Annotated in this window: 186 protein-coding genes, 6 tRNA genes, 3 rRNA genes, 1 other RNA gene and 2 pseudogenes (2 of these 198 only partly in view); 94 read left to right on the top strand and 104 right to left on the bottom strand. The window is 57.7% G+C overall.

Annotated features, from left to right (window positions below):
- Both prfA and hemA read right to left on the bottom strand, forming a co-directional pair.
- A protein-coding gene (gene prfA, locus EAO82_RS05105; RefSeq protein ID WP_096344670.1) for a peptide chain release factor 1 crosses the window boundary here: on the bottom strand, positions 1-261 show its start. It extends 825 nt beyond the left edge of the window; 261 of the gene's 1086 nt are visible here — the first part of the coding sequence; it begins with the start codon at positions 259-261; its stop codon lies off the left edge, out of view.
- Positions 258-1535 carry a glutamyl-tRNA reductase gene (gene hemA, locus EAO82_RS05100; RefSeq protein ID WP_096344669.1) on the bottom strand — a complete coding sequence of 426 codons (1278 nt, stop codon included), beginning with the start codon at positions 1533-1535 and terminating at the stop codon, positions 258-260. Before hemA ends, prfA begins: the two co-directional genes overlap by 4 nt.
- A gap of 133 nt (positions 1536-1668) precedes the next feature.
- Between hemA and EAO82_RS05095 the strand changes: the two genes are divergently transcribed.
- The 8 genes from EAO82_RS05095 to ychF all read left to right on the top strand — a co-directional run bounded on the left by EAO82_RS05095 (position 1669) and on the right by ychF (position 8556).
- A complete protein-coding gene (locus EAO82_RS05095; RefSeq protein ID WP_096344668.1) occupies positions 1669-3414 on the top strand; it encodes a tetratricopeptide repeat protein in 1746 nt (581 codons plus the stop codon).
- Between the two features lie 4 nt (positions 3415-3418).
- Complete coding sequence (gene lolB / locus EAO82_RS05090; protein WP_096344667.1) at positions 3419-4036, top strand: lipoprotein insertase outer membrane protein LolB; 618 nt, start codon at positions 3419-3421, stop codon at positions 4034-4036.
- Positions 4033-4884: a 4-(cytidine 5'-diphospho)-2-C-methyl-D-erythritol kinase gene (gene ispE, locus EAO82_RS05085; RefSeq protein ID WP_096344666.1), complete on the top strand. Its 852-nt coding sequence runs from the start codon at positions 4033-4035 to the stop codon at positions 4882-4884. Before lolB ends, ispE begins: the two co-directional genes overlap by 4 nt.
- Positions 4885-4915: 31 nt before the next feature.
- Positions 4916-4990: transfer RNA gene (locus EAO82_RS05080), tRNA-Gln, on the top strand.
- Positions 4991-5101: 111 nt separating this feature from the next.
- Positions 5102-6043 carry a ribose-phosphate pyrophosphokinase gene (locus EAO82_RS05075; RefSeq protein ID WP_096344665.1) on the top strand — a complete coding sequence of 314 codons (942 nt, stop codon included), beginning with the start codon at positions 5102-5104 and terminating at the stop codon, positions 6041-6043.
- Between the two features lie 104 nt (positions 6044-6147).
- Entirely contained in the window at positions 6148-6795 is a 648-nt protein-coding gene (locus tag EAO82_RS05070; RefSeq protein WP_096344664.1) for a 50S ribosomal protein L25/general stress protein Ctc, read from the top strand.
- Positions 6796-6830: 35 nt separating this feature from the next.
- Positions 6831-7418, top strand: a complete 588-nt coding sequence (pth, locus tag EAO82_RS05065; protein ID WP_231703286.1) for an aminoacyl-tRNA hydrolase — start codon at positions 6831-6833, stop codon at positions 7416-7418.
- Between the two features lie 37 nt (positions 7419-7455).
- Positions 7456-8556: a redox-regulated ATPase YchF gene (gene ychF, locus EAO82_RS05060; RefSeq protein ID WP_096344663.1), complete on the top strand. Its 1101-nt coding sequence runs from the start codon at positions 7456-7458 to the stop codon at positions 8554-8556.
- 153 nt (positions 8557-8709) lie between these two features.
- On the opposite strand, the gene EAO82_RS05055 is transcribed toward ychF, so the two are convergent.
- From EAO82_RS05055 to EAO82_RS05045, 3 genes are all read right to left on the bottom strand, one after another.
- The gene (locus EAO82_RS05055) at positions 8710-10347 is read right to left on the bottom strand and encodes a ShlB/FhaC/HecB family hemolysin secretion/activation protein (RefSeq protein WP_096344662.1); all 1638 of its coding nucleotides are present in this window, start codon (positions 10345-10347) and stop codon (positions 8710-8712) included.
- 41 nt (positions 10348-10388) lie between these two features.
- On the bottom strand, positions 10389-27344 hold the full coding sequence (locus EAO82_RS05050; protein WP_174958709.1) for a leukotoxin LktA family filamentous adhesin: 16956 nt from the start codon (positions 27342-27344) through the stop codon (positions 10389-10391).
- A 192-nt stretch (positions 27345-27536) separates the two neighbouring features.
- Complete coding sequence (locus tag EAO82_RS05045; protein ID WP_096344660.1) at positions 27537-28250, bottom strand: SapC family protein; 714 nt, start codon at positions 28248-28250, stop codon at positions 27537-27539.
- Positions 28251-28789: 539 nt separating this feature from the next.
- Between EAO82_RS05045 and EAO82_RS05040 the strand changes: the two genes are divergently transcribed.
- Complete coding sequence (locus EAO82_RS05040) at positions 28790-31660, top strand: DUF748 domain-containing protein (protein WP_096344659.1); 2871 nt, start codon at positions 28790-28792, stop codon at positions 31658-31660.
- Between the two features lie 135 nt (positions 31661-31795).
- Positions 31796-31872: transfer RNA gene (locus tag EAO82_RS05035), tRNA-Met, on the top strand.
- Positions 31873-31925: 53 nt separating this feature from the next.
- On the opposite strand, the gene EAO82_RS05030 is transcribed toward EAO82_RS05035, so the two are convergent.
- From EAO82_RS05030 to EAO82_RS05005, 6 genes are read right to left on the bottom strand one after another with little or no spacing between them, the layout of a single operon-like run.
- Positions 31926-32921, bottom strand: a complete 996-nt coding sequence (locus tag EAO82_RS05030) for an isocitrate/isopropylmalate dehydrogenase family protein (RefSeq protein ID WP_096344658.1) — start codon at positions 32919-32921, stop codon at positions 31926-31928.
- Positions 32918-33790: a DMT family transporter gene (locus tag EAO82_RS05025; protein WP_096344657.1), complete on the bottom strand. Its 873-nt coding sequence runs from the start codon at positions 33788-33790 to the stop codon at positions 32918-32920. The genes EAO82_RS05030 and EAO82_RS05025 overlap by 4 nt, the downstream gene beginning before the upstream one ends.
- A 23-nt stretch (positions 33791-33813) precedes the next feature.
- Positions 33814-34449, bottom strand: coding sequence for a carbonate dehydratase (can, locus tag EAO82_RS05020; protein ID WP_096344656.1), 636 nt, complete (start codon positions 34447-34449; stop codon positions 33814-33816).
- Between the two features lie 25 nt (positions 34450-34474).
- Positions 34475-34927, bottom strand: a complete 453-nt coding sequence (gene rimI / locus EAO82_RS05015) for a ribosomal protein S18-alanine N-acetyltransferase (protein WP_096344655.1) — start codon at positions 34925-34927, stop codon at positions 34475-34477.
- Positions 34924-35748, bottom strand: coding sequence for a hypothetical protein (locus EAO82_RS05010; protein ID WP_096344654.1), 825 nt, complete (start codon positions 35746-35748; stop codon positions 34924-34926). The genes rimI and EAO82_RS05010 overlap by 4 nt, the downstream gene beginning before the upstream one ends.
- The gene (locus EAO82_RS05005; RefSeq protein ID WP_096344653.1) at positions 35748-37292 is read right to left on the bottom strand and encodes a 2-isopropylmalate synthase; all 1545 of its coding nucleotides are present in this window, start codon (positions 37290-37292) and stop codon (positions 35748-35750) included. Before EAO82_RS05005 ends, EAO82_RS05010 begins: the two co-directional genes overlap by 1 nt.
- A 301-nt stretch (positions 37293-37593) precedes the next feature.
- Between EAO82_RS05005 and EAO82_RS05000 the strand changes: the two genes are divergently transcribed.
- From EAO82_RS05000 to tnpC, 4 genes are all read left to right on the top strand, one after another.
- Positions 37594-39258, top strand: a complete 1665-nt coding sequence (locus EAO82_RS05000) for a long-chain-fatty-acid--CoA ligase (protein ID WP_096344652.1) — start codon at positions 37594-37596, stop codon at positions 39256-39258.
- A gap of 414 nt (positions 39259-39672) precedes the next feature.
- Entirely contained in the window at positions 39673-40035 is a 363-nt protein-coding gene (gene tnpA / locus EAO82_RS04995) for an IS66-like element accessory protein TnpA (RefSeq protein ID WP_096347531.1), read from the top strand.
- Positions 40032-40367, top strand: coding sequence for an IS66 family insertion sequence element accessory protein TnpB (tnpB, locus tag EAO82_RS04990; protein ID WP_096347532.1), 336 nt, complete (start codon positions 40032-40034; stop codon positions 40365-40367). The genes tnpA and tnpB overlap by 4 nt, the downstream gene beginning before the upstream one ends.
- A gap of 74 nt (positions 40368-40441) precedes the next feature.
- Positions 40442-41983, top strand: a complete 1542-nt coding sequence (gene tnpC / locus EAO82_RS04985) for an IS66 family transposase (RefSeq protein ID WP_096347533.1) — start codon at positions 40442-40444, stop codon at positions 41981-41983.
- Between the two features lie 237 nt (positions 41984-42220).
- Here tnpC and rrf read toward each other — a convergent pair.
- From rrf to EAO82_RS04940, 9 genes are all read right to left on the bottom strand, one after another.
- Positions 42221-42336: ribosomal RNA gene (gene rrf / locus EAO82_RS04980) — 5S ribosomal RNA — on the bottom strand.
- Between the two features lie 151 nt (positions 42337-42487).
- A 23S ribosomal RNA gene (locus tag EAO82_RS04975) occupies positions 42488-45377 on the bottom strand.
- A gap of 301 nt (positions 45378-45678) precedes the next feature.
- Positions 45679-45754: transfer RNA gene (locus tag EAO82_RS04970), tRNA-Ala, on the bottom strand.
- A 29-nt stretch (positions 45755-45783) separates the two neighbouring features.
- Positions 45784-45860 (bottom strand) — tRNA-Ile (locus tag EAO82_RS04965).
- Between the two features lie 146 nt (positions 45861-46006).
- A 16S ribosomal RNA gene (locus EAO82_RS04960) occupies positions 46007-47543 on the bottom strand.
- The 16S, 23S and 5S rRNA genes sit together here with 2 tRNA genes alongside, the layout of an rRNA operon.
- 579 nt (positions 47544-48122) lie before the next feature.
- Positions 48123-48959 carry a CDP-diacylglycerol--serine O-phosphatidyltransferase gene (gene pssA, locus EAO82_RS04955; protein WP_231703284.1) on the bottom strand — a complete coding sequence of 279 codons (837 nt, stop codon included), beginning with the start codon at positions 48957-48959 and terminating at the stop codon, positions 48123-48125.
- A gap of 126 nt (positions 48960-49085) precedes the next feature.
- A complete protein-coding gene (gene ilvC, locus EAO82_RS04950) occupies positions 49086-50102 on the bottom strand; it encodes a ketol-acid reductoisomerase (RefSeq protein WP_096347924.1) in 1017 nt (338 codons plus the stop codon).
- 48 nt (positions 50103-50150) lie between these two features.
- Positions 50151-50642, bottom strand: coding sequence for an acetolactate synthase small subunit (gene ilvN, locus EAO82_RS04945; RefSeq protein ID WP_022964492.1), 492 nt, complete (start codon positions 50640-50642; stop codon positions 50151-50153).
- Positions 50642-52366, bottom strand: coding sequence for an acetolactate synthase 3 large subunit (locus tag EAO82_RS04940; RefSeq protein ID WP_096347938.1), 1725 nt, complete (start codon positions 52364-52366; stop codon positions 50642-50644). The genes ilvN and EAO82_RS04940 overlap by 1 nt, the downstream gene beginning before the upstream one ends.
- A gap of 429 nt (positions 52367-52795) precedes the next feature.
- Between EAO82_RS04940 and EAO82_RS04935 the strand changes: the two genes are divergently transcribed.
- The gene (locus tag EAO82_RS04935) at positions 52796-53236 is read left to right on the top strand and encodes a DUF4124 domain-containing protein (protein ID WP_096347923.1); all 441 of its coding nucleotides are present in this window, start codon (positions 52796-52798) and stop codon (positions 53234-53236) included.
- Between the two features lies 1 nt (position 53237).
- On the opposite strand, the gene EAO82_RS04930 is transcribed toward EAO82_RS04935, so the two are convergent.
- The 3 genes from EAO82_RS04930 to mrcB are packed head-to-tail and all read right to left on the bottom strand — an operon-like array spanning position 53238 to position 56560.
- Entirely contained in the window at positions 53238-53546 is a 309-nt protein-coding gene (locus EAO82_RS04930; RefSeq protein WP_096347922.1) for a YqcC family protein, read from the bottom strand.
- A 17-nt stretch (positions 53547-53563) separates the two neighbouring features.
- Positions 53564-54220 carry a tetratricopeptide repeat protein gene (locus EAO82_RS04925; RefSeq protein ID WP_410402952.1) on the bottom strand — a complete coding sequence of 219 codons (657 nt, stop codon included), beginning with the start codon at positions 54218-54220 and terminating at the stop codon, positions 53564-53566.
- Between the two features lie 18 nt (positions 54221-54238).
- Positions 54239-56560: a penicillin-binding protein 1B gene (gene mrcB / locus EAO82_RS04920; protein ID WP_143520377.1), complete on the bottom strand. Its 2322-nt coding sequence runs from the start codon at positions 56558-56560 to the stop codon at positions 54239-54241.
- A 151-nt stretch (positions 56561-56711) separates the two neighbouring features.
- Between mrcB and EAO82_RS04915 the strand changes: the two genes are divergently transcribed.
- The 3 genes from EAO82_RS04915 to EAO82_RS04905 all read left to right on the top strand — a co-directional run bounded on the left by EAO82_RS04915 (position 56712) and on the right by EAO82_RS04905 (position 59747).
- Positions 56712-58259 (top strand): AAA family ATPase, encoded by a 1548-nt coding sequence (locus EAO82_RS04915; protein WP_096347921.1) that lies wholly within the window; start codon positions 56712-56714, stop codon positions 58257-58259.
- A 232-nt stretch (positions 58260-58491) separates the two neighbouring features.
- The gene (locus EAO82_RS04910; protein WP_096347935.1) at positions 58492-58770 is read left to right on the top strand and encodes a TfoX/Sxy family protein; all 279 of its coding nucleotides are present in this window, start codon (positions 58492-58494) and stop codon (positions 58768-58770) included.
- Positions 58771-58952: 182 nt separating this feature from the next.
- On the top strand, positions 58953-59747 hold the full coding sequence (locus EAO82_RS04905) for a cyclic nucleotide-binding domain-containing protein (protein ID WP_096347920.1): 795 nt from the start codon (positions 58953-58955) through the stop codon (positions 59745-59747).
- A 221-nt stretch (positions 59748-59968) separates the two neighbouring features.
- On the opposite strand, the gene EAO82_RS04900 is transcribed toward EAO82_RS04905, so the two are convergent.
- The 3 genes from EAO82_RS04900 to EAO82_RS04890 are packed head-to-tail and all read right to left on the bottom strand — an operon-like array spanning position 59969 to position 62670.
- A complete protein-coding gene (locus EAO82_RS04900; RefSeq protein WP_096347919.1) occupies positions 59969-60838 on the bottom strand; it encodes a ChaN family lipoprotein in 870 nt (289 codons plus the stop codon).
- 9 nt (positions 60839-60847) lie between these two features.
- Positions 60848-61612: a heme ABC transporter ATP-binding protein gene (locus EAO82_RS04895; RefSeq protein WP_096347918.1), complete on the bottom strand. Its 765-nt coding sequence runs from the start codon at positions 61610-61612 to the stop codon at positions 60848-60850.
- On the bottom strand, positions 61612-62670 hold the full coding sequence (locus tag EAO82_RS04890; protein WP_096347917.1) for a FecCD family ABC transporter permease: 1059 nt from the start codon (positions 62668-62670) through the stop codon (positions 61612-61614). Before EAO82_RS04890 ends, EAO82_RS04895 begins: the two co-directional genes overlap by 1 nt.
- Positions 62671-62823: 153 nt before the next feature.
- Between EAO82_RS04890 and EAO82_RS04885 the strand changes: the two genes are divergently transcribed.
- Positions 62824-63165 (top strand): Rieske (2Fe-2S) protein, encoded by a 342-nt coding sequence (locus EAO82_RS04885; protein ID WP_096347916.1) that lies wholly within the window; start codon positions 62824-62826, stop codon positions 63163-63165.
- On the opposite strand, the gene sfsA is transcribed toward EAO82_RS04885, so the two are convergent.
- Both sfsA and EAO82_RS04875 read right to left on the bottom strand, forming a co-directional pair.
- A complete protein-coding gene (gene sfsA / locus EAO82_RS04880) occupies positions 63137-63868 on the bottom strand; it encodes a DNA/RNA nuclease SfsA (protein ID WP_410402951.1) in 732 nt (243 codons plus the stop codon). The two genes, EAO82_RS04885 and sfsA, sit on opposite strands and share 29 nt — an antisense overlap.
- On the bottom strand, positions 63862-65040 hold the full coding sequence (locus tag EAO82_RS04875) for a pyridoxal phosphate-dependent aminotransferase (protein ID WP_096347933.1): 1179 nt from the start codon (positions 65038-65040) through the stop codon (positions 63862-63864). The genes sfsA and EAO82_RS04875 overlap by 7 nt, the downstream gene beginning before the upstream one ends.
- A 230-nt stretch (positions 65041-65270) precedes the next feature.
- On the opposite strand from EAO82_RS04875, the gene dksA reads away from it, so the two are divergent.
- The 11 genes from dksA to EAO82_RS04820 all read left to right on the top strand — a co-directional run bounded on the left by dksA (position 65271) and on the right by EAO82_RS04820 (position 79455).
- The gene (gene dksA / locus EAO82_RS04870) at positions 65271-65714 is read left to right on the top strand and encodes an RNA polymerase-binding protein DksA (protein WP_096347915.1); all 444 of its coding nucleotides are present in this window, start codon (positions 65271-65273) and stop codon (positions 65712-65714) included.
- A gap of 122 nt (positions 65715-65836) precedes the next feature.
- Entirely contained in the window at positions 65837-66772 is a 936-nt protein-coding gene (gluQRS, locus tag EAO82_RS04865) for a tRNA glutamyl-Q(34) synthetase GluQRS (protein ID WP_096347914.1), read from the top strand.
- A gap of 138 nt (positions 66773-66910) precedes the next feature.
- Positions 66911-67087 (top strand): hypothetical protein, encoded by a 177-nt coding sequence (locus EAO82_RS04860; RefSeq protein WP_022964510.1) that lies wholly within the window; start codon positions 66911-66913, stop codon positions 67085-67087.
- Complete coding sequence (locus EAO82_RS04855; RefSeq protein WP_096347913.1) at positions 67071-70022, top strand: sensor histidine kinase; 2952 nt, start codon at positions 67071-67073, stop codon at positions 70020-70022. Before EAO82_RS04860 ends, EAO82_RS04855 begins: the two co-directional genes overlap by 17 nt.
- A gap of 35 nt (positions 70023-70057) precedes the next feature.
- Positions 70058-71491 (top strand): sigma-54-dependent transcriptional regulator, encoded by a 1434-nt coding sequence (locus tag EAO82_RS04850; protein WP_096347912.1) that lies wholly within the window; start codon positions 70058-70060, stop codon positions 71489-71491.
- Positions 71492-72376: 885 nt separating this feature from the next.
- Positions 72377-73759, top strand: coding sequence for a polynucleotide adenylyltransferase PcnB (locus tag EAO82_RS04845; RefSeq protein WP_096347911.1), 1383 nt, complete (start codon positions 72377-72379; stop codon positions 73757-73759).
- Positions 73756-74259, top strand: a complete 504-nt coding sequence (gene folK, locus EAO82_RS04840) for a 2-amino-4-hydroxy-6-hydroxymethyldihydropteridine diphosphokinase (RefSeq protein ID WP_096347910.1) — start codon at positions 73756-73758, stop codon at positions 74257-74259. The genes EAO82_RS04845 and folK overlap by 4 nt, the downstream gene beginning before the upstream one ends.
- Before the next feature lie 175 nt (positions 74260-74434).
- Complete coding sequence (panB, locus tag EAO82_RS04835; protein WP_096347909.1) at positions 74435-75229, top strand: 3-methyl-2-oxobutanoate hydroxymethyltransferase; 795 nt, start codon at positions 74435-74437, stop codon at positions 75227-75229.
- Positions 75230-75233: 4 nt separating this feature from the next.
- Positions 75234-76085, top strand: a complete 852-nt coding sequence (panC, locus tag EAO82_RS04830; RefSeq protein ID WP_096347908.1) for a pantoate--beta-alanine ligase — start codon at positions 75234-75236, stop codon at positions 76083-76085.
- 178 nt (positions 76086-76263) lie between these two features.
- The gene (acs, locus tag EAO82_RS04825) at positions 76264-78204 is read left to right on the top strand and encodes an acetate--CoA ligase (protein ID WP_096347907.1); all 1941 of its coding nucleotides are present in this window, start codon (positions 76264-76266) and stop codon (positions 78202-78204) included.
- 69 nt (positions 78205-78273) lie between these two features.
- On the top strand, positions 78274-79455 hold the full coding sequence (locus tag EAO82_RS04820; protein WP_096347906.1) for an acetyl-CoA C-acetyltransferase: 1182 nt from the start codon (positions 78274-78276) through the stop codon (positions 79453-79455).
- Positions 79456-79480: 25 nt separating this feature from the next.
- On the opposite strand, the gene EAO82_RS04815 is transcribed toward EAO82_RS04820, so the two are convergent.
- The 5 genes from EAO82_RS04815 to EAO82_RS04795 form a co-directional block, all read right to left on the bottom strand.
- The gene (locus EAO82_RS04815) at positions 79481-79924 is read right to left on the bottom strand and encodes a lysozyme inhibitor LprI family protein (RefSeq protein WP_174958706.1); all 444 of its coding nucleotides are present in this window, start codon (positions 79922-79924) and stop codon (positions 79481-79483) included.
- Positions 79925-79945: 21 nt separating this feature from the next.
- Entirely contained in the window at positions 79946-80365 is a 420-nt protein-coding gene (locus EAO82_RS04810; RefSeq protein ID WP_096347904.1) for a DUF2784 domain-containing protein, read from the bottom strand.
- Positions 80366-80369: 4 nt separating this feature from the next.
- Complete coding sequence (locus EAO82_RS04805) at positions 80370-81047, bottom strand: MOSC domain-containing protein (RefSeq protein WP_096347903.1); 678 nt, start codon at positions 81045-81047, stop codon at positions 80370-80372.
- A gap of 92 nt (positions 81048-81139) precedes the next feature.
- A complete protein-coding gene (locus EAO82_RS04800; protein ID WP_231703283.1) occupies positions 81140-81511 on the bottom strand; it encodes a DUF1622 domain-containing protein in 372 nt (123 codons plus the stop codon).
- Between the two features lie 241 nt (positions 81512-81752).
- Entirely contained in the window at positions 81753-82175 is a 423-nt protein-coding gene (locus EAO82_RS04795) for a CBS domain-containing protein (RefSeq protein WP_096347902.1), read from the bottom strand.
- A 185-nt stretch (positions 82176-82360) separates the two neighbouring features.
- On the opposite strand from EAO82_RS04795, the gene EAO82_RS04790 reads away from it, so the two are divergent.
- From EAO82_RS04790 to EAO82_RS04775, 4 genes are all read left to right on the top strand, one after another.
- Positions 82361-83671, top strand: a complete 1311-nt coding sequence (locus EAO82_RS04790; protein ID WP_096347901.1) for an acetyl-CoA C-acetyltransferase — start codon at positions 82361-82363, stop codon at positions 83669-83671.
- 10 nt (positions 83672-83681) lie between these two features.
- Positions 83682-85829 (top strand): 3-hydroxyacyl-CoA dehydrogenase NAD-binding domain-containing protein, encoded by a 2148-nt coding sequence (locus tag EAO82_RS04785; RefSeq protein WP_096347900.1) that lies wholly within the window; start codon positions 83682-83684, stop codon positions 85827-85829.
- A gap of 196 nt (positions 85830-86025) precedes the next feature.
- The gene (locus tag EAO82_RS04780) at positions 86026-87945 is read left to right on the top strand and encodes an acetyl-CoA hydrolase/transferase C-terminal domain-containing protein (RefSeq protein WP_096347899.1); all 1920 of its coding nucleotides are present in this window, start codon (positions 86026-86028) and stop codon (positions 87943-87945) included.
- 69 nt (positions 87946-88014) lie between these two features.
- Complete coding sequence (locus EAO82_RS04775; protein ID WP_096347898.1) at positions 88015-89040, top strand: hypothetical protein; 1026 nt, start codon at positions 88015-88017, stop codon at positions 89038-89040.
- 5 nt (positions 89041-89045) lie between these two features.
- On the opposite strand, the gene EAO82_RS04770 is transcribed toward EAO82_RS04775, so the two are convergent.
- The gene (locus EAO82_RS04770) at positions 89046-90191 is read right to left on the bottom strand and encodes a GGDEF domain-containing protein (protein WP_143520376.1); all 1146 of its coding nucleotides are present in this window, start codon (positions 90189-90191) and stop codon (positions 89046-89048) included.
- Between the two features lie 63 nt (positions 90192-90254).
- Positions 90255-91025 carry a rhombotarget lipoprotein gene (rhlP, locus tag EAO82_RS04765; protein WP_096347896.1) on the bottom strand — a complete coding sequence of 257 codons (771 nt, stop codon included), beginning with the start codon at positions 91023-91025 and terminating at the stop codon, positions 90255-90257.
- 163 nt (positions 91026-91188) lie between these two features.
- Between rhlP and EAO82_RS04760 the strand changes: the two genes are divergently transcribed.
- Positions 91189-91884, top strand: coding sequence for a pseudouridine synthase (locus EAO82_RS04760; protein ID WP_096347895.1), 696 nt, complete (start codon positions 91189-91191; stop codon positions 91882-91884).
- Positions 91885-91928: 44 nt separating this feature from the next.
- Here the strand turns inward: EAO82_RS04760 and EAO82_RS04755 are convergent, their stop codons facing one another.
- Positions 91929-92339, bottom strand: coding sequence for a PH domain-containing protein (locus tag EAO82_RS04755; RefSeq protein ID WP_174958704.1), 411 nt, complete (start codon positions 92337-92339; stop codon positions 91929-91931).
- 106 nt (positions 92340-92445) lie between these two features.
- Positions 92446-93045: a GNAT family N-acetyltransferase gene (locus tag EAO82_RS04750; protein ID WP_096347893.1), complete on the bottom strand. Its 600-nt coding sequence runs from the start codon at positions 93043-93045 to the stop codon at positions 92446-92448.
- Positions 93046-93199: 154 nt separating this feature from the next.
- Between EAO82_RS04750 and EAO82_RS04745 the strand changes: the two genes are divergently transcribed.
- Positions 93200-93781, top strand: coding sequence for a hypothetical protein (locus EAO82_RS04745; protein WP_096347892.1), 582 nt, complete (start codon positions 93200-93202; stop codon positions 93779-93781).
- A 20-nt stretch (positions 93782-93801) separates the two neighbouring features.
- Here EAO82_RS04745 and EAO82_RS04740 read toward each other — a convergent pair whose 3' ends face one another.
- Positions 93802-94806: an AraC family transcriptional regulator gene (locus EAO82_RS04740; protein WP_096347891.1), complete on the bottom strand. Its 1005-nt coding sequence runs from the start codon at positions 94804-94806 to the stop codon at positions 93802-93804.
- Between the two features lie 127 nt (positions 94807-94933).
- Between EAO82_RS04740 and EAO82_RS04735 the strand changes: the two genes are divergently transcribed.
- On the top strand, positions 94934-95893 hold the full coding sequence (locus EAO82_RS04735) for a sterol desaturase family protein (protein WP_096347890.1): 960 nt from the start codon (positions 94934-94936) through the stop codon (positions 95891-95893).
- A 67-nt stretch (positions 95894-95960) separates the two neighbouring features.
- Entirely contained in the window at positions 95961-96275 is a 315-nt protein-coding gene (locus tag EAO82_RS04730) for an EthD family reductase (protein WP_096347889.1), read from the top strand.
- Between the two features lie 18 nt (positions 96276-96293).
- Here the strand turns inward: EAO82_RS04730 and EAO82_RS04725 are convergent, their stop codons facing one another.
- The 3 genes from EAO82_RS04725 to EAO82_RS04715 form a co-directional block, all read right to left on the bottom strand.
- Entirely contained in the window at positions 96294-96716 is a 423-nt protein-coding gene (locus tag EAO82_RS04725; protein WP_096347931.1) for a PaaI family thioesterase, read from the bottom strand.
- Positions 96717-96883: 167 nt separating this feature from the next.
- Complete coding sequence (locus tag EAO82_RS04720; RefSeq protein ID WP_096347888.1) at positions 96884-97405, bottom strand: DNA-deoxyinosine glycosylase; 522 nt, start codon at positions 97403-97405, stop codon at positions 96884-96886.
- Between the two features lie 30 nt (positions 97406-97435).
- A complete protein-coding gene (locus tag EAO82_RS04715; RefSeq protein WP_096347887.1) occupies positions 97436-98686 on the bottom strand; it encodes an FAD-dependent oxidoreductase in 1251 nt (416 codons plus the stop codon).
- A gap of 128 nt (positions 98687-98814) precedes the next feature.
- Between EAO82_RS04715 and EAO82_RS04710 the strand changes: the two genes are divergently transcribed.
- A complete protein-coding gene (locus EAO82_RS04710) occupies positions 98815-99465 on the top strand; it encodes a DsbA family oxidoreductase (RefSeq protein WP_096347886.1) in 651 nt (216 codons plus the stop codon).
- Between the two features lie 17 nt (positions 99466-99482).
- Here EAO82_RS04710 and EAO82_RS04705 read toward each other — a convergent pair whose 3' ends face one another.
- On the bottom strand, positions 99483-99746 hold the full coding sequence (locus tag EAO82_RS04705; RefSeq protein ID WP_231703282.1) for a hypothetical protein: 264 nt from the start codon (positions 99744-99746) through the stop codon (positions 99483-99485).
- A gap of 460 nt (positions 99747-100206) precedes the next feature.
- On the opposite strand from EAO82_RS04705, the gene EAO82_RS04700 reads away from it, so the two are divergent.
- On the top strand, positions 100207-101661 hold the full coding sequence (locus EAO82_RS04700) for a catalase (protein WP_096347885.1): 1455 nt from the start codon (positions 100207-100209) through the stop codon (positions 101659-101661).
- A 223-nt stretch (positions 101662-101884) separates the two neighbouring features.
- On the top strand, positions 101885-103429 hold the full coding sequence (locus tag EAO82_RS04695) for a diguanylate cyclase domain-containing protein (RefSeq protein WP_096347884.1): 1545 nt from the start codon (positions 101885-101887) through the stop codon (positions 103427-103429).
- Positions 103430-103437: 8 nt separating this feature from the next.
- On the opposite strand, the gene EAO82_RS04690 is transcribed toward EAO82_RS04695, so the two are convergent.
- Positions 103438-104385: a DUF1853 family protein gene (locus EAO82_RS04690; RefSeq protein ID WP_096347883.1), complete on the bottom strand. Its 948-nt coding sequence runs from the start codon at positions 104383-104385 to the stop codon at positions 103438-103440.
- A 42-nt stretch (positions 104386-104427) separates the two neighbouring features.
- On the opposite strand from EAO82_RS04690, the gene EAO82_RS04685 reads away from it, so the two are divergent.
- The gene (locus EAO82_RS04685) at positions 104428-104886 is read left to right on the top strand and encodes an EVE domain-containing protein (protein WP_096347882.1); all 459 of its coding nucleotides are present in this window, start codon (positions 104428-104430) and stop codon (positions 104884-104886) included.
- 34 nt (positions 104887-104920) lie between these two features.
- Here the strand turns inward: EAO82_RS04685 and ylqF are convergent, their stop codons facing one another.
- Both ylqF and EAO82_RS04675 read right to left on the bottom strand, forming a co-directional pair.
- Entirely contained in the window at positions 104921-105937 is a 1017-nt protein-coding gene (gene ylqF / locus EAO82_RS04680; protein ID WP_096347881.1) for a ribosome biogenesis GTPase YlqF, read from the bottom strand.
- A 119-nt stretch (positions 105938-106056) separates the two neighbouring features.
- Positions 106057-106365, bottom strand: coding sequence for a DUF2834 domain-containing protein (locus EAO82_RS04675; protein ID WP_096347880.1), 309 nt, complete (start codon positions 106363-106365; stop codon positions 106057-106059).
- 151 nt (positions 106366-106516) lie between these two features.
- Between EAO82_RS04675 and EAO82_RS04670 the strand changes: the two genes are divergently transcribed.
- Positions 106517-107362, top strand: a complete 846-nt coding sequence (locus EAO82_RS04670; protein ID WP_218838668.1) for a helix-turn-helix domain-containing protein — start codon at positions 106517-106519, stop codon at positions 107360-107362.
- Between the two features lie 25 nt (positions 107363-107387).
- Here the strand turns inward: EAO82_RS04670 and EAO82_RS04665 are convergent, their stop codons facing one another.
- Both EAO82_RS04665 and EAO82_RS04660 read right to left on the bottom strand, forming a co-directional pair.
- Positions 107388-108110: a DUF1028 domain-containing protein gene (locus tag EAO82_RS04665; RefSeq protein WP_096347879.1), complete on the bottom strand. Its 723-nt coding sequence runs from the start codon at positions 108108-108110 to the stop codon at positions 107388-107390.
- A gap of 250 nt (positions 108111-108360) precedes the next feature.
- Complete coding sequence (locus tag EAO82_RS04660; protein WP_096347878.1) at positions 108361-108492, bottom strand: entericidin A/B family lipoprotein; 132 nt, start codon at positions 108490-108492, stop codon at positions 108361-108363.
- Positions 108493-108657: 165 nt separating this feature from the next.
- Between EAO82_RS04660 and EAO82_RS04655 the strand changes: the two genes are divergently transcribed.
- The 4 genes from EAO82_RS04655 (at position 108658) to EAO82_RS04640 (ending at position 115312) form a co-directional block, all read left to right on the top strand.
- Complete coding sequence (locus EAO82_RS04655; RefSeq protein WP_096347877.1) at positions 108658-109368, top strand: tRNA (adenine(22)-N(1))-methyltransferase; 711 nt, start codon at positions 108658-108660, stop codon at positions 109366-109368.
- Between the two features lie 142 nt (positions 109369-109510).
- Positions 109511-111616 (top strand): putative bifunctional diguanylate cyclase/phosphodiesterase, encoded by a 2106-nt coding sequence (locus EAO82_RS04650; protein ID WP_096347876.1) that lies wholly within the window; start codon positions 109511-109513, stop codon positions 111614-111616.
- Between the two features lie 107 nt (positions 111617-111723).
- Complete coding sequence (locus EAO82_RS04645) at positions 111724-113223, top strand: ATPase domain-containing protein (protein ID WP_096347875.1); 1500 nt, start codon at positions 111724-111726, stop codon at positions 113221-113223.
- Complete coding sequence (locus tag EAO82_RS04640; protein WP_096347874.1) at positions 113213-115312, top strand: ATP-binding protein; 2100 nt, start codon at positions 113213-113215, stop codon at positions 115310-115312. Before EAO82_RS04645 ends, EAO82_RS04640 begins: the two co-directional genes overlap by 11 nt.
- A gap of 46 nt (positions 115313-115358) precedes the next feature.
- On the opposite strand, the gene EAO82_RS04635 is transcribed toward EAO82_RS04640, so the two are convergent.
- The 3 genes from EAO82_RS04635 to EAO82_RS04625 are packed head-to-tail and all read right to left on the bottom strand — an operon-like array spanning position 115359 to position 116972.
- Positions 115359-115892, bottom strand: a complete 534-nt coding sequence (locus EAO82_RS04635; protein WP_096347928.1) for a DUF421 domain-containing protein — start codon at positions 115890-115892, stop codon at positions 115359-115361.
- Between the two features lie 43 nt (positions 115893-115935).
- Positions 115936-116421 (bottom strand): metallophosphoesterase family protein, encoded by a 486-nt coding sequence (locus tag EAO82_RS04630; RefSeq protein ID WP_096347873.1) that lies wholly within the window; start codon positions 116419-116421, stop codon positions 115936-115938.
- A 38-nt stretch (positions 116422-116459) separates the two neighbouring features.
- Positions 116460-116972 carry a DUF6438 domain-containing protein gene (locus EAO82_RS04625; RefSeq protein WP_143520375.1) on the bottom strand — a complete coding sequence of 171 codons (513 nt, stop codon included), beginning with the start codon at positions 116970-116972 and terminating at the stop codon, positions 116460-116462.
- 218 nt (positions 116973-117190) lie between these two features.
- Here EAO82_RS04625 and EAO82_RS04620 point away from each other — a divergent pair, with 218 nt between their 5' ends.
- From EAO82_RS04620 to EAO82_RS04610, 3 genes are all read left to right on the top strand, one after another.
- Positions 117191-117628: a DUF2231 domain-containing protein gene (locus EAO82_RS04620; protein WP_096347871.1), complete on the top strand. Its 438-nt coding sequence runs from the start codon at positions 117191-117193 to the stop codon at positions 117626-117628.
- Positions 117625-118917, top strand: a complete 1293-nt coding sequence (locus tag EAO82_RS04615; RefSeq protein ID WP_096347870.1) for a PQQ-dependent sugar dehydrogenase — start codon at positions 117625-117627, stop codon at positions 118915-118917. The genes EAO82_RS04620 and EAO82_RS04615 overlap by 4 nt, the downstream gene beginning before the upstream one ends.
- 119 nt (positions 118918-119036) lie before the next feature.
- Positions 119037-120035, top strand: coding sequence for a homoserine dehydrogenase (locus EAO82_RS04610; protein ID WP_096347927.1), 999 nt, complete (start codon positions 119037-119039; stop codon positions 120033-120035).
- A gap of 36 nt (positions 120036-120071) precedes the next feature.
- Here EAO82_RS04610 and soxR read toward each other — a convergent pair whose 3' ends face one another.
- On the bottom strand, positions 120072-120530 hold the full coding sequence (gene soxR / locus EAO82_RS04605) for a redox-sensitive transcriptional activator SoxR (RefSeq protein WP_096347869.1): 459 nt from the start codon (positions 120528-120530) through the stop codon (positions 120072-120074).
- Positions 120531-120614: 84 nt separating this feature from the next.
- Here soxR and EAO82_RS04600 point away from each other — a divergent pair, with 84 nt between their 5' ends.
- Positions 120615-121475 carry an arylamine N-acetyltransferase family protein gene (locus EAO82_RS04600; protein ID WP_096347868.1) on the top strand — a complete coding sequence of 287 codons (861 nt, stop codon included), beginning with the start codon at positions 120615-120617 and terminating at the stop codon, positions 121473-121475.
- 6 nt (positions 121476-121481) lie between these two features.
- Here the strand turns inward: EAO82_RS04600 and EAO82_RS04595 are convergent, their stop codons facing one another.
- Both EAO82_RS04595 and EAO82_RS04590 read right to left on the bottom strand, forming a co-directional pair.
- On the bottom strand, positions 121482-122306 hold the full coding sequence (locus tag EAO82_RS04595; protein ID WP_096347867.1) for an alpha/beta fold hydrolase: 825 nt from the start codon (positions 122304-122306) through the stop codon (positions 121482-121484).
- A gap of 81 nt (positions 122307-122387) precedes the next feature.
- Entirely contained in the window at positions 122388-123335 is a 948-nt protein-coding gene (locus EAO82_RS04590) for a homocysteine S-methyltransferase family protein (RefSeq protein WP_096347866.1), read from the bottom strand.
- Between the two features lie 201 nt (positions 123336-123536).
- On the opposite strand from EAO82_RS04590, the gene EAO82_RS04585 reads away from it, so the two are divergent.
- Positions 123537-125318 (top strand): tetratricopeptide repeat protein, encoded by a 1782-nt coding sequence (locus EAO82_RS04585; RefSeq protein ID WP_143520374.1) that lies wholly within the window; start codon positions 123537-123539, stop codon positions 125316-125318.
- A 77-nt stretch (positions 125319-125395) separates the two neighbouring features.
- Here EAO82_RS04585 and EAO82_RS04580 read toward each other — a convergent pair whose 3' ends face one another.
- Positions 125396-126082 (bottom strand): nitroreductase, encoded by a 687-nt coding sequence (locus tag EAO82_RS04580; protein ID WP_096347864.1) that lies wholly within the window; start codon positions 126080-126082, stop codon positions 125396-125398.
- Between the two features lie 401 nt (positions 126083-126483).
- On the opposite strand from EAO82_RS04580, the gene EAO82_RS04575 reads away from it, so the two are divergent.
- Together EAO82_RS04575 and EAO82_RS04570 are read left to right on the top strand one after the other, a co-directional pair.
- A complete protein-coding gene (locus EAO82_RS04575; RefSeq protein ID WP_231703328.1) occupies positions 126484-128502 on the top strand; it encodes a TonB-dependent siderophore receptor in 2019 nt (672 codons plus the stop codon).
- 354 nt (positions 128503-128856) lie between these two features.
- Positions 128857-130329: an NCS1 family nucleobase:cation symporter-1 gene (locus EAO82_RS04570; protein WP_096347862.1), complete on the top strand. Its 1473-nt coding sequence runs from the start codon at positions 128857-128859 to the stop codon at positions 130327-130329.
- 216 nt (positions 130330-130545) lie between these two features.
- Here the strand turns inward: EAO82_RS04570 and EAO82_RS04565 are convergent, their stop codons facing one another.
- Together EAO82_RS04565 and EAO82_RS04560 are read right to left on the bottom strand one after the other, a co-directional pair.
- On the bottom strand, positions 130546-131811 hold the full coding sequence (locus EAO82_RS04565; protein ID WP_218838667.1) for a winged helix-turn-helix domain-containing protein: 1266 nt from the start codon (positions 131809-131811) through the stop codon (positions 130546-130548).
- Positions 131812-131856: 45 nt separating this feature from the next.
- The gene (locus EAO82_RS04560; protein ID WP_096347861.1) at positions 131857-132831 is read right to left on the bottom strand and encodes a LysR family transcriptional regulator; all 975 of its coding nucleotides are present in this window, start codon (positions 132829-132831) and stop codon (positions 131857-131859) included.
- Positions 132832-133311: 480 nt separating this feature from the next.
- Between EAO82_RS04560 and EAO82_RS04555 the strand changes: the two genes are divergently transcribed.
- Positions 133312-133725, top strand: coding sequence for a hypothetical protein (locus tag EAO82_RS04555; RefSeq protein ID WP_096347859.1), 414 nt, complete (start codon positions 133312-133314; stop codon positions 133723-133725).
- Positions 133726-133842: 117 nt separating this feature from the next.
- Here the strand turns inward: EAO82_RS04555 and EAO82_RS04550 are convergent, their stop codons facing one another.
- Together EAO82_RS04550 and EAO82_RS04545 are read right to left on the bottom strand one after the other, a co-directional pair.
- Positions 133843-134637, bottom strand: coding sequence for an SDR family NAD(P)-dependent oxidoreductase (locus tag EAO82_RS04550; RefSeq protein ID WP_096347858.1), 795 nt, complete (start codon positions 134635-134637; stop codon positions 133843-133845).
- 70 nt (positions 134638-134707) lie between these two features.
- On the bottom strand, positions 134708-135031 hold the full coding sequence (locus EAO82_RS04545) for a winged helix-turn-helix transcriptional regulator (protein ID WP_096347925.1): 324 nt from the start codon (positions 135029-135031) through the stop codon (positions 134708-134710).
- A gap of 95 nt (positions 135032-135126) precedes the next feature.
- Between EAO82_RS04545 and EAO82_RS04540 the strand changes: the two genes are divergently transcribed.
- Entirely contained in the window at positions 135127-135681 is a 555-nt protein-coding gene (locus tag EAO82_RS04540; protein WP_096347857.1) for a carboxymuconolactone decarboxylase family protein, read from the top strand.
- Positions 135682-135851: 170 nt separating this feature from the next.
- Here the strand turns inward: EAO82_RS04540 and EAO82_RS04535 are convergent, their stop codons facing one another.
- Positions 135852-136433, bottom strand: coding sequence for a hypothetical protein (locus tag EAO82_RS04535; RefSeq protein WP_143520373.1), 582 nt, complete (start codon positions 136431-136433; stop codon positions 135852-135854).
- A gap of 248 nt (positions 136434-136681) precedes the next feature.
- Here EAO82_RS04535 and EAO82_RS04530 point away from each other — a divergent pair.
- Positions 136682-137814, top strand: a protein-coding gene (locus tag EAO82_RS04530; protein ID WP_153274270.1) for an IS3 family transposase whose coding sequence is annotated in 2 segments (ribosomal slippage) — positions 136682-136922 and positions 136922-137814 — 1134 coding nt in all. Because the reading frame shifts where the segments join, the coding sequence is not laid out codon by codon here.
- A 189-nt stretch (positions 137815-138003) separates the two neighbouring features.
- On the opposite strand, the gene EAO82_RS20950 is transcribed toward EAO82_RS04530, so the two are convergent.
- The 18 genes from EAO82_RS20950 to rlmE form a co-directional block, all read right to left on the bottom strand.
- The gene (locus EAO82_RS20950) at positions 138004-138801 is read right to left on the bottom strand and encodes a hypothetical protein (RefSeq protein ID WP_231703281.1); all 798 of its coding nucleotides are present in this window, start codon (positions 138799-138801) and stop codon (positions 138004-138006) included.
- Positions 138802-139012: 211 nt separating this feature from the next.
- Positions 139013-139294 (bottom strand): DUF503 domain-containing protein, encoded by a 282-nt coding sequence (locus EAO82_RS04520; protein WP_096344957.1) that lies wholly within the window; start codon positions 139292-139294, stop codon positions 139013-139015.
- 37 nt (positions 139295-139331) lie between these two features.
- Positions 139332-140225 (bottom strand): DUF72 domain-containing protein, encoded by an 894-nt coding sequence (locus EAO82_RS04515; protein WP_235850528.1) that lies wholly within the window; start codon positions 140223-140225, stop codon positions 139332-139334.
- A gap of 195 nt (positions 140226-140420) precedes the next feature.
- Positions 140421-142529, bottom strand: coding sequence for a polyribonucleotide nucleotidyltransferase (pnp, locus tag EAO82_RS04510; protein ID WP_096344958.1), 2109 nt, complete (start codon positions 142527-142529; stop codon positions 140421-140423).
- A gap of 88 nt (positions 142530-142617) precedes the next feature.
- The gene (gene rpsO / locus EAO82_RS04505) at positions 142618-142887 is read right to left on the bottom strand and encodes a 30S ribosomal protein S15 (RefSeq protein WP_028615142.1); all 270 of its coding nucleotides are present in this window, start codon (positions 142885-142887) and stop codon (positions 142618-142620) included.
- A gap of 377 nt (positions 142888-143264) precedes the next feature.
- Positions 143265-144185, bottom strand: coding sequence for a tRNA pseudouridine(55) synthase TruB (truB, locus tag EAO82_RS04500; protein WP_096344959.1), 921 nt, complete (start codon positions 144183-144185; stop codon positions 143265-143267).
- Positions 144186-144188: 3 nt separating this feature from the next.
- On the bottom strand, positions 144189-144575 hold the full coding sequence (gene rbfA, locus EAO82_RS04495) for a 30S ribosome-binding factor RbfA (protein WP_096344960.1): 387 nt from the start codon (positions 144573-144575) through the stop codon (positions 144189-144191).
- A gap of 123 nt (positions 144576-144698) precedes the next feature.
- Positions 144699-147257, bottom strand: coding sequence for a translation initiation factor IF-2 (gene infB, locus EAO82_RS04490; protein ID WP_096344961.1), 2559 nt, complete (start codon positions 147255-147257; stop codon positions 144699-144701).
- 61 nt (positions 147258-147318) lie between these two features.
- Positions 147319-148800 (bottom strand): transcription termination factor NusA, encoded by a 1482-nt coding sequence (nusA, locus tag EAO82_RS04485; protein ID WP_096344962.1) that lies wholly within the window; start codon positions 148798-148800, stop codon positions 147319-147321.
- A 52-nt stretch (positions 148801-148852) separates the two neighbouring features.
- A complete protein-coding gene (gene rimP, locus EAO82_RS04480; RefSeq protein WP_096344963.1) occupies positions 148853-149308 on the bottom strand; it encodes a ribosome maturation factor RimP in 456 nt (151 codons plus the stop codon).
- Between the two features lie 153 nt (positions 149309-149461).
- Positions 149462-149538: transfer RNA gene (locus tag EAO82_RS04475), tRNA-Met, on the bottom strand.
- 101 nt (positions 149539-149639) lie between these two features.
- Positions 149640-149724: transfer RNA gene (locus EAO82_RS04470), tRNA-Leu, on the bottom strand.
- Between the two features lie 12 nt (positions 149725-149736).
- Positions 149737-150117, bottom strand: a complete 381-nt coding sequence (secG, locus tag EAO82_RS04465) for a preprotein translocase subunit SecG (RefSeq protein ID WP_096344964.1) — start codon at positions 150115-150117, stop codon at positions 149737-149739.
- Complete coding sequence (gene tpiA, locus EAO82_RS04460) at positions 150117-150875, bottom strand: triose-phosphate isomerase (RefSeq protein WP_096344965.1); 759 nt, start codon at positions 150873-150875, stop codon at positions 150117-150119. The genes secG and tpiA overlap by 1 nt, the downstream gene beginning before the upstream one ends.
- 66 nt (positions 150876-150941) lie before the next feature.
- Positions 150942-152285: a phosphoglucosamine mutase gene (glmM, locus tag EAO82_RS04455; protein WP_096344966.1), complete on the bottom strand. Its 1344-nt coding sequence runs from the start codon at positions 152283-152285 to the stop codon at positions 150942-150944.
- A gap of 56 nt (positions 152286-152341) precedes the next feature.
- Positions 152342-153199, bottom strand: a complete 858-nt coding sequence (folP, locus tag EAO82_RS04450; RefSeq protein ID WP_096344967.1) for a dihydropteroate synthase — start codon at positions 153197-153199, stop codon at positions 152342-152344.
- A gap of 5 nt (positions 153200-153204) precedes the next feature.
- Positions 153205-155157 carry an ATP-dependent zinc metalloprotease FtsH gene (gene ftsH, locus EAO82_RS04445; protein ID WP_096344968.1) on the bottom strand — a complete coding sequence of 651 codons (1953 nt, stop codon included), beginning with the start codon at positions 155155-155157 and terminating at the stop codon, positions 153205-153207.
- A gap of 157 nt (positions 155158-155314) precedes the next feature.
- Entirely contained in the window at positions 155315-155944 is a 630-nt protein-coding gene (gene rlmE / locus EAO82_RS04440; RefSeq protein ID WP_096344993.1) for a 23S rRNA (uridine(2552)-2'-O)-methyltransferase RlmE, read from the bottom strand.
- A 113-nt stretch (positions 155945-156057) separates the two neighbouring features.
- Between rlmE and yhbY the strand changes: the two genes are divergently transcribed.
- Positions 156058-156372 (top strand): ribosome assembly RNA-binding protein YhbY, encoded by a 315-nt coding sequence (yhbY, locus tag EAO82_RS04435; protein ID WP_096344969.1) that lies wholly within the window; start codon positions 156058-156060, stop codon positions 156370-156372.
- Between the two features lie 5 nt (positions 156373-156377).
- Here yhbY and EAO82_RS04430 read toward each other — a convergent pair whose 3' ends face one another.
- Genes EAO82_RS04430 through carA form a run of 4 tightly spaced genes read right to left on the bottom strand, consistent with a single transcriptional unit; the run spans position 156378 to position 161682 of the window.
- Positions 156378-156803, bottom strand: a complete 426-nt coding sequence (locus EAO82_RS04430) for a DUF4149 domain-containing protein (protein ID WP_174959092.1) — start codon at positions 156801-156803, stop codon at positions 156378-156380.
- A gap of 17 nt (positions 156804-156820) precedes the next feature.
- Positions 156821-157297, bottom strand: coding sequence for a transcription elongation factor GreA (greA, locus tag EAO82_RS04425; RefSeq protein ID WP_096344970.1), 477 nt, complete (start codon positions 157295-157297; stop codon positions 156821-156823).
- Complete coding sequence (carB, locus tag EAO82_RS04420; RefSeq protein ID WP_096344971.1) at positions 157297-160512, bottom strand: carbamoyl-phosphate synthase large subunit; 3216 nt, start codon at positions 160510-160512, stop codon at positions 157297-157299. Before carB ends, greA begins: the two co-directional genes overlap by 1 nt.
- Before the next feature lie 33 nt (positions 160513-160545).
- Positions 160546-161682: a glutamine-hydrolyzing carbamoyl-phosphate synthase small subunit gene (carA, locus tag EAO82_RS04415; protein ID WP_096344972.1), complete on the bottom strand. Its 1137-nt coding sequence runs from the start codon at positions 161680-161682 to the stop codon at positions 160546-160548.
- A 370-nt stretch (positions 161683-162052) separates the two neighbouring features.
- Here carA and EAO82_RS04410 point away from each other — a divergent pair, with 370 nt between their 5' ends.
- On the top strand, positions 162053-162811 hold the full coding sequence (locus EAO82_RS04410) for a hypothetical protein (RefSeq protein ID WP_096344973.1): 759 nt from the start codon (positions 162053-162055) through the stop codon (positions 162809-162811).
- 77 nt (positions 162812-162888) lie between these two features.
- Here EAO82_RS04410 and dapB read toward each other — a convergent pair whose 3' ends face one another.
- From dapB to grpE, 4 genes are all read right to left on the bottom strand, one after another.
- A complete protein-coding gene (gene dapB / locus EAO82_RS04405) occupies positions 162889-163695 on the bottom strand; it encodes a 4-hydroxy-tetrahydrodipicolinate reductase (protein WP_096344974.1) in 807 nt (268 codons plus the stop codon).
- A gap of 11 nt (positions 163696-163706) precedes the next feature.
- Positions 163707-164852 (bottom strand): molecular chaperone DnaJ, encoded by a 1146-nt coding sequence (gene dnaJ / locus EAO82_RS04400; RefSeq protein WP_153274269.1) that lies wholly within the window; start codon positions 164850-164852, stop codon positions 163707-163709.
- Positions 164853-164988: 136 nt separating this feature from the next.
- Positions 164989-166911, bottom strand: coding sequence for a molecular chaperone DnaK (dnaK, locus tag EAO82_RS04395; protein WP_096344976.1), 1923 nt, complete (start codon positions 166909-166911; stop codon positions 164989-164991).
- 88 nt (positions 166912-166999) lie between these two features.
- Positions 167000-167578: a nucleotide exchange factor GrpE gene (gene grpE / locus EAO82_RS04390; protein WP_096344977.1), complete on the bottom strand. Its 579-nt coding sequence runs from the start codon at positions 167576-167578 to the stop codon at positions 167000-167002.
- A gap of 191 nt (positions 167579-167769) precedes the next feature.
- On the opposite strand from grpE, the gene recN reads away from it, so the two are divergent.
- Positions 167770-169440, top strand: a complete 1671-nt coding sequence (gene recN, locus EAO82_RS04385) for a DNA repair protein RecN (protein ID WP_096344978.1) — start codon at positions 167770-167772, stop codon at positions 169438-169440.
- Between the two features lie 20 nt (positions 169441-169460).
- Here recN and fur read toward each other — a convergent pair whose 3' ends face one another.
- On the bottom strand, positions 169461-169868 hold the full coding sequence (fur, locus tag EAO82_RS04380; RefSeq protein ID WP_096344979.1) for a ferric iron uptake transcriptional regulator: 408 nt from the start codon (positions 169866-169868) through the stop codon (positions 169461-169463).
- A gap of 92 nt (positions 169869-169960) precedes the next feature.
- Here fur and EAO82_RS04375 point away from each other — a divergent pair, with 92 nt between their 5' ends.
- Positions 169961-170401 carry an outer membrane protein assembly factor BamE gene (locus EAO82_RS04375; protein WP_096344980.1) on the top strand — a complete coding sequence of 147 codons (441 nt, stop codon included), beginning with the start codon at positions 169961-169963 and terminating at the stop codon, positions 170399-170401.
- Between the two features lie 27 nt (positions 170402-170428).
- Here EAO82_RS04375 and EAO82_RS04370 read toward each other — a convergent pair whose 3' ends face one another.
- From EAO82_RS04370 to EAO82_RS04360, 3 genes are read right to left on the bottom strand one after another with little or no spacing between them, the layout of a single operon-like run.
- Complete coding sequence (locus EAO82_RS04370; protein WP_096344981.1) at positions 170429-170746, bottom strand: RnfH family protein; 318 nt, start codon at positions 170744-170746, stop codon at positions 170429-170431.
- Positions 170739-171176, bottom strand: a complete 438-nt coding sequence (locus tag EAO82_RS04365; RefSeq protein WP_096344982.1) for a type II toxin-antitoxin system RatA family toxin — start codon at positions 171174-171176, stop codon at positions 170739-170741. Before EAO82_RS04365 ends, EAO82_RS04370 begins: the two co-directional genes overlap by 8 nt.
- A gap of 20 nt (positions 171177-171196) precedes the next feature.
- Positions 171197-172600, bottom strand: a complete 1404-nt coding sequence (locus EAO82_RS04360; protein WP_096344983.1) for a sodium-dependent transporter — start codon at positions 172598-172600, stop codon at positions 171197-171199.
- Between the two features lie 110 nt (positions 172601-172710).
- Here EAO82_RS04360 and smpB point away from each other — a divergent pair, with 110 nt between their 5' ends.
- From smpB to EAO82_RS21085, 3 genes are all read left to right on the top strand, one after another.
- The gene (gene smpB, locus EAO82_RS04355) at positions 172711-173193 is read left to right on the top strand and encodes an SsrA-binding protein SmpB (RefSeq protein WP_096344984.1); all 483 of its coding nucleotides are present in this window, start codon (positions 172711-172713) and stop codon (positions 173191-173193) included.
- A 248-nt stretch (positions 173194-173441) separates the two neighbouring features.
- Positions 173442-173829: a transfer-messenger RNA gene (gene ssrA, locus EAO82_RS04350) on the top strand.
- Positions 173830-174090: 261 nt separating this feature from the next.
- Positions 174091-174480 (top strand): HNH endonuclease, encoded by a 390-nt coding sequence (locus EAO82_RS21085; RefSeq protein WP_096344985.1) that lies wholly within the window; start codon positions 174091-174093, stop codon positions 174478-174480.
- On the opposite strand, the gene EAO82_RS04340 is transcribed toward EAO82_RS21085, so the two are convergent.
- Complete coding sequence (locus EAO82_RS04340; protein WP_096344986.1) at positions 174461-175450, bottom strand: tyrosine-type recombinase/integrase; 990 nt, start codon at positions 175448-175450, stop codon at positions 174461-174463. The two genes, EAO82_RS21085 and EAO82_RS04340, sit on opposite strands and share 20 nt — an antisense overlap.
- A gap of 182 nt (positions 175451-175632) precedes the next feature.
- Between EAO82_RS04340 and EAO82_RS04335 the strand changes: the two genes are divergently transcribed.
- Positions 175633-176786 (top strand): IS3 family transposase gene (locus tag EAO82_RS04335; RefSeq protein WP_096344987.1). Its coding sequence is split into 2 segments (ribosomal slippage): positions 175633-175879 and positions 175879-176786, totalling 1155 coding nucleotides; the frame shifts between segments, so codons are not numbered across the junction.
- A gap of 78 nt (positions 176787-176864) precedes the next feature.
- On the opposite strand, the gene EAO82_RS04330 is transcribed toward EAO82_RS04335, so the two are convergent.
- A complete protein-coding gene (locus tag EAO82_RS04330) occupies positions 176865-177167 on the bottom strand; it encodes a putative quinol monooxygenase (RefSeq protein WP_007182542.1) in 303 nt (100 codons plus the stop codon).
- A 63-nt stretch (positions 177168-177230) separates the two neighbouring features.
- Here EAO82_RS04330 and EAO82_RS04325 point away from each other — a divergent pair, with 63 nt between their 5' ends.
- Together EAO82_RS04325 and EAO82_RS04320 are read left to right on the top strand one after the other, a co-directional pair.
- Positions 177231-178244: a GlxA family transcriptional regulator gene (locus EAO82_RS04325; protein ID WP_096344988.1), complete on the top strand. Its 1014-nt coding sequence runs from the start codon at positions 177231-177233 to the stop codon at positions 178242-178244.
- Between the two features lie 204 nt (positions 178245-178448).
- Positions 178449-178643: pseudogene (locus tag EAO82_RS04320) on the top strand (transposase); the annotation flags it as partial.
- Between the two features lie 103 nt (positions 178644-178746).
- Here EAO82_RS04320 and EAO82_RS04315 read toward each other — a convergent pair.
- From EAO82_RS04315 to EAO82_RS04295, 5 genes are all read right to left on the bottom strand, one after another.
- A complete protein-coding gene (locus EAO82_RS04315; protein WP_096344989.1) occupies positions 178747-180081 on the bottom strand; it encodes a DUF3422 family protein in 1335 nt (444 codons plus the stop codon).
- Between the two features lie 185 nt (positions 180082-180266).
- Positions 180267-180665, bottom strand: a complete 399-nt coding sequence (locus tag EAO82_RS04310) for a VOC family protein (protein ID WP_096344990.1) — start codon at positions 180663-180665, stop codon at positions 180267-180269.
- A gap of 43 nt (positions 180666-180708) precedes the next feature.
- On the bottom strand, positions 180709-181818 hold the full coding sequence (locus tag EAO82_RS04305; RefSeq protein WP_003291553.1) for an S-(hydroxymethyl)glutathione dehydrogenase/class III alcohol dehydrogenase: 1110 nt from the start codon (positions 181816-181818) through the stop codon (positions 180709-180711).
- A 59-nt stretch (positions 181819-181877) separates the two neighbouring features.
- Complete coding sequence (locus tag EAO82_RS04300; protein ID WP_013970887.1) at positions 181878-182102, bottom strand: metal-sensing transcriptional repressor; 225 nt, start codon at positions 182100-182102, stop codon at positions 181878-181880.
- A gap of 60 nt (positions 182103-182162) precedes the next feature.
- Positions 182163-182906 (bottom strand): SDR family oxidoreductase, encoded by a 744-nt coding sequence (locus EAO82_RS04295; RefSeq protein WP_031633346.1) that lies wholly within the window; start codon positions 182904-182906, stop codon positions 182163-182165.
- 150 nt (positions 182907-183056) lie between these two features.
- On the opposite strand from EAO82_RS04295, the gene EAO82_RS04290 reads away from it, so the two are divergent.
- The 3 genes and pseudogenes from EAO82_RS04290 (at position 183057) to EAO82_RS04280 (ending at position 187116) form a co-directional block, all read left to right on the top strand.
- Positions 183057-183971 carry a LysR family transcriptional regulator gene (locus EAO82_RS04290; RefSeq protein WP_096348550.1) on the top strand — a complete coding sequence of 305 codons (915 nt, stop codon included), beginning with the start codon at positions 183057-183059 and terminating at the stop codon, positions 183969-183971.
- 111 nt (positions 183972-184082) lie between these two features.
- On the top strand, positions 184083-185453 hold the full coding sequence (locus EAO82_RS04285) for an IS1182-like element ISCfr1 family transposase (RefSeq protein ID WP_096348549.1): 1371 nt from the start codon (positions 184083-184085) through the stop codon (positions 185451-185453).
- Positions 185454-185686: 233 nt separating this feature from the next.
- Positions 185687-187116 (top strand): annotated as a pseudogene (locus EAO82_RS04280) (IS1182 family transposase).
- Positions 187117-187987: 871 nt separating this feature from the next.
- Here EAO82_RS04280 and lldD read toward each other — a convergent pair.
- Positions 187988-189157, bottom strand: a complete 1170-nt coding sequence (lldD, locus tag EAO82_RS04275) for an FMN-dependent L-lactate dehydrogenase LldD (RefSeq protein WP_096345987.1) — start codon at positions 189155-189157, stop codon at positions 187988-187990.
- A 414-nt stretch (positions 189158-189571) separates the two neighbouring features.
- Here lldD and rfaH point away from each other — a divergent pair, with 414 nt between their 5' ends.
- From rfaH to EAO82_RS04190, 17 genes are all read left to right on the top strand, one after another.
- Positions 189572-190075, top strand: coding sequence for a transcription/translation regulatory transformer protein RfaH (gene rfaH / locus EAO82_RS04270; protein WP_096345986.1), 504 nt, complete (start codon positions 189572-189574; stop codon positions 190073-190075).
- A 631-nt stretch (positions 190076-190706) separates the two neighbouring features.
- Positions 190707-191861 carry an outer membrane beta-barrel protein gene (locus EAO82_RS04265; protein WP_096345985.1) on the top strand — a complete coding sequence of 385 codons (1155 nt, stop codon included), beginning with the start codon at positions 190707-190709 and terminating at the stop codon, positions 191859-191861.
- Positions 191862-191953: 92 nt separating this feature from the next.
- Positions 191954-192484, top strand: a complete 531-nt coding sequence (locus EAO82_RS04260) for a polysaccharide biosynthesis/export family protein (RefSeq protein WP_096345984.1) — start codon at positions 191954-191956, stop codon at positions 192482-192484.
- 2 nt (positions 192485-192486) lie between these two features.
- Positions 192487-194712 carry a GumC family protein gene (locus tag EAO82_RS04255; protein ID WP_096345983.1) on the top strand — a complete coding sequence of 742 codons (2226 nt, stop codon included), beginning with the start codon at positions 192487-192489 and terminating at the stop codon, positions 194710-194712.
- A gap of 42 nt (positions 194713-194754) precedes the next feature.
- Positions 194755-195486: a tyrosine-protein phosphatase gene (locus EAO82_RS04250; protein WP_096345982.1), complete on the top strand. Its 732-nt coding sequence runs from the start codon at positions 194755-194757 to the stop codon at positions 195484-195486.
- A 169-nt stretch (positions 195487-195655) separates the two neighbouring features.
- The gene (locus EAO82_RS04245; RefSeq protein WP_096345981.1) at positions 195656-197050 is read left to right on the top strand and encodes an undecaprenyl-phosphate glucose phosphotransferase; all 1395 of its coding nucleotides are present in this window, start codon (positions 195656-195658) and stop codon (positions 197048-197050) included.
- Between the two features lie 77 nt (positions 197051-197127).
- Positions 197128-198474, top strand: a complete 1347-nt coding sequence (locus tag EAO82_RS04240) for a UDP-glucose dehydrogenase family protein (protein ID WP_096345980.1) — start codon at positions 197128-197130, stop codon at positions 198472-198474.
- Positions 198475-198547: 73 nt separating this feature from the next.
- Positions 198548-199852: a lipopolysaccharide biosynthesis protein gene (locus EAO82_RS04235; RefSeq protein WP_231703279.1), complete on the top strand. Its 1305-nt coding sequence runs from the start codon at positions 198548-198550 to the stop codon at positions 199850-199852.
- A 57-nt stretch (positions 199853-199909) separates the two neighbouring features.
- Positions 199910-201067 (top strand): glycosyl transferase family 2, encoded by a 1158-nt coding sequence (locus tag EAO82_RS04230; protein WP_096345978.1) that lies wholly within the window; start codon positions 199910-199912, stop codon positions 201065-201067.
- A gap of 59 nt (positions 201068-201126) precedes the next feature.
- Positions 201127-202251, top strand: coding sequence for a GDP-mannose 4,6-dehydratase (gmd, locus tag EAO82_RS04225; RefSeq protein ID WP_096345977.1), 1125 nt, complete (start codon positions 201127-201129; stop codon positions 202249-202251).
- Between the two features lie 2 nt (positions 202252-202253).
- Complete coding sequence (locus tag EAO82_RS04220; protein WP_096345976.1) at positions 202254-203231, top strand: GDP-L-fucose synthase family protein; 978 nt, start codon at positions 202254-202256, stop codon at positions 203229-203231.
- A 2-nt stretch (positions 203232-203233) separates the two neighbouring features.
- Entirely contained in the window at positions 203234-203710 is a 477-nt protein-coding gene (locus EAO82_RS04215; protein WP_096345975.1) for a GDP-mannose mannosyl hydrolase, read from the top strand.
- Between the two features lie 26 nt (positions 203711-203736).
- The gene (locus tag EAO82_RS04210; RefSeq protein ID WP_096345974.1) at positions 203737-205023 is read left to right on the top strand and encodes a hypothetical protein; all 1287 of its coding nucleotides are present in this window, start codon (positions 203737-203739) and stop codon (positions 205021-205023) included.
- Entirely contained in the window at positions 204995-205768 is a 774-nt protein-coding gene (locus tag EAO82_RS04205; RefSeq protein WP_096345973.1) for a glycosyltransferase, read from the top strand. The genes EAO82_RS04210 and EAO82_RS04205 overlap by 29 nt, the downstream gene beginning before the upstream one ends.
- Complete coding sequence (locus EAO82_RS04200) at positions 205761-206537, top strand: WecB/TagA/CpsF family glycosyltransferase (RefSeq protein ID WP_231703278.1); 777 nt, start codon at positions 205761-205763, stop codon at positions 206535-206537. The genes EAO82_RS04205 and EAO82_RS04200 overlap by 8 nt, the downstream gene beginning before the upstream one ends.
- Positions 206538-206572: 35 nt before the next feature.
- Entirely contained in the window at positions 206573-208009 is a 1437-nt protein-coding gene (locus tag EAO82_RS04195; protein WP_096345972.1) for a mannose-1-phosphate guanylyltransferase/mannose-6-phosphate isomerase, read from the top strand.
- Between the two features lie 55 nt (positions 208010-208064).
- Entirely contained in the window at positions 208065-209027 is a 963-nt protein-coding gene (locus EAO82_RS04190; RefSeq protein ID WP_096345971.1) for a phosphoribosyltransferase family protein, read from the top strand.
- Positions 209028-209047: 20 nt separating this feature from the next.
- On the opposite strand, the gene EAO82_RS04185 is transcribed toward EAO82_RS04190, so the two are convergent.
- On the bottom strand, positions 209048-210085 hold the full coding sequence (locus tag EAO82_RS04185) for a glycoside hydrolase family 5 protein (protein ID WP_096345970.1): 1038 nt from the start codon (positions 210083-210085) through the stop codon (positions 209048-209050).
- A 116-nt stretch (positions 210086-210201) separates the two neighbouring features.
- On the opposite strand from EAO82_RS04185, the gene EAO82_RS04180 reads away from it, so the two are divergent.
- From EAO82_RS04180 to EAO82_RS04165, 4 genes are all read left to right on the top strand, one after another.
- Positions 210202-211140 (top strand): arsenic resistance protein, encoded by a 939-nt coding sequence (locus EAO82_RS04180; protein WP_231703277.1) that lies wholly within the window; start codon positions 210202-210204, stop codon positions 211138-211140.
- A 79-nt stretch (positions 211141-211219) separates the two neighbouring features.
- The gene (locus EAO82_RS04175; RefSeq protein ID WP_096345968.1) at positions 211220-212224 is read left to right on the top strand and encodes an MBL fold metallo-hydrolase; all 1005 of its coding nucleotides are present in this window, start codon (positions 211220-211222) and stop codon (positions 212222-212224) included.
- Positions 212225-212272: 48 nt separating this feature from the next.
- Positions 212273-214189 (top strand): DUF294 nucleotidyltransferase-like domain-containing protein, encoded by a 1917-nt coding sequence (locus tag EAO82_RS04170; protein ID WP_096345967.1) that lies wholly within the window; start codon positions 212273-212275, stop codon positions 214187-214189.
- Positions 214186-214908, top strand: a complete 723-nt coding sequence (locus EAO82_RS04165; RefSeq protein ID WP_096345966.1) for a 3'-5' exonuclease — start codon at positions 214186-214188, stop codon at positions 214906-214908. The genes EAO82_RS04170 and EAO82_RS04165 overlap by 4 nt, the downstream gene beginning before the upstream one ends.
- Before the next feature lie 68 nt (positions 214909-214976).
- On the opposite strand, the gene EAO82_RS04160 is transcribed toward EAO82_RS04165, so the two are convergent.
- On the bottom strand, positions 214977-216644 hold the full coding sequence (locus EAO82_RS04160) for a BCCT family transporter (protein WP_096345965.1): 1668 nt from the start codon (positions 216642-216644) through the stop codon (positions 214977-214979).
- A 221-nt stretch (positions 216645-216865) separates the two neighbouring features.
- Positions 216866-217054, bottom strand: coding sequence for a hypothetical protein (locus EAO82_RS04155; protein ID WP_096345964.1), 189 nt, complete (start codon positions 217052-217054; stop codon positions 216866-216868).
- A gap of 206 nt (positions 217055-217260) precedes the next feature.
- On the opposite strand from EAO82_RS04155, the gene ggt reads away from it, so the two are divergent.
- The 3 genes from ggt to EAO82_RS04140 all read left to right on the top strand — a co-directional run bounded on the left by ggt (position 217261) and on the right by EAO82_RS04140 (position 220678).
- The gene (gene ggt, locus EAO82_RS04150) at positions 217261-218904 is read left to right on the top strand and encodes a gamma-glutamyltransferase (RefSeq protein WP_174958701.1); all 1644 of its coding nucleotides are present in this window, start codon (positions 217261-217263) and stop codon (positions 218902-218904) included.
- 101 nt (positions 218905-219005) lie between these two features.
- Positions 219006-220004: an amidoligase family protein gene (locus EAO82_RS04145; RefSeq protein ID WP_218838579.1), complete on the top strand. Its 999-nt coding sequence runs from the start codon at positions 219006-219008 to the stop codon at positions 220002-220004.
- Positions 220001-220678, top strand: coding sequence for a gamma-glutamyl-gamma-aminobutyrate hydrolase family protein (locus tag EAO82_RS04140; RefSeq protein ID WP_096345962.1), 678 nt, complete (start codon positions 220001-220003; stop codon positions 220676-220678). The genes EAO82_RS04145 and EAO82_RS04140 overlap by 4 nt, the downstream gene beginning before the upstream one ends.
- Here EAO82_RS04140 and recD read toward each other — a convergent pair whose 3' ends face one another.
- From recD to EAO82_RS04120, 4 genes are all read right to left on the bottom strand, one after another.
- Complete coding sequence (gene recD, locus EAO82_RS04135) at positions 220679-222724, bottom strand: exodeoxyribonuclease V subunit alpha (protein ID WP_096345961.1); 2046 nt, start codon at positions 222722-222724, stop codon at positions 220679-220681.
- Positions 222714-226394 carry an exodeoxyribonuclease V subunit beta gene (gene recB, locus EAO82_RS04130; RefSeq protein WP_096345960.1) on the bottom strand — a complete coding sequence of 1227 codons (3681 nt, stop codon included), beginning with the start codon at positions 226392-226394 and terminating at the stop codon, positions 222714-222716. Before recB ends, recD begins: the two co-directional genes overlap by 11 nt.
- Complete coding sequence (gene recC / locus EAO82_RS04125; RefSeq protein ID WP_096345959.1) at positions 226391-229867, bottom strand: exodeoxyribonuclease V subunit gamma; 3477 nt, start codon at positions 229865-229867, stop codon at positions 226391-226393. The genes recB and recC overlap by 4 nt, the downstream gene beginning before the upstream one ends.
- 126 nt (positions 229868-229993) lie before the next feature.
- Positions 229994-230686 carry the 3' portion of a glutamine synthetase family protein gene (locus tag EAO82_RS04120; protein ID WP_096345958.1) on the bottom strand. The gene runs 657 nt beyond the window's last position, so the window shows 693 of its 1350 coding nt (coding positions 658-1350); the start codon falls outside the window, past its right edge — the gene reads right to left on this strand; it ends in the stop codon at positions 229994-229996.

Here is a 230686-nt window from a genome sequence, read left to right as displayed (position 1 = left end):
ACAGTCGGCCGCATCTTCCTCGGCCATTTCGCGCACATCCGGGTCGCTGTCCTTGAGCAGACTACGCGCCTCAAGCAGATCGGCCTGCACCTTCTGCCAACCGATATAACACTCAATGGTCGCGTCCAGATCGGCATATTCCTTGGAATAGGCGCGGAAACGGGTCTGGTCGCTGATCACCTCGGCATCGCTGAGCTGCGCCGAGAGTTCCTCGAAGCGCTCCTGCATGATGTCCAGCCGATTTAATAAAGATGCCTTCATGATTCGCCTTGCGTGGTAGTCACATCGTCCAGGGCAAACAGCTCCTGGGCCAGTGCCAGGGCTTCGGCACGGCCCTCGGCGCTCATCTGTTTCAATTGCACACTGGGATCGTGCAGCAATTTGTTGGTCAGCGCGCGGGCCATTTCCGCCATCACCACCGAAGCGTCCGCGCCGCGGTCCAGACGCGCTTGCGCCTTGGCCAGCTCCTGATCGCGCATGGCCTCGGCCTTGACCCGGTAACGTCGCAGTACATCCACCGCAGCCAGCGCGCGCAGGCGCTGCATAAACTCCTGGGTACCCAGATCGATCAGCCGTTCGGCGGCCTCGGCGGCGTCCTGACGCGAGCGCAAGTTGTCTTCGATGACTTCGTGCAGATCGTCAACGGTGTACAGATACACGTCGGCCAGCCCACCCACCTCGGGCTCGATATCCCGCGGTACGGCGATATCGACCATGAACATCGGCTTGTGCCGCCGCTGCTTCAACGCGCGCTCTACCGCACCCTTGCCCAGAATCGGCAGCGGGCTGGCAGTGGAACTGATGACGATATCGCACTGGGCGAGGAAGTCCGGGATCTGGTTGAGCAGAATCGCCTGTCCGCCGAGCGGTTCGCTTAGTAGCTCGGCCCGTTCGAGGGTACGGTTGGCCACGATAATCCGGCCCACGCCCTGCTCGAACAGGTGCCGGGCAACCAATGCGATGGTCTCACCGGCACCAATCAACAGCGCGGTGCTGCGTTTGAGATCGCTGAAAATCTGCCGCGACAGACTGACCGCGGCAAAGGCTACCGAGACCGGGTTTTCGCCAATCGCAGTGTCGGTACGGACCTGCTTGGCGGTATTGAAAGTGCTCTGGAACAGCCGATCCAGATAGGGCCCCAGCGTGCCGGCGGTGCGCGCCGACTGCCAGGCATCTTTCATTTGCCCGAGAATCTGCGGTTCACCCAACACCATCGAATCCAGCCCGGCGGCCACACGCATCATATGCGTGACGGCGCCCGCATCGCTGTGCAGGTAACTGCAGCCACGCAACTCCTCCAGCGTCAATCCGTGAAAACCGGCAAACCAGTTCAACAGGCGCTCGGCGTCGGGATGATCCTGCGAGCAGTAGATTTCGGTGCGATTGCAGGTGGAAAGAATCGCCACTTCCTGGGTCATAGTTTCATCACGCAGACGCTGCAAGGCGTCGGCCAGCTGTTCAGGGGCAAACGCCACCCGTTCACGCAGATCGACAGCTGCAGTCTTGTGATTGATCCCGAACGCGAGGAAGCCCATGGTGTCCCGTTTATGCCAACATAACGTGCAATTGTCCTATGTATACCGGTGGCGATCAATTCCCTTGACCCAGTGGGTTTGCAACAGATCCTGTGTCATGATGAAGTCTCCGCCGAACAACTCCAGAGTACGCATGAGCCATCCCATCAAGGCAGTCTTCCAACGCCCGTTGCTGAGCCTCGGCCTGGGCCTGATTCTGACCGGCTGCGCTGCCACAAGCACCAGCCCGCCAGCACCTGAGCCTGCACCCGCAATTCAGGCTGAAGAGGTCGAGGCGCCTGAGGCGTCAGTAGTCTATGGCAACTTCCGCAAGGATACGCTGTATGACCTGCTGACGGCGGAAATTGCCGGGCAGCGTAATCGATATGACGTGGCGTTAGGTAATTACCTGTTACAAGCCGAGCAAACCCGTGATCCAGGCGTGGTCGAGCGCGCAATGCGCGTGGCCGAGTTTCTCGGCGCCCAACGCCCCGCGCTGGATATGGCGATACTCTGGACGGAAGTAGACCCGCAGAATGCTGACGCTTTCCGCTCGGCAGCCTTGCACCTGGCTCGCGCTGGTCAGCACGAAGAAGCCATGCAGGCGATGCAGACGGTGCTGGCCATGCAGGGCGAAACGCATTTCGACTTTCTGGCGCTGGCTGCCGCCCAGAGTGACGGCGAGACGCACGAGGCATTGCTGCATAGCGTCGAGCGGCTGGTCGCAGAAAACCCCGAGAACGCTCAGCTGATTTTTGCCAATGCCCTGTTGCTCCAGCAGGACGAGCGCGAAGATGAAGCGCTGGCATTGCTTGAAGCCAATCCTGAAGCAGCGTCTGCGCCGCCGGCGCTGATGCTGCATAGCCGCCTGCTGGCTGCCGAGGGCAAAAGCGATGAGGCCATCAGCCTGTTGCAGGAAGGCTTGAGGCAGAGTCCGGATGACAGCCGCATGCGATTGCTACTGGCTCGCCTGCTGGTGTCCGAAGGCGAACTGGATGCCGCCGGAGCGCAGTTCACCCTGCTTACCCAACATAATCCCGATGATCAGGACCTGTTGCTGTCGCTCGCGCTGATCAATCTGGAGGGCGAGCAATTCGAAGCCGCAGCTCAGCACTTCGAACGTCTGCTGGAAATTGACCCGGAAAATGCTACCGCGCGGTATCACCTGGGCATTGCCTACCAGGGACTTGACCGCCCAGACGACGCCCTGCAGGCCTGGCAAGGGGTCCAGGGTGAAAGTGAATTTCTCACCTCGCGCTTGCGCATCAGCCAGTTGCTGACTGAACAAGGCCGCACCGAAGAACTGGGCAAAACTCTGGAAGCCGATCGGGCAGCCCGCCCTGATCTGGCGCTACAGCTTTATCTGATCGAAATTGAAGCACTTGCCCCCAGCGAGCCAGCTCTGGCCATGCAGCGCGTGAACGAGGCGCTGCAGCAATATGAGTTCGACAGCAGCCTGCTGTACACCCGTGCCATGCTCGCAGAGAAACTGGGCCAGCCCGACCAGCTGGAGGTGGATTTGCGCACGATCATCGAACGCGAGCCGGACAATGCCATGGCGTTGAACGCCCTGGGTTATACGCTGGCCGACCGCAACGAGCGGCTCGATGAAGCACTGCAAATGATTGAACAGGCAGCGCGCCTCAACCCGGATGATCCGGCCATTACCGACAGCCTGGGCTGGGTCCATTACCGCCTGGGCAATCTCGAGCTAGCCGAGAGCTATTTGCGTAAAGCCTATACGGCCTACCCTGATGCAGAAGTCGCTGCGCATCTGGGAGAGGTGCTTTGGGCCCAGGGCAAACAGCGGGAAGCCCGAAAGGTCTGGGACGAAGCGCTGAAGAGCGACCCTGAGAACGATCTGATCCCGTCCATCCGCCAACGTCTGGAAAGCAACTGAACCCATGCGCCTGTTTCGCAATCTTTCATTACTGATACTGATCACCACCCTCGCCGCCTGTAGCAATCTGCACCAGCGCGAAACCCTTGAGCTGGGCGGCGATACTCAGGCCTGGAAAGTCCATCGGCAAAGTGTCGAGCCACTCCAGGCATGGTTGATTCAGGGCAAGCTAGGCGTGCGCTCGCCCCAGGAGTCGGGCAGCGGCACGCTGTATTGGGAACAAGAGCAGGACAGCTATGACATTCGTCTGGCCGGGCCGCTTGGTCGCGGAGCAACCCAATTGCAAGGCGACAACGATGGTATCGTGCTGGATATCGCCGGACAGCCGACCATGCGCGCCGCTTCTGCAGAAGAGTTGCTTGAGCAGCAGATCGGCTGGCGATTGCCGGTTGAGCATTTGCTCTGGTGGGTCCGCGGCTTACCGGCGCCGGACAGCCCCAGCCGCCTGCAACTGGACACCGACAGCCGCCTTGCGCGGCTGAACCAGTCCGGCTGGACCATTGAATATAGCCGCTATCAGACGGTCGGCGACATGCAATTGCCCCAGCGCATGCAATTGTCTGGGCACGATGTGCTGCTGACACTGGTCGTCACCCACTGGGAGCCCCGCGCACTGCCATGAACCTTGTTTCTCTGAGCCTGCCGGCCCCCGCCAAGCTCAACCTGTTCCTGCACGTCACCGGGCGGCGTGCGGACGGTTACCATACGCTGCAGACCCTGTTTCAGTTTCTGGATATCGCCGACACGCTGGATTTCAGTGTTCGCGAAGACGGGCAGGTGCTGCTGTGCACCGATCTGCCCGGCGTGAGCATGAACGACAATCTTATTACCCGCGCTGCCCATCTGCTGCAACAACATACCAATACCAGACTGGGCGCCGACATTACTCTGCATAAGCGCTTGCCCATGGGCGGCGGATTGGGCGGAGGCAGCTCCGATGCCGCGACCACACTGGTTGGCCTCAATCATCTATGGCAGACCGGCCTTAGCGGCGCAGAGCTTGCTGCACTAGGTCTGCAGCTGGGCGCTGACGTGCCGGTGTTCGTGCTTGGCCAGGCCGCCTGGGCCGAAGGCGTGGGCGAACAGCTGACTCCCGTAGAGCTGGATGAGCCCTGGTATCTGGTGCTGGTGCCCGACTGCCACGTGAGTACCGCAGAGATATTTTCCGATCAGAGGTTGACGCGTGATACCCAGGCCATTACATTAGCGGCCTTCCGAGAACAAGGTGGTCGTAATGATTGCCTGCCGGTCGCGGAAGAGCGTTATCCAGCAATACGTAACGCTTTGATCTTGCTAAACAATTATTGTGAGGCTAAGATGACCGGAACTGGCAGTTGTGTGTTTGGGGCCTTCCCAAACGAACGCGAAGCTGATAAAGTTCGCGCCCGGTTGCCAGCCACTCTACAAAGCTTTGTCGCACACGGATGTAACAGATCACCGTTACACCAAATGCTCAACAAAGACGCGTAATAAGGATGCAGCCGTGCATCCGGACAGTTACAGGGGCGTAGCCAAGCGGTAAGGCAGCGGGTTTTGATCCCGCCATGCGTTGGTTCGAATCCAGCCGCCCCTGCCATTTTCTCCGGCAGCAACCACTACATTTTGAATCCGCTTCGGGTCCAATGCATTTGCATGGCCGTGCTGCGGGTTCATCGCACTGACCACTACCCAAAAAAGGTAATGCAGCGTGTCCAAGATGATGGTTTTTGCGGGGAACGCCAACCCCGATCTGGCACGACGCGTCGTGCGTCAATTGCACATTCCCCTGGGCGATGCCTCGGTTGGCCGTTTCAGCGACGGCGAAGTCACTGTCGAGTTGAACGAAAACGTCCGTGGCAAGGATGTCTTCATCATCCAACCCACCTGCGCACCAACCAACGACAACCTGATGGAACTGGTAATCATGGCCGATGCCCTGCGCCGCTCCTCAGCGTCACGCATCACCGCCGTCATGCCCTATTTTGGTTATGCCCGTCAGGACCGCCGTCCGCGTTCGGCGCGTGTGGCCATCAGCGCCAAAGTGGTCGCCGACATGCTCGGCACCGTTGGTGTTGACCGGGTACTGACTGTCGACCTGCACGCCGATCAGATCCAGGGCTTCTTCGACATACCGGTAGACAACATCTACGGTTCGCCCGTGCTGGTCGACGATCTGGTCAGCCAGCGTCACGACAACCTGATGATCGTATCGCCAGACATTGGTGGCGTGGTCCGCGCCCGCGCCGTGGCCAAGCAGATCGGTGCCGACCTGGCGATTATCGACAAACGTCGACCCAAGGCCAACCAGTCGGAAGTCATGCATATCATCGGTGATGTGGAAGGTCGCAATTGCATCCTGATTGACGACATGGTCGATACCGCCGGCACCTTATGCCATGCAGCCAAGGCGCTTAAAGAACATGGCGCCGCGAAAGTCTTCGCCTACGCGACTCACGCGGTATTGTCCGGCAAGGCGATCGATAATATTACCAATTCGGTACTCGACGAGCTGGTGGTGACCAACACCATTCCGTTGACCGGCCCGAGCGCCGCCTGCGACCGTATCCGCCAGTTGGATATGGCGCCGATCATCGCCGAGGCGATGCGCCGCATCAGCAATGAAGAATCCATCAGCGCCATGTTCCGCTAGGAACAGAGCACTGGGTAAGCAGCCTGGCTGATGACAGCCGGGTTTATATCAATCATCCGACGCGCTGGTCGCAAGTGCCCGGATGTTCAGCAAGGAGACTAACTATGGTCGACTTCACTCTTAAAGCGATAGCGCGTGATGATCTGGGGAAAGGTGCGAGCCGCCGCCTGCGTCGTAACGCCGATATGGTACCTGCCATTGTATACGGTGGCGAAAAGGCTCCCCAGAGCGTTTCACTGGAAGCCCGTGAACTGAAGAAAGCGCTTGAAAACGAAGCCTTCTTTTCACACGTCATCAAGCTGAACGTTGATGGCAAAAAGCAGGACGTGCTGATCAAGGCTCTGCAGCGTCACCCGGCCAAAGGCCACGTGATGCATGCTGACCTGCTGCGCGTTGTTGCCGGCCACGAAGTGACCGTGCACGTACCCCTGCACTTCATCAACGAAGCAACTTGCGTTGGCGTCAAGCAAGGCGGCGGCATCATCTCCCACACCATGACTGATGTGGAAGTAACCTGCCTGCCGAAAGATCTGCCCGAGTTCATTGAAGTGGACATGGCCAAGATCGAGCTGGGCGGCATCGTTCACCTGACTGATCTTAAACTGCCAAAGGGCGTGAGCATTGTTGCTCTGGTTCAAGGCGCAGATCACGATTTGCCCGTAGCCAACGTTCACGCTCCACGTGTTGTGTCCGATGAAGAAGACACCGCAGAAAGCGAACCGAAGGCCGATGGTGAGGAATCAGCGGAGTAATTCATCCGGCTGAAACCCAAGAGGGGCGCCTCGTTGTGACACAGGGAATCAAGTTGATCGTCGGTCTGGGAAATCCTGGACCTGAATATGAACTGACCCGTCACAACGCTGGCGCCCTTTTTATTGAGCGCCTGGCAGACAAGCATGACGTCGCCCTGCGTATGGAAAGCAAGTTCTACGGGCTGACTGGTCGCCTGAGCCTGCAAGGCCAGGATGTACGCCTGCTCATTCCCACCACCTTCATGAACCGCAGCGGTCAGGCTGTTGCCGCCCTGGCTGGGTTCTACCGTATTGCCCCCGAAGAGATACTGGTTGCCCATGATGAACTGGACCTGCCACCCGGTGTGGTCAAGTGCAAACAAGGCGGCGGTACCGGTGGGCACAACGGTCTGAAAGACATCCTTGCCCGCATGGGCAATCAGAATACCTTTTATCGCTTGCGACTCGGCATCGGTCATCCCGGCCAAAGCTCGCAGGTGACCGGCTTTGTACTGGGCCGCGCGCCCAAAGCCGAACAGGAAGCCCTGGAAGCCTGCGTTGATGAAGCCATCCGCGAACTTCCAGGCATGATTGATGGCGACTGGACCAAGGTCATGCAGCGTCTGCACAGTTTCAAAGCCTGATTACATTATTCGCCGCCGTGCGGCAGAGGACACCAGTATGGGATTCAATTGCGGTATCGTCGGTCTGCCTAATGTTGGCAAATCCACCCTGTTCAATGCGTTGACCAAATCCGGCATTGCTGCAGAAAACTTCCCTTTCTGCACCATTGAGCCAAACAGCGGCATAGTACCCATGCCCGACCCGCGCCTGGACGCGCTGGCGGCCATCGTCAAGCCACAGAAAGTGCTGCCGACTACCATGGAGTTCGTTGACATCGCCGGCCTGGTGGCGGGCGCCTCCAAGGGCGAGGGTCTGGGCAACAAGTTTCTGGCCAATATTCGTGAAACCGATGCCATCGCCCATGTGGTGCGCTGCTTCGAAGACGACAATGTGATTCACGTTTCCAACAGCGTGGACCCCAAGCGCGATATCGAGATCATTGATCTGGAACTGATCTTCGCCGACTTGGACAGCTGCGAGAAGCAGCTCTACAAGGTTGGTCGCAATGCCAAGGGTGGCGACAAGGAAGCCGTAGCGCAAAAAGCCCTGCTGGAAAAACTCATTCCGCACTTCAGCGAAGGCAAACCTGCTCGCTCGCTGATCAAGGATCTGGGCGCGGAAGACAAGCAGTTGATCAAGAGTTTCCACCTGCTGACCAGCAAACCGGTGATGTACATCGCCAACGTCGCGGAAGATGGTTTCGAGAATAATCCGCACCTGGATGTGGTCAACGCCATTGCTGCCGAAGAGGGCGCGATTGTGGTGCCGGTATGCAACAAGATTGAAGCGGAAATTGCCGAGCTGGACGACGGCGAGGAAAAGGACATGTTCCTTGAATCCCTGGGCCTGGAAGAGCCCGGCCTGAACCGCGTGATCCGCGCAGGCTATCAGTTGCTCGATCTGCAGACCTACTTTACCGCCGGGGTAAAGGAAGTGCGCGCCTGGACGGTCAAGGTTGGCGCTACCGCCCCCCAATCAGCAGCCGCGATCCACACCGACTTCGAAAAGGGTTTTATCCGCGCTGAAGTTATCGCCTATGACGACTTCATCAAGTACAACGGTGAAGCCGGTGCCAAGGAAGCAGGCAAGTGGCGCCTGGAAGGCAAAGAGTACATCGTAAAGGACGGCGACGTGATGCACTTCCGCTTCAACGTCTGATATTAAAGACCGCTCCTTGCGGTAACCGCCCCGTCAGTTTGGGGGCGGTTCAGCGCTAGCATTCAACGTCAAACTACGATCCTGGGCGCAGGCGGAGAAAGCATGCATCCTGTCCTTGCCTGCCCAGTTGGCAGAAAGCAAGTAAACAACAGGTTAGCGCCCCCACTCCCAACTAAGACGAGCGTAGAAAACCCAGTCATCCTGGTCCGGTAGAATAGTGGCCAAAGCATTAGCATAGGTCATATTGACCGCGAATCCCTTCACACCGGTCCAGCCCAGACCTACGCCCGCAGCTTGAGGTGTCTGTGTGGGATTTTTGGAATACACGGTACCAACATCGTAAAACGCAAAGGGATCAAGGTCTCCACCCAGCGCGCGAAGGCCACTGTAGTGGGATTCGAGGCTGCTCTGAATACCATAGTCACCGCTTATAAGACCTGGCGCATAGCCCCTGATCGAAGTAGGCCCGCCGATGGAATAAGACACAGCGCCGGGAAGTGCCTCCTCATTGGTGTATTGATAATCCATTTGCATCAATCCGTACCAATTGGACTGTCCAGGCCGGTAATAGCCGCTCATATCTCCGGTCAACAGGGCAAAGCTTTGATCACCGCTATTGGCAGACTGGTTTTGTGTACTCACCCAACCTACCAGTTGCCGGGCTGACAGTTGCCAGCCCGAGCCCAGCCAGGTCAGCTGCGCCCCGGTGTTGAGCTTGTTGATCTTGTAGTCACTGATATCCTCCCCGAGCACGGAGGTGGCCGAGTTGGAGTGCATCGCCGAGCCCAGCGCATTGACCCAAAAACGGGGGGTAGATATAGCCAGCCAGGACGCATCCAGGGTAATACTGGTTGAATCCCCCTCTACCGACAAATCCTTGAAATCACCCTCTGTGACTTCGGATTGGTTGATCGCCAGGCTTCCGCCAAGCCGCCAGCGGCTTGTCTTGACCGGCGCACTGTAAATGGCAGTGAACGCCTGGTTACCGTCTGACGCCAGTGCATACAGCAATCCACGGTCATTGCCGGTAAATACACCCTGCCTGCGATAGATGGCGCCGACCTCATTTTCACCGGAGCTTGCGTACCCGTAGTTATCCAGAAAAAGCTGCACATTGTTCTGCAACGGCTCATCGACCACCACGACAATATCCGTTAGACCGAAATCTTTGCCTGCGCGTAACTCGGCCTGCAGACGAGCATCATTGACACGGTTGAACTCAAGAATGTCGCTTTCCAGCGCATTTATATCAACCAGTGTTTGGTTCTCAGGAAACGTCAACCAGCCGCGCACGTAGGGGTCAGGGACATAGCTGTTGCCTTCAACCAGCATCTCACCCAGCTTGCCTTCGACCAGGCGAATGATCACCACTCCACCGGTAACGTCTTGCTTGGGTAGCAAGGCGGTCGCGGTATAGATATCTTTGCCCTTATAGGCTTGATTGATCTCTGCGACCATGCGATTCAGGTCCGACAAGCGTGTTTCCTTACCTAGATAGGGCAACACGATCGCTCGCAACTCTTCCGGAGTGAACAGCTCTGACTGGGTAAAACGCACGCTGTTTAGCACGAAGGACGGACCCTCGGCAGGATCTCCCACTACCTCAGCTGGGGCAACCGACTGCTCTTCGCGCTGCTGCAACTGCCGGCGTTCCTGCAGAGTCTGTTCGCGGCGCAGCAGATCCCTTTCACGACCTGCCGGATCCGCCGCCTGCGGAAGCGGCAAGGCGTAGGCATTGGAGGTAAGCGCGCCGAGCAAAACCACCGGTAACGAGATAAGCCAATATTTCATGCGATATTCCTGATTGTCGGACTACCATCCGTGATGGTTGGTTATCTGGAAGAGATTTCCAGTAACTTCTCGTCCGCCGGCGGTAACTCAGCGTCCTCGTTTACGCCCTGCTCTCCCGTGTTAACGGTGGCCGGCCCTAAGCTCACCGGGCTCAGATAGTGCATACGCTTCAAGTAATCAGGCGTGTTAAAGCCTCCGCCTGAAGGACGGATCTGACTAAGCTGTGTCTGCATGTGGTACTCGGCGCTCAACCGCTGGTATGCGAGCAGTTCCAAATCCTGAGGCAGACCCGGCTGATAGAAAAACAACACCAGCGGATCACGATAGCGCGTAGCAAGTGCGTTGGTTCGCACCTCAAAGCCCAGCGTGTCCAGCCAGAACGCTGCGCCCGGCGACATCAGTTGCCCGTCGACATTCAGTGGCCGCGGATCATAGTTGCTGAGGTTGAGGCTCAAGCTGCCAGTGGTTATATCCAAGCTAGTCAGCACCAGCGCCTTGTCCAGATTCAGATCGCCATCCACGCCCAGCGAACCCGTGTTCGACCGGTAGCCGTCGACATTCAGTGTGCCCGTGTTGGTAACCTGCACATTGATCTGGTCGGCACTGACGCCTTCAAACCCACTCAGAGACATATAGGTGTTGGCGGCGCCCTGGCTATCCACGGCAACATCAATACTGGATGCTTCCAGTACCAGAGGCCCTCCACCGTTCAGGTCGATCTGACGGATATTCAACCCCTTTCTGGATACCAGCTTGCCTTGTTTCATGACGACCAGATCGCCGTCAATAGCGCCATCTATCCACAAATAGGGGTTTCCGATCAGCTCGCCGAAAGTCAGGTTGCCACTTACCTTCAACTGGACATTACCGTTGCGCGCCCGCAGGAACGGCGAATAGAGACCTCGCTCCGCGACGATATTGATATCGCCATTCAAGGTCTCTGCCGACAGCCAAGGCATATCAATCACCAGCGGGTTACCGATGCCGGTCACGGCGCTGATGCTGCCCTGAGCATTGGCGCCAGTAGCACGCAGGTGCAAGGCGGCGTCCTGGCGTCCAACAATCAGGCCTCCGCTGCTCAGCCGAAGAGCATCCGTGCCGTCCCATGCAGTTTGCAAAGCTGCCAACTGCATATCGCCTTGGGTAGTGATGCTCATCTGGCCACCCGCATCGATACGCGAGACGGCCCCCATTTCCAGCGTGTTCGCGTTGATTGCCACAGATGCGCCGGCGTTTATGCTCGCCTGATCGGACAATGTGACCCTGTCGGTCGCGTCGAGCGTGATGAGTTGTGCTGCAACAATCTCGCGACCAAGAAGAACATCGTCACCAGCCCTGAGCGTCAGGGCAGCTCGGCTGTCGATGGCAGCCACCGCCATGGAGCCCGCCGTGCGGATATCAGTGTCGCTGTCAGACTGCACCAGCGAGCCGCTGCCCATCGCAAGGCTGGCGGCATCCAGATCGACTCTTCCACCGGACGTAATCATCGCCGCTGCTGCAATGGATACCGCAGCCGAAGCATCAAGATCGATATCATCGGTGCTGGTCACCGCGTTGTTGAGTTCCAGCTCACCTGCGCTGTTTACCGTAACACGACCGTCGGCTACGACTTTGCCCAGGGCAATATCGCCGGCATTGCTGGTCGCCAAGATGTCATTTGCGCTGTTCAGCTGAGAATCGCTGGCCAGTGCAATCGAGCTGCCCCTCAGGGTTATTCCATCTTTAGTGGACGTCAGGTTCGTAACATCTCTGGCCGTAAGGTCACCGACGCCCGCGTTCAGCAGCAACGAGGTACCCGTCACCGTTGAGTTCGCGTCCAGGCCGGTAGCGGCCAGCATATCGATAACCTGGGCATTCACCGAGCCATCAAGGGTGATATGACCCTGTGTCGAATCGACGTCCAGATCGCCGCCAAAAGTCAGCGCTTGCAGCGAAATGTCATCGATAGCCATCAGCGTGGCACCGCCACGACCTTGCAAAGACGAGCCGCTGTTCATGCTGATGCTCTGCGCATCGGCGATCACCTCACCCTGGGCATCCACGACGCCCGACGTGCTCAACGCACCACCTGCCAGCAAACTCAGGTCACCCTTGGTCGCAGACAAATCGCCTACTACCAGATCACCTGCGCCGGCATTGAGCAGCAGCGAGGCACCCGTGACAGCTGAGTTCGCGTCCAGGCCGGTAGCGGCCAGCATATCGATGACCTGGGCATTCACCAGGCCTTCAAGGGTGATGCGACCCTGCGTCGAGTCGACATCCAGATCGCCGCCAAAGGTCAGTGCTTGCAGGGACATGTCGTCGACAGCCATCAGGGAGGCACCGCCACGGCCTTGCAAAGACGAGCCGCTGTCCATGCTGATGCTCTGCGCATCGGCAATCAGCTCACCCTGGGCATCCACGATTCCCGAGGTACTCAGTGCGCCACCTGCCAGCAAACGCAGGTCACCCTTGGTGGCAGACAAGTCGACCACGCTTAGCGCACCGGCACCCGCATCCAGCAGCAGCGACGTACCTGTCACCGTTGAGTTGGCATCCAGGCCGGTAGCGGCGAGCATATCTATGGCCTGGGCATTCACCAGGCTTTCAAGGGTGATGCGGCCCTGCGTCGAGTCGACATCCAGATCGCCGCCAAAAGCCAGCGCTTGCAGGGACATGTCGTCAATAGCCGTCAGGGTGGCACCGCCTCTCCCTTGCAAAGACGAGCCGCTGTTCATGCTGATGCTCTGCGCATCGGCGATCAGCTCACCCTGAGCATCCACGACGCCCGAGGTACTCAGTGCGCCAGCGGCCAGTAAGGCCAGATCACCATTGGTTGTCGCCAGTTCGCCAACGCTTAGCGAACCGGCGGTCGCTTCCAGCCTTGCGCTTCCGGCACTGATTTCAGCCGCCGCCAGCTGAATAGCAGAGGCGGAGATCTCCAGATCGTCAGAGACAACAACCTGCGGCGCTCCGCTGGCGCTTAGCGCCCCACCCAGATCGAGCCGCAGGCTGGTGGCGGTCAGGTCGCCGGCAAGATCAACAGCGCCGACTGATTTCAGGTCGAAACGCTGATCAACCGTCACGTCACCCAGGGTGAAGAGTGTGGTATCTCGCACGTCCAGCCAGGCATTGGCTGCATTCACGTTGAGCGCGCCGGCCCCGGACACTCTCAGATTCAGCCAATTGGCAGAGCTGCCCAGATCATTCACGTCTGCGTCCAGCGCGATGCCGGAACCCTGCAGGAAGTGGTTGGCGTCATAACCGAGGATATCGTGATCGTTGGACAACGACAGCATACCGCCGGCACCCACGGAGCCCACCAGCAAGTTGCCGCCACTGTGCCGGAGGTAGAGATCACCGGCTGCTCCGGCCTGACGGAGGGCGCCCGACAGTTGCACGTTCATTGCCTGGCTAGCCGACCCTATATCACCCTGGGTATTGGCCAGGTACAGATCATGCGCCTTGACGTTGTTGACCCCGGCTTGCGCCGCTATCGCACCATCCACGATCAGGCGGACGTCTTCATTGGCCGAGGCAATCTCACCGACCGTCAATGAGGAGGCCGATTCGATAAAGATGGAATCGCGAGCGGCCACATTGAGCGCACCGGAGGTATCCACCTTGATCGGATCCACCTGCTTGACCGTCAGGGTGACCGCACTATCGGTAAGCACAGTGGAAATATCCCCTGGCCCGGCCGACAGTAATGCAGATTTCTGTTCATTGGTGATGGTTGCCGTATTGTCACGCGGCACACTGAAAACCACATCGGCCAGATTCTTCCCGACACTCCCGCTGCTGGCTTGCAGATGAATATTCGAGGAGACGATGTTGGACTCGCGGTCGGTCAACTGGCCCGATGCATCGGCGCTCAAGGCCGCAGCCGAGATACTGATATCCAGTTGGCTCTGCTGCCAGGTCGAGCCTTCAACCATCCTGGCGTACCAGTTGCTGGCAGCATCAATTTCCAGCCGGAAGCTGTCGTCATAGGCACTTGTGAAAAGTGCGCCATAGTCGTAGCCGACCAGCGTGCCTTTCTGCTCCTGCCCAACGGCGTCGGCCACATTGGCGTACCTGTCCGGCGCTGCCACCTGATCAACGAACCAGGCGTCCAGTGCCTGGTACTCTGCCTTGACCTTGGCAGTCAGCTGCGCGACGTCTGTAGTGCCGTAGCGGATTTTCATCGCATCAAGATAAACAGCATCAATCGCAAAGCCGCTGTCACTGGCATCCGTCAGACGCTGCTTGAGCATCCAGTAGGTGTGGTACTTGCTGTTGAACTGATTTTCATAGGCTGTCACCGCGCGCTCACCGGCAGTGCCGCTGAGCAGGTTCAGCGAGTCCCATACCGAGGCCTCGTAGGCCAATTCCTGCTCCGACTTTTGCTGCTGTCCAAGCGCATTGGTCAGGCTGCCATCGCCGAGCCTGAGTACAACATTATCGTTGGCCTCGATACGCTCGACCTGCAGATCACCCGTAGCCTGGGAGACCACGATATCCTTGGCCGCGCGCAACGAGACTGCTCCGGTAGAGGCGATATTGACGAAATTGTAGGTGGCCGGATCACCCAGCGTACCCAGGCTACCGATGCTGCCCGACAGACTGGTGAGATCGATGGTGTTGGCCGAAATCAGGGTGTTGCCATCCTTGGCGACAATATTTTTATCCACTGTGCCGAGAATGTCGTATTTCGCCGACAGTTTATCGATGGTCAGAGCCGATCCCATGGCAGTGGCATTGAAAGCCAGCGAGCCGTTATCGGACTGCAGGGACAGTTCGTTGGTGGTGATCGACAGCGAACTGCCTGCGCTGCCGATATCGCCATTGGCCTGAATATGGGTGATGCCGGAGGTAATGGAGGACGCACTGGATGCCGTAAAGTCGGCATCGGTAGTGATACTGCTGCTACCACTTGGGTTGTAGATATTACCAGTCAGTTGAATCGGTGCACGCGAGTCAACATCGATATTACCTTCCGCCACGCCATTGAATTGAAAGAGGATTGAGTGATCCGCTTTCACGTAGGTGTGAGTGTCCATTTCCAGTTCGGTTGCCATGGTCAACGCCGGGTCGGTGTTGGTCAGCCCATCGCCGTAGTATTTTGTGTAGCTGAGAAACCAGTGAGGATATCCTCTGGTTGTCAGTGCTTTATGTTCGTAGGTCTGCTTGAGGTATTGCGCTGCAACACCGCCGGAACAGGCGTCGGGATTCGCCGCACAAGAGGTGTAATAGCTGTCTTCGGTATTCCAGACAGTTTTGTACACCCAGTCGCCGACCGTGGTCGGGTAATTCGACAGGTAGCCGTCAGGCGGACTGGTGTAACTTCGACCAACAGTCGCACCTTCGCGGATATAGAACAACTGCCCGGCTTGCGGATTGTATCTCATGCTCGCCGTGGTGCCGGTGCCGCCAAAATTGCCCCTGAACACCGACGAGTTCGGATCGAGATGCGATACCGCCCAGGCATCGGTCTGGTACTGACTGATCTGATTGCCCGGGTTGTGGATATACCACTGCGACACGGTGCTCGATTTGTTCAGGTCAGTGATGCGAATCACCCCGGTGGCGTCCTCGCCGGCGCTCAAGGTACCAATGTTCAGCTGGGTGTTGGAGTCGTTATTGATGGCGATCTGACCCAGGCCATCCTTGACGATGATCTTGCCGTCCGCCCCGGTGGAGGAAATAGCCGCGCGAATGGCGACGTAGCCACCGCCACTGACCGGCACTTCATCGACGCTCAGCGTCCCGGAGGCCACATCGTATTTCAGCTTGATATCCGATGTGCCCTCCGTATTGGCTATATCAAAGCTGTAGGTATTGACTCGGTATTGATTCGGATCGAAACCCGGCAAGAAGCGATTGGGTTGATAGTTCGGGTTAACAATCTGCAGGTCCTTGGTATAGTTCAGGTTAACATCCTGGGGGTTCATGGGTGCGCCCGGCGCCAGATTGATGATATCGCCCGCAGCCAAGCCTGCATCCTTCACATACTGCTGAATCTTGGCGTCAAAGCCAGCGCCCACGTTGACCGACCAGCTGTTGTCAGTGCCCGCTACGATGTCACCGTTAATGTCCAGGCGTTTGGCGTTGATGATAATCTTTTCGGCAACAATTGAGGTGCGTGTTGGGTCGCGTTTCAGCAGCTCGGTATTAACTTCCTCATAGGTGGCGGTCTGCGATAGCTTGCTCTGGTAATCCAGCACTGGGCGGAATTTCCAGTACTCGCCGCCGCGCGAACTGTCATCGGTGTTTAACTGAAACGTCACTGCGTCAGCACCATTGTATTCTTCGCTGTCGCTGAACCCCCAATTGAAATAGATATTTATCTGGTTATAGCCGTAATTCGCAGCCGTATAATAGGGATTCTGGTCACCCGTGTGCCTTATTGCCCGACCGCTGAACCAGTTATTGAAAGCGGTTACTTCGGTAGCAATAATCTCCGTCGAGTATTTATCGTTCAGATAAAACTGTACGAAATCCGTCGCGTTGGCTGGCTTCCACCCTTGGTACTCGGTGAAATTGATCAGCGCATCAGGGTCGCGACCGTACGTCTGTTCAAGGTTCGGGTTATTCAGCAGCAGGCTGCCGTTGTCCACATTCAGGTTGACCGCATTGGCCTGAATCAGCGCCTGCTGAATGAGGTCCCCTTCGGCCACCGAGATATTCACGCTGGACAGCAGATTGGTCAGGTTGCCATTGACGATAACGTCAGCACTCTTGAAGTTCGCTCCGGTGGGTGCGTGACTGACGTAAATACCCGACTGGCTCCCCGACTGTTCATCGATAAAGGCGCTGCCCAGATTGGCTCCACCAGTGACGAACACATTGCCCCCGGTCTGGTTGGCTATCTCCAGATTCGCCAGCATCAGGTGAAGGTCGGACAGATTGTCGATGGTTATATTGGCATTGCCCTTGGCGGTAAAGGTGGGTATCACCCCGCCAGCCATGGTGATGGTACCGGCCGTCAGGCTGACATTGCCGGCCGAAGCTCGTATGTCAGCCACCTGAATGGCGAAGTTTTCCGTCGGTGACAAGTCCCCGACGATAGCTGACAGCAATACCACCTGGGCCTGCAGGTCGTTAATCTCCTCCGCGTGGGGGTTATTGCCAATACTGGTTGTGCTGGTACTTTCGCTGCCGGTAACGCCGTCTTCACTTATACCCTCAACTTCCGTTACCGTCTGCGTATTCTCCCATTTCTCCAGGACCGCGATCTGTGCATTCAGCTCAGCGATATAAACCTGCAGCTCGGCGCGCGACGAGTACTTGTCTGCCTGTTGCTCTGCAGAGCCGTAACGATAGAGCTGGCGGGTAATGCCGCCGGCCTGATTGATACTCACCGTCTGATAGGCATATTGACCGGCAATCACGCTGCCGTTGCCATTGAAAGCCAGCACATTGGTCACCGCCTTGTTGCTGGAACCGAAGGTGTTCTCGGTGCTGAACAGCGACAGGTAGGGGTTTTTCTCGACGCCGGTACCTCTGGCGCTCAGAGCACCCTCGATAGCACCGATCGCAATATGCCCGTCACTGCCGATAGCGAAGTTGTCGCCGAAAACCACCTTGTTATCGAGAACGATATCGCCTTCTGCCTTGTTGCCGGCCGGGATCGGGATCGCTGTCCAGTTGTAGATATTGCTGCGGGCATCCGCCACCAGCTGGTTCTGATACAAGCCATCGGAGCCCCGACCGGCAAACAGACTGATCTGATCGGAGGCATCAATCACGATGTTGTTGCCCAGCGACAGGGTATTGTCGACATCAATGTGCACATCGGCGATACCGCCAGCCACACCGGCGACAGCCCATACGCTGACATTGGCCCCTGCCGCCGCACTGCCCCGGGAATACGTACCCAGTCCGATCTTGCCCCAGGCATTGCGCAGCTGCACACCGTCGCTCAGGGTGACGTTATTGCGCGTGACGACATCTACATCCGATTCCGCGCCGGCGCCCTGCAAGGCACCACCGACTTCAATCACCGCCTTGTCAACGACAAGGAACTCGGTGCCGGCGTCCACCGTAATGCCGTTGCGATAGCCTTGGGACATCCAGGCCAGATCGGAGATCTTCAGCACCGCGTTCTCACCAACCTCTACTGCTGCCAGCAGATGCTTGATGTTCTGGCGGGACAACGCCGCCGTGCCGTTGGCCCCGCCGCCACCCGCGCCATAAACGCTGGTGGTGTAACTCGAATCCCATGGCGTTTGAATCTGCCGGGCATGATTCAGGGCATCGATATCAATATCCAGGGCGCTCAGGCTGACATTCTTGCCCAGCACCACTTTGGCATTGGTATCGACTTCAACATCCGAAACGGCACCTGAACCGCCGACCACCGAAACGGTGGTCGAGTCAGTGCCGGCAAAGAAGTTGACGGCATTGCTTGCACGCATGACCACGTTGCCGGCGTCGATCGGCACGCTGCGGTAGCCGCTGAACCAGTCATCCACCAGCACCGCTGCGGCGTAATTGCCGTTGGCGTGATCACCGGCCTCGACCACCGCTTCAGCGGCACTCCCGGACACAAAACCTCCACCACCGGCCGTGGTGAACGCCTGGTTCTCATTCTGGCTGTTGGCATCCAGAATCAGGTCGCCGGTACGTTCAAGCGTGGCATTCGGATCCTTGCCGAACTCCACCCGGGTCGAGCTGAACGACTCCGCCAGACCCACCTGGTAGCCGCCGGCGAAGGCACCGACAAAGTAACCATCGGCATCGGCAATCTGTACGCCAGTATGCCGGGCGTAAACTTTGAAGTCGGCATTCGGAATAGTGACGTAGTTGCCTACTCTGGCCACTGACTGCGCATTATTGCTCGCGCGGGCTTCGGCGCCGGCGACACCCAGCATCAAGCCGCCGGAAGCCGCGAAGGCGGCGGCATGCGCTGTTTGGTAGTCGGCATCGGAGCCATCGCCAACTTCACTGCGCACCAGCACATCACCGCTGCCGGTGAAGATCACACCGTCAGCTACGGTAGCCCTTGCTTCGGCGTCGGTCATGGCGTAGGCGAATGAGCCACCCATGGAGTAGCCGCCGGATACCGTCACACCGTAGGCGCTGGAGTACAGCTCCGGCACCACCTGCGCAGAGAGACTGAGCAATCCGCTGCCGGTGCCAACAGTTCCGTACAGCGTGGCATCGGCATGGGAGTTATCGTGGGCGTCGGTGACCACACCCTGGATACCCGCAGCAATACCGCCGGCCAGGGAAAAGGCGGTGCTTTTGACCATGCCGGAGCTGTTGGCACTTACGGTCATGTTGTCGTAGCCGTCGACCAGCTTGCCGGTCTCGCCCAACCAGGCATCCACGTCGCTGGCCTTCTTCGCGTAGCCGTAGCTTACGCCAATGGCGGCGCTACCCAGATTGACGTTAAGCGAGCCGTCGGTGGCCGAGTCAGGCCGGCCAGGATCCACATCGCCCAGGCGCAGTTCAGTGGTGTCCGCCGCAGAGACGATCAAGTTGCCGGCATCCGAACCGTTGGCCGATGAAACACCTGCCACGACGCGGTTTTCCGCCCGAATATCGACATAGTTGACCACCACGCTGACGCCGCCCAGGCCAACCACGACCGACTTTGCTTCGCCGGCGGCATCTTCATCAGACACATTCTCGACGGTGGCACCGACCACCACATTGTCGGCGGTCAGGTTGCTGTCGACGGTGGCAATGCTCATGTCATACATACGGGTAATGCCGATCACACCGGCAATCCCCGCTGCCGAGATCTGCGCCGCGCCGAGCAATTGGCTGTTGTGCAGCAAAGCGCGGCTATTCACGTTCAGGGTATCAACGTCGGTCACGCCGCCGGAGATCCGCGCGGCAGTCAGACTTTCACCTGTGATTTTAAGAGACTTGCCCGCATCGGTGTTCGTGGAGGCCGCCGGTGTTGCCGTTCGTTCAACGCTGGCGCCGGACCCGGTTTTCAGGGCCGCGACATCATCGTTGGACAGGTGCGTATTGAAGCTGGCCGTGTCCGCCTGCAGAACGGAGTTGGCCACGTCGCGTGACACATCGAATTCGTCTTCGGCGTTGGTGCCGTCATCCGCGGTGGTATCGCCCTGCCCGAAGAGCGCAACACCAATGCTGACCGCCGCGCTGAACTTGCCCGCTGCACCGGCAATACTGGTCAGATCGGTCTGACGCTGCGAGGTGGCATCGATATCCAGCAGATCTGCCTTGATATCGCTGCCCACCACTTCGCTGATTACCTGAGTGCGTCCCAGCACCACGTTGGCGACGGCGCCAATACCTACTGATGCACCTACGCCAACCCCCAGCGCGAACTGCCTGGCGTCGAGGATTTCCTGTGCATTCAGGACAACACTGGTCGCATCGCCGATGCCGTCCTTGCCGCGAACGGTGGTGCTGTAACCGACACCTACCGGCTTGCCGAAAATACCGGCCCGTGTCTCTCCGGTAAATTCACTGACATCAATCATTGCCGCTGCGCCGAAACCGGCACTGATACCTGCGCCAAAGGCATGACTGTTGACGTTCTCGAGACGCTGGGCATCGACTGTCAGGCTGCCCACATTGACCCGCGTGGTGCGCGTGTCCGCTGGATCATCAAGGTCGTTTCCCATCAGTGCCTGGCTGTCGCCACCGATGAGGTTCACGGCAAGACCAAAGCCGACACCAACCTTGCCACCAATGCCCACGGCACCGGCGGCCACGTTGGCTTCCTGACGGCGGTCCGAGCTTACCTTCAGGCTGTTCGCGGTCAGGGTGCCGCCACGCAACCATGCCTGAGTGTCGCCCATCTGTTCGGTAATGACCACCGAGGCCGCGCCACCCAGCGTACCCGCGCCGGCTGCCACACCGGCCGAAACGGCCTGGGCGACTTTCGAGCTGTTCGCATCAATGCCGACTGTGTCGGCACTCACCATGCTGCTGTCGACCGTGGCCCTGGCTGCCTTCTTCTGGCTGTTGGTGGAGAAGCCACCTACTCCAGAATTACCGCCTGAAATGGCCACGCCTGCCGACACAGCCAACCCGGCTTCATGGGCACTGGCCCGCACCAGTACATCGGCTTCGCTCTGATTGCTGATCCCGGCATTGATCGTACTGTTCCTGATCTCTGCTGTGGTTTCATTGGAAGAGCTGTTGGTCGCCGCATTGACACTGATCGCCAGTGACTTGGCCCCTGCACCACCCGCGGTAATCGCCTGCTGCTTGGTCCGGCTGGTGGCGTTTACCGCCAGGCCATCTGCACTCTCCGTGGACTTGGTCAGATCCAGCGCGGCAAAACCGGTAGTCAGCGCGCCGCGATCGACCGGTTTGGCGTCGGTATCGCTGCTCTCGTCCTCGGTCTGGCCCGATGTCGACAGGTCCGGCAAGCTGCCGTAGTTGGCCAGCGCGCCGCTGTCGATGGTGATGCTCGCGCCTTTGCCTTCGGCAATGACGTTGGCATTGTCTATTGAAGCCGAGGTGTTGCCGTATTCGAGCGCCGTCGCAACGGCTACAGCGCCAGCGCCGTTACCCAGACCAATACCCAATGCGCCACTGCCCACCAGATTGACGCTGAGCGCGTCGGCGTTGACCGCCACATTATTCCAGGCTTTGACGCGCGCGCCTTCAGCGATACGTGCGCTGACATCACCATCAATAATGCCGCTGCTCACCGATCCGGCGAGTGCGCTCTGCTTGGGCGATGCCGCGACCCCGGCGCTGATGCTCAGCAGCCAGTTGTCGCGTGCGGCATCGACAATCAGGTTCTGCACCTTCAGCGTAGTGCTGCCCACCGTGACGTTGTCGCCGAGCACTGCAGCTTTGACATCCGAGTCGACTCTATTGGTCGCCACGGCGATGCCACCGGCAGAGCCGCCACCGGAGCCAGCGCCCATCCAGGCAGTGGAAACGCTGTCGGTGAAATCATAGGCCTGCACAGTGACCGTGCCGCCAAGGGTGGCGCTGGCATCGGTGCTGCGATTGGTGCCGGTATCCTTGAGCGCCGCTTCGACCAGTTGATCAACATTGTTGACCCCGATCGCACCGGCAAAGGCCAGTCCGGAACCACCGGTAGCGCCGATGGCAATGGCATTGCCAACCAGCAGATTGTGATCATTGGAAGCGCCACTGGTGGCCTTGACCAGCACATCGCCGGAGGCCTGCAACGCCGTATTGGCGATATGTGCCTTGGTCGAGTGCTCGTCGGTGCCCACCAGATTCAGTGCGACTGCCAGGCCGCCGGCCTTTCCGGTAGAACCGGATGTACCCACAGCCACGGCACCAGCCACGTTGACCATGTCCATGTCATTGGTGGCGGTAACGGCAACCGTCTCGGCGTTGATGCTGCCGCTGTCTGCCCCGTCCCAATCGCCAATTTCCGCAACGACGCGGTTATTCAGGCGGTTGACCGCAACCGAACCCACCCCCGAGTATTTGCCGGTACTGACGCCCACGCCAATGGCCACGCTATACAGCAGGGAGTTGTCACGCGCGTTGACAGCCACATCGGCCGTGCTGGCGGCACCCTGATTGATGTTCACGTCCGCCATGCGCGCGGAGGTATCGCTCTTCACATCGGCGTGGGCGTAGGAGATGCCCAGATTGCTCTTGCCGGCCTGCACCACACCGGCCACGGCGATGATGCGCTTGCCGGCCGAACTGTAGTTGTAGCTCGAGCCTGTACCGTCCTCGGCGGTGAACACCTCGGTGTTGTCAATGGCATCCGCACCGCTGAAGTCATAGTCGCTGTTGAGCGTGCTGCTACCAAGCCCTGCCAGCAGAGTGTCCAGCTCGCTGTCGTCGTCGCCGCTGGCGTTTACGTGTAACGTCTGCACGCCCTTGATGTCTGTTTTGCTGATCAAGGCCCTGGTATCGGCACCGATCGAACCCACGGCAAAGCTGCCAGCGAAGCCCTGGGAATTTTCCACGCCACCATTGTAGCCACCGCCTGCCGCGCCGATGCCGATCCTGTTCACTGCGCTGGCAGAAACCGTCAGGCTGTCGAAGTTGGTCAGGGTACTGCGAGCCCCATCCACACCGCTGATGACGGCCTCCACGGCGGAACCGCTGTACACATCTTCGTTATGGGCGGTGCTCAGCACGTTGTTTGAGTCGGGGTTGACCCCTGCCAGCATGGCGCTTGGGTCATTGATCTCGGCAAAGGTAATCGCCAGCCCGCCACCCTTCTTGCCGCCCAGATAAAGCGAACCGCCACCGACGCCGATGTCGGCATTGTTGTAGGCAGATACCTCCAGGCTGTCGTCACCGTCGTTATTGCTGGTGATCGAACTGTTGTCGATACGCGCCGAGGTACCGTCGTAGATTTGCGCACCGGAGATCGACAGTGCGCCGTTATTGCTGTTCTGGGTATTCTGATCCGAGCTGGTGACTGCCAGGGCCAGCGCCACCGACGTGAGCTCGCCCCCATGCAGCGCCTGCACTTTCACATCGCCGGCATTACTGATAGTGCTGTTGCGGATATGCGCCAGCGCATCATTGAAGCTGATCTGGTAGGCAATGGCGCCAGCGATGGTGTTCTGGTTTGACGGTGAATCGGCACCCAGCTTGGCCAGGGCTGCGCCACCCGATGCCGAGGCGGAAATCACGTTTTCCAGGGCATGCACCGTGACATCAACGTCTGCAGCCCCCTTGCCACTGATGACCGCGTCATCGATAAGGGCCTTGGCGTCCAGGTTATTGACCGACACGGTGAAACTGCCGGCAGCAGCGAGACCAGTCTTGTTGGGGTCGACCGGCGCATCACCACCCGCGGCAGTATTGCCCTCATCCGTCTTGCCATCCCCGGTGGCGTTGCCGATCGAGGCCGCACCCGTGCCTGAAACCGCATCGTTGTGGCTATCTGCCGACTTCTTCCCGAGCTTTTCCCACCAGTTCTCGAAACGCTCGGCTATTCCCGGCTTGTTGTTGGGCTCAGTGACAACGGCTCCCGCCACGGCCAGCGAACCGTTGGTGCCCGCGCTACGCGCCCGAACACGAATGTCGTTGGCCACAATGCCGCGTGGATCCGGCGCAGGCGTTGTCGGCGCGTCGGGGGCAGGCTGTGAAGCATTTTTGAAGCCGACTTTGGCTTGCTCGCCGCTGTTGTCGCCGATGAACGCCTTGGTATCGCCCTGGGCTATGTTGATCGCCACAGACAGGCCCATGGCCGATTCATCTGACTTGTTGAACGCGCCCGCCGCGGCCCAGTTGCCAAAGTCGTGATCAGCCAGCACATCCAGACCCGTCGTATTGACATTGGCCTGATTGCTCAGCGAAGCGTGGGTGAGCGACTCACTGTTGAGAATCGCCATTACGCCGTTGAATCCCAACCCTTTTCCCGAACCTGAGGATGGCGTGATCAGGAAATGACGTTCGTCAGTGTGCGCCTGGATGCGCACGTTTCCATCCACCAGCAGCGTGGCCGCACCAATCCCCGCAACAGCTGTTGCTGTCTGTTGAACAAAGCTGATACTGCCCCCAACCGATTTACCCTTTTCGTTGGTACCATTCCCGTTCGGCAGAAGCCCGAGGGTGCCCAGGTTGCCGGCCAGGTGAACGCTTTCATTGAGGTTGTAGGCCTGCACATCTACCGAACTGATGAAGTCGAAGCTGTAATCAATGGTTTTGAAGGGAATCGTGGTAGCAAACAGCGTGGGCGCTTTCAGATTACCGGCCACTACCCGGCCTGCCGACCAGTCCGCCGTGCCCGTGGTAGTGATTTTGACGTTATCGCCAATCCAGGCCTTGGTACCCAGATCGTTGATGACCACGTTGAGGGCGCCACCGGTAGCGGAATTGTCTGCTGATGTGCCCGCATTGGCGAAAGACGAGAGGATATTGTTCTGGATTCCGCCAATGCCGTTGAACTTGCTCCACAGATCAGAAAATGAATCCCATTTGTCATAACTGGAAGAAATGGGCACTTTCTGCCGCGCCAGCACACCGACATTGGCCGCTGAGATCTCCACGTAGTTGCCGATTTCGGCCACGGCATCGCCGCTGTTGATGGCGAAATTCAGGGCCACCGCCAGGCTCTTTTCCGACGAGCCGGTCTGGTTGCTGCCGTTGGTTCGGCTACTCGGCGACGCCACTGCCGCCTCTGCCGAGGTCCGCCAGGCGCCCTGGTCATCACCATGGGCTGCGTTATCGTTGCCGCCGGCGATCGAGGCGTTATCCGTCCCCAGATCAATGGCACTGGCCAGCAGCAGATTACCCGTGGAATGAATGCTCGGTGCTTCAGCCTGGCCGGCCTGGTTGTTGCCCAGCAAAGCATAGGCTTCGTGGTCGGACAGGTTCATGGTGAAGGCCAGGCCGCCCTTGAAGGAAATCTTGCCATCGCCGTCTTTGGGTACCTCTGTACCCTCTGGCTTTTTCGCATTGATGAGGTTGTTAACGCCATTCTGCATGGCCGCGAGGCCCGCAATCGGCTTGGCACCGACGCTACGGAAAAGCGTGTTGCTCCCTACAGTGACACCAGACTTGACCTGCTGGTGTACGGTGCGGTCCAGCGCAGTGATGCTCACATCACCGGTCTTGTCGGTTGCAGAGCCCAGCGAGGCGCCCATCTCCGCGGTGGCATTGGTATTGAAATCACCCACCGCAACGGCAATGCCGTACTCGGTATCCTTCAGACCCATGGCACTGGCCGAGACCGAGTAATAGTTCTGATTCTCTGCTGCCAACACCAGGCTGCTCGCGCCGAGCACCGCGCCACTCTCGATCACGGCTGTCGCATCAACATCCGACTCACCCACGGCTATTGCCACAACCACCTTGTTTGCGTCCGCGGCGATCACATCCAGCGCGCTGGCAGCTATGAATGCTTCGTTGTGTGCCGTTACCGTCAGATCGCCTTCAGACTGGACAGTTGCACCGCTTTTGATTCGGGTCGTACTGGTGGCATCACTGGTGTTGTATATCGCCGATAGGGATCCATCCCCGCCGGAGGTGTTGATCTGGCTGGCCTGGCTCAGCGCGTGGGATTCTGAACCCAGCTTGACGTTACCGCTGGCCTGCACATTCGCCGTGCCTTCCACATTGACCGTTGCTTCGGCGTCGGCGGCCATCAGGTAAAACCCGGCACCTGTGAAGGGTCCAGCCGCCATGACGGTCAGTTCAACAGGCGGATTTTCGTAGAATGACGCTATCGCGGTGCTCTGCGCCGAGACGGTCACATCATCGGCATGAACCTTACCGGCGAGCGTGACGGACGACTCGGCAAGCGCTATACCAAAACCAATCTTCTGGGTATTGCTGGCGGTGAGCGTGACATTTCCGTGGGAGTTGGTGGCAACCTGGTCGCGGGCATCCAGCATACCGGTGCTGGTTATTTCGATACTGGTGGCTTCGATGGTGATACCGCCATCGGCCAGCAGCTCGCCGGCGACAAGTGCCTCACCGGAACCAGGCGCACCGCCCGCCACGATATGAATCGTGCCACCATCCTTGACCAACGCGGTGGGCGCGGTGTAATCACCGGTATTGACCGCAGCTGTTGCTACATAATCGGCTTTCAGGGCATTGCCGGCGATCAGCTTGCCACCACTGCCGACATTGACCCCGGCGCCCTGCAGATCAATGCCATCACGGGCGTTGATCTTGCCATTGATGGTGATCAGTCCGGTTGACGAGACGGCCAGGCTATCGTCGATTGTCTTGGTGCCAGCAATAAGCTCATCGATCTCACCGCTGGTGGGGGTGCGTACGGTCAACTGACCAACATTGACCACGCCCGACGGGCCGACCAGAAATCCCTGGGAGCTGGCGAATACCACGTTGCCACCCAGGGTTCCGTTCTGATAGCTGTTGAGGACGCCATGAATTTCCGCCTTGCTGTCCTTGACGATGTTCACCAGCTTGCTGGCGTCATCCGGCACTATCAGATCGACCGTGTTGAGGTCACCTACAACAAAATGCTTGAACACATTGACCGGAACGCCCCCGACCCTGTTGGCGTTCTGGATGGTGTGCAATGAACCCACGGTAGTCACATCGGCCGTATTGGCATCCACCACGATATTGTGGGGTGATGCGGCCAGTGCCTGCAGCGAGGCAGTAGACAGCAATGCTCCCCACGCCGCAGTTCGCGCTGCCAGTGACCGTGGAAATGGGTTGCAACGACGAACAGCCAGCGCTAGCGGATGGTGAGGAAAGTCCATTTTTCTGCCCAACTTTTCAAGAGGGAACAACATCATCCGGCTGAGCCGAGGCTGGTAAAACCGACAGCATTTCAATCACGGAAAGGCAGCGTCAGAAAATCATGAACGGGTATCCAGCTTCTCGCTCAAGCGCTGCAAGGAACCAAGGGAATGGAGATGGGCATAGGCCCATGCCAGGTAACCTTTGCGGAACCAGGCAGTGACGACTTCGTCTGCGAGCGCCATGAGCTTTTTTTCATCGATGATGAACAGTCCATCCAGACGCAGCGGCTTTTTGTCTGCCGTCACCACCTGTAGGACGAAGGGCTTGAATACGTCCTGCTCGGATGCCGCCTGACAGAACTCGCGGGTACGCACGTGCTCCGCTTCGAAGTTCGTCACAAACTCGATGATCTTGGTAAGGGTATCGGTGTAGGCGCCATCATCTGCAAACAGCAGCTCGCCCTCGCCTTCCAGGTCTGCCAGACCGACATAGTCTGCATCAAAACAGACATTCTTGTCGCCGCTCAGCACGAACGGATAGCGTCGAATAAAGGCTGGCGTGTAGTTACCCAACCATCGGCCACTTTCGTCGATTTGTTCGTGCCCTTGATTTTTCAATGAGAGCAAGACAATAGGAAAGAAAGATCCCTCCGAATCCTGACTGAACAGGACTGGCAGATCACGACTGGATTCAAAAAATTCGATGGCCAGAAGAGGAACCGAATTCACTTTGCTGGTGAATCCGAAGTCCTTCACCGGCAAAAAACGGAGGGCCTTGTGGGTCTCTTTATTCAGGACCGTGGGCCGCTGATAGAACAGAAGTTCTGGCATTACGCTTCCTTGCTATTGACTTCGAGTTTCGAGGAGTACTGGTATAGCGTCAAAGCAAGGATAAAGATAGCTATATATCGTGGGGCGTAGTGCAATCATGCGGCACTCCCTCAGAGCTACTGATGCGTGGGCGCGCACTGAGCAAATGACCCACCCTGCCTGCTGATGGCTTCCCCCTGATGTCATCCCCCACCACCCCGTCATAGCCCTGGCCGGCGCTGGCATTCCCGATCAATATCTCAGATTTGAGTGGATGCAGGCTTCAGGCGCCGGCACTTCAGCTATATATCCGCCAACTAGCTGTTGCGCGTCAGCACTGCGGTGCCGGTGCTATGGAATCGGAAACATGGGGTCTGGAGGGAGTACATCGTCAAGGATGGCAACGTGATGCACTTCCGCTTTAACGTCTGAGCTAGAGCCCCGCAACACCCACCCCTCGCCCCCCCTGGCGGGGGATTTTTTTGCCCGCAAAAACCGCAGGCCAGAGCAACCCGTGCCATACTTCGACTAAATTTGCGCCTAGAGGTTGTCAGCACTCCATGCCAAAACGAGCGAAGATTATTGCCGTATCGCTATTGATCGGTCTGTTTGTCTATGCCCTGCTAGGCTTCCTGTTGCTGCCAGGCGTTGCATTACACCTGATCAATAAGCAACTCGAACAGCGTGTGACGGAACCGGCGCATCTTGAGCGCCTTGAATTCAACCCCTTTTCACTTGAACTTGAAGCCGGGCAATTGACCATTGGCCCGGAAGAGCAACCGGATATCGCCTGGCGTCGGCTTTACGCCAATCTGGAATGGAAATCACTCTGGACCGGGGCCTTGCACCTGGCCGAGGTACAGCTGGATCGCGCAAATGTGCGCATACTCTTTGATGAACAAGGCAACCTGAATCTGGCGCAACTGCTCGCCAAGGCCGAGAACCAAACGCAAGAAGAACCAACCGAGCCGAGCGATCCTTTTCCAATCCGCATTGAACGTCTGACGCTGACCCAGAACAGCTTGTACTTTGAAGATCGCCAGCCCGGCGATCAGGTCACTTTTGCCTATAACGCCATCGACCTGGAGCTGCTGAACCTGACCACCGTCAGCCAGGAGGATGCCAACATGACTCTGGCCGCAAGCGGCCCGGATGGTGCGCAACTGGACTGGCAAAGCACTTTCAGCATCAACCCGCTGAGCTCTACCGGTCAGTTGAGCGTCACCGACACGCAGCTACAAACCTTCTGGCCCTACGTCCGGGAGCAACTGCCACTGGTACTGAGCCAGGGCAGCATGGGGTTTAGCAGCGACTATCATCTGGATATGTCAGATTCGCTCGAGCTGACCCTGGAAAATACACGAATTGATCTTCGCCAACTGGCTCTTCAGGACACCAAAGAGCAGCCACTGCTGCAACTGGAAAGCCTGGAGGTCAGTGATACCCGGGTTGACCTGGCAGCACGCCAGGTGCGCATTGGTAATGTCACCGGCTCCGCGTTGGAGGCCTGGATAGAACGCAACGACGAAGGCGAGCTGAACTGGCTGGCATTGTTCGACACCTCAAATGAGCCCGAGGATCCTGCCAGCGAACCCTGGCGTGTCTTGCTGAACCAGGCGCAGTTCAGCGACAACAAGCTGCATCTGACCGATCGCCAGCCCGAGGAAGATGTAACACTACTACTCAGCCCCCTGGAACTGGAGATTGCCGAATTCGATAGCCAGGGCAACACGCCCTTCAGCCTGATACTCGATACCGGCGTAGGCGAGCGCGGCCAGTTGCGTGCAGAGGGGCAAGGGCAAATCAGCCCCCTTTCTGCGGATCTGAAAGTCACTACGCAAAGCCTCGATTTGCGCCTCGCCCAGGCTTATCTGGCACCCTTGGTCCGTATGGAGCTGCGCAGTGGTCGCCTGGACAGCTCGCTTGACGTCGCGGTAGACGCCCGCGAGAAACTCGACTTAAGCATCAACGGCACGGCGAAAATCGACCAGCTGCACATCCTTGACACCGTTCGCAATCGCGATCTGCTCAAGTGGGAAGCCTTGCAGCTTGACGGTATAGCCTATCAGGATAACGCCCTGGCCATTGAAAGCGCCGCTCTGGTGCAGCCCTATGGCCGCTTTATCATCAACCAGGATCTGACCACCAACATCAATGAACTGATAATTACCCAGCCAACATCGGAATCGACCGAGGAGCAAGACTCTGGCCAGACGCAGAACGAACCCATGGCCATTCGTATTGGCAGCGTCGTCATCGAAGATGGCTCCGCCAACTTTGCAGATTTCAGCCTGAGGCCGCCGTTCGGCACGGCCATCGCGCAGCTGAACGGAAACATTGGCACACTGGATAATCAAAGCACCGAGCCTGCAGAGATAGATATCACTGGAAACGTCGACCGCTATGCACCTGTGACCATTCAGGGCAGCCTGACCCCATTTGATCCCCTGAACAGCCTTGACATCACCACACGTTTTCGCAACGTGGAACTCACCACCTTGACGCCCTACTCCAGCAAGTTCGCCGGTTACCGAATCCGCAAGGGCCGGCTGAATCTCGACCTGCATTACCGTATAGAACAGGGCCAGCTCAGCGCCGAAAACAAGGTACTGCTCGAGGATCTGCAACTGGGCGAGCGCGTCGATAGCCCCGATGCCGTTGATCTGCCGGTGCGTCTGGCTGTAGCACTGCTCAAGGACTCGCGGGGCAACATCGATATTGAACTGCCCGTCAGTGGCGACCTGAACAACCCTGAATTCAGCATCATGCCGATCATCTGGCAGACCCTGGGCAACCTGATGCAACGTGCCGTGCAAGCACCTTTCAAGATGCTCGCCAGCCTGGTCAGCGGCAGTAGCGACGCGGACCTTAGCCAGATCGGTTTCCAGCCCGGCAGCGCAGAACTGGATGAACAGGCAAAGCAGGCGTTGGACACGCTAGCCACGGCGTTGCGTGATCGCCCCGGCCTGTTACTAGAAGTCGAAGGCATGAGCGCCCCAGCGAAAGATGGCCCACTGATCGGCGAACAGCGGCTGGAACGGGAATTCCAGCAACGCAAGTTGCGGCAGCTCCAGGAGCGCGGCGAGGAAGTGCCCGAAGACGCCAGCCAACTCAATGTGGCCGAAGAAGACAAACGCGAGATGCTCGAGAACATCTACCAGACCAGACTCAAACAGGACATTCCCGCAGCCTGGCAAGCCTTGCCAGCCGAGGAGCGCGAACGCAATCTGCGTCAGGCCATCACATCGCAATGGGGGCAGAACACCGCCATCCTGCGCAGATTAGCTCAACAGCGGAATGACGCTATCAAGGCCTATCTGGTCGACAACGCCAATCTCGAGGCTTCACGCGTCTATCTGCTCGACGTCGGCACCCAGGCGGAAGCCGAAGGCGAACAGGTATTCACCAAGCTGGAACTGGGCAGTGAGTAACGGATAACCACCCGTTTAATGGTTGCCCTTGCGTTGCATGACTGAGAAAGTTAACCGATTGATAAGACACGCAAATAAAACACTTGGAGTGCTTGACTTTCATCCCGCGCAACTGAATAATGCGCAGCCTCGGATGGCTACATAGCTCAGTTGGTTAGAGCACAGCATTCATAATGCTGGGGTCCCTGGTTCAAGTCCAGGTGTAGCCACCAACGATTTCAAAGGGTTAGCTTCGGCTAGCCCTTTTTTTTGTCGCTTTTACAGCCTAAAGCCGCGCAAGTAGCTCCTGCTCTACCCGTCGGGTTGTTTGCTTACCCCAATCGGCTTTCCCCATGCTTCTCAGTAACCCCTCTACTGCCCCGTCGAGGCAGTCCGCTTGCTCAATAAGCTGCCAGTGATAGCGCAACAACAAGCCTGCACTGAGCACCGCAGCCAACGGATTCGCCCTGCCACTTCCGGCGATATCTGGCGCGCTGCCATGCACCGGTTCGGCCAAGGCAATGCCCTGCCCCCAATTTAGCGAAGGGGCCAAACCAAGCCCGCCACCCCAGTGACTGGCCAGATCCGAAAGCACATCGCCGAACAGGTTAGTGGTGACGATCAGATCGAATTCCTCTGGCCTCTCTACCAGGTGTAAGGCAGCCACATCTACCAGGCGCTCGTCTACCAGGGCAGACAGCCCGTGGGCATCCAGCACCTTACGACAGCCATCCCGAAACAAGCCGCAGGTTAACGGCAGTACGTTTGCTTTGTGCACCAGAGTTATCCGCCGGCTAGCGCGCAATTTCGCGATCTCGCTTGCGCGCTGGGCAATATGTTCGCTGGCCTGGCGGCTGACATGGCATTCGGCGATAGCCAGATCGGCGGTGGCCATATGTTCCTTGCCCACGTAAAGCCCTTCGCTGTTTTCGCGGAGGATCAACAGATCCACACCAGACTTGTCCGACAAACCCGGCCAGCTGCGGACCGGCCGCAGATTCACGCCCAACGCCAATTGTTGCCGCAGAGTCAGTATCGCGCTGCGGTAGCCTGCTACGGCGGTCGAGGGGGAAGAGACGGCACCAAACAGTCCCGCACCGCAATCACGCATCGCTTGCAGGGTCGCCTCGGGCACGGATTGCCCAAGCCGCTGAAAACAGTCCCAACCGGCCTCGGCTTCGGTTACCTGCAGGTCCGGCAGCAATCGCTCAAGCACACGCACCGCGACCGGCACCACTTCCTGACCGATGCCATCACCCGGGATAACACACAAACGTCTCATGTACGCCGTCCTTCACGCGTTGCCAGCACCAAGCCAGCGAACGTCAATGCGCCGCCGACCAGGTGATACCAGTGCAGCGACTCTCCCAGCAGAATCACGCCAAGCAGTGCGGCAAAAACCGGCATCAGATAGCTGAACAACGAAGCCGTGGCCGGCCCCAGAACCTTGACCCCGTTATTCCAGGCCAGATAGGCAACCAGCGAAGCCATCACGGCGGTATAGGCTATTGCACCGGCGGCATGCCAACTGAAAGGCATAGCGCCGAGCTGGCTGTATTCCCAGAGGTAAAACGGGAAGAGCAGCGGCACGCCGCATATCAGCATCGCAGCCAACTGAATCAAACCGGGCAATGGCATAGGCCAGCGCCTCAGCAACACCGAGTAAAGACCCCAGGTGAGCACCGCAATCACCATGATCAGATCACCGGGATTAAACTGCAGGGCCAGCAGGCGGGACGGATCGCCAGTGGTGAGGATCACCAGCAAGCCGATAAACGACAGCAAGGTGCCCAGCAGTGTTGCGCGAGTAGGTAGCTGATGCAGGAGAATCAGCGTCCAGAGAAATGCAGATACCGGCAAACCCGTATTGACCAGGGTGATATTAATCGCGGTAGTGCTCTGGGCTGCCACATATAACAGGGTGTTGTAACTGGTAATACTGGCAGCGGCCAGCACGGCAATCTGTTTCCAATGGGTTAGCAGTACCTCGCGATAACGCCAGAGCCCGCGGGCGGTGAACGGCAATAGCAGACACATGGCAGTAACCCAGCGCCAGAACGACAGCCCCACCGGTGGTAACATGCCCGCGCTGGCCCGCGCTACCAGCGCATTGCCGGCCCAAGCCAGGGTACAGACCACCAGTCCGGCCATAGCCCAGGAGCGTGCCTGCGGGTTCAAGGGGGGCTCAGCCGGTACTGCTCAGGGATTTGCTCGGCGTTATCCACAGACACGTCCAGGTCCTTCAGATGCCCATCTTTGAGACCGTAAATAAAGCCATGCACGCTCAAGGGCTGGTCCCGGTGCCAAGCGTTCTGAACGATGCTGGTGTGGCTGACGTTGGCTACCTGACGTTTGACGTTCAACTCACACATCAGGTCCAGCTGAGCTTCTTCACTCTCTATCAGGCTGAGTTTATTCCGCTGCTCATAATACAGATCGCGAATCGAACGCAGCCACCCATCGCTGAGACCGAGCTGCTTGTTGTGCATCGCCGCACGCACACCACCGCAGTTATAGTGGCCGGTGACGATAATATGTTTGACCTTGAGCACATCCACCGCAAACTGCATAACCGACAGGCAATTCAGGTCAGTATGCAGCACCACATTGGCGACGTTCCGGTGCACGAAAAGCTCCCCCGGTAACAACCCGACTATCTCGTTGGCCGGCACTCGGGAATCGGCACAACCAATCCACAGATACTCAGGCGCCTGCTGGCCTGCCAGTTTGGAGAAGAATTCGGGGTCTTCCTTCGTGATGGATTCAGCCCACGCGCGGTTATTATCAAACAGCTGCGTCAAATCAGTCATTCACACCACCTTGTCTGGAACACATCTAGTCAATCAACGAATAAGCCATTACCAAAGCGTCTTCTCTGCCACCCGCTGCGGGGTAATAGTTTCGCCGCCGTCCTATCTCATTAAAACCAAAGCGCTCGTACAGCCTCGCAGCCGCCTCATTCGAAGCCCGGACTTCGAGGAAGGTCACCTCCGCCTTGCGCTGTTTGGCGCGGTCGATGATGAATTCCAGCAACGCAGCGCCCAAGCCGAAGCCCTGATTCTCAGGTTTGATAGTGATATTCAACAAATGCGACTCATCGCCGGCAGCGGAAAGAACGGTATGCCCTACCTGCTGGTTTCCGCTAAACAGCAACCAGCATTCATATTCGGAGCGTACGCAGTCCAGAAAGATACCTCGCGTCCATGGATGACTGAACGCGGCGGCTTCGATACTCAACACCTCGTCCAGGTCCGCTTCGAGCATCGCTCGGTAACGCAATTCGCTCATGCCCTGTCCTGCCAGCGCGGCATTACCCGCTTCAACAAATGCCATAGGCGCGCTTTCTCCTGGGGTTTCTGCATCAACGTCTGTAAATCGGGGGCAAACCAGGCGGCCGCCAAACCCTCCAGCGCTTCTTCCCGACCGCAGAGGGCTTCAGCTTGCTGCGGGTCAGACTCGGCAAGCAAGCCCGCCGCGACGCCGAAACAGCCAATGGAGCTGACGGGAGCCAACTCCAAACGGGCTTGCATGAACGCCTGCAAAGCCTCACTGGCAGCTGCTGCGCTACGCGCGACTTGTGGATTGCGGCTCAATGGCCAGCGGAAGTCAGCATGCAACTGCGGGGTGGTTGGCAACTGCGCAGCGCGGAGAATATCGCCGAGCAAGTTATAGTGAGGCGTGCCCTTTTCGATACCCGGGTCCGGCGTTTCGATGAGCAACGCGCAGGGCCCCGCCATCCATAGCTGCAGATAAAACGGCGCTACCTGAGTGAGCTCGACGGCCGGCGCCACCGTTTTTTCTTCTTCGGGCTCGATTTTTGTCGGCAAAGTAGCAGGCTTCGGCGGCGACACGCGCGGCAGTTCATGCTTACGGGGTGCAGGTACAGCCGCGCGCTCGGCGCTCACAATGGTCGGCTGTTCGGCGCTTACAGTATCGACGACCACGTCCACACCTTTTGCCAGCGCCGGTTCCAGGCGCTGCTGGACGTTTTCTACTGGCAACTCGGGCTCCGGCGCGGAACGCAGAGCCGCATGCGCGAGCGTCTGCATTGGTACCCATCCGGTTACACCCATGGCTTCGAGATAAGCCAACCGTACTGATTCGCGCATCAGACTGCGGCCGCCTGGGGATGCGCGCGATACGCGCCTTCACGCATCAGATTCAAAGCATTGATATAGGCTTTCGCTGAGGCCACAACAATGTCGGTATCCGCACCATTACCGTTGACGATGCGCCCGGCCTTTTCCAGCCGAACGGTGACCTCGCCCTGGGAGTCTGTACCCTGTGTAATCGCATTGACCGAATACAGCTGCAAGATGGATTCTGAACAGATGATCTGTTCGATCGCCTTGAAGGTCGCATCCACCGGACCGGAACCTGGCGCACTGGCTTCCCGCTCTTGACCATCAACATTCAACACCACACGGGCCTGTGGGGTCTCGCCCATGCGCGAGGCAACATCAAGGTAAACCAGCTTCACATGTTCGACGACCTCGGTCAGCGTATCGGAAACCAGCGCCTGCAGATCTTCATCGAAAATCTCATGTTTCTTGTCTGCCAACTCCTTGAATCGTGCAAAGGCCAGATTCATATCCGCTTCACTTTGCAGCTCTATGCCGAGTTCAGCCAGGCGCGACCGAAACGCGTTGCGGCCAGACAACTTACCCAATGACAGCTTGTTGGTATGCCAGCCGACTGACTGGGCACTCATGATCTCATAGGTTTCGCGGTGCTTGAGCACCCCATCCTGATGAATGCCTGATTCGTGAGCAAAGGCATTGGCGCCGACGATGGCCTTGTTCGGCTGCACGACAAACCCGGTTATCCCTGACACCAGTCTGGATGCAGCGAGGATATTTTCGGTGACGATGCCGGTCTGCACGCCTAATACGTCCTCACGGGTGCGGATTGCCATGACGATCTCTTCAAGAGCAGCGTTGCCCGCGCGCTCACCCAGCCCGTTGATCGTACATTCAACTTGCCGAGCCCCGGCGGTAACTGCCGCTAGCGAGTTGGCCACGGCCAAACCCAGATCGTTATGGCAATGGACCGAAAACACCGCCTTGTCGGCATTCGGCACGCGCTGAATGATCTGCCTGATCATCTCGCCAAACTGGTGGGGGATCGCATAGCCGACCGTATCGGGAATATTGATCGTCCGCGCCCCGGCATCGATTGCGGCTTCGATAATACGGCAGAGAAAATCGATCTCCGAGCGACCGGCATCCTCACAGGAAAACTCTACGTCCGGGCACAAATTACGCGCACGCGTGACCGCGCGAACCGCTTGCTCCACTACCTGATCCGGCTGCAAGCGCAGCTTGTGTTGCATATGGATTGGACTGGTGGCGATAAAGGTGTGAATGCGCCCGTGGTTGGCGCCCGCCAGTGCTTCGGCAGCGCGGTCGATATCGGCATCCATCGCGCGGGACAGGCTGCAGATGATGCTGTCCTGAATAGTATCGGCGATTAGCTTCACCGCGGCAAAGTCACCCGGACTGGCGATCGCAAACCCCGCTTCGATGACATCGACCTTGAGCTTTTCCAGCGCCTTGGCAATGCGCAGTTTTTCTTCCTTGGTCATGGATGCGCCAGGGCTTTGCTCGCCATCACGCAGGGTAGTATCAAAAATAATAACGCGATCCTGACTCATCGGAAGAGCTCCTCTTGTGGCCGATATAGCGCTGCACACAGTCGCTTCAGACTTGCTTAGCCTGAAAATAATAGGCCTCTACTATACCTTATCCAACAGTGTATCTGATCCCCTGTCCGGCCTTGACTGAAGGCAACCTTACAGCTGCTTATGACCGGCCAACACCAAAATGACTGGCGGTTCACAATAGGCTCGATAAGGCGCTACTCTGGTGTCACGATAATAAAATGGCATCGCTGGCCGTCAGCATATAGGCCCTGGATGCACCGTTAAAACAACAACAGTCACAGGTAGCTCGCGCATGTTCGAACGCCACTTCAACGTCTGGCCCCCTCAAGTTCCAAGGCAGCTTGAGCTGCCCGCCACCAGCGTCTTTCACAACCTTACCGTCTCGGCCTTGCGCTTTGGCGAGCACCCCGCAATTCATTATTACGGCACGGATGTTACCTATAACGAATTCAAGCGGCAGGCCGAGGCCATCGCTGGGTACCTGCAGCAAGCCGGCGTTAAAGCTGGCGACCGGGTACTGCTGTATATGCAGAACAGCCCGCAATATATTATTGGCTACTTCGCCATCTTGCGCGCCAATGCCGTAGTAGTGCCGGTCAACCCGATGAATCGCTCGGCCGAGATCAAGTATCTGATTGAAGACACCCAGGCGCCGGTGGCCCTTTGTGCCCAAGAGCTGGTCGAGCACATCTTCGAGCATGTTGGCCAGGGACATCTGCGTGAGGTGATCGTCAGCGCTTACTCTGAATACGTTACCGAACCTACAGATCTCAACTTGCCCGAGGCAGTGCGCGAGCCTGCCACCGATGCCAAGCTACCCGGCGTGACCCGCTGGCAAGCAGCGCTGAACGCGGACCTGACGCCAGGGCTGCTGACCGCGGGCCCCGATGATCTGTGCGTTATCCCCTATAGCTCTGGCACCACTGGCAACCCCAAAGGCTGTGTGCACACTCATCACAGCGTCATGGCCACTACCGTGTATGGCGCAGTCTGGACCAATGCGCAACATGATGTTGTGCACCTGGTGTCAGTACCCATGTTCCATGTCACCGGCATGCAATCGTGCATGAATAGCACGCTGTATGCGGGCGGCACGCTGGTTGTGATGACGCGCTGGGACCGCAAGGTCGCAGCCGAGCTTATCCAGCGGGTCAAGGTTAATACCTGGCGGAATATTTCGACCATGGTCGTCGATATGCTCTCCGATCCGGATATCGATCAGTACGATATCAGCTCACTGAAGAGCATCGGCGGTGGCGGTGCAGCCATGCCCGCAGCGGTCGCGGCCAAATTGATCGACAAGACTGGTCTGATTTATATGGAAGGCTATGGCCTGTCCGAAACCATCGCCCCTACTCACGTCAATCCGCCTCAGGCATGCAAACCGCAATGCCTCGGTATCCCGATTATTGGCGTCGACTCCAGGGTGATCAACATCGAAACCCTGGAAGAAGTCGGCGTGGGCGTTACTGGTGAGATCATCATGCGCGGCGAACAGATATTCCAGGGCTACTGGAACCGCCCGGAGGCGACAGAAGAAGCCTTCGTGGAAGTCGATGGCCATCGTTTCTTCCGCTCCGGCGATCTGGGTTACTACGATGAGGAAGGCTATTTTTTCCTGGTAGACCGCGTCAAACGCATGATCAACGCCTCAGGCTATAAAGTCTGGCCGGCCGAGGTCGAGTCGCTCATGTACTCGCATCCAGCCATTCGCGAAGTCTGCGTGATTTCTACACCGCACCCCCGTCGCGGGGAAACCGTGAAGGCCTTTGTCGTGCTGTCAGCCGGCAATGAATCGACCACTGAAGAGGACATCATCAGTTGGTGCCAGAACAATATGGCCGCTTATAAGTGCCCTGTAGTGATCGAGTTTACCGACAGCATTCCCAAATCCCCTACCGGGAAAATCATGTGGCGACTGTTGCAGGAAGAGGAGTGGAAAAAAGCGTCGCAGTAATTTCAGCTGGAAGCTGGAAGCCGGTGCGGCGGCGTGGTGAGCGCGTCAAGCCGGTGTTGGTGCTTTGTGCTGGGTGATCCGTTTGCGCACAGGTCTCTGCAACCATCACCTGCGCCCTCGGCGTTAGTCGCTACACCTCTGCCCCCTTCCACCATGCCATTGCAACCCACCCCGTCATTCCCGCGCAGGCGGGAATCCAAGCGCAGCGGTAGAGAGCGCTCTGCTTGCGATCAAGGTGCAGGAGTCCAGGTCCGACTGGATTCCCGCCTGCGCGGGAATGACGGGTATGGCCGGGACAAGGGGGTTGAATACAGGGTAGTCGTTGGTTCAAGGTAACCGTCCGGTAATCACATCTTGAGGCTGACAACGGTACGGTCAGGATAGTGTCCACTTATTCTTTAGTGGACACTTGTCATGAACACATCAAGCGTAGTCAAGCCCGCACCGAAGCGTCGCCGCTTCACGTCAGACTTCAAAGCCTCTATCGTTGCTGCTTGCCTGGAACCCGGGGTCTCCGTATCGCGCATTGCACTGGATAACCGTCTGAACGCCAACATGGTCCGCCGTTGGATCAGAGAGTCACAGCGCAGCGATACTCGTTATTCAACACCTTCATTTGTGCCGGTAAAGCTACCAGCACCTGCCTTGTCATCCGAGACCCGCCCGCATAGTGCTATCCGTATCGAAATACCCCACACTGGCGGCGCCGTTGTCGTTGAGTGGCCTACTGAGCAGGCACACCAATGCGCAGCCTTACTGCGTGATCTGCTGCGATGATCCGTATCGACGAAATCTGGTTGGCAACCGAGCCGCTGGATATGCGTGCCGGCCCGGATAAAGCCCTAGCACGCGTTATTGCTGTCTTCGGGGCGGCCAGACCGCACTGTGCTTATCTGTTTGCCAACAACCGCGGTAATCGGATGAAGGTCCTGGTGCATGATGGTCTGGGTATCTGGTTGTGTGCCCGACGTCTGAACCGGGGCAAGTTTCACTGGGCCGACACCTGGCGCGGTGACCGGGTAAACCTGACCAATGAACAGCTCATGGCACTGGCTCAAGGACTGCCTTGGCAGCGTATCGGTGACGCCGGCATCATCTCGGTACTTTAAGCATAGCCTGCTGCCAAGCGCCATAACCCGAAGGGTGTATGCACAGCCAGCTGCGGGTTGGGCATACTACCTCCATGACCCAGCAGCCCGACCTCAATCAGCTATCTGCCGAACAACTCCGCACTCTGGCGGCCGAGTTGATGGCCTCTCTGGCGGCTAAGGATCGGGCGCTGACGCACAGTACTGCGCTGAATGACAAACTGACTCACGAACTCGCGATCCTCAAGCGCCACAAGTATGCCCGGCGCAGTGAACAGTTCTCTGTGATGCAAGGCTTATTGCTGGACGAGCTGGTCGACAGCGACCTGGCTGCTATCGAGGTCGAGCTGGAACAGGCAAAGGCAACTACCGAACCAGCGCCCAAAGCCAAGCAGCAACCCAAGCGCGGAGCCTTACCGACGGAGCTGCCACGCACCTTGATCCGCCACGAGCCCGACAATACCCAATGTCGCTGTGGCTGCCAGCTCACGCGTATCGGCGAAGACATCAGTGAGAAACTGGACTATGTACCGGGCGTGTTCAGTGTCGAGCGGCATATCCGTGGCAAGTGGGCCTGCACCAAGTGCGAAACCCTGATCCAGGCGCCCGTTCCTGCGCAGGTTATCGATAAGGGCATCCCGACCGCTGGCCTGCTGGCTCAGGTACTGGTCGCCAAGTATGCCGATCATCTACCGCTGTACCGTCAGGAACGTATCTTCGGTCGAGCAGGCCTGGAAATCGCACGCTCTACCTTGGCCGAATGGGTCGGTACCTGCGGCGTTCAGTTGCAGCCGCTGGTGGATGCGCTACGGCATGAACTACTCCAGCATCCGGTGCTGCATGCTGATGAAACACCGGTCAGCATGTTGGCCCCAGGCAAGAAGAAAACCCATAAGGCCTACGTCTGGGCTTACTGCACGACACCCTTCGCCGAACTGAAAGCCACTGTCTATGACTTCGCTCCAAGTCGCGCGGGTGAACATGCCCGCAACTTCCTCGATGACTGGCAAGGAAAATTGGTGTGCGATGACTACGCGGGCTATAAAGCCGGGTTCGGTAAGGGCATCGTGGAAATCGGCTGCATGGCGCATGCACGCCGCAAGTTCTATGACTTACACCAGGCTAACCAGAGCACCTTGGCTGCACAGGCACTTGAGTATATCGGTAAGCTCTACGAAATTGAGCGAAACACCAAGGACGAGCCACCCGATAGACGACAGGCGATCAGGGCCGCCAGAGCCCGGCCACTGGCGGATGCCTTGCATCACTGGATGATTGCACAACGGACCAAAGTGCCGGACGGTTCGGGTACGGCACGAGCACTGGATTACAGCCTGAAACGCTGGGCTGCGCTGACGCGCTACCTGGACGATGGCCGTGTGCCTATCGACAACAACCGAGTGGAAAACCAGATCCGACCCTGGGCGCTGGGACGTTCGAACTGGTTGTTCGCCGGCTCGCTGCGCAGTGGTCGGCGCGCCGCCGCGGTGATGAGCCTGATCCAATCAGCCAAGCTGAATGGTCATGACCCGTATGCGTATCTGAAGGATGTGCTGACCAGGCTACCAACACAGCGAGCGAGCCAGATTAGTCAGTTACTGCCGCATCAGTGGGAACCATCAAAAGCGGGTCAGTAATCGCCGCGGTGTATCACCCAAAACGGCTACCCCGTAATAGTCTCGCACTGATTTATAAGCGTGCAGAGGGTGATACAAGAAAAGCGTTCAGCATGTGATACAGCGACCCGTTAAGAGGGTGATACAGGCGCGCAAGGTGACTTCGCCGGACGCTTACGGTTCAAGTGGCTTGGACCACTTTTTTCCGCGCAAAGAAAAGCCCCGCGCTGTTTCCAGGCGGGGCTGTTCAGTATAAGCGCTTGACGATGACCTACTCTCACATGAGGAAACCTCACACTACCATCGGCGATGCATCGTTTCACTTCTGAGTTCGGGATGGGATCAGGTGGTTCCAATGCTCTATGGTCGTCAAGCAATTCGTTGCTGTGCAGGTGCTAGCCTACACGGCGTAAAGGGGTGGTTCGGTGATAGAAATGTTTTTTCATAGCGGTAACTGCAATCTCAATCCAAGTTCGGATTGTCGTTCATCAAGGTCATGACCACACCAAATTGCTTGGGTGTTATATGGTCAAGCCACACGGGCAATTAGTACTGGTTAGCTCAACGCCTTGCAACGCTTACACACCCAGCCTATCAACGTCGTAGTCTTCGACGGCCCTTTAGGGGAGTCAAGCTCCCGGTGAGATCTCATCTTGAGGCAAGTTTCCCGCTTAGATGCTTTCAGCGGTTATCTTTTCCGAACGTAGCTACCCGGCAATGCCACTGGCGTGACAACCGGAACACCAGGGGTTCGTCCACTCCGGTCCTCTCGTACTAGGAGCAGCCCCTCTCAAATCTCAAACGTCCACGGCAGATAGGGACCGAACTGTCTCACGACGTTCTAAACCCAGCTCGCGTACCACTTTAAATGGCGAACAGCCATACCCTTGGGACCGGCTTCAGCCCCAGGATGTGATGAGCCGACATCGAGGTGCCAAACACCGCCGTCGATATGAACTCTTGGGCGGTATCAGCCTGTTATCCCCGGAGTACCTTTTATCCGTTGAGCGATGGCCCTTCCATACAGAACCACCGGATCACTAAGACCTACTTTCGTACCTGCTCGACGTGTGGGTCTCGCAGTCAAGCGCACTTTTGCCTTTATACTCTACGCACGATTTCCGACCGTGCTGAGTGCACCTTCGTACTCCTCCGTTACTCTTTGGGAGGAGACCGCCCCAGTCAAACTACCCACCATACACTGTCCTCGATCCGGATAACGGACCAGAGTTAGAACCTCAAAGTTGTCAGGGTGGTATTTCAAGGTTGGCTCCACATGAACTAGCGTCCACGCTTCAAAGCCTCCCACCTATCCTACACAAACAAATTCAAAGTCCAGTGCAAAGCTATAGTAAAGGTTCACGGGGTCTTTCCGTCTAGCCGCGGATACACTGCATCTTCACAGCGATTTCAATTTCACTGAGTCTCGGGTGGAGACAGCGCCGCCATCATTACGCCATTCGTGCAGGTCGGAACTTACCCGACAAGGAATTTCGCTACCTTAGGACCGTTATAGTTACGGCCGCCGTTTACCGGGGCTTCGATCAAGAGCTTCGCCGAAGCTAACCCCATCAATTAACCTTCCGGCACCGGGCAGGCGTCACACCCTATACGTCCACTTTCGTGTTTGCAGAGTGCTGTGTTTTTAATAAACAGTTGCAGCGGCCTGGTATCTTCGACCGGCATGGGCTTACGTAGTAAATACTTCACCCTCACCGGCGCACCTTCTCCCGAAGTTACGGTGCCATTTTGCCTAGTTCCTTCACCCGAGTTCTCTCAAGCGCCTTGGTATTCTCTACCTGACCACCTGTGTCGGTTTGGGGTACGATTTCTAGTTACCTGAAGCTTAGAGGCTTTTCCTGGAAGCATGGCATCAACCACTTCTCTTTCTAAAAGAAAGATCGTCATCAGTTCTCGGCCTTGATCTCCCGGATTTACCTAAGAAATCAGCCTACCACCTTAAACACGGACAACCAACGCCGTGCTGGCCTAGCCTTCTCCGTCCCCCCATCGCAGTAACTACAAGTACGGGAATATTAACCCGTTTCCCATCGACTACGCCTTTCGGCCTCGCCTTAGGGGTCGACTCACCCTGCGTCGATTAACGTTGCGCAGGAACCCTTGGTCTTCCGGCGTGGGAGTTTTTCACTCCCATTGTCGTTACTCATGTCAGCATTCGCACTTCTGATACCTCCAGCCAACTTCTCAATTGACCTTCACAGGCTTACAGAACGCTCCTCTACCGCTCATCCTAAGATGAACCCGTAGCTTCGGTGTATGGTTTGAGCCCCGTTACATCTTCCGCGCAGGCCGACTCGACTAGTGAGCTATTACGCTTTCTTTAAAGGATGGCTGCTTCTAAGCCAACCTCCTAGCTGTCTAAGCCTTCCCACATCGTTTCCCACTTAACCATAACTTTGGGACCTTAGCTGACGGTCTGGGTTGTTTCCCTTTTCACGACGGACGTTAGCACCCGCCGTGTGTCTCCCGTGCTGACACTCACTGGTATTCGGAGTTTGCATGGGGTTGGTAAGTCGGGATGACCCCCTAGCCCAAACAGTGCTCTACCCCCAGTGGTGATACACGAGGCGCTACCTAAATAGCTTTCGAGGAGAACCAGCTATCTCCGAGCTTGATTAGCCTTTCACTCCTATCCACAAGTCATCCGCTAACTTTTCAACGGTAGTCGGTTCGGTCCTCCAGTGCCTGTTACGGCACCTTCAACCTGCCCATGGATAGATCGCCCGGTTTCGGGTCTATACCCTGCGACTAAACGCCCTATTAAGACTCGGTTTCCCTACGCCTCCCCTAGACGGTTAAGCTCGCCACAGAATATAAGTCGCTGACCCATTATACAAAAGGTACGCAGTCACCCAACAAGTGGGCTCCCACTGCTTGTACGCATACGGTTTCAGGATCTATTTCACTCCCCTCACAGGGGTTCTTTTCGCCTTTCCCTCACGGTACTGGTTCACTATCGGTCAGTCAGGAGTATTTAGCCTTGGAGGATGGTCCCCCCATGTTCAGACAACGTTTCACGTGCGCCGTCCTACTCGATTTCACAACTAAGAGCCTTTCGTGTACGGGGCTATCACCCACTATGGCGGCCATTTCCAGGACCTTCCACTAAACTCTAAATTGCTTAAGGGCTGCTCCCCGTTCGCTCGCCGCTACTTGGGGAATCTCGGTTGATTTCTTTTCCTCGGGGTACTTAGATGTTTCAGTTCCCCCGGTTCGCCTCACACACCTATGTATTCAGTGTGTGATACCTAGCTTATGCTAAGTGGGTTTCCCCATTCAGAGATCTCCGGATCAAAGTCTGTTTGCCGACTCCCCGGAGCTTATCGCAGGCTACAACGTCTTTCATCGCCTCTGACTGCCAAGGCATCCACCGTATGCGCTTATTCACTTGACCATATAACCCCAAACAATCTGTCGTTAGCCGAAGCTAGCGCCGATTATTCAAAGCGATATGTATGACATGATTCACGACAATCCGGAACTTGCGTTGAGATTACAAGTTACCTTAGCCATAACAGATCGCAGTGAAACGTCTGTTATGTCTATCATTTCTATCACTTTCCCACATTGTTAAAGAGCGACTGGCACAAAGACCAGACATCAACAATCCACTCGGAGCCTTCCCGGTGATTGTTCATGTATGAACTCTGGCGTCTAGCGATCGGTATCTCGGTCGTCTCTGACCTACTGCGTCTTGGTGGAGCCAAGCGGGATCGAACCGCTGACCTCCTGCGTGCAAGGCAGGCGCTCTCCCAGCTGAGCTATGGCCCCTTTTTCAAGACCTTCCACACCTCGACAATTGGTGGGTCTGGGCAGATTCGAACTGCCGACCTCACCCTTATCAGGGGTGCGCTCTAACCAACTGAGCTACAGACCCAATTGCCCGGGGACGCTCGAAACAGATAAGCCTAGACTTAGCTGCTACGGGTGAACTGTAGCTTGAGAGCTAAAGACCCTATCGCTTTCTTAATGAATCAAGTAATTCGTGTGAGTGCTTGACCGAATGGTCTGTGATCTATCGATTAAGGAGGTGATCCAGCCGCAGGTTCCCCTACGGCTACCTTGTTACGACTTCACCCCAGTCATGAATCACACCGTGGTAACCGTCCTCCCGAAGGTTAGACTAGCTACTTCTGGTGCAACCCACTCCCATGGTGTGACGGGCGGTGTGTACAAGGCCCGGGAACGTATTCACCGTGGCGTTCTGATCCACGATTACTAGCGATTCCGACTTCACGGAGTCGAGTTGCAGACTCCGATCCGGACTACGAGAGGTTTTATGGGATTAGCTCCACCTCGCGGCTTGGCAACCCTTTGTACCCCCCATTGTAGCACGTGTGTAGCCCTGGCCGTAAGGGCCATGATGACTTGACGTCATCCCCACCTTCCTCCGGTTTGTCACCGGCAGTCTCCTTAGAGTGCCCACCATAACGTGCTGGTAACTAAGGACAAGGGTTGCGCTCGTTACGGGACTTAACCCAACATCTCACGACACGAGCTGACGACAGCCATGCAGCACCTGTGTCTGAGTTCCCGAAGGCACCAATCCATCTCTGGAAAGTTCTCAGCATGTCAAGGCCAGGTAAGGTTCTTCGCGTTGCTTCGAATTAAACCACATGCTCCACCGCTTGTGCGGGCCCCCGTCAATTCATTTGAGTTTTAATCTTGCGACCGTACTCCCCAGGCGGTCAACTTAGTGCGTTAGCTGCGCCACTAAGAACTCAAGGTTCCCAACGGCTAGTTGACATCGTTTACGGCGTGGACTACCAGGGTATCTAATCCTGTTTGCTCCCCACGCTTTCGCACCTCAGTGTCAGTATCAGTCCAGGTAGTCGCCTTCGCCACTGGTGTTCCTTCCTATATCTACGCATTTCACCGCTACACAGGAAATTCCACTACCCTCTACCGTACTCTAGCCAAGCAGTTATGGATGCAGTTCCCAGGTTGAGCCCGGGGATTTCACACCCATCTTACTTAGCCACCTACGCGCGCTTTACGCCCAGTAATTCCGATTAACGCTTGCACCCTCTGTATTACCGCGGCTGCTGGCACAGAGTTAGCCGGTGCTTATTCTGTCGGTAACGTCAAGATTGCAGCGTATTAAACTGCAACCCTTCCTCCCAACTTAAAGTGCTTTACAATCCGAAGACCTTCTTCACACACGCGGCATGGCTGGATCAGGCTTGCGCCCATTGTCCAATATTCCCCACTGCTGCCTCCCGTAGGAGTCTGGACCGTGTCTCAGTTCCAGTGTGACTGATCATCCTCTCAGACCAGTTACGGATCGTCGCCTTGGTGAGCCGTTACCTCACCAACAAGCTAATCCGACCTGGGCTCATCTGATAGCGCAAGGTCCGAAGATCCCCTGCTTTCTCCCGTAGGACGTATGCGGTATTAGCGTCCGTTTCCGAACGTTATCCCCCACTATCAGGCAGATTCCCAGGTATTACTCACCCGTCCGCCGCTCTCAAGAGAAGCAAGCTTCTCTCTACCGCTCGACTTGCATGTGTTAGGCCTGCCGCCAGCGTTCAATCTGAGCCATGATCAAACTCTTCAGTTTTAAGACTGATTGGGTTTTGTGAAAACCCTAAACTTGGCTCAGCTTTATTACAAAAAACTCAGTGAATTCACAGAGTAACTTGCTTAGGCTGATAATCTTTCGGATCATCAATCCCATAAGGCAAGCACCCACACGAATTACTTGATTCACATTGTTAAAGAGCGATTCGGTTCGCGTTTCCGCTTAACCAAGGCCGCGTATCTTACGCTAACCTTCTAATCTGTCAAGCATTTTTGTGAGAATCTTGCTCATCACATCCTTGCTTGTCTGGCCCCGAGAACAAAGCCTTTCTCGTGACCGGGAGGCGCATTCTACAGGAGCCAAAACCCCTGTCAACCGCTTCCGTGAAACTTCGCTGAGTTAAACTCGGCGCCTGGAAAAGCGATCCTGCCAGCCTTCCCAGTGAGCGGCGCATTCTACGCTAACTCACCACCCTGTCAACCGCCAAATTATCGCTAACTTATTGATTGTAAAACGCTTTATGCAAAGCGCCCCGTTTGGGCAGACGCGCATTATAGGGGCTATGAAAAAACCGTCAAGGGTTAATTGACGGTTTCTTAGAAGAAACAGCGGAACGCCTTATACCTCGGACGTAACCTTCTGCTTGGTGCGCCAGCGCCACAACGCCTGGACTGGGCCGGATACGGTATAAGCGATGAAGATAAACCACAGAATCCGCGATGGGTCGGTGGAAATGATCGCGAACACCAGCACTACCAGCAGAATCACGAAAAACGGCACTCGCCCCTTCAGGTCCAGATCCTTGAAGCTGTAATAACGCACGTTGCTGACCATCAGCAGACCAGCCAACGCGGTCAGCACACCGACCAGGAAGCTGATATCGCCACCATCAATGCCGAAATCGCTCAACGCCCAGACCATACCTGCAACCAGGCCTGCAGCTGACGGACTGGCGAGCCCGGTAAAGAAGCGCTTGTCCTCAGTCTCGTCACCAATATGCGTATTGAAGCGCGCGAGACGCAGCGCCGCGCCGGCCAGGTAGATAAACGAGAAGACCCAGCCTACTTTGCCCAGATCAGCCAGCGCCCAGGAAAAGACCACCAACGCCGGCGCTACACCGAAGGCAACCATATCCGACAGCGAGTCGAACTCGGCACCAAACGCGCTCTGGGTATTGGTCATGCGAGCTACCCGGCCATCCAGCCCGTCCAGCACCATCGCGACAAAGATAGCGATGGACGCATTAGCGAAGTTGCCGTCCATCGCACTAACGATGGCGTAGAAACCGGAGAACAGCGCGGCCGTGGTAAACAGATTGGGAAGCAAGTAAATGCCGCGATGTCTGATTTTCTTGCCATCAGGGCCAGGCACTTCTTCTATGTGTTCATCGATGGGCAGTATGCCGTGGGCCGCATCCATATCATCCTTTGGGTCGTGCTCTTGCTTATCGATCATGAGATTACCTTGCCGCATTAACAGAATAACAGTGTGGCAATTGAACTGAAGGTTTACCAGCCCGTTATCACCGTGCACAAAAAAACGCGGCCTTGGCCGCGTTCTCTTTGACTGATGCAGTACAGCTTAGTTCTTGGATTTATCCACGATCTTGTTCGCGGAGATCCAAGGCATCATGCCACGCAGCTTCTCACCAACCTGTTCGATCGGATGCGCCGCGTTCAGACGACGGGCAGCCGTCATGGAAGGATAGTTGTGCGCGCCTTCAGCGATGAACATCTTCGCGTACTCACCGGACTGAATGCGCTTGAGTGCATTGCGCATGGCTTCACGCGACTCAGCGTTGATCACTTCCGGACCAGTGACGTACTCACCGTACTCGGCGTTGTTGGAGATCGAGTAGTTCATGTTGGCGATACCGCCTTCGTACATGAGGTCAACGATCAGTTTCAACTCGTGCAAGCATTCGAAGTAGGCCATTTCGGGCTCGTAACCAGCCTCGACCAGCGTTTCGAAACCAGCCTTGACCAGCTCGACAGCGCCACCACAAAGAACAGCCTGCTCACCGAACAGGTCGGTTTCAGTCTCGTCCTTGAAGGTAGTCTCGATGATGCCGGTTCGGCCGCCACCCACGCCCGAAGCGTAAGACAGAGCGAGGTTCTTGGCATTGCCGGAAGCATCCTGGAACACGGCGATCAGATCAGGAATACCGCCACCCTTGGTGAACTCGGTACGCACTGTGTGGCCTGGGGCCTTGGGTGCGATCATGATCACATCCAGATCCTTGCGCGGCACGATCTGGTTGTAGTGAATAGCGAAACCGTGAGCGAAGGCCAGCGTTGCGCCCTGCTTCAGGTTCGGCTCGATCTCGTCGCGATACAGTTGGGACTGAAACTCGTCCGGGGTCAGGATCATGACCACGTCGGCAGCGGCAACGGCGGAAGCTACGTCAGTCACCTTGAGACCATGGGCCTCAGCCTTGGCGACAGTGGAAGAGCCACTGCGCAGACCTACGGTGACATCAACGCCTGAATCCTTCAGGTTGCAGGCGTGTGCATGGCCTTGCGAACCGTAACCGATGATGGCTACTTTCTTGCCCTGGATGATGCTCAGATCACAATCTTTATCATAATAAACGTGCATGAAATTCCCCTGTTTCCTGTTCAGGCCCACACGGACCTGCTGTCTAAATTAGATGCTAAGCACTTTCTCGCCACGGGCGATGCCCGATACGCCGGTGCGCACCACCTCGATGACCGTGGTCGGGCCAACTGCTTCAATAAAGCTGTCCAGCTTGTCAGAGGTGCCAGCCAGTTGCACGGTATACACGCTGCTGGTCACATCGACAATCTGACCGCGGAATATATCAGTGGTCCGCTTGACCTCGGCGCGCTGGGCGCCGGTGGCCTTGATCTTCACCAACATCAGCTCGCGCTCGATGTGCGATCCCTCGGACAGATTCACCAGCTTGACGACCTCAATCAGCTTATTGAGGTTCTTGGTGATCTGCTCGATGACTTCGTCATGCCCTACCGTGGTTAACGTCAGACGCGACAGGGTCGGATCTTCGGTCGGCGCAACGGTCAGGGTTTCGATATTGTAGTTGCGCTGGGAGAACAGCCCGACAACGCGGGACAAGGCACCAGGCTCGTTTTCCAGCAATACGGAAATAATGTGTCTCATCACGTGCGCTCCGTCTTGCTCAGCCACATATCGCGCATGGATCCGTCCTTGATGTGCATTGGATACACATGCTCGGAGTTATCGACGCGAATATCCATGAACACCAGCTGCTTGGTGTTGGCAAACGCCTGCTCCATGGCTGGCTTGAGGTCTTCCAGCTTATCTACGCGCATACCAACATGCCCATAGGACTCAGCCAGCTTGACGAAATCCGGCAGCGACTCCATATAGGAATGCGAGTGACGACTACCGTACTGCATATCCTGCCACTGGCGAACCATGCCCAACGCCTGGTTGTTCAACGTGATGATCTTGACCGGCAAATCGTACTGCAGGCAGGTCGACAGCTCCTGAATATTCATCTGGATACTGCCCTCACCCGTCACGCAGGCAACCTGCGCATCCGGATAATGCAACTTGACGCCCATCGCCGCTGGCAGACCAAAGCCCATGGTGCCTAGACCGCCGGAATTGATCCAGCGATTGGGCTTGTCAAACGGATAGTACTGCGCCGCAAACATCTGGTGCTGACCCACATCGGAGGTCACATAGGCATCGCCCTTGGTCACCTCCCACAGAGTTTCGATAACCGTTTGCGGCTTGATGATCGAACCATCCCCTTCGTTATAGGGGAACATGCGACCTTCGCCGCGCCATTCGCCAATCTGCTTCCACCAACTGGTCAAGGCTTCCTTGGCCGGGCGCAGATTGTGCTCTTTAACCATCGCGACCATTTCAGTCAGAACGCTATCAACTGGGCCAACAATTGGCACGTCGGCACGGATGGTTTTGGAGATGGACGCAGGATCGATGTCGACGTGAATGACCTTGGCGTTCGGGCAGAACTTGCTCGCGCCGTTGATAACGCGGTCATCAAAACGTGCACCGACGCAGAGAATCACATCGCTGTGATGCATGCTGACGTTGGCGGTGTAACTGCCATGCATGCCCAGCCAACCGATAAACTGCGGATCGGTACCCGGGTAAGCGCCCAGACCCATCAGCGTATTGGTAACCGGCACACCCAGCTCACGCGCCAGTTCGGTCAGTTGTGCAGCGGCACCGCCAAGAATAACGCCACCACCGGAATAGATGATCGGGCGCTTGGCCTCGACCAGCAGGTCCAGCGCTTTGCGAATCTGGCCGGAGTGACCACGAACAGCGGGGTTATAGGAGCGCAGCTTGACCTTCTTCGGGTAGCTGTACTCGAACTTCTCCGCCGGGTTGGTCATGTCTTTCGGAATATCCACGACCACAGGACCAGGGCGACCGCTCTGGGCAATGTAAAAGGCTTTCTTGATCACTTCCGGAATTTCCCGCGGGTCCTTGATCATGAAGCTGTGCTTCACGATAGGACGCGAAATACCGACCATGTCGGTTTCCTGGAAGGCGTCGGTGCCGACCATGTTACTGGCGACCTGGCCAGACAGGATCACCATCGGAATGGAATCCATGAACGCCGTGGCGATACCGGTAATGGTATTGGTTGCGCCTGGACCGGAAGTGACCAGCACCACGCCGGCCTTGCCGGACGCGCGCGCGTAGCCATCAGCCATATGTGCGGCGGCTTGTTCATGTCGCACCAGAATATGCTCGACATCGTCCTGGCGGAAGATTGCATCGTAGACGTGCAACAGGGCACCGCCCGGATACCCGTATATATATTTAACACCCTCGTCACGCAATGAGCGGACGACCATCTCAGCGCCGGATAAAAGCTCCACTTTAGAATCACCTCTAGCTTGCCACTCGCCATCTGGACGGTAGCAGGGTACCTGTTTACTGCTCGGCAGAGCATTGACAACGGTGGTCGTCATGCATCAGCTTGACTACGTGCAATGGAGGCAGGCTCTATGTAGATGCCAGAGCCGCCTCACCCAGCGCGAGGTAGCGCGTGCGGGTGCCAGGCCAGGGGTCGGCGGGTTTCGCCACCTGGATTGAGCAACAAAGCCAGCTGACCCGGAGACCGTGTGGGTTCCGTTAACAGCCTGCTTATGTGAACCACGAATTGTTTACACTCGGAAGCGACAAGTCAAGCCAAGTTAGACAAAAGCCGCACATCCAGGGCCTGTCAATACACAGCTCGTGTCCATTTTTGCAAGATTGGCTATAGTAGCGGTTCTCGACACCTTTAACGCAGGGATGGAAACCGCATGTACAAGACGCTCGTTGCTCTGACTTTTGGCCTGCTTAGCAGCATGGCCGTGGCAGAACAAATGTATCGCTGGGTGGATGATCAGGGCGTACCCCAGTTCGGACAACAGCCACCGGAAGGCAAAAGCTATCAGCGTGTGGATATCACCGCCTCTCCCCCTCCTGGTGGAGCCTTGCGTGAACCGGCACCGCTGCCCTCCCGGGAAGCAAACCCCGAAGAAGAACAGCAGTCCGAGATGCAGGCCAAGGCAGATAAAGCTGCAGAGGCCAAGCGGCTTGAGCAGTGCACGCAGTTACAGACCAATTTGCGCACGCTGGAAACCAACCCGCGGCTCAGCCGCACCAATGACGCTGGCGAAGTGGAAAGAATCGGCGAAGATGAGCGTCAAGAGCTGATCGAAAAAGCCAAGGCGGATCTGGAAAGCTATTGCAAAAACTGAATCAGGTGAGCTGGCGCGACAGCTGATCAATACGCGCCAGTAGCAACAGTAGTGGTTGCTGGCGACGCCCCAAATGGACAAAAGCCTGCTCGCCCATCGGAGTAAGTTGAGCCGCTCCCGGCAGCAATCCGCGCTGGGCGACCAAATCGCCCATGCGCTGCACAAATACCCACTGCAGCCATTCTTCAAAGCCCAGAGTGTCAACGCAAAACGGCTCACCGCTGGCCAGCCGCCGTGCGTCCGGAGGCTCCACGGACCACATCTGCAATGCGCGAAGCTCGCGTTCCAGCTCACTCAGCGCCTGAGCCATCTCCCCCCAGGGCCGGCTCACAGATTAACGCGAGCCCGTTGCCGTGCTTCGGCAGCGCCTGACGCATTACCCATTTGCTCACGGGCCTGAGCAATCAGCTCCCACAACCCGGCCTGCAACGGCGGCCGACCAGCGGCAAACGACAGTCCGCGTTGCGCCATCTGTTCGGCTTGCGCGGCGTTACCCTGAGCAAGACGCACCTGCGCCAGGCGATAGAACACCTGAGGCTCGCGCGGGGCAATGCGCATGGCTCGCTCGAGACTTGAAGAAGCACCGCCAAGATCACCACGGGACTGCTGATCCCGCGATACGGTTAACAACGCCAATACCGGCCCGTCGAGTTGCTCGTCCTGCTGCAACCCGCCATTCTGGCTGCCGGCCGGAGCCCCGGAAGAGGAGTCCGAGGAGGTTCCCTGCTGAGACGATGGCTGCGCGTCGATCGGATAGGACTCGATAGGCTGCGAGCCGCCCGTCTGATCAGGAATCATCACCACCACAGCGCCATTTTCTTCCAGCTGAGGCTGCTGCGCAGGTGGCACCATACCCGCCCCGGCCTGCATGGTTTCGTCAGACACATCACGCCCGGAATCCACCACCGGAATTGACCCACCGCCGCCGGCACAACCTGCCAGGAAAACGATCAGGCCGGCCAACAGGCCCATTTTCTTCATCATCTTTACATCCTCTTCCATTTATTGCAGCCAGCCGCGAATCGTATCCAGCACCTTATTGGCGCCTTCCTTCAGGCCTTCAGTATCCATCAACGTTTTGCAGCCTGGGCCAGGCAAGGGCTCATAGCCAGAACGGAATGCGGATTGAATCGCACCCGGGCAGCTCTGATCACTGCCGAGACCGGTCGTTTCATCTATCCAGGCCATGACCACGCCAGCAGGCGGGACGTTGGACAAACTGCGTGGATGGGCTTCGCCCATAAACGCATTCCATACCTGCAACGCGCCTGAAGCACCTGTTAGTCGCGTAGGACCGTTATCATCCCTGCCCAGCCAACTCACCGCAACCAGATCATCGGAAAACCCGGCGAACCAGCTATCGCGCAGATCATTGGTGGTACCGGTCTTACCGGCCAGTCTGACATCAGAGGCCACATGGTTGTAGGCCGAGCGGCCAGTACCTTGAGTCATCACCCGGCTCATACCCTCCTGTAACAGATAGATGGTCGCCGGCTCGAAGCGTTGCTGGGTCTCGAACGGATACGGCCGTAACGGCTCACCCTCGGCATCCAGCACATTGCGAATCGACCGCAGCGGCGTACTGTAGCCGCCGGTAGCGATGGTTTGGAACATGTCCGTTACCTGCATCGGGGTCATCGCGCCGGATCCCAACAACATTGCCGGCAAGGGCCGCCAATCATGCTGGACGCCCAGCCGCTCCACGGTTCTCAGCACCTCGGGCACACCAACATCCATACCAATACGCACGGCGGCCTGGTTATAGGAATTGGCCAGAGCCTTGTATAGCGGCACCCAGCCGTGACTGGTACGACCATAGTTCTGCGGCGTCCAGGTTTTGCCGGGCTCGGCCTGCAGCGTGATAGGCGCGTCTTCAACCAGTGTGGTCAACGAATAGCGCTCGGGCTTCTCCAGGGCAGTCAAGTAGATCGCCGGCTTGATCAACGAGCCAATCGGACGCGACGCGTCCAGGGCCCGGTTGAAGCCGGAATAGCGCGGATCCTTGCCGCCCACCAGTGCCAGCACCTCGCCGGCCTGCGCGCTGGTTACCACCATGGCCGCCTCAATCGGTACGTCACCATCAGCAGGACCAAGCCGCTTGACGGTCGACTGCACCGCTTTTTCTGCCTTGTTCTGCAGCAGGGGATCAAAGCTGGTGAAAATGCGCAGACCTTCGCTGGTCAGATCTTCATCCCGATAGTCTTCCTTGAGCTGGCGTTTGACCAGATCCATAAAGGCCGGATAGCTGGTGTCGGCCATGCTGCCGCGCACCGACACATCCAGATCCTGCTTCTGCGCTTCTGCAGCCAGCTCCGGACTGATCATGCCCTGCTCGGCCAACATGCCGATTACCAGATCCCGCCGCGCCTTGGCCCGCTCGGTGTGCCGTCGCGGGTTGTAATAGGAAGGCCCCTTGACCATAGCCACTAGCAACGCGACCTGATGCAGTTGCAGTTCATGCAGCGGCTGAGCGAAGTAATACTGACTGGCCAGGCCAAAACCATGTACGGCGCGGCGCCCATCCTGACCGAGGAACACCTCGTTCAAATAGGCTTCGAGAATTTCTTCCTTGGAATAATGCAACTCCAGCAACACGGCCATGATGGCCTCTGTGCCTTTGCGCAACAGGCTGCGCTCACTGGTAAGGTAGAAGTTCTTCACCAGTTGCTGCGTCAGCGTACTGCCGCCCTGCACTACCCCGCCGGCGACCATGTTCACATACATGGCCCGCGCGATGCCTTTGGGCGACACACCAAAATGCTGGAAATAATCTCTATCTTCGGTAGCAATCAGCGCTTCAACCAGATACGGCGGCGTCTGATCCAGACGCACCAGAATGCGGTCTTCGTTGTGCGCGGGATAGATACCACCGATCATCAACGGCTCCATGCGCGCCATCACCGGGTCGTTGCTACCTGACAGCGCAGCCACTTGGCGTCCGTTGAAACGCACACTCAAGCGTTGCGAGGGCTCCGTGCCTTCGAAGAACTGGAACCCGCGGGTATGTACGTCCACCTGACTTGCTGACGCCGACATCTGCCCCGGCTGACGAACCGCAGACGACGTCCGATAACCCAATGCGGACAGCTCAGTAATAAAGTCATCACGACTCAGTTGCTGGCCGACATACAGCTCCAGCGGCCTGGCGAACACCTTCGCCGGCACAGCCCAGCGCTTACCGGAGAACTTCTCCTGCACCACCGCATCCAGATAAATAGTCAGACCTGCCAACAACACCAATCCGACCAGACCCAACTTGATCATCAGGCCCGACCAGCGACGCCAGAAACCCTGCTTTTTGCTTGCCTTGCGTTTTCTAGCCATATTTCCTTACACCGTAACTTTCATCATTACCCTGGCCGCAACCAGCATGGGACCAATGCCGTCATTAAATGAACTGACACCTGTTCAAGGTTGGACTCTGCTTCACCAACCCGCATAATGCCTCCTTTGCCTGTCAAAGCAAGGATATACCGTGAGCCAGACACTGCTTAAAGCACTGCAGAATCCCGACCTCTATGACCATCCCGTCAGCGGTTTCACCGTGATAGAGACGCATATCTCCTGGGTGCTGCTGACCGGCGACTTCGTCTACAAAATCAAGAAGCCGGTCAATTTCGGCTTTCTCGACTATTCAAGCCTTGAGCAGCGCCAGCACTTCTGTCATGAAGAGGTACGTCTGAACCGTCGCCTGGCGCCAGACCTGTACCTGGGCGTGGTAGCCGTGCATGGCACTGAGACCGCACCCAGTCTCAATAGTGACGGACCGGTTATCGAATATATGGTCAAGACCCGGCAGTTCCAACAGGAAGACCTGCTGGGTAACCTGCAGCGCGCCGGCGCCCTGACCACAGACCATATCGACAGTCTGGCCACCCGACTCGCCAGCTTCCACCTGGAGATTGACCATGCCTCACTGGACAGCCCTTGGGGCGAACCGGAAAAGCTGCATGAGCCGGTGGCCGACAATTTCGTCCATATTCGACCGCTGCTTAGCGAGGCCAGTGACCTGGCGCAACTCGATCAGTTGGAACAGTGGGCGCATACTACCTTCCAACGCCTGATTCCCCAACTGGCACAACGCAAGGCCGAAGGTTTTGTACGTGAGTGTCACGGTGATATCTATCTGGACAATGTCACCCTGATCGACGGGCAAGTGACTCTGTTTGACGGCATCGAGTTCAATGAGGCCTTCCGTTGGACCGATGTGATGGGCGATGTCGCTTTCATGGTCATGGACCTTGAAGACCGCGGCCTGACAAAATTGGCCCAGCGCTTTCTCAATGGTTATCTGGAGCACACCGGCGATTATGCAGGCCTGGCGTTGCTTGACTATTACAAAGCCTACAGAGCGATGGTCCGTGCCAAGGTCGCACTGCTGCGCCTAACCCAGGACGGCGTCAGCGAGGCAGAGCGGCAGGAAGTATTGGACCGGTACCATAGCTACACCGATCTGGCCGAACGTTACACCCATGTGCCACTGCGCTTTGGACTACTGACCCACGGCATCTCCGGTTCAGGTAAAAGCACGGTAGCGCTGCATCTGGTCGAGCAATTAGGCGCAATCCGCATCCGTTCCGACGTCGAACGCAAACGGTTGTTCGGCGCGGAGGGTGGCCGCGGGGTGAATGAGGGGCTTTACGCACCGGAACGCAGCGAGCAAACCTATGCGCGCCTCGCCGGCCTGGCGAGCCAGATTCTGGCTGCAGGTTATCCGGTTATCGTCGATGCCACCAACTTGAAACAGGCTCAGCGCAGCATCCTGCGTCAGGCGGTAGAGGACCAGGGCGCGCCCTGTCTGATTCTGCACTGCGATGCGCCACTGGAGACCATCGAAACCTGGATGCAGAAGCGTCGGGAAGACGGGCGCGATCCATCTGACGGCGACATCGAGATTGCTCGCCAACAAAAGGCGCACACCGAAGAGCTCACCCAGGAAGAACAACCCATCAGCCTGCAGGTAGCCACTGACAGCACAGACAGCATGGCCAAACTGGTTGCGCAATTGCGCCAGCGGTTCTGAACGAGGTATCACGCGGCTTCCCAGCCGCGCTGTGAGTGAGCCCTGGCTGTACGTGCAGGTCAGGGCGCACTACACTCATTCCGGGGACCAATAAAAACAAGCCCGGATCATCTTATGCCAATACCATCACCGACCGTCGTCGGCACCTTTCTGTCTGCCCTGTCCGCTCAACTGCGACTCCTTCCTCTTGTCGGCATTTTGCTGCGCAGCTATTCAGCAGGAGAACGCCATGATCAATGACGAGCTGCTGACCCTGCGTAATCTGGGCAAAACCTCCGCCCAATGGCTGCATGCTACCGGCATTCACAATCGCGACGACCTGAGCCAGCGCGGACCGGTGGGCGCCTATTGCGCGGTGAAAGCGCGCGGCTTCAGGGCGTCGAAGTCACTGATGTTCGCGATTGCGGGGGCGCTGGAAGATGTGCACTGGAATGAACTTGACCCCCAGTACAAGGAACAGTTGCTTGCGCAGCTTGAGCAGCAGCAGGCGGCGCACGAGTCTTCGACCTAAGAAAGGCGACTCAGCTCACATTGCGATACTAGACAGCTTGCCTCCCTGCAACCGGCAATTTATGTTGGCAGTCTCTGGGTGCACTACAGTATCTTATGGCATAGCCGCTGAGTTTACCGGGTGCCTGTCACACCACAGCTGACACCCCGGCAAGGTGGAATAAACATAAAAGGAATTCGTCTATGTACCTTATCGGTGACCAGCCTCCCTACGCTGAAAAGCTTATCAATACCTTGCAGCGTATTCCCGAGCAGTTGCTTCAGGGGTTAGCCCCCTGTGGTCCACCCATTGAGCTCGATGCGGTAGCGGACTTGTACCAGCACATTGGCAACAACCGCATCTATCTGCTGCAAAGCGGCTTGCTGCATGCCGAAATAGAAGACAAACCGATTTTCTACGTCCAGGAAGGCGATTTGATTGGCCTGCGCCAGGGCCTGAACACCGCCCCCTGTACGTACAAGAGTGAAGAGCCGCTGGTGCTGTTGCCGTTTGATCGCGAAGCCCTGTTCAAGCACATCCATGCCAGCAGCCAGCGTCAGGAGCAATTCACCCAATATATTCTTGGCCAGGCGGCATTGATGTCCGATGCGCTCGCGCATAGTCGCCCACCGGAAGTGCGTCCGGTAACAGGCTTTCAACACTTCCCGGCGGGCGCCGAACTGATTCGCCAGGGCGACGATGCCGATCACGTGTTCATCATTACCGAAGGCCATGCCGAAGCCTTCGTTGAAGGCATAAAGGTCGGTGACGTGCAAAAGGATGAGATCTTTGGCGCCATGGCCCTTTTTACCCGGGAAAAGCGCTCGGCCACCGTGACTGCCAGTGCCCCGACCACCGTGATGATGATCCCCAAGGAGCAGTTCCTGGCATTGATGCAGAGCAACCCCCGCATCGCGCATAGCCTGATCGAAAGCATGGCCCGGCGTATTGATCTGATGAACAAGGAACTGACCCACTACAAGCAGGCTGCAAAATAATTCACATTAGCCCTTGACGTGAGAATGAGAATCTATATCATTATCAACAAGTCGTCGCGAGATGACTTGTTGATAACAGCTTGCTCCAAGCGGTTATCTCCTCATCAGGCTAATCACGGATTAGGCCCGCTCACTGAGCGGGCCATTTTTTTGCCTGATCGAAAGGCTGTTTTGCGCCCTCCGCAGAGCGTGTATTACTGATCACCGTCTGAACCCCAGACCTATTCCCATCCCGCACAATAATCCTGCGCCGGCAAAGCCGCGGTCAACCAGACCAGATCAGCCTGCTCGGGCCCAGGTAACGGCTTGCCCGCCTCGACCATGATCAGCGTCAAAGGCGCCTCGGCGTTTGCGTTGCGCCAGTGCAGCGCCAGCCCCAGATCCTTGCGCGCATGTACGCTACCCACCAATATCACTGCGGGCGTGGCTGCGCTGCCGAGCACCTGCGCCATGCGTTGATCGCGCCCCTGCTGCACCGCCAGCATCGCGGGGAAATGCTCCTGCGGCAGGCGGTCACAATGCGATTGGGCAATCATCTCAAGCAGCGCATTACGCGCTTGTTCGTCATAAACATCGCTGTTCGCGGGCGGCTGTTGATATAGGCCGCGTATTTCAGTGTCGGTCAAATTGGCCGCCACCAGTGCATCAGCATGTTTCAACGCCCAACGCACGATCGGCCCGTATAGCGCCCAGTCCCAACCCTCAGCCCAATTCAGGCTGGCCGCCAGCATTTGCGGATCAGGCAAGGCTTTATGCTTTTGCAGTGCCTCTACCGCCGGCTGTTGATCGGCATCGAGCATTTCCAGCGCCACCGTGGCCTGGTCGCGCCGCTGCGCCATAGCCTCCAGCAACCACAGCTGCAACGCGTGGTGGTCCGGATTGTCATGCTGCTCGCCCAGCACCAGATAGTCTGCCTCGGCCAGGCGCGGTAGCAACGTCTGCGGGCTGTGCCATTGGCCGCTGGCGGTATCGAGTATTCGGCCGACGTTAGGTTCATCATGCCCTTGCGGGCTGATCCAATCGGGCAATGTCTGCGCCCCAAGCGCGGGAGCAACGATCAACATCAGCACGGCAACCAAGCGCCGACCCATAAGCACACCTCAAACGATAATCAGTGGACAATTCTGCTGTGGATGTTGCTCGACGCGCACGGCGACGTTGAACACCTGCTGAATGCGAGCCGCCTCAAGTACCTGCCACGGCGACCCCAGCGCCGCCGTGGTTCCGCGATCCAGCATCAGCAGGCGGTCGGCGTAACGCGCGGCCAGATTCAGATCATGCAGCACCAACATCACCGCGCCGCCGCGTTGGGCTACCTGCCGCGCCTGTTCGAGAATCAATTGCTGATGAGCCAGATCCAGGGACGCAGTCGGCTCGTCAAGCAACAGGCAAGCCTGCTCGCCGGCATCCCAAATCTGCGCCAGCACCCGGGCCAGATGTACGCGCTGGCGTTCGCCGCCGGACAATGCCAGGTAGCTGCGACCACGCAAATGCGCCACATCGGCTGCCAGCATCGCTTCGCCAATAATCTGCATATCGCGCTGGCGTCCACTGATATGCGGCAAGCGACCCAGCGCGACGACATCCTCAACACTGAACGCGAATGCCAGAGAAGAGGATTGCGGTAACACCGCAAGACGCCGGGCGCGCTCCAGGGCCGGCCAACTGCCGAGCGCGCGGCCAGCCAGATGAATGCTGCCGCTGAAAGCCGGCAGCTCATTGCTCAGCGTCGCCAACAAGGTGCTTTTACCCGCGCCGTTGGTGCCCAGCACAGCGAGCACTTCACCAGAGCGTAACTCGAAATCGATGCCGCGAAGGATCTCGCAGCCCCCGCGCGCGCAGCTCAGTTGTGTGGCTTGCAGCATTACAAACCTCCCCGACGCTGCGCCCGCAGCAATAGCGCGAGAAAAAACGGCCCACCCAACAGCGACGTAAGAATGCCAATGGGCAACTCGGCGGGGGCTATCACCAGCCTCGCTACGACATCAGCCAATAACAGCAGCGCCGCGCCAAGCAGCATCGATGCGGGTAGAACCCGGCGGTGATCCGGGCCGAGCAACAGCCGCACCAGGTGCGGGACCACCAGCCCGACAAACCCGATCAGCCCCGCCACTGCGACACAGGCGCCAACGCCCAGCGCGGTGAGCAGAATCAGTTCGCGCTTGACCCGCTCCACCTCTATACCCAGATGCCGCGCTTCCGATTCGCCCAGCAGCAACGCATTCAACGCGCGTGCCTGGCGTGGCAGGCGCCAGCCGATCAAGGCGCAGCACAGCGCCAGCACAGCTACTCGCTCGTAGCTGGCTGCGCCCAGACTGCCCATATTCCAGAAGATCAGCGTGCGCAGCATGCGGTCATCGGCGAGGTAGCTCAGCAGCCCGATCAAGGCGCCACTGATGGCCGCAATGGCGATACCAGCGAGCAACATGCTCGCCACCGACGTGCCCTGAGCGGTTTGCCCGAGACGATAGACCAGTAATGTCGTCGCTACTCCGCCAATAAAGGCTCCGGCGACGGTCAGATATGGCAGCAGTGCCTCCGGCAAACCCACCGCCATCCAAGCGCCCAGTACTATCATCAAGGCAGCGCCCAGCGCCGCACCGCTAGACACACCGATCAAGCCCGGATCGGCCAATGGATTACGAAACAGGCCCTGCATGACGGCGCCGGTCAGTGCCAGGGTCGCCCCCACCAGCAAACCCATCAGCGTACGCGGCAAGCGAATCTGTTCGATAATCAGTTGGCTGTCGGCAGGCACTGAAAACGACGCTGAGAACGGCCACAGCATGCTGATTAACGCTTGCAGGCTTTCCAGCAGAGGAATAGCCACGGCACCCAGCGTCAGCGACAGCGCTGTCGCAATCAGCAACAGCACCACCAATATGATCATGATCACCGGTCTTAACCGGGGAGCCGCTTCCATCCGTTACTCCTTTGCGCCTGCAAAATCTGCGCTGATTGTCGGCTTAGATGCGGGACCAATGCCAGCCTCCGTTAATGGAAAGTCACAATCGACACCTGAGCCTGTGCCCGAGCAAAGCTGGCATCCCTCGCCCAGTGTGGCGATAATCAGCCCATGACCCAGCCAATCGACGACTTCTTACCGCAACCCCTGTGCCGTCTGGATGAACTGACCGATCCCGGCAGCAAGGGCCTGATGCACCAGGGTCAGGCCCTTTTTGCCGTACGCCAGGGCGACCAGGTAACTGTGTTCGAAAACCGCTGTCCGCACCGCGGCATTCCGTTGGAATGGGTGCAGGACCAGTTTCTCGATAGCTCGGAACGGCTCATCCAGTGTGCCACCCATGGTGCCCTGTTTCTGCCGGAAAATGGCGAATGTGTAGCCGGCCCCTGCGCGGGGGCTTACCTCACTGCGCGGCCTTGCCATATCAGCAACGGTCACCTGTGGCTGGATTGAGGTCCACCGGCAGTTGCCCCAGCACCTGAAGCCCTGCTGGCGTGGGCTTGATCGACCAGGCGATGATCTCCACCCCCGCCGCTGCGGCCTGACGCAGGCAAGCCCCATATACCGGATCAATCTCGTCCGCCGGGCGGACGTGGGTGATGCCTGAATGCATCACACAGAACAGCAGGCAGGCTCGTCGACCACTGGCCACCACCTCGATCAGCTCCAGCAAATGTTTTTGCCCACGCAAACTGACCGCGTCGGGAAAGGCGCCCAGACCATCACCCAGCGCCAGCGTCACGCTTTTGACCTCGACGACACACTCACCGGGCTCGCTGAGCAGAAAATCGAAGCGGCTAAGCCCTTCAGGCAACTTGACCTCCGGGCGCTGCACGGCAAATCCGGCTAGCGGGGCAATCAGCTCGGCTTTCAACGCCGCAGCCATCACTCGGTTGGCCCGAGCGCTGTGGATGCAGGCCAGTTGGCCGGGAGCGACCTCGACCAACTCCCAAGTACCCGGCAGTTTGCGGCCCGGTTTGTTCTGTATATCAACCCAGACACGGCTGCCAGGCTGCGCACAATTTTTCATCGAGCCGGTATTGGGACAGTGCAGCACCAGCTCGCGGCCGTCGTCCAGCAGGATATCCGCTAGAAAGCGCTTGTAGCGGCGAATCAATATCCCCGGCAGCAGCGGTGCTTCAAAAGGAATCAGCATCCAGGCCACTGCTTGAGCCCGCGCGCGAGACGATCCAACGCCTGACCCAAGCGCTCGACCGAGGCGGTATAAGCGAAGCGCATATGCTGGTTGGAGCGGTAATGCCCAAAATCCAGCCCTGGGGTTACCGCCAGGTACTCGGATTCGATCAGATGCTGGCAGAGCGCATCGCTCTCGCCGCCCAATTGCTGCATATCCGCGTAAAGGTAAAAGGCGCCCTGCGGCGTCACCGGAATCTGAAAGCCCAGATCACGCAGGCCTGGCAACAGAAAATCACGCCGCGCCTGAAAAGCCTCACGGCGTGACTCGCAAATCGCCAGGGTCTCCTCCGTGAATGCGGCCAGGGCAGCTTGCTGGGCCATATGCGGCGCGCAGATATACAGGTTCTGGGCCAGCTTCTCCAGCTCGGGCACCGCCGCTTCAGGCGCTACCAGCCAACCAAGACGCCATCCGGTCATGCCGAAGTACTTGGAGAAGCTGTTGAGCACAAAGGCATCCGGTGCAACTTCAAGCACTGAGCTGGCCTGGCAGCCGTAGGTCAGGCCGTGATAGATCTCATCCACTACCAGGTGACCGCCGAGCCGCCGGGTGGTGTCAGCCATTGCCTTCAGCTCGGCAGCGCTGAGCATGGTGCCGGTCGGATTTGCCGGAGACGCCGCCAGCACTGCGGCGCACTGTGCAGACCAGTGCGCCTCGATCAGCTCCGGCGTCAATTGATAAGCGGTGTCCGGGCCGGTCGGCACCAATCGGGCGCGGGCTTCGACCAGTCGCAGAAAGTGGCGATTACATGGATAAGACGGATCGGCCATCAGCACTTCCTGGCCAGCCTCAACCAGCAAGGCACTAATCAACAGCAGTGCGGCGGAGCCGCCGGGGGTAATCACCACTCGCTCGGGGTTAAGGTCAATGCCATAGCGCGACTTGTAGAGACCGGCGATCGCCTCACGCAGAGCTGGCAAGCCGAGTGCTGAGGTATACCCGGTACAACCGTCGCCCAGCGCGGCCTGGCCAGCGCGAACGATCGGCAGGGGAGTGGAAAAATCCGGCTCACCAATTTCCATATGGATCACATCACGCCCGGCCGCTTCCAGCGCCTTGGCGCGCGCCAGCACCGCCATGACATGAAATGGCTGAATATCGCGACTACGGCCTGCCCACTGTGGCTGACGCATGCTGTTCTCCGCAAAAGCCCGAATCATACCTTCTCGGTCCCGTTCAAGCAGCCTGTTTGAGCCCCATTTAACGGGGCTTGCCAAACATCTGCTCACCTTCTGGCGGCAAACAGTAGCGCGCTTGATCATGTTCTGGTAGTTTTGCCCGCTTGCACGCCAGTGGCTGCACCCTCAGGTCATCTAGACGTAGGCCTGACACAGGACGATCGAGCTAAAAGTGAGGGGTTCTCATGCCCAGCAATGCCAAAGAAAAAAGTTCTATGTTGATTCGCGGGTTTGCGCCCTACAAGGAAAAGAAAGGCGAAGAATATATGAGCGAGCAACAGCTTGCGCATTTCGCCTCGATCCTCAACGGCTGGAAAAAAGAGCTGATGGAGGAAGTGGATCGCACCGTGCATCACATGCAGGATGAAGCCGCCAACTTCCCCGACCCGGCCGACCGCGCCAGTCAGGAAGAAGAGTTCAGCCTCGAGTTGCGCGCACGTGATCGTGAACGCAAGCTGATCAAGAAAATCGATCAGACACTGCAGCGTATCGAGGAAGACGATTACGGCTTCTGCGATTCATGCGGCGTGGAAATCGGCATTCGCCGTCTGGAAGCGCGCCCAACTGCCACCCTGTGCATCGACTGCAAGACGCTTGCAGAGATCAAGGAAAAGCAGGTAGGTAGCTGATCCGTTTTTCGCTACAACCGGCCCTTGCCCGCTTCGGGTAGCAGGCCGGTTGCAGTGATAGACGCCAGGACCGTTTCCGGTCTGGCTCGCTTATCGTATCCCCAGCCAAGGCTGATCTAGCCATGCCGGCAACCTCACCAGCCTACTCTCAAGACGCTGCTCTACCCTATATCGGACGTTTTGCGCCGACCCCAAGCGGCTATCTGCATTTCGGTTCATTGCTGGCTGCGGTGGCCAGCTATCTGGACGCACATCATCGCCAGGGTACCTGGCTGGTCCGGATGGAGGATCTTGATCTGCCGCGCAATAAACCCGGTGCCGCAGAGCATATTCTCGCCACGCTGGCAGCCTTCGGCATGCACCCGCAGGGCGAAGTGTGGGTGCAAAGTGAGCGCCAGCTGCTGTACCAACAACAGATTCAAGCGCTGATCGATCAAGGCCATGCGTATTACTGCGACTGCTCACGTAGCGATCTGGCGCCTTACCAGGGCATCTATCCCGGCACCTGCCGTGACCGCAACCTGCCACCCGCCAAGGATCATGCGGTGCGTATACGCACTGATAATCGTGCTGATGGACATTACAGCTTCGTCGACCGCCTGCAAGGCCACTACAGCCAGCACCTACCCAGCGAACTCGGTGATTTTGTCATCCGCCGGCGCGACGGCATAGTCGCTTATCAGTTGGCCGTGGTCATGGATGATATCGCCCAGGGCGTCACTGACGTGGTCCGCGGTGCCGACCTGCTCGACTCCACGCCGCGCCAACTGCACCTCTACGCACTGCTTGGAGCACGCCCTCCACGCTACTTGCATACACCATTGGTGGTTCGCCAGCAGGGTGAAAAGCTCAGCAAGCGACTCGGTTCCAAACCGCTGGACCCGGCGCTCGCCAGTGTCACGCTGTACCAGGCGCTGGCCGCATTGTATCAAGCGCCGCCGGCCGAGCTGCACGGTGCACCCCCCGCCGAGCAACTGGCATGGGGCGCCGCGCACTGGGATCCTTCGCGCCTGCCTGTCACGCGCGAGATTCTTCAGGATCAACTGCCCGCTGTCTGACCGAAGCCACTGCTGGCCCTTGGCAAGCCTTCAGCGGCTGATTAACCTAGTGCATTATTCGCCGGCACAAGGCACCATGTCCGGCGCGCGCCAGCACTGAATTGCAGCGCACATACTGCCCCGAAACGACGGAAGCCCATGTACATCTACCGCCTGGTACTGCTGTTGGTGATTGGCATCTACCTGTTCTCCCCAGCCATCATGGACTGGTGGATCGAACCACAGGGTGCCTGGTACCGTCCCTACGTCCTCTGGCTGATTCTGATCATTGCCGGCATTCTTCTACAGAGTCCGAAAGATGCCGACGAGCTTTGACCTAAGCCATTTACTGCTGATCAGCATCCTCTACCTGATGACGCTGTTCGGCGTTGCCTGGGTAACCGAGCGGGGTCTGCTGCCACGGGCATTGATGAGCCACCCGGCGGTGTACACCCTGTCGCTGGGTGTTTACGCCAGTGCCTGGGCGTTCTACGGCACCGTCGGCCTGGCCTATCAGTACGGCTATGGCTTTCTGACCTATTACCTGGGCGTTTGCGGCGCGTTCTTGCTGGCCCCGGTACTGCTCAGCCCGATTTTGCGCATTACCCGCACCTATCAGCTCTCGTCACTCGCCGACCTGTTTGCGTTCCGTTTTCGCAGCACCCTGGCTGGCACGCTGACGACGATATTCATGTTGATCGGCGTTCTGCCACTGCTGGCGCTGCAGATCCAGGCGGTGGCCGATTCGGTACAGATCCTGACGCAGGAATCCGGTCAGAACTCCGTGGCGCTGGGCTTCTGCGTGCTGATTACCCTGTTTGCCATCCTGTTCGGCGCCCGGCACATCTCCACCCGGGAAAAACATGAAGGCCTGGTGATCGCGATTGCTTTTGAGTCGCTGGTCAAACTGATCGCCATCGGCGCAGTTGGCCTCTACGCACTCTATGGCGTCTTCGGTGGCCCGGCAGGACTGGAAACCTGGCTGACCAACAACCAGCAAGCGTTGACCACCTTGCATACGCCCTTGCAGGAAGGCCCCTGGCGCACCTTGCTGCTGGTGTTTTTTGCCGCTGCGATCGTTATGCCACACATGTATCACATGGCCTTTACCGAGAATATCAATCCGCGCTCAATGGCCGTGGCCAGTTGGGGGCTGCCGCTGTTTCTGTTGCTGATCAGCCTGGCGGTCCCGCCGATTCTCTGGGCTGGCTTGCACCTTAACGTACCAACCAATCCCGAATACTTCACCCTCGGACTGGGCGTGGCCGCGGGCGCGGACTGGCTCACGTTGCTGGCATTTATCGGCGGACTGTCTGCCGCCAGCGGCCTGATAATCGTGGTCACCCTGGCGCTGTCCGGCATGGTCCTCAACCATCTGGTACTGCCGGTGTACCAACCCAGTGCCGACAACAACATCTACCGCTGGCTACTCTGGACCCGGCGCACACTGATCGCTGCCATCATCATGGCCAGCTACGGCTTCTATCGCCTGCTGGGTGCCGAGCAGGACCTGGCCAATCTGGGTATCGCTTCCTTCGTCGCAACGGTACAGTTTCTGCCCGGAGCGCTGTCGGTACTCTACTGGCCACAGGCGAATCGCCGTGGCTTTATTGGCGGCCTGATCGCCGGCATGCTGGTCTGGTGCCTGACCTTGCTGCTGCCTCTGGTTACCGAACTGACCGGGGTCCAGCTGTTCGGGCAGGCGCTCAGTTTCAACGCCGACACCTGGCATCTGGCGGCGATCGCTTCACTGGCGGCAAACATCTTTGTGTTTACCACAGTGTCACTGTTTACCCAGCGCTCCAGTGAAGAACGCAGTGCCGCCGAAGCGTGCTCGGTAGATAACGTCAGCCGTCCGCAACGCATGGAGCTGTTGGCCAATTCCCCCCAGGAGTTCGCTCAGCAGTTAGCCAAGCCGCTGGGTAACAAAACCGCTCAGCAAGAGGTCGAGCAAGCGCTGCGCGACCTGCAATTGCCCTTTGATGAGCGAAGGCCTTACGCGTTGCGGCGTCTGCGCGATCGGCTGGAAGCTAACCTGTCCGGGCTGATGGGCCCGGCTGTAGCCCAGGACATTATCGAAACCTTCCTGCCGTTCAAACTGGCGCGCGAAGGTTACGTTACCGAAGACATTCACTTTATCGAAAACCGCCTTGAGGACTACCACTCGCGGCTGACCGGCCTGGCGGCTGAACTGGACGCGTTGCGCCGCTACCACCGGCAAACCTTGCAGGACTTGCCCATGGGCGTCTGCTCGCTGGCCAAGGACAACGAAGTATTAATGTGGAATCGCGCCATGCAGGCGTTGACCGGGATCGACGCTGAAACGGTGATCGGCTCGCGTCTGAGCAATCTGCCCGAGCCCTGGAATGAACTGCTTGAACGCTTTGTCGCCGACCAGTCCGCGCACCTGCACAAGCAGAAATTGCTGGTCAACGGTCATACCCAATGGCTCAACCTGCACAAAGCGGCGATCGACGAACCGGGCAATAATGCCTCCAGTGGGTTGGTGCTGCTGATCGAAGACCAGACTGAAACGCGCATGCTCGAAGATGAGCTGATGCACTCCGAGCGCCTGGCTTCCATTGGTCGGCTGGCTGCCGGTGTGGCGCACGAGATCGGCAACCCGGTAACCGGCATCGCCTGTCTGGCGCAGAATCTGCGAGAGGAGTCTGATCAGCCGGAAGCGCGGGAAATGGCTGAACAGGTGATCGAACAGACCCACCGCATCTCGCGTATTGTGCAATCGCTGGTCAACTTTGCGCATGTCGGCAGCCGCCACAACAACGCCAATGATGAAGTCGATCTGGCGGCCTGCACCAACGAGGCGATACATCTGTTGTCACTCAACCGGCAGGGCCCGGAAGTGATTTATGTTAACCTGTGCCATCCGGACCATGTCGCCGCCGGTGATAGCCAACGATTGGTACAAGTGCTGATCAACCTGCTTGGCAACGCGCGGGACGCCAGCAGCAACGGTGATCGCATCACCGTCTCCACCCAACAGAACGAGCATCAGGTCCTGCTAATGGTCGAGGATCAAGGCAGTGGCATAGACAAAGCCATCATGGATCGACTATTCGAGCCCTTCTTCACTACCAAGCAACCAGGGACAGGAACAGGGCTCGGATTGGCACTGGTCTACTCGATTATCGAAGAGCACTATGGGCAGATCACCGTGGATAGTCCGGCAGATCCAACTCTCAAGCGTGGCACCCGCTTTACCGTAACGCTGCCGCGCTACAGCGTATTGAGCACCGGTGCGAGTGCCTGACCCCTGGGTTCAGGCCTGCACCGCACGAGGTAACTATGTCGCATATCCTGGTAGTTGAAGACGAAGCCATTATTCGCTCCGCCCTGCGCCGCCTGTTAGAGCGTCACCAGTATCAAGTCAGCGAAGCTGGCTCCGTAGGCGAAGCCGTTGAGCGCTACGACCTGAACAGTTTTGACCTGATCGTCAGCGACCTGCGCCTGCCCGGCGAGCCCGGCACGGAAATGATCCGTAAAGCGCCGGACACACCAGTGCTGATCATGACCAGCTATGCGAGCCTGCGCTCGGCGGTGGACTCGATGAAGCTCGGCGCGGTGGACTATATCGCCAAACCCTTCGATCACGAGGAAATGCTCCAGGCCGTCGCACGCATCATCAACGACAGCCAGGCGCGGCGGACTCAGGCACCGAGTATCGGCAATCCGGAGAGCAGAAACAGCAGCAAAGAGCCTGCCCAGGTCGCCACCGGCAGTGGCCATTCGATGGGCATCATCGGCTCTTGTGCGCCCATGCAAACGCTGTTCAAGCGCATCAATAAAGTAGCACCCACCGACTCCACCGTGCTGATTCAAGGTGAGTCCGGCACCGGCAAGGAACTGGTGGCGCGGGCGCTGCACGAGAACTCGCGGCGCGCCAAGGCACCAATGATTTCGGTCAACTGCGCCGCCATTCCGGAAACGCTGATTGAATCCGAACTCTTCGGGCATGAAAAAGGCGCCTTTACCGGCGCCACTGCAGGCCGCACTGGGCTGGTAGAAGCCGCCGATGGCGGTACGCTGTTCCTCGATGAAATCGGCGAACTGCCTCTAGAGGCTCAGGCCCGGCTGTTGCGCGTATTGCAGGAAGGTGAAATTCGCCGGGTCGGCTCGGTGCAATCGCACAAGGTTAACGTACGCCTGGTCGCAGCCACGCACCGCGACCTGAAGACCCTGGCCCGTCAGGGCCTGTTTCGTGAAGATTTATTCTACCGGCTGAATGTCATTGAACTGCGTCTGCCGCCGCTGCGCGAACGCGGCGAAGATGTCATGTTGATTGCCCAAGCCCTGCTCAAGCGCGCGGGCGACAAGATGAACCAGCAAGGTATGCACTTCACCGAAGCGGCCATGCACGCGATTCGCCTGCATACCTGGCCCGGCAACGTGCGCGAACTGGAAAACGCCGTTGAGCGTGCGGCAATACTCTGCGACGAAGACGCCATCACACCCGACCTGCTGGGCATAGAGCTGGATCTGGAGCACGAACGTGCCTCCCAGGCCGCCAACGCCCTGGAAACCATGCAGCACACCGACAGTGTCAGTCATGAACCCACCGAAGACTTGTCACTGGAAGACTACTTCCAGCATTTCGTGCTCGAGCACCAGGAGCACATGACCGAAACCGAGCTGGCCAACAAGCTCGGCATCAGTCGCAAATGCCTGTGGGAGCGCCGCCAACGGCTGGGCATTCCACGCAAGAAAACCGCCAATTCCTGATGCCGCAGAGCGGCATCAAAAGCGCGCAGTAGACGCAGTGCTGGCAAAAAATCGGAGAATGTTACCTGTTACCCCCCATCCGCCCCGCGCAACTGTTACCGCAAATGCCAACCCCGTAACACTTCAGCGGGTTGATAGGTAACGAATCCTCTCGCAGGCAGCGATACAGAAATTCCGCAAATTCATCAACCCCTTGTTTTAAAACACATTTCAAATGTTGGCACGGCAAATGCTTTATATCTGGCATAACAACAATAAAAACCAAGCAAACATAATAAAAATAAAATCTGACTACACACATAATAAAAATAAAACGTGCGAGTCGTAGCAAACTGATTTTTTTGGAGAATGTGTCTCCCCCTCTGCGAACAGGAAGTTCGATTGGACAGAGAACAATAAAAGTTGCTTGAGCAACCGGACAGTCCAATGCCAATGATAGGCCTGAGCAGGATAATAAGCTTCCAAAGCAATCCGTTTGTTTTTGGATAACCCGGGAGGGTTGGTCACAGGGCGACACTGTCGCCTCTGCCTAACAAAAACAAATGCTCGTAATAATAAAAATAAGAAATCTATTAGGGGGAGTGATCTACTCCCCTTGAGCTTTATTTTGTTTTGCCCTCGTTTTTCTTTCGTACTTCCCTGCAGCACCTCCAACTAAGCATCCCTGACGATAGTCCGCTGCCGATCTCGCACGCTGATATTCGCTTATAATTCAATTTCCGCGCCAATCAGGCTAGAATGCCCTTCATTCAAGTCAGGCAATCGGCTGCCATAGGCACAAACGCTGCTTCCAGCGATATGCTCTTCAGTGATTTTTCCCTGACATTAATGCTACTTTCAGCGCAAAAACGTGCGACTGGATAAGCCGGTGGAAAGCCTGACCCTATGATTCGCAAGCTGTTGAAAAAACTCCCTACCCCCTTCGGCCGCGCGGCCCACAGGCGCACGACGCCTTCGGTTATTCCCGCCAGCCAACATAATCTGCGCCGAGAGCGCATCAGCAAAAATGCTGTGAACGTGGTCGAACGCCTGCAGCAGGCGGGTTACCAGGCTTTCGTTGTGGGCGGCTGTGTGCGCGACTCGCTACTGGATATGACGCCGAAGGATTTCGACGTGGCTACCAGTGCTACGCCGGAGCAGGTACGCGCAACCTTCCGCAACGCGCGGCTGATCGGCCGTCGCTTCAAGCTGGTTCACGTGCACTTCGGGCGCGAAATCATCGAGGTGGCGACCTTCCGCGCCAGCCATGCTGACGACGCCGAAACCGGTCTGGCCCAGGGCGATGAAAAATCCCGCCAAAGCGAATCCGGCCGGCTGCTACGCGACAACGTCTACGGCAGCTTCGAGGACGACGCCCAGCGCCGCGACTTCACCATCAATGCCTTGTATTACGACGTCACTAGCGGGCACATCCACGACTACGCCAATGGCATGCATGACATCCGTGAGCGGCAAATTCGCTTGATCGGCGATCCGCAACAACGCTATCAGGAAGACCCTGTGCGCATGCTGCGTGCCGTGCGCTTTGCCGCCAAGCTGGACTTCGAGATAGAGCAGCACTCCGCCGCACCGATACCGGACATGGCCGATCTGCTGTTCGATATCCCCGCCGCACGTCTGTTCGATGAATCGCTGAAGCTGTTAATGAGCGGCCAGGGGGTTAAAACCTTCGACCTGTTGCACTATTACTATCTGTTCGAGCCGCTGTTTCCGGCCACCGAGGAAGCCATCGAGCAGAACCCCGATTATAGCCTGGCACTTATTCGTCAGGCGTTGGCCAATACCGATGATCGCATCCGTGAAGGCCGACCGGTGACCCCCGCGTTTTTGTTTGCCGCATTGCTGTGGCCGGCTCTGGCGCCACGCATCAAGGCCCTGGAAGATCAGGGCGTGCCGACCATACCTGCCCAACAGCAGGCAGCGCAGGATCTGATTACCGAGCAATGTCAGCACATCGCCATTCCCAAGCGTTTCAGTGTGCCCCTGCGCGAGATATGGGATATGCAGCCGCGTCTGGAAAGACGCAGTGGCCGACGCGCCGATCAGTTGCTTGAGCATCCACGCTTTCGTGCCGCTTACGATTTCCTGCTACTGCGCGAAAGTGCAGGCGAAGATACCGAAGGGCTGGGCCGCTGGTGGACGCGCTATCAGGAAGTCGGTGAAGACCAGCGACGCAAGATGATCGCCGAACTGGGTGACAAGGCCACCGGCCCCAAGCGCTCGCGCAACAAGCGCAAACGCAAGCCCAGGACTGCCGCCGACTCATGAGCGTGCGATGCTACATCGGCCTGGGCAGCAATCAAGCTGAGCCAGCCGAGCAGATCCGGCGTGCCTGCGCTGCCCTCGCGGCGTTGCCGCAAACTCGGCTTGCAGCCTGCTCCAGGCTGTACAGCAGCGCGCCCATGGGTCCACAGGACCAACCAGGCTATATCAATGCTGTAGCGCTGCTGACGACCGGCCTGCCAGCCTTGGCGCTACTGGACGAGCTGCAGCGCATCGAGCTGGAGCAAGGCCGGCAACGCAAGGCTGAACGCTGGGGGCCGCGCACTCTGGATCTGGATATATTGCTGTATGGCGACCAGCAGATCCGCGTCGAGCGGCTGCAAGTCCCGCATTACCATATGCATGCCCGCGCCTTTGTACTCTACCCTCTGGCGGAGCTGGAACCGGACCTGATTCTCCCCGATGGCAGCGCATTGCAGACCTGGCTGGCAAATTGCCCTGCCGAAGGCTTGCAACCCCTTGCCGACCAGCGCGCACAAGGGTAAAAGATGACTCGCAACCCGACACCAGGGCATCAGGACTATACTCACCACCAGGTGGATGGAACCCTGAGCCGCATCAGTGAGCTGATCAGCGCCCCGATAGATTTGCGCTGTGACGCAATCCGGCCGCACCCTACATTCACGACGCCTCGAAGAGGCCGCACCAGTGGAATCTGCCATGCCTGACGTAACCCTGACAACGCTGAACAAGCTCAAGCAGAACGGCGAAAAAATCACCTGTCTGACCGCCTACGATGCTACCTTCACAAAACTGGTCAATGAAGCCGGAGTGGAAGTCATACTGGTGGGCGACTCACTGGGGATGGTGCTGCAGGGGCACGACAGCACCCTGCCGGTCAGCGTGGAAGATATGGCTTACCACACCCGGGCGGTAAAGCGCGGGAACAGCAGCGCCTTTATCATGGCCGACCTGCCGTTCATGTCCTATGCCACCGTCGAGCAGGCGCTGCGCAGCGGCGCTGCCCTGATGCAGGCTGGCGCACATATGGTCAAGCTTGAAGGCGCTGGCTGGCTAGCTGAAACCATTCGTACCCTGGCCAATAATGGCGTGCCCGTATGCGCGCACATGGGCCTCACGCCACAGGCGGTCAATCTGCTCGGCGGCTACAAGGTTCAGGGCCGGCTGGACGCCCAGGCCCAGGCCATGCTGGATGATGCCAAAGCCCTGGAAGCCGCCGGTGCCAGCATGCTGTTGCTGGAGTGCGTGCCCAGCACGCTGGCCAACGCGATCACCCAAGCGGTATCTGTGCCGGTTATCGGCATTGGCGCTGGCAGTGGCACCGACGGCCAGGTGCTGGTCATACACGACATGCTCGGCCTGACTCGCGGCCACCGTCAGCCCCGTTTCGTGAAAAACTTCATGCTGGATCAGCAGGATGTTCCAGCCGCCCTGCGCGCCTATGTCGATGCCGTCAAGCGTGTAGAGTTTCCCGCAGCCGAAAACGAGTTCTGAACAGATGAACACCCTGCACAGCATTGCGCAATTGCGCGCAGCCCTGAGTCGTGCCCGCCAGGATGGTAAGCGCATCGGTCTGGTGCCCACCATGGGCAACTTGCATGCCGGCCATATCACCCTGGTGGAGAAGGCCCGGCAGCGTACCGATTTCGTGGTGGTGAGCATTTTCGTCAACCCGTTGCAGTTTGCCGCGGGTGAAGATCTGGAGAGCTACCCGCGCACGCTGGAAGCCGACCAGCGCAAGTTGCTCGACGCGGGCGCGCATCTGGTGTTCGCACCCAACGTCAAGGAAATGTACCCCCGCGGCATGGACGGACATACCCGGATCAGCGTCCCGGTCGTCTCCGAAGGCCTGTGCGGCGCCAGCCGTCCTGGGCATTTCGAAGGGGTAGCCACCGTGGTCAGCAAACTGCTGAATATCGTCCAGCCGGATCTGGCGGTGTTCGGTCAGAAGGACTTTCAACAGTTGGCCGTGATCCGCAAGATGGCTCAGGACCTGTGCTTGCCGGTGCAGATCATGGGCGAGCCAACGGTGCGCGCTGAAGACGGCCTGGCGCTGTCCTCACGCAACGGTTATCTGAGCGAAGCCGAACGGCAACTGGCACCGCAGCTGTATAAAACCCTGCAATCCATCGCCAGTGAAATCCAGAGCGGCCAGCGCGATTATCCCGCGCTGATCGAGCGCGCCCGCCAACAGCTGGAAACCCAGGGCCTGCGCGCCGACTACCTGGACCTGCGCGACGCTATCAGCCTCGAACCGGTTAACGCCCAGACCACCGACATGGTTGCCCTTGCGGCGGCGTATGTGGGCAAGACGCGCCTGATCGACAATCTGCATTTCGAATTGAAGTAGCGCTTCCCCCCTCTCCAGCTCTCCTTGCCCCTACCCCGCCGTGCGTTGAAAAACGCCCGGTGGGCAGGCGCTTGCGCGCCTATCAGACCAAAGAAGGGTTGAATTGCCCGGCATATTGATCGACGCTTGATGCAGACATATTCAGGCCATGCCGACAAAAACAAGAGGACCCTTTCCCATGTACAAGATCGAAAACCACAAGGTATCAGACGCCGCGCGCGTCGACTCGCACCTCGATGAAGCGGGATACCACAAGCTTTATAAGCAATCGATCGATGAGCCCGACACCTTCTGGGTCGAGCAGGCTGAACGCTTCCTGACTTGGGACAAGCCCTGGAGCAAGGTGCACGAGAGCGATATGAGCAAGGGCGAAGCGGCCTGGTTTATTGACGGCAAGCTGAACGTCAGCGTCAACTGTATCGACCGCCATCTCGACAAGCGCGGCGATCAGACCGCGATTATCTGGGAAGGTGACGAGCCCAGCGACTCCAAGAACATCAGCTATCGTGAGCTGCACGAGCATGTTTGCCGTCTGGCCAATGTGCTGCGCGCCCGCGGCGTGAAGAAAGGCGACCGCGTCTGTCTGTACATGCCAATGATTCCCGAAGCAGCCTATGCGATGCTCGCCTGTTCACGCATCGGCGCAGTGCATTCCGTGGTTTTTGGCGGCTTCTCGCCCGACGCGTTGCGTGACCGTATCAATGATTCGGATTGCCAAGCGGTGATTACCGCTGACGAAGGCGTGCGCGGCGGTAAGCGTGTACCGCTGAAACAGAACGTGGAAAAGGCGCTGAAAGAGTGCCCCAACGTGCATACCGTGGTCACCGTCAAGCGCACCGGCGGCGATGTGGAATGGCACGAACATCGGGATATCTGGTATCACGAGGCCTGCGCCGCGGTGAGCACTGATTGCCCGCCCGAGATCATGGACAGTGAAGATCCACTGTTCATTCTGTATACCTCCGGCTCGACCGGCAAGCCCAAGGGCGTGTTGCACACCACTGGCGGCTATCTGCTCGGCTCGGCCATGACCCACCACTATGTATTCGACTACCACGACGGCGAAGTTTACTGGTGTACCGCCGATGTCGGCTGGATTACCGGTCACTCCTATATCGTTTATGGTCCGCTGTGCAACGGCGCCACCACACTGATGTTTGAAGGTGTGCCTACCTACCCCGACGCCTCCCGCTGCTGGGATATTGTCGACAAGCACAAGGTCAATATCTTCTACACCGCGCCGACTGCGATCCGCGCGCTGATGGCTCAGGGCAACGAACTGGTGACCAAAACGTCGCGCGCCAGCCTGCGCCTGCTCGGCAGCGTCGGCGAGCCGATCAATCCGGAAGCCTGGGAATGGTATTACCACGTAGTGGGTGAGATGCGTTGCCCTATCGTCGATACCTGGTGGCAGACCGAAACCGGTGCAATCATGATCACGCCTTTACCCGGCGCTACCGATCTCAAGCCAGGCTCGGCCACCCGCCCGTTCTTTGGCGTGGAGCCGGCCCTGGTTGACCCCGAAGGCAACGAGCTGGAAGGCGTGGCCAGCGGCAACCTGATCATCAAGCGTTCCTGGCCGAGCCAGATCCGCACCGTGTACGGCGATCATCAACGGCTGATCGATACCTACTTCAGCGCCTACAAGGGAGTGTATTTCACTGGCGACGGTGCGCGGCGTGATGAGGACGGTTATTACTGGATCACCGGCCGAGTCGACGATGTGCTGAACGTCTCCGGTCACCGCATCGGCACTGCCGAAGTGGAAAGCGCTCTGGTGCTGCACGATTCCGTGGCGGAGGCGGCTGTGGTGGGTTGCCCGCACGACATCAAAGGCCAGTGCATTTACGCCTACGTGATGCCAATGCGCGGCATTACCCCGAGCGATGAACTGGTCAAAGAGCTCAAGGCTTTCGTCGCCGAACAGGTCGGCTCCTTCGCCAAGCCTGATTTCGTGCAGTGGACGCCGGGCCTGCCGAAGACTCGTTCAGGCAAGATCATGCGCCGGGTTTTGCGCAAGATCGCGTGCGATGAACTGGATACCCTCGGCGATACCTCGACACTCGCTGACCCAGCGGTAGTCGATGAGCTGGTGGCAAACCGATTGAATCGCGCCTGAGACAACTTGTTCTGACCTGACGAGCCCTCTATGCTGTTTCCTTTTGGGAACTGCACAGAGGGTTTTTTCATGCATGACGTAGTGATCGTTGCCGCCACCCGCACCGCCATCGGCAGTTTTTCCGGGCAGTTCGCCAACGTGCCCGCCCACCAACTGGGCGCCACGGTTATCCGCGCTTTGCTGGAAAAGACCGGGATCGACCCCGCCAGCGTAGATGAAGTCATCCTCGGCCAGGTGCTGACGGCCGGCTGTGGTCAGAACCCCGCACGCCAGGCAGCCATCCACGGTGGCCTGCCCTTTTCCGTTCCAGCTCTGAATCTGAACAAAGTCTGCGGCTCCGGCCTCAAGGCCTTGCACCTCGGAGCCCAGGCAATTCGCTGTGGCGATGCCGAGATCATCATCGCCGGTGGTCAGGAGTCCATGAGTCTGTCTCCACACCTACTGCCCACGTCACGTAAAGGTCAGCGCATGGGCCACGGTACGCTGATCGACAGCATGATCCACGACGGGCTCTGGGATGCGTTCAACGATTACCATATGGGTATTACCGCCGAGAATCTGGTGGATAAATATCAGATCAGCCGCGAAGAACAGGATGCCTTCTCTGCTGCGTCCCAGCAGAAAGCCGTTGCCGCCCAGGAAGCCGGCTATTTCGACGCCGAAATCACCCCGGTCAATGTGGCACAGCGCAAGGGTGACGCCCTGCTGGTCGACAAAGACGAACAACCGCGCGCCGGCACCACCACCGAAACCCTTAGCCGGCTGCGCAGTGCGTTCAAAAAGGATGGCAGTGTCACCGCTGGCAATGCTTCCGGCCTGAATGACGGTGCGGCAGCGGTGATGTTGATGAGCGCAGAGAAGGCCAAAGAACTGGGCCTGCCGGTGCTGGCAAAAATCGCGGCTTATGCCAATGCGGGTGTAGACCCGGCGATCATGGGCATAGCGCCGGTGTCTGCGACCCAGCGCTGTTTGACCAAAGCTGGCTGGCAGATTGACGACCTGGACCTGATCGAAGCCAACGAAGCCTTTGCTGCCCAGGCGCTGGCGGTCGGCAAGGAACTGAAGTGGGATGCTGACAAGGTCAACGTCAACGGCGGCGCTATTGCGCTGGGCCACCCCATCGGCGCCTCCGGCTGCCGGGTACTGGTGACCCTGCTGCACGAAATGCTCCGCCGCGATGCGAAGAAAGGTCTGGCCACACTGTGTATCGGCGGCGGCCAGGGTGTCGCCTTGGCCCTAGAGCGCGACTAATGGCATTGAAAGTCCATCCCCTGTGCTACTCGGCAGCCTCAACGGCAGGCTCAGGCAGCACCGGGGTGCTGTTATCCATAGAGGTCAGATAGACCTGCCAAACGTCATGCGTGCGCTGGCGGGTCTGTTGCAGCATGCACTGGTTATGCATCAGCCCGCGAATGCTGCCCTCACGCCATAAGCTATAGACCGCAGCGCAATGCTCCTGGCGGAACTGGCTCCAGCTCTGCTGCGCGGTCTGCAGTGCAGTCAGCGCCTCCGAGTCCTGCGCATAACGTTGCCGCGCCGCACTCAGATAGTCTTCCAGTTGCTGTTCCGCCTGCTGCACCTCGGCCTGGGCGCACTGATTGATTTCCAACGTACTGATCGCTTCGGCGCAATCAACCTTCGCTGGCTCCGGCGCCGCGCACGCGGCCAGTGGCAGACAGGCCAGCGTTAGCCAGGCTGGTAGATGTCGTAATTGGTTCACAATCCTTCCCCCATAATCCATTCAACGCTCGGCTGACACCGAACGCCGCCAACGTGGCGGGAACACCCACCAACTCCCCACCACCAATAGTGCAAAAACACTGTAGGCCAGGATAAAGAGCCAGTCCGGCGCGTCGTAATACAATAATTGCTGAAACCAGTACTGGATAAAGCTGCCCGCGTAAACCGCCGTTCCTGCCTGACTGCGCAGCCACATCTCCAGGGTGGTCAGCGGGCAGATAACACCCAACCAGGCCTGGGCTACCACTACGCCGATAGTCGCCAGATGCGCCAGCCTGAACCAGACATTATTGACCCAGCGCCAATGGCGCAGGTTGCCGACGAGCACCAGCAGCAGACCTAACACCACAAACGCCACCAGGCTCAAATGCAGGGCCAGCACCGCATTTGCCAGCCAATGGTAGAGCGTCTCGGTGGCCATGTTCTCAGAGACCGGGCAACTGTCCGGTAGCGGCCTCGGCTTCCGGCAATCGCTTTTCCAGGGCTTCGCGCAGGATGATCGCTATCGGCGCGGCCAGCGTGCGGCGGAGGAAATCGGCGTTAGGCGTCTTGCCGTGCCAATAGCGGAAAATCTCGTCGACCGTTGGATGTTCGACCTGGACCCGCGCAACGTCCAGGCTGTCACCGACACTCAAAGGCCCGGCGTGCAGCACCCGAACATAGGCACCGCCGCGGCAAGCCTTGATAAACTGTTTGACGAAAGCCGGGTTGCCCACCCGTGCGGCCATCACCGCACAGGGTACCCGCGGCGCAGTCACTTCCATCAGTAGATCGCCGACTTGCAGGCGATCACCAACACGCACCTCTGACCACCAGTGGCTGATGGTCAGATTCTCGCCAAAAAAGCCGGGACCGATTTCGCGCTGCAGCTGCTCCGCCCACCAGTCGATATCCTGCTGGCTATACAGATAAACCGCCTGATCCGGGCCGCCATGGAAACGTCTGTTGATGATCTCATCGCCAGGCAGCCCATTGGCATCGATCATTACCGGCCCCGCCAAAGGTTCCTTGAACAGTCCGGTTTGCTGCGATTTCGCGCCCACAGCGATGCTGCGCCGACGTGCGGCGTTGATGGATAAAATCCGGGGTGGTGAACTGAGCATGAAAGTACCTGCGCGGCGGCATGGGTCAAATGCAGATCGAGCTGCGGAATTAACCCATGCTGAACGCGAGGCAGCGCTCAAGGCAAGCACTTTCAGTCCTGTTCTGGTTTTTCCTGACTGCTGCGCTGCCAGGGCCAGCTACCGGTCAGCTCGACCTCCAGGGTGAAACTCAGGAAGGTACGGACCAGTACAATTAACGCCAATACCCCTACGGATTCGAAGGTCAGATCCACAGCCACCGTGAGGATGATATCTGCCGCTATCAAAAACTCCAGCCCGAGCAATATCCCGCGGCCCAGGCGCTGACGCACCTCACGAAAGATGCCCGCGGCGTCATAGCCTTTGGCGCCATGTAAAGCCGCTACCGCAATTGAATAAACTGCGGTGAAGGCAATGATGGCCAAGCCGATCAACTCGGTTAAGGCCACCGTCCATTCGGCTACCTGAACAACCCAACTCCCCACATTGCCTCCCTGAGCAGCGTTACCTCGGTGCGTACATGTTTATATCACCCCACCATTCACCCGGCTACGGGTCCCGTCATCAGAGTTGAGAGCCGGGAGGAATTGCCCTGCCGGGCTATCAACGGCAGTTGAAAAGTACGGAGGTGGCGCGCTGCAATGCCTGTTACGCACAAGAATGACGGACCAACCCGTCAGGCAGCAAAACTGCAACCAGACGGGGTCTTACTGGGTTCATGAATTATCAATGGTAATGGCGGCAACAGTTCACCACTCGTTGAGCCAGATCGCCGTCCTTGCAATGTTCGGCGACATCGCTCAGCGTAATGACGCCGGCAAAATCCTTATTCTTTTCATTATTCAACACAATCAGCCGCTGGACTTTGTTCTGCGACATGTTCTGCAGCACGTCTTTGATATCGTCGTTCTCGAAGCAGTAGAGTACTTTGCTGCTCATTACCGTATTGATCTTGTCATCCGGCATCTTGCCATCAACCATGCTGCGCATCGCAATATCGCGGTCGGTGACTACACCCACAATACGATCACCTTCAGCTACAGGAGTGAACCCGCGGTCCTGCTCCTGCATGCGAATAACCACTTCACGAATGCTGGCGTTCACATCAATGTATTCGGGCTTGCTTGTCATCATGTCTTTTACTTGCATGGGATGTCTCCTGCTTGTGAATAGTACGGCTACCCTGAAGATAGCCACTCAGTACCGTGACATGGGGTGTTTTGAAAAGTTGCACTCACTTGCCCAACGGTATGCCGGGCCACTGCATCAGGGAACTTGCGAGGCTGCACGCAGCCTGAGGTAAATGAAAATGACAGTGAAAAAGGAAATCCACGATGGCTACTGAGTCTCAGCCGCCCGCAGCGGGACAGCCCGTTTATGTTATCGACGGCGCTCGTACGCCCTTTTTGAAAGCAGCAGGTCGTCGCGGGCCTTTTACTCCGGTGGACCTGGCCGTGCAATGTGGACGCCCGCTGCTGCTGCGCCAGCCCTTCTCGCCGCAGGATTTTGATCAGGTGATTCTCGGCTGCGTGAATGTGGTAGCTGAAGAGATGAACCCCGCGCGCGTTGCCGCTCTGCGCCTGGGCATGGGCGAAGCCATGCCAGCCTATACCGTACAGATCAATTGCGGCTCGGGCATGCAGTCAATCGACACGGCCGCGCAATACATCCGCAATGGCAATTCCGACCTGATCCTCGCCGGGGGCACCGAAGCGCTGAGCCACTCACCGCTGCTGTTTTCGCAACCGGCGGTGAAATGGTTTTCGCAAACGCAGAACGCAAGCAATCTGCCGGCCAAGCTCGGGGCAATGCTGCGGTTCCGTCCGGGATTTCTCAAACCCGAAGTGGGTCTGGTCAAGGGCCTCACTGATCCGATAGTCGAACTGAACATGGGCCAGACGGCGGAAGTGCTCGCCCATTTGTTCAATATCAGCCGCGAGCGCGCTGACGAATACGCGCTGAGCAGCCACCAGCGCCTCGCTCACGCGCAAGAACAGGGTTGGCTGGATGACGAAGTGGTCGCCGCGATCACGCCGCAGGGCAAGATCCTCAAGGCCGACGACGGCGTGCGCCCGGACAACAGCCTGGAAGCACTGGGCAAACTCAAGCCGGTATTCGAGCGCCCTTATGGCAAAGTCACTGCCGGCAACAGCTCACAGATTACCGATGGCGCCTCCTGGGTCATTCTCGCCTCCGAGCAGGCAGTGCTGAAATACAACCTCAAACCCCGCGCGGTAATCGTCGACAGTCACTGGGCGGCGCTGGATCCGGAGATCATGGGACTGGGCCCGGTACTTGCCGGCAGCGCCTTGCTCAAGCGCCACCAATACAGCATGCAGGATATCGATCTGTGGGAATTGAACGAAGCCTTTGCCGCTCAGGTATTGGCGTGCCAGGCAGCCTGGGATGATGCCGATTTCAGCCGCCGGGTCCTGGGTCTGGAGCGACCTCTGGGGCGCATCGATCACAAGCGCCTGAATATCGACGGTGGTGGTATCAGCCTCGGCCACCCGGTGGCCGCCAGCGGCAATCGCATCGTATTGCATCTGATCAACGCGCTGCATCGCAACGGCCTCAAGCGCGGTATCGCCACTGAATGCATCGGTGGCGGCCAGGCTGGCGCCATGCTGATCGAAACCGTTTAGGAGCTCGACCATGACAGGACCCGTCTACAGCGCATTGAAAGATCGTCATATGGAGCTCGGACCATTTATTAATGCCACCCAATTGTTGCACCGCTCGGCCATCCACAAACGCTGGAATAATTGGCACCTGGCCCGTGATGCCAGCGATGTTGCCTGGTTGCTCTTGGACAAAGCCGGCGCCAGCGCCAACGTACTCTCCGAAGAGGTATTGCGCGAACTCGGCGAGGTCATCGAAAGCCTGCAGGACGCAATGCCACGGGCGCTGGTCATCCGTTCGGCCAAACCCGGCAGCTTCTGCGTGGGCGCGGATATCAGCGAATTCCGCCAGCTACACAATGAACGCGATGTGATCAACAAGCTCAGCGACGCGCATATCCTCATCCAGCAATTGGCCGACCTGCCCTGTCCGACCATCGCCGTGATTCACGGCGCCGCACTGGGCGGCGGGCTCGAACTGGCGCTGTGCTGCGACTATCGTCTGGCGATCCACGGCGCCAGCTTTGGCCTGCCGGAGATCCTCCTCGGCCTGCATCCGGGGCTCGGCGGTACCGCGCGACTGCCGGCACTGATTCCGCCGCTGGACGCGATGCAGATGATGCTCACCGGCAAGAATACCTACGACCGCAAAGCGCTGAGCCTGGGGCTGATTGATCGCCTGGTGGAAGAACGCCACCTGGCTGGCGCACTGGAAGATGCGATCAAGGGTAAAGTGCATCGGCGCCGCAGCGACTGGCGCGCGCAGCCCTTCCTGTATGCCTGGGTGCGTCAGCTGGTTGGTCGGCGCATGCGCGCCGAGGCCGCCAAACAGGCGCCACCGCAGCATTACCCGGCACCAGAAGCGCTGATCAGCCTATGGGAAAAGCATGCGGGCAATCCCGGCAGTATGATCCACGCCGAATTGCTGTCTTTTGCCAAGCTGTTGAATACCCAGACCTCGCGCAATCTGGTGCGGGTATTTTTTCTGCGCGAGAAACTAAAGGAACAGGGCAAGTCGAAAAGCCTTTCCAGTGATGCGATCAAACACCTGCACGTAATCGGTGCCGGCGCCATGGGTGGCGACATTGCCGGTTGGTGCGCGCTACAAGGGTTACGCGTCAGCCTGCATGACACCCGCCCGGAATCGATTGCCAAAGCTATTGGCAACGCGGCAAAGCTATGCGAGAGCAAACACCTGTCCAGTGCGGAAACACGCGACGTGCTCGACCGGCTGATCCCGGACCCGGACAACAGCGGCGTTGAACAAGCTGATCTGGTACTGGAAGCCGTGCCCGAAGATCTCGAGTTGAAGTTGAAAATCCATACCGCGATTGAACCGCGCCTGAAGCCCGGCGCGATCCTCGCTACCAATACCTCGAGCATATTGCTCGAGGACCTTCGCGGCGAGCTGTCGGACCCGACGCGCCTGGTCGGCATTCATTTCTTCAATCCCGTGGCCAAGATGCAACTGGTCGAAGTGGTCAACCATTCAGTGATCAATGCCACCATCTTCCGCCGGGCCCGCCAGTTCGTCGACCAGATCGGCAAGCTGCCGGTACCGGTGGCCAGCGCCCCGGGTTTTTTGGTTAACCGTGCGCTGACGCCCTATCTGGTCGAAGCCATCTGCCTGCTGGATGAAGGCGTGCCCGCTGAAGCCATCGACAAGGTGGCGATCGACTTCGGCATGCCCATGGGCCCGATTGAGCTGGCTGATCAGGTCGGCCTGGATGTCTGCATTGATGTGGCCGACATGCTCCGTGAACGCGTCAATCCTCATCAGCCTGAAACGCCGGAATGGCTGCGCAGCAAAGTGGAAAAAGGCCATCTGGGGCGCAAGACCGGCAAGGGCCTGTATACCTGGACCGAGGGCAAACCGAAAAAACGCAACCCGCGCAAACCGGCCCCCACGGACACCCTGGACCGCCTGATCCTGCCGATGCTTAACGCTTGTATGGCCTGCCTGCGAGAAGAAGTGATCGCCGATGCCGAGCTACTCGATGGCGCAATGATCTTTGCCACCGGCTTTGCGCCTTTTACTGGCGGGCCGCTGCATTACGCACAACAGCGGGGAGTGAGCGAGATAATCAAGCGTCTGCATGATCTGCAGGAAGACCACGGCGAGCGTTTTGCTCCCGACCCCGGCTGGAGTGAGGGATTACTGGAGCCGAGCACGCAGGATTAAACTACTCTGCTGCCCTGCTCTGTCGCACTACCCAGCAGAACCACCGAACCAGCTGAGCCGGAACCTGAAAAGTCCGGCCAGCGGCGCTAGTGTGTGCCGTCTTTGCCATCAGTACCAACTTACTCCCTCTCCACTAGCCCCGCCGCCTGTGTTCCAATACAGCGAGCATTAGCATTCACTCCCTACTGAGGCCTTCATGTCGACCAGCCCCACCTTGTTCACGGATTGCGAACCCCTGATCGACGTATTGCTCGATCGCCTCGACAAACGCGTCGTGGTGGGCCTGCCACTGGGCCTGGGCAAAGCCAATCATCTGATCAACAGTCTGTATCGCCGGGCACGGGAAGACGCGTCCATTTCGCTGACCATCTTTACCGCCCTGACCCTGGAAAAGCCCCGAGCCGGCAGCGAGATCCAGGCGCGATTCCTTGGGCCATTATCGCAGCGGCTGTTCGATGATTATCCGGCTCTGGAATATGCCCAGGCCGTGCGCAGCGGAGAATTGCCCGACAATATTCGCGTGGTGGATTTCTTTCTGCAGCCGGGTCAATGGCTGGGCGTCCCCCTGGCGCAACAGGCCTATACTTCGCTGAACTATACCCACGCGCTGGACACCCTGATTCGCCAAGGGGTTAATCTGATTCTGCAGTTGGTCAGCCCGCTGGAAGCCGAGTCAGATGGCGCGGCTTTTAGTGCAACGCAGCGCTACAGCCTGAGTTGCAACCCGGATATCAGTGCCGACCTACTGGACCGCAGGCGCAGCGGCGAAATGCCGATCATCAGCGTTGGACAGGTGAATACCGCCTTGCCCTTTATGCGCGGTGATGCGGACCGGCCCGCCAGCGATTTCGATTACATACTGCACGGCGAGGCGGTGCAGTTCCCGCTGTTCTCCCCGCCGAACAAACCTGCCGGGCTGAATGACTATGCCATCGGGCTGCAAGTGGCGCGCTTGATCCCGGATGCCGGCAGCCTGCAAATCGGCATCGGTTCGATCGGTGATGCCATCACCCATAGCCTGCTGCTCCGCCACCAGCACAATGCGCTGTTCCAGCAACTGGCAGCGGCGCTGGATGGCCCGCGCGAAGCACCTCGGGAGCTGCACCTCGCGCCCTTTGACCAGGGGCTTTACGGGGTGACCGAAATGCTGGTTGAAGGTTTTCTCAAGTTGATCGACAGCGGCATCATGAAGCGTGAAGTGGACGGCGCCGTTGTTCATGCTGGATTTTTTATCGGCAGCCCCCTATTCCATCAACGCCTGGCCGAGATGCCCGCCACCCTGCGCGACAAGATTGCGATGATGCCGGTGTCTTTCACCAATCAGCTGTACGGTGACGAAGCTCAAAAGCGCCAGGCGCGCAGCGGCGCACGTTTCGTCAACAGCGCGATCATGGTTACCTTGGGCGGCGCAGTGGTGTCCGACGGTTTGGCGAATAATCAGGTCATCAGCGGCGTCGGCGGTCAGTACAATTTCATTGCCCAGGCTTTTGCGCTGGAAGACGCACGCTCGATTATCACCCTGGAGGCGACCCGCACCCGTAAGGGCAAAACCCTGTCAAACATTTGCTGGGAATACCCGCACACCACCATTCCCCGGCACCTGCGCGACATCGTGATTACCGAATACGGCATGGCGGATCTGCGTGACAAGAGTGATGCCGAGGTGATCGCCGCCATGCTCAATATCTGCGATTCAGCCTTTCAACCCGCGCTATTGGCCCAGGCCAAGAAGGCCGGCAAAATCGCCGCGGATTATCAGATCCCGCTGCCTTACCGTCAGAACACACCTGAACGTATCGCCAAAGCCCTGCAGCCTGCATTCAACGCCGGACAGTTGCCGAGCTTTCCGCTGGGCAGCGGCATGACCGCCGCCGAGGAACACCTGGCGGTCGGTCTATCAATCCTTGCGCCGCTCGCCGGCAGCACCCTGGGTATGCTGCGTATGGTCGCGAAGGGTATCGGCTACCGGCTCAGCGCAGCCGACATCGCCAGCCTGGAGCGCATGCAATTGGCCAAGCCGACCGGGATCAAGGAGCAGCTCTATCGCGCGCTACTGATTGGCGCTTTGGCCAGCAGCGCCAGATCACAGTCAGCGCCAGATGCCCCAGACGGGTGATGGGTAGGCCGATCTTCCTATGCTTAACTCGGCGGACACCCACCATTCTCCGCCGAAGTGTTTTGCCTTATGTCCGCTCAAGAACAAGCACTGCCCGTGCAGGAACAGCTGCTGCATGTAATTGACTGCCGCTGGCTGCTGGCGCTCTATGCGATTATTCCGGTATCCGTACTGCTGGTGATTACCGATGCCTGGATTTTCAATGGCCAGGCTCTGCGCCAGTACATTCCGGATCAGCCTGAACATTGGCCGTTCTGGACCGTGATCTTCGGCCTGCCGCACATCGTCGCCAGCCTGGTGACCATGGCCGACCGCGAGTACCTCGCCCACTATCGCAGCACCTTGCTCTGGCCTACCCTGATCTTTGCTGGCGTCGCCAGCGCCGGCATTCTCGGCCCGCAGCCCTTGAGCTATAACCTGTTGTTTATTTTTCTCGCGTTCTACACCATCTACCACGTGCTGGCTCAACAGCTGGGTCTGACGCTGATGATGATGGCAACGCCGCCCAGTCGCGCGTTCAAAAGCTGGAAGTGGCTATCGGTGCTGGCCGGGTTCGCGATCTATATCAATGTCTATGGCGAGCAATACATCGGCAATCTGAATATTTTTGGTATCGAGCTGTACGATGCGCTGACCTACGCCACCACCTGTATTTGTGCCGCTTTGGTGGTGCTGGCGGTACGGCTGACGCCGACCTCCCGGCATCGGATCGGCGTCTGGTATCTGTGGGGCAATGTCGCGTTGTTGCTCTCAGCACTGCTGATCAATGAGATCGGCTATACGCTGTTCGTGATTCTGATCCCGCGGGTGATTCACGATGTGACCGCCTACATGGTCTACGTTACCCATGACCGCAATCGCAACAAACAGCAGCAGGTCAACAGTCTCTATCGATTGACTGCCTTTACCCGCTTATCGCCAGTGGTACTGCTGCCGCTGGCGTCGATCGGCATCGCCTTCCTGCTCACCAGCTACCATGAGTATTCGGCGGTAACCATCCTAATGCTGACAATCACCTTCGTGCATTACTACTTCGAGGGTTTTATCTGGCGGGGCGGCAATCCGCACCGGCGCTACGTCAACTTCAGACGCTGAACGGTTCAGGCGTGTAGCGGCTGATCGGTTAACGCCAGATACACCACCTGATCCCGGCCGTTCGCCTTGGCCATGTACAGCGCCTCGTCAGCCTTTTTCAATAGTATCTCCGGCAGCTCATCGGGCCCAGGCCTTTCCACCGTGGTAACGCCAAGGCTGACGCTGAGAAAGGCCACCCCTTCCTCCGGTACATGCGGGATGCGCATGGCGCCGACGGCCTGGCGCAGGGTTTCCGCTACCTGGTGCGCACCCACGGCATTAGTATCAGGCAGCACAATGGCGAACTCTTCGCCGCCATAGCGGGCTACCAGATCGCCGGGGCGCACCAGTGCTTCCTGCAGGATGCTGGCGGCCTGCTGCAAGCAGACATCCCCGGCCTGGTGACCCAGGTTGTCATTGTAGATCTTGAAGTGGTCCACATCGCACATGATAAACGACAGCGGTAGACCGTTGCGGCGCGTGCGTTCCCATTCGCGCAGGAGTGTCTCATCCAGCTTGCGACGGTTGGCCAACCCGGTGAGCGTGTCGGTGACGCTGAGGGTAGTCAGCTTGCGGTTGTTCAGCTTCAGCTCAAGTTCGGCCTGCTCGATCTCCCGGCGATACAGATAAGAGATCACCGCAGACAACGCCAGCACACCCAGCACACTGCCACCGAACATGATGTCGACAAAGGGTGACGGCACCGGCGTTAACGCGCGAGCTGGAGTAAACAGAAACTGGCTGATAATGAACAAGGCGCCGATCCCTGCTGACTGCAACCAGAACCGCCGCGAATTCATATTGCTGTAAATCAGTGCCAGAAAGGCGCCCACAGAGAAGTAGAACAGCTGCACTCCCGCTGCCGAACTGATCAGCAAGGTCACCACGAAGACTTGCGTGCAGGCCACGCTCAGCGCAAGATCCCGCGCCAGCGAATGACGTCCCACAGCGTTGCAAATCACGACCGACAGATAGGCGGTAATGAACACCAGGTTGGCGCTGAAAACCGCCCAATAAAAGCCGATGTCGTAGATCAGGTAAAACACCTGATACGGCAATGTAGCCACAGCGCCGAGCATGCCTATCTGATTGCTAAGGGCAATTTGCCGGCGTAGTGACGTGTGTTTGTTCTGGGCACCGATAGACCAGAGTTCACTCAGAAATGTAATCACTCGCAATCTCGAAGCTGTTTTTATTATGCCGACTATAGAGCAGCGAGGACCGGTTGCCGACCGCTAATGCGCAGAACGGTGGCTAACTGGATTATCCGCTTTTGTGCTGTGCCCCGCGGGACGCTCCAACTGAGCTCGAAACAGGGTCAATTGCTGACGCAGATTGCTCATCAAGTCGGAGCTGGCCTGGGCAAAACCAAGCAGACTGTCCTGCCGAACCTGCTCGGCCAGGGTCAAGTTGTCAGGCTGCGGCTGAATCAGGCTGGAGCCTGGCGCGCGGAACAGCATTCTCCGCTTGGCAATGTCATACACCGCGGCGTCCAGCAGCGTATAGGTATCGTTCCTCGCGCCACTGATCAGTTGGGCGCCATCGAGTGTCCAGTAGGTAATCGATGCCGGTTCGGCGCCAACGAACTGAGCGCGGTCGTAGGACAGCAGCAGCATGATGTCGATGTCATACATCTTTCGCAGCTGGTCGAGGTTGCCAAAACTGCCGCCCGGCCTGAGATAGGCGGAAGGTACCAGCGTTACCTGGCGAACAAAGGATTGCTGTTGGAGATAGTCCGCGACAGTGGCTTTCAAACTGGCCTTATCGCGCTCGGTCAATGCTTGATGGCTCAGGCCCTGCTCGGGCACGAAGCCCAGCCCTATACGCATCGGCAGCAACGGATCGGTGTCCGCGCGGGCAGCTTCAGGTTGATTCTGGTTAGGGTAAAGATAAGACACCACACTACTGCTGCGATGCTCGGAGCCGCCCATTGCGCAGCCGCCAAGGGCAATACATATTGATACCACCAGCAGACACCGGCGGCCAATCTTCCGTGAACGTGACATCAGTGCATCCTTGCATGGTTAGAAGGTATCGCTATACAACGTGGTTTATAAACATCGCTGCACATACCTTCAACAATATTAGAACACTCTGCGGCATTAGGACACTGCGCAGCGGAACAAAGGCCAGAACGCTGACCGTCTTTATACCGCTATAATCGCGCCCATGAGACTCGACCGCCTGATCAGCAACCACAGCCAATATAGCGCGCGCAGCGCCCGCCTGCTGATCGCCGACGGGCGGGTGCAGGTCAATTCAGAAGTGGTGCGCGATGCGCGCATGGAAATAGATCGCTTCATGATGGTGAGCCTGGACGGCACACTGATCAAAGCACTTACTACCGCGCATTACCTGATGCTGCATAAACCCGTAGGCTATTTGAGCGCCACCAGCGATCCGTTGCACACCACGGTGATGGAACTGCTGCCAGAACCACTGCGCCCGCTACTGCACATTGGTGGGCGCCTGGACCGGGGCAGTTCCGGCCTGCTGATCCTGACCAACGATGGCCTCTGGTCACGACGTCTGACCGCACCGCAGATCAAGATCCCCAAGATTTACCGGGTAACTACCGCAGAACCTATCTCAGCCGACACGCCGGAGCGCTTTGCCCAGGGTATCTATTTCACCTTTGAAGGCCTGACTACCTCCCCCGCCCAACTAGCACAGCTGGGACCATGCGAGGCGCGACTGACCATCTATGAAGGTCGCTACCATCAGGTCAAACGCATGTTCCACGCCGTCGGCAATCGTGTGCTCAGTCTGCACCGCGAGAGCATGGGCAGCATCGTGCTGGACCCTGCTCTGCTGCCCGGTGCTTTCAGACCGTTGAATCAGGCAGAAATTGATTCTGTAGGCTGAAACAGGCTCTGCAGTTCCACTCTGCGCTTTAGAAACCTGCACTCTCAGGCGATCGGATTGCTCACACTTTCGATGCGGCGCTTGACCACCATCGGCTCATCGACACCTTTGAACACCACGTCGCTGATGCCGCGCCCGGTCACTTCAATGGTGCCAAAACCGAACATCCGGCCCATGACGCCCTGGCGAATTTCCACGGTTTCAATCGAGTTCAGCTTCATCTCTTCGGTATGCCGACTGATAAACCCGGTTTTCAAAATCACCCGCTTGTTGGTCACACCCTGTTCGATCGAGCGCAGTTTCAGGTACTCATAAAGAGCCAGCAGCAAGGTAATACCCAGCGTGGGAATAGCCAGGATGATCCAGATGATCATCGGCACCCGGGCAAACCAGTGCAGCTGGAACAGCGATTCGATCTTTTCGCCATCGGAGAGCGATTCTTCAATATAGGACATGCGGGTAGTGCTCCAAAGCATCAGTTGGATGGGTCAAATAACATTGGTCAAACGAGATGGTTCAGCGCGGACTTTACCGCACATTGGCCGCCGAAACCCACCGAGATCATCTGCGCTGCAACCGAAAGCGCAATGCTTTGGCCACGGCAGGCCATTCACTGTCGAGGATGGAGAACACCACTGTGTCGCGGCGAGCGCCATCCGCCTCAATCCGATGATTACGCAGTACGCCATCCTGCTTGGCGCCCAGGCGAGCTATGGCCTGGCGGGAGCGCTGGTTATGCCAATGTGTACGAAACTCTACCGCTACCGCGCCTAATACCTCGAACGCATGCTCGAGCAACAGCAATTTGCATTGGCTGTTTACCGGCGTGCGCTGGTACCGCGATGCGTACCAGGTGTACCCGATTTCCAAGCGGCGATGCTCGGGGTCAGCATTGCAGTAACGCGTACTGCCAATCACCTGGCCACTGTCGGCATCCAGCACCACAAATGGCAGCGCCCGGCCAGCGGCCTTCTCCGCCAACGCGAAGGCGACATACTGATCTACCGTGTCAGCAGAGGGCACCTGGGTGTACCAAAGCTCCCAGAGTTGTCCGTCAGCTGCGGCATCGACCAGCGCTGCGGCATCTGACGCCACCATGGGCCGCAGGGAAACACTGCCGGCACCCAGCTCGATATCGGCGAACCACTTTGCATTGGTCATTACCTCTCCCTCATGCTGTGTTTTGATGCGTATTAAATCCCTTGTTACGTTTTAATTGCGACCTTTTCCGCCCTCGCGAGTCAAGATTCTGGTAGGGCATGCCGTCTGCACCATGTGGGGGATGTCCAAATGCGGTCTATTCCAGGAGGACAGGATGAATACCATTATTGCCGGACGATTCGAATTACAGGATCAGGGCGAGGAAGCATTGCGCGCATTACAGGGGGCCGGGTTCCCCGCTTCTGCGATGACACTGTTTTACGTGAACCCCGACGGTCAGCATGACATTTACCCTATTGGTGGTGATGACGACGACTCGCCCGGCGCACGTGACGCCGACAAAGGCGCAGCTACCGGTGGCGGCCTGGGGGCGGCTGCCGGTTTGGCAGCAGGCGCCGCAGCAGCTACCGTCGCCGGCCCTGCCGGTCTGGCAGCCGCCGTGGGCGTAGGTGCCTATACCGGCTCGCTCGCAGGTGCAGTCAGCAGCACTGACAAAGAATCTGAAGTTGATGAGGCCGTGGATGACGGCGAGAACCCGCGCAAGATAACGGATCGGCATGCGGGCATTCATGTGGCCGTGCGTATCGATGGTGATGATGCGCCGGATGATGCCCTGGCCTCGGCCGTGCGTACGCTGAAAGGCCAAGGCGCGATGGATGTCGAGCAGGCCGAGGGTCGCCTGGAAGAAGGCACCTGGAAAGATTTCGACCCACGTGAAGTGGTGCATCTGGTCTAAGCACACCGCGGTAGTCCGACCTATAACGGCAACCGGTGATCACGGCGCACCCGCGCCGGTGTTGTACCAGTCCAGCGGCGGTAGGCTCGATTAAAGGCGCTTTGCTCGGAAAATCCGAGCAGCAGAGCTATGTCGCTCAATGTTAGAGCCGGGTCCAGCAAGTAATGCCCGGCCAATTGTTCACGCGTACGGTCCAGCAAGGCTTGCCAGCTCGATTGTCTGACCTCCAGGCGCCGCTGCAGTGTTCGTACCGACAAATGCAGTTCTGCCGCCACTCGGTTCAATGCTACCTGCCCCTCCGGCATCAAGCGCACCATAGCCTGCTGCAACGCCCGATCGAAATGGTCACCATCCGGCATCGCCAGCACCATGGCCTGAGCCTGCTTATCCAGCAACCCAAGCACCGTGGCGTCGCTGCGCGGCAGTCCCTTTTTCAGGTCGGCCAAGGGCAAATCAACCGCCGTCACCGGCGAGGCAAAGTGCACCGGGCAAGCAAAGAAAGTCTGATAGACCTGACAATCCACGGCGCTAGGTTGAGGGAATGCGAAATGCACTGCGGCCGGCACTGGCGGCTCGGCCACCAGGCGACGCAGAAATGTCAGCATCGCCGCGATGGCAACTGTATCGGCCAGCGTGCCAGTAGATGCCTCGGCCGGCCACTGCACGCGGATCACGTTGCCACGATGCTGAAGCTGCATCACGTTCAAACCATAGAACAGGCTTTCATAGCGTTGGTAGGCCTGCATCGCTTGCCCCAGGGTGGTACAGGCAAGAATCAAATAACCCAGCACCCCGACATGCCGCGGCTGAATCATCGCCCCGATAGCCAGACCCGGTGCCGGCAGTTCGGGGCGCAAGCTGACCGCGCGCTGCAGCATGCCCTGCCAGACAGGCAACGGCACAATATCTGCCGGGCCACGGCTATCCAATAGATTGCGCAACTGCGGAGCGGGCAGCCCTTCCTGATCCAGCCAATCGGTCAGCAGCTGCACCCATGAGCCTGTCACCCGCAGCGGCATGGCCATGCCTGTTCTCCTAATAGCTGTTTTAATCATTGGCATGTAGAGTCAAAAATATGGCATGAAAAGTCAATATGACTTTCACTTGCGGGCGCAGTATGAGTTATCGATCACACAGCTACACAGAGAAAACATGACATTTTCCGAGATGTTCTACAGCCTCTGGCGTGAAAGTGGTTTGCCACAACTCCTGGATATGCTGCCGCCCTGGCTGGCACTGGATGAAAGGCAGCTGGTGTTCATGCTGGCGACGCCTATCTTTATCGGCGTCTTTGCCTGGGAGTATTTCAAGATTCGCCATGATCCGCGGTTGGTTGACGGTGCAGAATCGCTGCGCAACTTTATGCTAGGCGCTGGCTATCAGACCACCGAACTGCTGTTTGCCGGGTTGATCGCCTTTCCGGTCTACGCACTGGCCTATCGTTACCGCCTGCTGGATATTCAACTGACGGTCTGGACCGGCGCGCTGCTGTGGCTGCTGACCGACCTGTGCTTTTACTGTATGCACCGCAGTTCGCACCGGGTACGCTGGCTATGGGCCGCGCATGTCACTCACCACTCCTCACAGCGAATGAATTTCTCCACCGCTATGCGCCAGAACGCCACCAATATTTTCAACGGCGGCTGGCTGTTTTATGTGCCTCTGGCGCTGATCGGTTTCAACCCGGTATGGATCGGCATCTGTTATGCGCTGTCTCTGGTTTACCAATTCTTCATACACACCACATTGGTCGGCAGACTGCACCCGGCGATTGAGTACGTGTTCAATACGCCGAATCATCACCGAGTACACCATGGCCGTAATCCCGCTTATATCGATACCAACTACGGCGGCGTGTTTATTATTTTTGATCGGCTGTTCGGCACCTTCACTCAGGAGCGCGCGGATCAACCGATTGAATACGGCATAGTACGCCAGCCGGAAAGCACCGGCCTGCTCGCCAGTTGGCTGCACGAATATCGCGATATGTTTGGTGACGTAGCCCGCCGCGAGCCGTTGCAACAACGCTTACGCCACCTATGGATGCCGCCGGAATGGCAACGCGAACTGCCCGATAGCGAACAGGGTACAAAGGACAGCTCACAACCCTGAGGGCAACAGCCTTGCCGCCACGCGCGGGCTGCTCTAGGCTGGCTGGACCACCACAAGGATGCACTCCATGATCAAAGTCAGTGTCATGTACCCGAACAAACCCGGCGCGCGTTTCAACCACGATTATTACCGCGACACACACATGCCGCTGGTTAAAAAATTGATGGGCGATGCCTGCGACCATTACACCGTCGATAAAGGCCTGAGCGGTGCCACGCCGGGCACTGACGCGACTTATATCGCCATGTGCCATATCTATTGCGAGTCAGTAGAGGTGTTCCAGCGCAGCTTCGGCCCGCATGCCGGAACGCTGACCGCAGATGTGCCCAACTACACGGATCTGACCCCGGTGTTTCAGATCAGCGAAGTTGTAGTCGGCTGAAAGCCGCGAATACCGCGGCTAAGCAGAGCGTTGCGGGGGGATCGCATAGGTCCCTACCGCATGCGCAACGGGCTCGTCACTACCTTCGGAATACAGAGCCACTTCACCAATTGCCAGGGTCTTGCCGACCTTGAGCAGCTTGCAAACGCCAATGATGTCGCGGCCGGACACCGGTTTGCGCAGGAAATTGATATTCAGATTGGTGGTTACCGCCAGTGCAACCAGGCCGATCTCACCGAGAATCGCCGCATAAAGGGCCACATCCGCAGTCGTCATCATCACCGGACCAGAGACCGTACCGCCTGGCCGCAGCTCTCCATCACCCACGTGATGTCGGACTCGGGCGGCACCGGGGCCAAGCTCATCAACATGGACTCGAGCCTGGGGGAACTCACGCTTAAAAAAGGCATTCAACTCGGCGACACTGGGTCTGACGGACATGCGCGGCTCCTGGGTTATGGATGACAGCTGTACGGGCGTCAGCGAAGCCACAGCATGCACAAAGTTCTGCGCTGCCACCAGCCTCCGGGGGCTGGATGGCACAACTGCCCGCCACCCTGCCCGGAAAGACATTGGCGCCGGCTTTGATCTGCAGACCCATGCACCGATCAGGGAATGTCCGCGCCTTCGAGCAATTGCTGCCAGGCACTCAGTTTTACCGCCATGGGCACCGACGCGTTGGCCGGACTGGTAGAAGGTAAACGTACAAGATGGATTCGGCTGCGCAGTGCGTCTGGCAAACCAGGCAATACGTGGCGCCTGAAACTGGATTCGGCCTTGGCACCATTGAAGAACAACTGCCTGACGTGCGGATGCTGCTGCAGGAAACCGCTTATATCGTTGGGGATGATCGATGCTTCAATAATATCGGCATCCAGACTGCTAGAGCGGGTACACGCCTTCAGCACATCCCACACCGCCACCCGTTTGTGCAGCAGCTGTTCACAGCGCTCGGCATAGGCCAGGCCCGGCTGAATGCCGAGAATCAGCTCCATGAACGGCCAGAAATAATTGCGCGGGTGCGCATAGTATTGCTGCGCTTTCAGGGAGGCCTTGCCGGGCATCGAGCCGAGCACCAGACAGGCGGCATCAGGCCGCGCCAACGGAGCAAAACTATGGACAAGCGTCATGACACCCCACGCAATAACAGGACAACAGAATCAGATAGCAGATGATTGAACTCCACCGATAGCATCAACGACGGATTCAGCTGAGCGTACTGCCGATTCCAAAAGCGGCACACCCTCATGAGCCCAGGAGCCGCAATAAAACACCTTGCGCCCGGGCGAAGCGTGCCACTGACGCAAATGCTCATGAACCTTGGCTGTACCCTGATGCACTACCGCTCGCTCGAAGGGTATCCGCGCCAATACCTTGTGTGGGTCAGGCTCGAACAGCGGATTCCAGGTCTGCATTACCGGCGCGCGGCCTGCCAGGCTGGGCTCAACCTGATTGACCAGTACGCTGAACATCGCCTTGTGCATCTGCCGGTCCATCTGGAAATTCAAGGCGGTCCAGTCAGCCGATCTGGCTGGCAGGAAGCGCAGATCCTGATGCACCCACAGCTCGCCCGCGGCAAAGCGAATATCGCCGAGAATGTACCGCTCCTCGGCGAATGTCTGGTCCTGGAGGAAGTCCAGTTGGTTGGCCTGCGTGGCAACAATCACCCGATCATATAGACCGCCTTCGCCTCGCTCATTGCACACGCGGAAACGCTGATCTTCGCTCAGCACCTGAGACACTGAACTGCCTGAGTAGAAGGTCAAATTCTGCGCCAGCCGTTGCGCCAATGCGGAAGTACCCCCTTGCAGGCGCAACAATGTGGAGCCATGCACAATGGCGTGCAACTGGTGGAGTAGTTGTAGCGCTGGCCAGGCGAGCAAATGCTCTTCATCACAGGTGCAGACGGTAGTCAGGATCGGCAAGACCAGACCGCGCCAGAACACCGGATCCAGCGGATGTTCAGCGAGCACCTCGCCGAGTGTCTGCGAAGACTGCTGGGCGTCCAACGTGCGGGTCAACTTGGCTAACCTGCGTAAACCCAAGGCAATGCGCAGAGCATGTCCGTTCAAGTAACGCCAGGAGCCCACAAAGGGCCAATCACACCCGGGAAGCTGCCCGCTGCGAAACCAGGTGCTTTGATCACGCCAACTGCAGGAGCTGTAGGTGCTTACCTCATAAGTACCTACCCCGACCGCGCCGGCCAGCGCCAGCACGCTGGGCCAGGACTCGCGACTCATGACCCGCAGCGGCACATCGACCAAACCGCCTTCCACCGTCAATGCATGCGCATCCATCCCATGACCGTCCAGCGCTTCAAATACCGTAACCTGGTGACCGTTGCGCTGACAGCCATAGGCCGCCGCCAGGCCAGCGATACCACTGCCAATGACCGCAATAGCCAGGCTCATTGCCCAACCGTGCCGGCTGAACTATCGGTATGCAAAATGTCTGTAAGTACATGAAGGATCTGAAACAAACCGCACCCATTTCTGTGTAAGCTGAACAATAGACTTAAGACCAACAGCGAGAGTTCACCATGAAAACCCTGCAAATAGACATCGTCTCCGACATCGCCTGCCCCTGGTGCGCCATCGGCTACGCACGGCTGGAGCTGGCCATGCGCGAACTGGCCGATGAGCTGGACTTCCAGGTGCAATGGCATGCATTCGAACTGAACCCGGACCCGGACGCCGAGCCGATGCCGATTCTGGAGGCACTAAGCCGCAAATATGGCCGCAGTGCAGCCGAAATGGAGGCCGCGCAGAGCAACATGATGAGCATTGCCAAGGAGCTGGGCCTGGATTTCACCCGGATGCAGGAGCGTTTCACGCGCAACACCTTTGATGCCCACCGGCTGGTCAAATGGGCGGGAAAACAGGGGAAACAGACTGAAATGAACATGGCGCTGTTCGATGCCTATTTCGGCAAAGCCGCCGACATCGCGGATGCCACAATCCTCGCTGGCTGCGCCGAGTCAATTGGATTAAGTGCGGCAGAGGCAGCGCAGATACTGGAGTCCGATGAGTTCACGCAGGCAGTACGGAATGACGAGGCGACTTATCAACAAGCCGGCGTTTCTGCCGTCCCTGCGTTTATCATCAACCAGCAATATATGATTGCCGGCGCACAGGAGCCCAGCACGCTGGTCAACGCGCTACGAGAAATCGCTACCTCGGCTGCCGAATGAGCCGAGATGCCGCGGGATCAAACCAGGCCGTCCGAGACCAACATGCCGTGCAATACGTAACAGACTTGCTCGCCACGCTGCAACGTCAAGGGGTTGCGACTGGCAATCACCCATTTATCAGCTAGTAGATTATTGATGTGAAGACGTAACGCATCCAGCTGACGCTGTTGGCGGTCTGGTAGTTCTACTACCTCAATAACTGCAGGGATAGGAACTGATACCGGGACACTGCGCGTTGCGGGTTTGGCCGGACGCGGTGTTGAAGAGAGCTGTTCTTGCATAACGCAGTCCTTCATCGAATTGGACATTGTCAGCATCCAGGCTATACCGATCCGGCGTACGACCCTTGCCGTGGATTTCAAAACTATACAAATTAAAGCAATTACACAAAAAATGCTTTGTAAGATTTGGAGACGACGCTAAGGACTAAGTTCAGGCTGAGCACAGCTGTCCGACCAACGGTAACGTGCTGAAAGTTTTCCACGCCATTCCACTCTATCCCCGCCATGACGGGCCTCGCAGGCCAAGTGCCAGCTCAATCCTCACTCCCTATTACAGCCATAACATATTCCGTGGCGGCCAATCGAGCCATCCGACTGAACTATAGCCTCAGGGTGACTCCAATCTACAGGTGCGCAGAGGCCAAATATTACACATGCCAGACACCGACGATTACGTGATGCAACTTAGGCCAGCAAGAGCCCACCTCACGGATTCACATAACTACAATGGAGCCTGATGATGGCGGATAACGAGCAAAAACCTACTACTAACGATGCTGGTATACCGGTTTCGAGTGACGAACATTCCCTGACTATCGGCCCAGACGGCCCGATTCTGCTGCACGATCATTATCTGATCGAGCAGATGGCGCAATTCAACCGGGAGCGAATTCCGGAGCGTCAACCACACGCCAAAGGTGGCGGTGGCTTTGGGCACTTTGAAGTCACTCACGACGTCAGCGCCTATACCAAGGCGGCCGTGTTTCAGCCCGGCACCAAAACTGACGTACTCATGCGCTTCTCCACCGTTGCCGGTGAGCGTGGCAGCCCGGACACCTGGCGTGACCCGCGCGGCTTCTCGATCAAGTTCTACACTAGTCAGGGCAACTATGACCTGGTCGGCAACAACACCCCGGTGTTCTTCGTGCGTGATCCAATGAAATTTCAGCACTTCATTCGCTCGCAGAAACGCCGTGCCGACACCAACCTGCGTGACCATGATATGCAGTGGGATTTCTGGTCCTTGTCGCCTGAGTCCGCGCATCAGGTCACCTGGTTGATGGGTGATCGCGGGATTCCGAAAAGCTGGCGGCACATGAATGGCTATAGCAGCCACACCTTCATGTGGGTTAACGCACAGGGTGAGAAGTTCTGGGTCAAATACCACTTCAAGACCGATCAGGGCATCGACTTCCTGACTCAGGAAGCAGCCGACAAACTCGCCGGTCAGGACGCGGATTATCACACCCGTGACCTGTACGAAGCACTGAAAAACGGTAATCATCCGAGTTGGACATTGCAGATGCAGATCATGCCGTTCAAGGATGCCGAAACTTATCGCTTCAACCCCTTCGATCTGACCAAGGTCTGGCCACACGGTGACTATCCTTTGATTACGGTCGGCAAGCTGACGCTGACGCGCAATCCGACCGATTACCACACCGAGATCGAACAGGCCGCTTTCGAGCCCAACAGTCTGGTACCCGGTATTGGCGCCAGTCCGGACAAGATGCTGCTGGGCCGTATCTTCGCCTATGCCGATGCCCACCGTGCGCGTCTCGGGGTGAATTACAAGCAGATTCCGGTCAACCGCCCCCATGTGCCTGTTAACAGCTACAGCAAGGATGGCGCGATGCGGATGGATAACGTGACCGATCCGGTCTACGCCCCCAACTCCAAGGGCGGCCCCAAAGCCGATCCATCGCTTAACCCACCCGTGGACACCTGGGCTACCAGTGGCGACATGGTCCGCAGCGCCTATACCCTGCGCCGCGACGATGACGATTTCGGCCAGGCTGGCACCATGGTCCGTGAAGTACTGGACGATGCCGCGCGTGACAGGTTGGTGTCCAACGTCGTTGGCCATCTCAAGGATGGAGTCACCGAGCCGGTGCTTGAGCGCTCGCTACAGTACTGGCGCAATATCGACCAGAACATCGGTGATCGCATTGCCCAGGGTGTCAAGGGCACTTGAGACACCGCTTGAGATCAAAGGAACTGAATAGCGCCTGAGTGCGTCATATCAAGGGGCCAGCATTCACCGGCCCCTTTTTCATGGCTTCATGGATAAATGATGGAAACCACATTCATCGATTACGGCTAAACTAGCGCACCCCAGCACTTCGAGGTTGCGCCGAGGACCTGCTCGAATTGAAGCGTTGCAGAGAGTATTTGCACCCACACATCAGGAGGCCAGCGTGAAACGACACCCACTCCTGGCCATAGCCCTGCTTGCCCTGATTGGTCTGGGCATCTGCGCGGCGCTAAGTCGCAGCCTCTATAACGAAGAAACCAAATCCATTGCTTCCCAGTTTCAGGGCGATATCCAACAAGCCGCTGCCGTATTCGAGCGCGAAGTGCTGCTCAACCTTGAAGTGCTGCACGCGCTGAAAGCAGCAATGGACATTATGCCCGGCATGCATTCCGACCGTTTCAGAACCCTCAGCGAAGGGATTCTTGACCGCTCGCCAGCGATCATGGCGTTCGCCTGGGCGCCCGTAATCAACCGGGATAGCCTCAGGGGTTTTGAGCGCGTGCAGCAACGCCTGGTGCCAGGCCTGCGCGTGACCGAGCGCAATGCGGACGAACAGCTCGTCCCCGTTTCCAATCGGCCTTGGTATGTACCCGTCCAGTTCATCGAACCGCTGGACAAGAATCTGGCAGCCATGGGTTTTGACCTGGCCAGCGAGAGCCTCCGGCTCGCGGCACTGGAAACCGCGCGCGACACCGGCAGACTAGTCGCTACCGCTGGAATCAAGCTGGTACAGGAGCCGGACACTCAGCAGGGCTTTCTGGTATTTGCGCCTCTGTACCGTGGGAATCCCGATACCTCTGAGTTACGCCAAGCCACCCATTACGGCTATTTAAATGGGGTATTCCGGGTGGGCGAGTTGGCCAATCGGGCGGTTGGCCTGGGAGAGAACTCCAGCCTGCTGTTTCAGGTGGTGGATATCACCGACGCAAAGCCCAATGTGCTCTACAGCAACGCCGATCCCAGTGACTCTCGCTGGGTAAGTGCGCTGGGCTTCCAGACGCCGTTAAGCGATGTCGCCGGACGCGCCTGGCGCATAGAAGCCATGCCCTCGCAAACTTATATTGATCGCCGGCGCGGCTACCTCCCCGCCCTGGTGATGGTTTCAGGCGGGCTCTTTATTGCGCTGTTGGTGATATATGCATTGATCAACCTGCATCGCAACCGTCTGCTCAATGAGGCGAAAGACAAGCTGGAGAAAATGTCTCTGACCGACGGACTGACCAACCTGGCCAACCGCCGGCACTTTGACCAGTTTCTCGAACACGAATGGGGCCGAGCCAAACGGCTTTCTACACCGCTCGCGCTGATCATGCTGGATATCGACTACTTCAAGCCGTTCAATGACCACTACGGGCACCCCGCCGGAGACGAATGCCTGCGGGAAGTGGCCCGCATCCTACAAGGCGTGGTGCGCCGCCCTACCGACCTGCTGGCACGCTACGGCGGCGAAGAGTTTGCGATCGTTCTACCTGATACGGATAACGCTGCGCAGGTGGCTGAGGCCTGCCGCGCAGCGGTGGAAGCAGCCAAGATTGAACACAACCTGTCCGAAATCAGCAGTGTGGTCACCGTCAGCGTCGGCGTATGTGCCCGTACCCCGGGGCCCACTACCAGCCTGGAAGAGCTGAAGGAGCAGGCAGACGCCGCGCTGTATCGCGCCAAGGATGCCGGGCGCAATACCGTGGTTCTCTGCGAAACCAGCCGTTGAGATGCTGGTTAAATCCCCGGCCAACGGGCCGGCATAACGAAGATCCGCTGCGCCTCGCACCAATCACCGGTGCAGGGATGCTGCTGCAGCCGCGCAAATAGGCGCGGTGTGGCCAGTTCACGGATCTCCGCCAGAGCAGTGTCGCGCTCAAGCTCGTCGGGCGCGGCTGATTGCACCCACGGGCCCAGCCAGTGCGGCTTGCGCAACGGCACCCAGTGGCTCACATCCATCCGCACCGCGGCATCCAGATAGGCCCAAATACCGCGCGGGTGATCAAACGGCACCCATTCAGCTGCCTGCAACTGCACATCCAGCGGATAGAACAAGTATCCCGGCATGAAAATGCGGGTCACCTGTGGTTGCTCAATACCTGCGTGCTGCAACGCTGCAGTAGTTTCCGGCAACGCCGTGCGCTGACTTTGCTGATCCAGCAGCCGCCGGGTTTTCAAGTCCAGACGGTCACGCGCGTTGGGGCCATACCAGCTCACATGCTGGTTATCTGCCGTAGAACCGGGCTGCAGATAGCCCAGGTAGAATTTCACCGCTATTTCATGATGCTCGACCACCCCGGTGTGGCCGTTACGCACCACAAAATCCAGCTCACCCAGGGTAATACCCGCATGCCGGATCGGCAGGTTTCTGATCAGCAATTCCCAACCGAGAATATCTGTCAGCAAGCAGGCGTAAAGACTTTCGAAATACATACCCAGACGCCGATTCGCTGGCTGGCTCAAGGCGGCCGGCCCTTCTTCTGGGTGAGCATCCCAATGGCTCAGCCGCATCTGCAGGTCAGCAGGGCAATATGCGCGCAGATCAATCACCTGAGGCCCGTTGAGCAGCTGTGCGGTGTGGCACATCCACGCCAGATGCCGTACAGCCGGGGTACGGAAGCGCGCCAGGTCAGGGCTCGCAGGACCAGGGCTTTGCAGCGCAGGACTTTCGGAAGAGAATGTCATGCTCGCAGATTACGCCCCTTTCACTCCCCGGAGAAACTACCCATGGCCCATTGGCTGATGAAAACCGAGCCGGACGAATGCGGCATTGACGATTTTGCCAAGGCTCCGGATACGCCGATCACCTGGGACGGCGTGCGCAACTACCAGGCGCGCAACTTCATAAAAGAGATGGCCGTAGGCGATGAGGTGTTTATCTATCACTCCAGCTGCAAACATATTGGCATCGCCGGGGTAGTGAAAGTGGTCAAGGCAGCCTATCCGGATCCGGTCCAGTTCAAGCCTCAATCAGCGTATTACGATGAGAAGAGCAGCGTAGAAAAGCCGCGCTGGCAGTCGGTGGATCTCAGTTTTGTCAGGAAACTACCGCGTCTGATCCCACTGGATGAGCTGAAAGCGTTATCGGGTCTGGAGGATCTGGCCCTGGTCAAACGCGGTAGTCGCTTATCCGTGATGCCGGTCAGCAACGAGCAGTGGCAGATCATTCTTGAGCAGGTGAGCTGAAAAAACCTGCAAGCCGCCGCCAATCGCCAGCAGGTTACTTTTTCTTGCGCGGATGATTGCGGCTGCCGGTGCCCTTGCTGGGTGCAGGTGGCTGGTTTTTCTGTTCCTTGCGGTCGGCGCGATCGGAGTTACGCGAACCCTCCTTGAAACGTTTCTTGCGCTCGGCATTCTCGGATTCTTTCTTTAACTTGGCCTCGGCAATCGCGATTTTCTCCTGCTCGACCAACGCTGGCGTTTCCAGACTGATCAAACCCAGCTTGCCCGAGCGCAGCTCGTTGATCAGTACTTCGCAGATCTTGTGCAGATTGACCTTGCCACCCGCGCGCAGCGCACCGCGGCGCGCACCAGCCATTTCGAGGAACTCAAGTTCGGTGCTGGGCAGGTATTCAAGCTGGAAGTGCGCCTGAATCAGCTCGGGATAAGCCTTGATCAGATATTCGGCGACGAAAAAGCTGACATCGTCATATTCCATCGCGGTGTTCTTGATCGCCCCGGTCGCCGCCAGACGATAGCTGCTGTTGGGGTTCTCGATCTTGGGCCAGAGAATGCCGGGCGTATCCAGCAGCACCACGCCACTGCCCAGATTGATGCGCTGCTGATCCTTGGTCACCGCTGGCTCGTTGCCGGTTTTGGCCACCACTCGCCCGGCCAGGGTGTTGATGATGGTTGATTTGCCGACATTGGGGATGCCAACAATCATCGCATTGATGTTCTTCGCCCCGGCTTCCTTCTCCGGCAGCATCTTGCGGCACAGATCCACCAGCAACTTGATGCGCCCAGGTTGCTCGGTGGTGGTCGCGAAGGTTTTAACCCCGCGCTCCTGTTCCAGATGCTCCTGCCAGGCGGCGGTAACCACGGGATCAGCCAGGTCGGTCTTGCTCAGCACCTTGATGCACGGCTTGTCACCGCGTATCTCTGCGATCGCCGGGTTCTCGCTGGAATAGGGAATGCGCGCGTCGAGCACTTCGATCAGCAGGTCGACCTGGGGCAATACTTCCCTGATCGCCTTCTGTGCCTTGTGCATATGTCCGGGGTACCACTGAATCGCCATTGCGCCGCGCCTGCATTTGAAATCAGGCGCTATTGTACGTTAACCGGCTGGGATTCAGTAAACATCACTGGTACATCCCAGGCCGGTCAAAGGTAGGTGATGATGATAAGAACAGCAGACTACGAAATTACCGCCTGAGGCATTTTCATAAAACGCAGCAGCAAGTACAGCAACGGCCCAAATGAGCCAGCCAACAGCGTTAGCAATACGAATGGCCAGGGGTTCAATCCGAGGCGCCGAGCGTCCAATACGATCCAGACCATCAGCAACAGGCAGGCGACGATCAGATCCGCAAGAATCTGAGCCTGCCCCCAGCCGCTAACACCACCGAGCCAAATTCCCAAATACCCGACCTCGCTCATCGCCACCAGACTGAACGCACCAAAAACCAACAGCACCGCCAGAGTCACTACGATTTTCAGGTTCATTGTCTTTCTCCTTGAATGAAGACAGATTCAATTTGAACCTGGTGTTGGCTCGCAGCAATTACCTGGCACGTAATTGCGTCAGCACAGACGTCTGTCCTAACTTAAGCTCTCGGGTGCAGAGAATTGAACGTGAACAAGCGGGAGCGAATACATGGCCATTGACGCAATGGAACAAGCAGCACTGGTCGGCACAGCCTTTGGCGGGCTGTTGCGACGTTGGCGTAATGCCCGGCGGCTGAGTCAGCTAGAGCTGTCGCTAAGCAGTGAGGTCTCGCAGCGGCATCTGAGCTTCCTGGAATCAGGCCGAGGCCATCCCAGCCGCGAGATGGTGCTGCATTTGTGCGACTGTCTGGATATTCCCCTGCGTGACCGCAATGCGTTGCTGCAGGCAGCCGGCTTTGCCCAAGCATTTCGTTGCAGCCAGTTGGACGCCGACGGCATGGTGCCGGTACTCGATGCACTGAAGCTGATACTTGAGCACCATGATCCTTTTCCAGCACTGGTAGTGGACCGGGATTGGAATTTGCTGATGGCTAACCGAGGATGGGCGAACCTGCTGTCGCTAGCTGGCGAGCCAGAAGCGCTGTGGCAAAGGACCTGTGGTGACGGCGCACGAAACGTGGTGCGCCTATGTTTTCACGCTGACGGCTTACGGCCCTTGATCGCTAACTGGGAGGCTGTTGCCCCGGCGATTCTGGAACGCCTGCACAAAGAACTGGCCGCCAGCCCATCCGCGGGTTTGGCCACAATTATTCGTGAGCTTCAGCACGATCACAGTATCCCGTCGCGCTGGCATCACTTGGAGCCTGGCCAGCCACTTGCACCGGTATTACCAATCGAGCTATCAGCCGGGGGTGCTGAGTTGCGCCTGTTCTCTATGATATCCACCTTTGGCACACCGCAAGACATCACCACGGATGAGCTGCGGGTGGAAACTTTCTTTCCGGCAGATGCTGGCAGCGACGGGCTGCTGCGGAATATTAGCGGGGCTGGTTGATCACGGCACGGATAACAACGCTTTCTCAGGCATGCATCAAATTGCCGCGCATCAACAGCCGTGTGTTTTCAGCCAGCGCTCGATATTTACCGCTCCCTGCGGGCACGTCGCAACGCCGCGGCATCTTGAGTACTTCAGGTAGCACCTTGTTCTGATAGAGCACAAACAAGCGCTCTAGCTCCTGCATCGGTTGATCGTGGTCATCGATGCGGATGTCACACAACGGATATTCCTCAGCGCCAAATACCATCACATTTACCGAGCGCTCACCATGCCGGTCACCACCCACCACGGCGCCAGCCTGAATGGTGCGCACCAGCCGCTCAGCCAATGATAGATATTCCACATCGTGCATCACCTGCAGCATGCGCTCCAACACCCAAGGCCCGACCAGGCGGTTACCCTGAATCATGCACTGCTTGCCCTCAATATGCCCGGCCCAAGGGATGTTCTCGGCGCCGGTCCAGGCCGCTACCCGGCCTTGATGGTCAACGATTCCCACCTGTCGGCTTTGCGGCTGGCTTTCTAGCGCCAGCACCCGTTTCAATGCGGCGCCCGCCTCTACACCCTGTTCAAGCAGCCGCAACGCATCGTAGGCCAAATAGGGGTTAACCACAGCCTGCGAAGCCACAGCACCTATGTTAGGCACTGCATGACAGGCGAGCTTGCCCACTGCCTGCACTGCAGTACTGGCGGCGACGCCGAGCTGGCCGGTTCGCGAGCAACGGGCAACAATAGAAAAAGTCACGATTCGACTCCTAGTGGATGACAACCCTCTACAGGATTGACACTGCACTCGGTGCACAGTTCAGGTGCAGGACACTTTAATGACAGCGACGAATAGTTCCCTATTATCCGGCAGAGGGGGACTGAGCGATAATAAAGAAGAGACGTTCTGAGTGCGGATAATACGTAGGGGAAAAAGGAGATAACCATTGCAACTAAACCAGACCACCCGAGCGGAAACTCCCAGCCGGGCAGTCTGGATTCGAAAACGCTTAGTTTGCTGCCTCGCGCTCAACCGCTTCGCCAGCATCCTGCATATCACGACCGGCGCCCTCCATAGTGTTACACCCTGCAACGAACAGAACTGCCATAGTGAGCAACAACGATTTGATTGTAAGACTCATAATCAACTCCAATTTGATATTGACCGCAAAAGTAAACCGCTAGAAAAGTTAAGCAGCTACGGCCGAATGGTACGCAGCTAATAACTAAGACCGCACACTGGCATAACAGTTCTATTCAGACATAATGTCCGGCATCAATAGCAGCCAGCCCCTGCAGGCCGGAACTTGAAACTCAGCAAACGCCTCAAGCAAATTCAATCCATGGTGGCCCCGGGTTATGCGCATATCTGGGATTGCTGCTGCGATCACGGCCTGCTGGGCGCCAGCCTGCTGACGCGCGAGGCAGCGCCACATATTCACTTTGTCGACATCCTCCCGGAACTGATCAGCCAGCTGCAGACCAGGCTGGAGCACTTTTACCCGCACGCTTCGTGCCCAAGTCAGGCCAGCCAATGGCACACGCACTGCCTGGACACTGCCGCCTTGCCGTTGGCGCGATTTCCCGGCAGACATTTGATCATCATTGCCGGCGTGGGTGGCGATCTGATGACCCGCTTTATCAAGGCCATTTGCGAGCAGCACCCGCATGCCAGCATTGATTTCCTGCTGTGCCCTGTTCACCAGGAGTACCACCTGCGCCAACAACTGATCAGGCTCGGCTTGCGCCTGAGCGAAGAGGTGTTGGTGAAAGACAACCAGCGTTTCTACGAGGTTCTACGGGTATCCGCCGAGTCGCCTGCAACTGCCAGAACATGCGATATCAGTCCCGTCGGAGTCGATATATGGCGGGCGAACACCCCGGAGCAGGCAAGCGTCGCGCGGGCGTATCTGGCGAAAACGCTGAAGCATTATCAAAACGTTCAGTCCGGAGGCCGCGAGGACGTGCGCGAGGAGATAGCTGATTACCGCGCGGTAAGGGTCAGCATCGGAGCCTGACTATCCACGCCGACTACCCATTTCGGGTTCTTGTATCCGCCAGGCCAAACAGCTACTTTGGGAAGAAACAAAGAGCGTTAATCACCATGACCCTGCTTACTCATCCAGCAGATGCCCAAACGCCCATGCTCTGGCGGCACCCATGAGCAGTCGCATTGCAAGCGACGAAGGCTTTATTACCCTGTTCCACCGCCTGCCTATTGCCTGCATCCTGACCCGGGTGAGCGATAACGAAGTACTGGCGATCAACCCGGCGTTTGAGCAATTGTTCGGTTGGCGTGCCGAAGACATCATCAGTCATTCTTCCGCCGACATACCCGCCTGGAGCAGCCAGCAGCAGCGCGAGCAATTGCTCGAAACCGTTAATCGCGAAGGCCGCATCGACCAATTTGAAACCCGCTTCAGATGCCGTGACGGTGAACTGAAGCCTTGCCTGCTGTACGCAGAACTGATCGATGTCAGTGGTCAGGCGTGTCGCCTCCTCATGGCCCACGACATCAGTGACCGCATCACCTCCGAGCAGGCACTCAAGCGCAGCGAAGCCAAGTTTTCCGCGCTGTTTCAGGACTCCCCCGAACCTTACATGCTGTTCGAAAAACAAAGCGCCCAGATTGCCGAGATCAACCGCAGCTTTACCGAGCTATTCGGCTATCAAGGCGCGGATATAGTCGGCAAGACGGCTTTGGAAATCGGTCTCTGGCGGCATCCAGAAAAGCGTCCTGCCACCATCGCTAAGCTTCTGAAGGATAATCGCCTGCGCAACGAGCCTATTGATTTTGTTACTCAGGACGGCCGCGTGCTGCACTGCGAAGCGTCCAGCAACTTCATTCTGATTGGCGATGAGCGGCGTACGCTCACCAGCCTGAAGGACGTCACCGAGCAGAAGCAGGTTGAGGCGCGCATCAAGCACCAGGCCTTCCACGACGCGCTGACCGACTTGCCTAACCGCCTGCTGCTGCATGACCGCATACATCAGCACCTGGCGCTGGGTGAACGCCATGGTCTGAGCTGCGCGCTGCTGTTCTTCGATCTGGACCATTTCAAACGCATCAATGATTCACTCGGCCACAGTTGTGGCGATGCAGTATTGCAGGAGGTCAGCCAACGCCTGCTGGGTCAGGTGCGTAAAGCCGATACGGTGGCACGCCTGGGCGGCGATGAATTTGTCGTGCTGCTCACCGGCCTGAAAGGCGACCACCAGCAAGTGGCTGAACAGGCCAGGTCAAGTGCCGAGCAACTACTGCATGCCGTGGCGGCGCCCATGACGATCAAGGGGCATAACCTGCAATTGAGCTGCAGCATTGGCATAGCCCTGGGGTCACAGCACGGCGACACCCCGGAAGACCTGCTCAAGCATGCCGATACGGCACTGTATGGCGTCAAGGCCAACGGCAGGAACAGTATGGCCTTCTTCGAACCGCAGATGCAGGTAGTGGTCAGCCAGCGTCTGCAACTGGAAACCGAATTACGCCAAGCGTTGGTGGAGCAGCAGTTCTGTCTGCATTATCAGCCGCAGATCGATGCCCGCTGCCAACGCGTAATTGGCGCAGAAGCACTTCTACGCTGGCAACATCCAGACAAGGGGCTGATTGGGCCAGGCTCCTTTATGCACGTGCTGGAAGAAAGCGGCATGATTCTGCAAGCCGGTCACTGGGTACTGGTGCAAGCCTGCCACTTTATCGCCCGGCTGCTGGGCGAGTGCAAAGTCGCCCCTGACTCGTTCAGCCTGAGCGTAAATATCAGCCCCCGACAGTTTCGTCAGAGTGACTTCGTTGCGCAGGTAGACGCCGCCGTACGCGAATGCGGCATTCCTGCCCACTGCCTGAAGCTGGAAATCACCGAAAGCATGGTCATTCAGAATATCAAGGACACCGTCAGCAAAATGCACGAATTGCGCGCCATGGGTATTCGCTTCGCGATTGACGATTTTGGCACCGGCTACTCCTCGCTCAGTTACCTCAAGCGCTTACCGGTAGACCTGCTGAAGATCGACCAATCCTTTATTCACGACTGCGCGCAGGAAGGTAATGATGCGGAAATTGTCCGTGCCATTATCGCCATGGCTAGAAGCCTGAAGCTGGAATTGATCGCCGAAGGAGTTGAAACCGCCGAACAGCTGGCCTTTCTCCAACAGCAGGACTGCCATGCCTATCAAGGTTATTTATTCAGCCCCGCCGTAGCGGAAGAGCGGTTTCTACAATTCATACTGCCAAGGCAGAGCAACATTGACGCGCATGAGTCGCGCTGAACTCCTTACCCGATTTGGCATCCAAAAAACAACGACCGCTTTAGGCACCATGATATGTGAAGGAAAAGGGCTTTGGCGGACTGAAACTTTCCCCGTAAAGGATAAAAATGCCACATACGCGCCCAATCGTCTCAACCGGCAATGATGGTTTTAATTCAATCCTCAAAGGCGGGTTGCCCAGCAACCGTCTCTACTTGCTCGAAGGCACCCCAGGGTCTGGCAAGACCACCTTGGGCCTGCAGTTTCTGCTCGATGGCGTCGCCTCTGGCGAGTCGGTCCTGTACATCACCCTATCGGAAACCAGCGAAGAGCTTGAGAGCGTTGCGCATTCGCACGGCTGGACTCTGGACGGCATTGACCTGTTTGAACTGTCCTCCACTGAAGGCGTTTTTGGTGAGGCCTACGAACAGTCAATTCTGCATCCCTGGGAAGCCGAACTGGGCGATACCATCAAGCTGATTCAACAGCGTGTTGAAGAACTGAAGCCCACCCGCCTGGTGTTCGACAGCCTGTCCGAAATGCGCCTGCTGGCCCAGGATTCTCTGCGCTACAGGCGTCAGGTGTTGGCATTGAAGCAGTTTTTTGCTGGGCGGGCGATTACTGTAATGATGGTAGATGACCTGACCACATCGCACGGTGAGCGCGACAACCATCTGCATAGCTTGTGTCACGGCGTTGTCACTCTGGAGCGCCTGACGCTGGATTTCGGCGCTGCGCGCAGACGCCTGCAGGTGCAGAAGTTACGGGGTCTCGATTTTGTCGCGGGCTACCATGATTTCACCATTCGCAAAGGCGGGGTTGAAGTTTATCCGCGCCTGGTCGCTGCTCGGCATCATGTGGAGTTTACCGCCGAAACCGTGGACAGCGGCATTCCTGAACTGGACAACCTGCTGGTGGGCGGACCCATGCGGGGCACCAGTACGCTGGTCACGGGTCCGCCTGGTTCAGGCAAAACCACTTTGGCGCTGGTCTATCTGGCCGCAGCCTGTCGGCGCGGTGAAAACTGCACAATCTACGAATTTGACGAGCGCGTCGCGACCCTGATTAATCGGGCCGATAGCATGGGTCTGAATTTGAGCCAGTACCTGGAAAATGGACAACTACTGATAGAACAAATTGATCCAGCGGAGATTTCGCCCGGCGAGTTCGCCTGGAAGGTCCGCGCCCAGGTGGAGCAGCGTGCTTGCCGTATGCTGGTAATCGACAGCCTGAATGGCTATATGGCCGCGATGCCGCAGGAGCAGCAGTTGATTCTGCAGATGCACGAGCTTATTTCCTACCTGAGTCAGTTAGGCGTGGTGACCTTCTTGATTACCCCGCAAAGCGGGCTGGTCGGCTCCATGGCAAGCCGGTTGAACGTTTCCTATATAGCGGACTCGGTGATACTCATCCGCTTTTTTGAAGCGCAAGGGCGGCTACGCAAGGCGATCTCTATTTTGAAGCATCGAACGGGTGCCCATGAAGACGCTATCCGCGAGATCCGCATTGACTCCAAAGGCGTGCGCGTAGGTCAGCCGCTGGTGAATTTTCGCGGCGTTCTGACTGGAACTCCGGAATTTCAAGGTGACGAACCGGCCCTGATGGAAGAGCGCACGCGTGACGAGTAAGCAACACATCAACAACCGCACGCTGCTGATTGCCGCCCCCTTCAAAGGCGATGTGTTGAGCTTGCAGAAAGTGCTGGAGCAGAAATACGCCACGCGCGCTTTGCCGAACCTTGTGTCCTTGTCCTCTGCCATTGGTGAACAGACCGGGCTGATCATTCTTACCGAGGAAGCGCTTGTCGGTGATGTCGCCTGCTTCGGGAATGCGTTGGATCAGCAGCCCGCCTGGTCCGAGATCCCCATCATTCTGCTGGCTTCCAGCCAGGGCCGATCCGGCCGCGATACGGACTTGGCGAGACGTCGTCTGCCCAGCTCCGCAGGCCATGTCGTCGTACTGGAAAGGCCATTGAGTTCGGCTTCGCTTCTGAGCGCCGTTGCTGCTGCGTGGCGCGCCCGCGAACGCCAGTTTGACATGCGCGACCGCCTTGCCGAGCTGGCTGAAGAACGCGGCCGGCTGCATATTCTGTTGGAAAATGTGCCGGTCGGTATCAGTTTTATGGATAAACAGGGCCGCTCCCTGATCAGCAACCCGCTCTACCGGCAGTACCTGCCCCGCGGCGTGATTCCATCTAAGGATTCCGAGGAAATGCCTAGCTGGGAGGGGCTGGACCCTCAAGGCAACAGACTGGCGCCGGACATGTACCCGGGGGCTCGAGCGCTGAGAGGTGAAAGTGCTACCGGTGTCGAATTCCGTCATCGCTCCGGAGACGATGGCGAATCCTGGCGGCGAGTCAGCGCCGTGCCGCTGTTTGATCAATCCCGTGAAATCATTGGCGCGGCTGCGGTGATTGTCGACATCAATGAAGAAAAGCACGCGGAGCTATCGCTACGACGCTTCAACGAAGAGCTGGAGATCCAGGTGCAAGCCCGCACTCAGGAGCTGAAGGCGGTAATCGGACAGCTGAAGAAGGAGAGCGACGAGCGCCTGCGCGCTGAAGAACGCTTACGCCATTCGTTCAAGATGGAAGCGGTCGGTCAGTTGACCGGGGGCATCGCGCATGACTTCAACAACATGCTGACGGGAGTGATCGGCTCGCTGGATCTGATTAAAATGCGCCTGGCCAAGGGTAATACCGACGGTATTGATCGCTTTATGGAAGCGGCTAATACCTCTGCCCAACGCGCTGCCTCGTTGACGCAACGATTGCTGGCCTTTTCCCGCCGGCAATCGTTGAACGCCCAACCTGTCTCGGTCAATCAGTTGGTATTGGCGCTACAGGACCTGCTGTATGGATCAGTGCCGGAACATCTGAGCCTCAACTTCGACCTGACCGACCAAGATCCTTGGATCTGTGCCGATGCCAATCAATTGGAAAACGCCATCCTCAACCTGGTGATCAACGCCCGGGATGCGACCCCAGAGGGGGGCACGCTGACCGTCAGTACCCGACTTGATCCGTCGGATAGCTCTGACGAACCCGGCAAGGTGGTTATCGAGATCCGCGATACCGGGTGTGGCATCCCGCCAGGGGTATTGGACAAGGTCATGGAGCCGTTCTTTACCACCAAGCCCATAGGTCAAGGTACAGGCCTGGGGCTATCCATGGTGTATGGATTCGCCAAACAAAGTCACGGGCGCCTGGACATAGAGAGCACCCCGGAGGTGGGCACTACCGTATCGATTATCCTGCCGGAACACCCCAGAGCGATACCCGACTCGCCACCCGCATCAGGGGCAACCGTACCCGGCAAGGGCCAGTCCATTCTACTGGTAGAAGACGACGACTCGGTGCGCCTGATCAATCAGGAAGTGCTGCGCGAACTGGGCTACGAGGTAACCACGTCACGCGACGCCGAAGAAGCCCTCAAGCACTTCCACGCGCTTGATCACGTAGACCTGTTAGTGACAGATGTTGGTTTGCCTGGCATGAATGGCCGACAGCTAGCGGAAGTTATCCAGGATGCAGCTCCCCAGCTACCCGTCCTCTTTCTGACCGGATACGCCGCCGGTGCCAGGGATCGGGCTGATTTTCTGGGGCCGCATATGCAGCTATTGACCAAACCCTTTTCGCTCGACGCACTCGCGGGCCGGGTAGCCGATATGCTTGCGCACAGTGAACAAATGAAGCCCAGCGGGGCGGAAACGCTTTAGCTTTGGTCAGCTATTGCTGAAAACAGCAGAGCGCGGCCGCAGCCGTTTAATCTTTGGCCTTACCCGGCAACGCCACACCGACCGGCACACCAGGCGGCCGGCCTTCTCGAGCTTTGATCACGCTGAAGGAGCCATCGGTCTCAAGTACCACCGACTCAGCCTGCTCCAGCGTCGCCATGCCAGAAGCACGTACCGCAGCCTCTATTTCGTCGACCGTCACCCGAGCATGACGCAGCGCTTGATCCAGCATCTCGCCGCGGTAATACAACAGACGCGGCTCGCCGGTGACCCAGCGCCGCACCCAGCGTGCCCGCACGCTGGACCAGGTCACCACGAACTGCAGGCCAATCAACATGGCAAAGGCCAGCGCGCCTTCGGCCAGTGCCACGTCCTTGCTCAGCAGCACTGTCGCCAGTGTCGAGCCCAGAGCTACGGTAACAATCAGGTCAAACGCGTTCATCTTCGACAGCGTGCGCTTGCCGGAAATGCGCAAAAACGCGATCAACACCACATAGGCCAGCACCGCCACTACCAAAGTGCGCAGCAACGTCGCCCAGCTATCGAAAAATACCCCTTCCAGCATCACTCCCTCCTTAGGTGCTAAATCAGTTCGCTGCCGCAGCTCAGCTCTTCTTTCGCTTGGGAGGCGCGACCGCAAGCTCGATGATCCGCGCGCTGACCTGATCACCATCGATCAACAGCTCGCCGACGGTGACCGGTAGCGTGAAGCGGCGGCGACCGGCGCTACCGGGATTCACATGTAGAACGCCATCGGCTTCCCGAATCGAGGGTTTGTGCGAATGGCCGGAAATGATCACTCGCACCGGCGCTGACGGCGGAAGCTGATCCAGTTGCGCCAGATCATGAATGACATACAGCGAGACCTGATCGAAATGCAGCATCTCGACCTCGGCCAGGTCCAGCGCCCAGGCATCACGATCATTATTCCCTCGCACCGCCGTTACCGGCGCAAGGGTCGCCAGCTCGTCAATCACCTGTGCAACGGTAATGTCGCCAGCATGGATAATATGCTCGCATCCTGCCAGCGCGGCCTTGGCTTCCGGCCGCAGCAGGTCATGGGTATCCGAAATCAGGCCGATCCGCCGCATTAGCGCTCCCTTGTCTGACACTCAAGCTTGCCGTCATATCAGGGTGTTTCACGTACCCAGGCATCAACACCGAGCAAGCCATCCAACCCCTTGAGTGCGGCAGTCAGCTCCCGCGCGCTGTCGGAATGGCAACCGGTATCGTGTTCCAGCACTGCCTTGTCGCCTGACTGATTCGTCCAGATCACCGCATACTGCGGCAGATCGGTCGCGCGTGGCTCGCAGTCCTGCGTTTCCTGCGTTACGCCCATCGCCGGCTGCCATTGCGCCAGTTGATCCAGCACGGTCTGAAACGCATCTGTCTCGTTTTTACGCTGCCGCGGCCCTTCAACCACGGTGTGACGCTCGCCATTGAAGTAGGTAAAACCGTCAGCCTGCACCGCCACCTGATAGACCGGGCAAGTACCGTAGCAGGGGCCAACCGTATAACTGATGCGGAAAGGTGCAGCGCTGGGCTCTGGTGCCTTGGGTTGTTGGGCACAACCCACTATCAATAATGGCAGGGCACAGGCTAGGGCACGTAGACCTACATGGAATGGCGCGGATCGGCTCACAGAAAATTCCTCAAATGGGGTTGAACGGCTTTATTCGGTAGCTTGGATAGCAACCCAGTATGGACCGCAGAGAACGGATTTTTACTCAGTAGGGCGCACATGTATATGCGCGTCACTCAATGGTGGCTAAACAGTTTTACCGAACTTAATGCCTCACGCTGCTTCTAAGGTCATGGAAGGCGCTTAACGTACCGTCAATCAACAATAAGGAAATAGTCATGACTGCCGCTGTCGATCGACCCTACCACACCTCCTATATGACGCTTAATCCACTGCACGCTGTTTTTCTTGCCGGGACTATCCCGCTGTTTCTGGGCGCCCTGCTCAGTGACATCGCTTATTTCCAGAGCTATGAGATTCAGTGGAGCAACTTTTCCTCCTGGCTCATCGCTGGCGGTCTGGTATTTGCCGGTCTGGCCCTGCTCTGCGGCATCATCGGCCTGTTCCATGCCGAGGGCCGTGGTGACCACGGAGTGATCTACATAGTGCTGCTGCTGGCCGCCTGGATCATGGGCTTTATCAATGCGCTGGTACACGCCAAGGACGCCTGGGCAACGATGCCCATGGGCTTGATTCTGTCAGTGATCGTAACGCTGCTCGTATGTGCCGCGACTGCCGTTCGCTTTTCCAGCCACCGCACAGGAGGTGCCGTATGAACCGCCCTGGCCTGTATTCGGTACTGACCCTGTCAATCCTGCTCAGCGCCTGTGGCAGCAATGACGATGATATGGTGCTGTATGGCGCCGAGCCGACCATTCCGGACCCGGAACGCGGTCTGCTGCCGAACATGACCATCGCTGAACCCGCTCCGTGGGGCGATCAGGTTCCTACTGTGCCGGATAATTACAGCGTCACCGCGATTGCCACTGACTTGCTGATTCCGCGGCAAACCATCGTGCTGCCCAACGGCGACATTCTGGTTGCCGAAGGCCGTGGCGGCAATGCGCCCAAGCTTAAACCCAAGGACGTTATTGCCGGCTATATCAAGGCCCAGGGCAATACCTCGGTGAAAAGCGGTAATCGCCTGACCCTGCTGCGCGACGAGAACGGCGATGGAACCTACGAAACGCAGACTGTCTTCGCTGAAGACCTGAACGCGCCCTACGGCTTGGCCCTGATCGACGACACGCTTTACGTCGCCAACCAGGATGAGTTGGTGCGCTTTGATTACGAAGAAGGCCAGACCCAGGCCAGCGGCCCGCCGGAAACCGTCACCAAACTGCCTTCGGTGATTAACCACCACTGGACCAAAGCCATGACCGCCAGTGAAGACGGGCAATATCTTTACGTAGGTATTGGCTCCAACAGCAACATTGGCGAGCGTGGATTGGAATTGGAGGAAGACCGCGCCGTAGTCTGGCAGATCAACGCCGAAACCGGCGCCCATAAACTGTACGCCACCGGCCTGCGCAACCCCACCGCGCTGACCATTCAGCCGGAAACGGGTGAGTTGTGGGCGGTGGTCAATGAACGTGATGAGCTGGGCCCGAACCTGGTACCTGATTACCTGACGTCGGTGCAGGAAGGTGGCTTCTACGGCTGGCCCTATAGCTACTGGGGTCAGCATGAAGATCCCCGCGTTCGTCCGCAGGATCCGGACAAGGTCGCTTCCGCCATTACCCCGGACTATGCCCTGGGTTCCCACGTGGCCGCGTTGGGTGTCGATTTCTCCGACGACGGCATGGGCGCCGAGTTCTCCGATGGCGTCTTCGTCGGCGAACACGGTAGCTGGAACCGCCCCGATCCGGTCGGCTACAAAGTGGTATTCGTACCCTTTGCCAACGGCCGCCCTGTGGGCGATCCGATTGACTTCGTCACCGGCTTTATCGATGAAGATGGCAAAACCCGCGGCCGCCCTGTCGGCGTGACGGTTGATCCCAGCGGAGCACTGATCGTAGCGGATGACCTGGCTAATACCATTTGGCGAGTGACGCGCAATCAGTAAGTAAGGCAGGATAGGTCCTGGTTTTTGCAAGGCGCGATAACCAGGACTCGTCCCTCCGGTTAACCACTGACCAATCAAAGGTGACGCTGTCCGCCAACATCCTTGATGAGACGGTCACCATGAAAAGATGGAATATTGCTATCACCGGCTTCGGCGCCATTGGTAAAGCCGTTGCCCAGATTATTCGTGAGCGCGAGCAACGCTATCGCGAGATTTACGCCGCCGACGTCCGAATCGTTGCCGTATGCGGATCGCGCGCGGGGCTGATCGATCATGACGGCCTACCTTGGGGTACAGATTCAGCATTGCCGTTGCAGCCGGGCATCACCGGCCCTGGCTTTGTAGAAGGTTCACACGCCAATGTGCTGATAGAAGCGGGGCCAACCGACTTCGAAACGGGCGGTTCCGGCTATACCTATATTCGCCAAGCCCTATCCCAGGGCATGCACGCCATCAGCATTTCCAAGGGCGCATTGGTTTTTGATTATGCCGGCCTGGCGGATGTGGCCAAAGCCAACGGCGTCCAATTGAAGATCAGCGGCGCCACCTCCGCAGCCCTGCCCACCATTGATCTGCTGCAATACAACCTCGCGGGCTGCCAGGTGCTGGAAGTTGAGGGCATTCTCACCGCGACCACGAATTTTGTTCTGAGCAAGATGATGGACGGCATGAGCTTCGATGACGCAGTGGCAGAGGCAAAACGCCTGGGCATTGCCGAGCCCGACCCGCGTTTCGACGTCGAAGGCTGGGACACCGCCTGTAAGGTCAATATCCTGGCCAATGCCGGGTTTGGCGCACGCCTTAAACTGCAAGACATCCCCCGCGACGGTATTGACCAGATCTCCCCCGCCGATATTCAGCGCTGGAAAACAGAGGGTGTAGTGCCGAAACTCATAGGACGCATTCAAAATGACGGCGGAAATACTAAAGCCAGCGTAGAACTCAAGACCTACCCATTGAATCACCCCTTTGCCCAGGTAACCGCCAGAATGAAAGCCATCCGGGTCAATACGGATGTCATGGGTGAAATCACCGCGATAGGCGTCACCAGCCCGCTGGCAACTGCGGCGGCAGCGCTGAAGGATTTTGAGCATTTGTTGATGGCTGCGCAGCGGTAGATCCTCCTCGGGGTCAGCGCTGCAGCTATCGAAGCTTCAGTTATCGAATAATCTGGCCCCCGGGCCTGCCGTCGCTGCTTCATCACCCGGGTTGCGTAGCGGGCAGGCTGTCATCGACAGGCAACCACAACCGATACAGCCATCAAGAGCATCGCGCAGTTTCAATAACTGCTCGATGCGCTCACTCAGTTGCTGCTGCCAGCGGCTCGACAGCTTGCGCCAGTCCGCAGCGGTAGGGGTGCGATTATCCGGCAGTGCCGACAGCGCCTGGGCGATATCCGTCAGCGGGATTCCCAGGCGCTGCGCAGCCTTGATGATGGCAACCCGCCTTAGCTCGTCACGCCGATACAGCCGCTGGCCACCGGCATTACGCACACTCTTGATCAAGCCTTTGGACTCGTAGAAACGTAGCGCGGAAGTTGCCACGCCACTGCGTTGCGCCACCTTGCCAATGCTCAATAGAACGGGCTGAGCTGAATCTGCAGTATTTTTCATCACCAACGCTTGACCTCAAGTTAACTTCAACTTTTAGACTCCAGACCATTCTAGCCACAAGGCTGACTTTGGTGGAGCAAAACCATGACGTCATTTTCTCAGATCCTCAACAATCACCCTTCCGCTACCTGGGACTCGGCCAAACTGAACCTGGAAGCCTATTTGCAGCGCATCGATTATCAGGGCTCACTGGCACCCACTATCGCCACCCTGCGCGCACTGACACGGGCCCACCTTGACGCCATCAGCTTTGAGAATCTCGACATCATCACCGGTGAAAGCATCGATATCGATTTGCTCCAGGTACAGAAAAAGTTGCTGGGTCAGGGCCGCGGCGGTTATTGCCACGAACACAACACCCTGTTCGCCGCCGTGCTGGAGCATCTGGGTTTCGCCGTGCAAGGACGCAGCGCACGCATATTGATGGGCACCAGCGAGCAGGAGATGACGGCCGTCGGTCACACGCTATTAAATGTTCAGTTGAATGGCAGCGCCTGGCTGGTGGACGTTGGCGTGGGTAACGTGGGCCCGCGTGAACCCATCGAACTGAAGGCCTGGAACCAGGTAACCCAGGACGCCTGGCGCTATCGCCTGGATCGTGTGGCGCATCATTGGGTGCTTCGCTACTGGCGACAGGATGGCTGGTTCAATATCTATCAGTTCAGCGACGAGCCTTACTATCGCGACGACTATGCCCACCACAATTACTACGTCTCGACCCACCCCGCCTCGCCCTTTACCCAGCAACTGGTGGCGCAATACAACGGGGCCACTGTTCGCTATGCGCTGACAGGTTTGCGGCTAAAGATTTTTTTGCCGGAGCAGCCAATGCAGGAGCGCCTGATCACTGTTGAAGAGTTGCCTGAGATATTGAGGTCGCTCTTCCGGTTGCAGATAAACGGGGCATTGGCTGAGAAACTGATGAACGCTGTCAGGTTGAGATGATCGTTTTTACCCGACGTTCAGAACATCAGCCCGCGTCACCTCCGCCAGAAAATCCAGAATCTCGGCGTTCACCGTCTCTGGATGGGTGATCGGCCCCATATGACCCAGACCTGAAAACTCCAGTACACGGACCTGCGCAAGAACGGGGATCAAGAGGCGGGCGACGGCGTGGGCGGACTCCGGTGAACGCTCGCCGAGCATATAGAGTATCGGCATCTTTAACGCGGCGAACGCTCCCACCGGCGTAGGCTCGGTGAGCAGGGCATGGGCCCAGCGGCGCACGTTGACGGTGGAATCCGCAATCGCGCGTTGTCGTTGTGCTGGCGTTGATTGCCAGCTCCCCGCGCCCATCCAGTAATCAATAAAGTGCTCGGCGGCGCGTTCGCGATCACCTTCGTCCAGCGCCGCACTGGATGCGGCCACCGCGGCGCGAATGCCATCTGCGCCATTCGGTGGCGGTCTCTCGGCATCGATCAGGGCAAACAGGGTCGGCTCGTAGAGCACCAGTGCGCTGATGCGATCCGGGTCGGCAAGAGCTGCCATCAGCGCAACCGCCGCGCCGTAGGAGTGGCCGATTAAAATGAGCGGCGTGCTCGCTCGCGCCAGCACCGGCTCGATAAATTCGACTTCGTCGCGCAGGGCGATTTTACTCTCTGAACTCCAATCCGAGCTTTTGCCGGAACCGTAGCAGTCTGGCGCCAGCACGTGGTGAGTCGCTTCCAGTAGTTCAATCAGGCCACGCCATTGGGAGGAACTGCTGGCGTTGGAATGAATGCAGACCACACCGGGCCCGGATCCGGCTTCACGTACGTAGGGTTGTAGCCTTGGCATATCGCACCCCGAACTAAAATCATCCTGTGCCTCCAACGGAAGGCGGCCGCCGAAGCGGCCGCGCTGCCAGTGCTGGCAGCCTCAAGCTTCGGTTACGCAGTGCTCGCATATCTGTTCAATGTGGCGATGGTCGGTGCCACAACAGCCGCCCAGAACGGTGAGCCAGGGCAGCAGTTCGCGCAGCTGCGCATACTCCCGGCCCAGTTCGATCGGATCGCCCGCGTCCAGCTCGGTCGCGTTGTCCAGTTGCGCATGGCTGCATTTGGACGCATTGGCCCGTATGCCGCGGATGCGCTGCAGCCAGGGCTCACCACCAGCAACCGCCTGAGTGAAATGGCTGGGGTGGGCGCAGTTGATCATGTAATAAACTGGCCCGTGACCGGTGGCATTGTCAACGGTTTCGATGGCGGTACGCAGGGTCTCCCCGGTCGGCAGACGGCCATCGGTTTCCACCGTGAAAGACAGGCACAGGGGCATCCTGGCGGTTTGGGCAGCCCGGGTGATGCCAATAGCTTCGGGCAGGTTGGTGATGGTCATGGCGGTGATCATATCCGCTTCGCTGTTGGCAAAAGTGTTCACTTGCAGGCTATGGAAAGCCTGCGCTTCTTCCTCGCTCATGATCTCGGCGGGGTTATAGCCGTCGCCGCGTGGCCCGATACAACCGCTGATGACCACCGGCATGTCTGCGCTTTGGCAGGTGGCCCGTACTTCTTCAAGCAGAAAGATGGCGTCGGCATTGGCTTTAACCAGCGCCTGTTTCGAGTAACCGAGCTTCGCGCCCCAGTCAGCGCTGGCGCGCCAGGTCGGCGCCTCGAGAATAAAGCCGGTCTGGCCGGCGCGCGCGATCTGCGCATAGCGCTGGTAATAGCGGCGCAACCGATCACGGCCGGCCTTGTCTTTGAGCAGTGTAAAGGAGGCAAAGTGCGGTAGATCCACGCCGTCCTGGAAAATCAGGGTGGTTTCCAGGCCGCCATCGGTCAAAAACAGCTGGCCGTGCATTTGCGGTAATTTGCTGCGGTATTTGGTCATCTTCAATTCCCTTCGTAGTTTAAGTGACTGAGGGTGGGCCCGGCTGTCGCGAAGCAAACGCTTGCTCATCGGGGTCCTCACTACTAAAGGCGTGAGAGATGCACTCACATCGTGAGACGACTAGACTCAATCGACCGGGCACACGATTCTCAGATCATGGGACTGAGTGGTTGGGTGCCACCTATCCGTAGGGGCACGCACATGGCTGCCAGGAACCCGACGCTTATCCTTATGCCCTGCACCACCAGCGGGGTGGCCGAAGAACAGATCTTCGCCCAAGGCTTTACAGACGACCTGCAGGTGGAACTTGCGCGCTTTGGCTCGCTGGATCTGATCAGTTGGCAACCCCCAGCTGCGCAGGCGTTGCCCGCGCCAGAAACGCCAGTAACGAACCAGAGCGGCAAGGCGTTTGTGCTGCGCACCGCACTGCGTCGCACTGACAGCAGCGTGCGCATCACCGCCGGCCTCAGCGAATCCCACAGCGACCGCCACGTATGGAGCCAACGTTACGAAGCGCCAGCGGCAGAGCTGTTTGCCATTGAAGACAACATAGTCGCGCAGACCGCTGTGGCCCTCGCCGCTCGGCTTGAAGATGCCGTACTGCTCGAATCGCGCAGCAAAGCCATTGAGAATCTGGAAGCCTATGAGCTGTGGATACGCGGGAAATCGCTGCTGCTCAAAGGCACTGCCGAGGATGATGCCGCAGCACGCGTTCTGTTCGAACGGGCGATCGCGCTCGATCCGCACTTCGCCAGGGCCTATGGCGGGCTGGCGCTCTCCTGGTTCAATGAGTGGACCTGCCAGTTCTGGCACGCCTTCGACGCCAATGGCGAGAAAGCCTATAAATTCGCTCACCAGGCCCTGGCCCTGGACGACACCGACCCACTGCTGCACGTGGTGATCGCACGCATACTCCTGCACCGGCGCGACTTCGGCCAGGCCGCCTGGTACGTGGACCGCGCACTGGCGCTGTCGCCCAACCATCCGGACTGCCTGATCCAGCTCGCGCTGTGCCACGCCCTGCTGGGTAATCACGACGCCAGCATACGCTGCGCAGAACGCGCGTTTCGACTGCACCCTTTTCATCCGCAATGGTATTCCGCCTACGCCAGCGTGCCTTATCTGCTGGCCCGGCGTATTGATGAAGCGATCGAATTCGCCCGTAGTAGCCTGGACGTTCCGGTGGTCGATCTGCCAGCCGCGCTGGCGATTGGTTACGTGCAGAAAGGGCAGATGGAAGAAGCCAGGCATTGGTACGGAAAGTTCGAAGCGCTATTCCGCGCCAAAATCACCGGCGACCGGGAGGCTCGCCCCGGCGAAGCGATTGACTGGCTGCTGTCGGTCAACCCGTTACGCCAGTCCGAAGACATCCGCTTCGTTCGTGAAGCCATGGCCCGCATCGATGCGTCGAAATCATCCCCGGCCGCGCCTGTTGCAACTAACCCGGGGCCGACCAAGGAGTCGGCAATGCTCCGCCAGGGCGCGGGATGGATGCTCAGCTATGCCGGGCAAAGCGTATTGCTGCCGGATATGAAAGGCCTACAGGACATCCTGGTATTGATCCGCAGTGCCGGCACAAGCATTCACTGTTTCGACCTCTCGGGCCAGGTGAAAAATGCCGGTAAAAGCGACCAGATGCTGGATGATAAAGCCCGCAGCGGATACAAGGCGCGCATCCGCGAATTACAGGAGGAACTGGCCGAAGCCGAGGACCGTAATGACCTCGGTCGCAGTGAACGCGTTCAAGCGGAACTGGATAGCCTGCTCGAAGCCCTGTCCGATGCGCTAGGCCTCGGCGGCCGCAGTCGGCGCCTGGGTTGCATGGCAGAGCGGGCCAGAACCACCGTTACCTGGCGCATTCGTTACGCCATCAAAAAAGTCGAAGCAGTACATGCCCCTCTCGGCCGGCATCTGCGCAGAGCAATACGCACGGGGCTGTTCTGCAGCTATGAACCCGAAACGCCGGTGAAGTGGCAGCTTTAGCTGTCCATTTCCCGCCGACAGCGCCCACCGCTGCCTCCCAACTACATCCATTTCCGCCAGCAAAACACTTGTTTCCGCTATGAAACCGTCTCATCAAAACCCACGAAGGTTGCCACTTCAGCAACAGGCCGACGCTTCGACACCACCGCGTTAGCCGGAAACTCCTCGTCCGGGTAACCCATGGCGACGCAGATCATGATCACCTGATCTTCGGGAATACCGGCATGCTCGCGAACAACAGGCGAATGCATGATGCCCTGGCTGTTGACCACACAGCCCAGGCCGCGGGACCAGGCGGCGTTGACCAGGCCGTTTACCAGCGCGCCGCAGTCGAACTGGGCGATGTCGCCGTCCTGCAGAACCCGGTCATAGGTCACGACGATGGACACCGGCGCGTCGAACTGGCGAAAGCCGCGCAAAATCCAGTCCTGGCGTTTGTCCTTGTCATCACGGGCAATGCCCATGGCCTTGAAGAGTTGCACTGCGATCTCTACCTGCCGATCTCTGTGCTCGCCTTCATAGGTACCTATACCCCGGCTTTCCTTGGAGGGCGGCACACCGCCGAGCATGCGTTCGGTATTCTCGGCGCGAATGCGGTCCAGCGGCTCACCTGACAAAACGTGCAAGTGCCACGGCTGGGTATTCATCGATGACGGCGCGCGCGTCGCCAGCTCGATCACTTCCTCCAGCACGCTACGCGGGACTGGCTTTTGCTGAAACGCGCGGATGCTGCGACGGCCCAGTACAACCTCTTCATATTTCAACCTGGATCTCCTTAAAAATAGTCTGGCTTGCGATGCGGCGTTCAGGGACCCGCCAGCCTGTTGGCCAGACATTAGCATATCCGCGTCGGCGCTGAGGACGGCAAAGGAGCCGACAGGCACTCACCTATTCAGCCAGGAACTTCTTGTAAGCCGTGCGCTTTACGAGCCATTATCTGTTGCGAATGAGAATATCTATCGTTCTGATAAAGAATTGGTATTATAATCCCCGCCACAAACCGCCATGGCACCTTCGCAGCAGAATAAAGCGAAGGGCCAAAAACCACTGAATCACTAGGGACCTTAGGATGACTGAGAGTAAAACCGGGCTGAATAAGCCACGCGCGCCTTGGCAACGTACCACTACCGTTTTCCTCTGCTGCGCGCCGCTGGTAGCCGCTTCCATGAGCGCAAGCGCTCAGGAAAAAAACGAAGCCAATAACGATCAGCCGTATCGCCTGGCGCCGGTTATCGTCAACGCAAAAGCCAATGCTGATGATGATTCCAACTCAGTCGTTGCCAAGGAGCTCTGGGTTGGCGGCAAAGTCGCTACCAGCCTGCTCGACACACCCGCCTCGGTATCAGTGGTTACCCAAAAGGAAATCGAGCAGCGCAGCGCGAGCACGACCGAAGAAGTGCTGCAATATACCCCGGGTGTGATTACCGACTACTACGGCACCGACGACCGTAACGATTACTTCACCATCCGTGGCTTTCAGGCGACGACCTATCGCGATGGCTTGACGCTGGGCTCCATGCGCGGTGTGCGCGAAGAGCCCTTTGCCTACGAACGTGTTGAAGTGCTACGCGGCGCCAACTCCACTCTGTTTGGGCCAGCCGACCCAGGTGGCTCGGTCAATTTCGTGAGCAAGCGGCCACGCTTTGAGCGTATTGGTCAGGGCTATCTCACCTACGGCTCCTTTGATCACAAGGAAGCGGGGTTGGATGTGGGCGACTCGCTCAATGAAAACGAAACCCTGGCGTACCGCCTTACCGGCAAAATCCAGGACAGCGAGCGAGAATACGATTATTCACGTGATGACAACGAATTTGTCATGGGCGGCCTGACCTGGGAGCCCACCGTCTTCACCTCAGCCACAGTGATTCTGGATCACCTTAAACAGGACACCACACCCAACAGTGGCGGCTATCCCCGGGACAGGGAATATAGCCGCAAAGACTTTTTTGGTGAGCCTGATTTCAACTATCACGATGTCGAGCGCACCAGCATTACCGGCAACCTCACCCACGATTTCGATAACGGTTTTGTGCTGCGCAGCAATCTGCGTTACAGCGAGCTGACCGATGATTTCGGATATGTCTATATCACCGACTCCCCTACTCGTGTGGGAACCGAAGTAGACCGTGGCTACTTCGGCACCGACAGTGATGCTGACGAGCTTATTGGTAACCTGATGCTGCAGTACGATGCGCGCTTTGAGCATTTCGACAGCAGCACGCTGGCAGGCGTCGAGTATCGTGATGCGTCTACCGACGACAGTTCCTTTTATGGCGTCGCTGCTCCTATCGATCTCGCCAACCCGGTTTACACCGGTGCTCCGGCTAGCCTGAATATCTATGCCGCAAACGACCGGGACTACAAAACCAAGTCATTGTTCTTGCAGCAAAACATTTCGCTGCACGACTTCATTGTCACAGCAGGTGTGCGCCACGATAAGCTGGATCTGTCCAGCACCGATATCTCTGGCGTTAACGCCTCGGATGACTTCTCGGAAACCTCGCTTCGAGGCGCCCTGACCTACATGGTCAACGATGAGATTTCCACCTATATCAGTATGGTTGAATCCGTCGCGCCGCCCACGATTGGCGTAGATCCCGAGCGCGGCAAGCAATATGAAGTCGGTGCCAAATATGCGCCCACCGGTATAAATGCGCTGTTTTCGGCAGCCATCTATGACCTGACGAGAGAGAATCTGACCATCGCTGTGGTACAGCCAGATGGCAGCATCAACCGGGAAACAGTCGGCGAGTCGCGCGCTCGGGGTTTTGATCTGGAAGCCAAGGCTGAACTGACCGATAACCTGAGCCTGGTCGGCGGCTATTCCTATATAGACTCCGAAGTTATCCGCGATAACAACGCATCCAGAGAAGGCAACCAGTTTGGCCAGGTACCGAAGCACTCCGCCTCGCTGTGGACCTATTTTGGTCTTCCCGGCACCGATATGAGCGTTGGCTTGGGTACGCGCTACCTCGGTTCTTATTATTTCGATGCGGCCAATACCGCCGAAAGCGATTCAACCATGCTCTTTGATGCCGCCTTCAACTATCCAATCGTCAAGGGTACAGATCTGGCGATCAACATTAGCAACATCCTGGACGAGCAGTATGTAGTCGGCTCCGGCACCGCGGATTACTACAATCCCGGCCGCGAAATCACCGCCAAGCTGAGCTATAACTGGTAAGACTCTGCATCACCACCTGCGCGATCCGGACGCGCAGGTGGGCACTACTCCCTGTCCTCATTTCCCCCTTTGCCTGATCACCAGCGACTCTGCTCATCCGCAAGACGCGCACCGCCTTGGCGCGCAGTTTGCCCCGGATTTGTGCGATCCACCGCCTTGCCTGCTGCAACTGAATACAAACCTGCTATATTTTGTACACAATTTTTAAGTGCTCCCGCTTGCGCTCGCCTGCCCCGACAATCTTGCCGGGCGGCGCGGTAAACACGGAACAGAACTTGCTTGCGCCACCTGCGAGGGTAGCGGAGCTGTAGCCCTGGCCAAAAACGATCACAACAACACGCAAGGACCAGCCCCATGAACAATGATGATTTTCAAATTCAGGATATCGAGCCCTCGCTGTACAACGACGACCTGGCGCCGCTGCCGCCGAACAAGCGCACCTGGGGCGCGTTCGAGATCTTCAACGTATGGTCCAACGACATTCAGAGTCTGTTCGGCTATACCCTCGCGGCGACGCTGTTTATCTCCTACGGCCTGAACGGTTGGGCAGTGCTGGCCGGGATCGTACTCGCGGGCTTTATCGTGATGGGGCTGGTGCAGCTTACCGGCAAACCGAGCGTAAAATACGGTATCCCCTTCCCAGTCATGGCCCGCTCGAGCATGGGCGTGCGCGGCGCAAATTTTCCAGCGATGGTGCGCGGGATTGTGGCGATTTTCTGGTATGGCGTGCAGACCTACTTTGCCTCTACGGCGGTCGCCCTGCTGCTGAACTCGGTACTGGAGACGCCAGCTGATGCGGCCACCTTCATGGGCATTACCGCAATAGGCTGGGTGTCTTACTGCCTGGTCTGCGTGTTTCAGGTGTTGCTCTTCGTACGCGGCATGAAGTGGATTACCAAGTTTCTCAACTGGGCCGGCCCTTTGGTGTATGTAGTGATGATCGCGCTGATGCTGATCATCTGGTACCAGGCCGGCCCCACCTTATTGAGCGAATTGGGCAGTATTTTCAGCGGTAGTGGTGTTTATGAAACCGGTCCAGTGGCGGCTTTCTTCGCGGTAGTCGGCACCATGGTCGCCTACTTTGCGGCGGTGGTGATCAACTACGGTGATTTTGCCCGCTTCGTCAAAAGTGAAAAGCAGATGACCATAGGCAACTTTCTCGGCCTGCCGGTCAGCCTGGCAATCTTCTCGCTGATTGCGCTGGTGATCACCGCCGGCACCGTGGTGGTGTTTGGCGAAACCCTGACCAACCCCACCGATATTGTCGCTCGGGTCGACAACCTGACGCTGACCATTATCGCCGCACTAACCTTCTTTGCCGCGACCGTGGGCATCAACCTGGTGGCCAACTTTATTCCGCCAGCCTATGACATCGCCAACCTGGCACCCGCCCGCATCAGCGCCCGCACCGGCGGCTTCATCACCGCCGCCATCGCCTTCTTTATTGGCGCGCTCTGGGTGGCATTTATCAGTCAGGTGGGTATTGCTGCGTTCGTTGATACCTTGGGGGCAATTCTTGCGCCGCTGTACGGCATCATCATTGCGGACTACTACCTGGTGCGCAAGCAGCACCTGAACCTGCAGGATCTGTTCAGCGCCAAGGCCACCGCAACCTACTACTTTGATGGTGGCTGGAACCGCAAGGCAATGATCTCCTTCGCTATTGCCTCGGTATTCTCGGTAGCGTCGGTGTGGGTGCCGGCGGTCAGCGAACTGCATGGTTATGCCTGGTTGCTGGGCGCGCTGCTCGGCGCCGTGCTGCACTATTTGTTGATGCGCAATGCCGCTGCGCTGCACACCTCAAAGACCGCAGCCAGCCACAGCTGATAGACGCATGCTGCGCCGGGCGACTTTGCCACGGCGCAGCGTACGCCAGCTGCATGCCCACAGGCTTCAATCAGCTTCGTCGTAATCCTCGCCCTCTTTGGCATTGGTACTGGCGTCGGCATGATCACCCTGATGATCTTCCCCAAAATCGTTATCTTTCTGCCGAATCTGTGGTTTAGATAGCAGATTTCCTGAGAAGCCGGCGGGGTCGCTTCTTCAGCATGCTTGGCCAGGAGCTTTCCCGGTCTGATATTGGGGACTGCAGTCCAGCGCTTTCAGTGCGTCGCACAAAGCGTGAGTCAGGTGTTTCGGGTCGCTGTTAGTCAGCGAGACTGAATCACATTCCTGAAAACGACAGAACGCTGCAATGGCATCCAGGAATGCGGTAATGACAGAGCCTTCAGCAAAACGGTGCGGTTCAAAATGCAGCGTCTTGATCTGCAGGTGACGTGTCTTTCGATGGGCTTTACAGTCCATCCGGCCGACAAACTCATCCCGGTATAACAGCGGCAAACAAAAATAGCCGTGCCGACGCTTGGCTTCCGGCACGTAGCATTCCAGTTGATAGTCGTATTGAAAGAGCGCCTTGAGCCTGTCTCGTTGAATCACACTGTTGTCGAATGGCGAGAGGATCAGCATGCGGCTATTCAGCCGAGGAAGAGGACGTTCGAGCGCACCGGTTGGCAAAATAAATACATCCCCTCCGGCTAACACTACCTGCTGCAGGTCGCCATGCGCCAACCTTGCCTTAATCAGCTCTTTTACCGCCTCGCGTAGTTCTGGATTACGCCGCAAATAAGTCAGCCCCTTGAGCGAGACTAGGCCATGGCAGCGCAGTTGCTGATCAACAATGTGCGCGGCAAACTCCTGGACACTCGGCATCGTTGTATCAACGTGAGCAGGTAGTACCCGCTCGGTCAGATCATAGGTCTTTTGAAATCCTTCGCGGGCGCTGACCATCAGATCACCCTGCATATACAACTGCTCAAGCGCCTTTTTGTCTGGCTTCCAGTCCCACCAGCCTGCCCGTTTTGGGCCAGCGGATTCCAGATCCCGGGATCGCAACGGGCCGTCTGAGCCGATGCGCGCCAGGAGTTCGGCCATCAGCTTCCGATCAGGGTTTTTGAACCAATGCGTCTGCCCGCCTTTGATGGCATTTTTGTAGGGCAAGGAAAAGCGAAAATCCGCGATGGGCAAAAAAGCCGCCGCGTGTGCCCAGTACTCAAAAATATCACCGTCACGCAACATCTGGTTGGTCATGGCGGGTTTGAAGTCCGGCACTCTTGAACGCAGAACATGGTGATGCGCTCGCTGGAGCACGGATATGGTATCGACCTGCACGTAACCTATGTGATTGATGGCGTTACGGGCCCCAGGCAACCCCCGACCGAAGGGTTGAGCCTGCAGCAAGCCTTGCGCAGCGAGGGCAAGGCGACGTAAGCGCAGCAGTTCTGGCGGGCGTTTAATTTCGATCATTTGCATCGTTGCCGCATTCGGCGTCCAGGCTTTGCGTTGTCGTCATTGTACTCAACTGCTGGCTGGGTGGCTTAGAGCGGGCCCGGCCAGGCGCTGTTTTTGTGCCCGGATGGATTCAGTGAGAAAGTCCATCAGGGCGTGAAACCTGACTACGCCTCGCAGATCTGGATGCATCAGAAACCATAAGCCATATTCCAGCTCGGGGATGGGGTCAGTGAGCTGCACCAGATCCGGATCATCGCCTGCCAGATAACAGGGCAGCACGGCCAACCCCATACCTGCGCGAATAGCGCTGAAGATGCTGACCAACGTATCCACGCGATAGATGCAGGCCGCGTGCAATCTGTTCTTTTCCATCCACTGGTTCAATGCCGCATCCTGCAGGCGTGCCCCGCTGCCAATCCACGGCTGGCTGGCAAGGGTCGCAATGGACGTTCCCGGAGTCAGACCCAGACTCCGATGCGCGTAGATGGCCTGGCCAATGGTGGTCAGTGATCGGCCGATCAGGTTTTCCGGGGGGCGATTGGAGGGGCGGATAGCCACATCAGCTTCGCGGCGTGTCAGGTTGAATAGCTGGTTGGATACAGCAACATCCAGCACGATCCCCGGGTATTTATGCCCGAAGTGCTTGAATAGCGGCGTCAGCAGCCCCATCAGCAAGGAGTCGGTGGTGGTGGTCCAGATTTCTCCGCTTGGCTCCAGGTCGCGGCCAGCCACTTTACGTTCGGCGGCCACGGCGGCTTCATCCATTACCCTGGCGGTATCGGCAAGCTCCTCCCCGGCAAGGGTCGGCCGGTAGCCGCTTCGGCTTCGCTCGAAAAGGGTAACGCCCAGGCGCTGCTCGATATCTCCCAGCCGTCTGAACACAGTGGCGTGGCTCACATCCAGAGCGCGCGACGCGCCTGACAGAGAGCCCGCGGTTGCAATAGCAAGGACCAGTTCAAAATCATTCCAGGCCAGATGACCGCGAGCTTTCTGGGGGCTGAGCGTGGATTTACCGGGCTGTGTACCTGTTCGTTTTTGCAAAGTCTGTCCTCATATTTATGGAATAGCTTGCATATAAGAACAATATTAGCATGTGCCCAAACCCGTGAAATAATCCACTTGTCCTGTTCGCAGGGTCGACGCTATAGAGGGCAGAGATATGCTCAATGCAGGCAACATCCAGTACTTTCAACACGGCGAATCGACACCTCAAAGCGACGAGAATGGCGGAGCTGAAGTAGGTATCGACCATACGCTTAACGACAGCATCCCCGCTAGATACCAGGATGGGCGGGGAGGCATCGATCTTGAGCAGGTGAGAAGAGATCAGCGCGAGGCGCGACGGCAAGTGCTCCAGTGGGTGATACGGCGCCTGAGGCGATTGTGAATCCACTCTGCTTTCATGACGTCTCCCATTGAACTAATTTTTCTTTGCAGACCCTATTCGTTAGCTGGAAATGATTAACGACAAACCAATACAGCAATCCCATTCACGACTTTCCAACAGCGGTGATACGAACCATGATCAAAACAGCCCTCACCCTGAGCGCGCTTATTCTGCTCAGCGGATGTACTGAAGACAGCGACACCCAGGAAACTCAGGCGCCTGCTGCTACCGAGCAAAGCCAGTCTGATTATCAGGCCACTGATCAATGGGTTGGAAAATGGACCGGGGTTGAAGGGTTGGTTCTGGATATCAGCAAAAACCAGCCCGCAGGCCCTGGCCATTATCTGCTGGAGATGCGTTACGGCCTGGATGCCGATCAAAGCGGCACATTCGAAGGCCAAGCAGCAGAGCAAGGGATCAGCTTCAGCCGCGAGGGCGAAAGACACCTGCTTCGTGCCGGTGACGGCGAAGCCACTGGCATGAAATGGCTAGCGGAAAAGCAGGAATGCTTGGTAGTGCAGTCAGGTGAGGGATACTGCCGAGACTGATCTGCGGGAGCGGGCTGCTTGGCTGTTTGATGAAGCAATAAATGGGTTGCTTCAAAATAAAAAAGGGGCTGATTCAATCAGCCCCTTTTTTGTACAACGATCTTACCCTTGCGGCGATCAACCAATACTGTCGACAATCCCACCTTCTACACGCAATGCCGCACCCGTCGTCGCAGAAGCCTGGGGAGAGCAGGTATAGACCACCATATTGGCCACTTCTTCGGTGCTGGCAATGCGCTGGATGATCGAGGAAGGCCGCTTGGCCTTGACGAACTTGTCGCCCGCCTCCTGCATTGAAATGCCTTTTTCTTCCGCCATCGGCTTGAGCATCTCGGCCACGCCTTCAGACATGGTCGGGCCGGGCAACACGGCATTTACTGTCACACCAGTACCGGCCAAGCGTTTGGCCAGACCCCGAGCGATCGAGAGATTGGCTGACTTGGTAAAGCCGTAATGAATCATGTCCGACGGAATATTCAGCCCGGACTCGGAAGAGATGAACACCACCCTGCCCCAGCCCTGATCCACCATCGCCGGCACATAAGCGCGGGAAACTCGCACGCCCGAGAGCACGTTCACATCGAAAAATTCCTGCCACAATTCATCGGAAGTCTCAAAAAAGTCCTTCTGGCCATAGATACCCAGGTTATTGACCAGAATATCCGCCTTCGGCTCGGCTGCCTGCAATTTGGCCAAGCCTTCTGATGAGCTCAGGTCCGCCGCTACACCGCGCACCTGGGCTTTGGGCAGAGCCTCTTTTAGCTGCTTCAAGGCGGAGTCTACACTCGCCTGCTTGCGACCGTTGATGATCACATTAGCGCCCGATGCTGCTAGGCCCTGGGCGATGGCAAAGCCGATGCCGGCGGTTGAGCCGGTGACAATGGCGGTTTTGCCGGTAAGATCGATTAGCATGTTGTGTCCTCGTTAGTGGCTTATGGTGAAGAATAGACAAGTAAGGCGGACCGGTGGGTAAATAGGCGTATTAATCTCTAGCCCAATGTTCCGCCCAATGATGAAGGTCCAGCAGCTTTGTGCCCAACTCCTGGCCTGGAATGGTCAGGCGATAGCCGGCGCCCTCTACCAGTTCGACCAGCTCCATTTCCCGCAGGAGCTTCAAGCGGCTGTTGAGTACCGTCGGGGAGAGCTGATCACAGCGTTCCCGCAGATCCCGGAATGACAGCGGCCCAGGGGTCAGTTCCCAAAGAATACGCAACGTCCATCGCTGACCTAGCGCATCGAGCAGCACCATGATCGGACGGCCGCTGTCGGAGCCGCGCACGGGTTGGTTAATGGCTTTGCTAACCATCAGATACCTCTCATCGTCGAACCCTTGACCGCTACAGAAAATGTAGCGCAGAATCGAGCCGCTACACATTCCGTAGCGGAAAATGGGAGGTTACCATGAGTCACGATCTTGCGCCCCTGCCGGGGCCTGATTTCCCTCCAGCCATCCAAGAGATATTGGATCGTTATTATCCGAGCAGGGACGGTGAGGTTTTGAGCCTGTTCCGAGTATTCGCACGCAGTCCACGCCTGATGCAAAAACTCGGCGCCTCCGGGCTGCTGGACGCCGCCAGCCCTTTGACCGTAAGGCAGCGAGAGATCGTTATTCTGCGCACCACCGCCAACAATGACTGCGAACACGAATGGGGCGTGCACGTCAAAGTATTCGCCCGCGCCGCTGGTTTCAGCGACGCGCAGATTCGCGCCACACGGCTGGCACCAACGAAGTCGGAAGACTGGGATGAGGGAGAGCAGTTATTGTTGCAGGCGGTGGATCAACTGCACATTAATGGGCGCATGGACGAACCAACCAGCAAGCGCTTTGCGACCTGCTGGAGCACAGAGCAGCAGTTAGAGATTCTCGCCCTGTGCGGTTACTACAAAACCGTTAGCATGATCGCCAACACCGCGGCGTTGCCGCTGGAGAGCTGGGCCGCGCGTTTTCCCGGTTAGCGTGAGTTTCAGATACCTTGGATCTTGATACCTTCGACTAGATCTTGCCTTTTGCTAGGGCGGACTGCACCACAGAGCAACAGGCACGGCCTGGACCTGACCCTGAAGCCCTGAAGGTTCAGGCCCATGGCCACTGGGGGGCTAAAACTCCGTCTGAATTGGTAATCTGACTATCGTGCCCAAAGCACATCCGAGGTGATCTGGCCAACCGACCGCGCACCAAAATAAGCGCCTTCCATAGCCCTACTTTTATCGAGATAGCTCACTTGGAGCCTTTCGATACTGTCGCTTGCATCATTTATCGAGTAGTCGTGGCCCATCCGAAAAAAACCAATGTCCGCACCTTGTGAGGGGTTGAGAAAGACATCAACGGTAATCCGAGTCTCTGGGTCCCAATTCACCACACCATTGCTGTCCGGGAGCCAAACAACCACCCGCTCGGTGGCATCATGGGTACTGAAGGAGCTGAAGTAAGCTTTTTTAACCGCCGTTGTATCCGTCAGAACACTATCGAGGGACGGAAGGCAGCTAGCATTACCAGACAAGAACTCTGCCGGATGTCTATTCCGAACATCAATAAATCGAGCCTTCAGTACGGGACTTGAGTTGACCACGGAAAGCCATTCACGCCGAACTGTTGCTGCATAAGTCCTAACGACCCAAGGTTCTAAAAAACGATCCGTGTGAAGCTGGAAATTCTGTTGCTCCACCTCGAAGCCAATGGCGACTGCGAAGTCTTCCGCTGAAGCCACCTCCCTGTCTGCACGGAACGTGTTAATCAAAAGCCGCTTGATACCCGGCGCAGACGCTAACTGTCTGCTTAGCTCGTGACCGATTACAGGACATGAGTCGGCAGCTCGGCGAAACACGCCCACCCAAACACGTCGAGATCCCGCCGACGAGGCAGATGCGATCCAGAGCGGCCAGATGACTTTCTCGGGTTCTACCCCGTTACTGCGGACACTTTTGAAAAAAGGCACAATGTGCCAAAGGAGTGTTCATGTCCAAACGCAGAAGATACAGCCCCGAATTCAAGCGCGAAGCCATCGCGCTATCTCGCCAGCCAGGTGCCAATTGCCGCCAGGTGGCCTTAGAGATTGGAATTAATCCCAACCTGTTGTCCCGGTGGGCGCGTGAAGCCGAAGAATTGCCAAGCAAGGCCTTCAAGGGCTCGGGAACGCCGCGTGACGAAGAGCTTGCCCACTTGAAGCGGGAACTGGCACGGGTAAAAAAGGAACGTGATTTTTTGCGCGAAGCGGCAGTGTTCTTTGCAAAGGAGTCGTCCTGAGGTATCAGACGATTCAACACTGTCGCAGTCTTTTCCCGATACGTCTTATGTGTCGTTGCCTGAAGGTATCGGCCAGCGGCTATTACGCTTGGGCATCTCGTCCGCAGTCCAGCAGGGCAAGAGCGAACGACCGTCTGCTGTCGCGTATCAGAGAGATTCACGATGACAGTGGCGGAATGCTTGGGTCGCCCCGAATGCACGAAGACTTGGCTGCCGAAGGCGTTGCAGCCAGCCTGAATCGTGTTGCAAGGCTAATGGCCAAGCACGGCATTCAGGGGTGGCCCCGTAGGAAGCGAGGACGCCTCGGACGCGCATCAAATCGGCCACAAGGTATTCAAAATCACCTTGAACGGGATTTCTCCGCACTGGAACCTGATACCAAATGGGTCACTGACATTACGGAGATCTCCACCCAGGAAGGAAAACTATTTCTCTGCGTGGTTCTGGATTTATTCAGCAAGCTGATCGTTGGCTGGTCTATGCACCACCGGCAGGATCGGCAGATGGTAATCAGAGCTGTTCAAATGGCTGTCTGGCAACGTCAGGGCGAAACCCCAGTAATACTGCATTCAGACCGAGGCAGTCAGTTTACCAGCGGTGATTACCAGCGATATCTAGGCAGTAACGATTTGGTCAGCAGCATGAGCGCGGTTGGCCATTGCGGAGACAACGCAGCCTGTGAGGGGTTCTTCGGCATGCTAAAACGAGAGCGAGTACACCATCGGCGTTACCGTACGCAGGACGAGGCAAGAGCTGATCTGTTTGAATACATCGAGCGGTTCCATAACCCCAGGATGCGACGTAGAGTTGCTGTTCAGGATCGGAAGCTCACAGCCGTTTTATAACCGTCCGTGGAAACGGGGTAGAACCCCTCGAACACGGTCGTCACAACAATTGTTGTAAGCATGATTCCCTTGCCACAAATAACGCTATAGAAAACCAACTCAGTAGGACTTAAGGTCAGGTCTCGCCTTTTGCCAAGCCAGATTATTCCAAACAGAAAAAAAGACCTGCAACTAATACCATTTCTACTACTAAGCTAGCGGCGGAGGGTATTTTGGTGTATCCAGAAAACTATCGACATTTTGCTCATAGTATTGCGCGATGGCCAACATCGTATCGGAAGATACTAACCCATTGAAAGTGGCTTGCTTTCCCTGAGGGATCCAGCTTCCGTTTTCAGAAACATACGACGCCAAAAGCCCTAGCTCTGGAAACTTACAATTTGCCTGCAACCGACCGAAACTTCTTTTGATCAGGTCAGCAGGCATCATGTCTACGGCGGTTTCCCAAGGTTCCTCAACTGTTCCCGCAGCAGCATCTATTACTTTGGTTTGGAGAACCTTTCGCCAAGCATGTTCTGGGCTTGCGTCCGAAACAATCAAGTGCCCGACTGCGACGTAGGGAAACCCATGCTGCAGCATCCCCGCAGCTTGAGAAAAGCCAAAGTCACCAGGCGACTTTCCTTGTTTCTGAAACGTAGGCCTTACCGCTTTTAGCTCTATTGCAAGCGCACTTGAAACAATCATGTCCTCGCCTTCATAGGGGATAACCAAAAGGTCGATATCTCCAGGGAAGTTCATTCGGGGAACCATGTCTCCCGAAGGGATAAATCCTCTTATCATTACTCCGCTATCACTCCCCATGCGATCAAATTGACTTGGCATCAAACGACGAAAGCATTCCCCGAATTGTCTCCTGTCGCATACCAATCGCAACGCCAAGTAAATCTCATCATTTTTTTGAACCATAGACTTTGGTACGTAGAATCTCTTCTCTCCATCTCCAGTGGAACGAGGTCGTCGGGACATTTTTACGCGATATTCTTCCATAAAACCCTCGAACCTTTTCGGTACCGTTCATACATGAGAAATCACTGAGTGAACGGCAAAAAATAAATCTATCCTTTTATTCGAGGCTTGTCGTTACGCTTAGGGTCAGGTCTTGTCTTTTACCAAACCAGCCGCCCCAATAGAGGAAAAGGCTAGATTTTACCCTGGCTCCCACCTGCTTTGATGAGGCATCACCCTGCCTGGATTCGACCTAGAGCATCTCGCGCGACACCTCAAGTACCCGACCGTCTACGGTACGTTGAAGCTTGTCCTCAATCTCGCTACAGATCGACTCCACCTTCTGCGGCGATATCGCCACCACCACAAAGGACCACTCACTGGATTCGAGTCGATCCAGATGATCGCTTTCACATACCGCGATCGCCGGCGTGCGGCCGAAACGCTCATGCAGGCCGCCCATACGCTGGCGTTTTTCTTTTAGCGAGCCACATCCTGGTAAGGAGAACTGGATTGTCAGCACAGCTATGTTCACGCTACCCCCCGACCCATAAACTTTGCGTTGACCTCAATTATTCGAACAACACATCCTGAACCGGCTGCTCGGCCAGTTCGCGTTCGCCCGGCCACGCCGGCATCGGCTCCAGCCCAGGCACCCTTTCAGCCAGTTGCTGCAGGAATATACGCGCCAGTTCAGGAGCGAGCCGGTTGTCCGGAGTATGCATAAACAGCATAGGCTCACGCCCTTCTGCCAGCCATTGCTGAAACTTGTCCAGCCAGGGCTGGAGAAAGCCCAGATTGGCCTGATTGTCCATGCCGCCGATAAAACGCACCGCCGGCTGTTGCCCCAGCGCCAGCGCGTGTACCGGCAATCGCGGTTTGCGGGCCTTGGCCTCAACTGTGGCTGGGTCATCCGCATCACTGGCGAACACCGCCCGGCTATCAAAGATCAGGCGTTCGATACCGCGCTCATGCAAATGGCGATTCAGTTGGCGCTCTGCCTCATCCTTTAGAAAAAATCCGGCATGACGCACCTCGACCGCGTACCGCCAAGCTGTCGGCAAGGCATCGAGAAACCCCAGCAGCTCACCCAGCGCATCTGGACCGAAACGGGCCGGTAGTTGCAGCCAGATCGGCCCAAGACGCTGCTTCAATGGCGCCATGCGCTTAAAAAAGCGCTGCAGATCCGGACTCTGCGGATCCAGGCGCTCGACATGACTGACTTCGCGCGGCAGCTTGGCGCAGAAGTGAAAGGTATCCGGCAGCAGCTCTGCCCAGCGCGCCACCGTCGCCTCGCTCGGCAATGCATAGAACGTGGTATTACCCTCCACAGCGCCAAATACCTGAGCGTATTGCTGCAAACGCTGATCAGCATCGGCATCGCTACGGTACAAAGCACCCCGCCACGCCGGTTCGGCCCAGAGCGGGCAACCAAGAACGATACGAGGGGGCTTGGGCGTTGTCACGGGGGCTAGGGAGAATCCAGGTTAGGTAGGAACATCAAGTCGAAACAAGGGTAGCGGTTCGACTTGGTGATGGAAAGCCGCAAATATCCCCACGTAGTGCCACATCGCACCGGACACGTGCAACGTGACCTGGGTATTGACGAACATAAAAAAACCCAGGCAAATGCCTGGGCTTCTCGGTACTACGCATGGTGCTTAAGCGTCTTGCGCTTCCGCGCCTTCAACGTCCTTGATCGACAACTTGATACGGCCGCGGTTGTCCACGTCCAGTACCAGTACGCGAACCATCTGGCCTTCGGTCAGTACGTCGGTGACTTTCTCGATGCGCTGGTTGGCGATCTGAGAGATGTGCACCAGGCCGTCTTTGCCAGGCAGGATGTTGACGAATGCGCCAAAGTCGACGATGCGCTCTACCTTGCCTTCGTAGATCTTGCCGATTTCCGCTTCTGCAGTGATCTCGTCAACGCGTGCCTTGGCAGCGTTGGCGGCGTCCTTGGTGGGCGCGAAGATCTTGACTGAACCGTCGTCGGTAATGTCGATGGAGGCACCGGTTTCTTCGCAGATACCGCGGATAGTGGCGCCGCCTTTACCGATCACGTCGCGGATCTTGTCGGAGTCGATCTTCATGCTGATCATGGTCGGTGCGTTGGAAGACAGCTCCTTGCGCGACTCGCCGAGGATCTGGTTCATCTGGCCGAGGATGTTCAGGCGCGCTTCCAGGGCTTGGCCCAGAGCGATTTCCATGATCTCTTCGGTGATGCCCTTGATCTTGATGTCCATCTGCAGAGCAGTTACGCCCTTGCTGGTACCGGCTACCTTGAAGTCCATGTCGCCGAGGTGATCTTCGTCACCGAGGATGTCGGTCAGAATCGCGAACTTCTCGCCTTCCTTGACCAGACCCATGGCGATACCGGCTACTGGCGCGCTCAGCGGTACGCCGGCGTCCATCAGTGCCAGGGACGCGCCACACACGGAAGCCATGGAGCTTGAACCGTTGGACTCGGTGATTTCCGATACCACACGAATGGTGTAGGGGAAGTCATCCATGTTCGGCATAACCGCAGCGATACTGCGGCGGGCCAGACGGCCGTGGCCGACTTCACGACGACCGGTGCCGCCCATACGACCGCACTCGCCTACCGAGTAGGGAGGGAAGTTGTAGTGCAGCATAAAGGGGTCTTTCTTCTCGCCTTCCAGGGTGTCCAGCAGCTGTGCATCGCGGGCGGTACCCAGGGTGGTGACAACCAGCGCCTGTGTTTCGCCACGGGTGAACAGTGCAGAACCGTGGGTGCGATCCAGTACGCCGACTTCGATGTTCAGCGGGCGAACGGTTTTGGTGTCGCGACCGTCGATACGTGGGTTGCCGTTGACGATGCTTTCGCGCACGGTGCGGTACTCGATCTCGCCGAAGGCGTCTTTGACTTCACTGGCAGAAGGCTTTCCTTCTTCGTCGCCAGCCAGGGCTTCGATTGCCTGGGTGCGCAACTCGCCAAGGCGAGTGTAGCGGGCCATCTTGTCGGTAACGGTGTAACCCTCGGCAATGCCGGCGCCAAACTGCGACTTGATCGCGTCCAGCAGTACGGTGTTTTCCGGGGCTGCAGTCCAATCCCAACGAGCCTTGCCGGTTTCAGCGGCGAGTTCCTTGATGGCTTGAACGGCGGGTTGGAATTCCATGTGGGCGAAAAGTACGGCGCCCAGCATCTGGTCTTCAGTCAGTTCTTTGGCTTCGGACTCAACCATGAGTACGGCGTCTTCAGTACCGGCTACGATCATGTCCAGACGCGAGTCTTTCAGTTGCTCGTAGTTGGGGTTGAGGATGTAGCCGTTGTTGGCGTCAAAGCCAACGCGTGCGCCGGCGATAGGGCCGTCGAACGGGATGCCGGAAATGGCCAGCGCGGCGGAGGTGCCGATCAGGGCGGCGATATCCGGATCAGTGGTCTTGTCAGTGGAGACGACAGTACAGACCACCTGGACTTCATTCATGAAGCCTTCGGGGAACAGCGGGCGGATCGGACGGTCGATCAGGCGCGACGTCAGGGTCTCTTTTTCAGTAGGACGGCCTTCACGCTTGAAGAAACCACCGGGGATGCGGCCTGCGGCGTAGGTCTTCTCGATGTAATGCACGGACAGAGGGAAGAAGTCACGACCGGAGTCGGCTTTCTTGGCGCCGACGACGGTACACAGAACGGTAACAGCGTTGTCGATGCTGACCAGTACGGCACCAGAAGCCTGGCGGGCGACGCGGCCCGTTTCCAGGGTGATGGTGTTGTTGCCTAATTTGAACTGTTTGATAACCGGTTTCACGGTGTGCTCTCTCTCTGTATTTGCCTTTGGGGAAACTCTGGGCACGACCGGGTTTCGGACCCGGCCATGTCCAAACGGGACTTGTCGCTTAGCGACGCAGACCCAGACTGCTGATCAAGCTGGCGTAACGCGGAATGTCTTTCGACTTCAGGTAATCCAGCAGCTTACGACGCTGGTTTACCATCCGGATCAGACCACGACGGGAATGGTGATCCTTCTTGTTTTCCTTGAAGTGACCCTGCAGCTTGTTGATGTTTGCGGTCAACAGCGCTACTTGGACTTCCGGAGAACCGGTGTCACCTTCGCCACGTGCGTATTCGGTTACGATTGCAGCTTTCTCTTCGACGCTCAGTGCCATGATAGCTTTCCTCTGAGTGAACAGGCCGGGAACCTTATTCCCGTGTTTTAAATCGAGGAGTGACCATGCCTGTTAACAGCCACCCTCGTTGTGACCCTGATGGGTCAACTTCTTTGCTGCTGGCTTGGCGTTGTGGGCCAAGGTCAACATGGATTCCCGCTTTCGCGGGAATGACGGGGTGTGGGGGAGTGGCTTGCGGATTGGCCGCTGGCTTTGCTCCTTTTGTACCCTGCCTTTGTTACTTTTGCTGACTCGGCGTGTTGGTTGAGTCGGCTTGGATTCCCGCCTTCGCGGGAATGACGGTGTGGGGCGAGGGCTCCCGTGTGGGGGCGTTGGCCTTAGAGCTCGTCATTCCCGCGAAAGCGGGAATCCATTGTCTATCCGTTGAAACGCATCAGGCGTTTCGGTGCTACTCGGGCGTCGTCGGTCATTTCGCCGATGCCGATAAACTGGCCATTCTGATCGCGCAGACGCACCATGCCAAAGGCTGGGCTGCCGGGTACCCGGACGGCTTGGCCGTGATTCAGATAGTAGGCGGTCTGTTCGGTCAGTTCTACTTCGGGCCAATCCTGCAGGCCGCAATCGCTTGGCATCAGCAGGTGATCCAGTGCCAGATGGCCGCCTTCAGCGTGCAATGCTTCCAGCTCTTCCAGCGTGACTGCCTTGCTCAAATCGAACGGACCAGCCTGGATGCGGCGCAGCTCTGATACGTGCGCGCCACAACCCAGGGCATTGCCCAAATCTTCTACCAGCGTGCGTATGTAGGTGCCTTTGGTGCAGTGCACTTCCAGCCGCAGGCGATCACCTTCCAGGCCCAGTATTTTAAGCTGATTGATAGTAACAGATCGCGGCTTGCGCTCCACTGTTTCACCGGCGCGGGCCAGCTTGTACAGCGGTTGGCCTTCGTGCTTGAGCGCGGAGTACATCGGCGGAATCTGCAGGATGTCACCGGTGAACTGCGGCAGGAAGGATTCGACCTGCTCCAGGGTCACATTCACCGGCTTGCTTTCCAGCACATCACCTTCCGCATCGCCGGTGGTGGTGGTCATGCCCAGGCGCGCTTCGGTGACATAGGCCTTGTCCGCGTCGAGCAGGTACTGGGAGAACTTGGTGGCTTCACCCAGACACAGCGGCAATACGCCACTGGCCAACGGATCAAGACTGCCGGTATGCCCGCCCTTGGCCGCATTGAACAGCCAGCGGACTTTTTGCAGGGCATTGTTGGAGCTCATGCCCAGAGGCTTGTCGAAAATCAGGACGCCGTCGATATCACGGCGTTTGCTACGCGGTGCCGACAAAGCTTACTCCTCGTCTTCCGATTTGTGCCCGCGGTCTTCGGCCACGGCACGTTCGATCAGCGATGACAGGTGCACGCCACGGCGCACGCTTTCGTCGTAATGAAAGTGCAATTGCGGCACGCTGCGCAGCTTCATGACCTTGCCCAGCTGCATGCGCAGAAAGCCGGCCACGCCCTTGAGGATCGCAAGGTTCTGGGCGATGTCTTCTTCGCTGTCCTTGTCCATCAGGGTGATATACACCTTGGCGTGGGCCAGATCGCGGCTCACTTCCACGGCGGTAACGGTGATCATGCCGACGCGCGGATCGCGAATATCGCGCTGCACCAGAATCGCCAGCTCACGCTGCATCTGGTCCGCTACGCGGTGGGTACGACTGTTTTCATTTGCCATTACATTCTGTCTCTGACCGCCTGTGGCAGCCTAAAAAATTCGATCTGCGGAAACGCCAACGGCAAGCCCGTGAATTCGCTTGCGCAAACCCCCGAACCTGCCGTGTGACGCCGCTAAAGGCGGTTACAGACTGCGCTGTACCTGGATACGCTCGAATACTTCGATACGGTCACCGGGTTTAACGTCATTGTAGTTCTTCACACCGACACCGCACTCCATGCCATTACGCACTTCGGCGACGTCATCCTTGAAGCGACGCAGGGATTCCAGCTCGCCTTCATAGATGACCACGTCCTGGCGCAATACGCGGATCGGACGGTTACGGTGGATGGTGCCTTCAATGACCATACAGCCTGCCACGTCGCCAAACTTGGGCGAGCGGAACACGTCGCGTACTTCGGCCACGCCGAGGATCTGCTCGCGAACGTCGCTGCCAAGCATACCACCGAGGGCCTTTTTCACGTCGTCGATGATCTCGTAGATCACGCTGTAGTAGCGCAGATCTAGACCTTCGGTTTCAACGATCTTGCGCGCTGTTGCGTCGGCACGGACGTTGAAGCCGAAAACCACGGCGTTGGAAGCCAGCGCCAGGTTGACGTCGGTCTCGGTGATCCCGCCGACACCGCCGGAGATGATCTTGACCTGGACTTCTTCGTTACCCAGCTCGCTGAGTGAACTCTGCAGCGCTTCCAGAGAACCACGTACATCGGACTTGAGTACGATGTTGAGGGTCTTCTTCTCGTCCTGACCGAGGTTGTCGAACATGTTCTCCAGTTTGGAGGACTGCTGACGGGCCAGCTTGATTTCGCGGAACTTGCCCTGACGGAACAAGGCCACTTCACGGGCTTTCTTCTCGTCGGTCACTACGGTCAGCTCGTCGCCAGCATCCGGCGTGCCGTCCAGGCCGAGAATCTCGACTGGGATGGACGGGCCAGCTTCCTTGATCGGCTTGCCGTTTTCGTCATACATGGCACGTACGCGGCCATAGTTGACGCCGGCCAGAACGATGTCGCCCTGACGCAGGGTACCGTTCTGAACCAGTACGGTAGCAACCGGGCCACGACCCTTGTCCAGACGCGACTCAACCACAACACCGCGGCCCGGAACGGACGGCTGCGCTTGCAGTTCAAGTACTTCGGCCTGCAGCAGTACCGCTTCGAGCAGTTCATCAATACCGGTACCAGCCTTGGCCGATACGGGCATGAACATGGTGTCACCGCCCCACTCTTCCGGAATCACATTGAGCGCCGCCAGGCCGTTCTTGATACGGTCGAGATCGGCATCTTCCTTGTCGATCTTGTTGATGGCAACTACCAGCGGCACGCCGGCAGCCTTGGCGTGTGCCACGGCTTCTTCGGTCTGCGGCATCACGCCGTCGTCCGCTGCTACTACCAGAATCACGATGTCAGTGGCCTTGGCACCACGGGCACGCATGGCGGTAAACGCTGCGTGGCCGGGGGTGTCGAGGAAGGTGACCATGCCGCGTTCGGTTTCTACGTGGTAGGCACCGATGTGCTGGGTAATACCACCGGCTTCGCCGGAGGCAACCTTGGCACGGCGAATATAGTCAAGCAGCGAGGTCTTGCCATGGTCAACGTGACCCATGACGGTTACCACAGGTGCCCGGTTGACCATTTCGCCTTCATGCGCCTGGGACGCGGATACCAATGCGTCTTCCAGATCGTTGTCACTGATCTGCTTGACCTTGTGGCCCATGTCTTCAGCAATGATGCTGGCGGTGTCCTGATCCAGTACCTGGTTGATAGTCACCATGTTGCCGGACTTGAACATGTACTTGATGACTTCTGCTGCCTTGATCGACATCTTCTGCGCCAGTTCGGCCACAGTGATGGTCTCGCCAATTACCACTTCACGCACTAGAGGTCCTGTCGGCTTCTCGAAGCCGTGCTGATTACGTTTTTTGTTCGCCTTGAGCTTGCCACCACCGCCACGGCGACGGGCCATGGCCTCGTCATCATCGCTACCGGTGCGGGTGGCGTTGCGGCCTTTCCCTGCATGACCACCGGCGCGCTTGCGGCTGCGCTCTTCCTCTTCCTCGGCGCGGGTCGGCTTGCGATGCGCGTCTTTCTTCTTGGAATGGTCGGGCTTGTCGGCGGGCGGCGCGATAACAGTCGGCGCGGCCTGCACTTCAGGCGCTGGAGCGGGTGCAGGGGCTGCAGGAGCCGGCGCAGGCGCTGCTTCGGCAGCTGCTGGGGCTCCGGCTGATGCGGCGGCGGGCGTTTCAGCCTTGGCTGCGGCGGCTGTTTCGGCTGCCTTGCGGGCTTCTTCTTCAGCTTTGCGCTGGGCTTCAACTGCAGCCTTGCGTACATCTTCAGCAGCCTGCTGCTCGTCTACTTCACGAACGCGTTCTGCTTCCAGCTCGGCCGGATCGCGCTTGACGTAAGTCTTCTTCTTGCGCACTTCGACATTGACCGTCTTGCTGCCAGCGACCTTCAAGGTGCTGACGGTTTTGCGCTTGAGCGTGATCTTGCGTGGTTCGGACGGAGCCGAATCACCGCCATGAGAATTCTTCAGGAACGCCAGCAGTTTCTGCTTTTCGTCATCACTGACGCGCTGTTCCGCGCTGGTTTGGGGCAAACCGGCTTCCTGCATCTGCTGCAGCAGGCGCTCCAGAGGCGTGCCTACTACCTGCGCTAAATCTTTGACCGTTACTTCCGCCATTCAACTCTCTCCTCAGTCGGGGCCCTGCGTTATCGCAGGGTGGGCTTGCTATGCCGACCGGTTATTCAAACCAGGGTGCGCGGGCAGCCATAATCAAAGCGCCGGCACGTTCTTCATCTATATTTTCGATATCCAGCAGCTCGTCAATTGACTGCTCTGCCAGATCTTCCATGGTGATAATGCCTTTGGCGGCCAGATGAAATGCCAGGGCGCGATCCATACCTTCCATGTTCAACAGGTCGTCAGCCGGCTGTACTTCATCCAACTTCTCTTCACTGGCCAGGGCCTTGGTCAACAGCAGGTCCTTGGCACGCGAACGCAGCTCGTTGACGATGTCTTCGTCAAAGCCGTCGATCGCCAGCATTTCTTCCATCGGTACGTAGGCAATCTCTTCCAGGGAAGTGAAGCCTTCTTCTACCAGCAACTGCGCCAGATCTTCTTCAACGTCCAGTTCGGCGATGAAGGTCCGCAGGATGTCGCCGGTTTCGGCTTCCTGCTTGGCGCGGATGTCGTCTTCGGTCATCACATTCAGAGTCCAGCCGGTCAGCATGCTGGCCAGACGAACGTTCTGACCGCTGCGGCCAATGGCTTGTGCCAGGTTGTCCTCAGCGACGGCGATATCGATGGTGTGCGTGTCTTCATCAAGGATGATCGAAGCAACTTCAGCCGGGGCCATGGCGTTGATCACGAACTGGGCGAAGTTGTCGTCCCACAATACGATGTCGACCCGCTCGCCACCCAGCTCACCGGAAACGGCCTGAACGCGTGAACCGCGCATGCCGATACAGGCACCCTGCGGGTCGATACGCTTGTCTTTGGAGCGCACGGCGATCTTGGCGCGTGAACCCGGATCACGGGCAGCACCCATGACTTCGATCAGCTCTTCGGCGATTTCCGGCACTTCAATGCGGAACAGCTCAATGATCATTTCCGGACAGCTGCGCGACAGCACCAGCTGCGGACCGCGGTTCTCGGTGCGGATATCCTTGAGCAGCGCACGGATGCGCGTGCCGGTACGGAAAGTTTCACGCGGGATCATTTCTTCGCGCGGCAATACGGCTTCGGCGTTGTTACCCAGGTCGACGATGACGCTGTCGCGGGTAACTTTCTTCACGGTGCCGCTGATGATTTCGCCAAGGCGGTCACGGTAAGCGTCAACCACCTGGGCGCGCTCTGCTTCACGGACCTTCTGGACGATCACCTGCTTGGCGATCTGCGCAGCAATACGGCCGAATTCGACAGAATCGATCTTGTCTTCGACCACGTCGCCGATCTTCAGCGCGGCATCGCGCTCCTGGGCCTGGTCCAGCGTCAGCTGCATACCCGGCTCTTCGAAATCCTCATCAGCGACCACAGTCCAGCGCATGAAGCTTTCATAGTTGCCGGTGTGGCGATCGATTGCCACACGCACATCAACCTCGTCTTCATAACGCTTCTTTGTCGCTGTGGCCAATGCCAGTTCCAATGCTTCAAAAATCACATCGGGCGGTACGCCCTTTTCATTGGAAACGGATTCCACAACCAGCAGCACTTCTTTGCTCATCGTATGCCTCGCCTAACGCCATCCATTGGGGCCATAGAGCCCGAAATAATGCTCAAAACCGCGGAATAATATTGCTCTTGTCGATGCTGTCGATCGGCAGCAGATATTCGTGCTCATCTACCTGCAGTATGATCTCGTCGCCTTCGACTCCACGGATGACACCTTGAAAATTCCGCCGCCCTTCATAAGGGACGCGCAATCTGATCTTGGCCTGCTCGCCGACATGATCGGCAAACTGCTCAAGTGTAAATAACGGCCGATCCATACCCGGGGATGAGACCTCCAGGGTGTAGTCGCCAGTAATAGGGTCTTCCACATCGAGTACGGCACTTACTTGCCGGCTGACTTCCGCGCAGGCTTCCACGCTGATACCGTCGTCATGGTCGATATAAACCCGCAGCAGGGTGTGTCGCCCTTGAGACAAATACTCGATGCCCCAACAACGATAGCCCAAGGCTTCGACAATCGGGACCACCATGGCCTCCAACTCAGTCAATTTGCCGGACAAATTTACCGCCTCGCATAGTCTTGAAAGTATTGAAAACCACTAAGGTCTTGAAAACTTTCACAAATAAAAAATGGGCACTAAGCCCATCCTGTCTACAGCGTCCGTCATTGAACAGGACAGCTAACAAAAAGCCCCTGAAAAGGGGCTTTAAACTGGTTGCGGGGGCAGGATTTGAACCTACGACCTTCGGGTTATGAGCCCGACGAGCTACCAGACTGCTCCACCCCGCGTCGAATCTAGGGCGATGATTATACGCTTGGAAGCCTGACAAGACAACCAGCGCACTCAGCCCTGAAAACAGCAGGGCCTGCAAATGCAGGCCCTGTTTGATTGGTGCGGAAGATGGGACTCGAACCCATACACCCTAAGGCACTACCCCCTCAAGATAGCGTGTCTACCAATTCCACCACTTCCGCAAAACTGTTGGCTTATTCTGCCGCAGGTACATCATCTGCTGCAGGGGCCTGAGGAGTCAGCTCTTCTTCAAGAACTGGTACATCTTCACTCGCCGCCGGTGCTACTGGCGCTGTTTGCAGAGCCGGCTCCGGCAAACCTGCATCGCGAATTTCATCCGAATGGTGACTTGCGTAATACGCCAGACCCAGGGAAGTAACAAAGAACACCGTGGCCAGGATCGCCGTCAGGCGGCTGAGAAAGGTAGCCGAACCCTGGCTGCCAAACACAGTACCAGACGCACCGGAACCAAAGGATGCACCTGTTTCGGCACCCTTACCCTGCTGGATCAGGACCAGCCCGACCAGACCGATGGCGACCATCAGGTGAACAACTATGACTACGGTTTCAATCATTACACTCGTCCCGCGGCACGTGCGATCGCGCCAAATTCATCTGCATTGAGGGAGGCACCACCTACCAGCCCCCCATCGATATCCGGCATGGCAAAAAGGTCTTCGGCGTTATCGGCCTTGACGCTGCCACCGTAAACAATCTGTACCAGCTGGGCCTGCTCGTCATCCATGATGGCCAGCCGAGCGCGAATCATGGCGTGCACATCCTGGGCTTGCTCCGGATCGGCTGTCAAGCCGGTACCGATTGCCCAGACCGGCTCATAAGCGACCACGCCTTGAGCCAAACCACCGACACCAAAGGCGTCAAGAATAACCTGCAACTGAGTACCCACCACCTCGGCGGTCAGGCCGGCGTCGCGCTGTTCGCGCGTTTCACCAACACAGAGCACCGGACGCAATCCGCAGGCCAGTGCTGCGGCAAACTTCTTGCGTACCACCTCATCGGTTTCACCGAACAGACTACGCCGCTCGGAATGCCCTACGAGTACATATTCACATCCTGCGTCACGCAATTGCGCCGGGGAAATTTCACCCGTTAACGCACCCGGCTCGGCCTGGGAAGCGCAGCTTTGAGCACCGATATACACAGGCGACTTGATCAGACTCGCGTGGCACTGCTGAATATACAGTGCCGGCGGGGCAATCATGACATCCACACCCTCTGGCCAGTCCTGCTGATTAAGCCCTTTCAAAAGGCTGTCAACGGATTGCCGAGTACCGTGCATTTTCCAGTTACCGGCGACTAGCGGGCGACGCATGCCTAACCTCTCAGCTCAAGCGGGCGCCAATCTTAACCAAGTTGCCCGAGTGACACAACTGCCTTTTTAATCGGCGAACAGTGCGCGGACCTGTGCTGCCAGGCCATTGGCTTCAGCGGACACCTGCTTGGCGTCCTGCCCTTCTACCATGACCCGCAATACTGGCTCAGTGCCCGAAAGCCTGAGCAATACGCGGCCGGTATGACCCAGGCGCTGCTCGGACTCTTTTACCGCGGCCTGAAGCGTAGTGTCGTCCAGCGGCGACTCACTGCCGCGCTGGTAGCGCACGTTGATCAATACCTGCGGGCATTTATGCATACCCTGGCGCGCTTCTGCCAGCGACAGGCCAGAACGCTGCAACGCTTTGAGCACCTGCAGCGCGGCAATGATGCCGTCGCCAGTGCTGGAGTGATGCAGGCAAACCAGATGCCCAGAGGCTTCGCCGCCCAACACCCAGTCGCGCTGACGCAGCTCAGCCATTACATAACGGTCGCCGACCTTGGCACGGACGAACTCGATACCCTTCTCCTGCAGCGCCAGCTCGAGACCCAGATTGCTCATCTGCGTACCCACTACACCGCCGCGCAGCTGGCCACGTTCCTGCAACTCCATGGCCATGATGAACAGCAACTCGTCGCCATCCACTTCGTTGCCCAGGTGATCAACCATCAATACCCGGTCGCCATCGCCATCCAGCGCAATACCCAGGTCTGCGCCCTTGGCCAGCACCTGCTCGCGCAGGGCGGTCAGGTCAGTGGAGCCGACCCTGTCATTGATATTCAGGCCGTCCGGGGTAGCGCCGATCACGGCAACGTCAGCACCCAGCTCACGGAACACATTGGGCGCAACCTTATAGGTAGCGCCATTGGCGCAGTCGAGGATGATCTTCATACCTTTGAAACTGGTGCTGGTCGGCACGCTGCTCTTGCAGAATTCGATATAGCGGCCGGAGGCATCCTCAACGCGGAATACCTTGCCCAGCGAGGCCGAATCCACCACCACCATCGGTTCATCAACCAGGCGCTCGATTTCCAGCTCCAGGCTGTCGGGCAGCTTGCTGCCATCAGCCGAGAAGAACTTGATGCCGTTGTCATAAAAAGGGTTGTGCGAGGCGCTGATCACTATACCGGCATCAGCCTGAAAGGTGCGCGTCAGGTAGGCAATCGCTGGCGTGGGCATCGGGCCGAGCAGCTGTACGTGAGCGCCGGCAGCGGACAAGCCGGCTTCCAGCGCCGACTCGAACATGTAGCCGGAGATGCGCGTGTCTTTACCTATCATCACGCGGCAAACGCCCTGCTTGCGAAAGGCAGTACCGACCGCCCAGCCGAGCTTGAGTACAAATTCAGGTGTAATTGGGTGAGTACCCACCTGACCGCGAATGCCATCCGTGCCGAAATACCTTTTGTCCATCTGAAGAATCCTGGAATAAGAGCGGGTGTATGTATGTTATTGCAGCAGATTGCCGGTTAGCGCTGCGCTGCCGCCAGCACCGCCTCGGTCATGCGCACCGCATCCACGGTGGCCGCCACGTCATGGGCTCTGATGATACGCGCGCCCCGGGCGACCGCCAAGGACGTAAGCGCCAGACCACCAGCCAGACGCTCTTCCACTGGCCGCTGCAGCAATTGGCCGATCATGCTTTTGCGCGATACGCCGACTAATAACGGCAAACCCTGGGGCTGCAGCAGATGCATCTGGGCGAAGAGTTCGAGGTTATGCTCCAGCGTCTTGCCAAAGCCAAAGCCGGGATCCAGCAGCAACTTTTCCCGAGCAATACCTGCCTGCTCGCAGGCCTCAACACGTTCGCTGAGAAAGCGCCCGACCTCGTTCAGTATGGATTCGTAACGCGGGGCGTCCTGCATGTGTTTAGGATCGCCGCGCATATGCATCAGGCACACCGGCAAGCCACTTTGCGCGGCAGCCTGCAACGCTCCGGGGCGCAACAGCGCGCGCACATCGTTGATCAGACCGGCACCCACGGCAGCACTCTCGCGCATTACTTCAGGTGTGCTGGTATCAATCGAAACGATGGTATCGAAGCGCGCCTTGATGGCTTCCACCACCGGCACCACGCGCTGCAATTCCTGATCGACAGACACTGGATCAGCGCCAGGGCGCGTGGACTCGCCGCCGACATCAATCAGCGTGGCGCCTTCTTCGAGCATACGCTCGACATGCCGCAGCGCCGCATCCAGTTGCTGATACTGGCCGCCGTCGGAAAAGGAATCGGGAGTGGTATTGAGAATACCCATGACATGGGTACGGGACAGATCAAGCTCCCGATCGCCGCAAGGCAACCGGGAACCATGGTCAGTAGCGCTCATTCAGATCAGTGCCCGCTGGCCGGACCGCTGACAGTGCTGCTATCGTCGTCTGACTTGCCGTCACCGGCGACATCAATGCTGTCATCCGGTTCGGGCTTGGCCGCTGCGCCTGGGCCAGGCTTGTCGTCCTTGCCCCAGTCCTTTGGCTCACGGGCCGGGATACCGGTCATGATATCGTTGATCTGGTCAGCATCGATGGTTTCGTACTTCATCAAGGCTTCGGCCATCAAGTCCAGCTTGTCGCGGTTATCCTTGAGCAGCTGCTGCGCTGTCGCATAACAACCGTCAATGATGCTGCGCACCTCCTGGTCGATCAGCTTGGCAGTCTCACCGGATACACCTGACGCCTGACCACCGCCGCCACGACCCAGATAGCCCTGCTCCTCGTCTTCGCCATACATGAGCGGACCGAGCTTCTCGGACAGACCCCACTTGGTAACCATGTTCTTGGCCAGCTGCGTGGCACGCATGATGTCGTTGGACGCGCCGGTAGTGACACCATCAAAGCCCAGCGTCATTTCTTCGGCAATACGGCCACCGAACAACGAGCAGATCTGGCTGATCAGCGCACGCTTGGACAGACTGTAACGATCCTCTTCCGGCAGGAACATGGTCACACCCAGGGCGCGTCCACGGGGGATGATCGAGACCTTGTAGACCGGATCGTGTTCAGGCACCAGACGACCAACAATCGCGTGACCCGACTCGTGATAAGCGGTGTTGAGCTTTTCCTTGTCGGACATGACCATGGATTTGCGCTCGGCGCCCATCATGATCTTGTCTTTAGCCATTTCGAATTCTTTCATCTCTACCAGGCGCTTGCCGAACCGCGCAGCAAACAGCGAGGCCTCGTTGACCAGGTTGGCCAGATCAGCACCGGAGAAACCGGGTGTACCACGGGCAATGTTGCCCGGCACCACGTCATCACCCAGCGGCACTTTACGCATGTGCACCTTGAGGATCTGCTCACGGCCGCGGATGTCTGGCAGACCGACCACAACCTGGCGGTCGAAACGGCCTGGACGCAGCAGCGCAGGGTCAAGCACGTCAGGGCGGTTGGTTGCAGCCACAACGATAATGCCGTCGTTGGCTTCAAAGCCGTCCATCTCAACCAGCAATTGGTTCAGGGTCTGCTCGCGCTCGTCATGACCGCCGCCCATTCCCGAACCACGGTGGCGACCGACCGCATCAATCTCGTCGATAAAGATAATGCACGGAGCGTGCTTCTTGGCCTGGTCAAACATGTCACGTACGCGACTGGCACCCACACCGACGAACATTTCGACGAAGTCGGAACCGGAGATGGTAAAGAACGGCACCTTGGCTTCACCGGCAACCGCTTTGGCCAACAGCGTTTTACCCGTACCCGGCTGACCGACCATCAACACGCCGCGCGGAATGTGACCGCCCAGACGCTGAAACTTGCCCGGATCGCGCAAAAACTCAACTAGCTCGCTGACTTCTTCTTTGGCCTCATCGCAACCGGCAACGTCGGCAAAGGTAGTCTTGACCTGATCTTCAGAGAGCATCCGTGCCTTGCTCTTGCCAAAGCTCATCGGGCCGCCACGGCCACCCGCTCCGCCCTGCATCTGGCGCATGAAGAACATAAAGATGGCAATAATGATCAGGATCGGGAAACTGGCAATCAGCAACTGGGTCCAGATGCTCTGCTGCTCCGGCTGCTTACCCTCGATGATCACTTCGTTGTCCAGCAGATCACCGATCAGACCGTTGTCCTGAATCGCCGGACGCACGGTCTTGAAGGTGTTGCCGTCAACACTCTTGCCGGTGATCTCGAACCCGTCAACGGTGACCCGCTCTACCTGACGATCCCTGACCAGCTCCAGAAATTGCGAGTAGTTGAGGTTGTTGGTCGTCTCTGCGGGACCGCTGAAGTTGTTCATTACCGTTACCAGAACGGCGGCAATGATCAGCCACAGAATGAGGTTCTTCGCCATGTCATTCAAATCGCTACCCTCTTGCCTGACTGCCCATGCAGGTCAGGCCTAGCTGAGTCTAATAAAACTCTAATTACCTTACACCAGATTCACTCAGTGCTGCAGTGAAACCAATGTAACGCACTATGTCGCCGAACCCCGGATTAGCAAGGCTCGATCAATTCGTTGCGCCCTTGAACCCCTTGCCCAGCAAGTAGGTTTCGCGGGAGCGGCCGCGTGATGCATCTGGCTTGCGGGTGACCATCTTGTCAAAACGGCTGCGTGCCAGCTTGTGATACGCGTCAAAACCTTCACCGTGGAACACCTTGATCAGGAAATCACCACCCGGCTTGAGCACCTTCTCGGCCATATCCAGCGCCAGCTCGCAAAGGTAGATCGCCCCAGGCTGATCTATTTCCGGTGTACCACTCATGTTGGGGGCCATATCGGAAATAACAAGGTCTACCGGCTGATTATCAATGGCTGCAAGAATCGCTTCAAATACGCCGTCTTCGGTAAAGTCGCCCTGAATGAAGGTCACATCGGGGATGCTATCCATCATCAGGATGTCCGAGGCAATAATGGTGCCCTTCTCGCCAATCAAGCGACTGGCGACCTGCGACCACCCCCCAGGCGCCGAGCCCAGATCCAGGACTGTCATGCCGGGCTTGAGCAGCCGGTCCTTTTCCTGAATCTCCAGCAGCTTGTAGCTGGCCCGGGACCGATAACCATCCTTCTGTGCCTGTTTGACAAAGGGATCGTCGAAATGTTCTTTCAACCAGCCTTTGCTGGTCTTCGATTGTGCCACGGAATACCCCATGCAGCGGAACGCGCCGCCTGTTAAACTGTGCTCAGCACTGCCAGACTGGCAGGCACGACATTAGTTACTTCATTTCCATTTCGGTAAGCATACAGATCATTATGACCCTCAGCTCAGCTCAGAAGAAAGACTACAAACGTATTGGCCATCACCTCAAGCCGGTGGTCATCGTCAGCGATCAGGGCGCCAGCGAAGGCGTGTTGTCTGAGCTGAATCGCGCGCTGGATGATCATGAACTGATCAAGATCCGTATCAGCGTAGCTGACCGTGACACCAAGAAAGCCTTGGTAGAGCAGGTTTGCAAGGCCAGTGGTGCCGAATTGGTGCAGGTGATCGGCAAGATGGTCATTTTGCTGCGCAAGAACAAGAAGGCCAACCCCAATCTGTCGAACCTGACCCGCTTCAAGGATATGTGAGCGACCTAGCGCCCGGCTTCATCCGGGCGCGGCTGCAGCACCAGAATCAGTCCGGCAAAAGCCACCACCAGATAGGCGAATAACTGCAGATAGGCGCCATTGGGCATAACCGCGACTGCAAAGAAGCCAGCTACTCCCAGAATGACCAGCGCCAGTAGTTGCGCACGCAGATCTCGCGCCAAACCGTGTCCCAGACCCTGCCCCAGCGCTGCCCACACCACCAACAACTGCAACGCCGCACATACGCCAGCGAAGCCCATCATCAATGGCCGCATATAATTGGCCAGCTCGTCGATCAGCAGCGGCGCCAGACCGAACTGCTGGAGTGCCGGCAACAGCACAAAATGCAGCATCCAGACGCCACCAACCCACAGGGTCAGCGTCAGTTGCCAGGCAATACGCCCGCCACGCAGCCCGGAGGCTGGAGGCATCGGCGTAAGCGGGCTGCTCACTTGTGCGCAACCTCGACGATCTCGTACTCGACCACGCCGCCCGGGGTTTTCACGGCGACGATATCGCCCTCTTCCTTGCCGATCAACGCACGGGCAATCGGCGAGCTGACAGAGATCTTGTTGATCTTGATGTCGGCCTCGTCGTCACCGACGATCTGATAACTGACCGACTCGTCGGTATCGACGTTAACGATCTCAACTGTGGTACCGAAGAACACCTTGCCGGTGCGCGGCAAGGTAGCAACGTCGATCACCTGGGCATTGCCCAGACGGCCTTCGATATCACGAATGCGCGCTTCAACCATGCCTTGCTGCTCGCGCGCAGCATGGTATTCGGCATTTTCCTTCAGGTCACCCAGTTCACGCGCTTCGGCGATAGCCTGGGTAATCTGCGGGCGCATCACGCTTTTCAGATGCTTGAGTTCGGCTTCCAGGGCTTCTGCGCCCTGTTTGGTCATTGGATATTTCATAATCAGATTCCTGCGTGCAGGTCCTGGAGACGGCGAACCGTTTTTTCCGGACCGAATTTCAATGCCATGCAGATAGCCTCGCCACCCGCCAACGTCGTGGTGGAGGTGACCTTGTGCTGCAATGCATTGCGACGAATGGAGTAGGAGTCCGCCATGGACTGTCGACCTTCGGTGGTATTGATCACCAGGCTGATCTCGTCATTCTTGATCATGTCGACAATATGCGGACGCCCTTCGGTAACCTTGTTGACGCGGCGCACCTTGAGGTTGGCTGCCTCAATCACTTTGGCCGTGCCGCTGGTGGCGACCACTTCAAAACCCAGATCGATCAGCGCGCGAGCGACGTCAACCACATAGGGCTTGTCGTCTTCACGCACACTGATAAAGGCGCAGCCGCCATTTGGCAACGTTTCACCGGCACCCACCATGGCTTTGGCGAAGGCTTCGGCGAAGCTGTCGCCCACGCCCATGACTTCACCGGTGGATTTCATTTCTGGCCCCAGGATCGGGTCGACGCCAGGGAACTTGGCGAACGGGAATACCGCTTCCTTGACGCTGTAGTAGGTCGGCACCACTTCTTTGGTAAAGCCGACTTCCTTGAGTGTCTTGCCAGCCATGACCCGCGCGGCAATCTTGGCCAGTGACTGACCAATGCACTTGGAGACGAAGGGCACGGTACGTGACGCGCGCGGGTTAACCTCGATGATATAGATGGTCTCGCCCTGCACTGCCATTTGCACGTTCATCAAACCGACCACACCCAGCTCCAGCGCCATTCTGGCGACCTGATCGCGGATCTCGTCCTGAATATTGGCCGGCAGCGAGTACGGCGGCAGCGAGCAGGCGGAGTCACCGGAGTGCACGCCTGCCTGTTCGATATGCTGCATGATCGCGCCGATAACCACATCGGTACCGTCACAGACCGCGTCGATATCCACTTCAATGGCGCAGTTGAGGAAGTGATCCAGCAGCACTGGGCTGTCATTGGAGACTTTCACCGCGTCGCGCAGGTAGCGCTTGAGCTCTTCTTCCTGGTAAACGATTTCCATCGCCCGACCGCCCAGTACGTAGGACGGACGTACCACCAGCGGGTAACCGATCTTGCCGGCAGCGCGGATGGCTTCCTCTTCGCTACGCACAGTCGCATTCGGCGGCTGACGCAGGTTCAGGCGCTCAACCATCTGCTGGAAGCGCTCACGGTCTTCCGCGCGGTCGATGGCTTCCGGGCTGGTACCGATAATCGGCACACCAGCTTCTTCCAACGCACGCGCCAGCTTCAGCGGAGTCTGGCCGCCGTATTGCACGATCACACCCTTGGGCTGCTCGACGCGGACGATTTCCAAGACGTCTTCCAGGGTCACCGGCTCGAAATACAGGCGGTCAGAGGTGTCGTAATCGGTGGAGACGGTTTCCGGGTTGCAGTTGACCATGATGGTCTCGTAACCGTCTTCGCGCATGGCCAATGCCGCGTGCACGCAGCAGTAGTCGAACTCGATACCCTGGCCAATCCGGTTCGGACCACCGCCCAGCACCATGATCTTGTCGCGGCTACTGGGGTTGGCTTCGCACTCTTCTTCATAGGTCGAGTACATATAGGCCGTGTCGGTGGCGAACTCGGCGGCGCAGGTATCCACCCGCTTGTACACCGGGTAGACCTTGAGCTTGTGCCGCAGGCTGCGCAGGGTCTTTTCACTGACGCTGAGCAGATCCGCGAGACGGATATCCGAGAAGCCCTTGCGCTTGAGACGAAACATCAGATCGCGGTCAACATCTACCAGCCCCAGGGTCTTGATCCGCTCCTCATCCTTGATCAGATCTTCGATCTGCACCAGGAACCAGGGATCAATCTTGGTCAGATCAAAGATCTGCTCCATGCTCATGCCGAAGCGGAAGGCATCGGCGACATACCAGATGCGATCCGCACCGGGCACCGTCAGCTCGCGGATCAGATCGGTTTTGGCATCGGTCGCTGCCATGTCCAGCTTGGGATCCAGGCCACTAACGCCGACTTCCAGACCGCGCAGAGCTTTCTGCAAGGATTCCTGGAAGGTGCGACCGATGGCCATGACCTCGCCTACCGATTTCATCTGCGTGGTCAGGCGCGCATCGGCGCTGGGGAATTTCTCGAAGGCGAAACGCGGGATCTTGGTCACCACGTAATCGATCGACGGCTCGAAAGACGCAGGCGTGCGGCCGCCGGTAATATCGTTCTGCAGCTCGTCCAGGGTGTAACCCACCGCCAGCTTGGCAGCGATCTTGGCAATCGGAAAACCGGTGGCCTTGGAAGCCAGCGCCGAGCTACGAGAAACCCGCGGGTTCATCTCGATCACGACCATACGGCCATCGACCGGATTGATACCGAACTGCACGTTGGAGCCACCCGTTTCCACGCCGATCTCTCGCAGTACCGCCAAGGAGGCGTTACGCATGATCTGGTATTCCTTGTCGGTCAGCGTCTGGGCGGGTGCGACGGTGATGGAGTCACCGGTGTGCACGCCCATGGGATCGAAGTTCTCGATCGAGCAGACGATGATGCAGTTGTCCTTTTTGTCGCGGACCACTTCCATCTCGTACTCTTTCCAGCCGATCAGCGACTCGTCGATCAACAGTTCCTTGGTTGGCGACAGATCCAGACCGCGGTTGCAGATTTCTTCGAACTCTTCGCGGTTGTACGCAATACCGCCGCCAGTGCCACCCATGGTGAACGAGGGGCGAATGATGCACGGGAAACCGACCTGATCGAGTACCTTGTAGGCCTCTTGCATGTCATGGGCGATACCCGATACCGGGCAGGCCAGGCCGATAGACTTCATCGCCTTGTCGAAGCGCGAACGGTCTTCGGCTTTGTCGATGGTGTCGGCATTGGCGCCGATCATTTCGACGTTGTATTTTTCCAGTACGCCGTGCTTTTCCAGGTCCAGCGCACAGTTCAGCGCGGTCTGCCCACCCATGGTCGGCAGTACGGCATCGGGACGCTCCTTGGCGATGATCTTCTCGACCGTCTGCCATTTGATCGGCTCGATATAGGTCGCATCAGCCATGGACGGGTCGGTCATGATCGTGGCCGGGTTGGAGTTCACCAGAATGACGCGGAACCCCTCTTCCTTCAGCGCCTTGCAGGCCTGGGCACCGGAGTAGTCGAATTCGCAGGCCTGGCCAATCACGATAGGGCCGGCGCCGAGGATCAGAATACTTTTAATGTCTGTACGTTTTGGCATAGTCGTCTACAAATCCTTGGGTGTACCGGCGGCTCAACGGCTTTTCGCCATGGCCTCGATGAAACGGTCAAACAGCGGCTCGACATCGTGCGGGCCGGGGCTCGCTTCCGGGTGACCCTGGAAGCTGAAGGCCGCTTTGTCGGTACGCTCGATACCTTGCAATGTGCCGTCGAACAGCGATTTGTGCGTGATCCGCAGGTTGTCCGGCAGCGACGCTTCGTCCACCGCGAAGCCGTGGTTCTGGCTGGTGATCATCACCACGCCAGTATCCAGATCCTGTACCGGGTGGTTGGCGCCGTGGTGGCCGTGACCCATCTTCACCGTCTTGGCGCCAGAGGCCAGTGCCAGCAACTGGTGACCCAGGCAGATACCAAACACCGGAATCTCGGTTTCCAGCACTTCGCGAATCGCTTGTATGGCGTAATCGCAAGGCTCCGGGTCACCCGGGCCGTTGGCCAGGAACACGCCATCGGGCTCCATCGCCAGCACTTCAGAGGCCGGCGTCTGCGCTGGCACTACGGTCAGGCGGCAGCCGCGCGCAACCAGCATGCGCAGGATGTTGAACTTGACGCCGTAATCGAAGGCGACCACGTGATAGGGCAAATCCGCATCGGCGATTTCCGGGTGGCTGTCAGTCGCCAGATCCCAGACGCTGGAACGCCACTGGTAGCTCTGCTTGACGCTGACCTCCTTGGCCAGATCCATGCCCTTGAGGCCGGGGAAGCTGCGCGCCAGCTCCAGCGCCTGCTCATCGGTGATGTTGTCACCGGCGAGGATGCAGCCATTCTGCGAGCCTTTCTCGCGCAGAATGCGCGTCAGGCGGCGCGTATCAATGCCGGCAATCGCGACAATATTGTTGTCGCGCAGGTAGGCATCCAGCGGCTGCTTGCTGCGCCAGCTGCTGGCCATCAGCGGCAGATCCCGGATTACCAGACCGGCGGCCTGCACACGATCAGACTCGGCATCTTCCGGCGTGATGCCGGTGTTACCAATGTGCGGGTAGGTCAGCGTAACGATTTGGCGGGCGTAGGACGGATCGGTGAGGATCTCCTGATAACCGGTCATGGCCGTATTGAAAACGACCTCACCGACACTGGAACCGTCGGCGCCGATGGCCTCACCACGGAAGATGCTTCCGTCGGCAAGGGCGAGAATGGCTGGCTTGGACAAGAAAACCTCCGATAGGACTGACAGATTTTACCAAACGCGGGCTGCACAAAAGCGGGAATGAGGTGCTTAACACTTCATCCCGCTGCAAGGCATTGTCAGATGCGCGCTGAATAGACAGATTAGCGCGCAATTGTAACGGCTTGACCCCAAAATATCCAGACCAATAACCGGCGAGAGCAGACCAGCGGAAGAGCACGGAGACAACACAAATGCCACTATGTTTCATATGTCGAGACATTTGTGATAAAACAGCCGTTGGAATACGGAAGCTGGCAAGATCCGACCTGACCCCGTACCGGCATAGCCGGCCCAGGAGTTGGCCTGATAGACGTCAGCACACAAAAACAAAAAAGGATTCGGGGACTAGATCATGGTATTGCACCTGAAACGCTTCCTAGTGCTGATATTGCTATGCTTGGCACCCATGGCTCACGCCGACGTACAGCGACTGCAAACACTGCACGAGCTGCGCAGCGAAGGCTATACGGCGGGCACCTACCTGTTGATTGACAATAATCTGTTCGAACGCGTCCGCGAACCGGGCAACCGCGAAGAGTACAACCGCGCGCTCGCGACCATGAGCCAGCTGCTGCAGCAACTCGGCAACCCCTCTGAATTGACCACTCCATTTGCCAACTTCCAACTGTTGATTCGCGAACTGGAAGCCCTCGGAGATGAAGAAGCCCACTACAATCTGGCCACGGTGAACCGGATCATGCAGGCCCATGGTGCCTTCGATGCCGCCGCCGCCAGCGCCTACGAAGCAGCAGCTGCAGATATGCCCGAGGATTTGCTGGCACTGCACAAGCAGAGCCTGGAAACCAGCCAGATCCTGATGTTGTACCAGAACAACATGTTCAGTTCGGTGGGGGTGTATTTTCTGGAAAACCAGGAAGGCCTGTTCGATATTCTCGATGCCAGCATTCTGGCTCGCTCCGCTGAGCTCAAAGGGATCTATCCGGATCAGAGCGAAACCTTCTCGCGCCTGGACAAGCAATATGAATTTATCCAGCCTCGCCTGAAGAATCCGTTATCAGACTGGGTGCCGACCATTGCCGCCTTCTATCTACAGCGCAATGTGCAAACACTGAACAACATGGCTCGCGACGTAGCACGCAGCGGCGCCTGAACAACAGCCAGAAAAAAAGGGCGGCGAACCTCTGGCTCGCCGCCCTTTTTGTTTTGCAGATGACACTTACCGCCAGCTCAATCCTTCAGCGACAGCACATCCTGCATGTCATAAAGCCCGGGAGCGCGAGCATCCAGCCATAGCGCAGAGCGCACGGCGCCCTTGGCAAAGGTCATGCGACTGGAGGCCTTATGGGTGATTTCCACGCGCTCACCTTCGGTGGCGAACAATACCGTGTGATCACCGACCACATCCCCCGCCCGCACCGTGGCAAAGCCAATGGTATCGCGCTCGCGGGCGCCGGTCTGACCTTCGCGACCATATACCGCCACCTTGCTCAGGTCACGACCCAACGCATCGGCTACGACCTCGCCCATGCGCAGCGCGGTACCTGATGGCGCATCAACCTTGTGCCGGTGATGCGCTTCGATGATCTCGATATCCGCATCATCACCCATCACCCGGGCCGTCATATCCAACAGCTTAAGGCACAGGTTTACGCCAACACTGAAGTTCGGCGCGAAGACAATCGGTACATCCTGACCGGCATCGAGCAGCAAACGCTTTTCGTCATCACTGAAACCGGTGGTACCAATGACCAGCGCCTTGCCAGCGGCCCGGCAGAGCGCCAGATTGACCAGCGTAGTGGTCGGATGGGTGAAATCGATCAACACATCAAAATCGTCGAGCACCTCACGCAGGCTACCTCTGACCTTGATGCCATTGCGCCCGATACCGGCCAACTCGCCAGCATCGGCCCCGACCAGAGAGCTCTCCGGTCGCTCGATGGCGGCGGTCAGCTGCGCGCCGGGGGTCTGGCTTACCGCCTCGATCAGCGTTTTGCCCATGCGCCCGGCGGCGCCAATCACGGCTATTCTTCTCATGCTGACTCCGCTCAGAATTTCATGTCTTCAAAGAAGTTCTTCACCCCGTCAAACCAGCTCTCAGCTCGCGGCGACTGATTGGAACCCTCTTCCTGCAGCGTTTCACGCAGCTCCTGAATCAGCTCGCGCTGACGCTTGGTCAGATTGACCGGCGTCTCCACTACGACCTTGCACAACAGGTCGCCCGCAGAACCACCGCGCACGGGCGTTACACCTTTGCCACGCAAGCGGAACAGCTTGCCGGTCTGAGCGCCATCCGGAATCTTCAGTTTGACCCGGCCATCCAGCGTGGGCACTTCCAGCTCGCCACCCAGCGCGGCATCAGCAAAGCTGATCGGCACTTCACAGAACAGGTTCTTGCCATCGCGCTGGAATATCTTGTGCTCACGCACCGAGACCACAACGTAAAGATCGCCTGCAGGGCCACCGTGCACACCCGCCTCACCTTCGCCGGCCAGACGAATGCGGTCACCGGTATCCACACCGGCCGGTACTTTGACCGACAGGGTCTTCTGCTCTTCCACCCGGCCATGGCCGTGACAGGTATTGCAGGGATCGGTGATCATCTTGCCGGTACCGTGGCAACGAGGACAGGTCTGCTGCACGGAGAAGAAACCCTGTTGCATGCGTACCTGACCATGGCCACCACAGGTGGTACAGGTCACTGGCGTGGTGCCCTTCTTGGCGCCGGAGCCATCACAGGTACCGCACGCGGCCAGCGTCGGCACACGAATGGTCACGGTGGTGCCACGCACCGCCTCTTCCAGATCCAACTCCAGGGTGTAACGCAAATCACTGCCGCGCTGCACACTGGAACGGCCGCCGCGACCACCGCCGCCGCCACCAAAGATATCGCCGAATACATCACCGAAAATATCCGAGAAATTGCCACCACCGAATCCGGCACCACCGGCGCCGCCGCCCATATTCGGGTCAACCCCGGCATGCCCGTACTGGTCGTAGGCTGCGCGTTTCTGGGCGTCGGTCAGTACTTCGTAGGCCTCGTTGGCCTCCTTGAACTTCTCGATCGCGCTTTCGTCATCCGGGTTACGGTCCGGGTGATACTTCATTGCCAGACGACGGTAGGCTTTTTTCAGCTCCGCTTCGCTAGCGCCGCGTTCGACACCCAGCACCTCATAAAAATCACGCTTGGCCATCGTTCAGATTTCCTTTACCGGGACGCTTGCCTGCCCCTGTTACACAAACGGCAACGCGGGAATAGCTCCCGCGTTGCCTGGTAATGGTCGGTTACAGGCGCATCAAGGCGCCTGTAACTGCCGATGAGTCAGGAGCTTACTTGTTGTCCTTAACCTCTTCGAACTCGGCATCGACAACGTCGTCGCCCGCTTCCTGCTGACCATCAGCCTGGGCATCCGGACCACCTTGGCCTGGCTGCGCCTGCTCGGCGTACATCTTCTGCACCAGCGGACCGGATGCTTCAGACAGCGCCGTGATCTTGGCTTCGATGTCGGCCTTGTCGTCGGTTTTGATCGCCGCTTCCAGATTCGCCAAAGCGGTCTCGATTGCGGTTTTCTCTTCCTCAGTGGCCTTGTCGCCAGCTTCAGTCAAGGTCTTGCGGGTAGCGTGGACCAGCTGATCTGCCTGGTTACGGGTGGTTACCAGCTCTTCGAACTTGCGATCTTCCTCGGCGTTGGCTTCGGCATCACGCACCATGTTGTCGATCTCTTCATCGCTCAGACCGGAAGAGGCCTTGATGATGATCGACTGTTGCTTGCCGGTTGCCTTGTCTTTCGCAGACACGTTAAGGATACCGTTGGCGTCGATGTCAAAGCTCACTTCAACCTGCGGCACACCGCGTGGGGCTGGCGGAATATCGGCCAGATCGAAACGACCCAACGACTTGTTCTGCCCGGCCTGCTTACGCTCACCCTGCAGCACGTGAATGGTCACGGCAGTCTGGTTGTCGTCGGCAGTCGAGAACACCTGCGACTTCTTGGTCGGGATGGTGGTGTTTTTCTCGATCAGGGTGGTCATCACGCCACCCATGGTTTCGATACCCAGAGACAGCGGCGATACGTCGAGCAGCAACACGTCTTTTACGTCACCGGCGAGTACCGCACCCTGAATCGCTGCGCCAACGGCGACTGCTTCATCGGGGTTCACGTCTTTGCGTGGCTCTTTGCCGAAGAAGTCAGCAACGGTCTTCTGCACCAGCGGCATACGCGTCTGACCACCAACCAGAATCACTTCGTTGATCTCGGACACGTCCAGACCAGCGTCTTTCATGGCTACGCGGCAAGGCTCGATACTGCGCTTGATCAGCTCTTCAACCAGCGATTCCAGCTTGGCACGGGTGACCTTGACCTGCAGGTGCTTGGGGCCTGTGGAGTCGGCAGTAATGTACGGCAGGTTGACGTCAGTCTGGCTACTGGAAGACAGCTCGATCTTGGCCTTCTCCGCCGCCTCTTTCAGCCGCTGCAATGCCAACGGATCGGTGTGCAGGTCAATGCCATTTTCTTTCTTGAATTCGTCTGCCAGGTAATCGATCAGACGCATGTCGAAATCTTCGCCACCCAGGAAGGTGTCACCGTTGGTGGCCAACACTTCAAACTGGTGCTCGCCATCAACTTCGGCAATTTCGATCACGGAGACGTCGAAGGTACCGCCACCCAGGTCGTATACGACGATGGTGGAGTCGCCACGGGATTTATCCATACCGTAGGCCAGCGCGGCAGCAGTCGGCTCGTTGATGATCCGCTTGACGTCCAGACCAGCGATACGGCCGGCGTCTTTGGTCGCCTGACGCTGGCTGTCGTTGAAGTAGGCCGGTACGGTGATAACCGCTTCAGTCACAGCCTCGCCCAGGTAATCCTCGGCAGTCTTCTTCATTTTTTTCAGCACTTCGGCAGAAATCTGCGGAGGTGCCATTTTCTCGCCCTTCACTTCGACCCAGGCATCACCATTGTCAGCCTTGACGATCTTGTAAGGGACCAGCTTGATATCTTTCTGGACCACTTCTTCTTCGAAACGACGGCCGATCAGACGCTTGACCGCGTTCAAGGTGTTCTGCGGGTTGGTCACCGATTGACGCTTGGCGGACTGGCCGACCAGCGTTTCGCCGTCGCCGGTGTAGGCCACGATCGAAGGAGTGGTGCGAGCGCCCTCAGCGTTCTCGATGACTTTGGCAACGCCATTTTCCATGATTGCAACGCAGGAGTTGGTAGTCCCCAGGTCGATACCGATAATCTTGCCCATATCTATTCTCCGATTAAACTTGCCGCGGATAACCGGCGGCACGGGTTAGTCTGTTCATGCACCCTTAATGGGGGCAGTGGAATTTATTTCAAGCCTGCTCATCAATCGATGGAGACGCCGGCTTGTCTGTCGGGGTCTTGCTGACCACGACCATGGCCGGGCGCAACAGACGACCATTGATGGTGTAGCCCTTTTGGAATACGCGAATAACGGTATTGGGTTCGACGCTATCGCGTTCCTCCATGGCCATCGCCTGATGCAGTTCCGGATTGAAGGGCTCGCCATGCGGCTCGACCGGAACGATCTGGAAGCGCGCTAGGGTTTCGGCAAACAGCTTCAGGGTCAGATCCATGCCATCGCGCATGGGTTTGATTGCCGGGTCGCTGGCATCGGACAACTCCATGCCGCGCTCAAGGCTGTCAACCACCGGCAGCAGCTCATTGGCGAAACGCTCAAGGGCAAACTTGTGCGCCTTTTCCACTTCCTGCTCCGCGCGGCGGCGGGCGTTCTGCACATCGGCAGCTGCCCGCAGAGCTTGATCCTGCGCGGCCGCCAACTGCTCTTCGAGGCTGGCAACCTGCGCTGCCAGATCGTCAGTTACCACGGTGTCCAACGCATCTTCAGCCAACTCATCGGTGGCCGGATCCTGTCTCTGTTCGTCTGCCATCTGTGTCTCCTGTTCTAGCAATCAGGCGGCATGCCGCCCTGTTGATCAATGTCTGCACCTTATATGGGGTCTTTAAATCAGGCTTCAAGGGTTGGAAAAACCAGAGTTCAGAAAAATCGCAAATTCCGGGCTCTTGTGAACAAAAGCCAAACTACTGTATAAATAACCAGACTGAAAACGGGAGCGCGGCCATGCTGGTACATCTTGCGGTGAACAATTACGCCATCGTCGATCACCTGGAACTGGAGCTAAGCAGCGGTATGACGGTCATCACCGGGGAAACCGGCGCTGGCAAGTCGATCATGCTGGATGCTCTGGCACTGACTCTGGGCGACCGCGCCGACAGCGGTGCCGTGCGTCCGGGTACCGACAAGGCGGATATTCTCGCCACCTTTGATATCAGTCAGATCCCTGAAGCCCAGGCCTGGCTGGATGAACGCGACCTGAACAGCGCGGACCAGCAGGTGATTCTGCGCCGGGTGATTACCGCCGAGGGTCGCTCGCGTGGCTATATTAATGGCAGCCCCTGCCCGCAGCAGGATCTGAAAGCGCTGGGCGAAATGCTCATCGACATTCACAGCCAGCATGAACACCAGTCACTGCTCAAGCCCGACACCCATCGCCGCCTGCTGGACGATTACACCGGCAGTACCGACCTCGCCCGCCAGGTGCAACTGGCCGCGCAGCGCTGCAAGCAGACCGAACAGGCACTGAAACAGGCCAGCGAAAAAGGTAATGAGCAGACTTCGCGCCTGCAACTGCTGACCTATCAACTGGAGGAACTGGACAACCTGAGCCTGCAGGAAGGCGAGCTGGACGAGCTGGAAAACGATCAACGCCAGTTGGCCAACGCCGAGCAGATCATGCAGTCCTGCCAGCATGTGATCAACCTGTGCAGCGAGAACGATAGCGGCAGCGTGCTGCATGCGCTGACCATCAGCCAGCAGCGGCTGGCGGCATTTCGCAGCAGCCATCACAGCCTGGAAGAAGCCGACGGCATGCTGGCCAGCGCGCAGATTCAGATTGAAGAGGCGGTGGGTGAGCTGACGCGTTATCTGGATCATTTCGAGGCCGACCCCGAGCGCCAACAACAGGTTGAAGAGCGTCTGGGCGCCATTTACGACCTGGCGCGCAAGCACAAGGTCAATCCGGATCAACTACCCGTACTGCAGCAGCAACTGATCGATGAACTGGAAAGCATGCAGCAGCAGGACGCTGATGCCGAGCGCCTGGCGGAGGAGCTGGAAGCCTACCGCGAACACTACCGGCAATTGGCAGACGAGCTGAGTGGCAAGCGTCAGGCTGGCGCCACCAAGCTGGAAGAGGCGGTGACGCGGGAGATTCAACAATTGGGTATGCCCGGCGGCCAGGTCAAGGTCCAGCTCAATACCCACGAAGCGCATAGCTGCCTGCCGCACGGCCGGGAAAGCGTCGAACTGCTGGTCAGCGCCAACCCCGGCCAACCAGCCAAACCGCTGGCCAAAGTGGCCTCCGGCGGTGAACTGTCGCGGATCAGCCTGGGCATCCAGGTATCTACCGCGCAGACCTCACGGGTGCCCACGTTGGTATTCGATGAAGTGGATGTGGGCATCGGCGGACCAACCGCGGAGATCGTCGGCAACCTGCTACGCCAACTTGGCGGCCACGGCCAGGTGCTGACGGTGACTCACTTGCCACAGGTCGCGGCGCAAGGGCATCAGCATCTGTTCGTACGCAAGGAGCAAGGTAAGGAGTCCACCAGCACTCGCATCGACAACCTGGACAAGGATGGACGGGTGCACGAAGTTGCGCGGATGCTGGGAGGTATCGATCTGACCGACGAGTCGCTCGCGCACGCGCGCAAGCTACTCTCGGCGGTATAGCTGGAACACGAAAAGGGTGCTTAGGCGCCCTTTTTCTTCACATACAGCACCAGATTGTGATCAACCATGTCGAAACCGTGTTCCTTGACGATTTCGCGCTGGCGACGCTCGATCTCGGCATCGAAGAATTCGATTACCTCACCGGTGTCAACGCAGACCATATGATCGTGGTGCTCGCCGTCGGCCAACTCGAACACGGCATGGCCGCCATCGAAGTTGTGGCGCACAACCAGGCCGGCCGACTCAAACTGCGTCAAGACGCGGTATACCGTGGCCAGGCCGACGTCTTCACCCGCTTCCATCAGGGCTTTGTATACGTCTTCCGCGCTCATATGGCGCTCAGGTGAGTGGTCCAGCATCTGCAAAATCTTGACGCGTGGCAGGGTGACCTTAAGGCCAGCTTTCCGAAGTTCTTGATTCTCAACCATGTCAGTTTCTCTTCAGCGCTTCGCAGGGCGGGATCTGTCGGGTATGATTCAGGGCCATTCAGCCATTTCACGATAGTGGATGTTACCACGCGATGCCAAATAGCTTATACCGAATCCTATGTATCCTGTTGTGTCTCTCCGTTCTGGGCCTCGCCGGCTGTAGCTTTCCCGGCGTTTACAAGATCGATGTCCAACAGGGCAACGTGGTCACCCAGGAGATGGTTGACCAACTGCGCCCCGGCATGACTACCCGTCAGGTGCGCTTCATCATGGGCACGCCCCTGGTAGAAGATACCTTCCATCCGAATCGCTGGGACTATATCTACAGCATGCAGGCGGGCCACCAGGAGCGCACGCAAGAGCGCATCAGCCTGAACTTTGAAAACGATCTGCTGGTTGGCTTGTCCGGCGATTTCGTTCCCGGCGCCAGCCGCGATGAACGGATCATGGGCGCTGGCCAACAGGAAGAGCCTGAAGTACTGGAAACCTACCCCGTAGATCTCGGTGCTCCGCTGGGCACCGGTGAAGAGTAATACCGCCCGGGCTGTCTGCTGACAGCCCTAGCCTTCCTCAGCTTCATCCTTCGCTGCCTTGGCTTTAGCTGCTCTCTGCTTACGAACCTCTTTCGGATCGGCAATCAGCGGACGATAAATTTCCACTCGTTCACCTGACAGCAAAATCCGCTCTGCCGGCTTGGGTATCCCTTTGCCAAAAATTCCCATGGCGCTTGCATCAAGATCGAGCTCTGGAAAATGGCTCTGGATACCCGATTGATGCACCGCCTGCAGCGCCGTGGTGCCCTCCGGCACGGTCAGGCTGAGAATCTTCTGCTTGTGCGGCAGCGCGTAGGCTACTTCTACCACCAGCGTTTTATCCATTGCCGTATAGCTCCTTCGCACGCTGACAAAAAGCTTCGACCATATTATTGGCGGCCTGATTGAACAGCGGCCCCAGCGTCGCCTTGACCACCGGGCCGGCATAACTGAAGTGCAGATCCAGACTGATCTTGCAGGCGTTCTCGCCCAGCGCCTTGAACTCCCACACGCCGTGCAGATCACTGAACGGGCCGTCTTCCAGCCGCAGCTCGATACGCTGACCAGGGACCAAGGTGTTATTGGTGGTGAAGGATTGGGTTAATCCGGCCTTGGCCACCGTCAGGCGCGCACGCATCTGGGTGTCGGTTTCGCTGAGAATCTCCGCCTTGGCACACCAGGGGAGAAACTCGGGGTACCGCTCCACCCGATTGACGAGATCAAACAGGCGTTGAGCCGGATACGGCAGCAACGCCGAGCGCTGGATATGGGTCATAGCCGGTTATTCAAGCCTCTTTATTTGAACAGTTCAGTCACAAATACAATCAACACCCCTGTCGGGGCCACATAGCGTAACAGCCAATATACCACTGGAAACAGCCGCGGATGGCGCAGCGCCAGCTCGGCTCGAAATACGTCTCGCCCGATCACCCAGCCGGCGAACAGAGCAAAGAGCAGCCCGCCCAGCGGCAGCATGATGCGGCTGGTCAGGTAATCAATGCTTTCAAACAGCGTTTTCCCGCCATCGGCGCCCCATACAAATAGCCGCCAACCGGAGTCATCGCTGACAAAGAAGCGTGCGTCTGCCAGCACATTGAATGACAGTACGGTGCCCAGCCCGACGATCCAGCAAATCAATGCGATCAGTGCCGTGATCTGTGTCCGCGTGCGCCCGGTCCGCTCGACCCAGTAAGCCACCGCAGGCTCAAGCATGGAAATCGCCGAACTCCATGCCGCTACCGCGACCAGCACGAAAAACATTAGCCCGAAAACCTGGCCCATGGCGATATTGCCGAAGGCAATCGGCAGCGTGACAAACATCAATCCCGGGCCGGCACTGGGCTCCAGGCCGGCAGCAAATACAATGGGAAACAGCGCCATGCCCGCTGTCAGTGCAACCACGGTATCAAGCAGCGCTACCGTCATTACGGTGCCGCCTATGGATGAATTCTTCGGCATATAAGAGCCGAATACCATGATTGATCCCACGCCGACACTCAGGGTAAAAAACGCGTGCCCCATGGCTGCGAGAATGCCGTCCGGCACTTCGGCGAGATCAAAATGAAAAAGAAAGGTCAGGCCCTGCATGAAATGCCCGGTGGTCATGCTGTAGCCGAGCAGAATGATCAGCAGCACAAACAGCATCGGCATCATGATGCGCAAACTCTTTTCCAGTCCCGCCACGACGCCGCGGGCGATGATCACCCCGGTAACCAGCATGAACAGACTGTGCCATAGGGTCAGACGCCATGGGTCGGCCGTTAGGCTGCCAAAACGCGCGCCAGCACTGTCGCCATCAATACCTACAAATTCACCGCGGCCCATGCCGATAATGTAATCCAGTGACCAACCAGCGACCACACTGTAAAAGGACAATATCAGCAGCGCCGCGACCATACCCATGATCGCCGCCCAGGACCACCGCGCCGAGGCGCCCGCCTGCACTGCCAGGCTCCGCAGCGTATTCACCGGGCTCTGCCGTCCGCGCCGGCCCAGCACCGTCTCCGCCAGCATGATCGGCAGCCCGACCAATGCAATACACAACAGGTAAACCAGCACGAACGCCCCACCACCGTACACGCCTGCCATATAGGGAAACTTCCAGATATTCCCCAGGCCCACGGCCGAACCGGTCGCCGCCAGAATAAAGACCCACCGGCTGGTCCAGATGCCGTGAATGGAAGTGCTTTCGTTGGCCATGCAGAGTTACCGCCCGCTAGCGAAAAAAGAGGGGCATTGTCCAGATTTTGATCAGGGGTAACAAGGCCCGTATAGCCGAACGCCGTGTCAGGCCCTATAATGCGCCGCCTATGAGCAATCAAAAGAAACCCCAGGCCAACAGCGGCACCATCGCGCTGAACAAGAAGGCCAAACACGAATATTTTGTCGAAGACCGCTTTGAGGCCGGCGTTATGCTGACTGGCTGGGAAGTGAAAAGCCTGCGTGCCGGTAAGGCGCAACTGGTCGACAGCTATATCCTTCTCAAGGACGGCGAAGCCTTCCTGCTCGGCGGCCATATCACCCCCCTGAAGACCGCCAGTACCCACGTCATCGCCGACCCGACGCGTACGCGCAAGCTACTGCTGAACGCGCGCGAGCTGGACAAGCTAATTACAGGCGTACAGCAGAAAGGTTTCAGCTGCGTACCATTAGCCCTGTATTGGAAAAACCACCTGGTCAAATGCGAGATCGCCTTGGTGCGCGGTAAAAAAGATTTCGACAAGCGTCAGGTCGAGAAAGAACGCGACTGGGCACGTGAGAAGCAGCGCGTGGTGCGCGATAACAGCCGTTAACAGCGTCGTGCTCGCCGTTCGAATTTTTTCACCCGGCCGGTGAACTTTTGCAACAGCCTCAAGTCAAATTATTCATACCGGACTGGTCAGTTCCACCAATCCGGCGTGAGGCCAAGCAAGCAAGAATTTCTGCCCCGTTCTGCGGGGCTTTTTTTGTTCGCAGATCGGCGCCGCATCTAGCGCTGGCCTATCAACCAGGGAACCTTTGCAGTACAATTGCATCTGTTAGAAAAGACCAAGATGGTTTTGGGGCCGATTTGGATTCGACGACGGTTACAAAACTGGAGGGGCATGCCGAGTTGGTAACAGAACTCGTAAATAAACTGTTGCAAACCTATATAATTGCCAATGATGACAATTACGGTGCTCAACTAGCTGCGTAAGCAGCCTAGTCGCACTTCTGGTAGCTTCGGCTCCAGCAATCATTAGAGGATGTCTGTAAACTCGAAATGATTGTCATATAGAACAGAATCGTCGCCTAGTATGTTACGGACGAAGCGACTAAACATTACGTAACTCGCTCCAAACACCCTGCCACTCGGGCGGTGAGGAGTTAACTCAGTAGAGCTGGCTAAGCATGTAGAACCGATAGCGGAGGACTGGCGGACGGGGGTTCAAATCCCCCCGGCTCCACCAAATTAGAAAGACCTAAAGCCCTGATTATCCTAGTGATTTTCGGGGCTTTTTGGTTTCTGTGGTATGCGAGTGTCCCGAAAGTGTCACACCTGAAAGGGCCTCAAAAAATCTCAAGGTTGATGGTCTTGCAGCAATGGGCTAAATTGCTGTTGCTGCTTCTCTATTGAGCAGTGTTTGGCCAGCTTTCTATGCGGAGCTGGTACCGCAAAGGATCAATTCTATTTGGCCGGCGGACCCCCTTAACTTATAAGGAGGCCGTTAATGGCTAATCCACTTTCGAAATACCGTAAATCCGCTTTTGAGAAGCAAAATGGCCACTGCTGCTACTGTGGTTTTCTGATGTGGCAAGACTCTGCCGAGCAGTTCGCTCAATCACACCGAATTTCGATAGCCCAAGCCAGGCATTTCCAATGTACAGCCGAGCACCTGAAAGCTCGTCAGGACGGTGGAAAAGACGCTAGAGGCAACATAGCCGCAGCTTGTGTGAGATGTAATCAGCTAAGGCACCAACGAAAGAAAGGCCGTGAGCCTATGCAATACCAAAAGCTGGTACAGAAGCGCCTGGATAACGGCCGCTGGGTATCGATCCCTCCAGGATCTAAGCTGCACAGGAAATCCCCGCCCGACTTGGCTAGATTATTCGCGCTATAGGGGCGAACTTGATCGCGTCCTTTAAATGATCAGGCGCGAGGTGAGCATAGCGCATGGTCATAGCGAGGCTGGAGTGGCCAAGTATTTTCTGCAGCGTGAGGATATTGCCGCCCTTTTGTATGAAATGGCTGGCGAAGCTATGACGTAGAGCATGGCTGGCCTGACCTTTAGGAAGGGTGATACCCGACCGAGCGAGAGCGCGTCTGAAGGAGGTGATTGCACCTGTAAACGGACCATGACGCTTCCAGTGGTTACGTAAGAAAGCTTCCAGCTCAGGCGATATAGGAACGGTCCGGGCTTTGCTGGATTTAGTATTGGTGAAGGTGACCGATCCATTTTTCAGGTTGGCTGGGGTTCTGGTTTCAGCTTCGGTCCAACGAGCGCCGGTAGCGAGGCACAACAATACTATGGGCTCTACGTGCGGGTTATCACAGCCAGAACGGATAGCGTCGAGCAGGAACGTGATCTGATCGTCGGTAAGCCAGGACAATTCGCGTTCTTCAATGCGGAAAGGCTTAACGAGCCGCAACGGGTTGTCGTATTCGATCTGTCCTAGGCCTCGCAGTTCGTTATAGACCGCCCGGAGATAGCCAAGCTCATTGTTGAGCGTTTTAGGTGTGGTGCCTGATTCAGCACGAATGCGTCGATCATGGGCATAGGTGGAAGGATCTAGCAGAGCGGCTACAGGATTGCGTAGACGAACGCAGAGAGCGTCCAGCTTTGATTTGCGTCGCTTGCCGTCCTTGAGCATGTGGCCGTGCAGATCAAACCAGAGGTCAACCAGTTCCGACAAACGCCGGCGATCAGGTGACTTTGGGTTCCAGGAGGGATCAACGGCTTTGTTGGCATTAATGTAAGCCTCATAACGTAGAGCCTCAGCTTTGGTTTTGAATAACTTCCGGAACCGCTGACCACGGATAGGCTGACAATCAGCTAACCAGCGACCATCTGGACGACGCTTTACGGTCATACCGCCCTCCCCCATCTAACATGCCGCTCTTCAAGTAGATCCCGAATATGCCGGTACAGATCCCGCTCTGTCATTTCTTTGGCTGCATAGTGATCACGGATCACTGGCCAGCAATCCCATGGGTTCTACCCCGCTTCCACGGACACTTTCAAGTAGACTCATGTGGAGTCATAGGAGTGTTCATGTCCAAGCGCAAACAATATAGCCCGGAGTTCAAACGGGAGGCCGTAGAACTGGCCCGTCGCTCAGGCACCAGTTGTCGTCAGATAGCTCAAGAGATCGGGGTGGCGCCAAGCTTGCTAAATCGCTGGGTGCGTGAGGCGCGAGCAGCTGAGAAGCCTTTTCCCGGCACAGGCAACCCGCGAGATGAAGAACTTGCCCGCCTCAAGCGCGAGCTGGCCCGAGTGACGAAGGAACGTGATTTTTTAAAAGACGCGGCAGCGTACTTTGCCAGGGAATCATCGAACGGTACTCGGTGATCCAGCGCTGCCGCAACGAGTACCCAGTCCGACTGATGTGCCGTTGTTTGAAGGTGTCTGCCAGTGGCTATTACGACTGGCAAGATCGTGAGCCAAGCCCACGCGCTCAGGATAATGCGCGCCTGATAAAGCGTATTCGTGAGATCCATGAGGATAGCCGCGGTGCAATAGGTGCGCCTCGCATGCACGAGGATCTCCTATTCGAAGGTGAAACCGCCAGCCTGAACCGTGTTGCTCGCTTGATGGCCGCAGAGCAAATTCAAGGTTGGCCGCGCAGGAAGAGACGTGGCTTTGGCCGAGTAACGTCTGGCCGCCCAGCAGGTGTGGAAAATCTACTGGAACGCGACTTCAATGCCTTGGAGCCGGAGCGCAAATGGGTCACGGATATCACGGAGATAGCCACGCTGGAGGGCAAGCTCTTCCTGTGTGTAGTGCTGGATCTGTACAGCAAGCTAGTGATTGGCTGGTCGATGCATCATCGCCAAGATAGGCAGATGGTCATCCGGGCAGTGGAGATGGCGATTTGGCAGCGTCAGGGTAACTGGTCGGTCATTTTACATTCTGACAGGGGAAGCCAATTTACCAGCGTCGACTATCAGCGCTTTCTGAGCCGAAACACGCTGGTTTGCAGCATGAGTGCCGTTGGCCATTGTGCCGATAACGCGGCTTGTGAGGGCTTCTTCGGCCAACTCAAGCGCGAGCGTGTTGCTCATCAATCGTGCCGGACACTTGATGAAGCGCGAGCGGATCTGTTCGACTATATTGAGCGGTTTCATAACCCACGAATGCGTCGTAGAGTTGCTCAGCAAGATCTGAAGTTTTCGGCTCTTTTAAAACCGTCCGTGGAAGCGGGGTAGAACCCCTCCTTACCCAAACAATGTAAGGCCGTGTGACCCCATCCTGCAGCGTGACCTGATTTGGTCAAGGCCGGGTTGTCATGCAGGCAGCTTGGCTGCAAGGAGTTCGACCTTCTCTATATTGGGCGGAGAACTGAGCAAGGTCGCGGCGTTGGCCATCAAGGCCGCGGCGATCTGGCCGTTCAGATGTGCCTGGCGACCTGCCTCATCGGCAAAGGCATCGAACACACCGAACGTCGAAGGGCCAAACTTCAATGCAAACCAGGCAGTGGTGCCGGATTCGGCGTTGGCGAGCGGCAGTGCGCTGGCCAGGAAGTCGGCAAGCGCAGCCTCCTGGCCGGGTTTGGCTTCGAGGCGAACAAACAGGGCGAGCTTAGTCATACTGTAATCCTTTGGGTAAATGGTTTAGGTGAAAGCATCGATGAGCCTGCAGTCTAAGTCTTTATGACAACCATTTATATAGACAACAATGACAACTTTGATATCATTATTGCCATGAAACTTCATATCCTTGTTTGTGATGGCGTGTTTGATCTGGGGCTTGCGGCGCTCACTGACACAGTGGGCTTGGCCAATGCGATGTCGGGCTCGCTGCCACAGGCTCCCGCGCACATAGAGCTCACGCTGGTGGGCGTGCGGCGTCGCATCCGAACGGCGCAGGGCTTGACGGTCCCCGTGGTCACTGCGCGTGGTGTGCCGGAACCAGACGTCGTGCTCGTGCCCGCGTTTGGTGACAAGATGCCTGACACGCTCTCAGCTCGGCTCACACGCCCCGACGTGCCCGATGCGGTCGCCGCGCTACAGCTGTGGTCCACCGCTGGCGCGCACCTTGGTGCCGCCTGCTCCGGTAGTTTCTTACTTGCAGAGAGTGGCCTGCTTGATGGGCATCGTGCGACGACGTCATGGTGGCTGGGGCCGATGTTTCGGCAGCGCTATCCGAACGTCAAGCTGGACGAGTCACGCATGATCGTGAACTCGACACGCTTCACTACCGCGGGTGCCGCTTTGGCCCACGTCGACTTGGCCTTGCGCATCATCCGGGAGCGCAGTCCGGCGCTGGCGGCCCTGGTGGCACGCTATCTGCTGGTCGAGGCACGCAGTTCGCAAGCCGAGTTCGTGATTCCCGACCACCTTGCGCATGCCGACCCGATGGTCGAGCGCTTCGAGAGCTGGGCCAGAAGTCAGCTCGCGCAGGGGTTCTCGCTGGCCGAGGCGGCCAGCGCCGCGGGCACAAGCGAGCGCACCTTGGCGCGGCGGCTGCAAAGCGTTTTGGGCAAGACACCGTTGTCGTATTTCCAGGACCTGCGCGTGGAGCATGCCGTCCATCTCTTGCGCACCGGAAACGCCAGCGTCGACCAGGTCGCCACACAGGTCGGGTATTCGGATGGGGCGACCCTGCGGGCCCTGCTGCGCCGCAAGCTGGGCCGGGGTGTCAGGGAGTTGCGACGCGGCGGATGACCAGAGGCGTTTGGTATATGTACGGCTGGAGACCGCCGCGAAACTGACGCAGGCCAAACGGCGCATTTGGACCTGATAAAACTACTGCGCCACGTTATTTGAACTGGTTTGCTAGGGTCTGTTGCCATTTCGCGCTAACCCATTGATCTATAAGAACAAGCCCGTATCGTTGAAGCTCTGACCCAACATCGATACGAGCTTGCAATGCCCCGATTACTGCTCAGCGATGAGCATTGGTCGAAGCTGCGGGAAATTCTGCTGCACAAGGCCATCTACAACAAGCGTGATCTACGAATGACCGTGGAGGGCATGCTGTACCGCATGCGCACGGGATGTCCCTGGAGAGACCTGCCCAAGGCGTTTGGCTACTGGAATAATGTCTACAAACGCTTCAATGCAGGCCGCAGCGGTACAAGAGGATTCACCGAAAGAATTGCTTGGCATGTTGTTCTCCTCTGTTCAAACGGACGGCGCAGCTATCGCGCGCCAGGACGGCAGCTCGTCAGGAAGATTTCTCTTCCGCCGCCGTGTCGCTGTGGGCGTGTCTTATCCTGCGGACGATCCACCAGATCGTCAGCATCACCGCAGGTACCAGAACCGCCATCACCTGCGCCACGCTGTCGTGAACGAGCGGAATGCCCTTGAGCAGGTAGCCGAGAAGACTCACGACGTAATAAGAAATTGCCGCGACCGACAGGCCTTCGACGGTTTGCTGAAGGCGCAATTGCAACTTGGCCCGGTTGTTCATCGAAGCCAGCAGATCGCGGTTCTGGCGTTCAAGTTCGACGTCGATCCACGAACGCAGCAACGCGATGGCTCGGGTCAGTTTGTCGGAGAGCTTGGCCTGGCGCTCCTTTACGGATTGGCACTCCCGCATGGCTGGAGCGATGCGACGCTGCAGGAAATCCGCCCAGGTGCTGTATCCGGATACGGCCACTTCTGAAAGCGCAGCCAGCCTTTCCTCGACGATCTCGTAGTAGGCACGGCTGGCGCCGAAGCGATAGAGATTTGCCGCGACGCCAGCTTCCAGTTCGGCGGCCAGACCTGTCAATTCGGAAAGCAGCACGTCGCTATCGCGGCGTTCTACCAAATTCGTACACATCTCGTCAGTGATCGCAGCAAGGCGCGACTCCATGTGTCGCAGCTCCGACGTCATCGATCGCGTCAACGGCAGAGACAGCAACGCCAAGGTACGGTACGTCTCGATCTCCAATAGACGTTGAGCCAGCGCACCTGCCCGCGCCGGGGTCAAATCACGAGCAAGGATGAGGATCTGCGTCAGGCCATCCTCATCCTGTCGGAAGTCGGTCAAGATGGCGGCAGAGCCGTTCTCCACCAACGAGTAGCACAGGCTGGCAGGATCGAAGCGATCAGCCTCCTTCTCCGTTTCTGGTATCCACGGAAGAAGTCTCAAGCGGATGCCGGATATGACCGGGCCCGGAGGAACAAATCCATGTTTGAAGGGATTTTCTCCGCAAGGCTCTCCCGTCTTGGAATCCAGCGAAGCGCACCAGAGATACGTAGAGAACTCGGTGTGCTTTTCACAGTGAAGGTCTCCCTCATCCCATGTCATGCCGTGTAGCGGCGTAGCGTGGTCGGGCTCGGCAACGCCGAAGCGATGAGACAACTCGCTCATCGCCATCTGATCCCTGGCCTGGTCACCTTCGGTCATGAAAGCGAGCTGCAATATACCGCGGGGGGCCTGAAGCAACAGATGCGGGCGCGCATGCACTTCACCCACGGCTGCAGCACGATCGGCATAGGCCGGCATGCCGTACACGGTGGCGGTCGGGGTGGGTTGTACGGTCGTCGTATTGATATTGGCCGGCTCTTTCATAACGACCTCATTTCTCATTGGTTGAAAAGCACGCTTCAAAACAAATGCCCGCAGCCATGCGTTTCACACATGGCTGCGGGCCGATCTTCATGAGCAGGCACCGCGTTACACAGTCCGTCTAACAGGCTCGCCGTATAATAGAGGCTTGTGCTGACCCTGTCAGAACGCTCTCAGCTTCCTTGCTTTCAGACGAAGGTGTACGAGCAGACCTTGTTGCCCGCCGGATCACGCAGGTAGGCCGCATAGGCACCCGGCAGGTGACCACGTGCGCCAGGCTGGCCCTCGTCAATGCCGCCTGCGGCAAGGCCGGCGGCGTGGAAGGCATCCACTTCAGCGGGAGTGGCGGCCGCAAAGCCGATCGTCACGCCGTTGCTGGAAGGCGCTTCACCATTGCCCGGGCGGGCGATGATGAAAGCCGGCTTTTCGCGACCGAAAAGTACCCATCCGTTGTTGAAAGGACCGAGGTTCTTGATGCCAAGAGCACCCAGAGCGGCTTCGTAGAACGCGACCGACTTCTGAAGGTCGGCAGCGCCGATAAAGATGTGCGAAAAGATGCCATCGCCAGAAATGACAGGAGTGGACATGATTAATTTCCTTGGTGGTTGGTGTTGAATGGGTAGTGGGCGGTCAGTAGTGGATCACCGTGCGAATCGACTTGCCTTCATGCATCAGGTCGAAGGCCTTGTTGATGTCGTCGAGGCCCATGGTGTGGGTGACGAACGGGGCGAGATCGATCTCGCCTTTCATTGCGTCCTCCACCATGCCGGGAAGTTGAGTGCGGCCCTTGACCCCGCCGAAAGCCGAGCCCTTCCAGGTGCGACCGGTGATCAACTGGAACGGGCGCGTCGAAATTTCCTTGCCTGCACCAGCCACGCCGATGACGATCGACTGGCCCCAGCCACGATGTGCTGCTTCCAGTGCCGAGCGCATCACGTTGACGTTGCCGATGCACTCGAAGGTGTGATCGACACCCCAACCGGTCATCTCGATGAGAACCTCGTGAATCGGCTTGTCGAAGTCCTTCGGGTTGAGGCATTCGGTCGCGCCGAAGGTACGAGCCAGCTCGAACTTCGCTGGATTGGTGTCGATGGCGATGATGCGACCTGCCTTGGCCTGGCGTGCCCCCTGAATCGCAGCGAGCCCGATGCCGCCGAGGCCGAAGATGGCCACAGAGTCACCCGGCTGAACCTTGGCCGTGTTGTGAACAGCGCCGATGCCGGTGGTCACACCGCAACCCAGCAGGCAGACATGCTCGGGATTGGCGTCCGGGTTGATCTTGGCCAGCGAGACTTCGGCCACCACCGTGTATTCGCTGAAGGTCGAGCAGCCCATGTAGTGGTAGATCGGCTGGCCGTTGTAGCTGAAGCGGGTGGTGCCATCGGGCATCACGCCCTTGCCCTGGGTGGCGCGCACCGCCACGCACAGGTTGGTCTTGCCGCTCTTGCAGAACAGGCACTCACCGCACTCGGCGGTGTACAGCGGGATCACGTGGTCACCCGGCTTGACCGAGGTCACGCCCTCGCCGACCTCGACCACGATGCCGGCGCCCTCATGGCCCAGCACCGCCGGGAACACGCCTTCCGGGTCCTCGCCCGACAGGGTGAAGGCGTCGGTATGGCAAACGCCGGTATTCGTGATCCTGACAAGCACCTCGCCCTTGCGCGGCGGCTCGACGTCGATCTCGACGATTTCCAGTGGCTTTCCAGGCCCGAAGGCAACTGCTGCACGTGATTTCATGATGTCGCTTCCTTTACTAGCTAACTAAATTTTCCCTCACCGAGGGCACCCTGGTGTCTCTACCGCAGGTAGGAGCGGACGATGGAGATGGTCTCGTCAATGGACTTGTTCTGCGAATCGCTCCTGATTTCGCTACTGGGAAACTCTTCCCGTAGATAGCTCTCCATAACCGTTGCCATCAATCCGTTGTCAGCCCCACGAACAGCTGCAAGCTGCTGAAGAATTGCAGGGCATTCAGCACCTGCATCGAGCGCTTGCTTCTTTTCTTCCGGGCCATGTGGCACTCACCGCTTTTCACTCCAGATAAGCGGGGCCTGACGCCGAAGAGACAGGCCCTCAACTCATTAGAATTCCTGCACGGTTGGGCGCAGAACGATCTCGTTAATATCCACGTCAGCAGGCTGCTCAATTGCGAAGGCGATAGCTCGAGCGACCGATTCGGCGGGAATTGCATGCTTGTAGAAGTCCACCACGAAATCGCGGCTCTGTTGGTGGGTGCTGCCGAATTTCAGTTCGGAGTCCACGGCGCCCGGTTCGATAGTCGTGGTGCGGATGCTGCCACCGACTTCGTGACGCAGTCCTTCGGAGATAGCCCGCACAGCAAACTTGGTGCCGCTGTACACGGTGCCACCTGGGCTGAACACCTTCAGGCCTGCAACCGATGCGATGTTGATGAAGTGACCACTGTTTTGTTTCTGGAAGACTGGCAATGCAGCCGCGACTCCGTACAGCAGACCCTTGATGTTGATATCGATCATGCGATCCCACTCGTCAGTGCGAGTATCGCTGAGCGGTGCAATCGCCATCAGTCCGGCATTGTTGATCAGTACATCAATGCGACCGTAGGTGTCCACGGCACCTTGAATGAGCGTTTTGACCTCTTCCTGAGAGGTAACATCGGTCTGATACGCGATTGCCTGACCACCTGCATTGGTCAGCTCAGCCACCAATGCGTCGAGTTTATCTTTGCGACGTGCAGCCAGCACTACGCGAGCGCCAAGCGCAGCAAGGTGGCGTGCAGTAACCTCACCCAGGCCGCTACTGGCACCGGTGATAACGACAACTTTTCCAGAAATGTTATTGCTCATGCTGAGAACCTCGTCGGCGGGTTTATACTTCGCCATGGTTGGTTAACCTGGCAGTGCGCAAACTTTAGACCCATGATTGATATCAATAAATGGAAATGATTGGATTATGCTATTCCTGAAAATGGAATAAACGGGGGGGGGGGGGGCAACATGCTTAACCGCATGGAGATGGTTAGGATTTTTTGCACAGCAGCAGAGGCAGGTAGCTTCCGCGAAGCGGCAACTCGATTAGGCATCTCCCCACAAGGGGTGACTCGAGCCATTCAAGCCCTGGAAGCTGAGCTTGGCGAATCACTGTTCCACCGCAATACCCGCCAGGTGAGCATCACTGCTTTCGGTCAGGATTACGCCAAAGATGCCAGGTCAGCTCTGGATCATTTCGATACGCTATTCCGGTCGCACAGGACGGAGCCTGAGCTGTCAGGTAGGGTGGGGATTACGGCGCCACATGCTATTGGCAGGCGCTTCCTAATACCGTTTCTTCAGCCCCTGGCCGCTGCACATCCTGACCTGCAATTCGATCTCCGCTTGGAAGATCAGATGACTGATGCCGTTGAAGCGCATATCGATATTGGTATCCGGGTGGGGGTTATTCGCGACCGGCGCTACGTTGCACGTGCCTTAGCTCCCGTGCCGTTTTACGTTGTCGCGTGCCCGTCTCTCATAGGCCAACAGACACCACCTGAATCTTTGGATGCCTTAGCTAAGCTGCCACTTTCAGTCCTGATCGACCGGAAAAATGGCCGCCCTTGGCCTTGGCTATTTGCCGACGGGCAAACGTTCGCGCCCAGGCAGCCAGCGCTTATCTGTGATGATCCAGATACGGAACTGGAAGCCACCCTGGCAGGCATGTGTTTTGGCCAAATTCCTGCCTATCTGGCTGAGCCTCATCTGCGGTCAGGAAAGCTGGTTGCCGTTTTGGCTGATCACGCTCCAGCACCATGGGATCTGTTCATATACCGCCCGCAGCAGGGTCCTGTATCGAAGCGGGTGCGATTGGTGTACGACCACCTTAAGCAGGCTTTCTCAAACCCCAAGCTATTTCCCCAGGGCCTGGGGACATAGCTTGAATACCTGCCAGCAATCGTCCGCTTTTGGCCGATTCTGTTGAAAAAGTAGCGGCCTTCCCATGCCGTTGGCAAAATTGCGTTGTCAGCGAGCGTGGGGGCGAACAGCATGATGGGACAGTTACCGGGAGGACAGCAGCGCTTGTTCTACTCGTTCAACCTGGAAGATCACGTCCCGGCCCAACATCTCCTGCGCAGCATCGACCAGTGCCTGGATCTCAGTGATCTGCGTGCCTACCTAGCGGATTTCTATAGCCCCATCGGGCGTCCCTCGATTGACCCGGAGTTGATGGTGCGCATGCTGGTCGTCGGCTACTGCTATGGCATTCGTTCCGAGCGGCGATTGTGCGAAGAGGTGCACCTGAACCTGGCCTATCGCTGGTTCTGCCGGCTGGGTCTGGAAGACGAAGTCCCCAATCACTCGACCTTCTCGAAGAATCGCCATGGGCGTTTTCGTGACAGCGATTTATTCCGCTGGTTATTCAATGAGGTGCTGCGGCGTTGCATGGCAGCCGGCCTAGTCAAGAGTGAAGGTTTCGCCGTCGACGCCAGCATCATCAAGGCGGATGCCAGCCGGCAACGTGGGGTGGCGGGAGATGAGGTCGACTGGAACGATCCAAAACTCAGCAGCCGCGCAGTGCGCGAGTACCTCGAAGCCCTTGATGAAGAGGCGCTGGCTGAGGCTCTTCCCAAGAAAATTTCGCTCACAGATCCTCAATCCCGCTGGACAGCAGCGCCAGGTGGCCCGGCCTTTTTTGCCTACTCCACGAATTACCTGATCGACACTGAGCACGGTGTGATCATGGACGTGCAAGCTACCCCGGCGCACCGTACCGCCGAAGTCGATTCGACTAGGACGATGGTCGAGCGTGTCGAAGCGCAGTTCGATCTCACACCGGAACGCCTTATCGGCGATACCGCTTATGGCACCGCCCCTATGCTGGCCTGGATGGTCGAAGAAAAGGACATCGAACCGCATGTGCCGGTGTGGGACAAGACCGAGCGCAAGGACGACAGCCTCTCCAGTAACGACTTCCACTGGAATCAGGACGCCAATGAATATCGCTGCCCAGCCGGCAAACCGCTACGCAGTGAATGGCGCGCCTTTACCCTGCAAAGATCGCGGGTAACCAAGGCCAACACAATCATTTACCGCTCCAGCCAAACCGACTGCGCCACCTGCCCGTTGAAAGCAAAATGCTGCCCCAACACGCCGAATCGGAAGATCGTCCGCAGCATCCATGAGGCTGCCCGCGACGTGGCTCGACGCATCGCCAAGACACCGGAGTACCTCGTCTCTCGCTGCGAACGAAAGAAGGTGGAGATGCTTTTCGCCCACCTCAAACGGATCATGAAACTCGACCGTTTACGACTGCGTGGCCTAACGGGTGCCACTGACGAATTCAGCTTGGCTGCGATGGTGCAGAACCTGCGCCGCATGGCCAAGCTTTTGCCTCAAGGGCCACCGCTGACGGGATAGGTACGCCTGCTACGAGCAGAAACCCTCAAATTAACCCTTAAACCTGAGCAAGGACGCTCAGTGAAACGCCGGAAGGCAACTTGAAGTGGCTTGCAGCCACTTCGACAGCAGGCGCACTTGATCGGCAGGCTGCCGCTGAGGCTACTTTTTCAACAGAATCGGCCCAGAGTGTGTAAAAACGCTGTCTCAAACCCTTGCTATGATTTTCTCAGGATCTAACGCAAGGATCGTCCATGAAGCGCTTCATTCAGGGTGAGCATCGAGGCCAAAGCACCTTACTTCCAGAGAGTCTCGACGACTACGTCAGCGACACCAATCCAGTGCGAGTGGTCGATGTCTTTGTCGACGAACTCGACCTAGTGAAGCTGGGTTTTGAAAGTGCCATCCCCGCTGATACTGGTCGGCCTGCTTATCATCCCTCGATCCTGCTGAAGATCTACATCTACGGTTACCTCAACCGGATTCAATCCAGCCGGCGTCTTGAGCGGGAACACAGCGCAACGTGGAGTTGATGTGGCTGACCGGACGTTTGATGCCTGATTTCAAGACTATCGCTAATTTTCGGAAGGACAACGGTAAGGCTATCCGTGGCGTCTGCCGTCAGTTCGTTCTGCTGTGCCAGCAATTGGGATTGTTTGGCGAGAGTCTGATCGCCATCGATGGCAGCAAATTCAAGGCGGTCAACAACCGAGATCGCAATTTCACCAGCGCCAAGTTGAAGCGCCGGATGGAGGAAATAGAAGCGAGTATTAGCCGGTACCTGTCGTCGCTCGATGCTGCCGATCAACAGGATCGTCCTGCCTCTGACGCCAATGTCATGCGCCTGGAAGAAAGAATCGCTAAGTTGAAGGTGCAAATGAAGGAGCTTCAGTCAATCGAAGCTCAGCTCAATGAATCACCGGACAAACAGGTATCACTGACCGATCCAGACGCTCGTTCCATGATGACCCGCGGGACAGGAATCGTTGGCTACAACGTGCAGACAGCTGTCGATACCAAGCACCATTTAATCGTCGCTCATGAAGTGACCAACGTCGGATCCGACCGCGACCAGCTCAGCCCTATGGCCAAGCAAGCCCGCGAGGCGATGGGAACAGAAAAGCTGTCGGTGGTAGCTGACCGTGGGTACTTCAAAAGCGAGGAAATCCTGGCTTGTCACGACGCAGGTATCGTCACCTATGTACCCAAGCCAATGACCTCCGCAGCCAAAGCCGATGGGCGATTCAACAACGACGCATTTATCTATGACGCGGCGGCAAACGCATACACTTGTCCGGCTGGCGAGACTTTGATTTGGCGTTTCTCCAGCGTTGAGAAAGGCATGAAACTGCATCGGTACTGGAGCTCAAATTGCCAAAGCTGCGCATTGAAATCGCAGTGCACGCCGAGCAAGCAGCGGCGAATTCGGCGCTGGGAGCATGAAGCAGTGCTGGAAGAAATGCAGCACCGGCTCAGCAGAGCACCCGAGATGATGAAGGTTCGAAAACGAACCGTTGAGCATCCCTTCGGGACGCTCAAACAATGGATGGGCGCGTCGCACTTCCTGACGCGAAAGCTCAATGGGGTGAGTGCTGAGATGAGCCTGAATGTGCTCGCCTACAACCTGAAACGGGTGATGAAAATCATAGGCACCGTCAGCTTGCTAGAGGCCCTGACAGCGTAAAAGCCCTGGCTTTACTCACCTACGCTGCCTCTGAGAGGGCTCCAGGGCGTTGCTGGATTGTCTCATGCGCCATTCGCAGTGGTCATAAGCTTGATCAGGTTCTCAGCTCGAGAAAGGCTCGCTATAGACCGTGACGGAAATCCGTTCTGGCGTTTTTACACGCTCTGGGCCGATTTCAGTCGCTTTGCCCCACGCCCCAAATCTGCCCACATTTCAGCCGGAACTTGCGACCCTTTTCAGAAAGCAGAGCCACCGGGGGAGATTTGCGGAACCCTGTTTAAAAGCATCCCGCTCACTACCCGTGCAGCAAACCTCTTGGTTTTCTCTTTTTCGAGAAACTCACCGCAAAATGCAGTTGCTGGGTCAAGGATCGCCTATGAAAGCGATTTCTCTCATTTACTAAAGTTTCCGCGATGCCTAAGTACTGGCTACACTCAGTTGCATAACTCAACCCGCTCCAGTGAGCTTTGCCTGCATCACACAGGTGATGAGATGAAGAAATTCGAGAAAAAATACCAGCAACCTACGAAGAAGCTGGGCGCATAAAAGCTGAGAACCAAGCGCAGAAAACTCCGTGGGTAGCCTCGTTCAGCAAAGAAGAGCGCGAGGCCATAGAGAAGTGGTTGCAAGACGTCGTGGTCAAGGATTTTGGCGGATATCGATCACTTGACAGCGACCGAAAGGTTAATATAATCGAGCAAGATTCTGAGACGCCACCTAATCCAACTCGAACGGCAAGCACGCCTGAGAGCATGATTATTCGGGACATTCGAACAGTTGAGTGCGAATCCCCCCGGCCCACCAAATCAAAAAAGGCGTCCTTGGACGCCTTTTTTCTGCCTGAGATTTGTCCCCAGGCTATTAGCCAATATCACTCTCCTGCCACGTAAGCTCCCTGCTCCCGCGCCGTTCTAACCAGCATCTCCTCAGTGATATCTGAGATCGATTTGGCGCCAGTCAGGACCATGGCGACCTTCATTTCCTTTTCAATCAGGTTCAGCAGGTTGGCCACCCCGCTCTCCCCAGCCGTTGCCAGCGCGTAAATGAACGGGCGGCCGAGCAGGGTGAAATCGGCGCCCAAGGCCATCATGCGCACGACATCTAGGCCGGTGCGAATGCCGGAGTCGACCAGGATCTTGATCTGACCTTTAACTGCGTCTGCTATGGGCGGTAATGCCCGAGTGCTGGAGAAAACGCCATCGAGCTGGCGGCCGCCGTGGTTGGAGACGACAATGCCATCTGCGCCGAAGCGGACAGCTTCTCTGGCGTCTTCGGCATCGAGGATGCCTTTGATAATCATCGGACCTTCCCAGAAATCGCGTATCCACTGCAGATCTTTCCAGGAAATGGACGGATCGAAGTTGGCGCCGAGCCAGCCAATATAGTCGGCCAACGCCGTGGGGCTTTCGCGGTACAGGGAGATATTGCCCAGGTCGTGTGGCTTACCGTGCAGTCCCACATCCCAGGCCCAGCGTGGGTGCATGGCCGCCTGAAACATGCGGCGCATGGCGGAGTACTGACCGCTCATTCCCGAATGCGCATCACGATAGCGAGAGCCGGGAGTAGGCATGTCCACCGTGAAGACCAGCGTCTTGACGCCCGCGGCCTTGGCCTGCTCCAGCGCATGCTTCATAAAGCCGCGGTCCTTGAGCACGTACAGCTGGAACCACATGGGTCGATTGATCGCCGAGGCGACCTCAGCGATAGGGCAAACTGATACCGTAGACAGTGTGAAGGGTATGCCCTTGGCCGCCGCCGCTCGTGCAGCTTGAACCTCACCACGCCGGGCGAACATACCTGTCAGCCCTACTGGAGCCAGGGCCACTGGCATGGTCAGCATTTCATCAAACAACTGGGTCTCGAGGTTGACGCCTTCAACATTTTTCAGCACCCGCTGACGCAGCGCTACATCTGCAAGGTCCGACACGTTGCGACGCAGAGTGTGTTCGTCGTTCGCACCGCCATCGATATAGTCAAACAGGAAACGCGGTAACCGGCTTTTGGCCGCAGCGCGATAGTCATTAGGCGAAGAGATAATCATAGAAATTCATACCTTGTTCTTGGCAGGGAGGCCAACCGAGCACCAGCATGCCCAGTTTTACCCCCTCAGGGAAATTCTCAATAAGTATGAGGCTCAATCGCACGCGTAGCTTATTACAGGACTAATTGATGAAGCGATGAACAACGGGCTGGTAGAGAGGTCCATATAAAGCTAACTGATCGACTAGACGAGGCCAGAAAAAACCGGCTTGTGAAGACCGTAGAATGGCTTCAGCCCAGTGGGAATAGGGCTTCGCTATTAAAAGCCGATCATATATTTCTCTTTGATCATGCCGATCGTCGAAACGCTGGATACAATGATGAAAGTGGGCTTTATTATTGCAAATTATGAGTTATCACTATTCGGCTCGATGGAATTACACCGCTACCGGATACCACTGAGCCAGGAGGGCTTATGAGCAAGCAAATGGAATTGCCCGAAATCGCTTGGTACCTGTTGCAGTGCAAACCCCGGCAAGATACCCGCGCGTGTGAACACCTGACCCGACAAGGGTTCGAGTGCTTCAACCCCAGCATCCAGATGCAAACCCTGAAACGCGGCTCCATTCAGCAGAAAGTTCAGCCACTTTTTCCCGGTTATATCTTTGTCCGTGTAAAGGCCGAAGATAGCTGGACCTCGCTGCAATCCACCCGGGGCGTCACCCGAATTGTGGCGTTCTGCGGGACACCTTGCCGAGTGAGCGATGACATCATTACCCATCTGCGTGAACGCTGCGCCACGGCTCAAAATGCACAGGCGCTGAATCCCGGAGACCGAATTCACGTCAAGGTGGGCCCGTACGCAGAGCTGGATGCCGTCTTCGTTTCGATGGATGGCGAACAGCGGGTGATGTTGTTGCTTAACGTTTTAAATCGGCAGCAGTTGGTCAAGGTACCGCTCAAGCACATATCAAACTGATTATTGCCATTTTAAGACGCAATTGTTTCAGGGCTGAACTATTTTGAGGCATGCAGGTCGGATGCGATGAGATTGTATTGAGAGATTTCATAACGCTTGTAGCCTCCCAACACGGCATGCTTATTGCTTCGGTCACGTTAGATTCACACAGATGAATTAACCTTTTGATCGCTGTAAGCCTCTGTTGATGTATTTAGTGCTGCCTACCACAACATTTATCTAGTAGTTGCCCATCAGGAGCATGTCTTGGGCGGTAGCGTGCCTGAATGATCGTCAGATTTGACGCACCAAACTGACACGCCATGATGAGAAACGAATCAGATTTGTGCACAGGTTCTCTCGCACATCCTGCTAAACAGATGGCGACAACCTTGTTTCAAGGGCTGGCTCCAAGGTGTGATCGTTCTCCAAGCTTAAAACAGAAAAGAAATCGCTGACGTTTCGGACATTACTGCTTAGTGCATCCATCCGAGATCCATCAGGTCTCGGACAGAAGACGATGAGGGCTGGCAACTCTCGCTAGTGCAGCATATTTGTCATCAAAGTCAGCGCCTTAGATACCGGCGGAGGGTCGCAAGAAGACCTTCTTCCTTTCACTGCAGCTGTATCTTTCGACAAGGACTTCATTTCTATGAGAACAACCACACTGACCATGGCTATGCTTGCTGGCAGCTTTTCGGCTCATGCGCTTGCAGTGGAGCCTCAGAGCATCGATTTGGCAGGCTTTGACTTCACGCCTACCCTATTACTGGGCGAGCGCTACGATGACAACCTTCGTGGGGATAACGAGGACGAGATCTCGTCCTGGGTGACCACTCTGGAGCCCAGCTTCCAGCTCACGGCTGAGGGGAGCAAGACTGGCCATCAACTGGAGTATCGCGCCACCCGCGAGACCTACCACTCCGAGTCAGACGCAAGCCATACGAATCATCACCTGACACTGAAAAGCATTCTGGAATTTACCTCACGGCACCGACTCAGAACGGGGCTGGGCTACCACCGAATTGAAGAAACGACTGATACCACGCTCGATGGCGTTAACGATAAATACTCGTTAGCCAACGGCGAGCTGGGTTACACCTTCGGCGCAGTGACCGCGCGCAATCAGATCGACCTGCTGGGTCGTTACGAGCAGCGCCGCTTCCAGAACAGCGGCGGCATCAACGATGATCAGGAACGTGACACGGCGGGTTTGACCACCACCTGGTATCACCGTATATCCCCAAAAACCCGCACACTTGGGGAACTGCGCTACACCGATCATGACTACACCACCGATCTGAATAACCGCAGTAGCGTCAATACCGCGGCTCTGGTCGGCGGAACATGGGAGGCCACTGCGAAAACGACCGGTACGCTGAGAGTTGGTGCGGAGAAAAAGAATTTCGACGATTCCAGTCGCACGGATTACACCAGTCCCATGTGGGATGTTGGCTTGACCTGGAACCCTCGCACCTATTCCACCTTCGGTATCACCACTCGCCGCGCCTTCGATGAAGGAGATGATGGCGCCAGCACAGTGCAGGACATAAACACGCTGCTTAGCTGGGATCACATCTGGAGCCCCTGGATCTCAACCGAGCTGGAATATCAGATTCTTGATCGCGAGTACAAGGCGGTCGACAGAGAGGATGACCGGACCGCATTCGGCGCTGCAGTTGTGTATACGTACGACCGTTGGGCCGATTTCAAGCTCGGCTATCGCAGGGTCGATAATGACTCGAATACCAGTGAAAACGACTACAAACGCAACCTCTATCTGCTGATCGTCGAACTCAGTTTGTAAACCACTACCCCAAGGCCGATGACCGTCGGCCCACTCTAATAACCAGGACGATATCGCTGCAGAGCTGTTGCGCAGTCGTGGAGAAACCTTTTATGCCTATGCACATTTTGAAGATAGCCGTCGTACTACTGCTTGGCTTCGTTTTTCAGGCCCAGGCGCAGACCCAATATCGCCTGAGCTCCGGCGATGTGGTTCGTATCAACGTTTATGGGGAGCCCGACCTGAGCTTCGAGGAAATCCGCTTGAACGACGCAGGCACCTTCTCCTACCCCTTTATTGGCGAGGTCAATGCGCTGGACAAAACGCCTCGGGAAATCGAAGACATGATCGTCAAGGGGCTGCAGGACGGCTATATCGTCGACCCGCGCGTGTCCGTCAGTGTCATCAACTATCGCGAGTTCTACATCAGTGGCGAAGTGAATGAACCCGGGGGCTACCCTTTTCAGCCAGGTCTGACTCTAGATCGCGCCATTGCGCTGGCGGGGGGCCTGACTGAACGGGCATCAAAGCGACGAATCACGGTAATCCGTGGTGGTGACGAAAGCCGAACTATTGAAAAAGCCGCTCTGGATACCATCGTCAAACCAGGCGACACCATCACTATCGACCAGGGATTCTTCTAAGCATGAACAGCCCCCTTCGCCCGGAAAAACAATGGTACCCGCTGGCCCCATCAGATGATGATGCGGACTTTATCGACCTGAAAAAGAAATGGCATGCCATCTGGTCGGCAAAGTGGAGCATCTTTGCGCTGGTGGCTTTGGTGACCTTGCTAGCCGCGCTGGCGTTGTCGCAGGTGCAACCAGTTTACCGCGCCAGCACTACAGTGATGATCGAGGCGAAGGGCAACCAGTTGGTAGCCTTCCAGCAGGTTTATGACTCTACCGGCCTGCTCGGTGAATACATGCAAACACAGTTGGGCTTGATTACCAGCCGTGACGTTGCGGAAAGGGTGGTAGAGAAGCTCAACTTGACCCAGCACCCGACCTTTGACCCACGCCAACAGCCGCAACCGTTGATTAATATCAAGCCGCTGATCAACCGCGCCAAAATTGCCGTGTTCGGGGAAGATCCCGATTCGATAGAACAAATCCTTACCGAAGAAGAAATCCTGGATTTCGCCACGAGCCGCTTTATGGAGCGTACCTCCGTCAGCGTCGAAGGCAAAAGCCAACTGGTACGGATCGCCTTTGACATGACCGATCGATTTACTGCAGCTCTGGCAGCCAACGCCATTGCAGACAGTTACATCGAGAGTCAGCTCGAGGCGCAGATGGACATGTCGGTCAAAGCGACCACATGGATGAACAGCCGTCTTGAAGAGTTACGCGGCAGCCTCAAAGAAGCCGAAAACCGGCTGCAGGCGTATCGCGAACAGGAAGGTCTGGTAGATATTGACGGCGTTGCGACCATCAGCGCCAATGAGTTGGGCATGATCGGCGACCGAATGATTGACGCTCGCAGTCAACGCGCCGAGGCAGAAAGTCAGTATCGCCAGGTGCAGTCGATGAGCTCCCAGGGCTGGGAACGGATGGCCAGTGTGCCTGCGGTGCTCGGGCATCCGCTGATTCAACAATTCAAAGCCGAGCAGGCTCGCGCCCAAGCCAAGGTTGATGAGCTGTCAGGCCGGTACGGTGAACGTTTCCCTGCCATGCAGTCAGCACGCTCGGACCTGGCCGCTGCCACGGCCAGCCTGCGTAGCCAGGTCGAGCAAGTGGTTGCGGGCATTGAACGCAATTATCAACTGGCTCTGGCCAACGAGAACTCCCTGCGCGCTTCGTTCAATCAGAACAAGGAACAGATTCAGGACATTTCCGGCAAGGAGTTCAAGGTCCGGGAGTTGACTCGAGACGTGGAGAGCAACCGTGCACTCTATGAAACCTTCATGACCCGTCTACAGGAAACCACCGCCACGCAAGATCTGGCCAGCACCAATGCGCGTATCGTCGATCGGGCCATTCCACCTGCTGAGCCTGCCGCGCCAAACAAGAAACTGCTACTGATTATTGCCGTGGTGCTATCGCTGATTGCCGGAGTCGTAATTGCGCTGATTTCCGAGGTCCTCAACAACACCTTCAAGAGCACCGAAGATGTCGAGGGACAATTGAACCTACCCGTATTGGGGATTATGCCGCTGATGGCAAAAAAGCATCAGAAGCATATGCATCATCTGTTCGAGAGAAACGAAGAGCACCAGTTCTGCGAGGCGGTGAGAACTATCCGTACTGGGGTCATGCTCGCCGATATGACGCGCTCGCAGAAAGTCATGGTGATCACTTCGTCGGTACCTGGCGAGGGCAAGAGCGCGCTGGCGGCGAACCTGGCGTTCTCCTTGAGCCAGCTGAAATCAGTACTGCTGATTGACGCAGATTTACGCCGTCCGACTCTGGCGCGCAACTTCGACTTTCCTGTCGGGACTCCGGGGCTGGCAAACCTGATTTCCGGTACCGCCAAGGCTCAGGACTGCATACAGAAGGTATCTGAAAATCTCGATATGATGACTGCCGGCGCGGTGCCGCCTAATCCGCTGGAGTTGCTCGCCTCCCCGCGTTTTGCAGAACTACTGGAAAAAGCCAAGGAGCATTACGACCACATCATCATTGACTCACCGCCAACGCAAGCTGTCAGCGACCCGATTCTGACCTCGACTTTGGCCACATCGGTGGTCTACGTAATCAAGTCAGAAAGCACCTCCATTCCCATGGCGCAGCGTGGCGTGGGCCAATTGTTGCAAAGCGGTGCCTCCATCGTCGGCGTGGTACTGAATCAGGTAGACGTGAAAAAGGCCGCGAAGAAAGGCGATTACAGCGGCTACGTCGACCACTACGGCTACAGCGCTGGGAAGGCTTGATTAGCACCCTGCGGCGGCCGGATTGCTATCTGAGCAAACACCATGATTGACCTGCACTGTCACTTGCTACCGGGCATCGATGATGGCCCGGAGGACATGCAGACTGCACTGGAAATGGCCAGAACTGCAGAGTCTAGCGGCATCACCCACATGGTCTGTACGCCGCATATCCATCCCGGACGTTACGACAACAGCGCAGCCATTATCCGCAATGTCTGCCGCCAATTTGCCGCGGCGATCTCAGAGGCGGGCATCAAAGTTCGGGTCAGTTACGCCGCTGAAGTACGTTTCGGCAGTGAACTGATGAGCATGATAAGCGAAGGCAGCATTCCCTTCGTAGGGCGTTGGAAAGGTCGCAGAGTCATGCTTCTGGAGTTTCCGCACGGTGGCATTCCGTTCGGTGCCGAGCAGATGACGCGTTGGCTGCTGAGCCGAGGAGTCATGCCCATGATCGTTCATCCGGAGCGCAATAAAGGTTTTATGCAACAACCAGCGCGGCTGCGACCTTTCATCCAGCAGGGCTGCCTGGTGCAACTGACCGCCGGGTCGGTGGCAGGCTCATTTGGTGAGCCTGCGCAAGATCTAGCCCTGGATTTGATCAAGCAGGGCGTGGTGACCATTTTAGCCAGCGATGCACACAACCTGGTGCACAGGCCACCGGATATGCAGCCTGGCCTTGAGGTGGCCATGGAGATTCTCGGTGAGAGGACTGCGCGGCGGCTGGTTGTTGATACGCCATGGCTGATTGCAGAACACCATTTCGTTAGACCCTAGGTGCGCCAGACCGGCGCCACTTTTCGCTGACGGCTCAGGGCTTCCCCGCCCGGTCGATCAGCCGTAATTCAACATGTTGGAATGATTGACTATTTGCGCCGCCGCATAAGCACGACAGGCAGAGCACGGACCTCAGGCGACAGCAATTTACGTTTGAAGGAGTTTTATAATGATCGCGAAACGAAACAACCCGGCTGTCAACCGACACGGTCTGACTTTTTGGGTGCAGTGGTTTTGTGCTGTTTCACTGGTCAGCATTTTACTTTGCTATCTAGCCATCGATCAGTTCGGCATGGTTTCCACCCAGTACCGTATGCTGATCGTCGTCACGGTATTTGCTTCAGTTCCGGCTTATATGCTGGCGCATGTCTATCATAAGCGGCATGGCTATTTTGCCGGGCTCGGCCACCTGCTGATTGGCTGGGCGACCTTGCTGAGCGGGCTGTTTGTGATCGCCCACCTTAGTAACAGCAGCGACTTGTTCTCGCCCCGCATTCTGCTCAAGTGGGCGACGCTAGGCTTTGTGGTGCAAGCGGTGGCCTACCTGCCTATGCGCTACTTCGCCAACCTGCATTCCAGCAAACTGCGTGTGGGCCGCACGTCCGCGATCCTCGGCACGGGTGCTACCGCCTATGATCTGGCCAAGCGACTCGCCGCTTCTGGCCGAGTGCCGCTGCTGGGCATGCTATCCTCGCAACCCGATACCGAAACCGCAGACCCCCGATTCCCTGTGCTGGGCGACTTGAGCACGCTGCGTGAGCAGGTCGAGAAACATAACATCAAGCGCGTTTACATCGCGCTAAGCCTGAACGAAGTCCCGTCGATCGAAGCGCTCTACCTGACACTGCTTGATCTGAGCGTGGACGTTGTATGGATCCCCGATTTTGGCGGCATGCCGCTCCTCAACCAGTCGATTTCCGAGATCGAGCAACTGCCGGCAATTTATCTGAATGAAACGCCTTTCAGCTCGCACCCCGCAGCAGTGTTCACCAAGGACTTGATGGACCGGGCGATAGCCATGCTCGCCATCCTGGCGCTCAGCCCGGTTTTTCTAGCCGCAGCCATTGCAGTGAAACGTTCGTCGCCCGGGCCTGTCCTGTTCCTTCAGCCGCGCCACGGTTGGAATGGCGAAGTCATCCATGTGATGAAGTTCCGCTCCATGCGCATGCATGAGGATGACACCGTGGTGAAGCAGGCCACCCGCGAAGATCCCCGCGTGACGCCAGCAGGACGCATTTTGCGCAAAACCTCGATCGACGAACTGCCGCAACTATTCAACGTGCTACGCGGTGAAATGTCTCTGGTCGGACCTCGCCCCCACGCAGTCACGCATAACGATTACTACAGCGACAAGATCCTTGCCTATATGGCGCGTCACCGCATCAAGCCCGGCATTACCGGTTTGGCGCAAGTTAACGGCCACCGCGGCGAAACGGAAACCATCGAAAAGATGCAACAGCGGGTAGAGCAAGACCTGGCCTATATCAATAGCTGGTCGCTCTGGCTGGACATCAAGATCCTGTTCCGCACGCCCTTCGCGTTGTTCTCACGAGACGTGTACTAACTATTGAGATGCACGGGAGGCCTCTGCGCCGACCCTGTGATCTGCAAATGCTTTTACTTTCAGACAAGGATTAATTCATGGACATTACTGTCATTGGAACCGGCTATGTAGGGCTGGTTACCGGGGCCTGTATCGCCGAAATGGGTAACACTGTTTACTGCGTTGATACCGACCCGAAAAAGATCGAGAACCTCAAGAAAGGCATTCTGCCGATCTATGAGCCGGAGCTCGATACCCTGGTGACAGAAAACCATGCCGCCGACAGGTTGCATTTCACCACCACGCTGAAAGACAGCATTGAGCATTCCAACGTATTCTTCATCGCAGTCGGTACCCCGCCCGGCGAAGACGGCTCGGCGGATCTGCAGTATGTGGTGGAAGTGGCCAGGCAGATCGGCAGCCTGATCACCCGGCCATCGGTTGTGATCAACAAGTCCACAGTGCCGGTAGGCACCGCGGACCTGGTACAGGCCACTATCAGTGAGCAGCTCAAGCAGCGCGGCCTGGACCTGAGTTTTGACGTGGTATCCAACCCCGAATTTCTCAAGGAAGGCTCTGCGGTCAATGATTTCATGCACCCGGATCGCATCATTGTCGGTACCGAAAGCGAGAACGCTCGCCAGGTGATGACCGAGCTCTATGCGCCTTTTATTCGCAACCGCCCACGGATGATGTTCATGGGCGTGCGCGATGCGGAAATGACCAAGTACGCAGCCAACGCAATGCTCGCCACCAAGATTTCCTTCATGAATGAAATCGCTGGTCTGTGTGAACGCCTGGACGTGGACATTGAGCACGTCCGCCTGGGTATTGGTTCTGACCAGCGCATCGGCTACCACTTCATCTACGCCGGATGTGGCTATGGCGGCTCGTGCTTTCCCAAGGATGTGAAAGCGCTGATCAGTATCGCCCATCAAAATGATTACGAGCCCAAGCTGCTGCAAGCGGTTGAAGACCGCAATGCCGTGCAAAAACAGTCGCTGTATAACAAGCTGATGACGCATTTTGACGGCGAGTTGAGCGGCAAGACCTTCGCCGTCTGGGGGCTGGCCTTCAAACCGGGCACCGACGATATGCGTGAGGCACCCAGCGTGGTGCTGATCAACAGCCTGATCAATGCCGGTGCAAAGGTGAAAGCGTACGACCCGATCGCCGCTGACTCCGCGCGCCGGGAGTTTCCCGAGCAATGGTTCAATGAACAGAAACTCACTATCGTCGAAGGTCAGTACGAAGCCGCCATCGATGCAGACGCGCTCGTGCTTGTCACTGAATGGAAGCCTTTCCGCCGGCCTGATTTCAAGGCCTTGAAGAAGCTGCTCAACCATCCCTTGATCGTCGATGGGCGTAATCAGTACGACCCTGTCCAGATCAAGCGTGAGGGTTTTACCTATTACGGCATTGGCCGTATGCCGATCAATGCCTGATCCGCCCCTCTCCGCTAGCGCCGTTGCCTCCCAGTCTGGTGAAGATGATCATCTGCGTCGCAGCAGGGTGAGCATGGGTATTCGTGAGCTCACAAAAAGCAAGTTGCTGCGCAATATACTCACGGTGGTGTCCGGCACTGCCGGGGCACAGATGGTCGCGATGGCTTTCATGCCCATCATCACGCGCCTGTATGGTCCGGAAAACTATGGGGTGTTGGGCGTGTTTCTCGGATTGGTGGCGATGACCGTGCCGGTCGCAGCCCTGACCTATCCGATGTCTATCGTGCTACCCAGCCGCGATGATGAAGGGCGCAACCTGGTCAAGCTGTCGATTATCCTGGCGATAGGCGTAGCCGCGTTGAGCGCCGTACTACTGCATTTTTTCGGCGGGCAACTGGTTGCGCTGATGGGCGTAGAAGCCATCACGCCATTCCTGATGTTGCTGCCGCTGGCGATGTTCTGTGGCGCGGCTCTGGAAACTGCCCAGCAATGGTTGATCCGCAAACAGCGTTTCAAGGTCACGGCCCGGGTCGCCGTAGCCCACTCCATTATTCACAATATCGGCCGCAGCACTGCCGGTCTGATACACGCTTCCGCCGCCATGCTGGTGATCACTACCGCGCTCGGACCCTTGCTGCATGCGGGCATGTTGTTTTTCGGCATCCGCCGCGACAAGGCGATCGGTCGCAAGCATCCCGAAGATCAACCGACTGAAGTGTCCACGATTCTTGGCGTAGCTGGCCGCTACAGCGACTTCCCGATTTACCGGGCACCGCAGATGTTGATCAATGCTGTCTCGCAGAATTTGCCGACTTTGGTTCTGGCCGCCTATTTTGGTGCTTCAGCCGCTGGGTTTTTCGCTATTTGCAAGCAAACCCTGAGCATGCCCACCCACCTGATCGGCAAATCGGTGGCCGATGTTTACTACCCCAAGCTGGCGAAAGCCATTCAGGAGGAGCAGGCAATCACCGGCATGCTGCTCAAAGCCTTTATCGGCCTGGCGGCGGTAGGTCTGGTGCCGTTCGCCACCGTATTCTTTTTCGGCCCCTGGCTATTCTCTTTTGTCTTTGGCACCGAATGGGCGATCGCTGGCGAATTCGCACGGTGGCTGGCGCTGTCAGAATATGCGGTATTCATCAGCCGGCCCTGCACTGTTGCAGCACCGGCCCTGCGACTGCAGCGCCGCTATCTGGCTATCGAGGTGATCAGTACGATCATGCGCGTCAGCTCGCTGTTTATCGGGGCGCTCTGGTTACAGGACGCACTAGGCACTGTAATCGCCTTCGCGATGGCCAGCATCTTCATTTACACCAGCTTGATTTTTATCGTGCTCTACGAAGCTCGCAAATGGCACAAGCGCCTGACACCTCGGAGCTGACATGACACCCACATTCGCGCAACCCGTTTTCTTGTCCTCCTTCGGTTTATTAACTTCATGACGCAATCCCTACCCACGATCATTGTGATCGGCTATAACCGCCCTGCCAGTCTGTCGCGATTGCTGGGCTCCCTGCGCAATGCACACTTTCCGGCAGGCAATGTCCGTTTGATCATCAGCCTGGATAACTCCGGCATGCTCGAGCCTCTGGAGGTAGCGAAAGCCTTTGATTGGCCACACGGCGACAAACGTATCATCGCGCACGAAACTCGGCTGGGCCTGCGCAATCACGTCTTGAGCTGTGGCGATCTGACCGAAGAATACGGCGACGTGCTGGTATTGGAAGATGATTTGTTCGTCTCCCCCTTCTTCTATCAGTACACCAGCGCGGCTCTGGACTTTTACGCGGACGATCAGGCGATTGCCGGCATCAGCCTGTACAGCCAGCAATTCAATCAAACCGCTAATCTGCCGTTTATGCCGGTGGACAATGGCGATGCCGATGTCTATTTCATGCAGCTGGCTGCTTCCTGGGGTCAGGCCTGGTCTCGCCGGCAATGGCGGGGCTTTCGCCAATGGATGCAGGAGCATGGAACGGACATTACTAATATTGCGAATATTCCAGCAGACATTCTCAGTTGGCCGGACTCCTCCTGGTTGAAGCTGTACAACGCCTACATCATCTCGCGGAACAAGTTTTTCGTGTATCCGTACCGGTCATTAACGACCAATTTTGGCGATCCGGGCCAGCACTTCAATATCGCCTCATCGCGCTTCCAGGTGCCGGTCCAACAGCGCAGCATGACCCACCAGTTTGTGTCGCTGGGCGCCAGCCTGGCCATCTACGACGCCTTCTGCGAAATCTCTCCGGCCAGTATCAAGATGCAGAATCCGCTGTTGGCCGATTATGACTTCACGGTTAATTTGTATGGCTGCAAACACCACACTGACGGGCTGCAGCTAGCTCGCAGCAACAGGCAAGGCCTGCACAACTTCAGCTTATCCATGAAACCTATGGAGCTAAGCGTGATGCACAACGTCGAGGGCGAGGGTATCAGCCTGATTGAGCCATCAAGCGCTACCAGTTACGCCTCGTCTGCAGAAGCCGAATACGGCATGTACCGATTTTTCTACAAATTCCCCTCCCCGCGGATCATTTTGTCCGGCCTGCTGGAACGGGTTCAGTTAGTCGTCAGCCGCTTTGGATCCCGCTGATTAACTGCGGCTGTCAGGTATCAACTCTTTCAAATCGATATTCGGAGCACAGAAAATCAATGGAACGCAAAAAAGCACTTATCACCGGCATCACCGGGCAAGATGGTTCCTATCTGGCGGAACTGCTGTTGGAAAAAGGCTATGAAGTGCATGGCATCAAGCGCCGTGCGTCCTTGTTCAATACGCAACGGGTGGACCACATTTACCAAGACCCGCATGTCGAAAATCAGAATTTTGTGCTGCATTACGGCGACCTGAGCGACTCCTCCAACCTGACGCGCATCATTCAACAGGTGCAGCCTGATGAGGTGTACAACCTGGGAGCCCAGTCACACGTTGCGGTCAGCTTCGAGTCGCCGGAATACACCGCCGACGTGGACGCTATGGGTACACTGCGTATCCTTGAGGCCATTCGCCTGCTCGGGCTGGAAAAGAAAACCCGCTTCTATCAGGCCTCCACTTCCGAGCTGTATGGCCTGGTCCAGGAAAGCCCACAGAAGGAAACTACGCCTTTCTACCCGCGTTCGCCCTACGCCGTCGCCAAGCTCTACGCCTACTGGATTACCGTGAACTACCGCGAGGCCTACGGCATGTACGCCTGCAACGGTATTCTGTTCAACCATGAGTCGCCGCGCCGCGGTGAGACCTTCGTCACGCGCAAGATAACCCGCGGTCTGGCCAATATTGCCCAGGGCCTGGAGACATGCCTGTACATGGGTAATATCGACTCCCTGCGTGACTGGGGGCATGCGAAAGACTACGTGCGCATGCAGTGGATGATGATGCAGCAGGAGCAGCCTGAAGACTTCGTCATCGCTACCGGCGTGCAGTATTCGGTACGCGAATTCATTAGCTGGTCCGCCGCCGAGCTGGGCATCACGTTGCGCTTTGAAGGCACTGGCGTGGATGAAAAAGGCATCGTCGACAAGGTTGTTGGCGACCAGGCTCCGGCGGTCAAGGTGGGCGACGTGCTGATTCAGGTCGACCCGCGTTACTTCCGCCCTGCCGAGGTAGAAACCCTGCTCGGTGATCCCTCCAAGGCCAAGTCGAAATTGGGCTGGGTGCCGGAAGTCACCGTGCAGGAGATGTGCGCTGAAATGGTCCGTGAAGATCTCAAGGTCGCCCGTCGCCATGCGCTGCTGAAAGAGCATGGTCACGACGTTCCCTTGACCGTGGAGAGCTGAGCATGACCGAGAAGACACGCCATCAGCGCGTTTTCGTCGCTGGCCATCGAGGTATGGTCGGCTCAGCCATCGTCAGACGCCTGACTGCGTTGGGCTATGACAACATCATTGTCCGCGACCGCCAGTCTCTGAACCTGCTGGATCAGGCTGAAGTGAACGCGTTCTTCGCCGAGCAGGCCATTGATCAGGTCTATCTGGCCGCTGCCAAGGTCGGTGGCATTCACGCCAACAACGTCTACCCGGCAGAGTTCATCTATCAAAACCTGATGATCCAGGCCAATATCATCCAGGCCGCCCATGCCAACGATGTACAGAAACTGCTGTTTCTCGGCTCATCGTGTATTTATCCCAAGCTGGCAGAGCAGCCGATGCGCGAAGAGGCCCTGCTGACCGGTACTCTGGAGCCCACCAATGAGCCTTATGCGCTGGCGAAAATTGCCGGCATCAAGCTGTGCGAGAGCTATAACCGCCAGTACCAGCGCGACTATCGAAGCGTGATGCCAACCAATTTGTATGGCCCTGGCGATAACTACCATCCGGAAAACAGCCACGTGATTCCCGCATTGCTGCGGCGCTTCCACGAGGCCACGTTGCGCGGTGATCAGGAAGTCATCATCTGGGGCAGTGGGGAGCCCATGCGCGAATTTCTGCATGTGGATGACATGGCCGCAGCCAGCGTGCATGTCATGAACTTGGATACGCCTACCTATCAGGAGCATACCCAGCCCATGCTGTCGCATATCAACGTCGGTACCGGTGAGGATTGCACCATTGCCGAGCTGGCCCAGACCATTGCCAAAGTGACCGGCTTCGAAGGCTGGCTAGGCTTTGATCCGAGCAAACCCGATGGCGCGCCACGCAAGCTGATGGATGTATCGCGTCTGGCGTCGTTGGGCTGGAGCGCCAGTATCGGGCTGGAAGACGGGCTTCGCGATGCCTACAGCTGGTTTGTCGAGCACATGAACGAAGCCCGGAGCTAGCAGTGTTCCTTGACGCCGACAGTTTCAAAACCGTGGTGGCCAGCACGCCGCTGGTATCGATCGATTTGCTGGTGAGCAACAGCGATGGCGCCGTCCTGCTCGGACAACGCCTCAATCGTCCGGCACAAGGCACCTGGTTTGTGCCGGGCGGGCGTATCTACAAGAACGAAAGCCTGGACCAGGCCTTCCAGCGCCTTACCGAAGACGAGCTGGGCCGTGTATTTGTTCGGCAGCAGGCCGACATGCTGGGCGTTTATGAGCATTTTTATCATGACAGCGTATTCGGTCAGGGCGGCGACGCACCCAGCACGCACTACGTTGTGATCGCGTATCAGATCACGCTGAGTGCCGAAGATACTCTCAGCCCGCCGCCTGACCAGCACAGGCTGTATCGCTGGTGGCAGAGAAACGACATGGCAACGTCCGATCAGGTTCATTTGAATTCAAAAGTCTATCTCGACGCTTGTACGTCGATCTGAACAATCCGCTAGAGGGAACAATTGCCTTGTTCAAACAACTGCTCGCTTACAGGAACCTGCTTTTTATCCTGATTCTGCTGAACTCGGGTATTTTCTTCCTGACAGATGACAAGAAAGCTGGGCTCCCATTCATGCGGGAGATGTACCTGTTCGGCATGGTAATAGCGGCGGGAATGTTGCTGTTCATGTGGAAACGCGTTTACCAATCCAAATCCAGCTTGTGGATTCTGTTTTTAGGCGGGGTACTGCCGTTGGCATCAGCCATTCTGGCCAATCTCAATTATGGCCAGCCGATCATTTACGGCTTGCTGGAAGAGCGCCGCAGCCTGCTTTATCTGTCGTTCTTTCCCACCCTGTACCTGCTGATCAAGACCGCTCCGACTCAGAAGCACCTGGAAAACTTCTTTTTGTATTCTGCCGTACTCTGTGGGGTGGTGGGCTTTCTGTATTACTTTGGCATCATTCCGGAAAACACCAATATTTCTTTTCACGTAGATGAGAAGGACTTCGTCGAAACGCTAAGACCCAACCGTTTCATGATTGGCTCAAGCTATGTATCGATTGCCGTGTTCATGCTGCTATACCGCATGCGGGACCGAGTCTCTATTGCACGGGTGGGCCTGCTATTATTCTTCGCTGCCTACCTCTGGCTCGTTATCCAGACCCGCCAGACCATGATCATCTGGTCGCTGGCGGCGTTGTGGGTTTTCCGCAACCGCATTGGTTCGCTGCTAAAACTAGGCTCCCTGGCATCGGCAGTACTGATTTTTTCCTTCTTCCTGGTACCCGAGTTCTACGTAGAACAGTACGAGCGGTTCAATGCCCTGCTGTTTGAAGCGACCAGTGGTCCGGGCGTCCGCGACAATACCGTGGCGGTGATCATGCAAGCCGTACGGGACAACTACTACGTTGGCCTGGGTGCCCTGTCGTTGCAATGGAATGGCGGATTTTCCGGCATGTACGGGCCGCATTTCTACCTGTCTGACGTGGGCATCGTGGGTGTGTATCACCGTTTCGGCTTCCTGACGCCTTTAGTCGCGTTGATTTTCTATGGCGGCTACCTGTGGATCATGCGTCAGTGCAAACACAAGGGGCCGCTACTCCTCGCCTTTCAACTGACCTTCTGGTTCGGCATGCTCAACATGCTGCTCTCCAACGCGCTCATGTATGGCGGCGCTACCCTGGGTATCGCCACCGCCTGTTTTGTCTATTTCGCCAAGGTAAGAAACCCTGCTCGCGAGCAGGGTCGTACCCCTGTATCGCCACCAATCAATTGGGCTCACCATGACCAACTTCAGCGTCGTCACTATTAACTGGAACAATCTGGCGGGTTTGCAGAAAACCTACGAGAGCATCGTTCGTCAAAAGTACCGCAATTTTCGCTGGATCGTGATGGACGGAGCTTCCACCGACGGCAGTGCGCAGTGGCTTGCCGAACTGAACGAGCCGTTGGCAGAGATCACCTCGGAAGCCGATAAAGGCATTTACGACGCCATGAACAAAGGCTTGATCAGAGCGACAGAAACCCCCGGCTATACGTTGTTCATGAACAGTGGCGACCAATTCTACGATGAGAACTCGCTGGAGAAGGTGGCGCTGGCCGCGGAGCGGGCTAGCGTTGTACCGAAGTATATTTACGGTGATTACTATCTAGAGAACGCCGAAGGCAAGCTGACTGCGGCCTATGGCAAGCCTATCAACAAGATCTTTCTCGGCATGCCGTCCTGCCACCAGGCCATGTACTTCGAAAATGCGCATTTGAGCAAGATCCGCTTCCGCCAGAATTACAAGCTGTCGGCCGACTATTGCATGATCATCGAGTTCGTGAAGGAGCTGGATAAAAACACCGAAATACTGCACTTGCGCACACCACTGTGCATCTTCGATACCACGGGCGTCTCCCAGCGCCGGCGCTTCGCAGCGCTGAAAGAGGATGTGGATATCCGCATGCAATACCTGAAGCTCAATGCCCCAAAAGCGTACGGACTTTATGGCCTACACTATCTGCATACGCACAGCAAAATTCTCCGGGCCACGCTGGAGAAACGCTTTGCCTGAACTCAACGCTAAGCGGGAATCAGGCCTGCCTGTTGATACGGGGATCGCCATGAAGGCTTTTGATATCGATTTCTACACCGGTTCCAAGGAGCAATTACTGACCAGGATACTTCCAGCCTGCCAGCAGCCGTTCAGCTATATCGTCACTCCCAACATCAACCATATTGTCCAACTGGAACACGACCAAAGGCTGACCGAAGCCTATGCTACGGCCAGTTATCGCATCTGCGACAGTCGAGTATTACTGCCAATACTCAGGTTGCTCGGCGTCAAGCTCGAAGAAGCCATCCCGGGCAGTACGCTGACGGCTGACCTGATGAATATTGCGGCTGAACGCCACTGGACCATCACGGTAGTAGGTTGTGAGGCGAACAATGTGGCTCTGCTGCGTGCCAAGTATCCAGGCATCACTTTCCACCATGATTATCCGCCGATGGGCTTTATCAAGGACGAAATGGCGGTAAGTCGCTGTATCGACTTCGTTGTTGCCCATCCGGCCAACCTCGTCGTTCTTGCCTTGGGCTGTCCGACGCAGGAAATTATTGCCGCTCGCATATTCGCGACGGGCCAGGCCAAGGGGCTAGGGCTCTGCGTTGGTGGTTCTCTCAACTTCCTGGCAGGCAGCGTCAAGCGCGCACCGGAGTGGGTGCAGAACCTGAGCCTGGAGTGGCTCCATCGCATCTGCGCCGAACCCAAGCGGCTGCTTCGCCGCTATGCACACGATGCGCGTCGTTTTATCCCCATACTCATAAGACACCTCAGAACCTAGCCTGCAACCGATTCGATTTTTCACGGAGTACACACATGATCCCCATTATTATGTCGGGTGGCACTGGGTCCAGGCTCTGGCCGCTGTCACGCCAACTCAATCCCAAGCAGTTTCTGCCCTTGGCGGACCCCAGCATGTCCATGCTGCAATCGACCATCGCTCGACTGAGCGGCCTGAACACTGATCTGCCACGGTTGATATGTAACGAAGAGCACCGCTTCCTTGCCGCAGAACAACTGCGCAAATTGGGCATGGAAGGAGCGCAGATCCTGCTCGAACCGGCTGGCCGCAACACCGCACCCGCTGTTGCGCTGGCGGCACTGCAGGCCTGCGAAGGCGGTAATGATCCAGTTCTGTTGATTCTCGCTGCCGACCATCTGGTTGAAGATCAGGACGCTTTTCATCACAGCATCAACAGCGCCCTGCCCTATGCCGAAGCCGGCAAACTGGTTAACTTTGGCGTGGTCCCTACGCATCCGGAAACCGGTTACGGATATATCCAGAAAGGTGCCTCTGACGGTGAGACCGGCGGCTATAAGGTTCAGCGTTTTGTAGAAAAACCGGACATCGAAACGGCCAAAGACTACATAAGCTCGGGTGATTTCTTCTGGAACAGTGGCATGTTCATGTTTCGCGCCAGCCGTTACCTGGAAGAGCTGGGTAAATTTCGCCCAGACATTCTTGAAGCCTGTCGCAGCGCTGTTGCCCAATGTGAACAAGATATGCATTTTACCCGGGTAGATAAGGCCGCCTTCATGGCATGCCCATCCGACTCGATCGATTATGCGGTAATGGAGCGCACTACGGACGCCATTATGGTGCCCCTGGATGCAGGCTGGAGTGACATCGGCTCCTGGTCAGCGCTGTGGGACGTAAGCGACAAGGACAGCAGCGGCAACGTACTCAAGGGCGACGTGATTAGCCACGATTCGCGTAACAACTATGTGCATGCAGACCATCGGCTGGTGGCCACTGTTGGCCTCGAAGACCTGGTGATTGTGGAAACCAAGGACGCTGTTCTTGTCGCCCATCGCAGCCAGGCGCAGGAAGTCAAACGTATCGTCGACCAGTTGAAACTCGATGGCCGTGGCGAGCACCTCAATCATCGAGAAGTTTATCGCCCATGGGGCGTCTATGATTCAATCGACAACGGTCAGCGTTATCAGGTCAAGCGCATTACCGTGAAGCCAGGCGCCAAACTCTCTGTCCAGATGCACCATCACCGCGCCGAACATTGGGTCGTTGTAAGCGGCACTGCGCGTGTCACCAACGGCGACGAAACCTATATGGTGACTGAAAACCAATCCACCTACATTCCCATTGGTCAGGTCCATTCGCTTGAGAACCCCGGCATTATTCCGCTAGAGTTGATTGAGGTCCAGTCAGGCTCCTATCTGGGCGAGGACGATATAGTTCGCTTCGCTGACAACTATGGTCGAGTGTCAAACAACGAAAAGGCGTCCGTAGCCTAAATATTTCGCAGGGGCGCCACAGCCCCTCTACCATCTGAATAGCAAGGAGGCTCACATGAATTATAGAAGTGTAGGCGACCTATCAACGCTAATCAGCAAAAATGCCGGCAAACTTCCGCAAGGTATAGATCTGATTGTTGGTATACCGCGCAGCGGAATGCTGGTGGCCAGCCTGATATCGTTAAAGCTGAATCTGCCGCTAACCGACCTGTACGCCTTTCTACGCAATGATGATCTCAAGCACGGCAGCACCCGCACCTACAAACATGACGCACTGGAAAAGCCCCAGAACGCCCAGCAAATACTATTGGTAGATGACAGCATCGCCACCGGCAATTCCATGCGCGAAGCTGTGACCAAGGTGAAGGAAGTGTATCCCGGCGCAGTGGTGACCATGGTCGCCTTCGCTCAGCAGCATAATACCTCCGAAGTGGACGTCCATCTGGATACCGTCGAGCAACCGCGGGTATTCGAGTGGAATATCATGCACCACCACTATATCACTCGAGCTTGTCTGGATATCGACGGCGTACTCTGCGTAGACCCTACGCTCGACGAGAACGACGACGGACTGCTTTACCGGCAGTTCCTGGCATCCGCCAGACCGCTCTATCTACCTTCGGTGCAAGTAGCGCACCTGGTCACCAGCAGGTTGGAAAAATACCGCCCGGAAACCGAGGCCTGGCTGAAAAAGCATGGCGTTTCCTACGGCAAGCTGCATATGTTGGACCTACCGTCTGCCGAGGAGCGGCGCCGTTTGAATATGCATCACACGTTCAAGGCGCGCATTTATAAGGAGCAGCTGCAGGCGATACTCTTTATCGAGAGCGAGGAGCACCAGGCAAGGGAGATCATGCGCCTGTCGAACAAACCGGTGTACTGCACCGCCACCAACGAAATGTATGTGCCTGGCTTCAGTGTGTCAGCTTTAAAATACGTCACACTGCGCAAGGGCCAGTCGCTGAAAAGAAAAATTAGAGAACAGGTGCGCCGGCTTTTCGCCAGGTTACCTGCCTAGCGAAAAGCCGGCGTCAGACCCTAGCCTGGACCGTATTCCGAACAGTTACCCTGCCCCAGGTATTTTTCCAACACGGCCCACTGCGGTTGGTCCACGCCCTTGCGCGGCTCAACCGAGAGCCGATACTTGCCCCAGGAGGGGCCCGCTGCCCAATAGGTGATGGGTATGCAATTGTCCTGCAGATGAGCGAGAAGCTTATCCATAGCGTCCAGCCAGCGCGGGTCATCTCCTGGCACGCCAAATTCTCCGATATGCCCCCGCTTTCCATGCTGCTTCAACCAGCCGATAAACGGCTCGGCCCGCTTGACCCCCACCATCGGATCAAAATCATCCCCCGGAGCGGCTTTATAACTTCCGCTGGCATCACTGTCGATATACAGGTGCGCGGAAAAGATGATGTTATCTGCCGGATCCTCCAGCTCTAACAGCGCATCGGCGTAGCGCGGCCAGCGAGCAGCGCTGGACCAGGAGGTACCCTCGATCAGCAGCGGCCGCTGCATGTCGTGCTTGCGGATGCCATCAATACCCGCCTGCGCTGTCGGCGGCCATTTGTCGTCCGCGCCATAGGGTTCGTTCATGATGTCGTAGGCGTAGAGCGCTGGATGCTTGTGCCAGCGTTCCGCGATACGGGACATCAGATCATGGTAGGCACTGATCGGCGTTTCCGCGGTGCCAATCACCTTGCCCCGATATCGCGCGTAGTTATGCACATCAAGAATGATGCGAATGTCGTTTTCGGCGGCCTGGTCGAGCATCTTGTCCACCAGTCCACTGTAGACCGGGTCCAGTTCGGCATTGAGGCTGGCCTGCAGGCGCTCCCACTTCAATGGGAAGCGCACCATTGTTATGCCTTTTTTGCGCCACTCGGCAAAGTAACCTTTGGGCGGAAAAAAGTAGTGGGTACCATGCTTGCCCGGCAGCTGATTGCCGGTGAATTCGGCCCCCGCCACATTCAAGCCCACCAGCTCGATACTGCTCTCCTGCGCTTGAGCACCGGACCAGCAAACAACCATCAGGCATCCCAGTCCGGCAAGTAAGCGCTTTGCGACTTTGTGCATAATCATCTCCTCAGGACAATAAACCAAAGTGGGCAAGCAACTACTCCCTACCTACTACTGATACAGTAGCATCCCCTGCCGCTACCTACTGCAATCCGATGCTAGACCGCTCGATCTTGGAAAAAAACCAGTTACGTCTGTATCTAGTCGCTGTCGCTATGGGTCTGCTGCTAGGCAACCTGCTACCTGGCATAAAAACCTGGTTGGAGATCCTGCTGTGGCCCATGTTGGGTTTGCTTCTTTACGCGACCTTTGTTCAGGTGCCATTACTGCACCTGCGCCAAGCCCTGGCTGATCGCCGCTTTATGGCAGCGGTGCTGGTAGGTAACTTCCTGTTCTTACCACTGGCAGCATGGGTCTTGATCCAGTGGCTGCCGGACAATCCCGCCCTACGTCTGGGGGTATTGCTGGTGCTGCTAGTACCCTGCACCGACTGGTTCATTACCTTTACGCATCTAGGGGGTGGCAGTACCAGCCGTGCCATCTCAATCACCCCGGTTAATCTGCTTGCTCAGCTACTGCTGCTACCCGTTTATTTATGGCTGATGCTACCTGACAGCAGTCTGCAAGTGACCATCGACGCGCAGCTGTTAAACGCTGCGCTAGGGCTGCTGGGTGTGCCCATGTTGATGTCGGCGATAACCCAGCGGTGGATGCAGGCAGTGCCCGCCCGCGCCCGCGTGGGAGACGGCCTGGCCTGGTTACCGGTACCGCTCCTGGCGCTGGTATTAATGATGGCCTGTGCCGCAAACGGTCAGGTGCTGGAAGAGTCCGGCGCCCTTTTGCTGACCGCACTACCTGTGTTTATCCTGTTTCTACTGATTGCCGGGTTTCTTGCTCATGGACTGTCACGCGTTTTCAAGCTCAATACCCAGGCTGGACGCACTTTGGCTTTCAGTTTCGGCACGCGCAACTCCTTCGTAATGCTACCCTTGGTTCTGGCTCTGCCTGCCGGTTGGGAGATAGCTGTCGCGGTAGTGGTCTTCCAGTCTTTGGTGGAATTGACCGGGATGCTGGCCTATTTATGGTGGGTACCCCGCCAGTTATTTCGCTGACCCATGGTAGCAACACGCTTGTAGCAAGGCGGAACACAATTGCCTCTTTCAGATTTGAACCTGCACTCGGAGCATAACAATGACGTACGCATCATCGTTTTCCTGCCATAAGCTGATCTGCGCACTCGCCACTCTTTGTCTCGGCATCGCTGCCAGCCTACCCATCAGCCAGGCCGTTGCGGCTCCCGTGGGCAAACAGAATACTCAAGTGCCCGGCTACTACCGTATGGCTGTGGGCGACTTCGAAGTCACCGCACTGTACGACGGCTTTATTGACCTGGATCCGGCGCTACTGAAAAGCATCGACGCCGAAGACATGCAAAGCCTCTTGGCAAAAATGTTCGTCGAGTCTGAGCGTGGCATCCAGACCGCTGTTAACGCATACCTGGTCAATACCGGCAGCAATCTGATTCTGGTTGATGTGGGCGCCGCCCAGTGCTTCGGACCGACCCTGGGGGTAATAAAAACCAACCTGGAGGCCTCGGGCTATAGCGTTGAACAGGTGGACACCGTATTGCTCACCCATTTGCACGCCGATCATGCCTGCGGTTTGCGCAACGCCGACGGCACGGCCACCTACCCCAACGCTACCGTGCACGTCCCGCGTGCCGAGGCGCAGTTCTGGCTTAGCGAAGAAGTAGCAGCCAGCATGCCCGAAGCCATGCAACCGTTTTTTCAAATGGCGCAAGCGTCGGTCGAACCTTATGTGGCGAAAAAGCGCTTGCAACAATATGGCCGCGATGCCGAATTGATGCCAGGCCTCAGCACCATACCCACAGGCGGTCACACGCCAGGTCATAGTGCCTACATGTTCCGCTCGGAAGGCCAGAGCCTGATGGTCTGGGGCGATCTGGTACATAGTCATGCCGTACAGTTCGCGCGCCCCGAGGTGACTATCGAGTTCGACGTGGATAGCGCCAAGGCGCTGCAAACCCGCAAACGCGTGTTCAACGACGCGGCGGACGACAGCTTCTGGGTCGCGGGCGCACACCTGCCCTTCCCCGGCTTGGGCCACGTACGCCGTGAAGGCGAGGCCTTTGCCTGGGTACCGGTCGAGTTCGGCCCATTGCGCAGCGACCGTTGAGCCGCGCGCCCCGGTCGCTCATGCACTTGTTCATCAGGATGCGCACTTATGGATATTGAGATCATTGAAATACGTGATCACCTGAGCCGCTTTCCGCCGTTCGAGGGCTTGCCGGAAGACGTCCTAAGCGAGGTAGCACGCCAGATTGAGATCAGCTATTTCAAGGCGGGTACTGACATTCTGCTGTTCGACCAGGATATTCGGTTCCTGCATTACCTGCGCAGCGGTGCGGTGGATGTGTTCCGTCGCAATGGCGAGCTGTATAACCGGCTGACCGAAGGCGATATTTTTGGTCACTTCGGTCTGCTGCGCAATCACAAGGTGCGCTTTCCAGCACGGGCAATCGAAGACAGTCTGGTTTATTTTATTCCCTCCAGCCTATTTGACCGTCTGTGCGAGGAGCATGAAACCTTTGCCGACTTTGTCGAGGCCGAGGGCCAGTCGCGCCTGAAGACGGCGGTGGACAGCCAAAGCAAGGCCGGCGAGCTGATGCAGATCAAAGTGCGCAAGCTGATCAGCAGGCTGCCGATTATGGTGCCGGCGCATACGTCGGTCAAAGAGGCTGCGTGCGTGATGACCGCAGAGAACGTCTCATCGCTGGTTATCGTCGATAGCATGGCTGCCGTGGACGGTACCGGCACACTGCCCGCTGCAGGCCCCGGAGCCGGCATCATGGTCGGCATCGTCACCGACCGCGATTTCCGTACCCGGGTGGTGGCCGAGGGTCTGGCACCCGACACACCGATCAGTCAGGTCATGTCGCCCAATCCGATTACCGTGCAGGCCGAAGACTCGGTGTTCGACACCATGCTGTGCATGCTGCGCAACAATATCCATCACCTGCCGGTGATTCAGCGCAAAAGGCCGATTGGCCTGATCAACCTGACCGATATCATCCGCTTTGAATCGCAGAGCAGCCTGTATCTGGTCAGCAATATTTTCAATAAGCAGGACGTCGCCGGCTTGCAGAGCTTGCTACCGGATATTCGCGCGACCTTTGTGCGCATGGCCAACGATGAAGCCACCGCGCATATGATCGGCAGCACCATGGCCGGTATCGGCAGAGGCTTCAGCCAGCGTTTGCTGGAGCTGGCCGAGGCGGAGCTGGGCCCGCCGCCAGTGCCCTACTGTTACCTCGCGCTCGGATCCATGGCACGCGATGAGCAACTGGTAGTGACCGATCAGGACAACGCGCTGATTCTGGATGACAGCTTTGATCCCGAACTGCACGACGCGTATTTTCTCAAGTTGGCAACCTTCGTCAGCGATGGGCTGGCGGCCTGCGGTTACACCTACTGCAAGGGCGGCATCATGGCCACCAACCCGAAATGGCGTCAGCCGCTGAAGGTATGGAAACAGTACTTCACCCAGTGGATAGACCGACCCAACCCTGAAACCTTGCTCAACAGCTCGATTTTCTTTGATCTGGACAGCGTCTATGGCGAAGCCGACCTGGCCGAAACGCTGAAGGATCTGCTCGCATCCAAAGCCAGCACCAGTGAGCCGTTCCTGGCGGCCCTGGCACGCAACGCGCTCAATCGTACGCCGCCACTGGGCTTTTTTCGGACCTTTGTGATGGAACAGGATGGCGAGCACAAGAACATCATCAACCTCAAGGGCCGCGGCACAGCGCCCCTAACCGATCTGATCCGGGTACACAGCCTGGCTTGCGGCTCCAAGGCGCAAAATTCCTTCGAGCGACTAGACGCCGTGGCCACCACGCGGCTGATGCCGCCGGAAGCAATTACTCGGCTGCGCTATGCCCTGGAATTCCTGTCGATGGTGCGTATCCGCCATCAGGCGCGGGAGATCGAACAGGGCCGCGAACCCAATAATTATATTCAGCCTGAAACCATCCCTGCAGCGGATCGACATAACCTCAAGGAAGCCTTTCAGGTCCTCAGCAACGCACAGAAATTCCTGCGCTACCGTTATCCTTCGCTGCAGTCCATGCGCACTCTATGAGCAAAGCAGCCGCCCTCGCTAACAGCCCTGACTGGCAGAGCATTTTCAATAACCTGGCCAATACCGCGAAGGATGAGCGCCTGGTGCGCTTTTATCAGGCCGGCGCCGTTGCCGCTGACACGCCCTTGAGCGACGTCGAGCTGATCGCCATGGATATCGAGACCACTGGCCTGGACCCTGATCGCAACGCTATCGTCAGTATTGGTCTGGCGCCTTTCAGCCTTGATCGCATTCGCTGCGCGCAAACCAGCTACCACGTGGTCAAACCGATTGCCGAACTGACCAGCAAATCGGTCACCCTGCACCGCATCACTCACAGCGAAATCAGCGAAGCTCCGGGGCTGGACGAGCTGTTAGGTACCTTGTTGGAAAGCTTGGCAGGCAAAGTGGTGGTGGTGCATTACCGCAATATCGAGCGCGGCTTTCTCAGTGAAGCGGTGCGCTACTTTATCGGCGAGCAGCTGCATTTTCCGGTGATTGATACCATGGAGCTGGAAGCGCGGCTGTACCGCGGTGCGAACCAGCCGGGCTGGTTTGCCCGGCTGCGCGGTATTAAACCGACTTCCATCCGCCTGGCTGACAGCCGCCTGCGCTACGGCCTACCGCACTATCAGGCGCATCATGCCTTGGTCGATGCGCTGGCTACCGCCGAGCTGCTGCAAGCGCAAGTTGCCACTCACTACCATCCCGCCATTGCCATTCGCGATCTGTGGAACTGAGTCAGTAAAACCGAAAAAAGGCGCGACCCTCACAGGTCGCGCCTTTTGTTGCAGCTCTAAATCAAAGGTTAACGGGGCTCGGACATCAACCCTTTAACAATCGAGATACAGCCGACCAGCAACACCAGGGTAAACGGTAAACCGGTCGATACCGCCATGGCCTGCAATGCCACCAGACCGCCACCGAGCAGCAGCGCAATAGCAATCACGCCTTCGATGATCACCCAGAACACCCGCTGTGGTACCGGGGCATTGACCTTGCCCCCAGCCGTGATGGTATCGATCACCAGCGAGCCGGAATCCGACGAGGTGATAAAGAACACGATCACCAGAATGATACCGATGAACGAGGTGATTTCCGCCAAAGGCAGCTCACCAAGCATGGCAAACAGCTGCAACTCCAACGCCGCATCCTGCACTCCGGTAAATCCGTCGTTGACGAACTGACCGATGCCGGTACCGCCAAAGGCGGTCATCCACAACACTGAGACCAGCGAAGGCACCAGCAGAACCGCAATCAGAAACTCGCGTACGGTACGGCCACGGCTGACGCGGGCGATAAACATGCCGACGAAGGGTGACCAGCTGATCCACCAAGCCCAATAAAACGCGGTCCAGCCCTGGCTGAAGTTGGCATCTTCACGGCCAATCGGGTTGGACAGCGCCGGCAGATGCTGGAGGTAGGACCCCAGATTGGTAAAGAAGCCGGTGAGGATCGCCAGCGTTGGGCCGACAACAATGACGAAGCCCAGCAACAGGATCGCCAGAACCATGTTCAGTTGCGACAGCCGCTTAACGCCCTTATCCAACCCGGCCAGCACAGACATCAAGGCAATCGCCGTGATGCCGATAATCAGCAGCACCTTGGACATGTCCGTAGCGGCAATGCCAAACAGATAGTCGATGCCGCCTGCGGCTTGTTCCGCGCCAATACCCAGGGAGGTAGCCAGACCAAACAGGGTGGCAAACACCGCAAGAATATCGATCACATGCCCGGGCCAGCCCCAGACCCGCTCTCCCAGAATCGGATAAAAGATCGACCGTATGCTCAGCGGCAGACCCTTATTGAAGGAAAACAGCGCCAGCGCCAGCGCCACAATCGCGTAAATGGCCCAAGGGTGCAGACCCCAATGGAAAATCGTCGCGGCCATCCCCAAACTGGCAGCGGCTTGTGCATCACCGGCAGCGCCAGCCAACGGCGCCCAGTCAGTACGCAAACCCTCTTCGCCTACAGCCACACCGCCCATGGACGCGGAAAAATGCGACATCGGCTCGGAGACGCCGTAGAACATCAGGCCAATACCCATACCGGCGGCAAACAGCATACTGAACCAGCCCATATAGGAGTGATCCGGTTTGGCGTCCATACCACCCAGGCGCACTTTGCCCAGTGGCGAGACGATGAGCACCAGGCAGAGAATCACGAAAATATTGGCAGCGCCCAGAAAGAACCAGGCCAGATTACCAGTCAGCCAATCACGGATGGCGCTGAAAATCGGCTCCACGTCATTCTGTAGTGCCAGCGTGAGAATCACGAACGCAATAATGGTCAACGCCGAAATGCTGAACACCTTACCGTGGATATCCAGCGCAAAGGAAAACTGCCCTTTGATATTATCCTGGCCAATGACGTAATCGGTATCGATCAGCGTTGATTCGCCCGAAGGTGCCGGGATGGCATCCAGGGGGGGATTTTCCGGCTCAATGCCGGTATTTGAAGAGGGATCTTTATCCATCGCGGTTCTTGCTCCTGAGTGAAGGCAGGCGGTTGCCCAGATGCCAGAACAGGACAAGTAAACGGGTCTTGGCCAGCCTGGTGCGCAACTCAACCATGCTTGACGGAGAACCGGTACACGCTACCGATCAACAGCCATTCAGCGACATTCGTCACCAATAAGCCCCCATGATAGCGATTTCGGGAACATTATGGAAACGCAGCTGTCTTCCGCGGGATTGATTACTCGGCTGACTGTAAAATGGCCAGCGCTTGCCGAGCTGAATAACCGTAGCTTTTTATCAACGCTTTCAGTTCATCATTGAACGCCAGTTCCCGCTGCAGACCGGCGTCCTGCTTCATGTTTTCCAGTTGGGCCAGCTGCTGCGCAAGTTTACGCTCTGCGGCCCGAAACTCCGCTAAATTGGTCATTTAATGCCTTCAAGGGTCAAAAGAAATAACGCCTGTAATAATACCTCAAAAATGCCAAACGTTAGACGGCGGCTTTGGCACAGGTTAGCCTGCCGACTATGTCGATAATCTTACCTCCATCCCGTCTCATCGCTCTGACCCGCTGGGCGGGCATAAGTTTGTTGGTATTGCTGAGCGCTTGCAGCGGCAGCGATCCGGCGACCGCCGTGCGCACCCTTCAACCGGTAGCGGAACGTCAGGCGGAACAAATGATGATCTCCGCGGCGCACCCGTTAGCGGTGGAAGCCGGACTGGATATATTGCGTCAAGGTGGCCATGCAGTAGATGCCGCCATCGCGGTGCAAATGGTACTCGGGCTGATCGAATCACCCGAGACCGGCATCGGCGGCGGTGGGTTTCTGCTTCTGCATCAAGCGGGAAGCGCACAGCCGGTAGTTTACGATGGCCGCGAAACCGCACCCGCTGCCGCCAACCCCGACCGTTTCCAGTTTCTTGGCACCTCATTGCCGCTGGCGCTGGCTATTCCCAGCGGCTCGTCGGTCGGCGTGCCTGGGCTGGTCTCGATGTTGGCCCTGGCCCACCAGGAACACGGCCGCCTACCCTGGGCGACGCTGCTGGCTCCAGCCATCGCGCTGGCCGAGTCGGGCCTGCCGATGCCACCCCGTTTACAGCGACAGATAGAGGCCGATTGGTCACTGCGCCTGTTCGCGGATACTCGCCAGTATTACCGGCGCCAGGCCGGCGTCGAGCCGCCCGTATTACGCAACCCGGCGCTAGCCAGGACCTTGCAGCAGCTTGCGGATCAGGGCCCCCAGGCTTTCTACCGAGGCCCCATCGCACAACAGTTTGTCCAGCGCACCAACAATGCGCGCTGGGGAGCCGACGATATGCGCCTGGAAGATCTGGCTAGCTATACCGCACTGAAGCGCGATGCGGTCTGCGCGCCCTACCGCGAATGGACGTTGTGCGGCGCGCCACCGCCCTCCTCCGGCGGCATTAGCGTATTGCAGATCATGGGCATGCTTGAACACTTCGACCTGAGTGCGTTGGCGCCTGGTAGTCCGGCCAGCCTGCATCTAATTACCGAAGCCAGCCGCCTGGCGTTTGCCGATCGCAACGCTTATATCGGCGATCCGGATTTTGTCCGGATACCCGTCGATGGGTTACTCGATGCCCAATACCTGCGCCAGCGCGCCATGCTGATCAAGCCCGACCAGGCGCTGACTCAGGTGCATCCCGGCGAACCCGGCAAACGCGTGGAGCGACGCGATATCGAGCTGGCGCCTGATGCGGATGAGCGCGGCACCTCGCACTTCAGTATCGTCGATGCACAAGGGAACCTGTTGGCGCTGACCAGCTCGAATGAGGCGCCCTTCGGGAGCCGAATGCTCAGCCAGGGGTTCGTGTTGAATAACCAATTGACCGACTTCAGCTTCGATCCGCAGTTGGGCGATCTCGCTCACCCCAACGCCGTGGCTGGCGGCAAACGCCCGCGCAGTTCAATGGCTCCGATTATAGTTCTGGATGCCGATGGAGAGCCTAGACTGGTTATTGGTTCGCGCGGCGGCAGCCGGATCATCGGTTATGTCGTTAAAGCCCTGGTCGGCGTACTGGATTGGAATATGGATGTGCAGCAAGCCATCGCGCTGCCCAATCACCTGGACCGCGGCCTGGGACTGGAAATGGAAGCCGGCACGGCGCTGGAGCAGCAGGTATCCGCACTTCAAGCGCTGGGCCATGAGGTGAGCCTCGTGTCGATGACCAGCGGTTTGCACGGTATCGAACGAGTTGATGGGCAATGGCGCGGTGGTGCTGATCCGCGACTGGATGGCGTAGCCTTGGGTGAGTGACCCTGGCCCCTGAGGGCCGGATAGGTTACATGCCATTACCTGTCACCAATACGCCCTTGCCCTCGTGTTAGAGTAGCTTGGCATCTTTGAAGGAGCGAGGCATGACCCAGAACCCGTTTCCAATGCCGCCGCGGCAGAAAACCCAGAAGGGTGAGCTGCGCCGCGTAGGCGTAGAACTGGAAATGAATGGCCTGACCCTGGACGCCCTGGCCCAGTTGGCCGCGCAGTTTCTCGGCTGCGAGGTTGAACAGACCAGTCGCTACGAACGCACCCTCACTGGCGATGCTGCAGGCCCCTGGATCGTCGAGCTGGACTTCCGGTTATTGAAAAAACTGGGCCGGGAGAAACGTCAGAAGGATGATTTAGGCGATGACCTGAAAACCTCTGCCGAAGAAGTGCTCAAGTGGCTGACTGATAATCTGGTCCCACACGAGCTGGTTAGCCCGCCGCTGCCTTTGAACCGCCTGCATGAGGTCGACGCGCTAATCGCGCACCTGCGCAACGCTGGCGCCAAGGGTACCGGTGATCGCATGACCAATGCCTTTGGTATGCAGTTCAACCCGGAGGTGCCAGACACCGAAGCCGAGACCATCTGCGCCTATCTGAAAGCCTTCATATGTCTGTATGACTGGCTGTTGCAACGCGCCAATATCAATATGACGCGGCGACTGACCAGTTATGTCGACCCGTTTCCCAGCGTGTATGTGAGGCAAGTAATCAACCAGGCGTACTGGCCTGAGATGCCCCAGCTGATTAGCGACTATCTGCGAGACAATCCGACCCGTAACCGGGCGCTGGACATGCTGCCCCTGTTCAAGCATATCGACGAGGCCCGGGTGCTGTCGGTCACCGGCGACGCGCTGATCAAATCGCGGCCGACCTTTCATTACCGTTTGCCCGATTGCCTGATCGATCAACCCGGCTGGGGTTTGCACCTGGCATGGGCCGATTGGCTAGAGGTGGAACGTTTGGCCGGAGATGCCCCACGCCTGGCCGCCTGTTGCGATGCCTATCGCCAGCATCTGGATAGTGGCCTGAGTCGTCTACTGACCGATTGGGCAGAACAGGTCGACAAGAACTGGCTCGGCGCTCAGGCATGACGCGGCGGATTGTGGTTGCTGTGACTGGGCCTCGCCGCGGTGCTTTCGGGCCACGTTTCCTGGTCGGCTGTGCACTGCGCTGGTACGGTGCTCAAGCCCTGCAGGTCAGGCCCGGCGATGACTTGAGCCAACTGCAATATGATGCCGTGGTGGTGACCGGCGGGCATGACATCGACCCGGTGATCTATGCGGCCGAGCCAGAAGTCCATCCTAAGTACGACGCTGAACGCGATGCTCTGGAATTGGCCGTGATCGACGATGCGCTGGCGCGCAATCTGCCGCTGCTGGGCATATGCCGCGGTGCGCAGCTACTCAACGCACGGCGTGGCGGCAACCTGTTTCAGGAACTGAAGTCACACCGCAAGATGACCTCCAATCGCTGGACCATACTGCCGCTGAAAACCCTCAATGTTGAGCCGAGCAGCCGCCTATGGCGACTGTTGATGTCCGACAACTGCCGGATCAACAGCCTGCACAACCAGGCGATAGACAAGGTTGGCGAAGGGCTAATCGTCAGCGGCCGCGATCTGGACGGTATCGTTCAGGCAGTGGAAGATCCGCGCAAGCCGTTCCTGCTTGGCGTGCAATGGCACCCGGAATTCCTGTTGTTTTACCGCCGCCAGCGCCTGTTGTTCCAGGCGCTGATTCAGGCGGTCAGAAGCGCCGCTGAGTAATCAGAATGCCAGGCCACTGACCCGCTTTACCCGCGTCTGTACCGCCTGCTCGAATACCCCGTCGCGGCTTTCCAGCAAGCTGAAATGCGCGCTGGCGCGGGTGATGGCGGTGTACACCAGTTCTTTGGTCAGCACCGGGTTACCCGTTTCGGGTAGTACCAGAGCCACGTGTTCGAACTCGGAGCCCTGGGATTTGTGCACCGTCATCGCAAATACCGATTCGACTTCCGGCAAGCGGCTGGGTAATACAAACCGGATACCGCCGCTACCATCATTACGCGGGAACGCCACGCGCAGCGCTTCCTTTTCCGGCTCGCCGGGTTGCAAAGCCGGCTCGCGAATACGCAGGGCGATACCGATATCCCCGTTCATCAGGCCCAGCGCATAATCATTGCGGGTGACCAGCACCGGGCGGCCTTCGTACCAGCCCTGATCACTGCGCAGCAGACCGCGACGTTGCAACAACGCCGCCACTCGCTGATTGACTGCCTCCACACCCCAGTCGCCGCGGCGCACTGCGCACAATAGCTGGAAGCGATCAAACGCTTGGAGCACCTTGCGCGCCCAGCTTTCCCAGACCGGATCTGCGCCGCTGACGTCCTGCTCCGGACGCATATCCTGCAACACCTGCAAGTAGCCAGCGTATCCCGGTAGGCCCTCGTTACCACCCAGCACCAGGGTGCCGAACGCTGAATCGCCAGGTGCACTCAACCGTTGCCGGTGAATATCGCTAAAGTCGCCGCTTACCAGTAATCGCCTTGCCCCGGCGCTATCACAGCGGTTAACCGCACGAGCGAGTTCACCGATGCCGCTGTGGCTACCGAAGCGGTGGGAGTAGCGCAGCATGGCAGTCTGCTGCGCCAACGGATGCGTAACCTGCTCACCTATTTGCAACTCGGCAGCCGCCAGTGACTGACCACTGACCTGCTCCAGCCAAGCGCGGGTTTCTTCGCTATACCAGCCACCATCCGCGTACCGGCAGAGATCACCGAGCACGGCGCCGGCCTCGACCGATGCCAGTTGATCCTTGTCGCCAAGCAGCACCAGCCGTGCACTGGGCGGCAGCGCGGCCAGTACGCAGGCCATCATTTCCAGATCGATCATCGATGCCTCATCCACCACCAGCACATCCAGCGCCAGCGGATTGCCCGCATGATGGCGGAAGTGGCGGCTGTCCGGCAGGCTGCCGAGCAAACGATGCAGAGTAGTTACTTCCTTGGGGATGGCGTCACTCACGCTGGCATCCACCGGCAGCGCACCGACCTGTTTGCCAATGGATTCGGTCAGGCGCGCAGCCGCCTTGCCGGTAGGCGCCGCCAGTCGGATGCGCAATGGTTGGCCTACTGCCACTGCCGGGGTCTGCAGCAGCGCCAGCAGACGCACTACGGTAGTGGTCTTGCCGGTACCGGGCCCACCGGTAATGATGCTGAAACGACCACGCGCTGCCAGTGCGCAAGCCAGCCGCTGCCAATCCGGGTTCTGCTGGCTGCCGGCAAACAGCGCTTGCAAGCGCGCCGGCAAATCGGCCGGCACAGCCAGCGGCTGGCCAAGGCGCTGCAACAAGCTATCAACCACCTGGCGTTCATACTGCCAATAGCGGCGCAGATACAGACGCTGCCCTACCAGCACCAAAGGCCGGCTGCCGAGTTCGGGCCGCTCGCTGTCGACCACTGCGCTTGCCGCCAGTTGTTGCTGCCAGTCCGTCACGCGCCAACCCGCGAGTAATTGCGACGGCAGCAAAGCCTCCTCTATGGCTTCGCCTTCGGGCGGCAGTGACAGAGCAAAGTCCGGCTCTGCCAGGGTTGCCTGCAGATCCAGACACACATGGCCATGCCCCAATTGGTGACTGACCAGCGCCGCAGCCAGTAATACGCTGGCCGGAGAGTCGGGCACCTGTTCATGGAGAAAGCCTGCGAGCGCACGATCCAGCGTCCGCAACCAGCCATTGGCCTGCCACTGATCAAGCAGCGCCAGCAGACGCTGGCTGTCATGCAACTCTACTGCGAGGCCGGGGCCGGCGAGCAGATCCAGTTGATCACCCTGCATGGCTAGCCTCCTGGGGCTCACCGGCAAACAGCCTGTCGAGCGCCTCGATCAGCGCACGCGGCGGCCGATCGAGCCACAGCCCGCCGTTATCTGCCTCCACGCCGCGCACAAACCAATAGAGTGCACCGCCAATATGCCGGTCGTAGTCGTAGTCCGGCAAACGCGCGCGCAGCTGGCGGTGCAGCGCCAGCAGATAGAGTACGTACTGCAGATCATAGCGATGCTCCAGGATCATGCGCTGCATCGCCGCCTCGGTGTAATCCGTTAGCCCCTGGCCGAGCCAGTTGGACTTGTAATCGACCACGTAATAGCGGCCCTCATGTTCGAATACCAGATCGATAAAGCCCTTGAACAAACCATTGAGCTGATCACGCTGCAAGGCTGGACGCGGCTGCTGATCAAGGGTTGCAGCGCAGACCAGTTGGTCGATCTGCCGTACATCCACGCGGCTGGCACTGAATAGAAACTCCAGCTCGCTCTGGTACTGGCCAGGGTGCAAGTCTGCCAGCGCCAGAGTGCTGCCGGGCACCAGCCCGGGGCGCGTCAGCAGTTGCACCAGCCAGTCGCTCAGGCACTGACTCCACTCACCCCAGCCACGCCGCTGGCAGCGCGGCACCAGCCAGGTCACGCACTGCTGCGGTTCACTCAGGCTGGCAAAGCCCTCGTTGCCGGCCAGCTCAAGCAAGCCATGAATAAAGGTGCCAGGCTGCGGCCCGCGCGGGAAGCGATGAATGGTCGGCGTTTCACCGGGCCGCAGGGCGATGAAGCGCGCCTTGCGGTCATCATCGGTAATCTTCTCTGCCAGAGCGGTTTCAGCCGCCAGCGGCGTGTCACTGCTGACCGTCAACGCACTGTAGGAGCCAATCCACCAGGATTCGAAACGTGCGTGCGAAGGCACGCGTTCGCGGAGGTTCAGGACTGCATCCTGTTGTGGCTGGTAAATCTCTTCAAGCGGCTCGGGTGCGGGTTGCACAACAATGCTGCCGTCCGCCTGCTGCCAGCCCTCCAGCCAACCGATCAGAGCCGACGAAGCAGGGAGCGGCTGGCCGCCAGCCAGCAACCAGGCGATGGCGCTGTGGTGCAGTACCGACTGCTTGCTATTGCCTGACTTCAGATCCGCCAGCCCTAGCCAGCAGGCATGCCGGGCGCGAGTGAGCGCGACATACAACAATCGCAGGTCTTCGCCGAGCCGTTCCTGGTCAGCCTGCGCCAGTACCTCTTCATTGGGGTCCAGATGCAGCTGCGAGCGCTGGCCGTCATGCACGCGCACCGGCTCGCCTTTTTTCACCGGTCGGCTATGGCTGATAAAGGGCAGAAACACCAAGGGATATTCCAGGCCTTTGGATTTGTGGATGGTCACCACCTTGACCAGTTCCGCATCGCTTTCCAGCCGCAGCACCTGCTCTTCTGCACTGCCGCTGCCGGCCTGGCGAATCAGTTCGCCGAGGTGACGAATAAGCGCCTGTTCGCCATCCAGTTCCCGCGCGGCACTTTGCAGCAACTCCGCCAGGTGCAGCAGATTGGTCAGCCGCCGCTCGCCATCACGCTGGCCGAGCAGCCGCGCAGGCAGCTGGAATTGATGCAGCAGCCGATGCAACATCGGCAGCACGCCCTGGCGCTGCCATAGCCGGCGGTAATCGCGAAACTCATCGACCCGCCGCTCCCACAGGCGCTCATCTTCATTCAACTGTTCCAGTTCGGCCCAACTCAGGTTCAGAGTGGGGGCGGCCAATGCTGCGCGCAGCAAACGGTCATTGCCGGGTTCTGCGCAGGCACGCAACCAGCGCAACAGATCCTGCGCTTCCAGGGTAGTGAGTACCGAATCCTTGTCCGACAGATAAACGCTGCGCACGCCACGTTCGGCCAATGCCTGACGAATCGCCTGGGCTTCGCGCCCGGTACGCACCAGCACCGCCATATCCGCCGGTCGCACCGGCTGAATCGGCTCGCCCGGCTCGGCAAAGCCGGCCTCGCCCTGCTGACCGGCCTGCAGCAGCTCGACCATTGCAGTGGCGCAGCGCTCGGCCATCTGCCAACGATAGTCATCACCGCTGACCGGCTCGTCGCTGGGCAAATACCAGGCGGTCAGCGCGGGCGCCGGTTGACCGCCGACACTCCACACCGCGTCACGACCCTGGGCAGTGACCGACAGAAACGGCAGCGGGTTGTGCTCGCCCCGGCGGAACAGAAAGGCTCCGCGGTCAAATTGCTGTTCGGCCTGCTCAAACACGTGATTGACGGAAGTGACCATCGCAGCACTGGAACGGAAGTTGGTGTCCAGGCTCTCGTGCCGCCCTAGCGTGGCGGCGCGAGCACGCAGATAGGTGAAAATGTCCGCACCGCGGAAGGCGTAGATCGCCTGTTTCGGGTCGCCGATCAGCAGTAAGGCGGTGTCCTGATCATTGGCTTCTACCCGGTAGATTCGATCAAATATGCGATACTGCAGCGGGTCGGTATCCTGAAATTCATCGATCAGGGCGACCGGGAACTGGGTACGGATCACCTCGGCCAGGCGGTCACCGTTGGGTCCCTGCAGCGCGGCATCCAGACGCGTGAGCATGTCGTCGAAGCCCATCTGCGCACGGCGGCGCTTTTCCGCCTCGAAGCGTTGCGCAATCCAGGCCGCAGCGTGGCGCAGGGCCGCTTGTTCCGGCCCCTTGATCCGCTCCAGATCCGCTCTCAGATCGCGCATCGCGTCCAGCGCCGGGTGATCCGGCGGGCTGCCTACCTTCCATACTTCAGCAAGCCCCTCTGGTGTCAGGCGGGAAAACCCTGCGCCTATGTCCAGTACCAGCTGCTGTGGATCGCCGGCCCAGCTGCGAAGTCTGTCCAGCCAGTTGCCCAGATTGCGGCTGTTCATCTTCTGACCGTTGTAGGCCTTGGCCTCGCGGGCCTGCTCCAGCAGCAAGGTCAGCTCGTCAGCCCAATCCAGCCAGGGTGCCTTGAGCGCTGCCATTTGTTCCTCGGCCTGCTGCAGCCCGGCATCAATCAACTGCTGCAGATCCTGCTCATGCGCGTCCGCCGGTGCCTGGTCCAGCAGAATGCGCGCCTTGCCGAGCAGCAGATCCGGTTGCTGCCAGTTGTGGTCCACCCAGCCCAGTGCTGCATCCTGCAGGTGGTAACAATGCAGGCGCCAGTAATCGCGTGCGACCTCGGCGAGCAACTCGCGCTGATCGGTTTCCAGCGTCTGCACAAACAGGCTGCCACTGTCGAAGGCGTGCTCGCGCAGCATACGCTGGCACCAGCTGTGGATGGTCGACACAGCGGCTTGATCCATCCATTGCGCGGCGATCTCCAGCTTGCGCGCGCTGGCCGACCATAGATCCGGGTCGATATCTTCCCGCAGCGCGGCAATAATCGGATCCGGCTTCTCGTCCTCGCCCCGCAACGCCCTGGCCGCATCGACCAGACGCGCACGAATGCGGTCGCGCAATTCCTGGGTGGCCGCTTCGGTAAAGGTCACTACCAGAATTTCTGGCGGCAGCAATTCACGGACGAAGGCGGCGTCGCCGCCATGGCCCAGCACCAGGCGCAGGTAGAGCGCGGAGATGGTGAAGGTCTTGCCGGTACCGGCGCTGGCTTCGATCAAGCGGCTGCCGCGCAGCGGGCAGCGCAGTGCCAAGGGTAATGAATGAGCCAGAGTCTCGTCCGGGTTGTGCTGGTTGTTCATGCCTCGCCCTCACTGGCTGCGCTGATGGTGATCCATCCGCCATCCATGCCATTGACCAACGGCAGGTAGAGCGCTTCGGCCCAGCCCTGAAACTCCTCGTTGGCCAGCAGGCTGGCAAAATCCGGATAGCTGCGCTGCAAGGCCACGCTTTTACTCACCTCGCCGGTCAAAAAGCTGGAGCCGTCGTAACAGCTCGCGGCCTTAAACAACTGCTGTTCAGGCTTTTTCTCCGTCAGCAAGGCAAAGGCCGTTTCCGCCGCAACCGGCAGCGGCCGCTTCAAACCTTCCAGCCAGCCGAGCAACCAGTCATGCATGATCTGTTGCGCCTGCCCCTGCTCCAGCGGCAATAACTCCACGCTGGCGTCCGCACTGATCAACCTGCTGGTCAACAGGTGACCGCTGGCAGAAGCCAGAACATGCAGGCACAGGTCGTTGAGCAGCTTGCGCCAGCGCGGCGCCTTGCCTTTTTTATCCAGCAGGCTTCCGGTGACCAGATCCAGGCGCAGCAGGCCATGATCCTGCGCTGACTGACGTACGCCAGCCAGCCAACTGCGCAGCTCGATACCCGGCGCACTGGCGAACAGCGGCAGTGGGTGCTCGATGACCTGCGGCCAGACCGGCAACTGTTCACGGTAACGACTTAATTGATTCTCAAGCGGGCTGATCAACTGATCCCGCGTCAGCCCGCCAAACCCGGCCAGCGGCAGACTACCGCGCTGCATCAGGCGCGCCGCCTGCGTGGTCAGTTCGGCCTGCCAGTCGGCATCGGGGTCCAGATCCTGCACCTGCTCGAGCAGCCACTGGCTAAGCTGATGGCGCTGCAGACCGTTCAGCGCAAAGGGCTCATCATCCTCGGTGACGGTGTCCTGCTCGTGCAGCCAGACTTTCAACCGGGTGGCAAAGAAATGCTCGACCGGATTGCGCAGAAAGCGCTGTAACGCGGGTAGCTCAATCGCGTTTCCCAGGGTCATCGCGGGCAGCGGCGCATCGACCTGGAGCTGTAATGGCAGATCGTGTAGTGCACGCCAGTCCCCGGCATAACTGAACAGCGCCGGATCATCGCCAGTAAAATAGGCGCGGCTGAAGGGCTGCAGCGGGTGCTCGGTGGTCAGCGACGCGAGCAGATCGGCCCCATCTTCGCGGCGCCAACCGCTGGTCAGATGATCGCGTAGCTGGCCGATCAAGACAGAGGGCGGACGCTCGCTGTTATCACGAATGCTTCGGCCGACCCAGCTGATGTAAAGACTGTCGCGGGTCGAGAGCAGTGCCTCCAGCAGCAGATAACGGTCATCCTCACGCCGTGAGCGGTCGCCGGGCCGATAATCCCGGCCCATCAGATCGAAATCCAGCGGCGGCTGGGCGCGAGGGTAGTCGCCATCATTCATGCCCAGCAGACAGATGCGTTTGAACGGAATCGCGCGCATCGGCATAAGTGTGCAGACATTCACCGCGCCAGCGAGAAAGCGCTGACTCAACTGCGTCTGACCGATGCCCTCCAGCCAGGCTTCGGCTACTACGTTCAGTGGCAGCGGCTCATCCAGCGACACCGAATCACAAAGCTCCAGCCAGTTGGCGAGCCCCTCCTGCAGTTGCGCCAGCAGCAACTGGTCACGATCGCTTTCGGCGTTGAAAAAGGCTTCCAGCAAGCCACGCAAACGTTCGCCCCACACAGCCGGGCTTGCCGGCTGGGCGAGTTGCTGTTCGTATTTGTCCAGTGCCTGCAGCAAGCTGCTCAGCGGGCCGATCAGCGCGGCGTCCAGCCCGCCGACTTCATCATAGGGCTCGATATCGGCCCAGGCGCTGCCCTGCCCGGTGGCATAACCGAGCAGCATACGGCGCAGCCCGAATCGCCAGCTGTTGGCTTCAAGGCCGGCGGGCATGCCGAGACTTTCACGCCGCCGCTGATCCAGACCCCAGCGGATACCGGCGCCCTCGATCCAGCGGTGCAAAGTTGGTAAATCGCTCTCGCTCAGCCCGAAGCGCGAGCGCAGGGCCGGCACATCCAGCAGGTCGAGTACCTCACTGACGGGCAGACGGCTGTCCGGCAGACGCAGCAAGTGCTCCAGCGCAATCAGCAAGGGTTCCTGACCCCGCTGCCCCTGATCTGCCAGGGTATAAGGGATATAGCGCGCCGCGTCAGTTGAGTGCTGACCAAACACCGCCTGGATATGCGGCGCATAGGTATTCACGTCCGGAACCATAACGATGATGTCGCGTGGTTTCAGGTTCGGATCAGCGTCGAAGGCCGCCAGGAGCTGATCATGCAGAATCTCTACTTCGCGCTGCGGGCTGTGGGCGATATGAAAGCGGATCGACTCATCCCCACGACCCAACAGCGCCGGCCAACGCGCACGGCTTTCCGCCAGCGGGCTGAGCTCCAGAATATCGCGCTGCAATTGTTCCAGTAAGGTTGCGCCGCCCGGCTCCTCGAACAGATCGACGCGGCCGCCGTTGATCGAAGCAAAGCGTGCTTCGTAAGCGCCGCGCTCGTCGTGCTGATCCAGCAGGTTGATATAGTCGCGGCCCTGCTTGCCCCAGGCCGCCAGCAACGGATGTGCGTGTTGATGAACAATCTGCTCATCCAGGGTGGCGGGCATCCCGGGACGGCGCTGCTGACGCTTGTATTGATGCCGCAGCAGATCCTGGTCGGCGACGATATCGCCCCAGTGGTACTGGCAGGGATTGAGCACACCAAGCAGCACCTGACTGAAGCGCCCGATCACGGCGAGCGCCTCCAGCGTCTGGGCCGGCAGCGAGGAAATGCCGAAGACGATGACCCGGCGTGGCAACCCTAGCGGGCGCTCCGCCACCTGCAACAGATGCTCGACAAAGCGCGGATGGATACCGGCACGGCTATCGCTCAGGCGCTCCGCGCCAACGTCTTGCAATACCGCGCGCCAGAGCGCCGGCTGCCACAGCTCCTCCACTCCCAACGGTTGATGACCCTGCCGCGCCAGGCCGATGCGATCACGGCCTTCGGCCCAATCATTCAACCAGTCTGCGCGGTAAACCTGATACTGATCGAAGAGATCGGCCAGGCGCTCGGCCAGTTGATAGCGTTTGCGGCAATCGACATCGTCTTCCAGAAAGCGCTTGAGCGGGGCAAAGGCGGGTTGTTCCAACAGCATCGGCAACAGGCGCATCAGCCGCCAGGTGAGTGGCTGTTTATCCAGCGGCGAAGTTTCCGGCACTGCTTCTCGGCCCAATACGCCGCGATAACTATCCCAGAGAAAACGTGCCGGCAGTTGCACATCCAGCGCTGCAGCAATACCGCTGCCGCCGTGTTGCGCATCGGCCGCCAGCGCCATCTGCAGCCATTGGGCGATGCCATTGCTCTGCACCAGGATGACTTCATTTTCCAGTGGCGCCAGCGGGTGCGCGCGCATCCAGTCCACTACCAGCTCGCGCAGACTTTCCAGACGATTACCGTGAATAATCATCAGGCCGGGATTGAGGTCGTCAGCGTCCTGCATCATTGCTCCGCACGTGCCCAAAAGAATGCCTGCAGGTTAGGGAATACCGCTGCTGGCGTCCATGTCCGATTGCGCTGCTAGTGCTTATCGCCGCGCAGAAGCTCCAGGTTTTGCCTGACCGAAGAATCAGACAAACGCGCCGAGAAAGCGCCGCTCCCAGGGCGTAATCTCGTTCATGAAATCTTCCAGCTCCAGCGCTTTGCTGGCTATATAGCCATCGACAAACTCGCTGCTGAACAACTCCTTTACCAGTGAACTGCGGCGCAGGCGCTGCAATGCTTCATGCAGGGTGCCCGGCAGCGTCAGCTCGTCCGGCGCCTCGAATTCGCCCTGAAACGCTGCAGTGGCCTCGATCTCATTTTCGATGCCATGCAGCCCCGCAGCAAGACTAGCCGCAATTGCCAGATAAGGGTTGGCATCGGCACCTGGCAATCGGTTCTCGACGCGCCGGTCCATCGGCCCGCTGGCCGGGACGCGCAACCCGGCACTGCGGTTGTCATGCGACCAGCACAGATTATTGGGCGAGGCGTAGGTATGGCAAAAGCGCTGATAGGAATTGATATACGGCGCCATCAGTAAGGTCATATCACCCAGGCAATGTTGCAGCCCACCGATGTAGTGCCCAAAACTGAAGGTCGGCTCCTCGTTACGCGGATCAGTAAAGATATTCCGCCCGTGGGCCTTCTCCACCACGCTTTGATGAATATGCATCGAGCAGCCCGGCACCCGCGCCAGCGGCTTGGCCATGCACACCGCGATCAGGCCGTGCTTGAGCGCGACCTCGTGCAGCATGTGCTTGAACAGAAAGGTCTGATCGGC

Source organism: Halopseudomonas pelagia (assembly GCF_009497895.1).
GTDB lineage: Bacteria > Pseudomonadota > Gammaproteobacteria > Pseudomonadales > Pseudomonadaceae > Halopseudomonas > Halopseudomonas pelagia_A.
The sequence above is the reverse complement of the archived record's forward strand: the minus strand, read 5'-3'. Positions and strand labels throughout refer to the sequence as shown.

Excerpts from the sequence above, each read along its gene's own strand:
- hemA (WP_096344669.1), bottom strand. The coding sequence starts at position 1,535 with ATGGGCTTCCTCGCGTTCGGGATCAATCACAAGACTGCAGCTGTCGAT.
- EAO82_RS05095 (WP_096344668.1), top strand. The coding sequence starts at position 1,669 with ATGAGCCATCCCATCAAGGCAGTCTTCCAACGCCCGTTGCTGAGCCTC.
- lolB (WP_096344667.1), top strand. The coding sequence starts at position 3,419 with ATGCGCCTGTTTCGCAATCTTTCATTACTGATACTGATCACCACCCTC.
- ispE (WP_096344666.1), top strand. The coding sequence starts at position 4,033 with ATGAACCTTGTTTCTCTGAGCCTGCCGGCCCCCGCCAAGCTCAACCTG.
- EAO82_RS05070 (WP_096344664.1), top strand. The coding sequence starts at position 6,148 with ATGGTCGACTTCACTCTTAAAGCGATAGCGCGTGATGATCTGGGGAAA.
- ychF (WP_096344663.1), top strand. The coding sequence starts at position 7,456 with ATGGGATTCAATTGCGGTATCGTCGGTCTGCCTAATGTTGGCAAATCC.
- EAO82_RS05055 (WP_096344662.1), bottom strand. The coding sequence starts at position 10,347 with ATGAAATATTGGCTTATCTCGTTACCGGTGGTTTTGCTCGGCGCGCTT.
- EAO82_RS05045 (WP_096344660.1), bottom strand. The coding sequence starts at position 28,250 with ATGCCAGAACTTCTGTTCTATCAGCGGCCCACGGTCCTGAATAAAGAG.
- EAO82_RS05040 (WP_096344659.1), top strand. The coding sequence starts at position 28,790 with ATGCCAAAACGAGCGAAGATTATTGCCGTATCGCTATTGATCGGTCTG.
- EAO82_RS05030 (WP_096344658.1), bottom strand. The coding sequence starts at position 32,921 with ATGAGACGTTTGTGTGTTATCCCGGGTGATGGCATCGGTCAGGAAGTG.
- EAO82_RS05025 (WP_096344657.1), bottom strand. The coding sequence starts at position 33,790 with ATGGCCGGACTGGTGGTCTGTACCCTGGCTTGGGCCGGCAATGCGCTG.
- can (WP_096344656.1), bottom strand. The coding sequence starts at position 34,449 with ATGACTGATTTGACGCAGCTGTTTGATAATAACCGCGCGTGGGCTGAA.
- rimI (WP_096344655.1), bottom strand. The coding sequence starts at position 34,927 with ATGAGCGAATTGCGTTACCGAGCGATGCTCGAAGCGGACCTGGACGAG.
- EAO82_RS05010 (WP_096344654.1), bottom strand. The coding sequence starts at position 35,748 with ATGCGCGAATCAGTACGGTTGGCTTATCTCGAAGCCATGGGTGTAACC.
- EAO82_RS05005 (WP_096344653.1), bottom strand. The coding sequence starts at position 37,292 with ATGAGTCAGGATCGCGTTATTATTTTTGATACTACCCTGCGTGATGGC.
- EAO82_RS05000 (WP_096344652.1), top strand. The coding sequence starts at position 37,594 with ATGTTCGAACGCCACTTCAACGTCTGGCCCCCTCAAGTTCCAAGGCAG.
- tnpA (WP_096347531.1), top strand. The coding sequence starts at position 39,673 with ATGAACACATCAAGCGTAGTCAAGCCCGCACCGAAGCGTCGCCGCTTC.
- tnpB (WP_096347532.1), top strand. The coding sequence starts at position 40,032 with ATGATCCGTATCGACGAAATCTGGTTGGCAACCGAGCCGCTGGATATG.
- tnpC (WP_096347533.1), top strand. The coding sequence starts at position 40,442 with ATGACCCAGCAGCCCGACCTCAATCAGCTATCTGCCGAACAACTCCGC.
- pssA (WP_231703284.1), bottom strand. The coding sequence starts at position 48,959 with ATGATCGATAAGCAAGAGCACGACCCAAAGGATGATATGGATGCGGCC.
- ilvC (WP_096347924.1), bottom strand. The coding sequence starts at position 50,102 with ATGCACGTTTATTATGATAAAGATTGTGATCTGAGCATCATCCAGGGC.
- ilvN (WP_022964492.1), bottom strand. The coding sequence starts at position 50,642 with ATGAGACACATTATTTCCGTATTGCTGGAAAACGAGCCTGGTGCCTTG.
- EAO82_RS04935 (WP_096347923.1), top strand. The coding sequence starts at position 52,796 with ATGTACAAGACGCTCGTTGCTCTGACTTTTGGCCTGCTTAGCAGCATG.
- EAO82_RS04930 (WP_096347922.1), bottom strand. The coding sequence starts at position 53,546 with ATGGCTCAGGCGCTGAGTGAGCTGGAACGCGAGCTTCGCGCATTGCAG.
- EAO82_RS04925 (WP_410402952.1), bottom strand. The coding sequence starts at position 54,220 with ATGATGAAGAAAATGGGCCTGTTGGCCGGCCTGATCGTTTTCCTGGCA.
- mrcB (WP_143520377.1), bottom strand. The coding sequence starts at position 56,560 with ATGGCTAGAAAACGCAAGGCAAGCAAAAAGCAGGGTTTCTGGCGTCGC.
- EAO82_RS04905 (WP_096347920.1), top strand. The coding sequence starts at position 58,953 with ATGTACCTTATCGGTGACCAGCCTCCCTACGCTGAAAAGCTTATCAAT.
- EAO82_RS04900 (WP_096347919.1), bottom strand. The coding sequence starts at position 60,838 with ATGGGTCGGCGCTTGGTTGCCGTGCTGATGTTGATCGTTGCTCCCGCG.
- EAO82_RS04895 (WP_096347918.1), bottom strand. The coding sequence starts at position 61,612 with ATGCTGCAAGCCACACAACTGAGCTGCGCGCGCGGGGGCTGCGAGATC.
- EAO82_RS04890 (WP_096347917.1), bottom strand. The coding sequence starts at position 62,670 with ATGGAAGCGGCTCCCCGGTTAAGACCGGTGATCATGATCATATTGGTG.
- EAO82_RS04885 (WP_096347916.1), top strand. The coding sequence starts at position 62,824 with ATGACCCAGCCAATCGACGACTTCTTACCGCAACCCCTGTGCCGTCTG.
- sfsA (WP_410402951.1), bottom strand. The coding sequence starts at position 63,868 with ATGCTGATTCCTTTTGAAGCACCGCTGCTGCCGGGGATATTGATTCGC.
- EAO82_RS04875 (WP_096347933.1), bottom strand. The coding sequence starts at position 65,040 with ATGCGTCAGCCACAGTGGGCAGGCCGTAGTCGCGATATTCAGCCATTT.
- dksA (WP_096347915.1), top strand. The coding sequence starts at position 65,271 with ATGCCCAGCAATGCCAAAGAAAAAAGTTCTATGTTGATTCGCGGGTTT.
- gluQRS (WP_096347914.1), top strand. The coding sequence starts at position 65,837 with ATGCCGGCAACCTCACCAGCCTACTCTCAAGACGCTGCTCTACCCTAT.
- EAO82_RS04860 (WP_022964510.1), top strand. The coding sequence starts at position 66,911 with ATGTACATCTACCGCCTGGTACTGCTGTTGGTGATTGGCATCTACCTG.
- EAO82_RS04855 (WP_096347913.1), top strand. The coding sequence starts at position 67,071 with ATGCCGACGAGCTTTGACCTAAGCCATTTACTGCTGATCAGCATCCTC.
- EAO82_RS04850 (WP_096347912.1), top strand. The coding sequence starts at position 70,058 with ATGTCGCATATCCTGGTAGTTGAAGACGAAGCCATTATTCGCTCCGCC.
- EAO82_RS04845 (WP_096347911.1), top strand. The coding sequence starts at position 72,377 with ATGATTCGCAAGCTGTTGAAAAAACTCCCTACCCCCTTCGGCCGCGCG.
- folK (WP_096347910.1), top strand. The coding sequence starts at position 73,756 with ATGAGCGTGCGATGCTACATCGGCCTGGGCAGCAATCAAGCTGAGCCA.
- panB (WP_096347909.1), top strand. The coding sequence starts at position 74,435 with ATGCCTGACGTAACCCTGACAACGCTGAACAAGCTCAAGCAGAACGGC.
- panC (WP_096347908.1), top strand. The coding sequence starts at position 75,234 with ATGAACACCCTGCACAGCATTGCGCAATTGCGCGCAGCCCTGAGTCGT.
- acs (WP_096347907.1), top strand. The coding sequence starts at position 76,264 with ATGTACAAGATCGAAAACCACAAGGTATCAGACGCCGCGCGCGTCGAC.
- EAO82_RS04820 (WP_096347906.1), top strand. The coding sequence starts at position 78,274 with ATGCATGACGTAGTGATCGTTGCCGCCACCCGCACCGCCATCGGCAGT.
- EAO82_RS04810 (WP_096347904.1), bottom strand. The coding sequence starts at position 80,365 with ATGGCCACCGAGACGCTCTACCATTGGCTGGCAAATGCGGTGCTGGCC.
- EAO82_RS04805 (WP_096347903.1), bottom strand. The coding sequence starts at position 81,047 with ATGCTCAGTTCACCACCCCGGATTTTATCCATCAACGCCGCACGTCGG.
- EAO82_RS04795 (WP_096347902.1), bottom strand. The coding sequence starts at position 82,175 with ATGCAAGTAAAAGACATGATGACAAGCAAGCCCGAATACATTGATGTG.
- EAO82_RS04790 (WP_096347901.1), top strand. The coding sequence starts at position 82,361 with ATGGCTACTGAGTCTCAGCCGCCCGCAGCGGGACAGCCCGTTTATGTT.
- EAO82_RS04785 (WP_096347900.1), top strand. The coding sequence starts at position 83,682 with ATGACAGGACCCGTCTACAGCGCATTGAAAGATCGTCATATGGAGCTC.
- EAO82_RS04780 (WP_096347899.1), top strand. The coding sequence starts at position 86,026 with ATGTCGACCAGCCCCACCTTGTTCACGGATTGCGAACCCCTGATCGAC.
- EAO82_RS04775 (WP_096347898.1), top strand. The coding sequence starts at position 88,015 with ATGTCCGCTCAAGAACAAGCACTGCCCGTGCAGGAACAGCTGCTGCAT.
- rhlP (WP_096347896.1), bottom strand. The coding sequence starts at position 91,025 with ATGTCACGTTCACGGAAGATTGGCCGCCGGTGTCTGCTGGTGGTATCA.
- EAO82_RS04760 (WP_096347895.1), top strand. The coding sequence starts at position 91,189 with ATGAGACTCGACCGCCTGATCAGCAACCACAGCCAATATAGCGCGCGC.
- EAO82_RS04755 (WP_174958704.1), bottom strand. The coding sequence starts at position 92,339 with ATGTCCTATATTGAAGAATCGCTCTCCGATGGCGAAAAGATCGAATCG.
- EAO82_RS04750 (WP_096347893.1), bottom strand. The coding sequence starts at position 93,045 with ATGACCAATGCAAAGTGGTTCGCCGATATCGAGCTGGGTGCCGGCAGT.
- EAO82_RS04745 (WP_096347892.1), top strand. The coding sequence starts at position 93,200 with ATGAATACCATTATTGCCGGACGATTCGAATTACAGGATCAGGGCGAG.
- EAO82_RS04740 (WP_096347891.1), bottom strand. The coding sequence starts at position 94,806 with ATGGCCATGCCGCTGCGGGTGACAGGCTCATGGGTGCAGCTGCTGACC.
- EAO82_RS04735 (WP_096347890.1), top strand. The coding sequence starts at position 94,934 with ATGACATTTTCCGAGATGTTCTACAGCCTCTGGCGTGAAAGTGGTTTG.
- EAO82_RS04730 (WP_096347889.1), top strand. The coding sequence starts at position 95,961 with ATGATCAAAGTCAGTGTCATGTACCCGAACAAACCCGGCGCGCGTTTC.
- EAO82_RS04725 (WP_096347931.1), bottom strand. The coding sequence starts at position 96,716 with ATGTCCGTCAGACCCAGTGTCGCCGAGTTGAATGCCTTTTTTAAGCGT.
- EAO82_RS04720 (WP_096347888.1), bottom strand. The coding sequence starts at position 97,405 with ATGACGCTTGTCCATAGTTTTGCTCCGTTGGCGCGGCCTGATGCCGCC.
- EAO82_RS04715 (WP_096347887.1), bottom strand. The coding sequence starts at position 98,686 with ATGAGCCTGGCTATTGCGGTCATTGGCAGTGGTATCGCTGGCCTGGCG.
- EAO82_RS04710 (WP_096347886.1), top strand. The coding sequence starts at position 98,815 with ATGAAAACCCTGCAAATAGACATCGTCTCCGACATCGCCTGCCCCTGG.
- EAO82_RS04705 (WP_231703282.1), bottom strand. The coding sequence starts at position 99,746 with ATGCAAGAACAGCTCTCTTCAACACCGCGTCCGGCCAAACCCGCAACG.
- EAO82_RS04700 (WP_096347885.1), top strand. The coding sequence starts at position 100,207 with ATGGCGGATAACGAGCAAAAACCTACTACTAACGATGCTGGTATACCG.
- EAO82_RS04690 (WP_096347883.1), bottom strand. The coding sequence starts at position 104,385 with ATGACATTCTCTTCCGAAAGTCCTGCGCTGCAAAGCCCTGGTCCTGCG.
- EAO82_RS04685 (WP_096347882.1), top strand. The coding sequence starts at position 104,428 with ATGGCCCATTGGCTGATGAAAACCGAGCCGGACGAATGCGGCATTGAC.
- ylqF (WP_096347881.1), bottom strand. The coding sequence starts at position 105,937 with ATGGCGATTCAGTGGTACCCCGGACATATGCACAAGGCACAGAAGGCG.
- EAO82_RS04675 (WP_096347880.1), bottom strand. The coding sequence starts at position 106,365 with ATGAACCTGAAAATCGTAGTGACTCTGGCGGTGCTGTTGGTTTTTGGT.
- EAO82_RS04670 (WP_218838668.1), top strand. The coding sequence starts at position 106,517 with ATGGCCATTGACGCAATGGAACAAGCAGCACTGGTCGGCACAGCCTTT.
- EAO82_RS04660 (WP_096347878.1), bottom strand. The coding sequence starts at position 108,492 with ATGAGTCTTACAATCAAATCGTTGTTGCTCACTATGGCAGTTCTGTTC.
- EAO82_RS04650 (WP_096347876.1), top strand. The coding sequence starts at position 109,511 with ATGAGCAGTCGCATTGCAAGCGACGAAGGCTTTATTACCCTGTTCCAC.
- EAO82_RS04645 (WP_096347875.1), top strand. The coding sequence starts at position 111,724 with ATGCCACATACGCGCCCAATCGTCTCAACCGGCAATGATGGTTTTAAT.
- EAO82_RS04630 (WP_096347873.1), bottom strand. The coding sequence starts at position 116,421 with ATGCGGCGGATCGGCCTGATTTCGGATACCCATGACCTGCTGCGGCCG.
- EAO82_RS04620 (WP_096347871.1), top strand. The coding sequence starts at position 117,191 with ATGACTGCCGCTGTCGATCGACCCTACCACACCTCCTATATGACGCTT.
- EAO82_RS04615 (WP_096347870.1), top strand. The coding sequence starts at position 117,625 with ATGAACCGCCCTGGCCTGTATTCGGTACTGACCCTGTCAATCCTGCTC.
- EAO82_RS04610 (WP_096347927.1), top strand. The coding sequence starts at position 119,037 with ATGAAAAGATGGAATATTGCTATCACCGGCTTCGGCGCCATTGGTAAA.
- soxR (WP_096347869.1), bottom strand. The coding sequence starts at position 120,530 with ATGAAAAATACTGCAGATTCAGCTCAGCCCGTTCTATTGAGCATTGGC.
- EAO82_RS04600 (WP_096347868.1), top strand. The coding sequence starts at position 120,615 with ATGACGTCATTTTCTCAGATCCTCAACAATCACCCTTCCGCTACCTGG.
- EAO82_RS04595 (WP_096347867.1), bottom strand. The coding sequence starts at position 122,306 with ATGCCAAGGCTACAACCCTACGTACGTGAAGCCGGATCCGGGCCCGGT.
- EAO82_RS04590 (WP_096347866.1), bottom strand. The coding sequence starts at position 123,335 with ATGACCAAATACCGCAGCAAATTACCGCAAATGCACGGCCAGCTGTTT.
- EAO82_RS04585 (WP_143520374.1), top strand. The coding sequence starts at position 123,537 with ATGGCTGCCAGGAACCCGACGCTTATCCTTATGCCCTGCACCACCAGC.
- EAO82_RS04575 (WP_231703328.1), top strand. The coding sequence starts at position 126,484 with ATGAGCGCAAGCGCTCAGGAAAAAAACGAAGCCAATAACGATCAGCCG.
- EAO82_RS04570 (WP_096347862.1), top strand. The coding sequence starts at position 128,857 with ATGAACAATGATGATTTTCAAATTCAGGATATCGAGCCCTCGCTGTAC.
- EAO82_RS04565 (WP_218838667.1), bottom strand. The coding sequence starts at position 131,811 with ATGCAAATGATCGAAATTAAACGCCCGCCAGAACTGCTGCGCTTACGT.
- EAO82_RS04555 (WP_096347859.1), top strand. The coding sequence starts at position 133,312 with ATGATCAAAACAGCCCTCACCCTGAGCGCGCTTATTCTGCTCAGCGGA.
- EAO82_RS04550 (WP_096347858.1), bottom strand. The coding sequence starts at position 134,637 with ATGCTAATCGATCTTACCGGCAAAACCGCCATTGTCACCGGCTCAACC.
- EAO82_RS04545 (WP_096347925.1), bottom strand. The coding sequence starts at position 135,031 with ATGGTTAGCAAAGCCATTAACCAACCCGTGCGCGGCTCCGACAGCGGC.
- EAO82_RS04540 (WP_096347857.1), top strand. The coding sequence starts at position 135,127 with ATGAGTCACGATCTTGCGCCCCTGCCGGGGCCTGATTTCCCTCCAGCC.
- EAO82_RS20950 (WP_231703281.1), bottom strand. The coding sequence starts at position 138,801 with ATGGAAGAATATCGCGTAAAAATGTCCCGACGACCTCGTTCCACTGGA.
- rpsO (WP_028615142.1), bottom strand. The coding sequence starts at position 142,887 with ATGGCACTGAGCGTCGAAGAGAAAGCTGCAATCGTAACCGAATACGCA.
- rbfA (WP_096344960.1), bottom strand. The coding sequence starts at position 144,575 with ATGGCAAATGAAAACAGTCGTACCCACCGCGTAGCGGACCAGATGCAG.
- infB (WP_096344961.1), bottom strand. The coding sequence starts at position 147,257 with ATGGCGGAAGTAACGGTCAAAGATTTAGCGCAGGTAGTAGGCACGCCT.
- nusA (WP_096344962.1), bottom strand. The coding sequence starts at position 148,800 with ATGAGCAAAGAAGTGCTGCTGGTTGTGGAATCCGTTTCCAATGAAAAG.
- secG (WP_096344964.1), bottom strand. The coding sequence starts at position 150,117 with ATGATTGAAACCGTAGTCATAGTTGTTCACCTGATGGTCGCCATCGGT.
- tpiA (WP_096344965.1), bottom strand. The coding sequence starts at position 150,875 with ATGCGTCGCCCGCTAGTCGCCGGTAACTGGAAAATGCACGGTACTCGG.
- glmM (WP_096344966.1), bottom strand. The coding sequence starts at position 152,285 with ATGGACAAAAGGTATTTCGGCACGGATGGCATTCGCGGTCAGGTGGGT.
- folP (WP_096344967.1), bottom strand. The coding sequence starts at position 153,199 with ATGAGCGCTACTGACCATGGTTCCCGGTTGCCTTGCGGCGATCGGGAG.
- ftsH (WP_096344968.1), bottom strand. The coding sequence starts at position 155,157 with ATGGCGAAGAACCTCATTCTGTGGCTGATCATTGCCGCCGTTCTGGTA.
- yhbY (WP_096344969.1), top strand. The coding sequence starts at position 156,058 with ATGACCCTCAGCTCAGCTCAGAAGAAAGACTACAAACGTATTGGCCAT.
- EAO82_RS04430 (WP_174959092.1), bottom strand. The coding sequence starts at position 156,803 with ATGCCTCCAGCCTCCGGGCTGCGTGGCGGGCGTATTGCCTGGCAACTG.
- carB (WP_096344971.1), bottom strand. The coding sequence starts at position 160,512 with ATGCCAAAACGTACAGACATTAAAAGTATTCTGATCCTCGGCGCCGGC.
- EAO82_RS04410 (WP_096344973.1), top strand. The coding sequence starts at position 162,053 with ATGGTATTGCACCTGAAACGCTTCCTAGTGCTGATATTGCTATGCTTG.
- dapB (WP_096344974.1), bottom strand. The coding sequence starts at position 163,695 with ATGAGAAGAATAGCCGTGATTGGCGCCGCCGGGCGCATGGGCAAAACG.
- dnaJ (WP_153274269.1), bottom strand. The coding sequence starts at position 164,852 with ATGGCCAAGCGTGATTTTTATGAGGTGCTGGGTGTCGAACGCGGCGCT.
- dnaK (WP_096344976.1), bottom strand. The coding sequence starts at position 166,911 with ATGGGCAAGATTATCGGTATCGACCTGGGGACTACCAACTCCTGCGTT.
- grpE (WP_096344977.1), bottom strand. The coding sequence starts at position 167,578 with ATGGCAGACGAACAGAGACAGGATCCGGCCACCGATGAGTTGGCTGAA.
- recN (WP_096344978.1), top strand. The coding sequence starts at position 167,770 with ATGCTGGTACATCTTGCGGTGAACAATTACGCCATCGTCGATCACCTG.
- fur (WP_096344979.1), bottom strand. The coding sequence starts at position 169,868 with ATGGTTGAGAATCAAGAACTTCGGAAAGCTGGCCTTAAGGTCACCCTG.
- EAO82_RS04375 (WP_096344980.1), top strand. The coding sequence starts at position 169,961 with ATGCCAAATAGCTTATACCGAATCCTATGTATCCTGTTGTGTCTCTCC.
- EAO82_RS04370 (WP_096344981.1), bottom strand. The coding sequence starts at position 170,746 with ATGGATAAAACGCTGGTGGTAGAAGTAGCCTACGCGCTGCCGCACAAG.
- EAO82_RS04365 (WP_096344982.1), bottom strand. The coding sequence starts at position 171,176 with ATGACCCATATCCAGCGCTCGGCGTTGCTGCCGTATCCGGCTCAACGC.
- EAO82_RS04360 (WP_096344983.1), bottom strand. The coding sequence starts at position 172,600 with ATGGCCAACGAAAGCACTTCCATTCACGGCATCTGGACCAGCCGGTGG.
- smpB (WP_096344984.1), top strand. The coding sequence starts at position 172,711 with ATGAGCAATCAAAAGAAACCCCAGGCCAACAGCGGCACCATCGCGCTG.
- EAO82_RS21085 (WP_096344985.1), top strand. The coding sequence starts at position 174,091 with ATGGCTAATCCACTTTCGAAATACCGTAAATCCGCTTTTGAGAAGCAA.
- EAO82_RS04340 (WP_096344986.1), bottom strand. The coding sequence starts at position 175,450 with ATGACCGTAAAGCGTCGTCCAGATGGTCGCTGGTTAGCTGATTGTCAG.
- EAO82_RS04330 (WP_007182542.1), bottom strand. The coding sequence starts at position 177,167 with ATGACTAAGCTCGCCCTGTTTGTTCGCCTCGAAGCCAAACCCGGCCAG.
- EAO82_RS04325 (WP_096344988.1), top strand. The coding sequence starts at position 177,231 with ATGACAACCATTTATATAGACAACAATGACAACTTTGATATCATTATT.
- EAO82_RS04315 (WP_096344989.1), bottom strand. The coding sequence starts at position 180,081 with ATGAAAGAGCCGGCCAATATCAATACGACGACCGTACAACCCACCCCG.
- EAO82_RS04310 (WP_096344990.1), bottom strand. The coding sequence starts at position 180,665 with ATGTCCACTCCTGTCATTTCTGGCGATGGCATCTTTTCGCACATCTTT.
- EAO82_RS04305 (WP_003291553.1), bottom strand. The coding sequence starts at position 181,818 with ATGAAATCACGTGCAGCAGTTGCCTTCGGGCCTGGAAAGCCACTGGAA.
- EAO82_RS04295 (WP_031633346.1), bottom strand. The coding sequence starts at position 182,906 with ATGAGCAATAACATTTCTGGAAAAGTTGTCGTTATCACCGGTGCCAGT.
- EAO82_RS04290 (WP_096348550.1), top strand. The coding sequence starts at position 183,057 with ATGCTTAACCGCATGGAGATGGTTAGGATTTTTTGCACAGCAGCAGAG.
- EAO82_RS04285 (WP_096348549.1), top strand. The coding sequence starts at position 184,083 with ATGATGGGACAGTTACCGGGAGGACAGCAGCGCTTGTTCTACTCGTTC.
- lldD (WP_096345987.1), bottom strand. The coding sequence starts at position 189,157 with ATGATTATCTCTTCGCCTAATGACTATCGCGCTGCGGCCAAAAGCCGG.
- rfaH (WP_096345986.1), top strand. The coding sequence starts at position 189,572 with ATGAGCAAGCAAATGGAATTGCCCGAAATCGCTTGGTACCTGTTGCAG.
- EAO82_RS04265 (WP_096345985.1), top strand. The coding sequence starts at position 190,707 with ATGAGAACAACCACACTGACCATGGCTATGCTTGCTGGCAGCTTTTCG.
- EAO82_RS04260 (WP_096345984.1), top strand. The coding sequence starts at position 191,954 with ATGCCTATGCACATTTTGAAGATAGCCGTCGTACTACTGCTTGGCTTC.
- EAO82_RS04255 (WP_096345983.1), top strand. The coding sequence starts at position 192,487 with ATGAACAGCCCCCTTCGCCCGGAAAAACAATGGTACCCGCTGGCCCCA.
- EAO82_RS04250 (WP_096345982.1), top strand. The coding sequence starts at position 194,755 with ATGATTGACCTGCACTGTCACTTGCTACCGGGCATCGATGATGGCCCG.
- EAO82_RS04245 (WP_096345981.1), top strand. The coding sequence starts at position 195,656 with ATGATCGCGAAACGAAACAACCCGGCTGTCAACCGACACGGTCTGACT.
- EAO82_RS04240 (WP_096345980.1), top strand. The coding sequence starts at position 197,128 with ATGGACATTACTGTCATTGGAACCGGCTATGTAGGGCTGGTTACCGGG.
- EAO82_RS04235 (WP_231703279.1), top strand. The coding sequence starts at position 198,548 with ATGGGTATTCGTGAGCTCACAAAAAGCAAGTTGCTGCGCAATATACTC.
- EAO82_RS04230 (WP_096345978.1), top strand. The coding sequence starts at position 199,910 with ATGACGCAATCCCTACCCACGATCATTGTGATCGGCTATAACCGCCCT.
- gmd (WP_096345977.1), top strand. The coding sequence starts at position 201,127 with ATGGAACGCAAAAAAGCACTTATCACCGGCATCACCGGGCAAGATGGT.
- EAO82_RS04220 (WP_096345976.1), top strand. The coding sequence starts at position 202,254 with ATGACCGAGAAGACACGCCATCAGCGCGTTTTCGTCGCTGGCCATCGA.
- EAO82_RS04205 (WP_096345973.1), top strand. The coding sequence starts at position 204,995 with ATGACCAACTTCAGCGTCGTCACTATTAACTGGAACAATCTGGCGGGT.
- EAO82_RS04195 (WP_096345972.1), top strand. The coding sequence starts at position 206,573 with ATGATCCCCATTATTATGTCGGGTGGCACTGGGTCCAGGCTCTGGCCG.
- EAO82_RS04190 (WP_096345971.1), top strand. The coding sequence starts at position 208,065 with ATGAATTATAGAAGTGTAGGCGACCTATCAACGCTAATCAGCAAAAAT.
- EAO82_RS04185 (WP_096345970.1), bottom strand. The coding sequence starts at position 210,085 with ATGCACAAAGTCGCAAAGCGCTTACTTGCCGGACTGGGATGCCTGATG.
- EAO82_RS04175 (WP_096345968.1), top strand. The coding sequence starts at position 211,220 with ATGACGTACGCATCATCGTTTTCCTGCCATAAGCTGATCTGCGCACTC.
- EAO82_RS04170 (WP_096345967.1), top strand. The coding sequence starts at position 212,273 with ATGGATATTGAGATCATTGAAATACGTGATCACCTGAGCCGCTTTCCG.
- EAO82_RS04165 (WP_096345966.1), top strand. The coding sequence starts at position 214,186 with ATGAGCAAAGCAGCCGCCCTCGCTAACAGCCCTGACTGGCAGAGCATT.
- EAO82_RS04160 (WP_096345965.1), bottom strand. The coding sequence starts at position 216,644 with ATGGATAAAGATCCCTCTTCAAATACCGGCATTGAGCCGGAAAATCCC.
- EAO82_RS04155 (WP_096345964.1), bottom strand. The coding sequence starts at position 217,054 with ATGACCAATTTAGCGGAGTTTCGGGCCGCAGAGCGTAAACTTGCGCAG.
- EAO82_RS04145 (WP_218838579.1), top strand. The coding sequence starts at position 219,006 with ATGACCCAGAACCCGTTTCCAATGCCGCCGCGGCAGAAAACCCAGAAG.
- EAO82_RS04140 (WP_096345962.1), top strand. The coding sequence starts at position 220,001 with ATGACGCGGCGGATTGTGGTTGCTGTGACTGGGCCTCGCCGCGGTGCT.
- recD (WP_096345961.1), bottom strand. The coding sequence starts at position 222,724 with ATGCAGGGTGATCAACTGGATCTGCTCGCCGGCCCCGGCCTCGCAGTA.
- recB (WP_096345960.1), bottom strand. The coding sequence starts at position 226,394 with ATGAACAACCAGCACAACCCGGACGAGACTCTGGCTCATTCATTACCC.
- recC (WP_096345959.1), bottom strand. The coding sequence starts at position 229,867 with ATGCAGGACGCTGACGACCTCAATCCCGGCCTGATGATTATTCACGGT.